Consider the following 171,872-nt stretch of genomic DNA (forward strand, 5'->3'; position numbering starts at 1 on the left):
ACGCTGGAGGACGACGCGTGACTGCCGTACTGAGAACCCAGGGCCTGGGCAAGAGATACCGAAGGCGATGGGCCCTGTCGGACTGCACCCTCGACGTTCCCGCAGGCCGCGTCGTCGGTCTGGTCGGCCCCAACGGAGCGGGGAAATCAACCCTGCTGAACCTCGCCGCCGGCCTGCTCGCCCCGACCACGGGCACCATCGAGGTCTGCGGCGGCCGCCCGGCCACCGGCCCCGCGCAGCTCGCCAAGGTGGGCTTCGTCGCCCAGGACACCCCTACCTACGCCGCCCTGTCCGTCGCGGACCACCTCGCGCTCGGCGCCCGGCTCAACCCCCGCTGGGACAGCGCGCTGGCCCGCGACCGGATCCGCCGCACGGGCCTCGACCCGGACCAGCGCGCCGGGCGGCTGTCCGGCGGGCAGCGCGCCCAGCTCGCCCTCACGCTGGGGCTGGCCAAACGGCCCGAACTCCTCGTCCTGGACGAGCCGGTCGCCGCCCTGGACCCGCTGGCCCGCCGTGAGTTCCTGGACGACGTCACGGAGGCGATCGCCGGGCGGGAGATGACCGTACTGCTCTCCTCCCACTTGGTCTCCGACGTCGAACGGGTCTGCGACCACGTCATCGTGCTCGTCGACTCGCGCGTCCAGGTGAACGCCTCGATCGACGCCTTGCTGAGCGGTCACCACCGCGTGACCGGCCCGCCCGGCACCCCGGCAGGGCCGCCCGTCGGCGACCACGCCCTCAGCACGTCCCGTACCGCCGACGGCCGGACCACCCACGTCGTACGCGGCAACGCCCCGGCGCGGCTGCCGCACGGTCCCGGGTGGACGGCCGAGCCGCTCTCGCTCGAAGACATCGTCCTGGCCCACATCGGCCGCCGCACCCCGGCCGCCACGGCCCCCGAACCCACCCCCGTCGATGATGCGGAGACCCGCCGATGATCTGGCTGACCTGGCGCCAGTTCCGTACCCAGGCAACGCTGTTCACCGGCGCACTGGCTGTCCTCGCCGCCCTTCTCGCGGCGACCTGGCCCCACCTGTCCGGCCTGCACACCACCGCGGGGCGGGGCATCATCTCGCAGCTCACCGGCACCGACACCGCCCTCTACTTCGCCGGCGGCGCGGCCGTCCTCCTCGTACCGGTCCTCATCGGCATGTTCTGGGGCGCCCCGCTCGTCGCCCGCGAACTGGAGAGCGGCACCCACCGCCTCGCCTGGAACCAGGGCGTGACCCGCACCCGCTGGCTGCTGACCAAACTCGGCCTCACCGGCTTCACCACCGTGGCCGCGAGCGGTCTGATCAGCCTCGCGGTCACCTGGTGGAGCGGCCCCGTCGACCGGGCCGTGGCCGCGGGCGGCTCCGACAACACCGACAACTTCGTCCCCCGCATCGACCCGACGATCTTCAGCGCCCGGGGCATCGTCCCGCTCGGCTACGCCGTCTTCGCGTTCGTCCTGGGCGTCACCTTCGGTGTCCTGATCCGCCGCACGCTCCCGGCCATGGCCGCCACCCTCGCCACGTACACCGCGGTCCTCCTCCCGATGCCGCTGTGGATCCGCGCGCACCTGGCCCCCGCCACCACCGTCACGGTCCCGTTCACCCATGACCGGATGGCGAACTACCTCCTCGACTCCGTCTCCCACGTCGACATCGGCCGACCCGACACCTGGACCGTCGCGGAGCAGACCCTCGACGCCACCGGCCACCCCGCCCGGTCCCTGCCACCCGCGTACGCCGACTGCGACTCGATCAAGGCCTGCGTCGACGCCCTCGCCGGTGCCGGCTACCGGCAACGCGTCACCTATCAGGCCGCCGACAGCTTCTGGACCCTGCAATGGGCGGAGACCGGCATCTTCCTCGGCCTCGCCGTCGTCCTCGGCGCGCTGTGCGTCCGGTGGACCCGCCGCCGGCTGAGCTGACGGATGCGGCCCCGTTCCGGTATGGGATATCGCATACGATAGATGCATGACGCAGAAAAGCTGGGCCTCGCGACTGCCCGTGGTGAAGAGCAAGGCGGAGATGGCCTACGACAACCTGCGCCAGGCGATCGCGGGCGGCGAGCTGCGCCCCGGCGAGCGCATCAACATGGACGAGCTGGCACGCAATCTCGGCGTGAGCAAGATTCCCATCCGTGAAGCGATCAAGCGGCTTGAGTCGGAGGGGCTCGTCACCTCGCAGATGCACTCCGGAGTGGCGGTGACCCAGGTCGACAAGACCGAGATGCGGGGCGTCTTCCTCGCCCGCGAGGCGATCGAGGGCCTCGTCGCCAAGCTGGCGGCGGAGCGCACGAGCGAAGGCCTGCTGGCCGCGCTCGAAGAGGTGCAGACGAAGATGCGCGCCGAACTCGCGGCCGGCGCCACAGAGCACCTGCCGGAGCTCAACTCCGACTTCCACCGCGCCCTGTCCGAGGCCAGCGGTTACCGCATCCTGGCCGACCTGACCGAGCAGCTCCTGCTCACCATCCGCCGCTTCCGCATCGCATCCCCGGTGGACACGCAGAACTGGCAGTCGGTCGTGGAGGAGCACGACGCCATCATCGAAGCGCTGCGGCTCGGCGACCCGGCGGCCGCGGCCGCGGCCGCACAGGCGCACACCATCTCGCAGGCCGGCCACGAGGTGGCCGAGGACCACTGACCGGCCGGGCGGACAGCCGCCGGAACCGCCCCCGCCCCTGCCCGGCCGGTCCCCGCCGCCTCAGCCCGTGCCCAGCGGCGGCAGGCCCATCCGTTCGCGGTGGCCGTCCCGCAGCAGGCTGGCGGGGCTGACGGCGGAAGCCCCCGCGTCCAGCACCAGTTCCGAACCGCTCAGCAGGATGGCCTCGGGCGAGGACGCGAAGGCCACCGAGGCGGCGATCTGTTCAGGGGTGCCCAGGGTGCGCATCGGGTTGCTCTCCCGTAGCAGGCGCAGGTCCTCCTGCCCCTCCAGCCGCGACTCCGTCGCCGGAGTGCGGACCCAGCCGGGGGAGACCGTGACGAACGAGATCCCGTGGTGGCCGTAGTCGACGGCGAGCTGCCGGGTGAGGGCGGCGAGTGCGCCCTTGGCGGCGGCATAGGCGGGCAGCCCGGGTGCGGCGGTGCGGTGCAGTACCGAGCCCAGCGTGATGACCGCACCCGTACCCGCCGAGATCATCGCGGGCAGGACCGCGCGTACACAGAGGAAGACCGAGGTCAGGTTGGCCGCGAGGACCGCGTTCCAGTCCTCCTCCGTGGTGGCGTGCAGCGGCGTGCCCGCCGTGATGCCCGCGCAGGCGACCAGGACGTCCACCCCTCCCTGCTCGGCGATGACCTGATCCACCGTCGAAGCGACCTCGTCCGCGCGCGTGACGTCGGCGCGGTGGTAGGAGACGCCGGGCAGGGACGGATCGCTGAGATCGGCTCCCGCGACCCGGAGACCGTCGGCGACGAGACGGGCGGCGACAGCGCGGCCGATGCCGCCTGCCGCACCGGTGACCAGGGCAGTTCGGCTCATCTCGCAGGCACCTCGCGCAGCTGGAAGACTGGGTTCAGAGAGAAGGTATACGATCTACCAAATATCATCAATGATGCTCCGGAGGCAGCCATGACGGCTCCCGATCTCCTCTCCGCCCTGCGCGCCGAAAGGCTCCTCGCCATCGTCAGAGGCAGCGACCCCGGGGCCGCGCTCGACACGGTGCTCGCACTGTTCCGCTCCGGCATCCGCATCGTCGAGGTGTCGCTGACCACCACGGACGCGCTCGATGTCATCGCCGGGGCGCGGGCCCGGCTCGGCGACACGGCGCTGCTCGGCGCAGGGACCGTCCTGACCGCCGCGCAGGCCCGCCGGTCCGCGGAGGCGGGCGCCCGCTTCACCGTGACGCCCGGACTGGCCGACTCCGTCGCCGAGAGCAGGTCGCTGGGCCTGCCGGTGCTCGCGGGCGCCGTCACCCCGACCGAGGTCATCGCCGCCGTGAACGAGGGGGCGACCGCCGTCAAGCTGTTCCCCGCCACGCTCGGCGGCGCCTCGTATCTGAGGGCGCTGCGCGACCCGTTCCCCGACGTCCCCTTCGTGCCGGTCGGCGGGATCGACTCCGCCTCGGCCCGCGCCCACCTCGCGGCCGGCGCCCTCGCCGTCGGCGTCGGCGGACCCCTCGTCGGCGGCGCCGCCAACGGCGAGGGCTTCGACGGCCTCGCCGAACGCACCGAACGGTTCCGCACGGTGGCGCTGGGGGCCCGGTGAGCGACGTCCTGACCTTCGGCGAGACGATGGCCGCCCTGCGCGCCGACCGTCCGCTCCAGCTGGGCGGCTCGCTCGGGCTCTCCGTCGCGGGCGCCGAGTCCAATGTCGCGATCGGGCTCGCCCGGCTCGGCCACTCGGTCCGCTGGGCCGGGCTGACCGGTACGGACGAGTTCGGCCGCCTGGTGCTGCGCACCCTGCGCGCCGAAGGCGTCGACGTCTCCTGCGCGGCCACCACCGACGCCGGCCCGACCGGTCTGGTGGTCTTCGAACCGCGCGTCGCCGATCTCGTACGCGTCCACTACTACCGCGACCGTTCCGCGGGCGCGTCGCTCGGCCCGGAGCGGCTGCGGCAGGCACTGGCAGAACAAGCGAAGGTCCTGCACGTCACGGGTATCACCGCGGCGCTGGGCGCGGGCCCGTACGAGGCGGTCTCTGCGGCCGTCCGTGCCGCTCCCGCGATGGGCGCCCGCGTCAGCCTGGACGTCAACTACCGCAGCGGGCTCTGGTCCCCCGCCGAGGCGGCCGGCGCCCTGCGCCCGCTCTCCCGCCATGTCGACATCCTCATCGCCTCCGACGACGAACTGCCGCTCATCGCCTCCGAGCGGGCCCGTACGGAGCAGGCGCGCGTGGAGTCCCTGCTCGACCAGGGCGTCGGTGAGGTCGTGATCAAACGGGGCGCCGACGGAGCCGAGGTCTTCCACCTGGGTGGTTCCTTCGCGCTGCCCGCCGTGGCCGTGCCGGTGCGGGACACCGTCGGCGCCGGTGACGCGTTCGTGGCCGGATACCTGTCGGCACTGCTCGACGGCGAGCCGGTCCCGGCGCGGCTGGACCGCGCGGTCACCACCGGCGCCTTCGCGGTCGCCTCCGCCGGTGACTGGGAGGGCCTGCCCCGCCGGGACGAACTCGGCCTGCTGCGGGCCGCACCCGGCTCCACCCTCCGGTGACCGCCACCGGAGGTACCCCGAAGGGGCCCGGGAGGGGAAGGTCAGCGGCCGAAGGCATCGCACGGAGCGGCACCGACTGGCAGGTCTGGACTCCCGGCCGCTACCAGCTGGCCGAGGGGCTGCGCCCGCATCGCGGCGGCATGGTGTTCGTCGATCTCCTCAAGGGCGACCTGTACCGCTGCGCGGACACCCCGGGCCGGGCACCGGACCGGCTGCTCGGCCTCGGCGTACCGCTGGGCGCGGTGGCGCCTGTCAGCGGCGACGACGGTGGTGGTGGCGGCGGCGGCGAATGGATCGTCGCCGCGGGCACCGGGATCGCCCTCGTCACCGAAGGCGGCCGGCCCCGGTGGCTGGCCCGGCCCGAGGCGCGCGCGAAGCTCCCGATGCGGATGAACGACGGCGTCTGCGACCCCGCGGGCCGCTTCTGGGCGGGCAGCATGGCCCTGGGGCCTGTCTTCAAACTGCCGTCGTTGCCCGAAGGGCGGCCGGGCGGCGTCAGGTGCTTCCCCAAGCTCTCGGCTTCGCTCGAACAGGGGAGACCCCATTTCTCGGCGTGCCGGCCCCTGGCCCCTGTACTGGACGTACCGGGGTCTGGGGCCGGTGCGGTGAGAGTGCGTGCATGGCGTCGCCCGGCAGACGGCAGTTTGAAGACAGGCCCCAGGGGGCGACGCGCCCGTGGGCTCGCTCTACCGCGTCGACCACGACGACAACGTGCACCGTGTGCTGTCCGGGCTGACCGTCCCCAACGGCCCGGCGTTCTCGCCCTGCGGCAGCCTGATGTACCTGGCCGACAGCGCCGGGGGGGGGGACGGTCCTGCGCCATCCCGTCGACCCGCGTACCGGGGCGCTCGGCGCCCCTTCCCTCTTCGCCCGGTTCACCGCGGCCGAGGGCCGCCCGGACGGCATGACGGTCGACGACGAGGGGCTGCTCTGGCTGGCGCTGTGGGGCGCCGGCCAGGTCCGCTGCTACACGCCCGACGGTGTGCGGGTACAGACCCTGGACCTCCCCACGCCGCACACCAGCAGCGTGGCCTTCGGCGCCGGCCGGATGTACGTGACGACCGCGCGGCACCGCCTGACGGCCCCCGACCCCTTCGCGGGAGCGGTGTTCGCCCGCGCCTCGCCGACGACCTCACCCCCTGCGCGGCCCTTCGGCCCGAACCCCGGGTAGTGCGTTCCGCATTCGGACGGACACGTTCCGAGTTGCCTGGACTCATGCGGCGAAACCTCTAGTTCTTATTTCGTATATCGAATACGGTAATCCCGTCTTCCCCGGCCCCTCTCGAAAGGTGGTGACGTCCTCATGAGCGCTGTCACAGCGGCCGAAGACGGCAAGACGGATCCGAAACGCACCAAGGCCGACCGGCGAACGATGGTGGCGAGCACCGTCGGCACGGTCATGGAGTGGTACGACTTCAACCTGTACGGCCTGGCCTCGGCACTGATCTTCGGCCCGTTGTTCTTCGGCTCGTCCTCGACGGGCGGCACCCTCGCCTCGTTCGCGACGTTCGCGGTGGGCTTCGCCGCGCGCCCCATCGGGGGCATGCTCTTCGGTCATCTGGGCGACCGCATAGGCCGCAAGTACGTCCTGCTGATCACGATGATGGGCATGGGCGTCATGACCACGCTGATCGGCGTGCTGCCCACCCACGCGGCGGTGGGGATCTGGGCGCCGATCCTGCTGATCCTGCTGCGGGTGTGTCAGGGCATAGCGGTGGGCGGCGAGTTCGCCGGCGCCACCCTGCTGACCGTCGAGAACGCCCCGCCGGGCAAGCGCGGCCTGTACGGTGCGATCCCCGCCATGGGCACCGGCGCCGGATTCGTCCTGGCCAGCGCCGTGTTCGGCCTCGTGTCCATGCTGCCCGACGACTCCTTCGAGTCCTGGGGCTGGCGCATCCCCTTCCTGCTGAGCGCCCTCCTCGTGCTGTTCGGCCTGTGGGTCCGCAAGGGCATCGAGGAGACCCCCGTCTTCGCCGAGCTGGAGGAGAGCGGCGAGCGCGAGCGGTTCCCGCTGCTCGCGACCGTCAAGAGGCAGCCCGGCGCGATCCTGCGGGTCCTGGGCATCACCGTCTCGGGCTTCGTGTGGGGCTATCTGATCCAGGCCTTCGCCCTGTCGTACGCCACCAAGGAACTGGGCATCGAGAAGTCCACGATGCTGTGGTCGATCGCCCTGGCCTCCGCGCTGGAGATCGCGGCCATTCCGTTCTGGGGCTGGCTGAGCGACCGGATCGGGCGCCGCGTCACCGTCGCCATCGGGCTGGCCTGCACCATCGCCTACGCACTCCCGTTCTTCCAGCTCCTGGAGACGAGGAACACCGGCCTGATCTTCCTGGCCATGGTGCTCGCCATCCCGATCTGCAAGGACATGGTCTTCGGCCCGCAGGCGGCCCTCGTCGCCGAGCTGTTCGACGCCCGCATCCGCTACAGCGGCGTCAGCGTCGGCCGCGAGTTCGGCGGCGCGATCTTCGGCGGCACCGCTCCGTTCGTCGGCACCGCGCTGCAGGCCTCCAGCGACTCGATCGTCCCCGTCGCCCTCTACGTCATGGCCGGCTGCGTCATCACCGCGATCGCGGTATTCGCGGGCCGGGAGACCGCCCGTGACGAACAGGCCTACACGAAACCGCAGCCCCGATGACCCGCCCCGCCGCACCCGCACGGACCCCGCGTCCGGGCCGAACCAGTGGAGAACCCCACGTGAGCACTGCGCCGCCGACCATCACCAAGGTCGAGGTCCTGGCCCTGTCGGCCAGCTTCGACGACCTCTACGACTCCCCGGAGGACGTACCGGACTGGCTGCGCTACCCGGCCGCCAGCCACCTCGTCCTGCCGCGCCGCGGCCAGTACGCCACGCTGGTCAAAGTGCACGCCGAGGACGGCAGCGTCGGCATCGGCGAGTGCTACGGCCTCCCCTCGCCGCAGGTCACGGCAACCGTGGTGTCGACGGTCCTGGCCCCGCTCCTCGTGGGACAGGACGCCCTCGCCACCACCGCGGTCTGGGAGCGCCTCTACCGCGGCCAGGCCGCCGGCGGCCACAACCGCGGCTTCTACCTGGAGGCCGTCGCGGGTATCGACCTCGCCCTGTGGGACCTGCGGGGCAAGCTCGCCGGGGAACCGGTCCACCGGCTGCTCGGCGGGCCCGTACGCGAACGCGTCGACTGCTACGCCAGCCCCGTCGCCCTGCACGCCGAGCCGGAGGACTCCGCCCGCCAGGCACAGGGCTTCGTGGACCAGGGCTTCAAGGCGCTGAAGGTGAAGATCGGCCGCGGCGAGCGCACCGACCGCGCACACCTGTCGGCCGTCCGCGACCGGGTCGGCCCTGACATCGAGATCCTCACGGACGTCAACTGCGCCTACGACCTAGACGAAGCGACCCGGGTCGGCGCCGTCCTGCGGGACCTCGGAATCTCCTGGTACGAGGAACCCCTCCAGGTCGACGACCTGCGCAACCTCGCCGAACTGCGCCGCAGGACCGGGCTGACCATCGTCAACGGCGAGACCCACTTCACCCGCTTCGACCTGCGCGACTCCCTCCTCCTGGAGGCGATCGACGTCTTCATGCCGAACGTGGCCCGGTGCGGCGGCTTCACGGAGGCGACCCGGATCGCGGCGCTCGCCTCCGCCTTCCACGTCGACATCGCCCCGCACGGGGTCGGCTCCGGCGTCAGCCTCGCCGCGGCCCTCCAGCTCTGCGCGGCCACGCCCAACCTGCGTACGTACGAGTACAACCGGCTGCCCAACCCCATCCGCGAGGCGATCCTCGTGGACCCGCCGGAGTTCCGCGACGGCGCACTCACCGTTCCCACCGGCCCCGGCCTCGGCATCGAACTCGACGAAGCCGTCGTCGACCGCTACACGATCGCCCGCTACTGAGCATCACCGTGCGGCCCGGCACCCCCGGGTCCCGGGTCGAGAACAACTGGCGCACCCGCACTGATCGGCCGACCGACTGACAGGAGACGACGATGTCCCACCCCGGTGCCGCACCCGAGCCGAGGATCCTCAACCGCCGTTCGCTGCTTCGCGGCGCCGCGATCGCGGGAGCGGGCGCGGCGATCTATCCCGTACTCAACCGCGTTCCCGCCGCCGCGGCAGCCACGTCCGGCAGCTACACCATCCGCTACGACCAGGCACGCCGGCAGACGATCAAGGGGCTGGGGTTCGAGATCCAGTCCGACTCCATCGGCTCCGGCAACGACGGCCTTCCCGACACCGTCAGCGGCGTGCCGTACGACCTGACGCCCTCGGAGCGGACCCGGTTCTACCGGGACATGCTCATGGCGGGCCGCTCCGACCGGGGCTTCCGCTACTGCCGGCTGGCGCTGGGGCTCTACTACCGCGGCCTGGACTCCACCGGGAAGCACATGAGGGGCCGCTACCCCGGGCAGACCGCACAACTCGCGGACATGATCGGGCGGACGGGCATCGAGGGCATCTCGGCCGAGTACTGGTCACCCGCCCCCGGCTGGAAGTCCAACGACTCCTACATCGGCGGGACGCTCAAGTCGTTCGCCCCGGCGGACCTGGACGCGCTCGGCGACGCCATGGCCGGCGACCTCGACTACCTCAGCTCCCAAGGCGTACCGATCTCCATGTGGGGACTTCAGAACGAGCCGAGGTTCTCCACCCCGTACTCCTCCTGCGCCTACGACACCGAGCAGTACCGCAAGACCTTCGCCGCGGTGGCGCCGAAGATCCGGGCCAAGTACCCGGACGTGCAGATCACGGCGGACAGCCTGGACGGCTGGGGCGGCGAGATCGGCAAGGCGCTCAAGGCCGACCCGAACGCGCTGAAGTACGTGGACGCCTGGACGTACCACCGCATCGGCGCGGACAGCGACGACCAGATGACCAAGGACTTCACCGGGGGAGCCGTCGGAAGGCCGGTCTACAACAACGAGTTCGAGTACCTGGACAACCGGACCTCCGACGTGCGGACCGTCAACACCGCGCAGTCGATCATGAACTGGATGGTCTTCCAGTCCTCGCCGACCTGGTTCTGGCTGCACGCCCTCAAACCGACGACCAACGCCGAGGCTCCGGGCTACTCGCTCGGGTTCTGGCGACCGCCGGGCGACAAGGACTTCAGCCACTTCCCGGACATCCCCGTCGGCCACTGGGACTACAACCCGCAGAACTGGAACGGTGTGGCCGGGTTCGTGAAGTACATGCCGTGGGACTCCGTCCGCTACACGGTGGACGAATCCGCACGCCTCGGCGACCAGCGGATCATGGCCTGGAAGACCCCGCAGGGAAAGCCGGTCCTCGCCGTGACCAACCGGTCGGCCACGGACTCCTTCACCTACACCGTGGACACCCAGACGGCCGCCGCATTCGAAGGGCACCGGTACGGCCCCACGACCAACAACCAGAGCCTCGGCACCAGGACCGGCCCGGAGCTGACCCTGACCCTCCCGCCCCTGTCCATCGAGTTCTGGGTCCGCGCCTAGAAATCCGCCGCCGTCACTCGTGACCAGCGGCGTCAACCGTGCGCCAAAAGACCCCCCTGACCACGTTTCCGCAGGTCAAGGGGGTCTTGAATATGTGGAGCCTAGGAGATTCGAACTCCTGACATCTGCCTTGCAAAGGCAGCGCTCTACCAACTGAGCTAAGGCCCCGGAAAGCGGGCACCACCGGACGCACCGGCATTGTGGTCACCGCCGCAGACCAGAGTACCCGCTGATCCCCCGGATCCCCCAAAAATTGGGGCTCCCGGTCCGCGACCACGCTCCGTAAGATGCTCGTCGGGGTTCGCAGCAGCGAAGCCTCAGCGAAGGGGAGACGCTATGGACGCGGCACAGCAAGAGGCGACAGCCAGAGCCAGGGAACTTCAGCGCAGTTGGTACGGGGAACCGCTGGGGGCGCTCTTCCGTCGGCTGATCGATGATCTGGGCCTGAACCAGGCCCGGCTGGCGGCGGTGCTCGGGCTGTCCGCCCCCATGCTCTCCCAGCTCATGAGCGGTCAGCGGGCGAAGATCGGCAACCCGGCCGTGGTGCAGCGCGTCCAGGCGCTCCAGGAGCTGGCCAGTCAGGTCGCGGACGGCAGTGTCAGCGCGGGAGAGGCCACCGACCGGATGGAGGAGATCAAGAAGTCCCAGGGCGGCTCCGTGCTCACCGGGACGGGCCAGACGTCCTCGACCAGTGGGGCGCCCACCGTGCGCCGCGTGGTCCGCGAGATCCAGTCGCTGCTGCGGTCCGTCGCGGCGGCCGGTGACATCATCGATGCCGCCGACTCCCTCGCCCCGACCCACCCGGAACTGGCAGAGTTCCTCAAGGTGTACGGAGCGGGGCGCACCGCGGACGCGGTGGCGCACTACGAGGGACACCAGAGCTAGTCCGGGCAATCGGCCGGGCAGCCGCACGATCCGGGCACGGGGCACACGCGCCGGCCGAGAGCGGGAACGGGGAGCGAGCGCAGCGCAATGGGTGAGGTCTTCGCTGGTCGGTACGAACTGATCGATCCGATCGGACGTGGTGGGGTCGGTGCTGTCTGGCGTGCCTGGGATCACCGGCGCCGCCGCTATGTGGCGGCCAAGGTCCTCCAGCAGAGCGACGCACACACGTTGCTGCGCTTCGTCCGCGAACAGGCCCTGCGGATCGAGCATCCGCATGTGCTCGCTCCGGCCAGCTGGGCCGCGGACGACGACAAGGTCCTGTTCACCATGGACCTCATCACCGGCGGTTCGCTGGCCCACGTCATCGGTGACTACGGCCCGCTTCCCCCTCGGTTCGTCTGCACCCTGCTCGACCAGTTGCTGTCCGGGCTGTCGACGGTGCATGCCGAGGGGGTCGTGCACCGGGACATCAAGCCCGCCAACATCCTTATGGAGGCCACCGGCACCGGCCGGCCGCACCTGCGGCTGTCCGACTTCGGCATCTCCATGCGCAAGGGTGAGCCGCGCCTCACCGAGACCAACTACGTGGTGGGAACGCCGGGTTACTTCGCTCCCGAGCAGATGATGGGCGCGGAGCCGGACTTCCCCGCGGACCTCTTCGCGGTCGGCCTCGTCGCCCTGTACCTGCTCCAGGGGAAGAAGCCCGACGCGCAGGGGCTCATCGAGCACTTCGCCGAGCACGGCACACCCGGCGCTCCGCAGGGCATCCCCGAGCCTCTCTGGCAGGTGCTCGCGGGGCTGTTGCAGCCGGACCCGCAGGCCCGCTTCCGGACGGCCACGGGCGCGCGGAAGGCGCTGAACGCCGCCGTCGAGATGCTGCCGGAGCCCAGCGCGGAGGACGAGCCGGTGGAGGTCTTCGACCAGATCGGCCCGCTGCCCGACGGCTTCGGTCCCACCGGCCCGGTGACCGCCCCCCAGCAGACAGGCCGGCAGCACACGGGCCAACAGCCCACGGAGCAGTCGTACGCGCAGCCCGCGGCCTCGATGTCGGAGACGGGCAGCTTCCACCTCCCGCCACCCCCGCGGCAGCCCGACTCCGCGCCGCAGGAACCGCAGCACGCCGCTCACCAACCGGCGCGGCCCGGCACTCCGGCCGTCCAACACGGCGTCCCCGCCCCGCAGCATCCGGCGCATGCGGCACCCCCCCTCCCCGCCGCCGTGCCGAACCCCTCACAGGCCCCCACGGCCCCGGTGCGGCACGAACAAGCTCTCACTCGTCCATACACCGCTCAGCCGTCGCCGGTTCCCGCTCCCGGAGCGGGAGTTGCCGGGGCCGGGGCTCCGCCGCACTACGCGCAGGCACCGTCGTCGCACGTCATGCCCCCCGCGCACACCGTGGCACCCGCCCCGCGAAAGCGGCCGGGACCGTCCACGAAGGTGGCGGTCCCGGTGTTGCTGGTGGCGCTGATCTGCTTCGCCGTGGGGATCTGGGCCCTGACCCAGGCCTGACCCGGGGCCTCGGGGCGCTGTCCGGCTACCAGGCCTGCGGGGGGCCTCCGTACGGATGCTGCTGCCCGCTGTCGGCCGGGCCGCCCGGTGCCGCGGCCGCCGCCTGGCCGCGCCGTGCGAGCAGCGTCCACGCGCCGAGTCCGAGGACCAGCACGGCGCCCGCTCCGATGCCCGCCGCGCCGAGCAGCTTCATGCTGTCGCTCTTGCTCTCGGCGGCCTGGGCGCCGCTCTGGCCGCTCCTCGCCATGTCCTTGTCGCCCTGTGAGACGCCGAAGATCCCCGCGTCCCCCTGGTACGGCGTGGACCCGGCCTTCCCCTCGACCTTGACCGTGAGGGTCAGCGGGAACGGCTTGGAACCGTACGCCTTGGCGACCTCCGGGCTCAGCGTGACGGACAGGTAGTACCAGCCCGCGAAGCGCATCGCGCTGACGCCGCTGTTGGAGGCGAACCTGTTCTCGTACGCCACCGGAGGCACCGGGTCCAGGGAGACCGAGGCCGGTTTGCCCGAGTAGGCCATCGGGGACGCGTTGTCGACGTGGCCGTGCGCCGGATTGTCCAGGGACAGGGCGAGCGCACCGCTGACGTACTCGTCCGCGTCCGGGACGGTGCTGTTGCCGAGCGCGGCGGTGGCGAAGATCTGCTGGCCCCAGTCCACCGGAACCCGGTAGAAGAGCGTCTGGCCGGGCTTGGCCTCGTCCTTCCACTCACCGGTCTGCAGACTCGTCGCCTCGTAGTAACTGCTGCCGCCGTGCCTGCGGTTGTCCTTCGCCGCCTCGGGCGGCTCCGGTGACGCGGACGGCCAGTCCTCCGGTGCCTCGGTCCGCGTCGCCCCACCCTTCGCGAGCCCCGGCTCGGAGGCGTACCGGATTTCCAGCTCCCAGTCCCCGCGACCCGAGGTGTCCGCGCTCGTCCGCTCGATCAGAACGTTGTACACACCGGCGCCCTGGCAGCTGCTGCTGTCCTTGTCCACGTTGCGGTAGGCGTACGCGGAGATCGGACGCGGGTACTCCGCGGACCCGAAGCGGGCGCTCTCCGAGCTGCACGACAGGTCCGACTTGTCCCTGATGCTGATCGAGATGCCGTCCCCGTAGGCGACCTTGCCGCCGTCCTTGGGCACGACGACGGCCGAAACGTACGCGTTCGTCGTCGCCTTGAGGTTCAGCCGGTAGTACAGCTTCTGGCCGAACTTGATCGAACTCCGGTAGACAGAACCGGCCGTGAGCTCATTCGCATCGGTATTGACCTCGGCGCCGCTGACCGTCTTGGCCTCCGGCTCGAAGGCGTACGCGGCTGCCGCGCCGGCTCCGTACGCCTGCCCCGGCAGCGCCGCCACCGCGCACATCGCCGCGACCGCGGCCAGTATCGCCCGGCCCCTGCTGCGCTGCCTCATCACGCGCTTCCCCTCGTCGTCCGTGCGGCTGCCCCGCGGCGGTTGCGTACATATACGAACACGGCGATGAGCACAGCCATGACGGCCGCCCCGGCAGCAGCCGCGATGCCGGTCCATCCTGCCCCTCCGGCACCACCGCTGTCTGCGGACGCGGTCGACTCGCCGTTCTCGTCCGCACCCTTGCCAGTGCTGCCGCCTGATCCGGCCGCCACGGGCGCCCCGTGCTGCGGACCGGTCCGCTCCGCACCGAGCACCGACACCCGCAGCACCAGGCCGATCCGCGGGTTCTCCGCGATCTCCGCGGCCCGCGCGCCCAGCGTCACCGAGATGTAGAAGCCGCCCCTGGCGTGCACCGGCTGGACATTGCTCCGGTTCTCGTAGCGGTTGGTCCAGGAGACCGGAACGCCGCCCATCGGAAGCGCCGCGGGCCGCCCGTTGTACATCGTGGTCGAGGGGAACTCGCCTCCTCCGGTGAGGGGATGGCGAGCCGGGGTGTAGAGCCCGGTCGCCCCGTAGGAGTACGTGGCCGAGGTGCGGTCCACCGTGGGCTCGTTGGCGAACTCCACGTCGTAGCGCACCTGCTGGCCCCAGCCGGCCGGGACCTTGTACCAGAGCGTCTGGGACGGCAGGATCCGGTCGCGCCAGACGCCCTGTCCGATCGTGCGGGCATCGTTGAACCCGGTGCCGCCCCGTACGTCGCGGGGATCGTCCGTCGGCAGTACGGCCTCCTTGCCGCCCCTGCCGTACTCCGCCTCCGACTGAGCGGGCGTCACGCCCTTGCCCAGCGGCGGCTCGACCCCGTACACGAGCTCCAGCGGCCAACGTGCCGCGTCGGAGCCCTTCTTGCTCTGCCGCTCCACCACCAGCCGGTAGCGGCCCGCACGGTCACACGTGCGGGTTCCCTCCTCCGAACGGATCCGGGCGACCGCCGATGTCAGCGGGGCCGCCCCCTCCTTCTGCAGGAAGCGCGCGGTGTCCGTCCCGCAGGAGCCGTGCGCGTCGTACTCGATCCTGGTGCTCAACGCGTCGAACGTGTCGACGGCCGCGCCCGGCTGCGGTACCGCCGTCGCCGCGAAGTCCGCCGTGGACACCGCGTCCAGATCCACCGCGTAGTACCGCTTCTCGCCCGGCCCGATGGTGTCCAGGTACTGCCCGGGCACCAGCACGGGGGCCCGGTCAGCCGTGGCCGCGCCCGTCACCCGCTCGCCCCGGAAGCGGTACCCGTCGGCGGAGAGCTGCGCGGCGCGCTGGAGCTGACGGGCCAGCGCCTTGGCGTCCGGGGCGTCGTAGTAACGCCCGTTGCCCGCCTGCGCGATGCATTCGAGCTGTTCACGGGCCGCGCCCTTCACCTGGAAGCCGACGGTGTCGATCCGCAGACCGATGCCCTCCTTGCCGAGCTGCTCGGCGACCTCGCAGGGCTGCGGCGTACCGCAGTTGTCCTCGCCGTCGGAGATCAGCAGGATCGTGCGCGTGCCGATGGCCCCGGCGGCGGGCCGCGGCAGATCCCGCGCCGCCTTCCGGAGCGACAGGCCGATGGGGGTGTCGCCCCTGGGCCGTACGGCTGCGACCGCCCGCTTCAGCGCGGTCCGGTCGAGCCCCCGCACCGGGCGGACGAGACGGGTGTCCGTGCAGCCCTGCGGCCGGTCGGCGCCGTACACCCGCAGGCCCGTCGGATGGCCGTCGGGAAGGGCGTCCACGACCGTGCCGACGGCCGTGCGGGCGCTCTCCATCCTGGTCCGGCCCGTGCCGTCGTCGTCCCCCATGGAGCCGGACGAGTCGAGCACCATGACCAGGCTGCCGCTGCCGCTCCCGCCGGATGCGGCCGCGTCCGAGGCCGCCCCGGTCGCCGCGGGTGTCGCCACGGCGGGCAGCGCCCCCGCCACCAGGGCGAACAGCGCCCCGCCGATCAATGTCCCCGCCCGCACCGTGCGGCGGTGGCTGCCAGCCCTCATCCGTTCCCCCTAGACCGAAACCCGGCTTCTTTGCTCAAGCAACCTATTGATTTGCGTAGGTGAACTCAAGAGCACAGGCGTCACGGTCCCGCAACAGCACGAAGCCCCGGCCGCTCAGGCGACCGGGGCTCGCAAACAGGCTGTTCTGTCTCACACACCCGAACCTGCGGGCACGGAGTCAGTCGCCTCCGTCCACAGATCCTGCTCGGCGCGATCCGCCTGGATCTGGCGGTACACGAGGAGCCCGCCGATGGCGGCCAGTGCGACCAGGAGAAGCTTCTTCACCGCGCGACCTCGTCTTTCGTTGGCGTAGGGGACTTCTGCCGCCCGACTATACACACCGGCCGATATCGACCGGTGACCTCCCCGCAACCCAACTGGGGCCTGCGGAAAAGCGATCGTCGGAGGATCGGGCCACCCCGTCGACGCCCTGTCACCACCCCGTCACCGACGCCTCTGAAGGGCCCCGCTCCGACCGATCGGGCCCGGTTGCACCATACGAGTGGTGTTCATCTGAACATCGGCACATCGGCGGCGTCGGTCCGTGAAATCGCGCTCCGGATCCACATCATCAGGAAGGTAAGCAAAACGGACCACCTGAAAGTGAGTGAGAGGCCATGAGCACCTACCGGGCCAAGAACATCTGGACCGCCTTCATCACCGCGTTCTTCGCACTTCTCGCGGCACTGGGCCTCGCGAGCTCCACCGCCTCGGCCACGGAAGCCGCGGTCACGGAGCCGGCGACCACGACCAACGAGCACACGGGTGCGACCGCGGCAACCGCGACCACCCCGTCGGTCCGATGGACCCTTCCGCGTGACCGGGCACTGCCGCCCACGATGAAGCAGCGCATCCGCGCCGAGGCACACGGCTCCTCACCCTCCACCCGCCATCTGTCCGCCAACACCACGGACAGCGCGGACTCCACGAACACCGCGAACACCACCAGCACCGCCCGCGCCTCACACGGAGCCCCGGCGGGGGACGCCTCCCTGCTGCCCCCCTGAGAGCCGCGCACCTGACTCCCAGAGCCCCCGGCCCGGTACACACCGGACGGGGGCTTTCCCGTGCGCCCGCCGCCCGCGCCGGCAGAAGGCCACAGCACAGGCCACAGCGCGTACGCCCCTGTTGGTGTCAGCCGCTGAGGTCAGATGATCCGGGCGCCCTTGACGAAGGGCACGTTTGGATCAGCTCCGGAATACGAGCTCGACGGCCAGCGGGGCCGCAGAGTCAAGATCGATCGTGTCCCCAGCATCCTCGGACAGAGCCTCGTCGGAGTAGTCGGCCGGCACTACGACCAGCATCGTGTGCGGGCGGGGAAGCCGGCCCACATCCTGTGGAGGGTCGTAGCGGCCGATATCGATGATCCGCACCAGCATCTCGTGGATGCCTACAACCATTCCACCTGAACCGAGACCGCGGATCGATCTCGGCCCGCAGCTCACACGCAGGACGTCGCCGACCCGGAAGTCGCCGTCCGCTCCGTGGATGCCGTACACGCAGAAGGCCACCTACTCAGTTGAGTAGGTGGCCTTCGTGCTGGTGGGGCTAACAGGATTTGAACCTGTGGCCTCATCCTTATCAGGGATGCGCTCTAACCAACTGAGCTATAGCCCCGCCGCGCTTTTGTGTCGCGCTGACGTGAAGAAGATTAGCGCACGTCGGGGCCAGTCCCAAAATCGATAGATGCGCCGCTACTCGTCCTCGGCCAGCGTGAGCTCGACACCGCCCACGAAGCCGGCCGACAAGTTGTAGATGAAGGCGCCCAGCGTCGCCAGCGCCGTCGCCAGGACCACATCGATCACGGCGATGACCGACGTGAAGATGAGGACCCTCGGCAGCGACAGGAACGACTGCAGGTCGAAGCCGCTGCCCTCGTTGGAGCCGGTCGCCTCGCTGATCGTGCCGCCCACGGTGGAGAAGACGCCCATCGCGTCCATCACCATCCACAGGACCGCCGACGCCACCACCGTGCAGATGCCGAGCGCGATGGACAGCAGGAAGCTGACCTTCATCACCGACCACGGATCGGCCTTGGCCACCCGCAGACGCGCCTTGCGGGTACGCGGAGTGGTCCGCGCCCCCGTCCGCGGTTTGCGGGCCGCCTGAGCCGCGCCCGCGCCCTGGTGGGGCCCCTGGGGGCGGCCCCCGTGGGTCCCGCCCGGAGGCGAGGGGTAGGCCTGCGGCGGGTGGTACGGGCCCGCCTGGCCCGGTGCGGGCTCGCGCTCGCCGGGCAGGGGCCCGGCCGCGTAGCCCTCGTACTGGGGTTGAGGACCCCGGGTATCCGTCACAGTGCCCCCTTGGGAGTCCGTGGCAGGGCCACGGGCACCGTTCGCGCCGGCTCCGGAAGCGGCCGAACCGGCGCCCGTGGCTCCACTCACGCTCTACTCCTCGTGCTCCCCGGTCGAGGACGTCGTGCCCTCGACAGTGCTCTCACCAGCCGCGTCGGCCGTCTCGGCCTCAGCTGTCACTGCCTCGGCCGCATCGCCGTCGGCGTCGACGGGACCGTCGACCTCTTCGGCCTCACGACCCGCCTCGGCGTTACGAGCGATGCCGACAACAGCATCACGCTTGCCCAGGTTGATCAGTTGGACGCCCATGGTGTCACGGCCCGTCTCCCTGACTTCATTGACTCGCGTACGAATCACACCACCGCCGAGCGTGATGGCAAGGATCTCATCCGTAGCCTCGACCACCAGCGCACCGACCAGTGAGCCCCGGTCCTCCACGATCTTGGCGGCCTTGATGCCGAGGCCGCCGCGACCCTGGACGCGGTACTCGTCGACGGGGGTCCGCTTCGCGTACCCGCCGTCAGTGGCAGTGAACACGAAAGTACCGGGCCTGACGACATTCATCGAGAGGAGTTCGTCTCCCTCGCGGAAACTCATGCCCTTGACACCCGAGGTGGCACGGCCCATCGGGCGCAGCGCGTCGTCCGTCGCGGTGAACCTGATCGACTGGGCCTTCTTGCTGATGAGCAGCAGATCGTCCTCGGACGACACCAGCTCCGCGCCGATCAGCTCGTCGTCGGAGCCGTCCGCCGTCTCGCGCAGGTTAATGGCGATGACGCCGCCCGAGCGCGGGGAGTCGTAGTCCTTCAGCGCGGTCTTCTTCACGAGACCGCCCTTCGTGGCGAGGATCAGGTACGGCGCGGCGTCGTAGTCACGGATCGCCAGGATCTGCGCGATCTGCTCGTCCGGCTGGAAGGCCAGCAGGTTGGCGACGTGCTGACCGCGTGCGTCACGGCCCGCGTCCGGGAGCTCGTACGCCTTCGCCCGGTAGACCCGGCCCTTGTTCGTGAAGAACAGCAGCCAGTGGTGCGTCGTCGACACGAAGAAGTGGTCGACGATGTCGTCTTCCTTGAGCTTCGTGCCGCGTACGCCCTTGCCGCCGCGCTTCTGCGAGCGGTAGTCGTCCGTCTTCGTGCGCTTCACGTAGCCGCCGCGGGAGATCGTGACGACGATGTCCTCCTCGGCGATCAGGTCCTCGATGGACATGTCACCGTCGAAGGGCACCAGCTTGGAGCGCCGGTCGTCGCCGAACTTGTCGACGATCGCCGCCAGCTCCTCGCTGACGATCTGCCGCTGCCGTTCGGGCGAGGACAGGATCGCGTTGTACTCGTTGATCTTCGCCTGGAGCTCGTCGTGCTCGGCGGTGATCTTCTGGTGCTCCAGCGCGGCCAGCCGGCGCAGCTGCATCTCCAGGATCGCGTTCGCCTGGATGTCGTCGATCTCCAGGAGGCCCATCAGGCCCTCCCGCGCGATCTCCACGGTGTTGCTGCGCCGGATGAGGGCGATGACCTCGTCGATGGCGTCCAGGGCCTTGAGGAGGCCGCGCAGGATGTGCGCCCGCTCCTCCGCCTTGCGCAGCCGGAACCGGGTGCGCCGGACGATGACCTCGATCTGGTGCGTCACCCAGTGGCGGATGAACGCGTCGATCGACAGGGTGCGCGGCACCCCGTCCACCAGCGCCAGCATGTTGGCGCCGAAGTTGGACTGCAGGTCGGTGTGCTTGTACAGGTTGTTCAGGACGACCTTGGCGACCGCGTCCCGCTTGAGCACGACGACCAGGCGCTGACCCGTACGCGACGAGGTCTCGTCACGGACGTCGGCGATCCCGCCGACCTTGCCGTCCTTGACCAGGTCGGCGATCTTCTGCGCGAGGTTGTCGGGGTTGGTCTGGTACGGAAGCTCCGTGACCACCAGGCACTGGCGGTTCTGGATCTCCTCGACCGCCACGACCGCGCGCATCGTGATCGAGCCACGGCCCGTGCGGTACGCCTCCTCGATGCCCTTGCGGCCCACGACGAGGGCGCCGGTCGGGAAGTCCGGGCCCTTGATCCGCTCGATCAGGGCTTCCAGGAGCTCCTCCTGCGAGGCCTCCGGGTGCTCCAGGTACCACTGCGCACCGGAGGCGACCTCGCGCAGGTTGTGCGGCGGGATGTTGGTCGCCATGCCGACCGCGATGCCCGCGGAACCGTTCACCAGGAGGTTCGGGAAGCGCGCCGGCAGGACCGTCGGCTCCTGGTTGCGGCCGTCGTAGTTGTCCTGGAAGTCGACGGTCTCCTCGTCGATGTCCCGGACCATCTCCATGGACAGCGGCATCATCTTGCACTCGGTGTACCGCATGGCGGCGGCCGGGTCGTTGCCCGGGGAACCGAAGTTGCCGTTGGAGTCGACCAGCGGCATGCGCATCGACCAGTGCTGCGCCAGGCGCACCAGGGCGTCGTAGATCGATGAATCGCCGTGCGGGTGGTACGTACCCATGACGTCACCGACGACGCGGGCGCACTTGTAGAAGCCCTTCTCGGGCCGGTAGCCGCCGTCGTACATCGCGTACAGCACCCGGCGGTGGACGGGCTTGAGGCCGTCCCGCACGTCGGGCAGGGCACGCGAGACGATGACGGACATCGCGTAGTCGAGGTAGGAGCGCTGCATCTCCGTCTCAAGCCCGACGGGCTCGACACGCATGCCTACGCCCTCGACGGGCGGAACCTCTTCGGGCGTCACGGGGACAGGGGTGTTCTCGTCGGCCATTGCTGGTCAAAGTCCTTTCGCGCTGCGGCTGCGGCTTGCTTGTACGGCCGACTCAGATGTCGAGGAAGCGGACGTCCTTGGCGTTGCGCTGGATGAACGAGCGCCGCGCCTCGACGTCCTCACCCATCAGCACCGAGAACAGGTCGTCGGCCTGCGCCGCGTCGTCGAGCGTGACCTGGCCGAGCACACGGTGGTCGACGTCCATCGTGGTGACACGGAGTTCCTCCGCGTTCATCTCGCCGAGGCCCTTGAAGCGCTGGATCGAGTCTTCCTTGATCCGCTTGCCGTTCTGCTTGCCGAGCGCCACGAGGGCGTCGCGCTCGCGGTCCGAGTACGCGTACTCGAAGTCGTCCCGGCCCCACTTGATCTTGTAGAGCGGCGGGCGCGAGAGGTAGACGTGTCCGGCCTCGACCAGCGGCCGCATGAAGCGGAAGAGGAAGGTGAGCAGCAGGGTGTTGATGTGCTGTCCGTCGACGTCGGCGTCCGCCATCAGAATGATCTTGTGATAGCGGAGCTTCTCGATGTCGAAGTCCTCGTGGACCCCGGTGCCGAAGGCCGAGATCAGCGCCTGGACCTCGGTGTTCTGGAGGATCTTGTCGATCCGGGCCTTCTCGACGTTCAGGATCTTGCCTCGGATCGGCAGGATGGCCTGGTACATCGGGTTACGGCCGGACTTCGCCGAACCACCGGCGGAGTCACCCTCGACGATGAAGATCTCGCACTTCGTCGGGTCGTTGGACTGGCAGTCGCTCAGCTTGCCCGGCAGCGAGGCGCTCTCCAGGAGCCCCTTGCGGCGGGTCAGGTCACGCGCCTTGCGGGCCGCCACGCGGGCGGTCGAGGCGGCGATGCCCTTGCGGATGATGTCGGCGGCCTCGTTGGGGTTCCGGTCGAACCAGTCCGTGAGCTGCTCGTGGACGACCTTCTGCACGAAGGTCTTGGCCTCCGTGTTGCCCAGCTTGGTCTTCGTCTGGCCCTCGAACTGCGGCTCGCCCAGCTTCACCGAGATGATCGCCGTCAGACCCTCGCGGACGTCCTCACCGGTGAGGTTGTCGTCCTTCTCGCGCAGCAGCTTCTTGTCGCGCGCGTACCGGTTGACCAGCGAGGTCAGCGCCGCACGGAAGCCCTCCTCGTGCGTGCCGCCCTCGTGCGTGTGGATCGCGTTGGCGAAGGAGTAGACGCCCTCGCTGTACTGCGTGTTCCACTGCATGGCGATCTCGGCCGAGAGGAGCCGGTCCTTGTCCTCCGCCTCGATGTCGATCACCGACTGGTGGATGACATCGCCCTTGCGGGAGTTGAGGTACTTGACGAAGTCGACGATGCCGTTCTCGTAGTGGTACGTGACCGTCCGGGTCGTCTCGTCCTCGGGGACCTCGGTCGCCTCGGCGCTGTCCGCGCCCGCCGTGGCCTTCGCGGACTCCCGCTCGTCCGTCAGCTTGAGGGTGAGGCCCTTGTTGAGGAAGGCCATCTCCTGGAAGCGGCGCGAGAGCGTCTCGAAGGAGTACTCGGTCGTCTCGAAGATGTCGCCGTCGGCCCAGAAGGTGACGGAGGTGCCCGTCTCCGCGGTCTCCTCGTTCTGCTTCAGCGGGGCGGTCGGGACGCCGAACTTGTAGTCCTGGGTCCAGCGGTAGCCGTCGGTCTTGACCTCGACGGCGACCCGGGTGGACAGGGCGTTGACGACGGAGACACCGACGCCGTGCAGACCGCCGGAGACCGCGTAGCCGCCGCCGCCGAACTTTCCGCCCGCGTGCAGCACGGTGAGCACGACCTCGACGGCCGGCTTGCCTTCGGACGGCACGATGCCGACCGGGATGCCGCGGCCGTTGTCGATCACGCGCACCCCGCCGTCGGCGAGGATCGTGACGTCGATCGTGTCCGCGTGACCGGCCATGGCCTCGTCGACGGAGTTGTCGACGACCTCTTGGACGAGGTGGTGGAGACCGCGGTCACCGGTCGAGCCGATGTACATGCCGGGTCGCTTGCGGACCGCGTCCAGGCCCTCCAGCACGGTGATCGCGCTGGCGTCGTACGAGGTGGTCACCTCGCCCGGAGCGGGAGAGGTCACCTCGCCCGGCACGGAAGCGGCGTCGCTCCCGTCGGGGATGGACGGAATGTTCTCGTTGGGGTTGCCGGAATCGGCCACGAAGCGCCCTTTCTGGCACAGCACAGGCCGTTCTCCGGGCAGGCGGGAGCGGCTGCGTCGTTCGGCTTGTATCGACGAATCCCGCAAGGACGCGGGATTGTCCACCAGTCTACCGGTAGCGCCGACCCGAATGGGGGTTTGCCGGTACCTGAGTCCGCATGTGCCGCCCTGAATCCACGCCTGACGACTCCCCATATTCGGGAAGGGGCCTCAAGGGGCTCACACGGGCGTTGAGCGCTTCGGCCTGTCAACCTCCCGCTACGGTGAGGGACGTCCGCTCCGCACCCCGCGGTTTCCACCCCCGCGCACCCGTGCGACACGGCGTCCACAGGCCTCGGGAACAAGCGGGACGGACCGCGCTGCGGCCCCCCTGGAAAGGACAGCCGCACCGGTCTCGAAAACGGGTAAAAGGCCAGGTCAGCCGTAGGTATCGCCCGGTCCCCTGCTGCCCGGAGCACGCAGCGGACCGAACCTCCGCTGCGGTCCTCCCGGACCCAGAACCTTGATCATCCGCACCGTGCCGTGCCCCAGATCCGCGTTCAACCGGGCCACCAGCTGAGGCGCCAGCAGCCGCAGCTGGGTCGCCCACGCCGTCGAGTCGCACTGCACCGTCAGCACCCGCTCGTCGGGATCCTCGTCGTAACGCAGCGGCACACAATGATTGGCCAGATCATCACCTACGATCTGCGGCCAGCGGCCCATCACACCGCCCACCGCCGCGGGCGCCTCCCAGCCGCGTTCGGTGATCAGCCGGTTGATCGCCGCACCCAGCGGCAGCGGATCCCGGCCGTCCGCCCGCGCCCCGGACCGCAGCCCGCCGCCCCGCCGAGCCTGCTTCTTCTGCTGCGCCGCCGCACCGCGGGCCCGCGCCTGCTCCTTCGCCGCGCGCAGAGCCACCCGGGCCAGGTCCACCCCGGAGGGCTCCGGCTGCTTCGCCTCTCCCGAGGCCGCCTCGCGCGGTCCCTCCGGGAGCGGCTCCGGGCTGTCCGCGGCGCCGCTCACAGCCGCTCCACCTCGCCCGCGGACACCGCGTACCGCGTCCCCGCGAGGACCCCCGGGACGTCGTCGTCCACCGCGGCCGTCACCAGCACCTGCTCGCCCGGCGCGACCAGCTCGGCAAGCCGCTCACGCCGCCGGGCGTCCAACTCGGCGAAGACGTCGTCCAGGACCAGCACGGGCTCGTTGCCCTCGGAGCGCAGCAGATCGTACGAGGCCAGCCGCAGGGCCAGCGCGTACGACCAGGACTCCCCGTGGCTCGCGTAGCCCTTGGCCGGCATCCCGCGCAGCCCGAGCACCAGGTCGTCGCGGTGCGGGCCGACCAGCGTCACGCCGCGCTCGATCTCCTGCTTGCGGACGTCCGCGAGGGCCGCGATCAGCTGCCCGTACAGCTCCTCGCGGGTACGGGCGGGGCTCACGTCCGCGCCCACCGAACTGCGGTACTCCAGCGTCACGGGGCCGCCGCCGGGCGCCACGTCCGCGTACGCCTTGTCCGTCAGCGGCTGCATCGTCGCGATCAGGTCCAGCCGCTGCGCCAGCAGCTCGGCGCCCACCCGGCCCAGGTGCTGGTCCCAGACGTCGAGCGTCGACAGGTCCATCGACCGTCCGCCGTGCCTGCGCGCCATCGCCGCCGACTTCAGGAGCGTGTTGCGCTGCTTCAGTACCCGCTCGTAGTCGGAGCGGACCCCGGCCATCCGCGGCGACCGTGCCGTGACCAGCTCGTCCAGGAACCGGCGGCGCTCGCCCGGATCGCCCTTCACCAGCGCCAGATCCTCCGGAGCGAACAGCACCGTCCGTACGATGCCGAGCACGTCACGGGGCCTGACCTGCGACGATCTATTGATCCGGGCGCGATTGGCCTTGCCCGGATTCAGTTCGAGCTCGACCAGCTGCGAACGCTCGCCCTGGGTGACTGCGGCCCTGATGACGGCTCGCTCCGCGCCCATGCGCACCAGCGGCGCGTCAGAGGAGACCCGGTGGCTGCCGAGCGACGCGAGATAGCCGATGGCCTCGACCAGATTGGTCTTGCCCTGGCCGTTGGCCCCCACGAACGCGGTGACGCCCGGGTCGAGAGGCACCTCGACCCGGGCGTACGAGCGGAAGTCGGCCAGCGACAGATGCGTGACATGCATGGTGTACGCCGACCTTCCCGGCTTCCTGCTCCGTGCTGTTGCTCCGTGCTTTGTGGTGCGGGCGGACACTCGGTCCGGCCCGCTCCCCTTCGCTGCTACTTCTTGTTCTCGACCGCGTGGCCGCCGAACTGGTTGCGCAGTGCGGCGATCATCTTCATCTGCGGGGAGTCGTCCTGGCGCGAGGCGAACCGGGCGAAGAGCGACGCCGTGATCGCGGGCAGCGGGACGGCGTTGTCGATCGCGGCCTCCACCGTCCACCGGCCCTCGCCGGAGTCTGCGGCGAAACCGCGGAGCTGGTCCAGGTGCTCGTCGTCGTCCAGCGCGTTGACCGCCAGGTCGAGCAGCCAGGAACGGATGACCGTGCCCTCCTGCCAGGAGCGGAAGACCTCGCGCACGTCGGTGACGGAGTCGACCTTCTCCAGGAGCTCCCAGCCCTCGGCGTAGGCCTGCATCATGGCGTACTCGATGCCGTTGTGAACCATCTTCGCGAAGTGGCCGGCGCCGACCTTGCCCGCGTGGACGGAACCGAAGTCGCCCTCGGGCTTCAGGGCGTCGAAGACCGGCTGGACCTTCGCGACGTTCTCGGCGTCGCCGCCGTACATCAGCGCGTAGCCGTTCTCCAGGCCCCAGACACCACCGGAGACGCCGCAGTCGACGAAGCCGATGCCCTTGATGCCGAGCTCGACCGCGTGCTTCTCGTCGTCGGTCCAGCGGGAGTTCCCGCCGTCCACCACGACGTCACCGGCCGACAGCAGCTCCGCCAGCTCGTCGATCGTGGACTGGGTCGCGGCACCGGCCGGGACCATCACCCACACGACCCGGGGGCCCTTCAGCTTGCCCACAAGCTCTTCGAGGCTGTGGACATCGGCGACGTCCGGGTTGCGGTCGTAACCGATGACGGTGTGACCTGCGCGGCGGATGCGCTCGCGCATGTTGCCGCCCATCTTGCCGAGGCCGACGAGACCGATCTCCATCAGAGATTCCTTAAGCGTTGTGCCGATTCGTACCCAGGACCGAGCCTACGCCCGGCCGGGGACAGGGCGACGGGCATGCTCGGCGCTGAGCGTGCCCGTCGGGGCCTGCCGTGACAGGACCGGTGACCGGATCAGCCCGAGAGGCGGACCGGCATGATCAGGTACTTGTACGCGTCATCCGCCTCGGCGTCCACGGCGGCGCGGCCGCTGAGCAGCGCGGGCTTCGTGGATGTCGTGAAGGAGAGCTGGGCGACGGGGGAGTCGATCGCGCTCAGGCCGTCCAGCAGGAAGGTCGGGTTGAAGGCGATCGAGATGTCGTCGCCCTCCAGGACCGCGTCGACGCGCTCCACAGCCTGTGCGTCGTCGCTGGAACCCGCCTCCAGGATCAGCACGCCCTGCTCGAAGCTGAGCCGGACCGGGGTGTTCCGCTCGGCCACCAGCGCGACGCGCTTGACGGCCTCGACGAACGGGGCGGTCTCGATGACCGCGACCGTGTTGAACTCGGTCGGGAAGAGTGTGCGGTACTTCGGCAGGTCGCCTTCGAGCAGCCGGGTGGTCGTCCGCCGGCCGGCGCCCTCGAAGCCGATGAGACCCTCGCCGGCTCCGGAGCCCGAAAGCGCCAGCGTGACCGTGTCGCCGCTGGTGAGCGCCTTGGCGGTGTCCAGCAGCGTCTTGGCGGGGACCAGCGCGACGGCGGAGGCGTCGGCGTTCTCCGGCTTCCAGAGGAACTCGCGGACCGCGAAGCGGTAGCGGTCGGTGGAGGCCAGGGTGACGGTGTCGCCCTCGATCTCGATGCGTACACCGGTGAGGACGGGCAGCGTGTCGTCGCGGCCCGCCGCGATGGCCACCTGGGCGGCGGCGGAGGCGAAGACCTCGCCGGGGACCGTCCCGGTCGCCGTCGGCATCTCGGGGAGTGCGGGGTACTCCTCCACAGGAAGGGTGTGGAGTGTGAACCGCGAGGAGCCGCAGACCACCGTCGCCCGTACACCGTCTGTGGAAATCTCCACCGGCCGGTTGGGCAGGGCGCGGCAGATGTCGGCGAGCAGCCGGCCGGAGACCAGCACCGTGCCGTCCTCCTCGATCTCGGCGTCCACCGAGACCCGTGCCGAGACCTCGTAGTCGAAGCTGGAGAAGCTGAGGGCGCCGTCCTCGGCCTTCAGCAGCAGCCCCGCAAGAACGGGCGCCGGCGGCCGGGCCGGGAGGCTACGGGCCACCCAGGCCACAGCCTCCGCGAGTACATCGCGCTCCACCCGGATCTTCACCGGAACCGCCTCCTGCTGTTGCTCGCTCGCCCTGCTGGCCTTCGTCGTCTGGTCGGGTCGCTCCACCGATGGGACGGGGAGGACGCCGGGGTCCAGTCTGACGTACGGCACCGACACTCGGTGCTGCTCGGGGTCAAGTCGCGACAAGCGGTCCGCGGAGCTCCGGCGCCGAGTTGTGCACAGGCCCCACTTCGAAGCGGATTCCGGGCTAACTAGAGGTAGTAGTAGTAGTAGGGCCTGTGGAAACCGTGGATAACGTCGTTTCCGCAGGTCAGGCCCTGTTTTTTGTCCACCGGTCCTGTGGGCGGAACCGGTGGACAACCCGGGGTTTCTGTGGACACCCGAAAGTTCTGCACAACCGGTACACAGGGCAGGGGGGTTTCTCCCCAGGTCTGTCCCCAGCTTTACCCAGCTTCCCCACAGCCCAACCGACCCTCTTGGTGTGACGCCTTTCACTCGGGGCGGTGACGGCGGGTGTCGTGTTGCCGAACAGTGGACAGAGGTGTGGAGAAGCCCGCCGAAGCTGGGGACAAGAAGGCCCGGCCTGTGGGCCGCCGGTGGACAACGTTGACGTGACCCTGTGGACGAAAAACTTGTCCACAGGCTGTGGATCATTGTTGACCACAAATCCCCAGGCCTCTGAGCTGGCCTGATGGAGTATCGGCTGCCGTGCCTGTGGAAGCAGTATGGACAACTTTTCAATCCCCAGGCTGTGGAGGGGAGATTGTGCCCAGATCTGTGGAGAACGGCCCCTCCGCGGCAGGTATTCGAACAGCGGGAACGGGCCCGCGCCCCGAGAACCTCGTGCACAGCGGCTCCGGACCAACTGAAAAGGGCGCTCCGGGACCCGATTCGGGTCCCGGAGCGCCCTTTCGGTGCTCGCGGAGGCGCGGCTGTGCGACGAGGTGGTGGGCCGTCAGCCGTTCTTGATGCGGTTGGTGAGCTCGGTGACCTGGTTGTAGATGGAGCGCCGCTCCGCCATGAGCGCGCGGATCTTGCGGTCGGCGTGCATCACGGTCGTATGGTCGCGGCCGCCGAACTGGGCGCCGATCTTGGGCAGCGAGAGGTCCGTCAGCTCACGGCACAGGTACATCGCGATCTGGCGCGCCGTCACGAGCACACGGCTGCGGGACGATCCGCAGAGGTCCTCCACCGTCAGCCCGAAGTAGTCGGCGGTCGCCGCCATGATGGCCGGCGCCGTGATCTCAGGGGCGGCGTCCTCGCCGCCCGGGATCAGATCCTTCAGCACGATCTCGGTCAGCCCGAGGTCCACCGGCTGGCGGTTGAGACTGGCGAAGGCCGTGACCCGGATGAGCGCGCCCTCCAGCTCCCTGATGTTGCGGGAGATACGGGAAGCGATGAACTCCAGCACCTCCGGAGGAGCGTTGAGCTGCTCCTGCACCGCCTTCTTACGGAGGATCGCGATACGCGTCTCCAGCTCCGGCGGCTGCACATCGGTGGTGAGACCCCACTCGAAACGATTCCGCAGCCGGTCCTCCAGAGTCACCAGCTGCTTGGGCGGCCGGTCGGAGGACAGCACGATCTGCTTGTTGGCGTTGTGGAGCGTATTGAAGGTGTGGAAGAACTCCTCCTGCGTCGACTCCTTGCTCGCCAGGAACTGGATGTCGTCGACGAGCAGGATGTCGACATCGCGGTACCGCTTGCGGAAGGTGTCGCCCTTGCCGTCGCGGATCGAGTTGATGAACTCGTTGGTGAACTCCTCCGAGCTCACGTACCGCACCCGGGTGCCCGGGTAGAGGCTGCGGGCGTAGTGCCCGATGGCGTGCAGCAGGTGGGTCTTGCCGAGCCCCGACTCCCCGTAGATGAAGAGCGGGTTGTACGCCTTGGCGGGCGCCTCGGCGACGGCGACGGCCGCGGCGTGCGCGAAGCGGTTCGAGGCCCCGATGACGAAGGTGTCGAAGAGGTACTTCGGGTTCAGCCGGGCGTGCGGCTCACCGGGGCCGGGCGCGGGTGCGGGCTGTGCGCCCATCGGTCCCGGGACGCCGCCGGGCCGGCCCGTTCCGCCGCCCTGCCGGTGCTGGGGCTCCTGCATGTCGCGGCGCTCGGACCGCTGGGACTCGTAGCCCTGGTGCTCGGGGGGCTGCTGGCGGTAGTCGTGCTGGGGCTGCTGCTGGGAGCGGCCGCCGCCGTACGGCTCGCGCCAGTGCTCGCCGGAGGTGTCGCGGTCCTGGTATCCGCCGAGCCGGGGCTGCTGCCAGGAGAGGTCCTCCTGGGTGCGCGGCCAGGCGCCGGGTTCCGGGCGCTGCTGCTGGTAGTCGGGGTAGGCGGGACGGGCGGTCGGCATGCCGTCGTCCGAGGGGCGGTGCCCGTAACCGTCGTAGGCGTCGTTGTGCTGCCGCTCGTCGTGCTGCGGTCCCTGGTAGCGGTGCTGCTGCTGGGACTGGTGCTGCTGGGACTGGTGCATCGGGGGCGCCGGCGGGTTCGGCGGCTCGCCCGCAGAGTCGTCGACCGTGATCGCGATCCGGATCGGGCGGCCGCACTCGCGGGTCAGCGTCTCGCTGATGAGCGGAGCGAGCCGGCCCTCCAGGACGCGCTTGCCCCATTCATTGGGGACTGCGAGCAGGGCGGTGTCGGCGACCAGGGCGAGCGGCTGACAGCGCTCGATCCACTGTTTGTCCTTCGGTTCGATGCCCTGCTGGCCCTCCCCGAGGAGTTGCTCCAGCACTCGTGGCCACACTGCGGCAAGATCGGCAGGTACGTCAGCCACAAGGCACGCTCTCTCGCTGGTCCCACGAATGTGTGTTTCTCGGGACGTATGGGTCGGGATGGGTGAGGACCGGCAGGCGGGAAGAAAAAGAACCGGAGTTCAGCCACGGTAGGCGGGCCGACCCATGCGGTTCAAGTCGTTGTCCACAGGCTGTGCACAATGGGAGGCCCGACAGGGTCGGTTTGACCGGATGGCGTAGCCGCGCGTACCGTGACCAGGTCGAGTTGTCGATGGCTGCTGCCGCCTGCCTCCGATGGGCAAAGATCACGATCTGTGATTGTGAAGCGGTGCACTAGGGCGTTTACGCGAGTCTCTCGTGGGCGCACGGTGACAGCCAGGCGATGTCCCGCCAACACACGATCATTTCTGGAGCCCCCGAGTGAGCAAGCGCACCTTCCAGCCGAACAACCGTCGTCGCGCGAAGACCCACGGTTTCCGCCTGCGTATGCGGACCCGTGCCGGCCGCGCGATTCTCGCGTCCCGCCGTGGCAAGGGCCGCGCCAGCCTGTCCGCCTGATCGCGTACAGGTCGTCATGACGTGCTGCCTACCGAGAATCGGCTGAGGCGGCGCGAGGACTTCGCGACCGCGGTACGACGAGGACGCAGGGTCGGCCGCCCGCTGCTCGTCGTCCATCTACGTAGCGGTGCAACGGACCCGCACGTGACTGGGGAGACTGCTCCCCCGCCGCGTGCGGGTTTCGTTGTCAGCAAAGCCGTGGGTGGCGCGGTCGTCCGCACAGCGGTGAAGCGAAGGCTTCGCCATCTGGTCCGAGAGCGACTGGCCCTGCTGCCCCCCGGTAGCCTGGTTGTCGTACGAGCGTTGCCCGGTGCGGGCGACGCCGACCATGAACAGCTGGCCCGAGACCTGGATGCCGCTCTCCAGCGGCTGCTGGGAGGGGGCGCGCGATGAAGTACCCGCTGCTGGCTCTCATCAAGCTGTACCAGTGGACGATCAGCCCACTTCTCGGTCCTGTCTGCCGTTACTACCCGTCGTGTTCCCACTATGGATATACGGCGATCGACCGGCACGGAGCGATCAAGGGAACGGCGCTGACAGCCTGGCGCATCCTGCGATGCAATCCGTGGTCACCCGGCGGCGTGGATTACGTACCCCCACGCAAACGTCCGCGTTGGCACGAACTGCTGCGAGATCTCTTCCGCGGCGGTAAGGGCGGGGACTCCGCCGCTGATGTGCCTCCCGGGGGATCGGCCACCGATCTTCCGAGCTCGGCCGCAGAGACTTCGCCCAAAGCTCAAGGAGCCTGATTAGTGGACACGATTGCCAGTCTGTTCAGCTTCATCACATGGCCTGTTTCCTGGGTCATCGTCCAGTTCCACAAGTTGTACGGGGCGATCTTCGGCCCCGACACGGGATGGGCCTGGGGTCTGTCCATCGTGTCCCTCGTGGTGCTGATCCGTATCTGTCTTGTTCCGCTGTTCGTCAAGCAGATCAAGTCGACGCGGAACATGCAGGTGCTCCAGCCGAAGATGAAGGCGATCCAGGAGCGCTACAAGAGCGACAAGCAGCGTCAGTCCGAAGAGATGATGAAGCTGTACAAGGAGACGGGTACCAACCCGTTGTCCTCGTGCCTTCCCATCCTGGCGCAGTCGCCGTTCTTCTTCGCCCTGTACCACGTGCTCTCGGCCATCGCGTCGAACAAGAAGATCGGTGTGATCGACCAGTCGCTGCTGGACAGCGCGCGTCAGGCACACATCTTCGGTGCTCCGCTGGCCGCCAAGTTCATGGACAGCGCGGACAAGGTCCAGGCGCTCGGCGCCTCGCTGGTGGATGTCCGGGTCGTCACCGCGGTCATGATCGTGATGATGTCGGCCTCGCAGTTCTTCACCCAGCGCCAGCTGATGACGAAGAACGTCGACCTGACGGTCAAGACGCCGTACATGCAGCAGCAGAAGATGCTGATGTACATCTTCCCGCTGATCTTCGCCGTCATGGGTATCAACTTCCCCGTCGGTGTCCTCGTCTACTGGCTGACCACCAACGTCTGGACCATGGGTCAGCAGATGTACGTGATCAACCAGAACCCCACGCCGGGCAGCAAGGCGCAGGACCAGTACCTGGGACGTCTGCTGAAGAGCGTCACCACCCACGGTGAGGTGCGCGGCAGGACCAAGCGCAATACGGTCAAGCGGATCGTGTCCAAGGGCCCGGACCGCAACGACATCGAGCGGAAGTTCATCACCGGACTCGCCAAGCTCGGTCTCGCCGCCCAGGAGGACGGCACGGTGGTCAAGAGCGAGACCGCCGCGGCCGACGCCGAGGCCGGAGCCGCACAGCGGCGCCAGCAGCCCAAGCGCCAGACCAAGGCGAAGCGTCACACCGCTGCGGGTCATCAGAGCGGGGCGAAGGACACCGACTCCGGCGAGTCGGGGACCGCGACCTCCCTGCAGAAGAAGGCATCGCAGGACGACAAGCCCAAGCCGGCGGGCGGCAAGCCCGCGTCCGGCTCCTCACGCCAAGCCAAGTCCGGACAGCGCAAGGGCCCGCAGCGGCCCAAGCACCCGTCCAAGAAGTAAGAAGGAGTCCATCCGTGACGGAAGGCACCACCTCCACGGCCGCTGAGGGCAGCGACACCTTGACCCGCCTTGAGCAGGAAGGGGAGATCGCAGCGGACTACCTTGAGGGCCTGCTCGACATCGCCGATCTCGACGGCGACATCGACATGGACGTCGAGGCCGATCGGGCCGCGGTCTCGATCATCAGTGAGTCGGCACGTGAACTGCAGAAGCTCGTGGGCCGCGACGGTGAGGTGCTGGAGGCGCTCCAGGAGCTGACGCGGCTGGCCGTGCACCGGGAGACCGGTGACCGGAGCCGTCTGATGCTCGACATCGGGGGGTTCCGGGCGCAGAAGCGTACGGAGCTGGCCGAGCTGGGTGCCAAGGCCGCGGACGAGGTCAAGAGCTCCGGTGAGCCCGTGAAGCTGGATCCGATGACGCCGTTCGAGCGCAAGGTCGTGCACGACGCGGTCGCGGCCGCAGGTCTGCGCAGCGAATCGGAGGGCGAGGAGCCGCAGCGCTTCGTCGTCGTCCTGCCGGCCTGACCGGCTCTTCTCCTGTCGGCCCCGTCTGTTCGCAGGCGGGGCCGATCTTTGTCAGCCTGATAGTCAGCCACCATGGTGCGGTAATGCGGTATGGAAGGACGGTTCCCGTGACGGAGGAAGTAGAGCTTCCCCAGGCGCCCGACGAGGCCCGGGAGGTGTTCGGCGAATGCTTCCCCGAGGCTGTCCGGTACGCGGAACTGCTGGCCGACGCGGGGGTCAAGCGCGGGCTGATCGGGCCGCGTGAGGTGCCGCGGCTGTGGGAGCGGCACCTGCTGAACTGTGCGGTGCTCTCCGAGGTCGTCCCCGACGGTGTCACGGTCTGCGATGTGGGCTCGGGTGCCGGGCTTCCGGGCATTCCGCTGGCGCTCGTGCGGCCGGATCTGAAGATCACCCTGCTGGAGCCGCTGCTGCGTAGGACGAACTTCCTCCAGGAGGTCGTCGAGCTCCTGGGGCTCGATCATGTGACGGTCGTCCGTGGCAGGGCCGAGGAGGTCCTGGGAACGCTTCAGCCGGTTCACGTGGTGACGGCTCGGGCAGTGGCTCCGTTGGACCGCTTGGCGGGCTGGGGAGTGCCACTGCTTCGCCCTTACGGCGAGATGCTGGCGCTCAAGGGCGATACCGCCGAGGAGGAGATCAACGGTGCGCGGGCGGCCCTGAGCAAGCTCGGCGTGCTGGAGACCGAGGTGTTGCAGGTGGGTGAGGGCATCGTTGATCCGATGTCCACCGTGGTGCGGGTGGTGGTGGGCGAGAGTCCCGGTGGTGTGAGGTTCGCCGCAAAGAGGGCCAAGGCCGCGAGGGCCAGTCGGACACGCCGTCGTCGCTGATCCATCCGATCACGCTGTGCGCATGACCGTTACGCACCGTTTAGTGGGTGTATCGGGGGTGCCTCGCGCGGGGAGGTGTGCGTACCCCGCGCGGAGTGTCGTGCCCCTGTAGCTACGCTGCGGGGGCATCGTGTTTCACGTGAAACGTCGCTCTCTGCTGCATGGAATTATCAGCCGCGGTCGTGCGGCTGCCGCGCCTCGCCATCGCAGGCCCGTTAGGGCTACGGAGTTGTCCACAGAAGTGGATTCGTCCACAGAAGAGCGGGCCTCGCTGGTTCGCGACCCCGAAAGCATGGCAGGCTCTGCTCATTGCGAGCCTGAAGTCGAGGAGAGTGAATCCTTGCGGTCCGACGCCAACATCGCGGGACCGATGACCGACCCGGTCCCCGGTCCCCGATCCGAATCGGCGGTGGACGGTGTTTCACGTGAAACACCGCCACCGATGGACGACACACCCATCGGTCGCGCGGCCCAGCTGGCGGTCGAGGCCCTTGGCCGCGCCGGCGAGGGGCTGCCACGACCTGACCAGACGCGCGTCATGGTGGTGGCCAACCAGAAGGGCGGGGTGGGCAAGACCACCTCGACGGTCAACCTTGCCGCGTCACTAGCCCTTCACGGCGCTCGTGTCCTGGTGGTCGACCTGGACCCGCAGGGGAACGCCTCCACGGCACTGGGCATCGACCACCACGCCGAAGTCCCCTCGATCTATGACGTCCTGGTGGAGAGCAAGCCGCTCTCCGACGTGGTTCAGCCCGTCCCGGACGTCGAAGGTCTCTTCTGCGCCCCAGCGACCATTGATCTCGCCGGTGCGGAGATCGAGCTGGTGTCGCTGGTGGCGCGGGAGAGTCGACTCCAGCGGGCGATCCAGGCCTACGAGCAGCCGCTGGACTACATCCTCATCGACTGCCCGCCCTCGCTCGGTCTCCTGACCGTCAACGCCCTGGTGGCCGGTGCCGAGGTGCTGATCCCGATCCAGTGCGAGTACTACGCACTGGAGGGGCTCGGACAGCTGCTGCGCAATGTGGACCTCGTACGGGGGCACCTCAACCCCGAGCTCCATGTGTCGACGATCCTGCTCACCATGTACGACGGCCGGACCAGGCTCGCGTCGCAGGTCGCGGAGGAGGTGCGCACCCACTTCGGCAAGGAGGTGCTGCGCACCAGCATTCCGCGCTCGGTGCGGATCTCCGAGGCGCCGAGCTACGGGCAGACGGTGCTCACCTACGATCCCGGGTCCAGTGGTTCCTTGTCGTATCTTGAGGCGGCACGTGAGATCGCTCTGCGCGGGGTGGGACTGCATTACGAGGCGCAGCAGGCCCACACGGGCAGTCGGAACAGCCAGCAGAACACTTCGGAGGGGATCCAGTGAGCGAGCGTCGTAGAGGGTTGGGGCGAGGGCTCGGTGCCCTGATTCCCGCCGCTCCGCAGGAGAAGCCGGCTTCGTCGGCCCGGTCCGGCGCGTCCTCTGCCGGGACAGGTCCGGTCATGACGGCCGAGCGGGGAGTGGCTGCCGCCAAGGTGACCTCGCTCGGTACGGTGCCGGAGCCGAGTGCTCCTGTTTCGGATTCGGCCGGGTCCGGCGGACCGAGTGAGGTGGCAGGCGCGTACTTCGCCGAGATCCTGCTCGACTCCATCACGCCGAACCCTCGTCAGCCCCGAGAGGTCTTCGACGAGGACGCGCTTGCCGAGCTGGTGACCTCCATCAAGGAGGTCGGTCTCCTTCAGCCGGTCGTCGTACGGCAGACCGGTGCCGACCGCTTCGAGCTCATCATGGGCGAGCGGCGCTGGAGGGCCTGCCGCGAAGCGGGTCTGGAGCGGATCCCTTCCATCGTCCGGGCCACGGATGACGAGAAGCTTCTCCTGGACGCGCTCCTGGAGAACCTCCACCGGGCTCAGCTCAACCCGTTGGAGGAGGCGGCAGCGTACGACCAGCTCCTCAAGGAGTTCAAGTGCACGCATGACCAGCTGGCCGACCGCATCGGGCGATCCCGGCCGCAGGTGTCCAACACCTTGCGTCTGCTGAGGCTCTCTCCTCCGGTCCAGCGAAGGGTCGCTGCCGGGGTGCTCTCGGCAGGACACGCACGTGCGCTGCTCTCGGTCGACGACTCCGAGGAGCAGGACAAGCTGGCACACCGCATCGTGGCCGAGGGCCTCTCGGTGCGCGCGGTCGAGGAGATCGTGACGCTCATGAGCTCCAGGCCCACGAGTGCCTCCAAGGCGAAGGGGCCGAGGGCCGGCGGCCGGCTGTCACCGGCGCTGTCCGATCTGGCATCCAGGCTCTCGGACCGCTTCGAGACCCGGGTGAAGGTCGACCTCGGCCAGAAGAAGGGGAAGATCGTCGTCGAGTTCGCCTCGATGGAGGATCTGGACCGCATCCTCGGCAGTCTCGCTCCCGGCGAAGGCCGTGTGCTGGACCGCAGTCCGGCGGAGGAGTCGGCCGAGGAGCCGGCTGAGGACGACGAGAGCTGACTTCTGAGCGACAGTGGGCGGGCTGTGTTCCGGTAGGACGGAACACAGCCCGCCCTTTGCTTTCTCTCGGTGTCAGCTTGATCCGGTCGTGGATACGATGCGTTCAGGTAGGCCACATCCAGTTGATCCGTCTCCGCGAACGGAGTGCACCGTCCGTCGCACGCGATGCGGTGGACGAGGGAAGTGAGGAACAGCCTTCATGGGGCGTCGGCTCGCACCGCTCACGCTGGACAACCTCTCTGATCTACCCGAGCGCTGTCGTTCCTGCGTGTTCTGGGAACTTGATCCGGTGCGCGGGGCGGCCGCGGTCAAGGCCGGCAGACCCGGGGCGGAGAAGGAGGCCTGGATCTCCGGTGTCCTGCTGGAGTGGGGATCCTGCGGCCGCGTTGTCTACGTCGATGATGTTCCGGTCGGCTTCGTCCTCTACGCACCGCCGGCCTATGTCCCGCGGGCTGCGTCCTTTCCGACCAGTCCGGTCTCCCCCGACGCCGTTCAGCTGATGACTGCCTTGATCCTGCCGGGGTACCAGGGACAAGGCCTGGGCCGGGTCATGGTGCAGACAGTTGCGAAGGATCTGCTCAGCCGCGGCTTCAAGGCGATCGAGGCGTTCGCGGACGCTCGCTGGAAAGAACCGGCCTGTGTGCTGCCTGCGGATCATCTGCTGGCAGTGGGCTTCAAGACCGTGCGGACACATCCGTCTCATCCGCGGTTGAGGCTGGAGCTGCGGACGACCCTTTCGTGGAAAGAAGATGTGGAGCTGGCTCTGGACCGGCTGCTGGGTGCGGTTCAGAAGGAGCCGGTGCTGCGGCCGCTGTGATTCGGGCGGCGCGCATAGGTGTCGTATGGACGTGCCGTGAAAAGTGAAACGGGCCCACCCCGAGGGGTGGGCCCGTTTCACGTGAAACATCAGGCAGTGGTTCTGCCTTATTCGGCGATGAAGCCTTCGAGGTCGCGAAGGATCGCGGCCTTCGGCTTGGCGCCGACGATGGTCTTGGCGACCTCGCCGCCCTGGTAGACGTTCAGTGTCGGGATGGACATGACGCCGTACTTGGCAGCGGTGGCCGGGTTCTCGTCGATGTTGAGCTTGACGATCTCGATCCGGTCGCCGTGCTCAGCCGCGATGGCCTCCAGGGAGGGGGCGATCTGGCGGCACGGGCCGCACCAGGCAGCCCAGAAGTCCACCAGTACGGGCTTGTCGCTCTTCAGGACGACCTCGTCGAACGAGTCGTCAGTCACGTTCTTCAGCGCGCCGGCCACGGCGGCCTCCTTAACTTCGCGGGGGTGTGGGTGAGGCTTGGATCAGACGGTGGCTGCGGCGGCGTTCTCGTCGTCGGCGAGCGCGGCAAGGAAGCGCTCGGCGTCGAGTGCGGCGGAGCAGCCGGTGCCGGCAGCCGTGATGGCCTGCCGGTAGGTGTGGTCGACGACATCGCCTGCGCCGAAGACACCGGTGAGGTTCGTGCGCGTCGAGGGGGCCTGGACCTTGAGGTAGCCCTCGTCGTCGAGGTCGAGCTGGCCCTTGAAGAGCTCGGTGCGCGGATCATGGCCGACTGCGATGAACAGCCCGGTAACGGGGAGCTCGGAGGTCTCACCGGTCTTGGTGTTGCGCAGGGTCAGACCGGAAAGCTTCTGCTCGCCGTGCACCCCGGCGACCTCGCTGTCCCAGGCGAACTTGATCTTCGGGTCAGCGAAGGCGCGGTCCTGCATGGCCTTGGAGGCTCGCAGCGAGTCGCGGCGGTGGACGATGGTGACCGACTTGGCGAAGCGGGAGAGGAACGTCGCCTCCTCCATCGCGGTGTCGCCGCCGCCGACCACGGCGATGTCCTGGTCCTTGAAGAAGAACCCGTCGCAGGTCGCGCACCAGGAGACGCCGCGCCCGGAGAGGGCGTCCTCGTTGGGCAGACCCAGCTTGCGGTGCTGCGAGCCGGTGGTGACGATGACGGCCTTGGCGCGGTGCACCGTGCCCGCCGTGTCGGTGACGGTCTTGATGTCACCGGTGAGGTCGACGGAGACCACGTCGTCGGGGATCAGCTCGGCACCGAACCGCTCGGCCTGGGCGCGCATGTTGTCCATGAGCTCCGGGCCCATGATTCCGTCCTGGAATCCGGGGAAGTTCTCCACGTCGGTCGTGTTCATCAGCGCGCCACCGGCGGTGACGGCACCCTCGAAGACCAGCGGCTTCAGAGAGGCGCGCGCGGTGTACAGCGCGGCCGTGTAGCCCGCCGGCCCCGAGCCGATGATGATCACATTACGCACGTCGCTCACGGGTTTCTTCCTCGTCTCTGCAGACTGCCTACTGTCCACGCCTACTGGGGCCGGTTCAACGACTCTCACCCCACCCAACGGATCCTACGGGGGATGCATTCCCGACATGCCCCAGGCGGTATCCGGCGTGATGTTCAGGGGCGGGCGTAGGCGTGTGTCAGCAGGAGTTTCCCCTTGACCGCAGGGTCCGCGCCGACGCATGCGGCATCGACGACGTAGGCCTCGACCCGGGTCGTGTCGGTGGGATGCGGGAGGACGACGAGGAAGGCGTCCGCGCCTTGGTAGGTGCCCTTCTCGACGGCGAGGACGGCGGCGTTCCGTCCTATCCCCTGCTCCACACAGGAAGGGACCGTCACTACGGGAGCGCGAAGCGGCGCCTGCGGGGAAGCCGAGCCGGGGGGCTCGGTCTCCGGCGAGGACTTCGTGTCGATGGAAGGCGCCTGATTCTGGCCGGCCGACTTCTCTGGGTCCGACGGTTCCGTGCCGGAGCTCAGCAGACTGTGGACACGCTCTTGGACCGTGGACTGTGAGAACGCCTGCGAGTCGGATTTCTTGGCGCTGGCTCCGTGATCCGAGGCACTGACATCGGCGGAGTTGTGTGACGTGGGGACGTTCTGCAGCAGGAAGACACTCACACCGACTACGGCGGCGCCCAGTGTGGTGCCGAACACCGCCCTGCGGCGGCGTCGGCGGACCGGGCCGCGGCCGGGACCGGTGGCAGCCCGTGCGTGCCCGGCAGGGCGGTCCGCGAGCTCCTGCCCGATAGCGGCCGACTCTGTTTCACGTGAAACATGAGCCTCCGTGTCCCGTGAAACATCCGCCTGCGCGTGTGAGCCTTCCGCCTCCGTGTCGGAAGCGGTGGCTACCGCACGGGCTTCGTCGGCGAGCGCGGCATCGATGCGGTCCGCTATGTCGATGGGCATGGTCTGCGGGGCGGGAATGGAGCCCAGCAGGCTGCGGATCTCCTCAAGCGAGGCCTGAACGTCGGAGCAGAGCTCGCAGCCGTCCACGTGCCGCCGGACATCAGCGGTGCGGGGCGGTGAGAGCACGCCCTCTGTGAGGTCGGAGATCTCTGAGACGTCCGGGTGCTGGGGCGTGTCGGTTGTCGATGTCATGCCCGCCCACCTCCGCCCTTCACTCCAGCTGGATCGCTTGTTCCCGCGTCTCTTGGCCCCGCTGCCGGTGGGACGGATGTTCTCGCCGTCCGGTTCCTTCCCGCCTCCCGCTCATCGCCGTCGCCGGCTTCCCCGCGGAGATGGGTGAGCAGCGGGGCCAGCCTGGCGCGGCCCCGGGCGCAGCGGCTCTTCACGGTGCCGACCGGCACGTCGAGGATGCGACCCGCCTCGGCCACCGGATACCCCTGCATATCGACGAGGACGAGGGCCGCACGCTGCTCGGCGGGGAGAGTGGCGAGGGCTGCGAACAGTTCGCGGTGCAGGTCCTGCCGCTCGGCCGGCGCCTCGGCGGACTCGTGCGGCTCCAGAAGCTGGTCGAGCCGCTCCGGGTCGTTGACGGGCGAGGTCTTCCGGGAGGACGCCTTGCGGACCCGGTCGAGACAGGCGTTGACGGTGATGCGGTGCAGCCAGGTGGTCACGGCGGACTGGCCGCGGAAGGTATGGGCGGCGCGGAAGGCGGAGACGAGAGCATCCTGCACGGCGTCGGCCGCCTCCTCGCGGTCGCCCAGGGTGCGCAGGGCCACGGCCCACAGCCGGTCGCGATGACGCCGTGCGAGCTCACCGAAGGCGTCCGGCTCACCGGCTACGTGGCTGGCCAGAAGGTCCTGATCAGTCGAGTCGGCGAATCTGGTGTCGTCCAACGGTGAGCCCCCTCCCCTGCTGCCCTCAGCCGGTGACCTTGATGTCCGAGATCTTGCCCCGGAAGTTCCCCTCGCTGCTCGGTGGCAGCTGGGTGAGCCAGACCAGAAGGTACCGCGCCTGAACGGGCTTGCCAGGCTTGAGTGACACGTTTGTGCCCGAACCTTCGGCAACCTTGGTGAAGCTGTCGGGCATCGTCGGTGCTGTGGCGTCGCTGGAGGTGCGCAACTCGGTCGACGTGGTGCCGCCCAGGAACGTCACGTCGACCTTGCGGACCTGCTGAACCTTGCCGAGGTCGAGTACGACCCCGACGCCTTCCTTCAGTTTCCCGAAGTCGGCGGAGTAGTAGCCGTCGGTGTGCCAGTAAGTGTTCGGGTCCCCGTCGTAGACGTGATCTATGTCCTGAGGCTTCTCGGACCCGTCGCCGAGCGGGTCGAAGTCCTTGGCGCTGACGATCTGGACGGGCTTGCTCTTCTCGACCGGCGGGGTGTTGCCGTTCTCCGGGTTGCTCTGCGTGGTGCCGGGGTCGCCCGACTTGCTGTCGTGGTCCAGGAGGGTTTCCGCGAGCTGCCAGCTGCCGAGGCCCAGTGCGGCGATGAGCAGCGCGGAGACGGCCCACTTGAGCGCCTTGCCCGTGCGGCTCTGGAGCGGGGGAGGCGGTATGGCGTGCACGGGCTGGGTGGGAGGGGCGCCGGGTACGGCGGGACGTCCGTAGGTGCCCTGCTGGTAGGTGGTCCGCTGGTACTCGGGCGGTGCGGTGAACGTGGGCTCGGGCGGGCGGATGCGCGGCATGGCCGCGACGGCCTTGGCCAGCTCGTCGGGCGTGGTGCACGGCTGCTCTTGGCGGGAGGCCGTGGCGCCGTCGTTGGCGAGCGCCCGCATGGCGATCTCGGAGAGGCCGCGGTGGACGCCGGCCCGTACCTGATCGGGCGGGATCAGGCCCACGCCCTTGGGGAGCCCGGTGAGGCCGTAGGCGTCGCTCTCGTACGGCCAGCGCTGGGTGAGCGAGGCGTAGAGGAGGGCGCCGATCGCTTCGGTGTCGGCGCGCTGGGGGCCCTCGGAGGTGATGCCGCGCAGTGCAGCGTTCACCGCGAGACCGCGGATCCGGTACTGACCGGAGGAGCTGCGGAGCACCGCGCCGGGGGTGAGCCGCAGATGGGCCAGTCCCTCGCGGTGTGCGGCCGCCATGGCCTGGGAGATCTGGCTGACGAGCTGGTAGGCGTCGTGGGCTTCCATCGGTCCCGCGCCCAGCAGCGCGGTGAGCTCGGTGGCGTCCGGAAGCCATTCGTGGACGACGTAGACGAGGTCGTTCTCTTCCACGGCGTCGAGGACCTGCACGAAGCGGGGGTCACCGAGCAGCGCGGAGGAACGGGCCGCGGCCAGCACCGAGCGGGCTCGCGGGTGGTCGGCGGGGAGGAGGTGGACGCCCACCGCGCGACGCAGTTTCTCATCGACGGCGCGCCAGCTGCTGAAACCGTCCAGACGGGTGACGCACTCCTCCAGCCGGTAGCGTCCGGCGAGTTTGTGACCGCTGTGCAGATCGGGGGAAGACACGGTGGCATCGGCGTCCGCCGGTTCGTCCACCGCTTCCTGGGGGTCTGCGCCCGTTGAGTCCTGGGCTTCTGCCGTGCCGTCGGTCGTGGCCTCGTCCGCCTTGGCGGACAGCGGCTTGTCGCCGCTGTTGTCGGCCACGTCAACGGCAGCCGTGCTACGTTCCGCCACCGTCGTTCCTGCCTCCCCATCCGTTGCGCGATGCCAGCCAGCTCTGCACAGTCACGCCAATTGTGCCCATACTCCGGCACCATGCACGACACGCAGGGACCGGAGATGGTTGTGCGGGCCGGTGATCTTCAGCGGCCGAGCCGTCCCCGGATCATGCCGACCATGCCGTTGATCTCTTCGATCCGCATCCGCTTCGCCGCGACGACGAAAACTCCCAGCAGCACGATCCCACCGCAGACCAGCGCGAGGAGCGAGCCCGATGCGCCGTCGCCGAGCGCGTGGAGAAGGGCGAACCCCACACCGCCGCCGATCAGTGCCGCGGGGATCGCTGCGAGGCAGAGGCGGGCGTAGGTACGCAGGACGTGGGCGCCGTCCAGATCGCCGCCCAAACGGTTCCGCAGCCGGCGCCACGCGATACCGACACCGACGGCGTAGGCGAGGCCGTACGAGGCTGCCATGCCGACCACGGCCCACTGGGCGGGCAGGGCGACGTAGCAGATGGCCGAGGCCGCCGCGTTGACCAGAGCGACGATGACGGTGTTGTAGAAGGGGGTGCGGGTGTCCTCGTAGGCGTAGAACCCTCGCAGCACCACGTACTGCACCGAGTAGGGGATCAGCCCGAGGCCGAAGGCCATCAGGATGTAGCCCATGGAACGGGCTGCCTCAGGGCCGGTGGAGGCGTACAGCAGGGTCGAGATCGGAACGCCCAGGGCGAGGAAAGTGAAGGCGACCGGCACGATGGCCACGGCGGAGTTGCGCAGGCCCTGCGAGATGTCGTCGCGGACCGCACCCGGGTCGTTGTCGTGGGCGGCACGGGAGATACGGGGCAGCAGGGCGGCCATGACCGAGACGGTGATGATCGCCTGGGGCATGCCCCAGATCAGCTGGGCGTTGGAGTAGGCCAGGAAGCCCGCGCCGTTCCTGCCGGACTCCTTGCCCGCGGAGGTCGCGAGCTGCGTGACGACGAGGACACCGGCCTGGTTGGCCAGGACGAACAGGACCGTCCACTTGGCGAGCTTGACCGTCTTGCCGAGCCCGTGGCCCCTCCAGTCGAAGCGCGGGCGGAACCGGAACCCGGCCTCGCGCAGGTACGGGATCATGGCGAGGGCCTGGACGATCAGGCCGAGCAGAGTGCCGATGCCCAGCAGCCGGACGCCCTCCGGCGGGATCGTCTGGACGCCCATGTGGGATTCGTGGGAGGTGCCGTAGACCCAGATGAACATGCCGAAGGTGAAGATCATGACGATGTTGTTGAGGACCGGGGTCCACATCATCGCGCCGAACTTCCCACGGGCGTTCAGGATCTGGCCCATCACGACGTGCACACCCATGAAGAAGATCGTGGGCAGGCAGTACCGGGCGAAGGTGATGGCCACGTTGTTCGCGGCCGGGTCACTGGCGATCGTGTCCGACATCAGCCGGATGAGCCACGGTGCCGCGAAGACCGCCAGGGCGACGATCACGCCGAGCGCGACCATCACCAGGGTCAGCAGCCGGTTCGCGTAGGCCTCGCCGCCGTCCTCGTCGTCCTTCATGGAGCGGACGAGCTGGGGGACGAACACCGAGTTGAGGCCGCCGCCCACGGTGAGGATGTAGATCATCGTCGGCAGCGTGTAGGCGATGGTGAAGCTGTCACCGAGCAGGGCCGCGCCGAGCGCCGCGGTGATCACCAGGCTGCGTACGAATCCGGTGAGCCGTGAGACGAGGGTGCCGGCCGCCATGACCGCACTGGATTTCAGCAGCCCGGATGCCCGGCCGCCGGACTTCGGCGGTACGGGCTCCGGGGCCGGTTCTGGCCGGTCGGGGACAGGGGAGCCAGCCGGGCCCTCCTGGTCCCGGAAGAGGTGGGCGAACGCGTCGGGTTCGTCGCGCCCCGCAGAGGCCTGGGTGACGAGATCGTCCACGCCGACGAACTGGGTGGTCGCCGCGTCGTCGCCGTACGGCAGGTGCCGGGACGGGCCGTCGGGTTCCGGCGGCGGGGTCTGCGCCCAGATCCGCGGGTCGGGGGCGTACGGCGCGGCAGGCGGCTGCTGGTAGAGCGGCTGCGGCTGCTGGTAGGTGCCGGGAGGCGGCGGCGGATGCGCCGCACGGTCGTACAGGGCCTCGTTCACCGGATCCTGCGCCGAGAGGTCCTGCGCCCGGTAGGGGTCGTAGTCGTACGCGGCCTGCAGATACGGATCGGGCGCCGGTGGCACCTGCTCCGGATCAGGGGGCACCGGAGGACCGCCGGAAGACCCAGCTCCGCCCGTACCCTGACCGCGATCACCGTCGTACGGCGCGTTCATCGAAACCCCACCTCATCGTCCCCGGCCGACCGGCCACGACAGACATCGCTCAACGGTCCACTTTCTCACCCGTGCCCGACGGCTCCGTGCTTTCGGGACCGGTGTCCGGCGTCGGGTCACTCGGCTGCTCGGGTTCACTGCCGTCGTCGCCCGCCGCGCCGCCCGCGTTGGCGCGCTTGCGATGTGCATACATCCTGATGCCGGCGAGGACCAGCAGCAGCAGTCCGCCGGCGATCACGAGAAGGACGGTCGGTGTCAGCTCGGACACCTTCACGGTGAAGTTCATCTCCGCGCCGTACGGAGTGCCGTCCTCCGTGTACAGCTGGGCCGTCATCTGGACCTGACCGTTGATATTGGCCGCGGCGTCGAACTTCACGGACTGGCTGTGACCGCCCGCGATCTGGATCGGCTGCTCGGCCACGGCGCCGCCGTCGTTCAGCTTGAGCCGCGTCGCGTTCTCCGACTTCAGCCGCAGCACCAGGTGGTCGACGTCCTGCAACAGCCTGTTCTGCACCGTCACCGGGATCGTGGCGCTCCGCCCGGACAGGGTGACGTCCGACTTCGAGATCAGCTGGACCTCGTTGACGAGCCCCTGCAGATAGGTGCGCACCGAATCCCGGTACTGCTGGGCCTCCAGCGGCCTGCCCCGCCACGACGTCGACATGGAGCGGTTGACCGCGTTGCCGAAGGGGGTCACCACGCGCTCGGGCTGGGTCAGGATGACCTGGAAGTTGTTGAGGGAGGCCTGGGTGGACTTGATGTCCTGGAAGGCCTGGGTGGGCAGCTCCTGGCTGCGCAGCTTCTTCGGGTACTGGGACGTCCGGGGGACCTGTGTGGTCGCCTTCGCGTCGGGTTTCCCCTCGGCCGCCTGGATCAGCCCCTGGGACTGCGTCCAGCGGTCGTCGTCGAGGGCGTGCAGGGCGCGGGCCATCGTCTGGGCCTGGGCGACCGTCGGCATCCGCTGGGGTGCGACGACGACGCTCCGGTCCTTGTCCGTGTCCTGCTCGGCCAGCGAGAGCGTGAGGGCGAGGAACTTCTGCACGGCGAGCGTGGAGTTCCCGGCCTTCGTCATGTCGCCCTGGAAGGCGGTGGAGAGCCGGGAGTCGGAGACCACGGCGGTCGTGCCGCCGCCGATCGGCCGGGCGGCGGTGGGCGTGTAGACCAGGCCGCCGTTCTCCTGGAGGCTGTCGCTGCGGGAGATCACGTTGTGGGCGCCGGCCGATGTGGCGACGTCCACGATCGACGGGTCGATGGCACCGTCGACCGGCCACGCGAAGTCCGTCGAGGGCTTCAGGTGCAGGATCGTCTGCACCGTCGTCACGGCCACCTCGCTGGCGTTCTGGAGGTGGCTCAGGGTGCCCGACACGTTCTTGCCGCGGTGCGCGATCGATGCCAGATCGGGATCCCCGAACGGCAGCGCGATGACCTTGCCCTCGGTCACCGCCGCTTCCAGCGAGCTCAGCCACTGCTTGGCCACGTTCTGATTCGTACCGGCGATCGTGGTGTCACCGGACTTGACCCGGTAGTCCCGTGTCATCGCGTCCACGCTGGCCAGCAGGTCCGGGTCGATGACCCACGTCACGGGCAGCTGCCTGCCCAGCGACACCATCTGTTCCAGCCGGCCGCCCGGCGCGATCTCGGCGGCCAGATCGTCGTCGGCGAAAACCGGGGTCTGCTGGGAGTCGGAGCCGGTCTCCGCGGTGAGGTGCGCCGAGGCGATCAGGGGCCAGGCGTAACTGATCCGGGGCTTGGAGTCGCGGTCTTCGCTCTGCCAGGGGAGGAACGTCCGCTCGATCCCGAGCACCTGGTCGTACAAGGCGTGGGACGTCCGGCCCGAAAGGGTCACGCCGAGCTGGTACACGCCGTCGTCGCCGAGCCCCAGCTTGCTGACCGGCACGGACAGGGTGAAGTCCTGACTGATCCCGGAGGGCAGCTTGGCGATCTTGACCGTGTACTTGCCGCCGATCGGAGACGGGTCGGCACCGGGCAGATATCCCGTGCGCTTGTTGGCCGCGTCGATCGACGTCCTGCTGTAGAGCCGGGGGCCCACGCGCAGATCGACCTGGGCCGCGGTGACGGTCTCCTTGCTCTTGTTCGTCAGAGTGCCGGAGACGGTGAGGGTGTCCCCCTTCACCGGGGCACTCGGCGTCACCGTGTCCAGGGACACCGCGACCGTCCCGGAGCCCGTCGGGGCCTTGTCCGGCACACCGGCCTGAGCCGCCGGAGCGGTCGCCCCGGCCAGCAGGGCGGCGACGAGCGGAGCCCCGGCAAGCACGGCGGCTGTGCGCCGCAGCCACCGGCGGGCAGGAGAGGGACTCATCCCCTGGAAGTCTGCCGCCTCGGCCACGCGCCTACCCGTCCCTCGTCGTCATGAGCTGCTGTCGATCGTCGTCCGTTGCTGCGTCCACGCATGGTAACGATGTGCGCGGCGGCTAAGTGCTGGGGTGTACGGCACATGATCGGGAGAGTCTCGCAGGGCTGAAGGAAACCATGCCGTCCGGGCCGGTCCGGGCACGTACCCTTTTCTGTTGTGCCGAATGCCAATGAAGACAACGCCAGTGTCCTGACCCAGGTGCAGCACCGCGCAGTCAGTGAACTGCTCCGGGTGTCCCCGGTCGCCGACGATCTCGCCCGCCGATTCCAGGATGCCGGATTCAGTCTCGCCCTGGTCGGCGGCTCGGTCCGGGACGCGCTTCTGGGCAGGCTCGGGAACGACCTGGACTTCACCACCGATGCCCGCCCCGAGGACGTCCTGAAGATCGTCCGGCCCTGGGCGGACTCGGTGTGGGAGGTCGGGATCGCCTTTGGCACGGTGGGCGCCCAGAAGGACGGTTACCAGATCGAAGTCACCACATACCGGTCCGAGGCGTACGACCGAACCTCGCGCAAGCCGGAAGTTTCCTACGGCGACTCCATCGAGGACGACCTCGTTCGACGTGACTTCACGGTCAACGCGATGGCTGTCGCGCTGCCGCAGAAGGACTTCATCGACCCGCACGGTGGCATCGAGGACCTCTCAGAGCGGGTTCTGCGCACGCCTGGAACCCCCGAGGAATCGTTCTCCGACGACCCGCTGCGCATGCTCCGAGCCGCGCGCTTCGCCGCGCAGCTGGACTTCGAAGTGGCTCCCGACGTGGTCGAGGCGATGACGGAAATGGCGGGGCGGATCGAGATCGTCTCCGCCGAGCGGGTCCGTGAGGAGCTCAACAAGCTCCTTCTCTCCTCGCACCCGCGGAAGGGGCTGGCGCTCCTTGTCGACACGGGGCTGGCGCAACAGGTCCTTCCCGAGCTCCCCGCGCTCCGCCTCGAAAGTGATGAGCATCACCGTCACAAGGATGTGTACGAGCACTCTCTGACCGTTCTGGAGCAGGCGATCGACCTGGAGGAGGACGGGCCGGACCTCGTTCTGCGGCTTGCCGCGCTTCTCCATGACATCGGCAAGCCGAGGACCCGGCGCTTCGAGAAGGACGGCCGGGTCTCGTTCCATCACCACGAGGTGGTGGGCGCCAAGATGGTCAAGAAGCGGATGACCGACCTCAAGTACTCCAACGACATGGTCAAGGACGTCTCGAAGCTGGTGGAGCTGCATCTGCGCTTCCACGGGTACGGCGACGGGGAGTGGACCGACTCGGCGGTCCGCCGCTATGTGCGTGACGCCGGCCCGCTGCTGGAGCGGCTGCACAAGCTCACCCGCTCGGACTGCACCACGCGCAACAAGCGCAAGGCATCCGCCCTCTCGCGGACCTATGACGCGCTGGAGGAGCGCATCGCGCAGCTGCAGGACAAGGAAGAACTCGACGCGATCCGGCCGGACCTGGACGGCAACGAGATCATGCGGATCCTGGACGTCGGGCCCGGACCGGTCATCGGCAAGGCGTACGCGTTCCTGCTGGAACTGCGCTTGGAGAACGGGCCGATGGAACACGACGAGGCAGTGGCGGAGCTCAAGAAGTGGTGGGAGTCGCAGGACTGAGTCCCGCCGGGCGCTACGGGCAGGAGGGCTGCCGGCCATGTTTCACGTGAAACATGGCCGGCAGCCCGTACGACAGGACCGGCAACCCGTGCGGCCGGGGGCGCTGTTTCACGTGAAACAGCGCCCGGTCCGTTCCGCTCCCGTTTCTGTTCCGGAGGGTCAGGCGCCCGGCTTGATCGGCATGAGGCAGAGCACGACGCTGCTCCGGCTCTTCCGGCTGCCCGAGGTCTCGGTGTAAGCGACGTACTTCTTCGCGTCACAGAGATCGGTGTCGGAGGTGTCGTCGTGCACTGCGGCGACCTTGAACTCGGCAGCGTTCGAACCGCAGTCAGCCGATTTCATGTCCGGGCTGAGGTTGGTGCCCTTGTTCTCCAGGCAGTCGCCCACTGCTGCGGCCTTGGCATCGGACTCGAATATCTTGTCCCAGCCGAACTTGAGCCCCGCCAGTGCGCCGAGAGCCACCACGATGATGATGAGGTTGCGCACCGCGAGGAAGGCCTTCTTCCCGCCGGACATGTTCTGCGGCGGGCCCTGCGGGGGCATCCCCTGCGGTGCCGGGCCGCCGGGTTGGCCGCCCCAGGGCTGCTGCCCCTGATGCGGCGGGTAGGGCTGCTGAGGAGCCCCGTACCCCGGCTGCTGCTGAGGTGCTCCGTACCCCTGCTGCGGCGCCCCGTACCCCGGCTGCTGCTGCGGGTAGCCGTATCCGGGCTGCTGCTGCGGCGGGTAGGGCTGCTGGGGAGCCTGCTGCCCGTATGGTCCGGGGCCCTGCTGAGGCGGATAGGTCATGCGCGTACCCCCGTGAATCATGCACTGCTTTATTTGACGCGCGCACGCTATACGACCTCGCGGGTGCGACTCCAGCGGTACAGAGCGATGGCTACCAGGGCGTAGAGCGCGGCCACTCCGATCACCACCGCGGCCGACCTGCCGTCAGGGGGCAGCATGAGAGCGGCTACACCGGCCGCGCCCACGAAGGCCACGTTGAACAGCACGTCGTAGAGCGAGAAGACCCGGCCGCGGAAGGCGTCGTCCACCGAGGTCTGCACCACCGTGTCCGTCGCGATCTTCGCCCCCTGGGTGACGAGGCCGAGCACGAACGCGGCGACGAGCATCGGTGTGGGGGTGAACCAGAGTCCCAGCGCCGGCACGAGGACTGCCGCGGCGGCCGCGCACACCGTCATCCAGCGGAACCGTCCGAGCCGCGCCACGGCCCACGGGGACAGCACCGCCGCGGCGAAGAACCCCGCCCCGGAGACCCCCACCGCCAGCCCGAGCAGCGCCAGCCCATGGGCCTCTGTGTCCGCCCAGGCGTACCGGCACAGCATCAGAACCGTCACCGTCAGCGCCCCGTAGCAGAAGCGGATCACCGTCATGGCGGCCAGCGCCCGTGCGGCGTGCCTGCGTTCCGCCAGATGGCGCAGCCCGTCAGCGAGGCCGCGCGCGGTCGTGGCCAGAGCCCTGCGCAGGGGCAGCCGGTCGCTGCCCCGCTCCGGGCCGAGGAGCCCGGCGGCAAGGGTCAGGGACGCCATCGCAGAGGCGAGATAGAGCCCCGCGCCCAGCAGCACCACGGCCGCGTCGGAGTCCGACAGCAGGAGCCGTACGACGAAGGCGAGACCACCGCCCGCCGTCGCGGCGAGCGTGCCCGCGGTCGGGGAGAGGGAGTTGGCCAGCACCAGCCGTTCCCGGTCGACGACGCGCGGCAGCGCGGCCGAGAGGCCGGCCAGGACGAAGCGGTTGACGGCGGTGACGCACAGGGCCGATGTGTAGAAGAGCCAGTCCGGGGCGGAGCCGAGGATCAGGAACGCGGTGCAGCAGGCGAGCCCGGCGCGCAGCAGATTGCCGTAGAGGAAGACCTGGCGGCGGGGCCAGCGGTCCAGCAGCACTCCGGCGAACGGGCCGATGAGCGAGTAGGGCAGCAGGAGCACGGCCATGGCGGAGGCGATGGCGCCCGCCGATGTCTGTTTCTCCGGGGAGAAGACCACATGCGTCGCGAGCGCCACCTGATAGACGCCATCGGCCGACTGGGACAGCACCCGTACGGCCAGCAGGCGGCGGAAGTTCCGAAGGCGCAGGAGAACGCGCAGGTCGCGCACGACGGGCATGGGAGCAAGGGTCACATACGTTGAGGGTCCCCGGGCGGATTGCCCGGGGACCCTCAATCGCGCGGGAGGCGGGGAGCGTTGCCGCTCCTCACCGCGCCGCACCGACGCACGGCGTCAGATGACGTTACTGGGAGACCTCACCGCGGATGAACTTCTCGACGTTCTCGCGGGCCTCGTCGTCGAAGTACTGGACCGGCGGGGACTTCATGAAGTACGAGGACGCGGAGAGGATCGGGCCACCGATGCCGCGGTCCTTGGCGATCTTCGCGGCGCGGACGGCGTCGATGATGACACCGGCCGAGTTCGGGGAGTCCCAGACCTCAAGCTTGTACTCAAGGTTCAGCGGAACGTCGCCGAACGCGCGGCCCTCAAGGCGCACGTACGCCCACTTGCGGTCGTCCAGCCAGGCCACGTAGTCCGACGGGCCGATGTGGACGTTGTCCGCACCGAGGTCGCGGTCGCGGATCTGCGAGGTGACGGCCTGCGTCTTGGAGATCTTCTTGGACTCAAGGCGCTCACGCTCAAGCATGTTCTTGAAGTCCATGTTGCCGCCGACGTTCAGCTGCATCGTGCGGTCCAGGACGACGCCCCGGTCCTCGAAGAGCTTCGCCATCACGCGGTGCGTGATGGTGGCGCCGACCTGCGACTTGATGTCGTCGCCGACGATCGGGACACCGGCCTCGGTGAACTTGTCCGCCCACTCCTTGGTGCCGGCGATGAAGACCGGGAGGGCGTTGACGAACGCGACCTTGGCGTCGATGGCGCACTGCGCGTAGAACTTCGCAGCGACCTCGGAGCCGACGGGCAGGTAGCAGACCAGGACGTCGACCTTGCGGTCCTTGAGGATCTGGACGATGTCGACCGGGGCCTCGGCGGACTCCTCGATGGTCTGGCGGTAGTACTTGCCCAGACCGTCGTGGGTGTGGCCGCGCTGGACGGTGACGCCGGCGTTCGGCACGTCGCAGAGCTTGATGGTGTTGTTCTCGCTGGCGCCGATGGCGTCCGAGAGGTCGAGGCCGACCTTCTTCGCGTCGACGTCGAAGGCGGCGACGAACTCGACGTCCGACACGTGGTAATCGCCGAACTGGACGTGCATCAGGCCGGGCACCTTGCCGGCCGGATCGGCGTCCTTGTAGTACTCGACGCCCTGGACCAGCGAGGCGGCGCAGTTGCCCACGCCGACGATGGCTACGCGAACCGAACCCATTCCGGTTGCTCCCTGTGTGTAATGGATGTTCCTGATGAGGGCCCCGCGGATCTGCGGAGATCTCACTTGGCGGTGTCGCCGGACGGATCCGGCGGGTTGTTACCCCGCCGGGGCAGGCCGTCCGGCTCTCCTGCGGTGTTCTGCTGAGCTGAGCCCTCGGGCGAGGATCGTCGCTGATCCCGTCCCGACCGCTCGCTCTCGATGAGCTCGTTCAGCCAGCGCACTTCGCGCTCCACGGACTCCATGCCGTGTCGCTGAAGCTCAAGTGTGTAGTCGTCGAGACGCTCGCGGGTGCGGGCCAGAGAGGCGCTCATTTTCTCAAGACGCTCCTCCAGCCGGCTGCGACGGCCTTCCAGCACCCGCATCCGCACCTCGTGCTCCGTCTGTCCGAAGAAGGCGAAACGAGCAGCGAAGTGCTCGTCCTCCCAGGAATCCGGGCCGGTGTGCGAGAGCAGCTCTTCGAAGTGCTCCTTACCTTCCGCCGTCAATCGGTAGACGATCTTGGCGCGGCGCCCTGCCAGAGAAGAGGAGGGGGCCACCGCGCGGCCGGAGCCGGGCGGGAGGTCCGGTGGAGCGTTCCCCGGCTCCTCGATCAACCAGCCGTTGGCGACCAGCGTCTTGAGGCACGGGTAGAGGGTTCCGTAGCTGAAGGCGCGGAAGATCCCCAGCGATGTGTTGAGACGTTTACGCAGCTCGTAGCCGTGCATCGGGGACTCGCGGAGCAGCCCGAGGACAGCGAACTCAAGGATGCCGGAGCGTCTGCTCAACCTCGCCTCCTCCTTCTCCGAGTGCTCTCGCCGTCCCTGTGCCGGGCAGTTATGCCGGGCCGATGTACCGAGCTGATGTATCGACTCGATACATCAGCACGATAGATCGGAGTCTCCGCTGGGGCAAGGGGGGCCTTAGTGAACGGCGTCACATAACTAATTCTTGGGAACCGACTTGCGTAATTTGAGGTGAAGTTCGGTCCTAGGAGGGTTTTGACCGTGCGTAGTCTGTCCGGCATGCAGACCACCGGGAACCGCGTGACGCCCGACCGCGTCAGTCCCCGCGTACTGACCGGATGTGCTGCGGACGTGCCCGTCGCAGGGCTGGTCCGTAATTCGGGGGGACCGGATCTCAACTGCCGCTTCCAGGCGTTCTCGCCTGCCCGAGGAGTAGTCGTTCGATGAGCGAGCACCGTCGCAAAGCACCGCAGCCACAAGGTGGCGGGCGCGCAGCGACCAGACGAGCCACCCAGCAGTCCTCAGGACGCCGCGCAGCACCGTCACGTAGCGTGACTTCTGAGTCACCTTCCGATTCGCACGGCGGGGACACCCCGTACGGCGGGCGTGCCGCCGCCAGACGGGCCGCCCAGCGCGGTTCCGGCGGCCGCGGTGGTTCCGACGGCGGAGGAGGACGGCGCCGGGGCGGCGGTGGCGACGACGGGGCCGAGGGCCCCGGCCGGGGCCGAGGGCGCGGAAACCAGCGCCCGGCCAAGAAGCGCTTCATCGACTACCCGCGCGCCGGCAAGCACGGCGTACGGCGCTGGGTGCCGTCGTGGAAGCTCGTCTCCGGACTGTGCATCGGCTTCGTGGGCCTTCTGATGGGCGTTGCCAGCCTCGCGTACGCGATGGTGACGATGCCCGAGGTGAACGATGCCGCGAAGGCGGAGAACAACGTCTACTACTGGTCCGACAACACGCAGATGGTCGCGACCGGTGGCGCCGCCAACCGCCAGGTCATCGCCTACGAACAGATCCCCGAGGCGATGCGCAACGCCGTCATCTCGGCGGAGAACAAGTCCTTCGAGCACGACAAGGGCATCGACCCGATGGGCATCGGCCGCGCCCTGTGGAACATGGCCAAGGGCGGCCAGACGCAGGGTGGCTCGACCATCACGCAGCAGTACGTGAAGAACTCGCGGCTCTCCCAGGAACAGACCCTGAGCCGGAAGGTCGAGGAACTCTTCATCACGCTGAAGGTCGGCGAGCAGGGGAACAAGAAGGAGGTCATGGCCGGGTACCTCAACGTCTCGTACTACGGACGTGGCGCTTCGGGTATCCAGGCGGCCGCCCGTACGTACTACGGCAAGGACGCCACGGACCTGAACCCGAGCGAGTGCGCCTTCCTGGCGACGCTGCTCAAGGGCGCCAGCTACTACGACCCGGCAGGTGCTCCGGACGTCGACCCGCAGCAGGCGACGCCGGCGAAGAACCTGGACCGGGCGAAGAAGCGCTGGCGGTGGATCCTCGACGAGGAGTTCAAGGACGGCCGGCTGTCGAAGGCCGATCACGACAAGTACCGGACGTTCCCGTCGCCCAAGCCGCTGAAGAAGGACGCCCAGCTGGGCGGTCAGACGGGCTACCTGGTGGAGCTCGCCCGTAAGTACTTCCTCGCGAACAACGACCGCGGTGTCACCGCCGAGATGCTCAACCAGGGCGGATACGAGATCCACACGACCTTCGACAAGAAGAAGGTCGCGCAGCTCAACAAGGCCGTCAAGAGGGTCTACGACGAGAAGATCGACCCCAAGAAGCGCCCCGACAAGGACACCCACGTTCAGTTCGGTGGCGGCTCGGTCGATCCGGAGACCGGTGCCATCAAGGCGATCTACGGCGGCAAGGACGCGACCCAGCACTACACCAATAACGCCGACCCGACCGGCGCCGCGGTGGGTTCGACCTTCAAGCCCTTCGTGCTGGCCGCCGCGATGGAACACGGCAGACGGGACCCCGAGCTCGGCAAGGATCAGAACGATTCGCAGCGCGAGAAGGTCTCACCGCTGAGCGTCTACAACGGCGACAACAAGCTGAAGATCAAGAATTACAACGGCGAGGTCTGGACCAACGAGAAGGGTGAGGAGTGGCTGCAGACCAACGACGGCAACCACTCCGAGGGCAACATCACGCTTCGTAAGGCGATGGAGGTCTCCGCCAACTCCCCCTACGTCCAGCTGGGTATGGACGTGGGCACGGACAAGGTGAAGGAGGCGGCGATGGCCGCTGGCCTGAAGGACGACGAGAACATGGCGAACTCGACCGTTCCGTCGTTCTCCATCGGTACGTCCTCGCCGAGCGTGATCCGGATGGCCGGTGCGTACGCCACGTTCGCGGCCAGTGGCCAGCAGCGGGAGCCGTTCTCGGTCACCCAGGTGAAGAAGCTCGGCGAAGTGATGTACCAGCACGAGACGGTCACCAAGCGCGCTTTCGACAACAACGTGGCCGACAACGTGACCGACGTGCTCAAGAACGTCGTCGAGCACGGTACGGGTACGCCCGCCAAGCTCCCCGGCCGCGATGTGGCGGGCAAGACGGGTACGACGGACGACAACCTCTCCGCCTGGTTCGTCGGCTACACCCCGCAGCTCTCGACGGCGATCAGCATGTACCGGCTGGACGACAACGAGAAGCACAAGGACCGTAAGTTCGAGAAGATGTACGGGACCGGCGGCGAGGAGAAGATCCACGGTGCCTCGTTCCCGGCCCAGATCTGGCACGACTACATGGCCGAAGCCATGGCGGGCCAGAAGGTCGTGGACTTCCCGAAGGCGGAGCCGATCGGCGACAAGCTCTACGGTGGCGGGGCGAGCAGCCCCAAGCCGACGCCCAGCTACACACCCCCGCCGAGCCCGTCCACGACGCCGTCCGACTCGCCCCCGCCGAGTCCTCCGGCCTCGCCGCCGACGTCGCCCGACCCGACGGAGAGCTGCGGCACCTGGGACTGGAACTGCCAGAACAACAACGGCGGTACGTCCGACGGAGGGGACAACGGCGGCGCCGACGGCGGCACGACCGGTGCGGACGACGGCGGCACGACCGGTACCACGGACGGGACAACGGCCGGCAACGGCGATCCCGGCGGCGCCAGCCCGCCCGCCGGTGACGGAGGCAACGGGAACGGCAACGGAGGGAACGGCAACGGAGCCAACGGCAACGGCGGCATCTTCGGCGGTGGGAACGGGTAGCCGTCTCCGCCCGCCCGGCATTCCGACAGCCACGGCGAGGGCCGCCGCACCACAGGGTGCGGCGGCCCTCGCCGTTCACACAGTCCGGTACGGCAGGATGTGCGGCATGCCAAGTGCAGAGGACACGAGCGTGCAGCAGGAACGGTCCGTCGTACGGCCCACGCGTGAGGACGAGGTCGCCGCGGCCGGCAGCGAGCTGATCGGCGGGAGGTCGGGCCGCTGGTCGCGGCTGGGCAGTACCGCACTCACCCCCGTGGGTGCCGTCGCGCTGGTCGCGCTGGGGATGTTCGCGCTCGGCATGGTGCAGAAGCTGCCCTGCTACAACTGGGCCTGGTTCCAGGGCGCGGGCTCCCAGTACACCCACGCCTGCTACTCCGATATCCCGCATCTGTACGCCGGGCGCGGCTTCTCCGACGGCCTGGTGCCCTACTTCGACCGGCTGCCCGGCGATATGCAGTATCTGGAGTACCCCGTGCTCACGGGGGTGTTCATGCAGATCGCGTCCTGGCTGACCCCGGGCGGTTCGATCCAGCACCAGGAGCAGGTGTACTGGCTGGTGAACGCGGGCATGCTGATGATCTGCACCGCGATCATCGCCGTCTGTGTCGCGCGCACGCACCGGCGCCGCCCCTGGGACGGCCTCCTGGTCGCTCTCGCACCCGCCTTCGCCCTCACCGCCACGATCAACTGGGACCTGCTGGCCGTCGCCCTCACGGCCGCGGCGATGCTCATGTGGTCCAGGAGCCGGCCGTTGGCGTTCGGCATCCTGATCGGGCTGGCCACGGCCGCCAAGCTGTATCCCGTGCTGCTGCTGGGCCCGGCCTTCGTGCTGTGCTGGCGGGCCGCGAAATGGCGGGCGTTCTGGGTGGCGACGCTCGGCGCCGCGGCCTCCTGGCTGGTCGTCAACCTGCCGGTGATGGTGTTCGCCCCCGAGGGGTGGAAGAAGTTCTACACCTTCAGCGAGGAACGCTCGATCGACTTCGGCTCGTTCTGGCTGATCATCACGCAGCGCACCGGTGAGTCCATCGACGTCAGCACGGTCAACACCGTCTCGACGGTGGCGACGGTCGGGCTGTGCGCCGCCATCGGCGCGCTGACGCTGACGGCTCCGCGCAGGCCCCGGTTCGCGCAGCTCGCGTTCCTCGTCGTCGCGGTGTTCATCCTCGTCAACAAGGTCTACTCACCGCAGTACGTACTGTGGCTGATCCCCCTCGCCGCACTGGCCCGGCCGCGCTGGCGGGACTTCCTGATCTGGCAGGCGTGCGAGGTCATGTACTTCCTGGGGATCTGGATGTACCTCGCCTACACGACGAGCGGCGACAAGCACCAGGGCCTGCCGACGGAGGGCTATCAGCTCGCCATCGCCCTGCATCTGCTGGGCACGCTGTACCTCTGCGCAGTGGTCGTGCGGGACATCCTGATGCCGGAGCGGGACGGCGTACGGCGCGACGGTTCGGACGATCCCTCGGGCGGGGTGCTCGACGGGGCGCCGGACGCCTTCGTGCTGGGCCGTGCGACCGCGCATCCGCCGCGCCACGCCGCGCTCACGGTCGAGGGACCGCGCGTGGAGTGGGGCATGCCGGCCGCCGACTGAGCGACGGGACGGGTGAGGCGCGCCGGGGCCGCCGCGATGCGGCGGCCCCGGGCGGCTCAGCGGTCCACGAGGCGGTCGAACTGCGTGGTGGTGTGGCGCAGGTGGGCCACCAGCTCGTCGCCGACCCTCGGTTCCTGCGCGTCCGAGGGCACGAACAGGATCGACACCTGCATGTGCGGGGGTTCGGCGAACCAGCGCTGCTTGCCGGCCCAGACGAACGGCGAGAGGTTGCGGTTGACGGTCGCCAGGCCGGCGCGGGCGACGCCCTTGGCGCGCGGCATCACGCCGTGCAGCGCCTTCGGGGCCTCCAGGCCCACCCCGTGCGACGTACCGCCCGCGACGACCACCAGCCAGCCGTCGGACGCGGCCTTCTGCTGGCGGTAGCCGAACCGGTCGCCCTTGGCGACGCGTGTGACGTCGAGCACCGCGCCCCGGTACTCGGTGGCCTCGTGGTCGCCGAGCCAGAGCCGGGTGCCGATGCGGGCGCGGAAACGGGTCTGCGGGAACTGCTGCTGGAGCCGGCCCAGCTCCTCGGCGCGCAGGTGGCTGACGAACATCGTGTGCAGCGGCAGCCGGGCCGCCCTGAGGCGGTCCATCCAGGCGATGACCTCCTCGACCGCGTCCGAGCCGTCCGCGCGGTCCAGCGGCAGGTGCAGGGCGAAGCCTTCGAGACGTACGTCCTCGATGGCGGCGTGCAGCTGCCCGAGCTCCTCCTCCTTGACGCCGTGCCGCCTCATCGAGCTCATGCACTCGATGACGACCCGGGCGCCCACCAGGGCGTGCACCCCGTCCACCGACGACACGGAACGGATGACCCGGTCGGGCAGTGGCACCGGCTCCTCACCCCGCCGGAACGGCGTGAGCACCAGCAGATCGCCGCTGAACCAGTCCTTGATCCGGGCTGCTTCGTAGGTGGTGCCGACCGCGAGCGTGTCGGAGCCGAAACGGATCGCCTCGTCGGCCAGCCGTTCATGACCGAAGCCGTACCCGTTGCCCTTGCAGACCGGTACGAGCCCGGGGAACTGATCGAGCACGGATTTCTGGTGCGCCCGCCAGCGCGCGGTGTCGACGTACAGGGAGAGCGCCATGGCCGGTCCGGAACCTTTCTGGTGGCTGCGGTGTATCAGAGGTGTGAAGAGCTACTTGAAGAGCCCATTGAAACGAATGAAGCCGGTTTCGTCAGCCTTGCGCCACGGATCGTTGCGTCATGGAGCCGTGCGCCACGGATCCATGTGCCCCGGATCAGCGGCGGGACATGTAGATGTCGAGCGCCTTGTGCAGCAGCTTGTTGAGTGGGAAGTCCCACTCACCGAGGTACTCCGCCGCCTGACCGCCGGTGCCGACCTTGAACTGGATCAGACCGAAGAGGTGGTCGGTCTCGTCCAGCGAATCGGAGATGCCGCGCAGGTCGTAGACGGTGGCGCCCATGGCGTACGAGTCGCGGAGCATCCGCCACTGCATCGCGTTCGAGGGCCTGACCTCACGCTTGTGGTTGGCCGACGCGCCGTAGGAGTACCAGACGTGACCGCCGACGATCAGCATGGTCGCGGCCGCGACGTTCTCGCCCTCGTGACGGGCGAAGTACAGCCGCATCCGGTTGGGGTCCTCGTTGTTGAGGGCCGTCCACATGCGCTGGAAGTAGCCGAGCGGGCGCGGCCGGAAGTGGTCGCGCTCGGCCGTGATCTCGTACAGCCGCTGCCACTCGGCGAGCTCGGCATAGCTGCCCTGGACGACCTCGACGCCGGCCTTCTCGGCCTTCTTGATGTTGCGCCGCCAGAGCTGGTTGAAGCCCTTGTGGACGTCTTCGAGCGAACGGTTCGCCAGCGGCACCTGGAAGATGTAGCGGGGCTGTACGTCACCGAAGCCGGCGCCGCCGTCCTCGCCCTGCTGCCACCCCATCTTCCGCAGCCGGTCCGCGACTTCGAAGGCGCGGGGCTCGATGTGGGTCGCCTCGACGTCGCGCAGGCGCTTCACATCCGGGTCCTGGATACCGGCCTTGATCGCGTGGGCGTCCCAGCGGCGGATGACGACCGGCGGGCCCATCTTCACCGAGAAGGCGCCCTGCTGCTTGAGGTGCGTCAGCATCGGCTGCAGCCAGTCGGCCAGATTCGGGGCGTACCAGTTGATGACCGGGCCCTCGGGAAGATAAGCGAGGTATCGCTTGATCTTGGGAAGCTGCCGGTAGAGCACCAGGCCGGCGCCGACGAGCTCGCCGCTCTTGTCGAACCAGCCCAGGCTCTCCGAGCGCCACTCGGCCTTCACATCCGCCCATGCCGGGACCTGCATGTGACTCGCCGCGGGCAGACTCTGGATGTACGCCAGATGCTGCTCTCGGCTGATGGTCCTCAGGGTCAGGCTCATGCGGGGCGCTCCTCGGCAGGTGTGTCCCCATCGGTCAGGGGCTCCGGCTCTCGCGCCGAAGCCTACTGTGACCGGGAAGCGCGCGGTCTGGCCCTGTCGCACCCGGACGGTTCCGGCAGGTGGTGCGGGGGGCGGCGCCGGGCTGTGACGCCGCCCCGGGCCCCTGCCGGGACCGCCGGCCTGCGGCGCGCTCAGCCCACCACGCCGCCGAAGAGGCCGCCGTGGGCCATACCGAGGAAGAACCCGATGGCGGAGGCTCCGATACCGAGGATCAGCGGGAACCTCTCCCGCGTCGTCACGGAGATGTACTGCCCGTACGCGCCTACGAGAATTCCGATGAGCCCGGCCCACGAGCTGATCAGATGCAGGCCGTGGAACCACGCCGTCACGAACGCGAGGATGCCGAGAGCCAGCGTTACCGCCACCAGGGCGTCCTGGAGCGGATGAGCCTTTCCGTCCGTGGCGAAGAGGGAGACGGACGAGCGGGGTCGCACTGCGTGTGCCATGGAGTACCTCCTGGCCGAAAGGCGGCGCATCGTGGCGCCGCTCACACCCGATGTGTACAGATTGCGTCTCCTGACCACCGGATTTCAACCGGAAGCCCGTCTACAGGTACTCTGGACGGTCTGCACCGGTGTCTGTCCGGGCCACCCCATCTCAGCCCCCTCTCAACCGAGGGCGTTGTCAGTGGCGGCTGTTTTACTCGGAGACACTGTTGCTTACGCATCACGACCCTCCTGCCACGGAACGACCGTGGCCGCTGAGTCCAAAGGAGGTGGGTTCCACATGCGTCACTACGAGGTGATGGTCATCCTCGACCCCGATCTCGAGGAGCGAGCAGTCTCCCCGCTGATCGAGAACTTCCTCTCCGTCGTCCGTGAGGGCGAAGGAAAGGTTGAGAAGGTCGACACCTGGGGCCGTCGTCGGCTCGCTTACGAGATCAAGAAGAAGCCCGAGGGCATCTACTCGGTCATCGACCTGCAGGCCGAGCCTGCGGTCGTCAAGGAGCTCGACCGCCAGATGAACCTGAACGAGTCGGTCCTCCGGACCAAGGTCCTCCGTCCCGAGATCCACTGAGCTTCTAGCTCAGCGGTCATCGGGTTCGAGTAGCAGCAAGCAGCCAGAAGCAATCCCCGCCGAGAGGTTCATCCATGGCAGGCGAGACCGTCATCACGGTCGTCGGCAATCTCGTCGACGACCCCGAGCTGCGCTTCACCCCGTCCGGTGCGGCGGTCGCGAAGTTCCGCGTCGCGTCCACTCCCCGCATCTTCGACCGGCAGACCAATGAGTGGAAGGACGGCGAAGGCCTGTTCCTCACCTGCTCGGTCTGGCGGCAGGCGGCGGAGAACGTCGCCGAGTCGCTCACGCGAGGCATGCGCGTTGTCGTGCAGGGCCGGCTGAAGCAGCGGTCGTACGAAGACCGCGAGGGCGTCAAGCGCACGGTCTACGAGCTGGACGTCGAGGAAGTCGGCCCCAGTCTCAAGAACGCCACGGCCAAGGTCACCAAGACCACCGGTCGCGGTGGCCAGGGCGGCCAGGGTGGATACGGCGGCGGTCAGCAGGGTGGCGGTAACTGGGGCGGCGGTCCCGGTGCTGGTGGCCAGCAGGGTGGTGGCGGCGCTCCCGCCGACGACCCGTGGGCCACGAGCGCGCCGGCCGGCGGCCAGCAGGGCGGGGGCCAGCAGGGTGGCGGAGGCGGCTGGGGCGGAAGCTCCGGCGGTTCCGGCGGCTCTTCTGGAGCGTCTGGCGGCGGCTACTCGGACGAGCCGCCCTTCTAAGGGCAGCTCGTACCCCCACTTCTTGATCACACAGGAGAAACACCATGGCGAAGCCGCCTGTGCGCAAGCCTAAGAAGAAGGTCTGCGCGTTCTGCAAGGACAAGACCCAGTACGTGGACTACAAGGACACGAACATGCTGCGGAAGTTCATTTCCGACCGTGGCAAGATCCGTGCCCGCCGCGTCACCGGCAACTGCACGCAGCATCAGCGTGACGTCGCCACGGCTGTCAAGAACAGCCGTGAGATGGCGCTGCTGCCCTACACGTCCACCGCGCGATAAGGGAAGGGTGACCGAATCATGAAGATCATCCTCACCCACGAGGTCTCCGGCCTCGGTGCTGCTGGCGACGTCGTTGACGTCAAGGACGGGTACGCCCGTAACTACCTGGTTCCGCGTGGCTTCGCCATTCGCTGGACCAAGGGTGGCGAGAAGGACGTGGCGCAGATCCGCCGCGCCCGCAAGATCCACGAGATCGCCACGATCGAGCAGGCCAACGAGATCAAGTCCAAGCTTGAGGCCGTGAAGGTCCGTCTGGCCGTTCGCTCCGGCGACGCCGGCCGTCTCTTCGGCTCCGTCACCCCGGCCGACATCGCCTCGGCGATCAAGGCTGCCGGTGGTCCGGACGTCGACAAGCGTCGTGTCGAGCTCGGCTCGCCGATCAAGACGCTCGGCGGACACCAGGTGTCCGTGCGTCTGCACCCCGAGGTCGCTGCGAAGCTCGGCGTCGAGGTCGTTGCTGCCTGATCAGGCCGCAACGCAGCAGAACAGTGAAGGGCCGCACCTCTTGAGGTGCGGCCCTTCGCCCGTTTCACGTGAAACAGGCAGAGCGCAGGGTGCAGAGCTCCGGTGGGCGGCCCAGCAGTGGTTCAGCGAGCGGCGCCAGTGACCAGCCACTTGCCTGAGCGGGTCCGCAGCCAGAGCGTCGCCATCCGGACGGCCATCATCAGCGTCATCGCGCACCACAGTGCCGTCAGCCCGCCGCCGAGCGTGGGAACCAGCAGGGCCACCGGAGCGAAGACGGCCAGGGTGACGAGCATCGCCCAGGCCAGATACGGGCCGTCGCCGGCGCCCATCAGCACACCGTCCAGAACGAAGACGACCCCGGAGATCGGCTGGGTCAGGGCCACCACCAGCAGGGCGGGGAAGAGGGTGTCCTGGACGGACTGGTCGCTGGTGAACAGCGGCACGAACAGCGGCCGGGCGAGAACGATCAGTACCCCGAACAGCACGCCGGACGCGATGCCCCACTGCACCATGCGGCGGCAGGCCTCGCGCGCGCCCTTCGCGTCATCTGCCCCCAGGTACCGTCCGATGATGGCCTGACCAGCGATGGCGATGGCGTCCAGCGCGAAGGCCATCAGGCTCCAGAGCGAGAGGATGATCTGGTGCGCGGCTATGTCGGTGTCGCCCAGCCGGGCGGCGACGGCGGTGGCGATGAGCAGGACGGCGCGCAGCGACATCGTCCGGACCAGGAGCGGAACGCCGGCCTGGGCGCTGGCCTTGATACCGGCGATGTCGGGCCGCAGTGAGGCACCGTGCCGCCGGGCGCCGCGGACCACCACGACGAGATAGGCCGCGGCCATCGAGATCTGGGCGATCACCGTGCCCCAGGCCGATCCGGCGATGCCGAGGCCGGCGCCGTAGACGAGGGCCACATTGAGGGCCCCGTTGGCTGTGAAGCCGCCGATGGCGACGTAGAGGGGGGTCCGGGTGTTCTGCAGGCCCCGGAGCACGCCGGTCGCGGCCATGACGACGAGCATGGCGGGGATGCCGAGGCTGGAGATCCGCAGATAGGTGGTGGCGTAGGGGGCCGCGGTGTCGGATGCGCCGAAGACCTCCACGAGCCAGGGGGACAGTGGGAGCGTCAGGGCGATGACCGCGAGGCCGAGCAGTATCGCCAGCCAGATGCCGTCCATGCCCTGGCGGATGGCTGAGGACAGGTCCCCGGCTCCGACCCGGCGGGCGACCGCTGCCGTGGTGGCGTACGCGAGGAAGACGAAGATGCTCACGCCGGTCGTCAGGAGGGCCGCCGCCACGGCCAGACCGGCCAGTTGCGGAGTTCCGAGATGGCCGACGATCGCGCTGTCGACCATGACGAAAAGGGGCTCGGCCACGAGCGCGCCGAAGGCGGGAACCGCGAGTGCGATGATCTCGCGGTCGTGCCGACGACGACTGGGTGGCGGGCTCGCCGGTGCCTGGGTCATAGGGGTCAATCTAATCTTCCACAGGTAACAGATGCAATCCCCGAGTGGTCCTTACATGTGGAGGAGTTCGGCGTTCTGCTGCGTGTGCGTTGCCGTGATCTTGCGCCGACTCGGAAAGTTTTTCTCCCCCACAGTCGGTGGATGAGAAACATGCAGGTCAGGATAGTGATGGTGGGGGTGCTATGAGTTTTTCCACAGTGCTGTCCCCCGGTCCGTGCACAGGTTCTGCGTGGTTCTCCACAGCATCTGGTCCGTCGTCCACAAGCCCTGTGGATAACCAGATTGGCTGACGGTGCTCGGAGGCCTAACGTGGGGCGGCGCCCCCACCCTGTTTCGGCCTGGAAACCGGCAGAACCCGACACACCGCAACCGGAGTCGGGCGTCTTGTTTGTCGGTGCCGTGCCGTAAGAAAGAGTGGCACGGCTAGGTCCGCGGAGCGGACGGGAGGAGGTGGCCGGATGAGTATCCCCGAGCCTTTGGACGACCCTTGGGCCGACACCGGCCCCAGCGACCGGCTGCCCGTCTCCCGCCAGCGCCGGGGCGAGGGCCGTGACCGCGCAGAGCAGCACGACCGGGGCCGGGAGAGCGGCGGCTGGGACGGCGGTTCCCGGGAATTCGAGCGGGTGCCGCCCCAGGATCTCGACGCGGAACAGTCGGTCCTCGGCGGCATGCTGCTGTCCAAGGACGCCATCGCCGATGTCGTGGAGATCATCAAGGGCCACGATTTCTACCGCCCCGCCCACGAGACCGTCTTCCAGGCGATCCTCGACCTCTACGCCAAGGGCGAGCCGGCCGACCCGATCACCGTCGCGGCCGAACTGGTCAAGCGCGGCGAGATCACCAAGGTCGGCGGAGCCCCGTATCTGCACACCCTGGTCCAGTCGGTGCCGACCGCGGCCAACGCCTCGTACTACGCGGAGATCGTTCATGAGCGTGCCGTCCTGCGACGGCTCGTCGAGGCCGGTACGAAGATCACGCAGATGGGATATGCGGCCGACGGCGATGTGGACGACATCGTCAACTCCGCACAGGCCGAGATCTACGCCGTCACCGAGCAGCGGACCAGCGAGGACTATCTGCCGCTCGGCGACATCATGGAGGGCGCGCTCGACGAGATCGAGGCGATCGGTTCCCGCAGCGGAGAGATGACCGGTGTGCCGACCGGCTTCACCGACCTCGACGCCCTGACCAACGGCCTCCACCCGGGCCAGATGGTCGTCATCGCGGCCCGCCCCGCCATGGGTAAGTCCACCCTCGCCCTGGACTTCGCGCGGGCCTGTTCGATCAAGAGCAACCTGCCCAGCGTGATCTTCTCCCTGGAAATGGGCCGCAACGAGATCGCGATGCGACTGCTGTCCGCCGAGGCGCGGGTGGCCCTCCACCACATGCGTTCCGGCACCATGACCGACGAGGACTGGACCAGGCTGGCGCGCCGGATGCCGGACGTCTCCGCCGCCCCGCTCTACATCGACGACTCCCCGAACCTCTCCATGATGGAGATCCGGGCGAAGTGCCGTCGCCTCAAGCAGCGCAACGATCTCAAGCTGGTGGTCATCGACTATCTGCAGCTGATGCAGTCCGGTGGCTCGAAGCGTGCCGAGAGCCGTCAGCAAGAGGTCTCGGACATGTCCCGAAACCTCAAGCTCCTCGCCAAGGAGCTCCAACTGCCGGTCATCGCGCTCTCCCAGCTGAACCGTGGCCCGGAACAGCGCACGGACAAGAAGCCGATGGTCTCCGACCTCCGTGAGTCCGGTTCCATCGAGCAGGACGCCGACATGGTGATCCTGCTGCACCGCGAGGACGCCTACGAGAAGGAGTCACCGCGCGCGGGCGAGGCGGACCTGATCGTGGCCAAGCACCGTAACGGTCCGACGGCGACGATCACCGTCGCCTTCCAGGGGCACTACTCGCGCTTCGTGGACATGGCGCAGACCTGACCGGTGATGTTGCAGCCGTAGGAGGCCCCGGATCTCGCGGGGTCTCAGCCGTGCCGGCGGATTTTCGCGTCGGCGTGCTCCGAGCTGCGCCGCACGTCCGACTGGTAGGGGCTGTGCATGGTGAGAAAACGGATGTCGAGGTCGCTCGCCAGGTAGTCCATGCGCCGCTCCCAGAAGGCCCGCATGTGGGGGAGGGCGAGGTGGGCGTCGAGATCGGCCTGGGAGCGCCAGGCCTCGTAGAAGACGAAGACGCCGGGGTCGTTGCGATCTTCGTGGAAGTGGTATTCGAGGCAGCCGGGCTCCTGGCGGGTCGGCTCGACGAACGAGAGCAGAAGCTGCTTCAACTCCTCGGCGCGTTCGGGTTTGGGGTGAGCGGTGCCGACGAGGGTGAGTAGCTGAGGCATGCAGGGGCTCCTCCGATAGGTACCATCAATCTCGTACCTGCGAGACGTTATCGAACTCATAGGTACGATGCAATCCATACCTGAAAGGGGTAGTCGCGGATGCCCGACGACGAAGGCCACCCGAGCGTCGAGGAGATCGAGCTCGGCCCCGTACTCTCCGCGCTGGCGGATCCGCTGCGCCGCCGAGTGGTGCGTGAACTGGCAGCCGAACCCGACGGCGCGGCGCGGACGTGCAGTTCCTTCGGGCTGCCGGTCTCCAAGGCGACTGTCACGCACCACTTCCGCGCACTGCGCGAGGCCGGCTTGATCCGGCAGGTCGACCGGGGCAACAGCCGGATGGCCAGCCTGCGCCGGGCCGACATCGAGCGGAGGTTCCCTGGGCTGCTGGGCATCGTGGCGGCCGAGCCGAAGGGGTAGTTCGGGAGCCGTCCTCCCTCACGGCCCGCGAGATCCCGCAGACCCAGGAAGCCGGGGCTCCGCTTTTTCCGGACCGAGTCCGTCACCTCCATCGCCCGCCGGGCGCAGATCCTGGCCACGGTGGAGACCATCGCGGAACTGGGTTACGCGCAGGCCACGTTCGCCCGGATCGCGGAGCGGGCCGGGTTGAGCAGTACCCGTCTGATCTCGTATCACTTCGCCGGGAAGAGTGAGCTGATCGCCGCTCTCGTCGATGAGGCGTACGCGGACATCACCCGGCACATGACCGAGCACACCCGTGCGGCGACCGGGCCCCGCGAAGCGCTGCACGCGTACATCCGCGCGCTGGTCGGCTACATCGCCGAGCATCCGAAGCGGATGCGTACGCTGACGTCGGTGTTCCTGGACCACCGGGCCGAGGACGGCGGACGCAGTTGTCCACCAAGCCCCCCGAACCCGCCCGGATCCTCCTCTCCACGGGGGACGCCAGGATCAGCTACCCGGCTTCTCGGACTCGCCCTTCTGGCGAGACGTTCCCGACGGCCGGGGACGGGACCGGATGGGGCGACTGCTTGAGCTGACCCGTTCCGAACTCGTCGCCCAGCGGGCTCCCCTGACTTGAGAGCCCGCTGGCGTGCGGACGTCGTCTGCCTTCTACGGTGGCCCTTTCGACGGCGGCGCTACGGCGACCGATCTGGTACAGATATCGCCGCTGGACAGGCTCCAGGCGCGATACCGGCCTCAGCCGGGCTGGAAGAACTCAAGCATCCTCCGGGCAGCGTCCGGCGACATCAGCAGCTCCTGCATCTTCGCGGACATCCGGGCGGCGGCGCCGGTGCGTTCGAACATCTCGCGTTCGTACTCCTTGACGGCGGCGGGTACGTCGTCCGGGCGGGCGGCCAGCGCGAGGCCGAGCAGGGCGCCGTCGACCAGGGCCATGTTGGCGCCCTCACCCACCGGCGGCATGAGGTGCGCGGCATCACCGAGCAGGGTGACGTCCGGCGCCGACGGCCAGGTCAGGCCGGGCGGGAGCGTGGTGATCGAGCGCGGTACGACGGTGTCGTCGCAGGCCGCGATCAGCGCGGTGAACCGTGCGTCCCAGCCGGGGAGCAGGTCGATCAGCCGTGCACGGGCAGCGGCCGGGTCGTCGAACGGGATACCGCTGGTGGCGAACCAGTCCTCGGCGGTGTTGTAGAAGCTGATGCCGATACGGACTCGGCCGTCGCCGTTGCGCTGCGCCGCCAGGGAGATTCCGTTGCCGAGCACCCAGTAGTTGCCGCGCCCGACCATCGCCGCGAGGTCGGGGTGCGTCCGGTCGATGTCGGGAATGCCGATCTCGACGACGTTCTGGCCTATGTGCGCCGGGCGGGCGTCGGTGAGCAGGGCGCGGACCCGGGAGCGCGCGCCGTCCGCGCCCACCAGCAGGTCATACGGTGCGCTGCCGCCGCCGGCGAAGTGCAGCAGGCCGTTGTCGGCGGACTCGAAGGCGTGTCCCCAGCGCACCGTGCCCTCGGGGAGGGAGTCCAGCAGCAGGTCGCGCAGATCGGCCCGATCGATCTCGGGGCGCTCGGACGGGGCGTCGTCGGGCGTGTCCTCCTGGAGGAGCAGGGTGCCGTCCGGTTCCAGGAGGCGCATGTCCTGCCCCTCGCCCCGGGCGAGGGCGTGGAACCGGTCGATCAGACCGGCCTCGCGGAGCGCCCGCTGGCCGGAGTGGATGTCGAGCATGCCGCCCTGACCGCGTGCCTCCCGTGACGAGTCCCGTTCGTAGACGGTGGCGTCGATCCCGTTCACATGCAGCACCCGGGCAAGGGCCAGGCCGCCTGGGCCCGCTCCGACGATGGCGATGGCGATGGTCATGCTCTTCCCCTTCGATACACGAACACGCGGATACACGGATACGCCGTACTGACCGATGCACCGTACTGGCCGATACACTGTATCGCTCGATGCGATGTATTGTGAGCCGCATGTTGGTGTGGGAGAGGCCGGAGCCCCCGAATCGCCCGGTACCGGTGCCGTTGAGCCGGGAGGGCATCGTGCGAGCGGCGATCCGGCTGGCCGACGCGGACGGTCTGGACGCGGTGTCGCTGCGCAAGGTCGCCACCGCCCTGGATGTCCGTCCGATGCGGCTGTACAGCTACATCGCCGGCAAGGACGAGCTGCTCGACCTGATGGTCGACGCCGTCCACGCCGAGATCCGGCCGGTCGGAGACGGCTGGCGCGAGGTGCTCCGCTCTCTTGCCGAAGCCACTCGGCACGCCGCTCACGAGCACGAATGGCTCGCGGATCTGCTGGGCGGCCGGCCCCAGCTCGGGCCGAACGCGCTGGCCGGCGGCGAGACCGTGGTGGCCGCGCTGGGTGATATCGGCCTGGACGCCACCATGCCGGTGGTCGCCGCGGTCAACGCGTACGTGATCGGCGCGGTGCGCCGGGAGAACGCCGAGCGGCGTGCCGAACGGTCCACCGGGATGGACGAGAAGCGCTGGCAGGCATCGCTCGGGCCCTATCTGGAGCGGACCTTCGCCACCGGACGGTTCCCGGCGCTGGCCACGGTGGTGCGCGATGCCGCCCACCTGGACGCCGACCAGACCTTCCGGCTCGGCCTCGACTTCTTGCTCGACGGCATCGAGGCCCGCCTCTCACGGTGACGTGCGGCCGGAGGACACGTCGGCTTCACCACGGGTGACGGCTTCGCCGCATACTCCGCCCGGTCTGCGGTCCGCGGTCCCCGGTGCCTGCTGTCCGCTGTCCGCTGTCCGCTGTCCGCTGTCCGCTGTCGGCAAACACTGCTGGGACGACGGTAGTTCCCTGCCAGGGTGGCCGGATGACAAACAGCACGGCGGTTCGTCGCCTCGACCTGGGGTACTTCGTCCGACCCGCGTCGGAGACCGGTGGCCCTCAGCCGCGAGTCGAATCCGTACTCGCCTACCTGGTCCGACGTGACGAGGGACTGATCCTTTTCGACACCGGCATCGGGGACGCCGGTCCTGATACCGAAGCCCACTACCGCCCACAGCGCCGAGATCTGCGGAGGGCGCTCGCGGCCTCCGGAGTCTCCCTCTCGGACGTGTCCCTGGTGGTGAACTGTCATCTTCACTTCGACCACTGCGGGGGCAATCCGCTGCTGGGCGGCAGACCGATCCTGGTCCAGGACAGGGAACTGGCCGCCGCGCGTCGAGGCGACTACACCGTGGACGAACTCGTCGACTTCCCTGGTGCGAGCTACGAGGAGATCTCCGGAGAGGCGGAGGTGTGGCCAGGAGTGTGGATCGTTCCCACCCCTGGCCACACCGACGGCCATCAGTCACTGGTGGTCCGGCAGGATGACGGCACCGTCGTCCTCGCCGGACAGGCACACGATTTCGCGTCCCACTTCGCAGCCGACCAGCTGGCTCACCTCGCCGGACTCCAGGGTCTGGAGCAGCCCCTTCCCACGTACCGGCCGTGGCTGGGGCGGCTCCTGGAGTTCGACCCGCGGCGTGTGCTGTTCGCACACGACTGCTCGGTCTGGGAACCGCCCTGCTGAGCAGTCGGAGGTGCGGGGGAACCGAGGGCTCAGTCGATCACGGCGGCGACGGCTTCGATCTCGACGAGCTGGTCGTGGTAGCCGAGCACGGTGACACCCATCAAGGTGCTGGGGACGTCATGGTCGGCGAACGAGTCGCGGACCACCTGCCAGGCGGTCACCAGGTCCTCCTGGCGGGCTGACGCGACGAGTACGCGGGTGCTGATCACGTCCTGGAGTGACGCGCCCGCGGCGGCGAGAGCTGTCCGCATGTTCTCGATGGCCTTCGCCGCCTGGCCCGCGTAGTCCCCGATCGCCGCCGTGGAGCCGTCATCGTTCAGCGGACACGAACCGGCGAGGAAGATCAGGCGGGCCTCGGCGGGTGCTGTGGCCGCGTAGGCGTACTCGGCGACGTCGGAGAGGGAGTCGGAGCGGATCAGAGTGATGGCACGAGCCATGGTTGCGGGTTCCTTTCCCGGTCGGTGCGGCGGGACGGACGCCCCGCCTGCCGTGTCATGCCGCCGGCTGGCCGGCCGCCATGGCCTGCTCCCCCAGCGGCAGGCATTCGGCGAGCAGGTCGAGGACGTCGCGCCAGGCTCGCCCCGCGTGGAGCGGATGGTGGCCGACGCCGGGGAGCACGGTGTGGTCGACCGTCGGATGGTGGAAGGCGTGCAGGGCTCCGCCGTAGACGACGAGGCGCCAGTCGACGCCCGCAGCCCGCATCTCGTCGGTGAACGCGTCGCGTTGGGCGGACGACATGATGGGGTCCTCCGAGCCGACGCCGGCCCATACCGGGCAGTGAATGCGTGCCGTCTCGTCCGGCAGGCCCGTGTTGAGTCCGTTGACCGTCCCGATCGCGCGGAGGTCGACTCCGTCACGTCCGAGTTCCAGCGCGATGATGCCTCCGGTGCCGTAGCCGATGGCGGCGATCCGGTCGGGATCGGTCCGTGGTTCGGCGCGCAGCACGTCCAGCGCCGCGTGCCCGATGTCCCGCATCCGGTCGGGGGCGGCGAGCAGTGGGGTCACGTGCGCCAGCATCTGCTGGGGGTCTTCGAGGCAGCGTCCGCCGTTGATGTCGAAGGCCAGTGCCACGTATCCCAGCTCGGCCAGGGCGTCTGCACGGCGGCGCTGGACATCGGTCAGGCCGAGGCCCTCGGGCCCGAGCAGGACCGCGGGCGCGCGGCCGGTGCCGGCCGGGAGCGAGAGGTGTCCGATCATCGTCAGCCCGTCGGCCGGGTACTCGACCGTGCGCGTGGTAACCGTCGTCATGTGACTGGACTGTAGTGATCGCCGGGCCCGGACGGGCGGGACTTCACCCTCGGCGGAACACCGCCGGATGCCGCCTCGCGGCAGGCCTCAAAGGTGTGGGCGGCCCTCCTGGCCCGGGCCGGGGTCCGGCTCCTGGCACGGCCGGGTCCGCTCCGGGCCCGGGCCCGTTCTGCTTCGGGCCCGGGAATGAGGTGGCACCGGGGCAGGCCGGGGCGGTAGTTGTTGACGATGACCACTCCCGCTGAACCGATGACCGCTCCTGCTGAACAGCTGCTTCCGGCTACGCAGCGCGCCCTGCTGCACCGCATCGCCACCGCCCAGTCCGACGGGCGCGCGCCTTCCGTCGTCGCCGCTGTCCGGCGGCAGGGGCAGACCGTCTGGAACGGCGCCCGCTCCTGCGTCGACGGCCATGCTCCCGATGACGACACGCAGTTCAGAATCGGATCCCTCACCAAGACGTTCACCGCCGTGCTGGTCCTTCGGCTGCGTGACGAGGGACTGCTGGATCTGGCCGATCCGCTGGAGAAGCACCTGCCCGGAACGGGGCTGGGCGAGGTCACCATTCATCAGCTGCTGGGCCACAGCGCCGGGCTCGGCGCGGAGGCGCCCGCGCCGTGGTGGGAACGGACCCCGGGCAGTCTGCGGCCCGAGCTCGCGGATGTGCTGGGTGAGCAGACCCGGATGCACCCGCCCGGCCGTCGTCACCACTACTCCAACCCCGGTTACACCATGCTCGGAGCGCTGATCGAAGCCGTGCGCGGGGCGTCCTGGGCGCAGGTCCTGAAGCGTGAACTCCTGGAACCGCTGGGCATGCACCGCACGAGTCCCGGTCCGGAGGCACCCCATGCCGGTGGCTGGGCCGTCCACCCGTGGGCGGACGCCATGCTGCCCGAGCCGGCCGAGGACCTCGGACTGATGGCTCCGGCCGGCCAGCTCTGGTCCACCACCGCCGATCTTCTCCGGTTCGCCGCCTTCCTCGCCGAGGGAGACGACCGGGTGCTCTGCGCCGCCTCCGTGGCGGAGATGAAGGCGCCGTCCGCACCCCCCGAGCAGGGGGACTGGGAGGGGAATTACGGTCTGGGGCTCCAGGTGATCCACAGAAAGGGCCGCACGCTCGTCGGGCACACCGGCTCGCTCCCCGGATTCCTGGCCACCCTGTGGATCTGCGCCGAGGAGGACGTGGCGGCGGTGGTGTTCGCCAACGCCACCTCCGGGCCGCCGATCGGTGAGGTCGCCGCCGAGCTCGTGGACATCGTCGCGGAGGCCGAGCCCCGCATCCCGGAGCCCTGGCGCCCCCTGCCCGAGGTGGACGCGGAGCTGCTCGCGCTGACCGGCCCCTGGTACTGGGGTACGCGTGCCAACATCCTGCGCCTGAACGCCGATCGCGGAGTGGAACTGCGAGGCCTCCGCGGAGACGGCCGCGGCGCTCGGTTCACCGCCCGGCCGGACGGCACCTGGATCGGGCTGGACGGCTATTACGCGGGGGAGACGCTGCGGATCGTCCGGAACGACGACGGCAGCGTGAACCATCTGGACCTGGGCTCGTTCGTCTTCACACGCGAGCCGTACGACCCCGCAGCGGCCGTTCCGGGCGGAGTGGATGAGAACGGGTGGCGTGGCCTGGGAAGTTGACGGCTCTGTTTCACGTGAAACAGAACTCCGGACGGGTGGTCAGGCGGTCAACTCCCTTTCCAGCGGAGTGCGGAAGCGCGGTGTGATCCGTGCTTCCCCCACCCAGCCCGCCAGCCGGGATGCCTCTTGCTCGATCGCCGAGACGGCATCCCGGCCGGTGTCGGACAGGAGCCGCCACACCGGTTCGCCGTCGGCGCGCTGTGCCCAGCCTCCGACGATGCGCCCGTCCCACCACACCGTGGGGCCGATGTTGCCGGAGTGGTCGAAGAGGGCCGCCCGGTGCTCGGCGGGGAGGTGGAAGCCGCGGTCGGCCCAGCCCATCGCGCTCGGGTCGAGCGCGGGCAGCAGCGCCGCCCAGGGCTCCGGAGCCGGTTCGGGCCCGGTGTCTCCGGGGGCGACCCAGGCGGTCGAGCCGTCGTCGAGCCGTACTTCCTCGGCTCCGACGGCTGCCAGCGCCTTGCGGACCTGGCTGAGCCCCCAGCCCGTCCACCACTTGAGGTCGGCCTCGGAGGCGGGGCCGTAGGAGCGGAGCCAGTGCAGGGCCAGCTCTGCCTGCGCCTCTGCGGTTGCCGGAGCCGGTCGCGGCTCGGACGCCGTCCAGCGGAACTGGCTGGACGTCCAGGATCCCCGGGGCCGGTCCCGGCGGATCCGGCCCTCGGCGGCCATGATGCGGATGACCCGGGTCGTCACGCCCTGCACCGCTTCGTACTTCTTGCCGGGGAAGACCGTGATCTTCGTGCGCAGGGCGGGTACGGCGGCGGAGAGCTCGCTGCCCGTGGCTGTCCCACGGGCGGTCAGGGCCGCCAGGGTGGCCTGCTCCGTGGCTTCGAGCCAGCGCTCGTCCAGGCCCTGGCCGTCCTCCGCCAGGTGCTTCAGCAAGGTCCGGCGCTCCTTAGCCGCGACCGCGCGGGCGTTCGTCGCCTCGATGCGCGGGGCCAGCGCTTCCGGCACGACGAAGAGCGTGTTGCGCATGGAGAGGAGCCGGACCAGCGAGACGTCCTCGTACAGGGCCTTTTCCACCGCGGCGACGTCCGGAGTGCGGAGCCGGGCGCACACGGACAGGAAGACGGTGGCCGCGTCGGTGGCGTGCAGCGCCACGAGGGCGTCGGCGACGGCCACTGGGGAGCCGGTCCGCGTGGCGGGCGTCAGGAGATGGCGCCCGGCCAGCCTGATGCGGCGCTGTTCGTCGCTGATGCGGTGCATCGTCACCTCGAATGCCGGGTGCGGTCAGAGAGCGAGCTTGAAGCCCACATGGCTGGCGACGAAGCCGAGCCGTTCGTAGAAGCGGTGCGCGTCGGTCCGGCTCGCATCCGATGTCAGCTGGACCAGCCGGCACTCCTGGCGCCGGGATTCGTCCACCGCCCACCGCATCAGCAGGGTGCCGAGTCCACTCCCGCGTTCGTCCTGGTGGACGCGGACGCCCTCGACGACGGAACGCGTGGAGCCGCGCCGGGAAAGGCCGGGGATCACCGTCAGCTGGAGGGTGCCGACGATCCGGCCCGCGCGCACGGCGACCATCAGGTGCTGGTTCGGGTCCCCGGCCAGCCGCCGGAAGGCCGCCAGATAGGGCGTGAGGTCGTCCGGCGACTCGCGTTCGGCGCCCAGCGGATCGTCGGCCAGCATGGCCACGATCTCGGGGAGGTCGTCGATGCCCGCCGCGCGTATGTCCAGATCGCTCATGATCAGCAGCCTACGCAGTGGCCTTCGGCCGTGCGGCGGCAATCGGCCTACACGGGGACCTTCAGCTCCTCGACCGCCCGCACGAGCGGCATCAGCTCGGGGTCCTTGGCGGCCTCGTCGAGAGCGGCGCGCAGAGCGGTGTCATTGGTCGGCCTGGCCTCGGCGAGCAGGGTGAGACCGGCCTCGGTGACATCGGTGTAGATGCCCCTGCGGTCGGTGTCGCAGAGGTACCGGGTCAGCAGACCGCGGTCCTCAAGGCGGGTGACCAGGCGAGTGGTGGCGCTCTGGCTGAGCACGACGGCGTCGGCCACCTGCTTCATCTGCAGGTGCCCGCCCGGTCCGCTGTGCTGTCGGCTCAACACGTCCAGCAGCGAGTACTCCCGCACGCTGAGGTCATGCCGGCTCTGCAGGGCACGCTCGATATGGGCCTCGATCTTCCCGTGGAGCAGGGAGAGCGCGCACCAGCCCTGGGAGAGGGCGGTCAGTGCCGGGTCCGTCGCGGTCATGGGTCTCTCTCCTCCGTGCTGGAACTGCTTGCCTAGCTGCCTACCTACCCTGCGTACCTACAGGATAGGCGACCCACGCAATAGCCCGCGTTTGCAATTAGTCGGCGTCTGCAATTATTGTGAACGCTCGTAAGGCGCAGGCGCAATCTCCAGGGAAGGGGTCACCCATGCCGCTCGCGCTCCTCGCTCTCGCCATCGGGGCATTCGGTATCGGAACCACCGAGTTCGTGATCATGGGGCTGCTCCCCGAGGTGGCCGCGGACTTCCAGGTCTCCATCCCGACCTCCGGATACCTCGTCTCGGGCTACGCGATGGGGGTTGTCCTCGGCGCCCCGCTGATGTCCGTGCTCGGTACCCGGATCACCCGTAAACGCATGCTGATGATCCTCATGGGGCTGTTCGTCATCGGCAACGTGGTCTCCGCGACCGCCCCCGTCTTCGGTGTCATGCTCGCCGGCCGGGTGATCGCCTCGCTCGCCCACGGAGCCTTCTTCGGCATCGGATCGGTCGTGGCGGCCGGTCTGGTCGCCCCGCACAAGAAGGCCGGTGCCATCGCCATGATGTTCACCGGACTCACCGTCGCCAACGTCGTCGGCGTCCCGCTGGGCACCTACATCGGGCAGACCGCGGGCTGGCGCACCACGTTCTTCCTCGTCGCCGCCCTCGGAGTGATCGGCCTGCTCGGCGTCGCCAAGCTCGTTCCCGAGCAGCCCAGGACCGAAGGCGTCCGGCTGCGCCACGAGCTCGCCGCCTTCCGCAACGTGCAGGTACTCCTCGCCATGGCGATGACGGTGCTGGGCTTCGGCGGTGTCTTCGCCGCGATCACCTACATCACGCCGATGATGACCGACATCGCCGGCTACTCGGCCTCGTCCGTCACCTGGCTGCTGGTCCTGTTCGGCCTCGGCATGGTCGGCGGCAACCTGCTCGGCGGCAAATTCGCCGACCGCCACCTGATGCCCCTGCTGTACGTGTCGCTGAGCGCCCTCACCGTGGTCCTGGCGCTGTTCACCCTGACCGCCCACAACAAGATCGCGGCAGCCGTCACCCTCGTCCTGATCGGCGGCCTCGGGTTCGCGACCGTGCCCCCGCTCCAGAAGAGGGTGCTCGACCAGGCGGCCGGTGCTCCAACCCTCGCCTCCGCCGTGAACATCGGCGCCTTCAACCTCGGCAACGCGTTGTCGTCGTGGATCGGTGGCATCGTCATCGCCGCCGGTCTCGGCTACACCGCGCCCAACTGGGTCGGCGCCGTCCTGGCCGCCTCCGCGCTGGTCCTGGCCTTCGTCTCCAGCACCCTGGAGCGCCGCACAACGACCCGGAGCCGGACCGTCACCGCCCACCTTCCGGAACCGGCCGCCGTACCCGCGGCCCGGCGCTGACCCGGTTCCCTGCGGACGTACAAGGTCTCATCTGCCCTGAGAGCCAAGGTAATTCAGTGGTGCCGGCTCCCGCGCGGCTGAAGAATCTCCGCACATGGGAGCTGACATCCACGGGTTCGTCGAGTGCCGGTCGCGGTGGTCGGATCCGGAAGACGTGTGGTCCGGGGCCGTCGATCTCGATCTGCTGTATCTGGGGCGGGACTACGACGCGTTCGGCTGCCTGTTCGGGGTGCGCAACTATGCGGGCTTCGCTCCGCTCGCAGCGGAGCGCGGCCTTCCCGAGCTGCTGTCAGACGCGGTACGCGCGGAGTTCGACGCATGGGGCGACACGGCGCACAGCGCCAGCTGGATCGGCTGGGACGAGCTGAAGTCCGTCGACTGGGACGAACCGGCCGAGACGACGGACCGGCGCATCCACGAGTACGAAGAGGTGGACGGCGCCTGGGCGCTCGTCTCCAAGGCCGCCTGGAGTCCACGGTTCGCCGCGGTGGCCGGGCTGCCGGTCGATCCCGCGGCGGGTGCGGCAGCCGGTTACGGCGGGGCGGAGTGGCCGGAAGGCACGGAGTGGCGGGACGGCGGACGCCGCTACCGGGTGGAGCGGATGCTCCGGCGCGACGCGGTGCCGGCGGAGGGCGAGTGGAAGCCGGTGTGGTCCGTGATGGAAACCCTCGCCGCCGTACACGGAGACGAGAACGTCCGGCTCACTGTCTGGTTCGACAGCTGACCCGGTGGGAGCGGTGCCCCGGACCGGAGATCCGGTCCGGGGCAGCGGCCCGGTGTCAGCCGGTCGCCACGCTCAACGGTGCGAAGCACTGCGTCCGGTCCCCCGGCTGCGGGTCCCCGAGGCTCATCACCGTGGTCTCGGAACCGGGCTGAAGGCCGCGTTCACCGAGCCAGTCCAGGAGCTCCTGGTGACGGGCGTCGATGTCGGCACGGAGCGGCCGCTCGGTCGCCCCGGCCAGCGAGGCCACGAGCAGTTTCGCCGCGGCGGTGTCCCGGGCGATCAGCGGGCCGACGACATGGCTGCCCGCGCTCGGCCAGAGCGCCGCGTAACCGATCAGCTCACCGTCGTCCTCCGCCACCCGCAGATGGTCGGCGAAGGCGGGGAGGCGGGTCAGGAGGTGTGTCCGGTCGAGCCCGAAGGCGTCCGCGTCCAGCCGGAGCATGGCCTGGAGATCCCCGGCAGAGGCGGGGCGGACCGTGCGTCCCGGCCGGGCCGTCGCGTCCGGACCGCCGGTGCCGGTGGCCGGCCGGAAATGCCCGCTCACGCGCTGGGCGCTGCCCACCGCGGTGAACCCGAGCTTCTCGTAGAGCGGCCGGCCCGCGGCTGTCGCGTAGAGGCTGAGCGGGACTCCGCCGGTCGTGCCGATCGTCTTGTCCATCAGGTACCGGGCGACTCCCTGCCCGGCGTAACGTTCGGCGACCAGCATCATGCCGATGGCGGCCATGCGGGGGCCGTAGGAGGTCACCACACAGGTGGCCATCAGGCCCTTGCCGTCCGGATCGTCGATACCGAGAGCGGTTCCCGCCGTCAGGAGCAGCCCCCAGCGGTGCTCGTCACGCGGCCAGCCGCGGTCCTCGCTGAGGTCGGCGCAGGGGACCAGATCGTCCCGGGTGAGGCGCCGGACGGGCAGACCGGCGAGCGGGCGGGGCAGTGAGCTGGGCATGAGGGTCAGGCTGTCCGACGCGATGATCGCGCGTCCACCGCTTTAACGGAACTGGCCGAGATCCGCAGCCTCCGGCCGCGCCGGGTCGGGCCCCACGGCTTCAGTACCGAGACGGCCGTGATGAAGAGATAGGTCGCCGTGGCCACCGACGGAGCGACCACCAGGTTGATGTCGGCCCTGCCGAGCTCCGCTGCCTCGTTGATGCCGGGGCGCAGGGAGAGGACGGACAGCGCCGTCGTGATCAGGGTGAGCCAGAACTTCGTCCAGACCCAGCGGTGGAGCGCCAGCCCCCACGGGGTGCGGAGCGACAGGACCAGACCGCTGATCAGGGAGAGCAGTGCGACCGGTATGACGAGCCAGTCGCTGAAGATCTTCATGGCGAGGGTGGCGGCCCGTGCGGTGGCCGGGTCCCCGGTCGAGAAGGCGGCGATGGCCAGCGTCAGCAGACCGGCGGTGAGTCCGAGCCAGCTGACGGATACCGCGACGTGTGCGACAAGGAGGCTTCTGCGGGGGCGCCGCTTGAGTGGTTTCACGTGAAACACGGTGCCGGGGGCCGCCCGGCCGGTCATCTGCCCAGGGGAGTATCCGCCCGTACCTGCCTCGGCGTAGCCGGCCGCGGGAGCCTCCGCCCGGCCCCGGTCAGCCGAGGTCGGTCGCGTGCATCGCCCGGACGCCCTCGATGTTGCCGTCCAGGTAATGCCGCAGCGACAGGGGTACGAGGTGCACGGCCGCGATGCCGACCCGGCTGAACGGCACCCGGACGACGTCGTACTCCCCGCAGGGGGCGTCGATCTCGGGTCCGTGGCGCAGGGAGAGGTCCATCGAGTCGAGCCGGCAGACGAAGAAGTGCTGGACCTTGACGCCCTTCACCCCGCTGCCCTCGATGTGTTCCACGGTGTCGACGAAACAGGGGACCACATCGGTGACCTTGGCGCCGAGCTCTTCGTCCACCTCGCGGTGCAGGGCGTCGACCACGGTCGCGTCCTCGGGCTCGACCCCGCCGCCCGGCGTGATCCAGTAGGGGTCGACCCCCGGCTTGGTGCGCTTGATCAGGATGAGGTCGTTGCCGTCGAGCAGGATGGCGCGTGCGGTGCGCTTGACCACGGGGCGTTCGGTCATGGCAAGAGAGTGGCCCGCTGGACCCCTTCTGAAACACCTGAGGGCTGCCGGACCGCCCAGCGGTCACCAGTCGGCTGCGGCGCGCAGCAGCCACTCGTGCGCGCGAGCGAGATGCGGCAGCGCGAGCGTGCCGGTCCGTGCGGCGAGGAAGTAGGTGCGCAGCGGCGGTACCGGAGGGTCGAGGAGCGCCACCACCTCGCCCCGTTCCAGCGCGCCCTCGCAGAGGTAGCGGGGCAGGACGGCCAGCCCGGCGCCCGCTGCTGTGCATTCGAGGACGGCCCGGAGATCCGGTGCGATGACGGTCCCGGCGGCTGCGGGCCGGGTGTCGAAGACCGCGGCCCAGTACTGGGAGACGAGCGGCAGGCTCTCGTGCACCTCCACGACCGGCAGCTGTTCCAGTACCACCGGGCCGTTTCGCCGCAAGGTCCCCGGGCCGAGCCGGCCGGCCCAGCGGGGCGCGGCGATCAGCACGTGCTCCTCGTCGCAGAGCGGCGTCGCGGTGAGCAGCCCGCCGCGCGGGCGGGCCGTCACGATGGCCAGGTCGTGGTGTCCGGCGGCCAGGCCCTCCAGCGTCTCGTCGGTGTCCGCGGAGAACGAGCTGCGCAGGGCGAGGCCCTGGGCGATCAGTGGGGTGAGCGCGGGCAGTGCCCGTAGCGAGGTGAATTCCGGCGGACCCGCCAGATGAAGTGTCCGGACGCCCGACTCCTCGTCCAACTCCGTCTCGGCGATCTCCACCAGCGCGTCCAGGTGGGGAGCGGCCCGGTGCGCGAGCTCGTCCCCGATCGTGGTGGGGGTCACGCCGCGGGCCCGGCGCAGGAAGAGGGGGCGCCCCAGCTGCCGCTCCAGGGTGCGTATCTGCGAGGTCACCGCGGGCTGGGAGAGGCCGAGGAGAGCGGCGGCCCGGGTGAAGGAACCGGCCCGGTGCACGGTGACGAACGTGCGTAGCAGGGCCAGGTCCATGTCCCGTCCCCTCCCACCGCTGCGACGTGTCGGGCTCCGACAACCATAAATATGTCGATAGGCCGCTGTCGCTACTGTGATTGGACACTGACTCAGAGTCAACTAGCCTTGTCGTGGCGGTGCTTCGCGTGGGAACGCGGAGGGCCGGGACGGTCCGAGCCACGAGGGGGGAGGCTCGGGCCGTCCGTACCGCACCGGCTGCCGCCGGTGCGGCCGCTCAGCTTCCGTCGACCGCCTCGGCCAGCGCCCGTTCCACGTCGGCCAGCAGGTCCGCCGGGTTCTCGGCGCCCACCGAGAAGCGGATGAAGCCCTCCGGCACCGCGTCGCCGCCCCAGCGGGCCCGCCGCTCGGCGGTGGAGCGCACCCCGCCGAAGCTGGTCGCGTCCTCGACCAGCCGGAGCGCGGAGAGGAAACGCTCGGCGGTCTCCCGGTCGGCCAGCACGAACGAGACCACGGAGCCGAAGCGCCGCATCTGTCGCACGGCCTTCTGGTGCGAGGGGTCGGTGGGCAGCCCGGGGTAGCGCAGCCCGGTCACCTCCGGGTGCTTGGTGAGCGCCTCGGCCAGCGCGAGGGCGTTCGCGCACTGGCGCTCGATCCGCAGTTCCAGGGTGGCCAGCGAGCGATGTGCGAGCCAGGCCTCCATCGGCCCCGGGATCGCGCCGGCCACCTTGCGCCAGCGCCGCACCCCGGCCGCCAGCTCGGGGTCGAGACAGGCCACGTGGCCGAGCAGGATGTCGCCGTGCCCGGTCATGCCCTTGGTGTCGCTGGCCACCGAGAAGTCCGCGCCCAGCTCCAGCGGCCGCTGGCCGAGCGGGGTGGCGAGCGTGTTGTCCACGGCCACCAGCGTCCCGCCCGCGTGCGCGGCCTCCACGAGCCGTCGCACGTCACAGACGTCGAGCCCTGGGTTGGACGGGGTCTCGATCCACAGGAGCCTGGCGCCCTCCAGGGCGGCCAGCTGGCCATCGCCGCCGGTCGGGGCGGTCCGCACCTCGACCCCGTACGCCTCCAGCTGCGCCCGTACCAAGGGGAGTGCCTGGTAACCGTCCTCGGGCAGCACGATCACGTCACCGCTGCGCGCCTGGGACAGCAGTACGGCAGAGACCGCGGCCATTCCGGAGGCGAAGACCGTGGTCTCGACGCTCTCCCCCGGCGCTTCGAGCTCACCTATGGCCCGTTCCAGATGGGTCCAGGTCGGGTTGGAGTCGCGGCCGTAGGTGTACGGGCCGGTCGGCTCGCCGGAGAGGTGGAAGTGCGCGGCGAACACCGGACCGGGGAGAGTCGGTTCGTACTGCTGCGGTTCCGGCAGGCCGGCCCGTACCGCGCGGGTTCCGTCGCCCATGCTGCTCATACTGCGTCCTCACTTCTCTCCCCGGTCCGTCACCGGTACTGACTGCACTGTTCCAGGTGGGCGCGGATCAGTCCTCGTCGGGCAGGACCACGTTCAGCGCCCAGGACACGATCGAGATGATCAGCCCGCCGAGGACGGCGGTCCAGAAGCCGTGGACGTGGAAGCTCAGATTGAACTGGCCGGCCAGCCAGGAGGTGAGCATCAGCATCAGCGCGTTCACGACCAGGGTGAACAGCCCCAGCGTGAGGAGGAAGAGCGGCAGGGTGAGCAGCTTCAAGATCGGCTTTACACAGAAGTTGACCAGACCGAAGATCAGAGCGACCACGATCAGGGTCAGGACCTTGCGGCCGGTGTTTCCGCCGGTCAGCGTGATGTCCTGGAGCAGCCAGATGGCCACTGCCAGCGCACCCGCGTTGGCGATCGTCTTGACTACGAAATTCTTCATGTGTCTGATCGTGGCAGACATGATCGGTGGCGGACACCGGCTGGGCAGAGGCAAGGGACGGGCAGGCCATGAAGGCATTCAGACTGGACGAACTGGAGGCGGAGCGGGCCGCCAACGACGGCGCGTATCTGCAGTTCGTCCGTGAACGGAACATGTCTGTCGGCCTGTACGCGCTGAACGCCGGTGAGCTCGATCCGCAGCAGCCGCACAAGCAGGACGAGGTCTACCTGGTCGTCAGCGGGCGTGCGTCGATCACCGTGGGCATGGAAACCACGCAGGTGGGCAGAGGAAGTGTCGTGTATGTACCTGCCGGCACGGCTCACAAGTTCCACCACATCACCGAGGACCTGCGGGTGATGGTGGTCTTCTCGCCGCCCGAGGGCTGAGGGGGCCGGGGGACGGGGCGGTCTCTCGGGGATCCCTAAGGGTTCGATCAGGGGAGTTCAAGGGATGCGAGGCCCCCGCCGACCACCCCTGCCCCTCTAGCATCGAAGCAGGAACTCACAGAGACGAGGTAGGACAGATGGCCGTGCGGGAGATATTCGCGGGAATGCCCTGGTGGGTGAAGTGGATCGCGGTGCCCGTCATCGCGATCGTCGTGTTCGGTGGTCTGATCGCCAGCGTGGTCGGCTTCGTCGTCTGGCTGCTCTTCAAGATCCTGATCTTCGTGGTGCTGGTCGGCGGGATCGTCTTCCTCGTACGGAAGTTCATGTCGTCCTCGTCCTCGCGCGGCGACTGGTAGGCGGTCGGCGGACGACCGGTGGCCGCACCACCGGTCGCACGGTTAGCCCAGGTGAGCTAAGCGGAAGACGAAACCGCAACCCTTCCGGACGCGGCGGATACAGTGGAAATCCGCTGCCGCCGCCTGGGAGAGCACTGTCAGTCACCACCTGACCAGTGGTGGGCAGGCATCCGGCCTCCGGACCCGAACCTGCGGCAGACATGTGGGGGCGGCCTCCACAGGCGGGCTGACCGCCCGTCACCATGCCTGGGGGTGACCGTTGACCACGGCATCGAGTACCGCTGTGCCGACGTTGATCGGATCGGTGCAGCGGGCGCTGAGACTGCTGGAGGCCGTGGGCGCCCATCGCGACGGGGCGCCGGCCAAACAGCTCGCGCGTGAGGCGGGACTCCCGCTGCCCACCGCCTACCACCTGCTGCGCACCCTCACCCACGAGGGATATCTGCGCCGGGAGAACGGCGTCTTCCTCTTCGGTGCGGCAGCCGAGCGGCTGGTGGGCGACGGAGCTCTGCAGAACCGGCGCAGCCGGATGACCCAGTCCCTGGACCGCTGGCGGGACATCATCGGGGCCCCGGTGTACTGCGCCGTCTACCGCGACGGCGAGATCGAGCTCGTCGCGGTCGCCGACACCCCGGCCACGCCCGCGGTGGACGAGTGGGCCGCCTTCCAGGAGACCGGGCACGCCCACGCGATCGGCCAGTGCCTGCTGAGCCAGCTCGACGAGAAGGCCCGCGAGGACCACCTGGACCGGCATCCGGTGCGTCCGCTGACCCGGTACTCCGTGCGCGACCGCGCGGCACTTCTTGAGCGGCTGCGATCCCTGGAGCGGACGGAACCCGTCATCGAGCGGCAGGAATACGCCCTTGGGACGGTCTGCGCGGCCATCCCGATCGCGGCCGGTTTCACGGCTGCGGCGATGGCCATTTCCGTACCTCTCGACCAGGAAGAACGGTTGCTCCCCGCAGTCGAACGACTACGTGGCGAAGTGGCCAGCCTCTTGCGTTCGTTCGTGTTCTCTATCAGTATCTGAAAAATCACTCCTTGTGATCTGCTATCGCGTGCACCACGATGGCGTCAATAGGGCCATGGGGGATCATTCCTGGCCAGATTCATCTACTGCGGGGTTGAACGATGCGCGAGTCGGTTCAAGCTGAGGTCATGATGAGCTTCCTCGTCTCCGAGGAGCTCTCATTCCGTATCCCGGTGGAGCTCCGGTACGAAGTGTGCGATCCGTACGCGATCCGGATGACCTTCCATCTCCCCGGCGATGCCCCGGTCACCTGGGCTTTTGGCCGCGAGCTGCTGCTCGACGGCCTCAACAGCCCAAGTGGCGACGGGGACGTACACATCGGGCCGACCGAGCCCGAAGGACTGTGCGACGTCCACATCCGGCTCCAGGTGGGGGCGGACCGCGCTCTCTTCAGGGCGGGTACGGCACCCCTTGTGGCGTTTCTCGACCGGACGGACAAGCTCGTCCCGCTCGGCCAGGAGTGCACGCTGGGTGACTTCGAGGGCAATCTGGAAGAGGCATTGGGGCGAATTCTGGCCGAGGAGCAGAACGCGGGCTGACGGGTTCCGCCTTATCGGGGCCCGGGTGCCGGTCGAACACCACACCTGCCGAACGGGTGAATCACTCTCCGTGAGTGACCGCTCAGGCCTTCGCCCGTCGCCGTCGTCCTCTGCCACTCCGTACGGGTGCCGAAGCCCCGGCTTCCGCGCCGACCCCCGTACGGTCCGCGGAGACGACCAGCGCCGCGAGCGCGGTGGTCACCGGCACCGAGGCGACCAGCCCGATCGAGCCGACCAGTGTCCGCACGATCTCCTCCGCCACCAGCTCGCTGTTGGCCACCGTGCCCACGCTGCTCTGGGCGATCGAGAACAGCAGCAGCAACGGCAGCGCCGCGCCCGCATAGGCGAGCACCAGGGTGTTGACCACCGAGGCGATGTGATCCCTTCCGATTCTGATACCTGCCCGGTAAAGCTGCTTCGCACTCATCGTCGGGTCCGCCTGATGCAGTTCCCAGACGGCCGATGTCTGGGTGACCGTCACATCGTCGAGCACCCCCAGGGAGCCGATGATGACGCCGGCCAGAAGCAGACCGCTCATGTCGATGTGCGGATACAGGCCGTGGATGAGGCCGGTGCTGTCGTCGGTGTTCCCGCTCAGGCTCGCCCAGCCGATGAAGAGCGAGCCGAGCAGCCCGATCAGCAGGAGCGAGATCAGGGTGCCGACGACGGCGACCGAGGTGCGAGCGGTCAGCCCGTGACAGATGTAGAGGGCGATCAGCATGATGGCGCTGGCTCCGACCACCGCCACGAGCAGCGGATTCGAGCCCTGCAGGATGGCCGGGAGGATGAACAGGGTCAGCACGGCGAACGACAGGGCGAGCGCCACCAGTGCCATGACTCCGCGGAGTCGGCCCACGACGACCACCGCCACGGCGAAGATCCCGGCCAGCAGCGCCATGGGGAACTTCCGGTTCACGTCCGTCACGGAGTACTGGAGGTCATGGGGCGCGTCGGGGGCGTACGCGACCACCACTTCCTGCCCCTTCCGCAGCTGTCGCGGTGCGCCGGGCTGGACCACCTCGATGAAGGTGCGCCCCTTGTCCTTGCCGCTCGTGACCTCGACCGCGGCCTTCTCGCAGAGTGCGGTCCCGCCGCCGGTCGCCGGGTCCTTCGCCGGCGGGGTCTCGCCATCGACGGGCAGCTGGGCCGCGTTCACGTCCTTGCAGTCGACCTTGTCGACGTTCACCACCTTCGCCTGCTGGGTCTGCCGGTCGAAGCCGACACCGGTTCGTTCGTGCGCCGGCGCACCACCGGGCCAGAGCACCACGAGCCCGACGGCGACCGCGGCCGCGAACGGGATCAGTACGGCGGCGATCACCTTGCGCAGGTGCTTGGACACGGGTGCGGCGGGGCCGTGCGCGTGGCTGTGGGCGTGGGCGTGGTTGTGCTGAGGGGACGGCTGCTCGGGAACGCTATGGGGGGACGTCACCGGCCGATCATCGCAAGACGAGCGGGGCCCACTGTTCAGCACACCCGTCAGGGCGTTAGCGTGGTGGCACCTTTGCACACGCGGGAGCTCGGAGCACCGGGCTGAGAGGGCGCTGATCTCCGTACATCCGTACGGGACAAGCTGCGCCGACCGCCGAACCTGTTACCGGGTAATGCCGGCGTAGGGAGTAGGTCTCATGACCACAGCGGATGCACGCATGCCTGCCTCCAGTCAGAACGACGAGGGCGGTCGGAGCGACAAGACCGGTCCGAGCGACAAGGCCAGTAAGTCCATCGGGTGGCACAAGGGGTACGTCCAGGGCTCGCGCCCGGACCTCCGGGTGCCGGTCCGTCAGGTGCACCTCACCAACGGCAAGGACGTGACGCTGTACGACACGTCGGGGCCGTACACCGATCCCGCCATCGACACCGATGTCCGCCGCGGACTCGCGCCGCTGCGGGAGAACTGGATCATCGCCCGCGGTGACACCGAGGAGTACGCCGGCCGCGCCGCGCGTCCCGAGGACGACGGGCTCAAGCACACCTCGCCGCGCGGCGGGCTGCGCAATCTGGACGCGGTCTTCCCCGGCCGCCCGCGCCAGCCGCGGCGCAGCCGGGACGGGCGCCCGGTGACCCAGCTCGGGTACGCCCGGCGCGGCGAGATCACCCCGGAGATGGAGTACGTGGCGATCCGGGAGAACGTCACGCCCGAGGTGGTGCGCGAGGAGATCGCCGCGGGCCGGGCCGTGCTGCCGGCCAACGTCAACCACCCGGAGATCGAGCCGATGATCATCGGTAAGCGGTTCCTGGTGAAGGTGAACGCCAACATCGGCAACTCCGCGGTGACGTCCTCCATCGAGGAGGAGGTGGACAAGATGACCTGGGCGACCAAGTGGGGCGCCGACACGGTCATGGACCTTTCCACCGGCCGCAACATCCACACCACCCGTGAGTGGGTACTTCGCAACTCCCCGGTGCCGATCGGCACCGTGCCCCTCTACCAGGCACTCGAAAAGGTCGACGGCAGGGCGGAGGAGCTGACCTGGGAGATCTACAAGGACACCGTCATCGAGCAGGCCGAGCAGGGCGTCGACTACATGACGGTCCACGCCGGCGTACGCCTCCCGTACGTGCCGCTGACGGCCCGTCGCAAGACCGGCATCGTCTCCCGGGGCGGCTCGATCATGGCCGCCTGGTGCCTCGCGCACCACAAGGAGTCGTTCCTGTACGAGCACTTCGAGGAGCTCTGCGCGATTCTCGCCTCCTACGACGTGACGTACTCGCTGGGCGACGGGCTGCGCCCGGGGTCGATCGCGGACGCCAACGACGAGGCGCAGTTCGCCGAACTGCGCACGCTCGGCGAACTGAACACCGTCGCCAAGCGGTTCGGCGTCCAGACGATGATCGAGGGTCCGGGGCACGTCCCGATGCACAAGATCAAGGAGAACATCGACCTCCAGCAGGAGATCTGCGAGGAGGCGCCGTTCTACACCCTCGGCCCGCTGACCACCGATGTCGCTCCGGCGTACGACCACATCACCTCGGGCATCGGCGCCGCGATGATCGCCTGGTGGGGGACGGCGATGCTCTGCTACGTCACGCCCAAGGAGCACCTGGGCCTGCCCAACCGGGACGACGTGAAGACGGGCGTCATCACCTACAGGATCGCGGCCCATGCGGCGGACCTCGCCAAGGGGCACCCGGGGGCGCAGGAGTGGGACGACGCGCTGTCGGACGCCCGCTTCGAGTTCCGGTGGGAGGACCAGTTCAATCTGGCGCTCGACCCGGACACGGCGCGGGAGTTCCATGACGAGACGCTGCCGGCCGAGCCGGCGAAGACGGCGCACTTCTGCTCGATGTGCGGTCCGAAGTTCTGCTCGATGAAGATCTCGCACGACATCCGGCGTGAGCACGGCGGTTCGCAGGCGGAGATCGAGGCGGGCATGGCGGAGAAGTCCAAGGAGTTCGCGGCCGCGGGCAACCGGGTCTACCTGCCGATCGCGGACTGAGGCAGGGCGCGTCGTACCGGCGGGCGCGTCGTACCGGCAGGCTCGCGCCGGGTGGTACGACGCGCCCGCGCTCCCCCCTCGGACCCGGTCAGTCCATTTCGTGTTCCGGTCCGCCGAAATCGGGGCTGGTGAAGTCCGGGCTGGTGAAGGTCGGCCGGGGCGCGGCGGCTGGGCCGTCGTCCGGGCTGGAGAAATCCGGCCTGCTGTAGCCGATCTTCGGGATGCGGTTGGCCGAGGGGTACGGGGTACGGGCCGCGGGAGCGGCGCCCGGGTCGGCCAGCGCGTCCCGCAGGAACGGCAGGATGCCGCGTTCCAGCAGCGCGTGCCGCCAGGCCTCCCTGGCCCTCGCCACGTCCTCGGGCAGTTCCTCGCCGGGATCGTCGGCGGCCAGCGACGTGGAGCCGTTGCGGAGCGCGGCGACGAGCAGGCCGACGGCGGCGATCAGGATGGCGGCGGCGGTGAGCGCCACGAAGACCCAGCCGACGCTCACCATGGTCCCCGCGAAGGACGGCGGTGGGCTGAGCATCTTCAGGATGTAGCCGACCAGCAGGAAGATCACTGCGGCCGTGCCCGCCAGCACCGGGGCCAGCACGGTGACGACAGCTCCGAGGCCGGCCCCCGATCCGTCGGGCCCGTCGGTGCCGATGAGGCCGACGGCGTCCTGACCGGGGTCGGCCGTGGCGGCCCGCAGCTCCTCGCGGGCCTTGACGTAGTGCTCGTACTCGGTGGCGGCCGTGGCGGTGATCAGAGCGGTGGCGGCCATCGCCATGGTGCGCAGCTGGACCGGGTTGAGCCGTTCGCCGACTGCGGCCAGATCTGGTCGTTCATGGGCGTGACGCAGCGCGTCGTCGAGGATCCGCTCGTACTCGGGGCGGTCCTCGGTCAGCAGGTGCGGAGCGCTGTTCATGTGCATCCCCCGATGCTCCGTAGGGCCTGTGTGCCCGATTCAACCGGGCAGTCGGGCGGAAACGGAGGAGAGCCTGCTACTGGTACGCCGATGGTAGAGCGCCCACGGCACAGGGTGACAGGGGGTTTCCGGAAATAGGCCCAGTGGTCGGCACGGTCAGGTCGTTGATGCGTCTTCCCCGAAGAGCGTCAGTCATGCAGGGGGAGTTGGACGACCAGTAGCCTTCCGGCCATGGTCACTCCGCCGTCCATGGCGATGGCGAGCCCGTCCGCGTACACGTGCGGGCCGTCCACCAGAGGTCCGGCACTGTCCTCGCCGTCCTCGGAACCGACCTCGCCGAGCAGATACGGAATGGGGCTGTGGCCGTGCACGACGCGCCGGCCGCCGTAGGCCGCCATCAGCTGCTGGACGGCCTGCGGGCCCGATTCGTCGCGGAAGGCGAAGCGCTTGGTGAGCTTGCGGAAGAGGTCCCAGCACTCGTCGGCGTCGTTGCGCGTCAGGATGGCGTGCACCGTGTCGTTGACGTCCTCGATGGTGGTGCCGTAGTCGAGGTAGGCCGTGGTGTCCGAGTGCATCAGCAGATGCCCGTCCTCCTCGACGACCGCGTCGAGCCGGGACATCCACTGGAGGTGGACGTCCTGGAGCCGCTCCATGTCGCTCTTCTGGCCGCCGTTGAGCAGCCAGGCGGCCTGGAAGGTGGCGGTGCCCGCGCCCGAGTTCACCGGGGTGTCGGCGAACCGCTTGGCGCCGAGGAGCAGCAGCTCGTGGTTGCCCATCAGGGCCTTGCAGTAGCCGCCGGCGGCCGCGGCCTCCGCGGACAGCCGCATCACGAGGTCGATGACGCCGATGCCGTCGGGCCCCCGGTCGGTGAAGTCACCGAGGAACCAGAGCCGTGCGTTGCCCGCGGACCAGTTGCCGTCACCGTCGATCAGGCCCTGTTCGGTGAGGGCGGCGTACAGCTCGTCCAGATAGCCGTGGACGTCACCGACCACGTACAGCGGCCCGAGCTCCGGATCCTGGGCGGGCCGCGGTTCGGGAACGGCCCGCACCTGGACGGTGGCCTCGCGGGTGATCACCGGAAGGTCGCGCGCGGTGGGGGTGTACCCCTCCGGCGCCTCGCCCTCAGGGAAGGCGTTGCCCGGGTGCGGAGACGCCGGCGGTGCCGGGGACTGCGCATAGGGCGGTACGCGGAAGTCGCGCAACGTCGCCGTCCGCACCGCTGGTTCCTGACCGGCCCCCTGTGTCATCGACCCCTCCACCACCGTCGCGCCGCCGTACACCTGACGGGCCCTGCTGGTCGGGGCGGTCCGCGGTGTCGTCCGCCCATCATAGGAATGCGAATCGTGCTCTGTGACGCACCAGGGGTGGTGAATCCGAACGCACGCCGGGTTCGTTGGTCGATTGATCCCAATTGGTCTGATCAATCCCCTGCCGGAGAGCGCGGCGCGCTGACCGTGGTGCGGGGCGGACGGCGTTGGGAGGAGGTCCGGACGATGAGTTCCGTCGGTATCACCTGCTCCACCGGGCCGTCGTGCTCGACGCCTTCGATGGCGTCGATGAGCAGCTGCACGACCGCCGTACCGATCCTGCGCGGTTTGAGCGAGAGGGTGGTGATGGGCGGTTCGGTCGTCGCGTAGACGGTGGACTCGCTGCAGCAGACCAGCAGCAGGTCCTCAGGGACGCGCAGACCGTACCGGCGGGCCGCCGCGAGCAGATCGGTGCCGTTGGGGTCGAAGAGCCCGTAGACGGCGTCAGGGCGGTCCGGACGGGCCAGCAGGCGGTCGGCGGCCACCGCGCCCGCGCACGGGTCGTGGGCGGGATAGGACTCGTACACCGGGTCCTGGCCGACCCGCTCGCACCAGTGGAGGTACGCGGTGGTGGACAGCCGGGTGTACGTGTCCGTGGTGGTGCCGGTGAGCAGCCCGATACGGCGGGCCCCTGCGGCGGCGAGATGGTCGAGGAGGTCGAGCACGGCGGCCCGGTGGTCGTTGTCCACCCAGGCGGTGACCGGGAGGGTCCCGGCCGGCCGGCCGTCGGAGACGACGGGCAGCCCCTGGCGGACGAGTTCGGTGACGACCGGGTCCTGGTCGGAGGGGTCGATGACGACGGTGCCGTCGAGGGCGACGTTCGACCAGACGTCGTGGCGTGAGGTGGCGGGCAGGATGACGAGGGCGTAGCCGCGGGCCAGCGCGGCGGAGGTGGCCGCTCTGGCCATCTCCGCGAAGTACGCGAATTCGGTGAAGGTGAAGGGTTCGTCCCCGTAGGTCGTCACGGTCAGGCCGATCAGGCCGGACTTGCCGGTACGGAGGGTTCGGGCCGCGGCGGAAGGGCGGTAGCCCAGGCGCTCGGCGACCTCGCGGACATGGCGGCGGGTGGCGTCCGGGAGCCTGCCCTTGCCGTTGAGCGCGTCGGAGACGGTCGTGATGGAGACTCCGGCGGCGGCGGCCACATCCCGGATGCCTGCTCGTCCCCGCCTGCCGCCGCGCCGGGGGGTCTCCGTCCGGCTCACCTGGTGCTTCCCTGCTGCTGTCATGGCGAGCCGATAGTAGGGCTCGCACGGGCAGTTGGTCCGATCGCATATGCACGCGTTGACAGTCACGTTTCTGCATGATCATTTAATGCCAATGCCCTTGGTAACCAAGGGTGTTATCGGTCAGGACCATCATGTGTCGGGTGTCGGACCGGATGGGCCTGTCGTAGGTGTGATGTCTCGAAGAGGTCTCAACTCACCTCTTCGGGGGACGCGCGCCACGGAGTGAGCCACCGGCGCGCGCCAGGGGGAGGAGCGCTCCCCCTCATTCCGGGGCCCACCGGACGAATCCCCGGTCCTGCCATTCGCAGCGGCGCCCAATCCTCATAAGGTGAGCAGTATTGATGTGTACGGACGGTCGAGGAGGACCCGCGGTGAGCGAGACGAGCCCCAAGTTGCGTGCCGAGCTGGACGGCGTTCCCGCCTATGTGCCGGGCAAGCCGGCCGCGGCGGACGGACCGGCCGCGTTCAAGCTGTCCTCCAACGAGAACCCGTATCCGCCGCTGCCGGGGGTGATGGAGTCCGCGATGGCAGCCGCCGCCCACTTCAACCGCTACCCGGACCTGGCCTGCACCGGCCTGATGAACGAGCTGTCCGACCGTTTCGGTGTGCCGGTCTCGCACCTGGCCACCGGCACCGGCTCCGTCGGTGTGGCGCAGCAGCTGCTCCAGGCCACCTCGGGTCCGGGCGACGAGGTCATCTACGCCTGGCGCTCCTTCGAGGCGTACCCGATCATCACCCAGGTCAGCGGCGCGACGTCGGTGAAGGTGCCGCTGACCAGCGGTGAGGTGCACGATCTGGACGCGATGGCGGACGCGATCACGGACCGGACCCGGATGATCCTCGTCTGCAACCCGAACAACCCGACCGGCACCGTGGTGCGCAGGGCCGAGCTGCAGCGCTTCCTGGACCGGGTGCCGGGCGATGTGCTCGTCGTGCTGGACGAGGCGTACAAGGAGTTCATTCGCGACGCGGACGTGCCGGACGGCATCGAGATCTACCGGGACCGGCCCAATGTGGCGGTGCTGCGGACGTTCTCCAAGGCCTACGGGCTGGCGGGGCTGCGGGTCGGCTTCGCGGTGGCCCACGAGCCGGTGGCGGCCGCGCTGCGCAAGACGGCGGTGCCGTTCGGCGTGAGCCAGCTCGCCCAGGACGCGGCGGTTGCCTCGCTGCGTGCCGAGGACGAACTCCTGGGCCGGGTGGGCTCTTTGGTGTGCGAGCGGGAGCGGGTGCACAAGGCGTTGGTGGGGCAGGGGTGGACGGTGCCGGAGTCCCAGGCGAACTTCGTCTGGCTGCGGCTGGGGGACCGTACCGTCGACTTCGCCGCGGTCTGCGAGAAGGCCGGTGTGGTGGTCCGGCCGTTCGCGGGCGAGGGAGTGCGGGTCACGATCGGTGAGGACGAGGCGAACGACCTGTTCCTGAAGGTGGCGGAGGCGTACCGCAAGGAGCTGTAGCCCACCGGGGAAGTCCAGCCCGGGGAAGTCCAGCCCCCCGGGAAGTGCAGCCCCCGGGACCAGCCTGTCGGGCCCCGTATCTCGTGCGCGAGGTGCGGGGCCCGTTCGCGTGTCCGGGGCGCGGGGAGTGGCATTCGGGCCGGAGCGGGCGTGTCCGCTTCGAGGGGAATGGCCGCTGGTGCCCGAAGGGGGTACCCCCCCCGAAGATCCCGAAAGTGTGTGCGCCATAATTGCTTGTGAATGTGAACGCGTTCACAAGCGTGTCCTGGTTCCTCCCATGATCAGTCGGATTTAAAGGACAAACTGCCGGTGAAACTACGGCGACGTAAGGAGAAGACGACGTGGAGCTAGCTCTGGCGCCGGAGACCCTGGCGCGATGGCAGTTCGGAACGACCACCGTCTACCACTTCCTCTTCGTTCCCCTGACGATCTCTCTCGCGGCGCTCACCGCCGGCCTGCAGACCGCCTGGGTGCGGACCAACAAGGAGAAGTACCTCAGGGCCACCAAGTTCTGGGGAAAGCTCTTCCTGATCAACATCGCCATGGGCGTCGTCACCGGCATCGTCCAGGAGTTCCAGTTCGGCATGAACTGGTCCGACTACTCGCGGTTCGTCGGGGACATCTTCGGAGCCCCGCTGGCGTTCGAGGCGCTGATCGCGTTCTTCTTCGAGTCGACCTTCATCGGGCTGTGGATCTTCGGCTGGGACAAGCTGCCGAAGAAGATCCATCTCGCCTGCATCTGGATGGTCTCGCTCGGCACCATCCTCTCCGCGTACTTCATCCTGGCGGCCAACTCCTGGATGCAGCACCCGGTCGGCTACCGCATCAACAAGGAACGCGGACGCGCCGAGCTCACCGACTTCTGGCACGTGCTCACCCAGAACACCGCGCTCGCCCAGTTCTTCCACACCATCACGGCGGCCTTCCTGGTCGGCGGCGCGTTCATGGTCGGCATCGCCGCCTTCCACCTGGCCCGCAAGAAGCACATCCCGGTGATGCGGACCTCGCTGCGGCTGGGGCTGATCACCGTGGTGGTCGCCGGTCTGCTCACCGCCGTCAGCGGTGACCAGCTGGGCAAGGTGATGTTCAAGCAGCAGCCGATGAAGATGGCGGCGGCAGAGGCACTGTGGGACGGCCAGAACTCCGCGCCCTTCTCGATCTTCGCGTACGGAGACGTCAGCAAGGGCCACAACTCCGTCGAGATCTCGATCCCCGGAATACTGTCCTTCCTCGCCGACGACAACTTCAACTCCTACGTCCCCGGCATCAACGACATCAACAAGGCCGAGCAGGAGAAGTACGGGCCCGGCGACTACCGGCCCAACATCCCGGTCGCCTTCTGGAGTTTCCGCTGGATGATCGGCTTCGGGATGGCGTCCTTCGCCCTCGGCATCCTGGGACTGTGGCTGACCCGGAAGAAGTTCATGCTGCCACCGGGGATGCGGACCGGTGAGGACGAAGTGCCGCATCTGGTCCTGTTCAAGAACAAGGCGCTGAGCCCCAAGCTCGCCAAGTGCTACTGGATCGTCGCCCTGTGGACCCTGCTCTTCCCGCTGATCGCCAACTCCTGGGGCTGGATCTTCACCGAGATGGGCCGCCAGCCCTGGGTCGTCTACGGCGTGTTCCAGACCCGTAACGCGGTCTCCCCCGGTGTCTCGCAGGGCGAGGTGCTCACCTCGATGATCCTCTTCACCCTGCTCTACGCGGCACTCGCCGTGGTCGAGGTCAAGCTGCTCGTGAAGTACATCAAGGCCGGGCCCCCGGAGCTCACGGACGACGACCTCAACCCGCCCACCAGGATCGGCGGCGACCATGACGACGCCGACCGGCCCATGGCCTTCTCCTACTGAGAGCGCAGGAGCCGAGAGATGGAACTCCACGACGTCTGGTTCGTGCTCATCGCCGTCCTCTGGATCGGCTACTTCTTCCTGGAGGGATTCGACTTCGGAATCGGTGTGCTCACCAAGCTGCTGGCCCGCGACCGCAAGGAACGACGGGTCCTGATCAACACGATCGGGCCCGTCTGGGACGGCAACGAGGTCTGGCTGCTCAGCGCGGGCGGAGCGACCTTCGCCGCGTTCCCCGAGTGGTACGCCACGCTGTTCTCCGGTTTCTACCTGCCGCTGCTGATCATCCTGCTCTGCCTGATCGTGCGCGGTGTCGCCTTCGAGTACCGGGCGAAGCGGCCCGAGGAGAAGTGGCAGAACAACTGGGAGAACGCGATCTTCTGGACCTCGCTGATCCCCGCCCTCCTCTGGGGCGTGGCCTTCGGGAACATCGTGCGCGGTGTGAAGATCGACGCCGACATGGAGTACGTGGGCAACTTCTGGGACCTGCTCAATCCGTACTCGATCCTCGGCGGGCTGGTCACGCTCTCCCTCTTCACCTTCCACGGGACGGTGTTCGCGGGGCTCAAGACGGTCGGCGACATCCGGGTCAGGGCTCGCTCGCTGGCCCTGAAGCTGGGTGCGGTCACCGCGGTGCTGGCTCTGGGCTTCCTGATCTGGACCCAGGCCGACAACGGTGACGGCTGGAGCCTGATCGCGATGATCATCGCCGTGGTCTCCCTGGTGGGGGCGATCGGCGCGGTCGCGGCGGGCCGTGAGGGATGGTCCTTCGCCCTCTCCGGTGTGACCATCACGGCCGCGGTCGCGATGCTCTTCCTGACGCTCTTCCCGAACGTCATGCCGTCTTCGCTGAACGATGCCTGGAGCCTCACGGTCACCAACGCCTCGTCCACCCCGTACACGCTGAAGATCATGACCTGGTGCGCGGGGATCGCCACTCCTGTGGTGCTGCTGTACCAGGGCTGGACCTACTGGGTGTTCCGCAAGCGGATCGGTACGCACCACATCGCCGACGCGCACTGAGCGTGCTGCGTGCGGTGCGTGCGCCGCACGTGCCGCACGCAAGGCACGCACCGCACGGAACGCAGTGAATGCCTTTCTGACCGAGCCGAGTCCCATGGGGTGTTTCACGTGAAACCGATCGACCCGCGCCTGCTCCGCCACGCCCGTGCCACCCGCCTCTTCCTGGTGGCTGTGGTGGTACTCGGCGTGGCCGGAGCGGCGCTGGTCATCGCCCAGGCCATGCTCGTCGCCGAAGTGGTGGTGGGTGGATTCGAGGACGGGCTCACCGGGTCCGGACTGCGTACGCCACTCCTGCTGCTCGCGGCGGTCGCGGTCGGCCGGGCCCTGGTCTCCTGGCTCACCGAACTGGCCGCCCACCGGGCCGGTGCGGCCGTCAAGTCGGAGCTGCGCGGCCGGCTGCTCGACCGGGCGGCCGCGCTGGGCCCGGAGTGGCTGAGCGGGCAGCGCACCGGCTCGCTGGTGACGCTGGCCACCCGGGGCATCGACGCGCTCGACGACTACTTCGCGCGGTATCTGCCGCAGCTCGGGCTCGCCGTGGTGGTGCCGGTGGCGGTGCTCGCCAGGGTGGTCACGGAGGACTGGATCTCGGCGGCGATCATCGTCGTCACCCTGCCCCTCATCCCCCTCTTCATGATCCTCATCGGCTGGGCGACCCAGTCTCGGATGGACCGCCAGTGGCGGCTGCTCTCGCGGCTCTCCGGCCACTTCCTCGACGTGGTCGCCGGGCTGCCGACGCTGAAGGTCTTCGGCCGGGCCAAGGCCCAGGCCGAGTCCATCCGCACCATCACGTCCCAGTACCGGCAGGCGACCGTGCGCACGCTGCGGATCGCCTTCCTGTCGTCCTTCGCCCTGGAGCTGCTGGCGACGCTCTCGGTGGCCCTCGTCGCCGTCACCATCGGCATGCGGCTGGTCCACGGCGAACTCGACCTCTACACCGGACTGGTGGTGCTGATCCTCGCGCCGGAGGCCTATCTGCCGCTCCGGCAGGTCGGGGCGCAGTACCACGCCGCCGCCGAGGGCCTCTCGGCCGCGGAGGAGATCTTCTCGGTCCTGGAGACCGAGCCGCCCGCGGGCGGTACCCGGGAGGTTCCCCCGTCCCTTCGGCTGGAGCTGCGGGATGTGACCGTCCGGCACGCGGGGCGCACCGAGCCCTCGCTCGCCGGGGCCTCGCTGGTGGTGGAGGAGGGGGAGACCGTCGCCCTGGTCGGTCCGAGCGGCGTGGGCAAGTCCACCCTGCTGAACGTGGTGCTGGGATTCGCCGCACCCGACGAGGGGCGGGTGCGGATCGGCGGAACCGACCTGGCGGACCTCTCCCCCGAACGCTGGCGGGAGCGGATCGCCTGGGTCCCGCAGCGCCCGCACCTCTTCGCCGGGACGATCGCGGAGAACGTACGGCTGGCCCGGCCGGATGCGGACGACAGCGCGGTGACGGCCGCGCTGCGCGACGCCGGGGCGTACGAATTCGTGGCGGCCCTGCCGGACGGTGCCGCCACCCTTCTCGGGGAGGACGGCGCGGGCCTCTCCGCCGGACAGCGGCAGCGTCTCGCGCTCGCCCGCGCGTTCCTCGCCGACCGGCCGGTGCTGCTGCTCGACGAGCCGACCGCGAGCCTGGACGGTGAGACGGAGGCGGGCATCGTCGAGGCGGTACGCCGACTGGCGGCCGGGCGGACCGTGCTGCTGGTGGTGCACCGGCCGGCGCTCCTCTCGGTCGCCGACCGGGTGGTGACGCTGGAGCCGGGCGCGACGGACGGACCTGCCGGGGCCGCTGTCGCCGCCGCGGTGCCGCGTCCGGCCGTTGCCCCCGACGACCTGATCGGCGGCGAGGCGGCGCGGGAGCCCGACGTGCTGCGGGACACCGCGGCCCGGACCGGGCATGTGCTGGCCCGGGTCAGGGAGGCCGCCGGGGCACAGCGCGGCCGGCTCGCGCTCGCCCTGCTGCTGGGCAGCCTCGCGCTGGGCTCCGCGGTCGGCCTCATGGCCGTCTCCGGCTGGCTCATCTCCCGCGCCTCCGAACAGCCCCCGGTGCTCTACCTGATGGTCGCGGTCACGGCGACCCGCGCCTTCGGCATCGGACGGGCGGTCTTCCGCTACGCCGAACGCCTCGTCTCGCACGACGCGGTGCTCAGGATGCTCGCCGCGCTGCGCGTCGACGTCTACCGAGGCCTGGAGCGCATCGCGCCCGCAGGACTGCGCCGGACCCGGCGCGGGGATCTCCTCTCGCGGCTCGTCGCCGACGTGGACGCCCTCCAGGACTACTGGCTGCGCTGGCTGCTGCCCGCCGGAACCGCGCTCCTCGTCGGCGCGGCGGCCGCCGGATTCACCGGCTGGCTGCTGCCGGAGGCGGGCGTCGTGCTCGCCGCCGGACTGCTGCTCGCCGGGGTCGGGGTCCCGCTCGTCAGCGGCGCCTGCGCCCGGCGCACCGAGCGCCGGCTGGCGCCCGCCCGCGCCGATCTGGCGACGCGGATCACCGATCTGCTCGGCGGGACGGCCGAACTGACCGTCGCGGGAGCGCTGCCCGGACGCTCGGCCAGGACCCGGGAGGCCGACGGCGTCCTCACCCGGATCGCTTCCCGGGCGGCGACCGCCACCGCGCTCGGCGGCGGGCTCACCGCGCTGATCGGCGGCCTCACCGTGGTCGCCGCTGCCCTCGTCGCCCTCCCCGCGGTGGCAGACGGGCGGCTGGCCGGGGTGGAGCTCGCCGTCGTCGTCCTCACCCCGCTGGCCGCCTTCGAGGCCGTCACCGGTCTCCCGCTGGCCGTCCAGTACCGGCAACGGGTCAAGCGCAGCGCGGAGCGGGTGTACGAGGTGCTCGACGCCCCGGTGCCGGTGCGCGAACCCGCCGCCCCTGCCGAGGCGCCCGCGTCGCCCTTCCCGCTGGAGGTGCGGGGGCTGACGGCCCGGTACGCGGGAGCGGAGCAGGACGCGCTGGCCGGCGTGGACCTCACGCTGGAGGCCGGCAAGCGCATCGCGGTCGTCGGTCCCTCGGGTTCCGGGAAGACCACGCTTGCCCAGGTCCTGCTCCGCTTCCTGGACGCGCGGGCGGGGACGTACCGGATCGGCGGTGCGGAGGCGTCCGCGCTGGACGGGGACACGGTGAGGCGTTTCGTCGGGCTGTGCGCCCAGGACGCCCACATCTTCGACAGTTCCATCCGGGAGAACCTGCGCCTCGCCCGTACCGGAGCGACCGACGCGGAGTTGCGCGACGCCCTCGCACGGGCCCGGCTGCTCGACTGGGCCGAGGCGCTGCCGGACGGGCTGGACACCCTCGTCGGTGAGCACGGCGCCCGCCTCTCCGGGGGGCAGCGGCAGCGGCTCGCTCTGGCCAGGGCGCTGCTGGCGGACTTCCCCGTGCTCGTTCTGGACGAGCCCGCGGAGCACCTCGACCTGCCGACCGCCGACGCCCTGACGGCCGACCTGCTGGCGGCCACCCGGGGGCGCACGACGGTGCTGATCACCCACCGGCTCGAAGGCCTGGACGCGGTCGACGAGGTGGTGGTCCTGGACGCGGGGGCGGTGGTGCAGCGTGGCCCGTACGCGGCTCTCATGGCGGTGGACGGTCCGCTGAGCCGGATGCTGGCGCGCGAGCGCGAGACGGTGAGGGAGCCGGCGGGAGCATCGCCGGGCGTGCGGGTCTGATGAGGCCGCGCCGGGCTTCGACTTTCCCCAACAAAAGGGACTAACTACGCTCTGGGTATGTCAGAGCAGGGCCCGAAGGACTCGAAGGACCCGAAGTACCAGGAGCAGGCGAAGGAATCGGCGCGTTCCGAGGACCCCGAGGACCCCGAGCACACCGCGCGCCCGGAGGGGCCGCTCGAAGCGGCGACGGAGGCGACCCGCAGTCTGCGGGGCCTGTCCACCGAACTCACCGCCCGCGTACCGCAGCTGCTGGAAGCCATGCGTTCCGTCGGCACAGGGCTCGAACTGCACACGACCCTCGACCGGATCTGCGAGACGGCGGCCGAACTGGCCCATGCCCGCTACGCGGCCATCGGAGTCGTGGACGAGGAGGGCAAGGGTCTCTCGGACTTCGTCACCTATGGAGTGCCGGAGCCGGTGGCGCGCGAGATCGGCCACCGGCCGGACGGACAACGGGGTCTGCTCGGCGCACTCATCCACGACCCCCGCCCCGTGCGGCTCGCGGATCTGACGGCCGATCCGCGGTTCGCCGGATTCCCGCCGGGCCACCCCCCGATGCGGACGTTCCTCGGCGTACCGATCCGGGTGCAGGGCGAGATCTTCGGCAATCTCTATCTGTCCGAGAAGGACGGCGGGGGCGAGTTCACCGACTACGACCTGCACATGGTGCGGGTGCTGGCCACAGAGGCGGGCATCGCCATCGGCAATGCCCGGCTGTATGAGGCCGCCCGGCAGCGTGAGCGGTGGATCGACGGCTCGGTCGCCGTGACCACCGCCCTGCTCTCCGGCGGGGACGCCGACGACGCGCTCGCGGTCGTGGCCGAACAGGCCCGCCACCTCGCCGCCTCCGCCGCCGGGATCGTGCTGCTGCCGGCGGAGGACGGCGGACTGGAGATCGTCGCCGTGTCCGAGACGGAGCCGACCGGGGCGCTCGGGGTGATCATCCCGGCGCAGAGTCCGGTGGTGGGAATGCTGCTGGCCGGCGAGGCCGTGTTCGTGGACGACTCGGCCACCGACCCCCGCATGATCACCACGCTGGCGGACCGGTTCGGGCCGAGCATGCTGCTTCCGCTGCACAGCGGCGGCCGGGTGCTCGGCGCGCTCGCCACCCCGCGTGCCAGGGGCGGCCGGCCGTTCTCGGAGACGGAACGGACCCTCGCCGCCCAGTTCGCCTCGCAGGCGGCGCTGGCCCTGATGATGGCGGAGGCGCAGCGGGACCGGGAGCGGCTCGCGGTCTACGAGGACCGCGACCGGATCGCCCGCGACCTGCACGACCTGGTCATCCAGCGGCTCTTCGCCACCGGGATGATGCTGGAGAGCGCTCAGCGCCGGTCGGACGTGCCGGAGGTACAGACCGGCGTCGGCCGGGCGGTCGACGAGCTGGACGTGACGATCCAGGAGATCCGTACCGCCATCTTCGCGCTGCAGCAGGAACCGGCCGAGGCGCCGTCGAGGCTGCGCACCCGGGTGCTGCGCGAGATCAACATGGCGGCGGTCCCCCTGGGCTTCAAGCCGTCGCACCACTTCGTCGGTGCGGTCGACGCGCTGGTCGGCGAGCTGACCGGGAAGAACCTGATCGCGGCGTTGCGGGAGGCCCTCTCCAACGCCTTCCGGCATGCCTTGGCGTCCCGGATCGACGTGGTCGTGGACGCGACCGCCACGCTTCCCGACGGGCGGGACGCGGTGCGGCTCACGGTCGCGGACGACGGCGTGGGCATCCCGCCGGGCGGCCGGCGCAGCGGACTGCGGAACCTGGCCCGCCGGGCGGAGTCGCTGGGCGGGGCCAGCTGGTTCGGGCCCGGCCTGGGGGAGGACGGCGGCGGTACGGCGGTGGTCTGGCAGGCACCCCTGTGACGGCCCGGTGGGGTGACGGCCGGTGCTGTGAAAGGCGGTGCTGCGGCGGCCGGTGCTGTGACGGCAGGTGCTGTGAGGGCTGGTGCGAATTGCGGCGCGGGCGGGTTCGCGTTCGTTCAGCGGTCACTGTCGCGCAAGGGATCTGCGTTCGGTCAGTGGTCACCGTCGTGCGGGCGGCGCACACTCGTTCAGTGCTCACTGCGGGACAGTGCCCGCTCGGCGATGATCCGCTCGATGACGACCGCGACGCCGTCCTCGTTGTTGGTGACCGTACGGCCGGTGGCCGCCGCCAGAGCGGCCGGGTGCGCGTTGCCCATCGCGTAGGAGGTGCCGGCCCAGCTCAGCATCTCCACGTCGTTGGGCATGTCACCGAACGCGACGACCTCGGCGGGCGAGACGCCACGCTCGGCGCAGCACAGCTCCAGCGTGCTGGCCTTGGAGACGCCGGGACCGCTGACCTCCAGGAGGGCGCTCGGACTGGACCGGGTGAACGAGGCACGGTCGCCCGCGGCGGTACGGGCCAGGGCGAGGAAGTCGTCCGGGGCCAGTTCACTGTGGTGGGCGAGGAGCTTCAGCACGGGGGCCCCGGTGCCGGGCATCTCCTCATGGAGCAGCTTCTCCGCGAGGGCCACGGTGGCGCCGGGGTCGAGGTGGAAGGCAGGGTAGGCCGGCTCGTAGTTGATACCGGTGGTCAGCTCGACAGCGAAGGACGTGCCGGGGGCGGCCGTGCGCAGCGTGTGCACGACGTCGAGGGCGGCCTCCCGCTCCAGGGCCCGGACCTTCAGCAGCCGGCCGCCGTCGTGCAGGTCCGCGACGGCGGCGCCGTTGGCGCAGATCGCCAGGCCGTGGCCGTGGACGTGGTCGCTGACGACACCCATCCAGCGGGCCGGGCGGCCGGTGACGAAGAAGACCTCGATCCCGGCCTCCTCGGCGGCGGCGAGAGCCGCGACCGTACGGTCCGAGACGGTCTTGTCGTCGCGCAGGAGGGTGCCGTCCAGATCGGTGGCGATCAGCCGGGGAACGGCGGGGAGAGGGTGATCGGTAGCTGAGGTCACCGTTCCATTCTCGCGTACCAGCGTGCACGGGCGTGCGTAGGGGCGCACATCTGAGTAGGTACGCCCCTGAGCAGGTGGTATCCCTCTGGCATATGCCAAGGGTTCCGCCTTGCGTCGCGACAGCCGGACTGGACATCCTGCCGAGGCGATCCGCGTGCCTGGTTCCCAGGACCTGCCTGATGGGGAGAGTGAAAGTGCAACTGTCTTTGAGCGAGCTGCAGTCCAGGGGCGCCGCGTTCCGGGAACTGCACAACGGGCCCGAACCCTTCGTGATCCCCAACCCGTGGAACGCGGGCACCGCCCGGATTCTCGCCGGGCTCGGATTCTCGGCGCTGGCGACGACCAGTGCGGGTCTCGCCGTCGCTCTCGGCCTGCCGGACGGCGCGAATCTGCTGGACCGCGACATGGTGCTCGCGAACGCCGGGGAGATCGCCGCCGCGACGCCGCTGCCGGTCTCCGCCGACCTGGAGAGCGGTTTCGCGCAGACCCCGGAGGGGGTTGCCGAGACCATTCGCGCGGCGGCGGAGGCGGGGTTGGTGGGTGGCTCGGTCGAGGATGCCACCGGGCTTCCCGATGACCCGGTCCGTCCGCTCGCGGAGGCGGTGGACCGGGTGACGGCGGCGGTGGAGGCGGCGCGCGGCCTGCCCTTCCCGTTCACCGTGACCGCACGGGCGGAGAACTTCCTCTACGGGCGCCCCGACCTCGACGACACCGTCCGCCGCCTGCAGGCGTACGAGGAGGCGGGTGCCCATGTCCTGTACGCGCCCGGACTGCCGTCGGCCGAGGCGGTGCGCACCGTGTGCTCCTCGGTCGGCCGGCCGGTCAACGTCCTCGCGGGCAGCCAGCGGCCGGCGCTGGACGTGGCCGCGCTCGCGGCGTGCGGGGTGCGCCGGATCAGCCTCGGTTCGACCCTGTCGCGGGCCGCGCTGGGCGGATTCGTCCGGGCAGCCCGTGAGGTGCTCGACCACGGGACCTTCGACTTCGCGGCACAGGCCCCGCCGTACGGAGACGTGAACCGGTGGATGACAGGTCCGCGTGATCTCTAGCCACGCCTGAGGGCTGCCTGGGCTGCCCCCGGGGCCTCTCGCCCGGATCATGCCGGGCCCGCGGTGGCGGTACGAACCCCCAGCCCTCGGCTTCGTTCGAGCGTCCGAGCAGGGAAGACCCTGGCCGCGTCCAGCCCGCGAGGCGACGGCTCAGAGGGAGGTCAGAGCGAGGGCAGGGCGTTCACCCGATCTGGGCGGCGGCCTCGACGGCGATCTTCTCGAAGACGGACTGGTCGGCGGCGAAGTCCGAGTCGGGGATGGGCCAGTGAATCGCGATCTCGGTGATCCCCAGGGCCGCATAACGGCCGGCGAAGTCGACGAACGCGTCGACGGACTCAAGCGGGCTCCCGCGATCCGGGGTGAACCCGGTGAGCATGATCTTGTCGAGCTCGCTCACATCGCGGCCGATACCGGCGCACGCTTCCGTGAGCCGGTCGATCTGTCCGCGGACGGCCTGCACCGACTGCTCGGGGGTGCCGCTCTCGTAGAGCTTCGGATCACCTGTGGTCACCCACGCCTGCCCGTGCCGGGCGGCGAGGCGCATCCCGCGCGGGCCGGTGGCGGCCACGGCGAACGGCAGCCGGGGCCGCTGGACGCAGCCGGGGATCGTGCGGGCCTCGAACGCCGTGTAGTGGTCGCCTTCCCAGGAGACGGAGTCCTCTGTCAGCAGCCGGTCGAGCAGAGGCACGAACTCCCCGAAGCGGTCGGCCCTCTCACGCGGCGTCCACGGCTCCTGGCCGAGCGCCGTCGCGTCGAATCCGGTGCCACCGGCCCCGATCCCCAGGGTGATCCGCCCGCCCGAGACGTCGTCGAGGGCGATCAGTTCCTTGGCGAGTGTCACCGGGTGACGGAAATTCGGCGATGTCACGAGGGTGCCCAGACGCAAACGCTCGGTGGCGGTCGCCGCCGCGGTCAGCGTGGGCAGCGCCCCGAACCACGGCCCGTCCCGGAACGTGCGCCAGGACAGGTGGTCGTAGGTGTAGGCGGCGTGGAACCCGAGCTCCTCAGCCGCCCGCCACTTCGCGCGCCCTCCCTCGTGCCACCGGTCGATGGGCAGGATGACAGTGCTGAGGCGAAAGTCCATGGCACCGAGCCTACGGTGCTTCGGATCCGGTTTCAGGCACGGCGCCGCGTCACCGATTCCTCCTGGTTCACCGGATGGGGGGAATGAAGACCCCACCCATGGCCGCAGCGAGATCGCATCGACTACTCGCCGTTATATGTGGCCGGGATGCTGCCACGGAGGTACCGCTCATCATGGACGCCATCCATCGTGCGACGGGTGCAGGCGCAGGAACTCCGGGGGCACCGCGTCGGTGAGCCAGACGCCGTTGGCGCTGACCCAGAAGGTGTGGCCGGCCAGGTGCATCGCGCCGGTGTCCACGGACAGTACGACGGGCCGGCCGCGCCGGGCTCCGACGCGGGTCGCCGTCTCACGGTCCGGCGAGAGGTGTACGTGGGTGCGGTTCATCGGCCGCAGGCCCTCGCTCCGGATCGCGTCCAGGAACCGGCCGACCGTGCCGTGATAGAGGTACGCGGGCGGTTCGGCCGGCGGCAGGTCCAGGTCCACGTCGACGGTGTGCCCCTGGCTCGCCCGGATGCGGCCGCCCTCGACGGCGAATCGCTGCTTGTCGTTCGAGGCGACCACCTGGTCGAGCTCGGCCCGGGTGATCGGGAAGCGGTGGCGGGCGGTGGCCCGGAGCAGCTCTTCGATGGCCACCCAGCCGTGTGCGTCGAGCTGGAGTCCGATCCGTTCCGGCTGATGGCGCAGATGCTTCGAGAGGTACTTCGACACCTTCACGGTGCGTCTTTCATCCATCGGTTCAGGGTGCCCGCGGCGCCTTCCCCGGCGCATCCGGATTTCGATCCGGATCCACAGCGGCAATTTTCGTGCACAGGTTTGATCCACAGCCAACTCAGGTTATCCACAGGTAATTTGGCGTTTCTGTGGACAAGTGGCGTACGCTTTAATCCATTTGGTCAAGTTTAGCCGTATTGGCGTGAGATGAGGTAAGTGTGTCCAATGTGCGCTTCTGTACCTCACGTTCGGTGGCTGCGGTGATGAAGGCGGCGGCCTGGTTCCGGCCAACGAGGCGTTCCACGGACGTGATTGTCGCGGGCGGCAGCGCTATCGGTACCGGCGGATGTGCGGTGGTTCCCGAGGTGAAGGGTTCCTCCGCGGTGAGGTGGTGCTCCAGATGTCGGGTGGCGAACGTCCGCATCGCCCGCGCGAGTTCGGCGTCCACCGTCTGCTGGGCGAGCGGGCGGAGCCTGCGCACCAGCGAGGCGGCTTCGGCGGCGTCCGCGTCGGTCGGCGGCCGATGGCCGAGGTAGCGGGCGAAGACGTGCTCGGTCGTGAACTCCAGGAAGCGGGAGGCTATCTGCTCGACCTGGCCCCGAAGCTCCCTCAGATGACCGGAGATTGCACTGAGCGGCACGCCCGCCGCATGCAACTCCACGGCCACCGACAGCTCCTGGGGACTCGGCACCAGGAACTCGTCGTCGCGGCCAGGGATCCGCTCCAGCACGCCGAGGTCCACCGCCTCCGCGACAGCCTGCTCGTCCTGGGCGCCGCCGAACCTCACATCCAGCTCGGCCCGCGTGATCCGGTCCGCCCGCTCATCGGTCCACGGCCCGTGGACCTCCGCGACGAGCCCGAGCACTCCGCCGAGGCCCCGCCCGGTGTCCCACGCCTCCAGCAACTCCTTGATGCTGGCCAGGGTGTAGCCGCGGTCCAGCAGGTCGGCGATCTGCCGGAGCCGGGCGAGATGGGTGTCCCGGTACACGTTGGCCCGGCCCCGCCGCTCCGGAGTCGGTAGCAGCCCCCGGTCCTGATAGGCGCGGATCGTGCGGACCGTGGCACCGCTTGCATGGGCCAGGTCCTCGATGCGGTACTCCGCGGCCCGCCGCCCGGCCGACGGCTCCGGGCCGCTCACAGCGGCGGCTTCAGCCGGGCGATGCCGCGCAGTGCCCCGGGGCTGAGCCGGGACAGGAAGCGGGCCGCGTGCGACTCCGGCGTCACCGGGACGACGGCCTGATTGCGGACAACCGCCCGCAGGACCGCCTCCGCGACCTTCTCGGGCGGGTAGTTGCGGACTCCGTACAGCTTGCTCGTCCGCTTCCGCAGCCGCTGCTCCTCCGCCGCGTCGGTCCCGGCGAAACGGGCGGTCGCGGTGATGTTCGTGTTCACGATGCCGGGGCAGACCGCGCTGACCCCGATCGACTTCTCGGCGAGCTCGGCGCGCAGGCATTCGCTGAGCATCAGAACGGCGGCCTTCGACGTGCTGTAGGCCGGGAGCGCGCGTGACGGCTGATACGCGGCTGCGGAGGCCGTGTTGACGATATGGCCGCCCTGCCCGCGCTCGGCCATCTGCTTGCCGAAGAGCCGGCAGCCGTGGATGACACCCCAGAGGTTGACGTCGAGGACCTGTTTCCAGTCCTCCACGGTCGTGTCCAGGAACGAGCCGGACAGCCCGATCCCGGCGTTGTTGACCAGCACGTCGACGATCCCGTACTCGGTGGCGACCTTCTCCGCCAGCTTCTCCATGGCCGCCTCGTCACTGACGTCGACCGTCTCCGCCCAGGCGGCCGGGGCGCCGATCAGCCTGGCCAGTTCGGCAGTACGGGCCGCGCCGTCCGCGTCCCGGTCCACGGCCACCACCCGGGCACCCGCCTCCGCGAAAGCGAACGCGGTGGCCCGCCCGATCCCGCCGGCCGCGCCCGTCACCAGGACGAGCTGCCCGCCGAACCGCTCCGCGTGCGCACCCTTCGGGGCGGTGTCCGCAACCGGGACGCCGCCCTGCGCGGCGGACTCGTTGGCGGCGGCGAACTCGTCGATCCAGGAGGCCAGCTGGTCCGGCCTGGTCCGCGGCACCCAGTGCTTGGCCGGCAGCGAGCGGCGGGTCAACTGCGGCACCCACGCGTCGAGTCCGTCGTAGAGCTGCTCCGAGAGGAAGATGTCACCCGTCGGTGTGATCAGCTGGACCGGTACGTGCGCGTAGGCGTCGGCGCGGGGCCTGCGGAGCCGGGCCCGGACGTTGTCGCGGTAGAGCCAGGCCCCGTGCGCCGCGTCATCGGGAAGGGAGGCCGTCGGGTAGTCACCCGGCGGGACCTTCTCCAGCCGCTCCAGGATGCCGGGCCACCGCTTGCCGAGCGGCCCGCGCCAGGCGAGCTCCGGCAGGACCGGGGTATGCAGCATGTACACGTACCAGGACTTGGCGCCCTGTCCCAGCAGCTGGCCGACCCGGCGGGGAGTGGGCCGGGCCATCCGCTGCTTGATCCAGTGCCCGAAGTGGTCCAGGGAGGGACCGGACATCGAGGTGAAGGACGCGATCCGGCCCTCGGTACGGCTGACCGTGGCGAACTCCCAGGCCTGGACCGAACCCCAGTCGTGACCGACCAGGTGCACCGGCCGGTCCGGGCTCACCGCGTCGGCGACGGCCAGGAAATCGTCGGTCAGCTTCTCCAGGGTGAAACCGCCACGCAGCGGAACGGGCGCCGTCGAGCTGCCGTGGCCGCGCACGTCGTACAGCACGACGTGCCATCGCTCGGCCAGTTGCCGCGCGACCCGCGTCCAGACCTCCTTGCTGTCCGGGTAGCCGTGCACGAGCACGATCGTCGGACGCGTCGCCTCGCCCAGCTCGACGACGCACAGCTCGATGCCGCCCGTGGCCACCCGGCGCTCGCGCGCCCCCGGCAGATCCAGCAGACTCATGCCGCCACCCTCTCCTCGGCCCAGCGCCGCACATGCGGCAGATCGTCGTCCAGCCAGAAGGCGCTCTGCTCGGGATCCCGTGAGTCGGTGACGACCAGGATCTCCTCGAACTTCGCGCCGGTACCCCGGAATCCGAGATGGGGCTCGACCGCCCACAGCCCCGGCTGCGGCGGATGGGCCGAGAAGCGGTACGGACTCCAGAGCGGCGACCAGCCCTCCCGGTGCCCGTGGACCGCGTCGCTCAGCAGCCCCTTGAGAGACTGGCTGCCGAATCCGAACACCCTTGGTGACCAGCGTCGTTCGGTGACCCGGTCGACCTTGTGGGCGATGACGCCGAACGGATACGCGCGGTGCCGGTTGGCGTAACCCTGCCTGATCATCAGGCGGTCGACGTCCTCGTATATCTCGCGCAGCGGGCGCCGTTCGCGCACCTCGCGCAGGATGAGCTCGCGGTGCGCCTCCAGGTCGGCGAGCAGCCTGTCGTGCAGCGGGTTCAGCCCCAGGCAGCCCGAGTAGCCGACGTCAGCGGTGAATCCCCGGTACACGGGCGCCATGTCGAGTATGAACGGCATCCCCGGCTCCAGCCGCCGGTCGGTCGGGAAGAACTGCAGCGGCACCTTGAAGCCGGTGAACGCCGTGCGGTCCCCGAACCAGGCGAAGGGGAGATGGAACCAGTCGCGCACCCCGCGCCGGCTCAGCCACTCGCGCTGCATCCGGGCCGCCTCCCGCTCGGTCACCCCCGGGCGCAGGCGGGCGGCGACCGCTTCCGCGCAGGCGTACGCGAGGCGTTGCACTTCTCTGAACCCCTGGAGCTCCGGGGCCTGTTTGCCGATCACTCGCGAAGCCATGCCACCGTCCGTTCCCTGCCGTGTGCGGTACGTGCCCGTAACGTGACACTGATGAATGTGACAATGTCCGGCGGCTACGTCAAGAGGTCCGCCGGACCTGTGGACAACTCCTCCCCGCCCCGGCGCGGCAGCCGGATCCGGAGCGCAGGCCTCCTCCTTGCTGGGGCCCCCTACGGGTCCGTACATCTGGAGTCTGACGAGAATCCAGCCGCCAGGTCTGACGACCGATGTGGCCCGCGCCACTAACGTCGTTGACGTGACTGTCATTGCGACCGAAAGCCTGAGCAAGCGGTTCCCACGGGTGACCGCTCTTGACCGGCTCTCCTTGGACATCGGCCCCGGTGTGACCGGGCTGGTGGGCGCCAACGGAGCCGGCAAGTCCACGTTGATCAAGATCCTGCTGGGTCTGTCTCCCGCCACCGAGGGCCGGGCCGCGGTGCTCGGGCTCGATGTCTCGACCAGCGGCGCCGCCATCCGGGAACGGGTCGGCTACATGCCCGAGCACGACTGCCTGCCGCCCGACGTCTCGGCCACCGAGTTCGTCGTCCACATGGCCCGGATGTCCGGCCTGCCGCCCACCGCGGCACGCGAACGCACCGCGGACACCCTGCGCCACGTCGGGCTGTACGAGGAGCGCTACCGTCCCATCGGCGGCTACTCGACCGGTATGAAGCAGCGGGTGAAGCTGGCCCAGGCGCTGGTCCACGACCCGCAGCTGGTCCTCCTCGACGAGCCGACCAACGGGCTGGACCCGGTCGGCCGCGACGAGATGCTCGGCCTGATCCGTCGCGTGCACACCGACTTCGGCATCTCGGTCCTGGTCACCTCGCACCTGCTGGGCGAACTGGAACGCACCTGCGACCACGTCGTCGTCATCGACGGCGGAGCACTCCTGCGCTCCAGCTCCACCAGCGACTTCACCCAGACCACCACGACCCTCGCGGTCGAGGTCACCGACAGCGACACCCACCCCGACGGCACCGACGCGCTGCGCCGGGCCCTCACGGACACGGGGATCAAGCTGGTGGGCCTCGACGGCCTGGACGCGGAGGGGCTGCCGGGTGCGGGCCACATCCTGCTGATCGAGGCGACCGGCGAGGAGACGTACGACACCGTCCGCGACAGCGTCGCCGCCCTCGGCCTCGGCCTCGTCCGGATGGAACAGCGCCGCCACCACATCGCCGAGGTCTTCCGTACAGAAGAGGCCCCGGCAGCGCGGGCCGTGGCGCAGCACGCGTCCGTGGCCGCCGGAGCCGTACAGCAGAAGGGGAGCGGTAGCGATGAGCACTGAGACCGGCGCCGCGATCGGGAGCGAGACCTCCCGGATCCACAACATCGGCTACCGCGCCTATGACGGCCCCCGCCTCGGCCGTGCCTACGCGCGCCGCTCCCTCTACTCGCAGTCCCTGCGCGGTTCCTTCGGGCTCGGCCGCTCTGCCAAGTCCAAGGTGCTGCCCATGCTGCTGTTCGGCGTGATGTGCCTGGTCGCCGCGATCATCGTGGCGGTGGCCATCAACATCCCCGACTCGACGAAGCTGCCGGTCAAGTACACCTCCTACGCGATCTTCCTGCAGGCGGTCATCGGCCTTTTCCTGGCCTCGCAGGCACCGCAGTCGGTCTCCAGGGATCTTCGCTTCAAGAGCGTGCCGCTGTACTTCTCCCGGCCGATCGAACGGGGCGACTACGTCATCGCCAAGTTCGCCGCCATGGCCTCCGCGCTCTTCGTCCTCACCGGTGCCCCGCTCGTCATCCTCTACGCGGGTGCCCTGCTGGGGAAGTTCGACTTCGGCGACCAGACCAAGTGGTTCGCCCAGGGAATGGTCTCGGTGGCGCTGCTCTCCGTGCTCTTCGCCGGCCTCGGCCTCGTGATGGCCGCGCTCACCCCGCGCCGGGGCTTCGGTGTCGCCGCGGTGATCGCCGTACTCACCATCTCCTACGGTGCGGTCTCCACCGTCCAGGGCATCGCCTGGTCGACGGGGTCCGGGGGAGCCGTCCCGTGGCTGGGGCTCTTCTCGCCGATCACGCTGATCGACGGGGTACAGACCGCCTTCCTCGGAGCCGACTCCGCCTTCCCCGGAGGGGAAGGCCCGGGGGCCGGTGCCGGAGTGGTCTACCTGATCGTTGTTCTCGCGCTCGTCGCCGGCTCGTACGCCGTACTGATGCGCCGCTACCGGAGGGTCGGGCTGTGACCACCATCGAGATCGACCACACCTCCCGCTGGTTCGGCAACGTGGTCGCCGTCAACGACGTGAGCATGACCGTGGGACCGGGCGTCACCGGTCTGCTGGGTCCCAACGGAGCCGGCAAGTCCACGCTGATCAACATGATGGCCGGGTTCCTCGCCCCGTCCACGGGCACCGTCACCCTCGACGGCAAGGCGATCTGGCGCAATGAGGCCGCCTACCGGGACATCGGCATCGTGCCCGAGCGGGAGGGCATGTACGACTTCCTGACCGGCCGCGAGTTCGTGGTGGCCAATGCCGAACTGCACGGTCTGGGCGACGCGGAGGCGGCCGCCTCGCTGGCCACGGTCCAGATGGAGTACGCGCAGGACCGCAAGATCTCGACGTACAGCAAGGGCATGCGCCAGCGCGTGAAGATGGCCTCCGCGCTGGTCCACGACCCGTCCGTGCTGCTGCTCGACGAGCCGTTCAACGGCATGGACCCGCGGCAGCGGATGCAGCTGATGGAACTGCTGCGACGGATGGGGGCGGAGGGCCGCACGGTCCTCTTCTCCTCCCACATCCTCGAAGAGGTCGAGCAGCTCGCCTCGCACATCGAGGTGATCGTGGCCGGCCGGCACGCCGCGTCCGGTGACTTCCGGAAGATCCGCCGCCTGATGACGGACCGCCCGCACCGCTACCTCGTCCGGTCCAGCGACGACCGCGCGCTCGCCGCCGCGCTCATCGCGGACCCGTCGACAGCCGGGATCGAGGTGGACCTGGGCGAGAACGCCCTGCGCATCCAGGCGGTCGACTTCGGACGGTTCACCACGCTGCTGCCGAAGGTCGCACGTGATCAGGGCATTCGCCTTCTGACCGTTTCGCCGTCCGACGAGTCCCTCGAATCGGTCTTTTCCTATCTCGTAGCGGCCTGAGTAGTGGCCTGAAAGGAGCTGTGACGTCATGTACGACCCCACAGTCGCCCGGCTCACCTACCGGGCCCTGCTCGGCCGGCGCCGGGCCGCCATCCTCTTCATCCTGCCCGCACTGCTGGTGGTCATCGCGGTGGCGGTCCGGATGTTCGCGGGGGCCGATGACCAGGTCGCCTCGGATGTGCTGGGTGGCTTCGCCATCGCCACGATGGTGCCGCTGATCGGCGTGATCGCCGGAACCGGAGCCATCGGGCCGGAGATCGACGACGGCTCGATCGTCTACCTGCTGGCCAAGCCGGTGACCCGGCCGACGATCATCTTCACCAAGCTGATCGTCGCGATCGCCGTGACGATGGTCTTCTCCGCGGTGCCCACGATGATCGCGGGCCTGATCCTCAACGGCAACGGCCAGCAGATCGCGGTGGCCTACACGATCGCCGCCCTGGTCGCCTCGATCGCCTACAGTGCGCTGTTCCTCCTGCTGGGCACGGTCAGCCGGCACGCGGTGGTCCTCGGACTCGTCTACGCCCTGGTCTGGGAGGCCCTCTTCGGCAGCCTGGTGCCCGGTGCGCGCACGCTCAGTGTCCAGCAGTGGTCCCTCGCGCTGGCGGAGAAGGTCGGCGGTGGCGGCGCCATCACCTCCGACGTCGGACTGCCGCTCGCGACCGTACTGCTGATCGCGGTCACCGTGGTGGCGACCTGGTACGCGGGCCAGAAGCTGCGCACCCTGAAGCTCGCCGGCGAGGAGTGAGCGCGGACATCCTGTGATGCGACAACCCCCGTCCGATGGGCGGGGGTTGTCGCATGTCGGACAGTATTACGCGTGACTGTACGGATATCGGTTCGTTGTTCCGGATGCGTGGAGGCAACTGGAATCCGAGACGTCGAGCTTTCGTGAATTCGTGGATTGCCGATGCCGGTGGGACACGCCTACGGGCGACACCCATCGGGTCGGCCGTGGAGCAGTGGCAACCGTGAGCGTCCTCCGCCCCTGAAGCCCGGGGAGAGGGCTGTCCCCCGTCGCTTCACGATCGGAAGGCATGCTCATGCCCACGGAAATCGCCCTGCTCGAATCGCGCGCGCTGCGCGTCGAGCAGATGGGGCGCGTCGACGTCCTCGACAAGGTGAAGAGCCTTGTCATGCTCCCGGACGGAATCCACGTCCGCACCGAGGACGTGGCCCGGTACTTCGAAGTATCCACAGAGGTCGTCAAGAAGGTGATCCAGCGCCACCGCGCGGAGCTGGAGGAGAACGGCCTGAGGCTGCTGCGCGGCTCTGACCTGCGTGTTTTTAATAGGGACATGATGTCCCTATTGGACGGAGGGCAGGGTGAAAGTTATCCACAGGCGCATGCGCAGCTCACGCTCCACACCCGCAGGACCGTCCTCAACGTCGCGATGCTTCTTCGCGACAGCGACATCGCGCGCTGCGTCCGTACGTACCTCCTCGACGCCGAGCAGGACCTGCGGGCGGGATACGCCTCGCTGGAACACCGCGTCACCCGGGTGGAGAGCTGCCTGGCCGGTGTCGGCACCGCCCTCCAGGAGCTGGCACCGGTCCTCAGCCGGATGTCGCTCCGGCTCGACAGCCTCGACCGGAGGCTGGAGGTCACCCAGCAGGTGATCGGTGCCCTGAGCGTGCGGCTGGGCGGAGTGTCGGAGGACGTCGTCCGGCTGGACGGGCGGCTGGACGAGCGGATGGACGAGCTCGCCCGGAACCTGAAGGATCTGAGCCGCCGCAACAGGAACCGCTGAGCGGCCGATGTCCGGTGCCGCCCGTAAATGGGTGGCACCGGACATCGGGTGCGCGGCACAGTAGGCGGTACGGCACCCGCCGGGAACGGCACCACAGACCGGGAGAGGAGCGCGGCGATGACCGAGAGTCCGAGTCCGTCGAGCTCCCAGCGAGGCGTGCCCGAGCGGGCCGCGGAGTAGTCAGCGACTGCTCCGGACAGGCCGCTTCGAGCAGCACGCCGGGGCGGCCGTTCACGCGCATCGCGCGCGGCCGCCCTCCCCCTGGAGGATTGGCCGAGTGGTAAGGCAGCGGCTTGCTAAGCCGTCGTCGGGGTGCGAACCCCGCGCGCGTTCGATCCGCGCATCCTCCGCGTCAGACAGCAAACGGTCTCAGGCAGCAAATTCCGGCTGCCGGCCGGCCGGCCCTATGGCTGCTGGAGCAGCCGCTCCAGCACCACGGCGATCCCGTCGTCCTGGTTCGACGCGGTGACCTCGTGGGCGACTGCCTTCAGGTCCTCGTGCGCGTTGGCCATCGCGACACCGCGCCGCGACCAGGCGAACATCGGGATGTCGTTCGGCATGTCACCGAAGGCGATCGTGTCCGCCGCCTTCACGCCCAGCCGGCGCGCGGCCAGCGAGAGGCCGGTGGCCTTGCTGAGCCCGAGCGGCAGGATCTCCACGACCCCCGGTCCTGCCATGACCACGTCGACCAGATTGCCGACCGCCGCCCGCGCGGCCTTCGCCAGCGCGTCGTCGTCCAGATCCGGGTGCTGTATGTAGACCTTGTTGAGCGGGGCCGCCCACATCTCGGCCGGGTCCTGGACGTAGTGGGCCGGCAGCGGGCCCTCCTGGACGCGGTAGCCCGGGCCGACCAGCACCTCGCCGTCCAGCCCGTCGCGGCTGGCCGCGAGCGCCAGCGGACCGATCTCCGCCTCCACCTTGGACAGCGCGAGACCGGCGAGCTGCCGGTCCAGCGTCAGCGAGGTCAGCAGCTTGCGCTCGCCCGCGTGGTAGACCTGCGCGCCCTGACCGCAGACGGCCAGGCCCTCGTAGCCCAGGTCGTCCAGGATGTGCCGGGTCCACGGGACGGCGCGGCCGGTGACGATGATGTGCGCCGCACCGGCCGCGGTGACCGCGGCCAGTGCCTCACGCGTGCGCCCGGAGACGGTGTCGTCGTCACGCAGCAACGTACCGTCGAGGTCGGTCGCGACGAGCTTGTAGGGGAAGGTCACTTGGCGACCGGCTCCAGGACCTCGCGCCCGCCCAGGTACGGGCGGAGCACCTCGGGGACCCGTACCGAACCGTCGGCCAGCTGGTGGTTCTCCAGGATCGCCACAATGGTCCGCGGGACGGCGCAGAGCGTGCCGTTCAGCGTGGACAGCGGCTGGAGCACCTTCTTGCCGTCGCGGTTGTCACGCATCCGGACGGACAGCCGGCGCGCCTGGAAACCGTCGCAGTTGGACGCGGAGGTCAGCTCGCGGTACTTGCCCTGGGTCGGGATCCACGCCTCGCAGTCGAACTTCCTGGAGGCAGAGGAGCCCAGGTCGCCGGTGGCGACGTCGATCACCTGGAAGGGCAGCCCGAGAGCGGTGAGCCACTGCTTCTCCCAGTCCAGCAGCCGCTGGTGCTCGGCCTGGGCCTCGGCCGGGTCGACGTACGAGAACATCTCGACCTTGTCGAACTGGTGGACCCGGAAGATGCCTCGGGTGTCCTTGCCGTACGTACCGGCCTCGCGGCGGAAGCACGGCGAGAAGCCCGCGTAGCGCAGCGGCAGCTTGTCCGCGTCGATGATCTCGTCCATGTGGTACGCCGCGAGCGGTACCTCGGAGGTGCCGACCAGGTAGTAGTCGTCCTTCTCCAGGTGGTACACGTTCTCCGCGGCCTGGCCGAGGAAGCCGGTGCCCTCCATGGCGCGCGGGCGGACCAGCGCCGGGGTGAGCATCGGGATGAAGCCGGCCTCGGTGGCCTGGGCGATCGCCGCGTTGACGAGAGCGAGCTCCAGGAGCGCGCCGACGCCCGTCAGGTAGTAGAAGCGCGAGCCGGACACCTTGGCGCCGCGCTCCATGTCGATCGCGCCGAGCGCCTCGCCGAGCTCCAGGTGGTCCTTGGGCTCGAAGCCCTCAGCGCCGAAGTCGCGGATGGTGCCGTGCGTCTCCAGGACGACGAAGTCCTCCTCGCCGCCGACCGGCACGTCCTCGTGGACGATGTTGCCGAGCCGCAGCAGCAGGCTCTTGGTCTCCTCGTCGGCCTCGCCCTGCGCCGCGTCGGCCGCCTTGACGTCGACCTTGAGCTGCTCGGCCTTCTTCAGGAGCTCTGCGCGCTCCTCCGGGGAGGCCTTGGGGATGAGCTTGCCGAGCGATTTCTGCTCGGAACGGAGCTCGTCGAACCGAACCCCGGACGACCTGCGCCGTTCGTCGGCGGAGAGAAGGGCGTCGACGAGCTCGACGTCCTCTCCACGGGCGCGCTGGGAGGCGCGAACACGGTCGGGGTCCTCACGAAGCAGGCGAAGGTCAATCACCCCTCCAGGCTACCGGTGTCGCCTTCCCTAGCTCGAACCGATATTGACAAGCGTGTCACTTTGCCCGAATTGCCGGTATTGGTAATGCTGGAAGCGAATCCATCGCGCGTGTGTGAGTGGCGTCGTCAATAAAAAGGCCCTATTCCCCTAAATGGGGCAGAAGGGTTCGCGGGTCTTGACGTATCGGCCTTGCCTGGAAGGGGAGTTGGCTCTCACTTGTCCACAGGGGTGGATGGTTCCCGAAAGTTATCCACAGGCTGTGAAGAAGATCTGTGGACGCGAGGGAGATCATTCCGGAACGGGCACGGAGGCTCGCGGAATCGCTCTTCAAACCCGCCCCGCGCGCTCGTTCGGGTGGGAATTCCTCGTCTAAAGAGTTGATCAATGGAATTGAGGTGACACCGGGCGTCCTGCCGTTCTGTGGACGGGTCTGGGTCGACTGGGGAGATTTGTCGACCATGTCGCATTGCGGTGTCGACTTGTCCCCAGGTCGAGACGCGTGCCTGTGGATAACTTTTCCGGTGGTGACAATCCGCTGATCGCACCGGAACCGTGGGTACGCGGAAGCGCCGGCGCCCCGATCCTGACGGCCGAAGGGCGCCGATGAGCGGCGGACCGTCAGGCCCGCCCGTCCAGGTTCCGGGCCAGCCAGTCCGAGGCCACCGTGAACTCCGCGTCCGATGTGCCCGCACGCAACGGTCCCACGTCCGCAGGTGCCACACCCGCCCGCGGATACGAGCCGAGGAAGCGGACGTTCGGGCAGATCCGCTTCAACCCCATCAGGGCCTCGCCCACCCGGCGGTCGGAGATGTGGCCCTCCGCGTCCACCGCGAAGCAGTAGTTGCCGATGCCCGCACCCGTCGGCCGGGACTGGATCAGCATCAGGTTCACCCCGCGCACCGCGAACTCCTGGAGCAGTTCGAGCAGCGCACCGGGATGGTCGTCGCCCAGCCAGATGACCACCGACGTCTTGTCCGCACCGGTCGGCGCCGCCGGCCGGGCCGGGCGCCCCACCAGAACGAAACGGGTCTGAGCGTTCTCCGCGTCATGGATCTCGGTCACCAGCGGTTCGAGCCCGTACGTCGCCGCGGCGAACTCACCGGCGAACGCGGCGTCGTACCGCCCCTCCTGCACGAGCCGGGCGCCGTCCGCGTTGGATGCCGCCGACTCCCATACGGCCTGCGGGAGATGGGCGGCCATCCAGTTGCGGACCTGCGGCTGTGCGGCCGGGTGAGCGGTGACCGTCTTGACGTCGGACAGCTTGGTGCCGGGGCGTACGAGCAGCGCGAAGGTGATGGAGAGCAGCACCTCGCGGTAGATCATCAGCGGTTCACCGCTGGTGAGCTGGTCGAGGGTGGTGGTGATGCCGCCCTCGACGGAGTTCTCGATCGGTACGAGTGCCGCGGCGGCCGTGCCGTTGCGCACCGCGTCCAGGGCCGCCGGCACGGAGACCATCGGGACGAGTTCGCGGGTGGCGGCTTCCGGGAGCGTACGGAGGGCGACCTCGGTGAAGGTGCCCTCTGGGCCGAGATAGGCGTAGCGCGTGGCGGACATACCGTCACCCTAATGCGCCGTGACGGCTCAAAAGTCCAGGACTGCTGAGCCGTTCCGGCTCAGGACTCCAGCAGCCGCTGCCCCACGTACTCCCCGGCCGCCGCCCCGCCCGGCACCGCGAACAGCCCGCTCGCCTCGTGGCGCAGGAAGGGGGAGAGCGCGTCTCCCCGGTCGAGTTTGCGCTGTACCGGTACGAAGCCCCGCAGCGGATCCGCCTGCCAGCAGATGAACAGCAGCCCGGCGTCCGGAGTGCCGTCCGTCGCGATGCCGTCGTGGTACGAGAACGGGCGGCGGAGCATGGCGGCCCCGCTGTTGCGCTCGGGGGAAGAGATCCGGGCGTGCGCGTTGTCGGGGATCAGGAGCTTCCCGTCGGGGCCCGCCTTGTCGAGATCCATGGCGGTGGTCTCGGTGCCGCCGCTCAGCGGGGCACCGTCCGCCTTGCGCCTGCCGATGACGCGCTCCTGACGTTCCACCGGGAGCTTCTCCCAGTCGTCGAGCAGCATCCTGATCCGGCGGACGACCGCGTACGAGCCGCCGGCCAGCCATTCGTACTTCGCGTCACCGCCGCCGGGCGGGACGAAGAGGCGCCGGTCGAAGTCGCTGTCGGCCGGTTTCGGATTGCCGGTGCCGTCGATCTGGCCCATCAGGTTGCGGGCGGTCATCGGCTTGGCGGTGGCGCCGGGTGTCCGGTTGAAGCCGTTCATCTGCCAGCGCACGGTGGCCGTCGAACCGGCCTCCTTCTGTACGGCTCGCAGCGCGTGGAACGCGACGAGCGCGTCGTCGGCGCCGATCTGCACCCAGAGGTCGCCGTCGGAGCGGGCGCTGTCGAGGTGGTCGGCGGAGAACGGCGGCAGCGGGTCGAGCCCCGGCGGACGGCGGTCGGCCAGGCCCGTGCGTTCGAAGAAGGTGGCGCCGAAACCGAAGGTGACGGTCAGCGAGGACGGCCCGGCGTCCAGCGCGATGCCGGTGTCGTGCGCCGTGCCGTCCGCCGCGCCACCGGCGGTGGGTTCGCCGGCCATCAGCCGCTGTGCGGCGGCTGACCAGCGGCGCATCAGGGCGGCCGCCTCCTTCCGGCCGGCGCCGGGGGCCAGGTCGAAGGCGATGAGATGGCCGCTCGCCTGGAGGGGGGTGGTGATCCCCGGCTGATGTTTCCCGTGAAACATCACCTCGGAGGAGCCGACGGAGGTCAGCGCGGTCGGTGCGTCGTCCCGCGTCGCGGCGTAGCCGGCCGCACCTCCGGCCGCCCCGAGCACCAGCCCGGTGGCACCGGCCGCTCCGGCGGTGCCGAGCAACCGCCGCCGCGAGAGGGCGCCGGGCACTGCGTTGCTCGGATTAGCCGCATGAGCCGTATCGGCCGCAGTGGCCGCATTGCCTGGGGTGTTCACGTTCGAACTTCTTCTGCTCACGGTCCTGCTCAGCCGATCTTCACGTTCTTGTCGACGGTCGTCTGGTCGATGTCCGACGTCCGCACCGTCACCGCGACGGTCCAGTCGCCCGCCATCGGGATCTGCAGGCCGGACGATGTCCAGTGCCCCTCGGTCAGCCGGACCGGAACCACGGGAAGGGGCCCGATGTCCTTGGACTTCAGGGTGAGGGCGAGTTTCACCTCGGGGACGTCCATGGCCTTCCCCTTGGCGTCCTCGATCCAGAGGTGGAGTGCGTTGGTGCCGGTACGGCCCGGGTCGATGTCCATCCGGACCGTGCCCTTGCCGTTCTTGCCGCCGGTGTCGAACGGCAGCGTGAGGTTGACGGGACCGCTCGCGGCGGGAGCGGCGGCCGCGTTCGACGCGCGGGCCGCCTCCTCCTCGGTACGGCCGGGCTCGGTCGACGTCAGGATGGTGGTCACCGCCAGCAGGGCTACGGCGACGCCGACTTCGGCCAGCACCGAGCGGCGAAGGCCCGAGCGGTCGGGGTCGGCGTCACGCACCCGCTTCTTCTCCGCGGTGGCCACGGCGGCTTTCTGCCGCGCGAGCTGGACGGCCCGCGCGGGGTCCTGCGACGTCGAATCGCCCGACGACGAAGCCGGTACGGCACCGGCTTCCGCCTCGGCCGCGGCTTCCGCCCCTGCTTCCGCCTTCGTCGTCTTCGTCTCGGTCTTCGTCTCCGCAGTCGCCACCGCACCGCCGCCGCCGGTCGCCAGCCTTCCCGTCCACCGGCGGGAGAACGACGCGACCCCGACCAGCACCGCGACGAGCCCCACCTTCACGAGCAACAGCTGCCCGTACCCCGTATCGGTCAGCGCGGACCAGGAGCCGAGCTGGCGCCAGGACTGGTAGATGCCGGTGGCGACGACCACCAGCACACTGCAGAACGCGATCCGGGAGAAGCGGCGCACGGCGTCTGCGGTGACGTCGGGGGTGCGGTACAGCGCGACCAGCAGGGCCGCGAGCCCGCCCAGCCAGGTCGCCACGGCCAGCAGGTGGAGCACGTCGACCGGCATGGCGATGCCCGACTGGATGCCGGTCGAGGCGTGCTCGGCGAGCGCCCACGTCCCGGCGATCCCGGCGGCGATGACCGCGCCCCCGGCGGCGAGGCCGAAGGTGAGGTCCTTCTTCTCGCGCTCGTCCTCGCGCTTCGCGTACGCCCCGAACAGCACGGCGATGAACAGCGCACTCGCACCGAGCAGCAGCAGCCGTGAGACGAGCGCGGCGCCGGGCTTGGTGTCGAGGACCGCCTGCAGCCCGTCGAGGTCGAAGGCGTCCGCGAGCTTCCCCGAGCCGGTGTAGGGGTTGCGCAGCAGCAGCATGGCGAGGGTGGCGACGGTGAGGGTCATCCAGCCGCGCACCACGAGGCGTTGCAGCGGGCGCGCGCCCGCCCCGCGCTGCCAGCAGGCCAGGACGAAGGCGGCGCCGCCCGCGAGCACGATGAATCCGGCGTACGCGGCGTAGCGCGCGATGCCGTAGAGCGTGCCGACGAGGCCGCCCCCGGCCTCGTTGTCCGGGAGGGCGACGGTCGTCTTGGAGGGCGCGCCGATGGAGAAGGTGAAGGCGCCGGAGACCGGGTGGCTGTCGGCGGAGACGGCCTGCCAGGCGACGGTGTACGTGCCGTCGGGCAGGCCGGAGTGCAGGGCGACGCCGTATTTCACGGTGGAGCCGCTGTGCAGATCGAGTGGGGCGGCCTCGGTGTCGGCGCGCTTGCCGTCCGGGTCCAGGATCCGGATGGATCCCTTGCCCACGGCCACCTGCTCGGAGAAGGTCAGCGTGACCTGCTTGGGGGCGGTGGCGACCACCGCCCCGTCCTGTGGATCGCTCCCGGTGAGTGCGGCATGGGCCGACGCGGGACCCGCGACCGCCAGCAGCAGACCGAAGACCACGCCGAGCAGAGCGGCGAGGAGTCCGGCCGCGGCGAGCGGCCTGCGTATGGCGGGTACGGACGGGGGCGGCCCGAAGGGCGGGGCGGTGGCTGTCATGGTCTGTCAGTCCCTCACTGCTTCTTCGGGTTGTGGGTGGTCTCCTTCACGGGAAGGTCGACCTTGATGGGGTCGGCCTTCTCGAAGTGCAGCTCCACGGACACCTTCTCGCCCTGCTTCGGCTGCTGTTTGAGCTTCATGAACATGATGTGGTTTCCACCGCGTTCCAGGTCCAGCTCACCGCCCGCGGGTACCGCGAAGGACGTCACCATGCGCATCGCCTGGTTCTTCGTCTCGTGGATCGTGACGTCGTCCGAGAGCGGGCTGGTGACGGAGGTGAGCCGGTCGGAACTGCCGCCGCTGTTCCGCACGACGAGGAAGGCGGCCGCCATGTCGCTGACGGGCTGCGGCATGAACGCGCCGGTGACCTTCAGTTCCGGCTTGCCGCCCGTGGTGGAACACCCCGCCAGCGTCAGACCCGTCGAGAGGGCCAGGACGCCGGCGAGGGTGGTGCGGCGGTTCACGGAGTCTCCCCCTTGATGAGCTTGGGGAGGTCCTTGGTGTAGTCGTCGGGCGTGGTGTCCTCGCTGTACAGCACGTACCCCTTGTCGGTCTTCGGGGAGAACGCCAGGACCTGCGAGCCGTGCATCGAGACGATCGTGCCGTCCTTCTCCTTCTTCGGCGCGTCGATGCCGATGCCGATCTGCCGGGCGCCCGCCTGGATGGTCGGGAAGTCGCCGGTGAGACCGATGAAGGACGGGTCCTGGGCCTTGAGCCAGCTGCCCAGCGAGGACGGGGTGTCGCGTTCCGGGTCGGTGGTGACGAAGACGACCTGGAGCTTGTCCCGCTCGGCCTGCGGGAGGGACTTCTTGGCGATCGCGATGTTGCTCATGATGAGCGGGCAGACGTCGGGGCAGTTGGTGTAGCCGAAGTAGATGAGTGTCGGCTTGCCCTTGGTCTTCTCACGGAGGTCGTACTTCTTGCCGTGGGTGTCGGTCAGGACGAGGTTCGGCTTGGTGAACGGGTCGTCGAGTACCGTCGCGGCCTTGGTCTTCGCCTCCACCGAGACGTCGGCGATCGGCTTCTTGCTGTCGTTGTCACTGCCGCCGCAGGCGGACAGGGTGAGTGCGGCCGCGGCGACGAGCGCCGCGGCCAGCACAGACTTCTTAACCATGGAGCACTGATTCCTGATGGGTCGGTGTGGCGGGTGGGGCCAAGGCGTGTTCCGAGACACGCCCTGTTGGATGGTCAGGCGGTGCGCCGCCGGCCGGCCAGGACGCCGAAGGCGACACCTGCGATGCCGATGACGATGCCGACGATGCCGAGAACGCGGGCCGTGGTGTCACTGGAGGAAGAGGACGCCGATGCCGTCGTCTTCTCGTCCTTCGACTGGTCCGCGGCGGCGTTCTTGTCGTCGGAGTCGGAGTCGGAGTCGGAGTCGGAGCCCGTGGCCGCCGCGCCGTGCGCTTCGTCGTCTGCGGCCGTCAGCTTGAGGACCGGAGCGGGGCTCTCGGGCTCCTCGGCCCCGTCCTTCTGCTCCTCGATCCAGCGGACGACTTCCTTGTTGTCGTACGTCTGGATGGCCTTGAAGACCAGCTGGTCGGCGTCCTCGGGGAGCTGGCCGACGGAGAGCGGGAACTGCTGGAAGCGGCCGGGCTCGATCTTGCCGCCGTCGGCGGTCCAGGTGACCTTGGAGACGGCCTCGTTGATCTTCTTGCCGTGCATGTCGAGCGGCTTGGCCAGCTTGCTCGTGGTCACCTTGATGTTCCAGCCGGGCACGGGCTGCGGCATGACGGACGCCAGCGGGTGATCGGTCGGGAAGTTCACTTCGAGCTTGGTCGTCGCGGCGTCGTCGCGCTCGTTGGGGACCTTGAAGTTGATGACGGCGTAACCGCCCTTGGCGGCCTCGCCCTCCGGCTGGACGCTGACGTGGGCGGAGGCCGTACCGGCGAGGATCAGCACGGTGGACGCGGCGACGCCGCCGGCGAGGGCGATGCGGGAAACGTTCATGTCAGGGATCACTCCACAAAGCACGAAGGAAAGGTGCTCCGCCGCGCGGGTGCGCGACGGCATCGCGACACCTCTTCCCCTCACGAGCGGTGTGTGTGCGCAGCCCCGCGCCCGCACCGGTGAGGTGCCTGCGAGGGTCGTGCGCGCGTCGTGTGGAGGGTGTCGCGTCAGGCTGCGAGAGCGAATGCGGGTGGCGGCCCGCGCCTGATCACCATGTGCTGCAAGGGGTCCCCGGTGGCCGGGGCCGGTGCGTCGACCGCCGTACGGAGCGTGCGCGGCCCGGTGGCCGGACCGTCCGGAAGGCCGGACCGCAGGGCGGATACGAGGACGAGCGCCGCGCGCAGCGCCCGCAGCCGGGCTCCGGCCGCGATCTGCTGGGCGCCGTGCGCCGAGAGCCGGGCGAGCCGGAACAGCGCGATCTCGCCGCGCCGCAGCAGCCAGCCGGTGGCCAGCGCCGCCAGCAGGTGACCGAGCAGCATCGGCAGGCTGGGGAACATTCCGGCGAGGCCGGCCGCTCCGGATCCGGCCATGCCGCCGGAGGGGGTGGCGGCCATGTGCTGATGCGCCTGCGCGGTCACCGACGCGGGGTCGATGCCCGCGGTGGTGACGATGCGGTGGGCGTCCGAGGCGTTCAACCGGTCGGGGCCCGCGCCGCAGACGAGGCTGGCGGCGAACCGGATCAGCGAGTCGTCGTTGGTCGCGGGCAGCGGCGTCGCGGCGTGCGTGCCGACACCGAAGAGCGTGTGCAGGGCGATCTGTCCGCCGGCCAGGGCCGCGACGATCGACGGCAGCGAGCGTTCGCGGCCGGCCAGTGCCACCGCCACCGCGAGGATCCCGAGGAATCCGGCGAGCAGGGTCCACCCGGGCACCGCCGCGCAGGCCGCCATCGCGTGCCCGGCCGCGGACAGCGCGACGCAGACCGCGGCGAACACCGCGGCCCTCAGCAGCCGTAGACCGGCTCCGGCGCGTCCCACAGACGTAGACATGGCCGAGTCATCATCGCACTGCGGCCCCGGTCGCCGTACGGCAGGTCCGGAAGGTCACCTTCCGCCCGATTGGCTGTGTGCCGGGCTGTTGGGGATGGTTGCGGACGGGGTAGGAGACGTCCTGTGGGCCGGGCATGCACAGGTGTGGCGAGCCCGGGTATCCGCCGAATGAGCGGTCTCACATCCCGTCCGTGCTTACGAACGGCATAGGGCGGCAATACGTATCGGTATGTCGAGCCGCAGCCAGGAGGCTGGAGCATGAGCATCTGGTGGTCACTCCATCTGCGGCGCGAAGCTGCGAGCGTTCCGCTCGCCCGGCGCTTCCTGCTCGGCAGCATGGAATCCGCGGGCGTGGACCCGGACATCTCCTTCGACCTGTCGGTCGCGCTCAGCGAGGCCTGTGCGAACGCCGTCGAGCACGGCGGGGCCGACGGAGGCCCGGACGGCGCCCGGAAGAACCGGGACGCGCTGGACACGCTGGACGCTCTCGACGCCTGGGAGGAGCCGTCCGGTACGGCCTGCGGGCAGTACCGGGTCACCGCGTACCTGGACGGCGAGAAGTGCCGTATCGAAGTCGCCGATTCAGGTCCCGGCTTCCCCACGCGACGCACGCTTCGCGATGCCGCACAGCAAGAGCAGCAACCGCAGCAATCGCAACAGCCGCAGTACCAACAGCAACCGCAATATCAACAGCAACCGCAGTACCAACCGCAGCAGTGCCGGCCGAAGCAGGCCGGGCACCCGCCGCTGGCCGCCGAGAGCGGACGCGGACTCTGCCTGATCGAGGAGCTCGCCGACCATGTCCACTTCGGCAACCGGCCGGGGCGCGGCGGCGCGGTGGTGAGCTTCGACAAGATCCTGAAATGGCGGGAGGACGCCCTGCTCATGGTGTCCTGAGCGGGGCGACCTCCGGCACGGGTGACGGGGCGGACGGTCAGCCCTTGACGCGGGCCATCCAGGCCTCGACCTCGTCGGCCTGACGGGGCAGCTTGTCCGAGAGGTTCCGGTTGCCGTCCTCGGTGACGAGGATGTCGTCCTCGATCCGGATGCCGATGCCGCGGTACTCCTCGGGAACGGTCAGATCGTCGGCCTGGAAGTAGAGACCGGGCTCGACGGTGAGGCACACGCCGGGCTCCAGCGTTCCGTTGACGTACGACTCCGTGCGCGCGGCGGCGCAGTCGTGGACGTCCATGCCGAGCATGTGACCGGTGCCGTGCAGGGTCCAGCGGCGCTGCAGCCCCAGCTCCAGGACCTCGTCCACGGTCCGGTCCCCGAGCAGGCCCCACTCGACGAGCTTCTCGGTCAGGACGCGCTGCGCGGCGTCGTGGAAGTCCCGGAAGCCCGCGCCGGGCTTGACCGCCGCGATACCGGCGACCTGGGCCTCGTACACCGCGTCGTAGATCTTCCGCTGCAGCGGCGTGAACGTGCCGTTGATGGGAAGGGTGCGGGTCACGTCGGCGGTGTAGAGGTCTGTGGTCTCCACGCCGGCGTCGAGCAGCAGCAGTTCGCCGGAGCGCACCGCGCCGTCGTTGCGTACCCAGTGCAGGGTGGTGGCGTGCGGGCCCGCGGCGCAGATCGAGCCGTAGCCGATGTCGTTGCCCTCGATGCGGGCGCGGAGGAAGAACGTTCCCTCGATGTAGCGCTCGCTCGTCGCCTCCGCCTTGTCGAGGACCTTCACGACGTCCTCGAAGCCGCGCGCGGTGATGTCGCAGGCCTTCTGCAGCTCGGCGATCTCGAAGGCGTCCTTGACCAGGCGTGCCTCGGAGAGGTAGACGCGCAGTTCCTCGTCGCGCTCCGCGGTCACCTTGTCGGTCAGCGCGGCCTCGATGACGGCGTCGTGGCCGCGGACGTTACGGACCGGGCCTGTGGCCTCGGTCAGCGCGGCGGGCAGCTCCCGTACGTCCTTCGCCGGGATGCCGAGCAGCTGCTCGGCCTCGGTCAGGGAGTGGCGGCGGCCGACCCACAGCTCGCCCTGGCCGTCGAGCCAGAACTCGCCGTTCTCCCGGTCGGAGCGCGGCAGCAGATAGACGGTCGCCTCGTGGCCGCCGTCCACCGGCTCCAGGACCAGGACGCCGTCCTGGGTCTGGTCACCGGTGAGGTACGCGTACTCGGTGGAGGCGCGGAAGGCGTACTCGGTGTCGTTGGAACGGGTCTTCAGCCGGCCGGCCGGGATGACCAGCCGCTCGCCGGGGAAGCGCGCGGAGAGCGCGGCGCGACGCTCCGCGGTGTGCCCGGCCTGCGCGATCGGCTCCAGCCCGTGCAGCTCGGTGTCGGCCCAGCCGGACTTCATGCTCGCGGCGAGCTCGTCGGAGACGCCCGGGTACAGGCCGTTCTTCCGCTGCTTGACCGGCTCTGCCTCTTCGGTCTCCGGGTTCTCCGGGGTGAGCTCCTCAGACACGACTCTGTCTCTCCTTGATACGACACTGGACCCCCTCCATCGTACGGGCGTACGGAAGGGGGCCCAGGGCCGGAAGACCTCTTACCGGAAGACCCCGTACCGGTACGGTCCGGGGCGCGGGGCCGCTCAGTCGAACCGGGCCGCCAGCAGGACCACGTCCTCGGTGTCGTCGCCCTGCTCCGGCCCTTCCGGCAGCACGGTGCGCAGCACGTGGTCGGCGACCGCCGCGGCGTCCTGGCGCAGCGCCCTCGGCACGCTCGCCGCCGCCGAGTGCAGCCGGGTGAAGGCCCGGTCCATCGAGTCGCCGGCCCGACGCAGCAGGCCGTCGGTGTACAGCAGCACGGTCTCGCCGGGCGCCGGTTCGACCTCCACGCTCGGCGCCTCCCAGCAGGCGAGCATGCCCAGCGGCGCGGACAGGGTGGTCTCGATGTACTCGGTGCGCCGGGCACCGATGATCAGCGGCGGGGTGTGTCCGGCCCCGGCCAGCAGGATCTTGCGACGGGCGGGCTCGCAGTAGGCGAAGAGCGCGGTCGCGGACCGGGCCGGCTCGGTCAGCCGCAGCAGGAGCTCAAGATCGGAGAGTACGGCGACCGGGTCCTCGCCCTCCATCACCGCGTACGCCCGCAGACCGGCCCGCAGCCGGCCCATCGCGGCCAGGGCGCTCGGCCCGGAGCCGCTCACCGAGCCGACGGCGAGGCCGAGCGCACCCTCGGGCAGGGCCAGGGCGTCGTACCAGTCGTTGCCGCCCTGGGGTGCGGCGTGGTGGCGTACGGCCAGCTCCACGCCGGGAATCCGGGGCATCCGGCTGGGCAGCAGCTCCTCGGTGACGGTGGCGACATCGGCCCTGGCCCGTTCCAGCTCCAGCAGCCGGGCCAGGTGCTCGGCGGCGTACCCGGTATACAGACCGGCCAGGTGGCGCTGGCGCTCCAGCGGCTCTGCGGGTTCGTCGTAGAGCCAGACGGCGGCGGCGAGCCGGCCGGTCCGGTCGGTGGTGATCGGCAGCGCGTAACTGGCGGCGTAGCCGAGCCGGGCGGCGACCTCGCGCCTGCGGGGGTCCAGGCTGGTGTCGCCGAGCAGGTCGGGGGTGGTCAGCGAGTTTTCGGAGTCGGGCAGACCTTCAAGGATGCGGCCGTAGGACGTGGCGCTGCGCGGCACCGTCTCGATCTGGCCGAGCTCCGCGTGAGCCAGGCCGAGACCGATGGTGCTGACGGGGCCACGGCGGTCCGAGGGTTCGAACACGATCAGCCCGCGACGGGCACCCAGCAGAGCGGCTCCGGCTTCCAGCAGCTCATGGAGTGCGTCGTCCAGGGTGCTGGTTCTGGCCAGCCGCTCGGTGAGCTCGTGCAGCGTGGTGAGGTCGGAGACCCAGCCCGCCAGGCGGTCCTGGATGAAGGCGCTGGGGGCGGCGGGCACCTCGGCGAGAGGCCCGTCAGTGTGTGTCGAAACCGGAACTGTGGGGTCGATTCCAGCCACTTTCGGCAGGTGCGGGGCGCTCATGATCGCCGGCTTTCCGACTGGTGTGTTTCGTCGAATAGCATCGCAAACCCCCATGTCATTCTGCGCCGCTATCAATGCATCCACATGTACACGCACAAGTAACGTGATGTCCAGCATTGTCCCCACGGGATTTGTGGTGTCCAAGTGATAACTAACTTGGCCAAAAAATGCACCCTGTGGAAGCTATTTGCGGTCGACTGGGTCTGCTCGGCAGGGGGTGCTCACGGGGTGAAGTCCCGAGAGGAGCGTCATCGCGGGCATGCTGGGTACGTAATCGATGGATGGCCAGGGGTGGTTCCGACCGCTCCCGGAACCTGGCGGCGGGCCCGGACGTCCTCATCTGTGACGGCCACGCCCCACCCCCGAGTGGCGAGGTTGTACGCACGGACGGCAGGCGCGATACGCGCTCTGCGCCTGGCCACGTTTTCGACTGGAACCGGCTCGATTCGGCTCAGCACAGCTCACGCTCGGTAGCGACGACCAACCCGTACCGCAGGCTCGACGAGCATGTACACACAGTGAAGTTCCGCACACGTGATGTGACGCACGCGTGGTGTGATGTGGACCCTCGGCGTTCAACGGAAAGGAACGAGCGCTCATGCGCGAGATCCTCGGAAGGCGACGCAGGCTCCGGTTCCGGGACAGGCCCGCTCAGCTCGACGCGGCCCTGACCTGTGCTACCGAGTGGCAGTGGCCCGTACTCCCCGGAGCGGGGTTGCGGGCGGCCGACAGCCGCGGCGAGCGCGGCTGCGCCTGCCCCGACCCCGAGTGCGCCGTGCCCGGCGCACACCCCCTCGATCCCGGACTGCTCGCGGCGACCACGGAACCGCGGATGGTGCGCTGGTGGTGGACGAACCGGCCCACCGCGCCGGTGGTGCTGGCCACCGGCGGGCGGGCTCCGTGCGCGCTGAGCCTGCCGGCGGCGGTCGGCGCCGGAGCGCTGGCCGAACTCGACCGGATGGGGGTGCGGCTGGGCCCCGTGGTGGCGACGCCGACCCGGTGGTCGCTGCTGGTCGCTCCGTACACCCTCGAACGGCTCGGTGAACTGCTGCACGCGCAGGACTGGGTGCCCAGCTCGCTGCGGTTCCACGGCGAGGGGGGCTACCTCGTCCTTCCGCCGTCCGGTACCGGTGCGGGGCAGGTGCGCTGGGTGCGGGCGCCGGCCCGGGTCGCCGGGCTGCGGCTGAAGGGCGGAGCGCCCGTCGCGGCGGCGGCCTCGCCCTGGTTGCCGGATGTGGGGGCGGTTTTGGACGCGCTGGTCGAGGCGAGCAACAGCGCTCCGGACGGTGGAAGCCGGCTCGCCTACTGACGGGGGAGAGGTCGGCGGCGGGGGCTTCAGGGGTTCCAGGGGCTTCGGGGGCTTCAGGGGTGGCAGAGGCGGTGCGCGGAATTCCGGCGCACCGTCAGGAATTTCCGCACGCCGGGAAGGCGCGGGGCGCATCCACCAGGAAATGCCTGACATCCGCAACGGTGTGCTGCCGGATCTCCCGGTTCCGTCGGCCGCCTGCCATGGCTCGTGCCGGCCGCGCGCAAAGCGGGGAGCTACAAAGGCGTTCGGCAGTCGGTTTTCTGATGCCTCATCCGAATCGCGTTCGAGGAATGTTCGAGTTCTTCTTTAGGGGATCGTCCCGGTGCCCTCCGGGTGTCCCGGGGTTCCTCCGGGTGCCGGTCGGAAGCGCTGTGAGACGCCAGGCATGCAGGGTGATGCCGGGGAATCCGGGGTGGGGCGGCGGAGGGAGGGGGCTCGTCCGGGGACCTGCATCAGGTCTGCGTGCGGCGCGTACGCGGTGCGTGCGCCGTGCGGTACGCCGTTGGGCGCCGTACCCGGAAATGAGGATGCCCGATCGCTGGCGACGGGGGATGCACCAGCGACCGGGCTTCTAGAACGGTAACAAGAGATCTGCCGTTCGCAAATTCGATCTCGCGTATTCGGACAGCGATTTACCTGTCAGTACGGGGAGTTGTGACGCGAGTCACCGTACGGTCCGGGTAGTGGTCACTGTCAGCTGAGCGTCACCTGGCGGTTGGTGAGCCCGCCGCGCGCCCGGCGCTCCTCGGGGGTGAGGGGCGCGTCCGAAGCGAGGGCCGTGGCCAGCCGCTCCGCGAACACCGCCGCGGGCTTCTCGCACTCCTCGGCCCCCATCGCGCTCGGCAGATCCCAGACCGGGACCATCAGGCCGTGCGCGCGGAAGGAGCCGACCAGCCGGGTCCCCTCGCCGAGCGACGAGGCACCCGCCGCGTGCAGCCGGGCGAGGGCGTCGAGGAGCTGCTCCTCGGGGTGCGGCATGACCCAGCGCAGGTGGTTCTTGTCCGGCGTCTCGCACCAGTACGCGGCATCCACCCCGGTGAGCAGGACGGTCGGGATCGCGGCTTCGTTCGCACGCTCCAGGGAAGCGGACACCTCGGCCGTGGCGTTCTCCGAGTCCGGCACCCAGAACTCGAAGCCGGAGTGCACGACGGGCGCGAACGGCGCATCCGGGTCCAGGACATCCTGCAGCCTGGGACCGTCGGCCGGAACGCGCCGGGCGGCGACGGGAGAGCCGGGCTCGGTCTCCAACGCGCGCTGGAGGGTGTCGGCGAGGTCCCGGCTGAGGTCACCGGAAGAGGTGTCGTTCTGCAGGGCGAGCAGGACCGAGCCGTCGTCACGACGCAGCGCGGGCCAGGCCATCGGGAGCACGGTCGCGAGCGTCACGGACGGAACGCCCTCGGGCAGCCCGCCCTTCAGCGTCAGCTCGACCGTGGCGGCGGGAACCAGCTCGCGCAGCGCGACCCAGTCGCATTCGCCGGCCAGTCCCTCGAAGGGGCGCTGGACGAGCTCGGTCACGGCCTGGGCGGCGGCGCGGCCGTGGCAGGCCTTGTAACGGCGGCCAGAACCGCACGGGCAGGGCTCGCGAGCCCCGACCACCGGGATCTCGCCGTCCTTGAGCTGCTGCTTCCCGGCCTTGGTCTGAGGGCGCTTCTTGGCCATGGTGGGCTTTCTCCCGGTTGCGACGGTTGCGACAGTGCGGTCTGGGCCGCGAGCCTAGCCGCCCTGGCGGTGCCCGGTGCGCAGCTGCCCGGCCGCAGGCGGGCACGGGGACGGGAAGGGGGACGGAGAGGGGGCCTGCTGACGGCATCTTCCCGCCGGGGTTCTCCCGGTCGGCGCGGCGCTTGCTTCACCGCCGGCCCGTCCGTCTTTCCACCCACGGACCGGTCACTGAGACATGGGCGGAGACATGGGCTGAGAAGTGGGCTGAGACATGGCCCGGGACTTGGTCGGCGTCAGCCCGCGTCGTCGAAGGCGTCGGCGAGCCCCAGTCCGTCGAGCCCCAGTCCGTCGAGTCCCGGCTTACCGAGTCCCGGCCTGCCGTGAGCCGGCCCGTCGAGTCCCGGCCCGTCGAGTCCCGGTACGACGGGAACGGGTGCTCCGAACGCGTCCGCCGGCCCGGTCGCGCCTGTGGCCCGTCCGTTGCTCCGTTCGTTACCCCGCCCGTCCGGTCGGCCGTCGGGGCGCTGCGGCCCTTCGCCGACCAGCACCCAGACCGTGACCTCGCCGGACGAGTCGTCGCGTACGCCCCATTTCTCGGCGAGGGCGCTGATGATGTTGAGCCCACGGCCACCACGAGCGGTGACCGATGGAGTGGCCGGAACCGGTCGGGTCGGACCGCCTCCGTCCGTCACCTCGACCGTCAGTCCGCCTGTTCGGTCGACGTGCCAGGCGGCGCGCACGTCGCCCTCCCCCACGTCGCTGTGCCGGCCCAGCGGCCTGCCGTGACGGCAGGCGTTGCTGAGCAGTTCGGAAAGGATCAATACAGCATCGTCGACGACCGAATCCGACACCCCGCGACTGCGCAACTGCTCACGCATCCGGCGCCGTGCCTGACCCACGCCCGCAGGGCCATGGGGTACGGCCATGCTCGACGACGTGGGCACTTCCTGTGCCACCACCAACGCCACCCCCGAGACCTCCTTTGCCCCACGCCACGATGTGGATGCCCCCCTGGGCTGGGCCGGAAACCGGCCAGTGGTCTGACAGTGACGCACTCGCAACGATCGAGTACACCCCGAATGCGCCGGTGTACTCCCCGTCACTGATATGAAGAGCGGCCCAACTGGGCGAGGACCTGCTTCGGACGGTTCGTGATGATCGCCTCCACCCCGAGCCGGACGCACAGGTCGACGTCCTCCGGTTCGTTGACCGTCCAGACGTGGGCCCGGTGTCCCGCGCGGTGCAGGCGGTCGATGTAGCCCGGGTGGCTGCGCACGATCCGCATCCCGGGACCGGCGATCCGGGCGCCGGCCGGCAGCCGTCCGTCCCGCAGCCGGGGCGAGACGAACTGCATCAGGTAGACGGTGGGCATATCCGGTGAGGCGTCCTGGATGCGGTGCAGGGAGCGGGCGGAAAAGCTCATGATGCGGACCGGCGAGGGGCCCTCGGCCGGCGGCGCGTCGAGCTCGAAGCGCTTCAGCAGGTGCAGCAGCCGCTCCTCGACCTGGCCCGCCCAGCGGGTCGGGTGTTTGGTTTCGATGGCGAGCTGGAGCGGACGCCCGGCGGCTCTTGTCTCGACGAGCAGTTCGAGCAGCCGTTCCAGGGTGAGTACGGAGGTGAGCTCGCCCGGCACCGGGTCCCAGTCGGGGGACTCCGACTCGTCCCGGTCCTTCCACGAGCCGAAGTCGAGCGCGGCGAGCTCGGAGAGCTCCAGGGCGGAGACCGCGCCGCGTCCGTTGGACGTACGGTTCACCCGGCGGTCGTGCACGCATACGAGATGGCCGTCGGCGGTGAGCCGTACGTCGCACTCCAGGGCGTCGGCACCGTCCTCGATCGCCTTCCGGTACGCGGCCAGGGTGTGCTCGGGGGCGTCGTCGGACGCGCCTCGGTGTGCGATGACCTGGATGGGATGCTGCGTGGTGTGCTGCTGCCGTGCTTGGGTCACCGCGTCATGGTGTCACCGGGGGCCCGGGTGCGCGAACCTTGCGAAGCGAGGTCGTTTTGTCCGGTGTAAAGGCCCGTGCGCGGATGCACAGGTCCTGCTTACAGTGGTCTGACGTGCTGTGGGAAAAGCTGACTCCAGACACGTACACAGCGGATCTCTTGCCGAACGATGATGTGGAACCGAGGAGTATAGAGCTGTGAGCACAGAGAACGAGGGCAACGAGGGCAACGCGGCCGAGGCCGCCCCGTCCGTTCCGTCCGCACCTCCAGTGCCGGCCGATGCTCCCCAGGGGCCTCCTGGAAGCACGCCCCCGGCCCCTCCGCAGCCGGATGTGACCGCCGCGCAGCCGCAGGTCCCGCCGGCGCACGACCCGGCGACCACGCCCATGGCCCAGGTCCCCCCGACACCACAGCCCCACACGCCTCCTCCCGTACCGCCCGTGACGCAGTCGGCGGCGGATGCCGGCTGGCCCCCGCCTCCGCCCGCCGTCCCCGCGTACGCCCACGGCGGCCACGGCGCGCACGGCGGTGGCCCGGTGTGGGGCCCGCCCGGCCAGCTGCAGACGCCCGACGCGCCCCGCAAGCGGGGTGCGGGCGGTCTGGTGGCCGCAGCGGTCGTGGCAGCGCTCGTGGCGGGCGGCGTCGGCGGCGCCCTCGGCTACTGGGCCGCCGACAGCAACGACAGCTCCGGCTCCTCCGGTTCGACCACCGTCGCGGCGTCGGCCAACCCGCAGGACCTCAAGCGCGACCCGGGCACGGTCGCGGGCGTGGCTGCCAAGGCGCTGCCGAGCGTGGTCACCATCGACGCGCAGGGCGGCGACGGCGAGGGCGGCACGGGCACGGGATTCGTGTACGACAAGGAAGGCCACATCCTCACGAACAACCACGTGGTGGCCTCCGCGGCGGACAACGGCCAGCTCACGGCGACGTTCTCGAACGGCAAGAAGTACGGCGCAGAGGTGGTCGGCCGGGCCGAGGGCTACGACGTCGCGGTCCTGAAGCTGAAGGACCCGCCGAAGGGGCTCACTCCGCTGCCGCTCGGCAACTCGGAACAGGTGGCGGTGGGCGATTCCACGATCGCGATCGGTGCCCCGTTCGGCCTGTCCAACACGGTCACCACGGGCATCATCAGCGCGAAGAACCGCCCGGTCGCCTCCGGTGACGGCTCCGGCGGCAGCAACTCGTACATGAGCGCCCTGCAGACCGACGCCTCGATCAACCCGGGCAACTCCGGCGGCCCGCTGCTGAGCGCCGGTGGCGCGGTCATCGGGATCAACTCGGCGATCCAGTCGACCGGCAGCAGCACCGGCCAGAGCCAGGCGGGCTCCATCGGCCTCGGCTTCGCGATCCCGATCAACCAGGCGAAGAACGTCGCCGAGCAACTGATCAAAACCGGCCAGCCGGTCTACCCGGTCATCGGCGCCACGGTGACCATGGACGAGAAGACCGGCGGCGCGGTCATCTCGGACCAGGGCGCGAGCGGCACGGAAGCGGTGACGAAGGGCGGCCCCGCCGCCCAGGCCGGCCTCAAGCCGGGTGACGTCATCACGAAGTTCAACGACACCGTGGTCGACAGCGGCCCGACCCTGATCGGTGAGATCTGGACCCACAAGCCGGGCGACAAGGTCACGCTGACGTACAAGCGCGACGGCAAGACGTCGACCGCCGAAGTCACCCTGGGCGAGCGCAAGGGCGACAGCTGACCGGCTAGGCTGTCCTCGCGTCGAAGCGGGCCGTTGCCCGCCGGTGCGAGGTGGGTTGCCCGAGCGGCCTAAGGGAACGGTCTTGAAAACCGTCGTGGCAGCGATGTCACCGTGGGTTCAAATCCCACACCCACCGCCAGGCGAACGGCCCCTGACCAGTAGGCATGGTCGGGGGCCGTCGCCATGCCCGGTCTCGGCCGGGCACCGCTATCTGAGGCTGGCGGGAGTCGGCCCGTCAGCGACCCGACCAAGACCTCGTCACCCCGCCTTGGCCGGGTCGATGCCGTACAGGGGCGCGGCGGCCACCGCGTGGTCCGCGTCGCAGGTCTCCTGCTCGTCGGCGGGCGCGAGCCACAGGGGTATCAGGCGGGGCGCGGAGGACGCGGCGTCCATGCGCAGGTAGTGGCAGCCGTCGTTGATGCGCAGCGCGAGGGCGTAGACGCCGCTGCCGGCGGACTTGCCGGCGACCACGTGCACGGTGTCGCCGGCGGAGACCAGCCGCTTGTCCTTCAGCAGGTCCAGGGCGCCTGCCGGGGTATGCGGATGTCCCGCGGTCGGTGTCTGCCGGTACATGTTCGTCCCGGCGGGCTGCCGCGCGAGCAGTGCGCCCATCTGTGCCACGAGGCTGCCGGGTTTGTTGTCGGTGCGTGCGGTGGGGCAGTCCATCGTGGACTGCCGCACGCTGTGGGCGCCGAAGGCGAAGGAGTAGCGGTAGCAGCGGACGGGATACGCGTTCGCGTTCACGGTCTTCGTGCCGGGCGGCAGCAGGCCCAGCATCACCTGTGCTGTGTGGACGTTGCCGCCGGACTTCTCCTGCACCGTGCCTGCGCTGAGCAGCACTCCGCCGTGTGTTTCGGCGTGGGAGACGAGCGTGCCCTCGGTGAACTGTCCTCCATACGTGTTGCCCGGCGACAGGAAGCCCACGTTCAGGTCGTGGCGCAGGTCCTCGGCGAGCTCGGCGGCCTGTGCGTCGACGGCCGAGGTGTCCGGAGCGGAGAGCCGTTGCTGGAACAGGGCGCCCCCCACTCCCGCCGCGCCGGCCACGAGCGCCGTCACCGCGAGGAGCAGGATCTGCCGGCCGATGCCGCGTCTTCCTGTCTGCGCGGGAGGACTGACCGACCGGTCCTGCTGGGCATCCACGGTGTGCGCCGTCATGTCATGTCCCCCGTTGACAGGAGGCCTCGATCGAATGCCTCTTCGTCGACGTATATTGCCAGCCCCGTCGTGCCCCGGCGGGGGCACGGCTAGGGGCACGGCGGGGGTGGGTACCGGGAATGCCCGGATTCAACTCGGTGGTTCGCAGCGGGTCGTGGTGAGGCGGGACGCCGATGCGACGGTCGCGCGGGCCTCGTGTTCGGGCAGGCCGGTGCGGACGGCGGCCTCGGTGAGAGCGCTCGCCAGGCGGTCGCCGAAGCCGTGCTCGTAGGCGCGGCAGGCGGCCCAGAAGAGCCGGGTGTTGCGCTGGCCCTCGGCTGCCGCGAGGACGAACCGGATCAGTCCCCGGCCGCGGTCGTCGGGGTGGCTGGACCGGCGATGGGCGGGGGCCGGGGGCGTCAGCAGCTGGAGGAGTGCGTCGGGGCAGGGGGCCGGCGGGAGGCTGCCGGTGCCCGGCACGAGCCGATAGGTGCCGTGGGTGGTGGACGAGCCGGGGCCGACCAGGTAGCCGCCCGTGCCGCGGATGTCGATGCCGGGGGCGAGGCGCCCCGCGGAGTTCGGTACGGCCACTTCCGGCGGTCCGGACAGCCAGATGTGCCGGCCGCCGCTGGGAGTGAGCACCGTGACGGTCGGCGGGATGGTGAACAGGTGCTGAAGCGCCAGCTGTCGCAGGGCTGCCTCGGAGTCGTTGCGGCCGGTGGTGTCGATGTCGAGATCGATGCCGATGAGGTGGTGCGGGGCGCGCCCGCACGCGATGCCGTAGCCGCTGGCCCAGGGGGCGGCGGCGAAGAGAGCGCGTACGGCGGCGGGGTCCGTGGTCGCGTCGTGGACGCCGTGTCCGGGCAGGCCGCAGGTGCCCCGGCAGCGGCTCGGCCGCTCGTCGTGGTGCGGGGAGCGCAGGGCGGGGAGCTTGGTGGCGGACAACGGGATGACGGGGAGCCCGTGTTCGGCCGCGGACAGTGCGTGGGCCAGGGCCAGGGTGAAGGTTCGGCGGGTGTGGATGGCCATGGATCCATGTTCGTACGAACGTTCGAATAAAGGAAGAGGGGGAAGGGTCGACGGGTGGGGTGCGAGGCGCAGTGGCGGAACGCTTCTTCTCCTGCGGGGCAAGGGGTGTCGGTGCGTGCGGGGCTGACCTGGGAGTTTGGTTCGTCCGGGGGTTTATCCGCCCTTCCTCACGCTTGAGAGGGAATCGAAAAGTGTGGGCGGTTCGCCGGGATGGCGGTGGGCAACCTTGATCTCGCGACGTCGTGACCATCACCCGGGCGGTCGGCCAACTGGCCCGGAGCAGGCCTCACTTTCGGTTCCTGGAGGAATAGACATGGCAAGCATCCGTACCGCTCGTGCCCTCGCTGTTGTTGCCGCTCTGCCCCTCGCCGCCGCGCTCCTCGGTGGTGTGGCCCAGGCCGACAACGGCTCGTTCGCGAACGACGGATCGAACGCGGGCGTGGCAGCTATCAGCGGCAGCGGCGTGGGCGGGGCCAACCTCGGCAATTCGTCCACCTCGCAGCAGCAGGCCATCGGCGACGGGGCGTCGAACCACAGCAACTCCGCCCAGGTGAACGGTTCCGCGTTCACCGCCATCGACCAGTCCAGTCACACCCTCGCGGTGAACTTCACCAATCTCTGGTGATCCGGTACCTGCCGCGTGCCGGGCGGGGGGCCGGGTCGCGGTCGGGGGGAACGACGGCCCGCGTGGCGTCACTTCGGTGGCGGCGCGCGGGCCGTTTGTCATTCCGTCGGAACGGGACGGGACTGGACGGAACGGAGTTGGACGGAACGGGGCGGGACAGGGCGGGGCGTGGCAGTCGGCTGTCGAGTGCCTTGACAGGTGAGCGGAATCTGACGGACAGTCAGAAATCCTGATCCGCAGGCCCTTCCCTGGAGGCAGCCGCCGTGCATCTGGCCCCTACGGACCGCCAGCTACAGCTGCGCGCCGAACTGCGCACGTACTTCCGCGATGTGATGCCGGCGTCGGGCGAACGGACCGGCCCCGCGGACGTGGGCCCGGCCGAGCAGCGGCGGCTGCTGCGCCGTATCGGCGGGGACGGAATGCTGGGGCTCGGCTGGCCCGTCGAGTACGGCGGCCAGGGCCGCGGTGCGGACGAGCAGTTCGTGTTCTTCGACGAGGCCTACCGGGCGGGCGCGCCGGTCTCGATGGTCACCCTCAACACAGTGGGGCCCACCCTGATGAAGTACGGAACCGCGGCGCAGAAGGAGTTCTTTCTGCCGCGGATCCTGGCCGGGGAGATCGTCTTCGCCATCGGCTACAGCGAACCGGAGGCCGGTACCGACCTGGCGGCGCTGCGGACCAGGGCGGTACGGCAGGGTGACTCGTGGGTCATCGACGGTCAGAAGATCTTCACCAGCAACGCGCAGAACGCGGAATGGATCTGGCTCGCCTGCCGTACGGATCCGGAGGCGCCCAAGCACCGGGGCATCTCGATCATCCTGGTGCCGACGGACGCGCCCGGCTTCTCCTGGACGCCCATCGAGACCGTCGGCGGGCTGACCACGACCGCCACGTACTACGACGGCGTCCAGGTACCCGCCACCGGGCTGGTCGGCGAGGAGAACGGCGGCTGGGGGCTGATCACCAACCAGCTGAACCATGAACGGGTCGCGCTGGCCGCGATCGGGATGCAGGCCGAGGACTTCTACGATGCGGCGCTCAGCTTCGCCCGTACGCCTGATCCGGTGACTGGTCGGCGTCCGGTTGACGAGCCGTGGATCCGGTCCAGGCTGGCCGAGGCCTATGCCCGGCTGGCGGCAACACGCCTGCTCAACTGGCGTTTGGTGGGGGATGTCGGGGCGGGCGCGCTGGCCCCCGGCGACGCGAGCGGCGTGAAATTCGTGGGAACCGAAAGCGCCGTGGAGGTGTATCGAATGTGCCAGGAAATCACGGGGCACGCCGGAACGATCCGGGGCGGTTCGCCCGGCTCCTTCGGGGACGGGGAGCTGGAACGGATGAACAGGGCGGCACAGATCAACACCTTCGGGGGCGGGGTGAGCGAGGTGCAGCGGGAGATCGTCGCGACGATGCGGCTCGGCATGAAGAGGGGGAAGCGGTGATGGAGGGGCGAGACGGGCGGGGCGGGCAGGACGTGCGGGATGTGCCGCACGTGGGGGACGAACTGTACGAGCGGCTCAGGGCGTACGAGGGGCGGGCGGCCGCCGTCGCCGGCAGCGGCAAGGATCCGGTCAACGAGCCCATGATCAGGCACTGGTGCGAGGCCATGGGGGATACGAACCCCGCGTACACCGGCCCCGATGCCATCGCCCCTCCAGTCATGCTGCAGGCGTGGACGATGGGCGGGCTGTCGGGGCACGCGGACAGGGGCGAGGCCTACGACGAGCTCTTCGGCCTGCTCGACGCGGCGGGGTACGTCTCGGTGGTCGCGACCGACTGCGAGCAGGAGTATCTGCGGCCACTGCGGCCCGGAGACCGGATCACCTTCGACGCGGTGATCGAGGCGGTGTCGGAGCGGAAGACGACGAAGCTGGGGACGGGCTACTTCATCACCACGCGTATGGACATCCGGGCACAGGACGAGCCGGCGGGGACGCACCGCTTCCGGATCCTGAAGTACCGCCCTGCGGCGAAGGCGAAGGCGAACGCGAGGGCGGACGGCGGGGCGGCAACGGACAAGTCAAAGGACAAGTCAACGGACAAGGGGACGGCGCGGTCCGGCGAGCGGCGGGCCGGCCGGAGCCTGCGGCCGAGGCCGGTGATCAACCGGGACAACGCCGGGTTCTGGCAGGGCATCTCCGCGCACCGGCTGCTGATCCAGCGCTGCGAGGCATGCGGCACGCTGCGCTTCCCCTGGCTGCCCGGCTGCAACGCCTGCGGGTCTTCCGAGTGGGAGACGGTCGAGGCATCGGGCGAGGGCACCGTCTTCTCGTACGTGGTGATGCATCACCCGCCGTTCCCCGCCTTCAGCAACTCCGGGGAGGCCGGGCCGTACGCGGTGGCGCTGGTGGAGCTCGCCGAGGGGGTGCGGATGGTCAGCAACGTGATCGGGGTGCCGTACGACAAGGTGCGGGTGGGCATGCCGGTCCGCCTCGAATTCCTCCGTACGGACCCGGAGTTGGAACTGCCGGTCTTCCGGGGGAGTGAGGGCTGAGATGGATTTCGCACCCACTGAGGAGCAGGCCGCCGCACAGGGGCTCGCCGCTCGGATCTTCGGCGATCTGTCGACGCACGAGCGTCTGGTCGTGGCCGGTACCGGTACGGACACCGAGCTGTGGAAGGAGCTCTGCGCGGCCGGGCTACCGGGGGCGGTCGAGGAGATCGGACTCCTCGGGCTGGTTCTCCTCCTGGAGGAGCAGGGCCGCACGACAGCGCAGGTGCCCTTCGCGTCGACTTGCGTGTACGGGCTCCTCGCCGTCGCCGGGCACGGTACGGAGGAACAGCGCGAGCGGCTGCTGCCACGGTTCCGGGACGGCGCTGCGGTGGCGACGGGGGCCTTTCCGGCGGCCGGCGCCGTACGGGCCGGATCCGAGGGGGGATTGAGCGGCACGGTGCCGCTGGTGCCGTGGCTGAGGGAGGCCACCCACGTCCTGGTCGCTGCCGCGGACCGGTCGTTGTGGATCGTCAGGACTTCGGACGCCGGTGTGCTGACCGAGCACGTGGAGACCACGGCCCCATGGTCGGCGGGACGGCTCGTGCTCGACGGGGCGCCCGGCGAACGGCTCGGCGGGGCAGCAGCGGGGGCAGGGGCATACGAGGAGATCCTGGCGACGGCCCGGACGGCGTTCGCGGGACTGCAGGCGGGGGTGTGCGCAGGCGCGGTGGCGCGCGCTGTCGAATACACGGGTACACGTGAGCAGTTCGGGCGACCGCTCTCGACCAACCAGGGCGTGCTGCTGCGAGCCGCCGACGCCCATATGGACACCGAGGCGATACGCGTCACGGCGTACGAGGCCGCCTGGCTGCACGACCGGTCGCTGCCCTGCGCGGCGCAGGCGCTGACGGCCGCGTGGTGGGCGTCGGAGGCGGGAAAACGGGTCGTGCACGCGGTGCAGCACCTGCACGGAGGCACGGGCGCCGATCTCGACCACCCCGTGCACCGGCACTTCCTCTGGGGGCGCCAGCTCGACGCCTATCTCGGCTGCGGCAGCGAAGTGCTTCAAGAACTCGGCGAACTGCTCGTGGAGGAGGGATCGCAATGAACGTCGGAGAAGAGCTGGCACCGCTGGAGATCGCGGTGACCCGCACGCTGATCGTGGCGGGTGCCGTCGCCTCCCGCGACTACCAGGACGTGCACCATGACGCGGAGCTGGCCCGGGAGAAGGGGTCTCCGGACATCTTCATGAACATCCTGACGACCAACGGCCTGGTCGGGCGGTATGTCACCGACCACTTCGGGCCCTCGGCAGTGCTCAGAAAAGTCGCCATCAGGCTGGGTGCTCCGAACTATCCCGGGGACACGATGGTGCTCAGCGGCAAGGTGACCGCTCTCGGCAGCGACGGGACGGCCGAGGTGTCGATAGTCGGTGCGAACGGGCTCGGCAGGCATGTCACCGGCACGGTGACCATCAGCGTTCCGGGGGAACCGACATGAGTGTGCGCAGGGCCGACTCACTCGGCGGACGGGCGGCCGTGGCCGGGATCGGGGCGACCGAGTTCTCCAAGGACTCGGGCCGCAGCGAGCTGAAGCTGGCCGTCGAGGCGGTGCGGGCGGCGCTCGACGACGCGGGGCTGAGCCCTGCCGACGTCGACGGGTTGGTCACCTTCACCATGGACACCAGCCCCGAGATCACCGTCGCCCAGGCGGCCGGTATCGGAGAGCTGTCGTTCTTCTCCCGTATCCACTACGGCGGCGGGGCGGCCTGCGCCACGGTCCAGCAGGCGGCGCTCGCCGTCGCCTGCGGGGTGGCCGACGTGGTCGTCTGCTACCGGGCGTTCAACGAGCGGTCCGGGCGGCGCTTCGGCTCCGGGGTGCAGCAGCGGGAGCCCACCGCCGAAGGCGCGGCACTCGGCTGGAACCTGCCCTTCGGGCTGCTCACCCCCGCCTCCTGGGTGGCCATGGCGGCTCAGCGGTATCTGCATGCGTACGGGCTCACGCCGGAGGCCTTCGGCCATGTCGCGGTCACCGACCGGCGCCATGCCGCGCGCAACCCGGCGGCGTATTTCTACGAGAAGCCGATCACCCTGGCCGAGCACGCCGAGTCCCGGTGGATCGTCGAGCCGCTGCGACTGCTCGACTGCTGCCAGGAGACCGACGGCGGGCAGGCGATCGTCGTCACCAGCGCAGAGCGGGCCAGGGACCTGCGGCAGCCGCCCGCGGTGATCGTCGCCGCCGCCCAGGGGGCCGGGCGGGCACAGGAGCAGATGACCAGCTTCTACCGTGACGGGCTGACCGGGCTGCCGGAGATGGATGTCGTCGCACGCCAGCTCTGGCGGAACTCGGGCCTCTCCCCCGCTGACATCGACGTGGCGATCCTGTACGACCACTTCACCCCGTTCGTACTGATGCAGCTGGAGGAGTTCGGTTTCTGCGGACCGGGCGAGGCCGCCGATTTCGTGGCTGCGGATGCTGTGCCCCTGAACACCCATGGCGGCCAGCTGGGGGAGGCGTACCTGCACGGTATGAACGGCATCGCGGAGGCGGTCCGGCAGATCCGTGGCAGCTCGGTGAACCAGATATCCGGCGCGGCCCGGTCCCTGGTCACGGCCGGAACGGGGGTGCCCACCTCGGGCCTGATCCTGGGCCGGGGGGAGTGAGCGGCGTGGCCGGGCCGGGCCTGCCGCGGTCCGGGGACGCGGTCGGCCCGGCCCGCGGGGGTCGGGGCAGCGCGGTCTCCGGGGCGACCCTGAGTCCCGCCGTGCGGCCCCTCCACCTACAGGAGGTGGAGGGAGGACGGGCCCTACACCCTGAGGCGGACCCGGTTTCGGGACCTGGGGGCGATCCCCGGGGCGGCGCCCGCTCCTAGCGTGGAGGCATGACCACGCCAGTCTGCACGGACACCTCCAGGGGAGCCGCTGCCAACGCCGGACGCACGCCGCACCACCCGCATGCGCCGCTCGCCGGACACCCGCCGCACGCATCGACGAACGCGCCGACGAACGCATCGCCGAACGCGTCGACGAACGTATCGACGCAGCTGTCGCCGCACGTGAAGCCGCTTGTATCGCCGCTCGTCTCGCCGCAGGTGCCGCCGCTGGTGGCGCCGCTCGCAGCGGCGGCCCCGCGTGCGTCGCACGGGTCCGTCGCTCCGTACACGGCGGTGCCGCGCACGCCGGCTGCCGCGCGCACGCCGTACGGTGCGGGCGCTCCGTACGTCCCGTACGCGTCGTTCACGTCGTTCGTGAAGGCCCGCGGTCCTGTGCTGTTGCGCGCGGCCCGCTCGCTCACCGCGAACCCCAGCGACGCCGAGGACCTGCTGCAGACGGCCCTCACCAAGACGTATGTCGCCTGGGAGCGGATCGAGGACCACCGGGCCCTCGACGGCTATGTCCGCCGGGCCCTGCTGAACACCAGGACCTCGCAGTGGCGCAAGCGCAAGGTCGATGAGTTCGCGTGCGACGAGGTGCCCGAGCAGGAGGCGGTTCCGGGGCCCGACCCCGCGGAGCAGCAGTCCCTGCACGACGCCATGTGGCGGGCGGTGCTGAAACTCCCCGACCGCCAGCGGGCGATGGTCGTCCTGCGCTACTACGAGGACCTCAGCGAGGCGCAGACGGCCGAGGTGCTGGGAGTCTCGATCGGCACGGTGAAGAGCGCCGTGTCGCGGGCGCTCGGCAAGCTGCGCCAGGACCCGGAGCTGACACCGGTCAGGTGAAGGGCCGGGACGGCCCGAGAAGAACGCGCCGAGAACAACGCGCCGAGAAGAACGCGCCGAGAAAGAGACACCGACGAGAGCGCGGGCATTGCATACGGATGGTGTGATTTTGTCGCACCAGACCGATCCGTACGTCCTGGAGTAGTGACATACCGCTCGGTATGTGCGCAGAATCAGCGGAACCTTACTGCCGCGTAGCGCCCACCGGGAGGACGCAGTGCTCAGCACCATGCAGGACGTACCGCTGACTGTCACCCGCATCCTGCACCACGGGATGACGATCCACGGGAAGTCACAGGTAACGACCTGGACCGGAGAGCCCGAGCCGCAGCGGCGCAATTTCGCCGAGATCGGCCGGCGGGCCACCCAGCTCGCCCATGCCCTGCGTGACGAGCTCGGTATCGACGGCGACCAGCGTGTCGCCACCCTCATGTGGAACAACGCGGAACACGTGGAGGCGTACCTCGCCATCCCGTCCATGGGCGCCGTGCTCCACACCCTCAACCTGCGGCTCCCCGCCGAACAGCTGGTCTGGATCGTCCAGCACGCCGACGACAAGGTCCTCATCGTCAACGGCTCCGTGCTGCCTCTCCTCGCGCCGCTGCTTCCCCGGCTGACGTCGCTGGAGCACGTGGTCGTGACGGGGCCGGGCGACCGGTCCGTGCTGGACGGTGCCACGCCCCGGGTGCACGAGTACGAGGAGCTGATCGCCGGCCGGCCGACCAGCTACGACTGGCCCGAGCTGGACGAACGCCAGGCCGCCGCCATGTGCTACACCTCCGGCACCACCGGGGACCCGAAGGGCGTCGTCTACTCCCACCGTTCGGTCTACCTGCACTCCATGCAGGTCAACATGTCCGAGTCGATGGGCCTCACCGACCGGGACACCACCCTGGTGGTCGTCCCCCAGTTCCATGTGAACGCCTGGGGCCTGCCGCACGCGACGTTCATGTCCGGCGTCAACATGCTGATGCCGGACCGCTTCCTGCAGCCCGCCCCGCTCGCCGACATGATCGAGCGCGAGAGGCCGACCCACGCCGCCGCCGTCCCCACCATCTGGCAGGGCCTGCTGGCCGAGGTCACCGCCAACCCCCGCGACCTCACCTCCATGGCGCGCGTCACCATCGGCGGCGCCGCCTGCCCGCCCTCCCTCATGGAGGCGTACGACAAGCTCGGCGTCCGGCTCTGCCACGCCTGGGGCATGACGGAGACCTCGCCGCTCGGCACCATGGCCAACCCGCCCGGCGGGCTGACCGAGGAGCAGGAGTGGCCGTACCGCATCACGCAGGGCCGGTTCCCGGCCGGTGTCGAGGCCCGGCTGGTCGGGCCCGGCGGCGAGCACCTGCCGTGGGACGGCGAGTCGGCCGGTGAGCTGGAGGTACGGGGCGCCTGGATCGCCGGTGCGTACTACGGCGGTGCGGACGGCGAGGCGCTGCGGCCCGAGGACAAGTTCAGCGAGGACGGCTGGCTGAAGACCGGCGACGTCGGCGTGATCAGCGACGAAGGCTTCCTCACGCTCACCGACCGCACCAAGGACGTCATCAAGTCAGGCGGCGAATGGATCTCCAGCATCGAGCTGGAGAACGCCCTGATGGCGCACCCGGATGTGGCGGAGGCGGCGGTCGTGGCCATCCCGGACGACAAGTGGGGCGAGCGCCCGCTCGCGACCGTCGTCCTCAAGGAGGGCGCGAGCGCCGACTACCAGGCACTGAAGGCGTTCCTCACGGAGCAGGGGATCGCCAAGTGGCAGCTGCCCGAGCGCTGGTCGGTGATCCCGTCCGTACCGAAGACGAGCGTCGGGAAGTTCGACAAGAAGGTGATCCGCAAGCAGTACGCGGAAGGCGAGCTGGACATCACGCAGCTCTGAGCCATGCCTGGGCCGCGCGGCCTCGCGGCTCGGGCGTGGTGACGAGGAGGGCGGTACGGGATCACTCCCGTACCGCCCTCGCTCATGTCCGTACGGTGGTCAGTTCGTGCCGATCTTCGCGAGCAGGTCGACGATGCGGGCCTGCACCTCTTCGCTCGTCGAACGCTCGGCGAGGAAGAGCACGGTCTCGCCCGAGCTCAGCTTCGGCAGGTCGGACTGGCTCATGTCGGCCGAGGTGTAGACGACCAGCGGGGTGCGGTTCAGCTGGCCGTTGGCGCGCAGCCAGTCGACGATCCCGGCCCGGCGGCGGCGTACCTGCATCAGGTCCATCACCACCAGGTTCGGCCGCATCCGGGTCGCGAGCGAGACCGCCTCGCTGTCCGTGGCGGCGCAGGCGACCTGCATGCCCCGGCGCTCCAGCGTCTGCGTCAGCGCGTCCGCGATGTCCTCGTGCTCCTCGATCAGGAGGACCCGGGGCGGATGCTGCTCGCTGTCGCGCGGGGCGAGCGCCTTCAGGAGCACGGCCGGGTCGGCGCCGTAGGCGGCTTCCCGCGAGGCCTGCCCGAGACCGGCCGTCACCAGGACCGGCACCTCGGCCGCCACTGCGGCCTGGCGCAGCGACTGGAGTGCCTTACGGGTGATGGGGCCGGTCAGCGGGTCCACGAAGAGCGCGGCGGGGAACGCCGCGATCTGCGCGTCGACCTCCTCGCGCGAGTGCACGATCACCGGCCGGTAGCCGCGGTCGCTCAACGCCTGCTGGGTGGAGACGTCGGGCGCCGGCCAGACGAGCAGCCGGCGCGGGTTGTCCAGCGGCTCAGGTGGCAGCTCGTCGTCCACGGGCTGCGGGGAGGGGCGGTTGGCGACCTCGACCGCGCCACCCGGGCCGTCCAGCGGTTCCGGCCCTTCGGCGGCCCCCTCGTCGGGTGCGCCTATGGCGTACGCGCGTCCTTCGGCCGCCTGGGCGGGCAGCAGCGTGCCCGAGCCCGGACCCTGCACCGTGCTGCCGGGACCACCCGTACCGCCGGGGCCGGGGCCGCCCGCGCCGGGCTGCGGGTTCGCCTGCTGCGGTGCGGTGGCGGGCGCCTGCGGGGTGGTCCGGTCGGCCTGCTCGGACGGGGCGCTCTCGGGCGGGTCGCTCTCGGGCGGTGCGGCGAGCTTGCGGCGCCGCCCCGCGCCGCCGAGCGTCTGGTTCTGCTGGTGCGCGATGTGCTGGGCGAACGGCACGCCCTGCCCCAGCGTCCGCACGCTGAACGCGCGCCCGTGCGTCGAGTCCGAGGACCCTCCGGGCATCGGCGCCTCTGCGGGCAGCGGCTGCCTCCGCGCGTCCGGCCCGGGTACGAGGGTCCGCGGACGGGTCTCGTCCGGTCCGGGGGGACCGTCGGGGCCGACGGGTCCCGTGGGGCCACCGGTCGGGCCGTCGGAGCCGCGGGCGCTGCCGGCGGCAGTGGCCGCGGCCGTGCCGGTGGTGTGCGTGGTCCGACCTGTGACGGGCCACTCCGCGTCGCCTGCGGGCCGCTCCTCGGAAGCGCCGGGAGCGGCCACCGCGGCCTGGCCCTGTGCCTGGGCCTGGGCCGGTAGGCCGTCCTGCTGCTCCCATTCGTGGCCCGGTGTGGCGGACGGCGTCGGCTGTGCGGTGGGGGCAGCGGGTGCGGCCGGGACAGCTGGGACGCCCGGGGCACCCTGGGCCGCCGCGTCGGCGTTCGCGTCCGAGTGCCGGGCCCGACGCCGGCCGGTCGGGAGCGGGTGGGGCTGCGGCGGGGTGTGGTCATCGTCCACCGGACCGGACATGGCGTCGTGCTGCCCCGGCAGCGAGGCGTCGGCCTCGGGGGCCGTCGGCATCCGGTCGGCGGCGGCGGGCGGCAGTGCGAAGGGGACCCGGGGCCCCGTCGGCTCGGCCTGAGCGGCCCGGTCCTGTGCGGCGGAGAGCGCACGCCGGGCCCGTCGCCCGGTCGGCTGCTGCCGCGCGGGTACGGGTGCGGATTCCGGAGCGGGCGGCGCGGGACGGGCCTCCTGCGGTGTCGCCCGCCTCCGGGTGGCGTCGTCGAGATCGGAGTACGCCATGGAGCCCTCGGACTCGACGGCGTTCCCCGACGACATGGCGGCCGGAAGAGCCAGCCGGCCCTCCCCGCCCTGGTTCTCGCCGCCCCGGCGCGCCCGGTGCCCGCCGGCCGGTACCGGTGACGGAGCCTCGGCCGGAACGCCCTGCGGCGGCACGGTCTGCCCGCGCTGCGGACGGCCCCCGCCCCCCTGAGCGCCCTCAGCAGCCGTCACCACGGACCCCTCGGACGGGGCGCCAGGGGCAGCGGGCAGCGCCAGGGCCTGCCCCGGCCCCTGCTGAGCGTCGGCGGCCTGGGCACCGGTCTCCGCCGGACTGGGCCGGCCACGCCTGCGCCCGGAACCGCCGCCCCGCTCGGCCGGGCTCAGCCCGTTCGGGTTCGCCCCGCCCTGCTCCACGGCAACCGCACCCGTATCAGCAACCGCACCCGCATCAGTGGTCGCGGCGCCGGCGGCGTACGGGTCCACCGACGAACCCACTGCCGGATCGGTGTACGGCGCCGCGGACTCGTCCACGCCTTCCGCCACGGGCCGACGCCGGGCCCGCCGCCGGCCGGTCGGCTCGGCCGCCCCGGTGTCCCCGGTCGCGGCTCCGGGCACGCCCGCGCCCTCGGAGTCGCCCACAGGGCTCTCCAGGAAGGCATCGGTGGAGGCCCTGCGCGCCCGGCGCCGCCCCCCGCCGCCCGTGCTCCCGGCGGCCCCAGCCCCTTCAACAGGATGACCCGGAGGCGCCTGAGAAACCTCAGGACCCTGCGGAACTTCCAGCGCCTGGCCCTCGGGAGAACCGGGAGCCATGGGAGGCGGGTCCATGTGAGCCGCCGGAGCCATGGGAGGCGCCACTGCCCCCGAGCCCGCGCCCAGCGGCACTTCGAGGACGTAGGCGCTGCCGCTCATGCCCGGCATCTCGTGTGTCTGGAGCACGCCGCCGTGCGCCCGCACGATCCCGCGCACGATCGGCTCGTGCACCGGGTCACCCCCGGCGAACGGTCCGCGCACCTCGATCCGTACGACGTCACCGCGCTGCGCGGCCGCGACGACGACCGTCGAGTCGACGTAGCCGCCGCCCGGCACCAGCCGGGCCTTGCCGGTCGAGTCGACCCCGGCGACGTCCGCGACGAGGTGCGCGAGCGCGGTCACCAGCCGCCCCGCGTCGACCTCGGCCTCGATCGGCGGAGCGTGCACCGCGAACTGGGCGCGGCCGGGGCCGATCAGCTCGACCGCGGCGTCGATACCGGCGGTCACCACGCCGTCGAGCAGCACGTTCGTCTTGACGAGCGCCTCCGAGCCGGCGTCCAGACGCTGGTAGCTCAGTACGTTGTCGACGAGCGTCGTCATCCGCGCGTAGCCGGCGGCCAGGTGGTGCAGGATCTGGTTGGCCTCGGGCCACAGCTGGCCCGCGGGGTCGGCGGCGAGCGTGGACAGCTCGCCGCGCAGCTCCTCAAGCGGTCCGCGCAGCGACTCGCCCAGGACGGCGGTCAGCTGGGTGTGACGGGCGGACAGCTCCGCCAGCTGCCCGGCCTGTTCCTGCATCCGGTCGGCCTGCTCCTCCAGCGCGGAGGCGTAGCGCTCGGTCCGGTCGGCCAGCTCGGCCGCGTGTTGCTCGGCCAGCCCGGTGGTCTCTGCGGCGTGGTTCGCGGTCAGCTCGTCGACGGCGGCGGCATGGCGCGCGGCAAGCTCGCCGACCTCGGCCGCGTGCTGCTCGCCGAGCTCCTCGTACGGCCTGCGGTCGGTGAACGTCATCACCGCGCCGACCAGCTGGTCGCCGTCCCGCACGGGCGCCGTGGTCAGGTCGACCGGCACCTGCGCGCCGCTCTTGGACCACAGGACCTGCCCGCGCACCCGGTGCTTGCGACCCGACCTGAGCGTGTCGGCCAGCGGCGATTCCTCGTACGGGAACGGCTCGCCCTCGGCCCGCGAGTGCAGGATCAGCGGATGCAGCTCCTGGCCGCCGAGGTCGGTGGCGCGGAAGCCGAGGATCTGCGCGGCGGCGGGGTTGACCAGGACGACCCGGCCGTCCGTGTCGGTGCCGACGACGCCCTCGGACGCGGCCCGCAGGATCATCTCGGTCTGCCGCTGCGAGCGGGCCAGCTCGGCCTCGGTGTCGACGGTGCCCGAGAGGTCGCGCACGACGAGCATCAGCAGCTCGTCACCCGTATAGGTGCCGTTGTAACTGGTCTGGACGTCGTTGTACGCGGCCTGCCCGTCCTCCAGGCTGGCGCTCGTCACCTCGACGGGGTACTCGTTGCCGTCGGTCCGCCGCGCGGTCATCCGCGTGGGCTTGGTACGGCCCCGCTCGTCCGCAGCCTCCGGCCTCCGCATCGACCCCGGGATCAGCTTGGAGTCGAACTCCGGCAGCAGATCGAGCAGTCCGCGTCCGACGAGCGCGGTGCCCGGCGTCTCGAACATTTCGAGGGCGATGGTGTTGGCGTTGACGACCGTACCGTTGCAGTTGACGAGCAGAAGCCCGTCCGGAAGGGCGTCGAGTATGGCTGCGAGGCGAGCAGCGCCTCGGGATGGCCTGCTGCTCACGACGACGCTTCCTCCCTGATTACTGCACCTTGCCGACAGCGGCCCCATCTTGCCCCTCGGGCCTCAGGCTGTCACTGGAGGAGTCTAAAGGCAGGGGAGGGGCAAGGGGCGGCGGATGAGGGGGAGCTCTCACCAAGGTTCTGTGCACACGGTGTACGACTCTGGCCCATTACGTGCCCCCGCGCGCGCTCCCGCGCCCGGTGCGGCCGCTGCTCAGCGGACGTTCGGGAGGACCGGACGCAGACTGTTCCAGCGCCCGATCTCGCACCCGTTGGTCCGGTCGAACGCGGCATCGATGCTTCGCCCGTGCCAGCTACCGGTGACCCGGGCGGTGGCCGGTCCGCCGAACTGCTGCGTGCACATCGCGTCCCGGGACACCGGGGCGAACGGGTCCGTGCTCTCGCCGGGCAGCTGCGCCAGCCGCTCGCAGGCCTGCCGCGCCGCGGGGTGGCTGCCGCCCGCCGGCTCGCACTCCAGCTCGTAGCTGCCGTCCGCCGCCGGGTCCCCGGAGCCCGAGACGACCACGGTCAGGTGGGTCGGCCGCGCCGGGCCGTCCGCGCCCTGGAGCACCGGCAGCGACAGCAACGGCCGCGGCAGCGGACCGTCCGAAGCCATGGCGCCGGGCGCGGCGGCGGACAGTACGGCGAGGGACACGACAGTGGTGAGGGCGAGACGACGCAGCATGCGGGCTCCTGTGGTCGTGCACGTCGGCGACAGCGGCCGGCGACCGAGAAGAACGGCGGGGGCGGCGCCCCCGCATGACTAACGCTCCGCACGCCACGGGGTTGCGCAACCGCAGGCGCTTTGCCCTCACGGCCGACTGCCTAGTACCGTAGGCACCGATTGGTGACGCGGCTCTCTGCTGTGACATCATCTGCACGCACCACCCGCGCTCGCGTGGGTGTGCTGGAGGCGTCGCCTAGTCCGGTCTATGGCGCCGCACTGCTAATGCGGTTTGGGTCTTAAAGCCCATCGAGGGTTCAAATCCCTCCGCCTCCGCGTGATCACCGAAGCCCCGAGCCACTGGCCGGGGCTTCGGTCGTGTCCGGGGTCGAATCAGGGGTCCGTCGAACGCCGCCGAGCGGGTGTTCTCGCAGCTCAGCAGCGGTACGGCTAATGGATTTCGCGTGACGCCGCAGGTCATGTAATGTTGTTCTCGCAACGCCGACGGGGCACAAAAGCCCAGGACGCCAAGCACTCGTAGCTTAACGGATAGAGCATCTGACTACGGATCAGAAGGTTGCAGGTTCGAATCCTGCCGAGTGCACAGCAGGCCAGAGGCCCCCAGGAGAAATCCTGGGGGCCTCTCGCGTTGTCCGCATGGCGGCGCGGGCTGTCGCCCGGTGGGGCCTGTCCCGGTGGTGGGTGTGGGTCGCTTCAGTCCTTCCGGTGGGTGGGGACGGCGTCCTCGCCGAAGGACGCGGTGAGTGCCCGCGCGATCAGGTCGGGCAGCTCGGTGCGTCCGTTGTCCTCGACCCAGCGGGTCAGCGCGGTGTGCATCGCGGCCAGGCAGGCGCTGGTCGCCGCCTGGGCGCGGAACGCGGCGTCGGGGTCGGTCGCGGTCTCCCCGAGGGCTTCCACGATGGCCTGTTGCAGGGCGTACTGGCTGTCCAGGTGCCGGGCCCGCAGTGCGGGCGTCGCGACCATGAGCCGGAGGCAGTCCAGCAGGAACGCCTCGTTCGCCGCCTGTTCGTCCCCGTCGCCGGCGGTCGAGGCCGCGGCCGCGTCGATGAGCGCGCCGCCGACGCGGCGCACCAGGGGCTGTGCCGGCGGCGACGCGGCGACGTGCTCGGCGATGAGCCGGCCCGGCTGGTCGATGAGGACGAGGTCCTCCTTGGTGGGGAAGTGCCTGTACACGGTCATCGCCGAGACGCCGACGGCCTCGGCCACGTCGGCCACCGTCACCGCGTCGTAGCCGCGGTCGGTGAACAGCCGCACCGCATGCGCCTGGATCAGGCGCCGCGTCTCGGTGCGCCGTCGTTCCCGCAGGGTTGGTTGCCGCTCACTCATGTGCTAGACACTACCATTGTGTTAGTGACTAACATTTGGATGGGGTGAGGGCATGGGGGATCCGACGGGCAGGACGGCTCTGGTGACGGGCGCGTCGCGCGGCATCGGGCAGGCGATCGCGGTTCGGCTGGCGGCCGAAGGGGCCACGGTCATCGTGCACTTCGGCACGGATGAGAGCGGGGCCGCGGCGACGCTCGACGCGGTGGAACGCGCCGGTGGGAACGGATTCACGGTACGGGCCGAACTGGGCGTGGACGGCGACGTCGAGACACTCTTCGCCGGTGTGGAGGCCGGTTTGGCGGGTCGGCCGCTCGACGTCGTCGTCAACAACGCGGCGGCCGCACCGGCCGGTCCGCTCGGCGTGACGACCCGGGCGGAGTTCGACCGCCTGTTCGCGGTGAACGTGCGAGCGCCGTACTTCATCATCGAGCGGGCGCTGCCGCTGCTGCGCGAGGGCGCCCGGATCATCTCGGTCTCGTCGGTGGCGACCCGGATGGCCAACCCGGCTCAGACGTCCTTCGCCATGACGAAGGGCGCGATCGAGACGATGACCAGGACCCTCGCCGGTCAGCTCGGTGCCCGGGGGATCACGGTGAACGCGGTCGCTCCCGGCGCCACCAGGACGGCGGCCAACGGGGCCTTCTTCGATGTGCCGGGCCTCCCCGAGCAGATAGCCGGGATGACAGCGCTCGACCGGCTGGGCACGGCCGACGACGTAGCCGATGTGGTCGCCTTCCTCGCCTCCGACGCCGCCCGCTGGGTCACCGGTCAGACCGTCGACGCGAGCGGTGGCCTGTTCCTCGGTCCGCGCGTCTGACCGGCGTTCAGCGGTCTCGGTACGACCCTGCCCCCGCAGGACCGGAGTTGAGCGGGAGAATCCGTACACCGGCCACGTCGGCAGGGACAACGAAAGAGACGAGGAAGAGCCCGTGAAGAGACAGGCCCCGCGCAGCGCTACGGCTTTGTACGCGACAGCCGCCACCTGCGCCGTCATAGGAGCTCTGCTGTGGCTGCGCAGCCGGACCGGCGCGGGGCCCACGTACTCCGGCCTGTACCTGTCCTCGCAGGACGCCGACAACTACAGCCCCTCGGCCTGGCGGGTGTGGTCATCCGTAGTGCCCGAGGAACGTCTTGGTATCTATCTCCTCGTGGTCGCGCTGGTACTGGCTCTGGGCGCGCGCCTGGTCGCCGTCTGGCGGGAATGAACCGCGCCGGGCGCGCCGCCCCGAGTCAGGCCTCGGCGTTGACGGCCGAGGGTTCCTGGATGTTCGCCCGTACGACCGGGCGGCGGCGGGACGGCATGCCGATGGTGGGGTTGGCGACGCCCCAGGCCGCGCCCTTGCAGACCAGTTCCTTGTAGAGGGCGGCGAGCCGTCCCGTCAGGGCTGCCCGGACCGAGCGGTCGTCGGCGGTGACGTACTGGATCAGGCCCTCCTTGCGGCCCAGCGAGATGCACTGGTTGAAGTAGCGGAGCGGGGTGTGCGGGGGCTTCGTGCCCGTCAGGCGGGCGGCGATGCCGTCGGCGGCCTGCCAGGCCGTGGGGATGCCGGAGGCGCAGGACATGCGCAGGGGTTTGTCGCCGGGGCCCATGGCCAGTGCGGCGTCGCCCACGGCGTACACGTCCGGGTGGGAGACCGAGCGCATGGCTCCGTCGACCACGATCCGGCCGGTGCCGGTGACTTCGAGGGCGGTGGCCCGCGCGATCGGGTGGACGGCGAAGCCCGTGGTCCAGACGGTGACCTCGGCCGGGATGGGCGTGCCGTCGGCGGTGGTGACGTGGTCGGGCCCGACGCCGGTGACGGCGGTGTTCTCGTGCACCGTGATGCCGAGCTTGTCGACCACGCGGCGCAGGTGCAGGCGGCCCTTGGGTGAGAGCCAGTCGCCCAGTGCGCCCCGGGCGGCGAGGGCGACGTCGAGGTCCGGGCGGGCCTCGGCGATCTCGGTCGCCGCCTCCAGTCCGGTGAGGCCGCCGCCGACGACGACCACGGGCCGGCCGGCCTCCAGGCGGGCCAGCCGTTCGCGCAGGCGGAGTGCGCCGGGGCGGCCGCTGATCTCGTGGGCGTGCTCGGCGGTGCCGGGGACGCCTTGGGGGTTCCAGCCGCTGCCGAGGGCGTACACGAGGGTGTCGTAGGCGAGTTCCTCCCGCACGCCGGCCGCGTCCGTGACGGCCACCGTCCTGCGGTCGACGTCGATGCCGGTGACCTTCGCGAGCTTCGGCTCGACCCCGGTTCCGGCGAACATCTCGCTGAAGGGCCGGGACTTGAGCTCCTGGCCGGTCGCCAGCTGGTGCATCCTGACCCGCTCGACGAAGTCGGGCTCGGCGTTGACGAGGGTGATGGAGACGTCTTCGCGGCGCAGCCGCCTGGCGAGGCGTCCGGCGGCGGTGGCTCCGGCGTATCCGGCTCCGAGGACGATGATTCGGTGCTGCATTTCCCTGCTCCTGTCTCGCGCGGGTTCGCCCCGTGAACCGGGCGGCCCGCCGTTTCCTGACAGGGAGAGGTGTGATGTGGGTCACATATGGTGCTAGAAGGCGGTGAACAGGGGGTCTCCGTGGTCGCCCGCGGCCGCCCAGTGCCGGGTCGCGCGTTCGAGCTTGTCCGGGTTGACCTGGTTGAGGATCGCGGTGATGCCCTCCGTGGTGATCTCCAGGCACATGATCCCGATGATCCGGCCCTCGAAGACCGCCACGATGGCGGGGGCGCCGTTGGCGGTCGTGACGTGGACCTCGGGCGAGCCGCCGACCAGGGCGCGCTTGGCCTTGCCGGGCTTGAACAGTCCCCGCATGAACGTGGCGACCGCGACGGCGCCCTCGAACGCCTTGGCGCGGGCCGGGACCTTCCCGCCGCCGTCACCGACGGAGACGGCGTCCTCGGTGAGCAGCCGCACGAGTGGCTCGGTCCGGCCGCTGGTGGCGGCGGCGAGGAACTCCCCGACGATCCGCCGGGCGGTCGCCCCGTCGACCTCGGTGCGGGTCCTGCCGTCTGCGACGTGCTTCTTGGCGCGGTGCAGGATCTGCTGGCAGGAGGCTTCGGTGAGGTCCAGGATCTCCGCGATCTCGCGGTGCCGGTAGCCGAAGGCCTCCCGGAGCACGTACACGGCCCGCTCGTTGGGGGAGAGGCGTTCCATGAGGACGAGCACCGCGTACGAGACCGATTCGCGCTGTTCCGCGGTGGCGGCGGGGCCGAGCATCGCGTCCCCGGCGAGCAGCGGTTCCGGCAGCCACTGGCCCACGTAGGTCTCGCGCCGGGCGCGGGCCGAGGTGAGCTGGTTGAGGCACAGGTTGGTGAGGACCTTCGTCAGCCACGCCTCGGGGACCTCGATACGGCCGACATCGGCGGCCTGCCAACGCAGGAACGTGTCCTGCACGGCGTCCTCCGCCTCGCTCGCGGAACCGAGGAGACGGTAGGCGATGGCCTCCAGGCGATGCCTTGAGGCCTCGAACCGCTCGACGTCGCTCGCGCTCAGTGGCATGGCCCGAATCCTAGACCCGCGCCCGGTGCCGGTGTCCGGTGCCCGCGCCCGGTGTCAGTGACCGGTCGTAGGGTTCCTCGCATGGAATGGCAGTGCACCGGGCTCCGGTGGCCGGAGGAACGGGGCGGTCCCGTGCTCGGGTGGCGGAAGGGGCGCGAGGTCCGGGGGAGCGTGCTGGCGTACGGGAGCGCGTTCGGGTTCCGTGCCGAGGGGGTACGCGGCTGCGCCGGGGCGCGGGGGAACGCGTGTCCGGTGGGGGCCGTGGTGCCCGCCCGGAGCACCGGGGGCCGGTGTCCCGAGTGCGGGCGGCTGGACCGGGCGCACTCCGTGGCGGCCGACACCATTCCCGATGACCCGCGCACCTACCGCGTGTACCTGGCCTGGTTCGGGCCCGCAATGGTGAAGGTGGGGATCACCGCGGAGGAGCGCGGCGCGGCCCGGCTGCGGGAGCAGGGGGCGGTGGTCTTCAGCTGGCTGGGGCGCGGTCCGCTGATGGCGGCGCGCCGGGCAGAGGAGCTGCTGCGGGCCGCGCTCGGGGTGCCGGACCGGATTCCGTACGCGCGGAAGCGGGCGGAGCGGGCGCGGCTGCCGGGGGCGGAGGAGCGGGCCGGTGAGGTGGCCGAGCTGTACGGGCGGGCCGTGGCGCTCGACGGGGGCGGCTGGCCGGAGGCGCTGGAGCGGCTGCCGTTCGAGGCCGTCGACCATGCGGGGATCTTCGGGATCGGGGCGGGGGCGGAAGCCGGTGATGGCGACCGCGACGGTGGCCTCGTTCGGGTGGTGACCGGGCTGGTGGGGGGCGGCGCGGTCGCGGGGCGGCTGGTCGCGGCGGCCGGGCCGGATCTGCACCTGGAGACCGCTGCGGACGGTGCCGTCGTCGTGGATACCCGGCTGATGACCGGCTGGGCGCTGGCGGCCGCCGGCCCGGGGGCCGGGGTGAGTGTGCCGACCACCGGCGTCGGGGGCGGTGTCTCACAGGACGGGCTGTTCTGAGATCGTCGGGGCGATCCGAGGAGGAGCGTATGGCTGACGAACGCGATGACGTGGTGCGGTTCTGGGAGCGGCTCGGGCTGCCCGGACTCATCGACGTCCACACGCACTTCATGCCGGAGAAGGTGCTGCGCAAGGTCTGGGCCTACTTCGACGCCGTCGGGCCGCTGACCGGGATGGAGTGGCCGATCACCTACCGGCAGGACGAGGACGAACGGCTCGCGCTGCTGCGTTCGTTCGGCGTGCTCCGGTTCACCTCGATGCTCTACCCGCACAAGGCGGGCATGGCGGCCTGGCTGAACGGCTGGGCGGCCGGGTTCGCGGAGCGGGTGCCCGACTGTCTGCACACCGCCACGTTCTTCCCGGAGGAGGGCGTGGAGGCGTACGTGACGCAGGCCCTCGAAGGGGGCGCGCGGGTCTTCAAGTCGCACCTCCAGGTAGGGGCGTACGACCCGAACGATCCGCTGCTGGACCCCGTGTGGGGGCTGCTCGCGGAGGCGGGCGTCCCGGTCGTCATGCACTGCGGGTCCGGGCCCGCCCCGGGGAAGCACACCGGGCCAGAGCCGGTGGGCCGGCTGCTCGCCAGGCATCCCCGGCTGCCGCTGATCGTGGCGCACATGGGGATGCCGGAGTACGCGGAGTTCCTGGCGCTCGCGGAGGCGTACCCGCGGGTGCGGCTCGACACGACGATGGCGTTCACCGACTTCACCGAGGGCTTCACCCCGTTCCCGGCCGTGGAACGGGGACGGCTGGCGGCGCTCGGGGACCGGATCCTGCTGGGGACGGACTTCCCGAACATCCCGTACCCCTACGCCCACCAGCTGCACGCCCTGGAGCGGCTGGAGCTCGGGGACGACTGGCTGCGGGCGGTCTGCCACGACAACGCGAAGGCGTTGTTCGACTGCTGAGCCGGCCGTCACCGGCCTTCGCGGTTCGCGGGCTTTCTCAGGGAATTCACAGAATCGGAAAAGAACTCTCTCAGGGGCGTCTCACAGGGTGGGGCCATGACGACGACGACCTCGCCCCAGGGGCGTACCGAACTGCTCAGGCCGGACCACAGCCCCGTCCGGGTCCTGGTCGTGGACGACGAGGCTCCGCTCGCCGAGCTGCTCTCCATGGCGCTGCGCTACGAGGGCTGGGAGGTGCGCAGCGCGGGGGACGGTGCCGGTGCCGTGCGTACCGCCCGTGACTTCAGGCCCGACGCGGTGGTCCTCGATGTGATGCTTCCCGACACGGACGGGCTCTCCGTCCTCGGCAGGCTGCGCCGGGAGCTCTCGGACGTACCGGTGCTGTTCCTGACCGCGCGGGACTCCGTCGAGGACCGGATCGCCGGGCTCACGGCGGGCGGCGACGACTACGTCACGAAGCCGTTCAGCCTGGAGGAGGTCGTGGCGCGGCTGCGCGGGCTGATCCGGCGCTCGGGCACGGCGGCGGTGCGCAGCGAGTCGACGCTCGCCGTCGGGGACCTGCTGCTGGACGAGGACAGCCATGAGGTGAGCCGGGGCGGTGCCAACATCCACCTCACGGCCACCGAGTTCGAGCTGCTGCGATTCCTGATGCGCAACCCGCGCCGGGTGCTGAGCAAGGCTCAGATCCTGGACCGGGTCTGGAACTACGACTTCGGCGGCCAGGCCAACGTCGTCGAGCTGTACATCTCCTACCTGCGCAAGAAGATCGACGCGGGCCGGACGCCGATGATCCACACCCGGCGCGGGGCGGGGTATCTCATCAAGCCCGGTGAGTAGCCGTACGGGCCGGCCGTGGACGCTGCGGACCCGGCTCGTCGTCTCCGCGGTGTCGCTGATCGCGGTCGTCGCGGCCGTCATCGGCTCGGTCACCGCCATCGCCTTCCACAGCTACATGTACGGGAAGCTCGACGACCAGCTGCGCGATATCGCGCTCCGGGCCGAGCACCTGCCCGGAGCGCCCGTTCCGGGTGTTCCGGGTGTTCCGGGCGGGCTCAAGAACAAGCAGCCGCTGGGCTTCATAGGGGTCGGCGGCCAGCCGCTCAAGACGTTCGGCGCCGTCCTCAAGGACGGGGCCGTCACCTCCTCGCTGGTCGTGAAGGCGGGCCGGCCGGAGGCGCAGCCGAGCAACGAGCCGCTGACCGGCGCCCAGAGGGACGTCCTGGAGTCGGCCGGGGTCCGCGCGGACCGGCACGCGCACGATGTCGAGCTGCCCGGCCTCGGCGGCTACCGGGTGGAGGCCGTCCTCATGAGCGACGGCACGACCGTGCTCGTGGGCATCCCCACCGCCGAGGTGAGCAAGGCGCTCAGCACCCTGATCCTCGTCGAGGTCTGCGTGACCGCGGCCGGGCTCGTCGCCGCCGGGATCGCGGGCGCCGCCATGGTCACGGTCGCCCTGCGCCCGCTGCGCCGGGTGGCCGCGACCGCGACCCGGGTCTCCGAGATACCGCTGCACAGCGGCGAGGTCGCCCTGTTCGAGCGGGTCCCGGGGGCGGAGGCCGATCCGCGTACCGAGGTCGGCCAGGTCGGCGCGGCCCTCAACCGGATGCTGGGCCACGTCGGTTCGGCCCTGGACGCGCGGCAGAAGAGCGAGATGCGGGTCCGCCGGTTCGTCGCGGACGCCAGCCACGAGCTGCGCACCCCGCTCGCCTCGATCCGGGGATACGCCGAACTGACCCGGCGCGGCCGCGAGGACACCGGCCCCGACACCCGGCACGCGCTGGGCCGGATCGAGTCGGAGGCGGAACGCATGACGGGCATGGTGGAGGATCTGCTGCTGCTCGCCCGGCTCGACGCCGGACGGCCGCTCAGTTACGAGAGCACCGATCTCTCACCGCTCGTCGTGGACGCGGTGAGCGATGCCAGGGCCGCGGGCGGGACGGCCCCCGGACCGGGCGACCCGGGCCCGGCCCACCACTGGCGCCTCGACCTGCCCGAGACGCCCGCGACCGTACGGGCGGACCCGACCAGGATCCAGCAGGTGCTGGTCAACCTGCTGGCCAACGCCCGTACGCACACCCCGCCCGGGACGACGGTCACGGCCAGGGTGCGGGCGGGGGACGGGAGTTCCCGGGTGACGCTGGAGGTCTGCGACGACGGGCCCGGCATCCCGCCGGAGCTGCTGCCGCACGTCTTCGAGCGGTTCGCGCGCGGGGACGCCTCGCGCTCCCGGCACGCCGGGTCGACGGGGCTCGGGCTCGCCATCGTGCAGGCCGTCGTCGCCGCGCACGACGGTCTCGTCGAGGTGCGTTCGGTGCCGGGCGACACGGTGTTCGCCGTCCATCTGCCGGTGGAACCGGTCCGCGCGGACGCGAAACCGTTCCACTCACAGCGCGACCACAGGCTCAGCACACAGGCGTGACAGGGCGGTTGGCGAGTGTCGGTGCCATGCGAACCGACACTCCCTGGAGCGCCCTGCCGGCCCGGGACCACCTCCTGGCGGGCGAGGCCGATGCGGCAGGTGCCCCCGTCCTCGATGTGGTGGTACCCGTCTACAACGAGGAGAAGGACCTCGAACCGTGCGTGCTGCGGCTGCACGACCATCTCGCGCGCACCTTCCCGTACGCCTTCCGGATCACCGTCGCGGACAACGCGAGCACCGACCGGACACCGGAGGTGGCGCGGCGGCTCGCGCGGACGCTTCCCGGGGTGCGGTCGTACCGGCTGGAGGAGAAGGGGCGGGGGCGGGCCCTGCGGACCGTCTGGTCGCACTCCGACGCGCCGGTCCTCGCCTACATGGACGTGGACCTCTCCACCGACCTGAACGCGCTGCTCCCGCTGGTCGCCCCGCTGATCTCCGGCCACTCGGACCTGGCCATCGGCTCGCGTCTCGCCCGCAGTTCGCGGGTGGTGCGGGGGACGAAGCGGGAGTTCATCTCGCGGGCGTACAACATCATCCTGCGCTCGTCGCTCGCCGCCCGGTTCAGCGACGCGCAGTGCGGGTTCAAGGCGATCCGCCGCGAGGTCGCGCAGCGGCTGCTGCCGATGGTCGAGGACACCGGCTGGTTCTTCGACACCGAGCTGCTGGTGCTCGCGGAGCGGGCCGGGCTGCGCATCCACGAGGTGCCGGTCGACTGGGTGGACGACCCCGATTCGACCGTCCACATCGTGCGGACCGCGACCGAGGACCTGAAGGGCGTCTGGCGCGTCGGGCGGGCGCTGGCCGTCGGCGCGCTGCCGCTGGACCGGCTGGCCCGGCCCTTCGGCGACGACCCGCGCGACCGGGGGATCGGCGGGGTACCGCGCGGACTGGCCAGGCAGCTGGTCGGGTTCTGTGTCGTGGGGGCCCTCTCGACCCTCTTCTACCTGGGCCTGTACTCGCTCTTCCGGCTGGGCGTCGGGCCGCAGTCGGCCAACGGCGGCGCGCTGCTGGTCTCCGCCGTCGCCAATACGTCGGCCAACCGGAGGCTCACCTTCGGCGTACGCGGCCGGGGCGGGGCCGTACGCCACCAGGCTCAGGGGCTCGTGGTCTTCGCCATCGGCCTCGCTCTGACCAGCGGCTCGCTGGCCGCCCTGGGCGCGGCCTCCGGATCGCCGTCCCACTCCACCGAACTCGCCGTGCTGATCGCGGCCAATCTCGCGGCTACCGTACTGCGCTTCCTGCTCTTCCGCGCCTGGGTCTTCCCGGACCGCGACCGGGGCGGTGACAGGGGCGGTGACCGGAGCGGCGACGCGCCCCGCCCGTCCGCCGGTCCCGACGACGCCAACCACCACGAACTGAGGAACGCCCGATGACCACGCTCGACCATCTCCCGGCACCGCCCCGGAGCGCGGCGGGCCACCCGTCCCCCGGCCGCTCGCTGGTGCGCCGCGCCTGGCGGGGCCGCCCGGAGGACCCCAGCTGGGCGCGGCCCGCCTTCCTCTGCATGCTGCTTGTCATCACAGCGGCCTACCTGTGGAACCTCAGCGCCTCCGGTTACGCCAACTCCTTCTACTCCGCCGCCGCGCAGGCCGGCAGCCGGAGCTGGAAGGCCTTCTTCTTCGGCTCGCTGGACTCGGCCAACGCCATCACCGTCGACAAGCCCCCGGCGACCCTGTGGCCGATGGCCCTGTCGGTGCGGGTGTTCGGCCTCGGCTCCTGGGCGATCCTGTTCCCGCAGGTGCTGATGGGCGTCGCGACGGCCGGGGTGCTGTACGCCTCCGTACGGCGCCGCTTCACCGCCGCCGCGGGGCTCATCACCATGGCGGTGTTCGCGCTGACGCCCGTCGCCGCGCTGATGTTCCGCTTCAACAACCCGGACGCGCTGCTCGCGCTGCTGATGACCGTGACCGTCTACTGCGTGCTGCGCGCGATGGAGGACGGCCGCACCAAGTGGCTGGTCTGGGCGGGTGTCGCGGTCGGTCTGGCGTTCCTGTCCAAGACGCTCCAGGCCTTCTTGATCCTGCCGCCGCTGGCGGTGCTGTACGCGGTTTTCGCGCCGGTCTCCGTACGCAGGAGGTTCGGCCAGCTGGGGCTCTCGGCGCTGGCGATGCTGGTCGCGGGCGGCTGGTGGGTGGCGATCGTCGAGCTGTGGCCCGCCTCCTCGCGCCCGTACATCGGCGGCTCGCAGAACAACTCGTTCCTTGAACTGACCTTCGGCTACAACGGACTCGGCAGGATCAACGGCGACGAGACCGGCAGCGTCGGCGGCGGGGGCGGTCCCGGTGGCGGCGCGGGCGGTCAGTGGGGCGAGACCGGGATCGGCCGGATGTTCAATTCCGAGATCGGCAGCCAGATCTCCTGGCTGCTGCCCGCCGCGCTGATCCTGCTGGCCGCGGGCGTGTGGCTGACCCGGCGGGCGAAGAGGACGGACCCGGTCCGGGCGGCCTTCCTCGCCTGGGGCAGCTCGCTGCTGATGACGGCGGGCGTGTTCAGCTTCATGGCCGGGATCTTCCACCAGTACTACACGGTGGCCCTGGTCCCCTACATCGCGGCGCTGATCGGCATGGGCGTCTCGGTGCTGTGGGAGGAACGGTCCCGCTGGTGGGCGGGGGCGACGCTCGCGCTGACGGTGGCGGTGACGGCGTGGTGGGCGTACGTGCTGCTGGGGCGGGCCCCGGACTACCTGCCGTGGCTGCGTACGGCGGTCCTGGCCGCCGGGCTGCTGGGCGCGGTCGGCCTGCTGTTCGCCGCCCGGCTGGGGCGTCAACTGGCGCTCGTCGCGGTGGGGCTGGGCTTCGCCGCCTCACTGGCCGGGCCGGTCGCGTACACCCTGAACACCCTGAACACCGGGCACCAGGGCTCCATCGTGACGGCCGGCCCGTCCGCCGGCGGGATGGGCGGATTCGGCGGCGGTGGCGGCCGGGGCGGACCTGGCGGCGGTCCCGGCGGCGGCCCCGGTGGCGGTCCCGGCGGTGCAATGCGGCCCCCGACCGGCAACCAGCCGGGTACAGGCGCAGGTACGGGTACGGGCACGGGCGCGGGGATGCCGTCCACGGGCGGCGGGCAGCAGCCCGGCGGTATGCCCGGTATGCCCGGCGCGGGGGAACGCTTCCGCGGTGGCGGTGGCGGTATGGGCGGGCTGCTCAACGGCGCGTCCGTCGACGCGGCGGCCAGGAAGCTGCTGACGGCCAACGCCGACGACTACACCTGGAGCGCCGCGGCCATCGGCTCGCAGAACGCCGCCAGCTACCAGCTCGCCACCGGTGACCCGGTGATGGCGATCGGCGGGTTCAACGGCAGCGACCCGTCCCCGACGCTCTCCCAGTTCAAGAAGTACGTCGAGGACGGCCGCATCCACTACTTCATCTCCAGCGGCGGCGGCGGCATGGGTGGCATGGGCGGCGACAGCGGTACCTCGTCGAAGATCTCCGCCTGGGTGGAGGCCAACTTCAAGAAGGTCACCGTGGGCAGCGCCACCTTCTACGACCTGACCCGGCCGGAGACGGAGAGTGCCGGCTGAGGCTCAGCGCCGCAGCAGCAGGTCCGCGACGACGGGGCGGTGGTCGGAGGCGAGAGTCTCGGCCACCGCCGCGTCGCGCACCCGGACCGTGTCCCTGGACACCGCCACGTAGTCGATCCGCTGCACCGGGTCCTCGGCCGGGAAGGTCGGGGCGCCCGGTTCGACGTCCGTCAGCTCCTCCCACAGCGGGGCCAGCTCCGGAGCGGCCGGGGCCGCGTTGAAGTCGCCGAGCAGGATCTGCCGCACTGGACCCCGCTCCTCCTTCCGGTCCTCGGCCATGATCCGGCGGGTGTCGGCCACCTGGGCGATCCGTACGGACGGGTCGCCGCGGTAGTCGAGGTGCGTCGCGTAGACGTGCACGGGCAGCCCCTTCACCCGCAGCACCACCTCACCGAAGCCGGGCCCGGGGGCCGGTACGGGGTTCGGGTCCTGGGTGGAGAGCCGGGTGATGTCGTGGTTCTCGGCGGCGACGACGCGGTACCGGGACAGCACCGCCACCCCGAACTCGCGGCGCGGCGCCCCGGGCGTCGTCGGATCGAGGCTGTAGATCGGGGCGAACGACACCCGCATGCCGAGCCGCCGGCCCAGCTCGCCCGCGAGGTCCCGCCACTCGCTGCGCGCGTCCCAGTGGACGTCGACCTCCTGGAGCCCGATGACGTCCGCGTGCAACGAGCGGAGCTCGGCCACCTGCCGGTCGAGATCGAATACGTTGTCCATGCCCGCACCCGCGTGGATGTTGTACGTGGCGACACGCAGGGGCACAGAGCGCTCCTGACCGTGCCCGGCGGCCGTCGCAGGGGGCGCGAGCGCCGCCCCCAACAGGCCTGCTGCAAGCAGGACTTCCACCGTACGACGACGCAGTGACATATCACTCCAGCCCTTGTCGGATCAGCGATCGGCACCGTACCGCGGGAAAGTCGGTTGTAGGCCGCGAAAGGGTAGCTATACGGTGTACAACCGATTCCCTGTACACCGTATAGGGACCTGATCGAACGCCCTGACCGAACACCCACGACCGAACGCCCGGGAGTCCGAATGACGGCGTCCGCCGCCGAGCAGAACCACCTCTCGCAGACGAGCCATCCGCAGCGCTGGCTGATCCTCGGAGTCATCTGCCTCGCCCAGCTCACCGTCGTACTCGACAACACCGTCCTCAACATCGCGATCCCCTCGCTCACCCGCGAACTGAACGCCTCCACCGCCGATGTGCAGTGGATGATCAACGCCTACTCGCTCGTCCAGTCGGGCCTGCTGCTGACCGCCGGGAGTTCGGCCGACCGCTACGGCCGCAAGAAGATGCTGATCGCCGGGCTCGCCCTCTTCGGCATCGGTTCGCTGGTGGCCGGGCTCGCCCAGACCTCCGCGCAACTGATCGCCGCACGGGCCGGGATGGGCATCGGCGGGGCGCTCCTGATGACGACCACGCTGGCCGTCGTCGTCCAGATCTTCGACGACACCGAGCGGGTGAAGGCGATCGGCATCTGGTCGACCGTCGGCTCGTTCGGATTCGCGGTCGGCCCGCTGATCGGCGGGGTCATGCTCGACCACTTCTGGTGGGGCGCGATCTTCCTGGTCAACATCCCGGTCGCGGTGCTCGGGCTGGTGGCCGTGGCGCGGCTGGTGCCGGAGTCCAGGAGCGGTACCGGGGACCGCCCCGACCTGCTCGGCGCGCTGCTCTCCACCATCGGCATGGCCTCGGTCGTCTACGCGATCATCTCCGGTCCCGGGCACGGCTGGACCTCCGGTCAGGTGCTGCTGACCGCGTTCACCGGGGTCGCCGTCCTCACCGGATTCGTGCTCTGGGAGCTGCACATCCCGTATCCGATGCTGGACATGCACTTCTTCCGGAACCAGCGGTTCGTCGGCGCGGTCGCGGGCGCGATCCTGGTCGCGTTCGGGATGGGCGGCTCGCTGTTCCTGCTCACCCAGCAGCTCCAGTTCGTCCTCGGTTACGGGCCGCTGGAGGCCGGTCTGCGGACGGCTCCGCTGGCGGTGAGCGTCATCGTGCTCAACCTCGCCGGACTGGGCGCCCGGCTGCTGCCCAGGCTCGGCACGCCCGTCACCATCGCCTCCGGGATGGGGCTGCTCGCCGCCGGTCTGGCCTCGATCGCGCTGCTCGGCGGCAGCGGTTACGGGGGCCTGCTGTTCGGGCTGGTCGTGATGGGCGCGGGCATCTCGCTCGCCGCGCCCGCCATGGCCAACGCGATCATGAGCGCGATCCCGCCGGAGAAGGCGGGCGTAGGCGCCGGGGTCAACGGCACTCTCGCGGAATGCGGCAACGGCCTCGGGGTCGCGGTGCTCGGCGCGGTGCTGAACTCCCGGTTCTCCGCTCTCGTCCCGACGGCCGTGGGCGCCGCCTCGCTGCCCGCCGCGCTGGCCGCCGCGAGCGGCGCGGGGGAGCGGCAGCGCATCACGGACGCCTTCGCCTCCGGCCTGGAGGCGAGCCAGCTGACCGGTGCGGTGGCGGTGCTGGTGGGCGGACTGCTGGCCGCGGTGCTGCTGCGCCGTGCGGAGCGGGGAGAATCGGCGCAGGCTGATACTGCCGCGGCGGCGGCATAGCATCGGGCGGGACGTTGCGGACCGTACGACTCCGGTTTTTGGACGCGGAGTGGGAATGGGGTACGTATCCGGTTCGTCCCGCCGGCGAGACGAGGGAGTGCACCATGGTGTCCGCGGCCGATCGCGTGAAGAACCCTGCCAGGACCAGTGTGTGGCTCGACAGCAGGTCACGGACGCGCAGCCGGAAGTCCGATCAGCCGGCCGGCCTCGACCGGGAGAGGATCACGGCGGCGTCGGTCCGGCTGCTGGACGCCGAGGGCCTCGCCAAGTTCTCCATGCGTCGTCTGGCCGCCGAGCTGAACGTGACGGCGATGTCCCTCTACTGGTACGTCGACACCAAGGACGACCTGCTGGAACTGGCCCTGGACTCGGTCTTCGCCGAGATCGGGCCCCCGCGCGCGGACTCCGACTGGCGCGACCGGCTGCGCGAACTGGCCACCAGTTACCGGAGCATGCTCGTCCGGCACACCTGGGCGTCCGCGCTGGCCGGTAACTTCCTGAACATCGGCCCGCACTCGCTGCTGTTCTCGTACGCCATGCAGGACGCCGTCCGGGCCACCGGGCTGCCGCTCAGGCATCAGACGGGCGCGATGTCGGCGGTCTTCCAGTTCGTGTACGGGTTCGGCACCATCGAGGGCCATGTCGTGCAGCGTTCCGCGGACGCGGGACTCAGCCAGGACGAGTTCTACCGGCAGGCACTGGGCACGATCCGCACCCAGCCGCAGCTGAAGGAGCTGATGGCGGCCTCGCAGAGCCTGATCGAGGCGCGCGGCGGTGACACCGTGGAGGAGATGCGAGAGCGCGACTTCACCTTCGCCCTCGACCTGCTGATCGCGGGCATCGAGGCGATGCGCGCCCGCGGCGACAGCTCCTGAGGGCTCTCGCCCAGTTGACCTCAATCATGCTTGAGGTTCTACGGTCTCCTCATGGCTCGCGGGGCGTGCAGGCTCCGCACCGAAACGCCTGGAGGGGCAACCTCATGACGACCCAGCAGATCTCCGACGCCGAACTGGCCGGGCAGCCCGCCGCCTACTGGACCGGTCTCGCCTACGAGGCGCTGATCGCGCGGACCCGTGCTCAGATAGCGGAAAGGGGCTACACCCAGCCCCAGTTCTGGCTGCTCCGCAACCTGTCGGAGAACGACATCTCACCCGACGGCGAGGGAATGACCCTCCCCGAACTCCGGGCCGCCATGACCTCCTACATCCGGCCGGAGGACGATCTGGCGGCGGAGGCCGAGGTACTCCTTGAGCGCGGCCGGCTGACCCGGGACACCGAGGACCGTCTGTGGCTCACCGAGGACGGGGAACAGGCCCGCCTCGACCTCGCGCGCAATGCGCCCGCGATCCGTGAAGTCCTCCACAAGGACATCGAAGACGCCGACTACGTGACCACGTTGAAGGTGCTTCAGCAGTTCATCCGCAATGCGGGCGGCACGGCCGTCTGACAGCCCTCAGGGCGTGCGACCGCCGCGACGCAGTGCGCGGGTGCACCAGCCGATGACCGCCGCGTTGACCGCTGCCCCGAAGACGATGGCGGCGATGAACATGACGGCGTTGTCCGGCAGGACGAGGAACACGAGGCTGCCGGGTGCGGTCGCGAGAGCGGGGATGACGCCGGCCATGGACTCGTCCGAGCTGTCCACGGCGGTCACCACCAGTGCCCACGCGAGCAGGACGGCGCAGAGCCCGAGGTAGACGAGGCCGACGACGCCGAAGTGGTCGCGCAGTCGGCGTGGGACGGACCGGCGGGTATCGGTAGCGGTCACGGGATTGACCTCCTTGGTTCGCCTGGATGGTCAGAGGGGGGTGCCGGGCGGGTTCGGGCGGGCGAGGCCGAGGTCGTAGGCGAGGATCGTCGCCTGCACGCGGTCACGCAGGCCGAGCTTGCGGAGCAGCGCGTTCACGTGTGACTTCACGGTGCCCACGGTGATGCCGAGCCGGTCGGCGATCTCCGCGTTGGTGAGTCCGGCCGCGACCAGGGTGAGGACGCCCCGCTGGCTGCCGGTCAGGCTGTCCAGTCCGGGGTAGCTCCCGGCCGGGACCGCGGCGGGTGGTCCGGCTGCGAAGTGGCCGATGAGGCGGCGGGTCGCGGAGGGGGCGAGCACGCTCTCGCCGGCCGCCACCTGCCTTATGCCGTCCAGCAGTTGGGAGGGATGTACGTCCTTGAGGAGGAAACCGGAGGCCCCGGCACGCAGCGCCTCGAAGACGTACGCGTCGAGGTCGAAGGTGGTCAGCACGAGTACGCGGGGCGCGTTCTCCTGTCCGGTGATGATGCGGGTGGCGGCGATGCCGTCCAGTTCGGGCATGCGTACGTCCATGACGACCACGTCGGGAGCCAGCTCCTCGGCCAGCCGCACCGCGGCCGCGCCGTCGGCGGCCTCGCCGACGACGGTCATGTCCTCCTCGGCGTCGATCACGGCGGCGAACCCCGCCCGCACGATGCCCTGGTCGTCGGCGACCAGCACGTTGAGGCTCATCGATGTGTCTCCTCGTTGTCCGGCACGACGGCGAGTGGCAGCCGGAGGTGGACCGTCCCTCGCGGGCCGGTGGTCAGGGTGCCGCCGACCGCCGCGATCCGCGTGGCCAGCCGTTCCCGTACGGCGGGGTCGGCGGCCCGGCGCACCCCCGTGGCCGTGAGCGTCAGCGTATCTTTCGCCACGTCGAGTTCGAGCGTCGCGGGCTCCTCGCCGCCCGCCGACAGCACCGTTTCCGCGGCGCGGTAGGCGGCCAGGTCGACGGCGATGGGCAGCCGGTCAGGTACCCGCTCTGTGACCCGTATCTCGATGTCGCGCCCGGTCGAACGGAGTTGGTGGGCGAGGAGGTCGAGCGCCTGGAGGGTGGGCTGTGGCCGCAGTCCGGGCTCCGTCTCGCCGTCCCGGACGGTGTCGAGCAGGGCGCGCATCGCGGCCAGGGCCTCGCGGGCGCGGTTCGCCGTCGCGTCGAGCCGGCCCGCCTGCGCGTCGGCGACCATGTCGGCGGTGCGGGCCAGCACCGTGGTTTCGAGACCGGTGGCGATCCGGCGGCGCTCCGTCCACGCGTCGCGGACGGCCTCCTCGGTCCAGGCGGCGAAGCGTTCGCCGTCGGCCAGGCGGTCGTGTCGTCGGCGCCGGGCGCGGCGGAGTCCGACGAGGTGGGCCGCGATGCCCATGAGGGTCGCGCCCACCGCGGTCCCCGCGACGACGGCCCAGACGGGCACGGCCGTACCCCGGTCCAGGACCGCGGCGGTGGCGGCCGCGGTGTGCACCAGCACCGTGAGGAGGGTGGCCGTGACGTGGCCGTGGGCCGGCGGGCGCTCGTCGCCCCCGCGCGCATGGGGGACCGTCATCGCGGCGGACCCGGACTTCGGCACGGCTCCGCGCCCCTTGCGGGGCGTCGCGATCCGGGCCGGCCCCATCGCGAGGGCCGCGCTCGTGACCAACAGGCTCAGCGCGGGAGGGAGGAGGACCGGGCCTCCGTAGTCCCCCACCGCCATCGCCACCGGATACAACAGTGCCGACCCCAGCAGCATCCCGTACGCCGTCCGAGGCGCCTTCCCCAGCCGGAGCAGGGCCATCGCCTGGCCCGCCGCCAGCAGGGCGAAGAGGCCACCGGCGGACGGCGTTCCGCTCGACACGTCCTCGGCCCGGATGACCAGGGCGGGGAGCAGCGGCTGCAGGACCAGGCCCATCGCCGCCACCACCTGTGCCGCTCGGTAGGCCCTCGGCGTGGACGGCTCCGCCTTCGCGACCGTCCGGCCCGGCAGTTCCGCCCGCACCTCCCAACCGCCGTCAGCTGTCGGGCCGCTGTGCACCGTGCCGCCCGCCTCCCGTGCGCGGGAGCGCAGGAACCCCTGTCCGCGGCCGCCGCCGAGTCCCGCACCGTGCGCCACCGCACCGGCCGCCGGGCGCGTGCTCGTGACCACGACGTCGGTGCGGGTGTCGCCGTACCGGCACAGCACCCTCGTATGCGCGCCGGGGGCATACCGGGCCACGTTGGTCAGGGCCTCGCGCACGATGCCGTACGCCGCGTCCGCGACGGCTCCTTCCGGCAGGGGGGCGATCTCGCAGTCCACCCGCTGGTCCAGCCGCCGGAACCCGGCGACCAGGTCCAGGAGCCGTTCCTCCGGTGACGGCGCACTCCCCTGGGAGGGGGACGGCGCCCGTACCGCGCCGAGTGCGCGGGTGACCTCGCCGCCGGTCTCGACCGCGAACGCCAGCGCCTCTTCGGCGAGCTCGGGGCGGCGGTCGCGCAACCCGAGGGCGGCCCCCGCCGTGACCACCACGGCTGTCAGGTGGTGGGCGCTCACGTCGTGCAATTCCCGCTCCATGCGCCGACGTTCGACCGCGGGAAGCCGGTGCCGCTCGAACTCGGCCCGCTTCAGCAGCTGTTCGGCCGCCCGCCGTGCGCGACGGGTTCGCCGCACGAGCAGCCCGGCACCGCACGCGGCGGCATACAGCAGTGCGGTCAGGACGATGTCGAGCCCGTTGCGGTCGCTGAGTCCGTGCAGGCTGATCCCCTGGAGGAGCTGCCAGGCGGCAAGCGCCACCACGCACGTCACGGCGGTGAAGGCGTCGCGTCCGCTCGCCACGGTGAACAGTGCCAGCGCGACACCCGCGGTCCCGAGCACCGCCACCGCCCCGGCGGGCAGCGGCCCGGCGCCCAGCGCGCAGGCGGCGGCGACGACGACCAGGGCGGCCACCGGGCGGGTACGCCGCAGGACGAGCGCGGCCGTCACCACGCCGGCGACCATGGCCGCCACGAGAAGAGCGGACGCGGGTGGTACGGCTCCGCGCAGCAGCGGCACCCCGGGCCACACCGCGGCCTGGGCGCAGATCAGCAGGACCGGGATCAGCCGGTCGTCGGTTCGGTTCATGTCGGATCGAGGCTATGGCCGAAGGCGCCCGTCCCGCCTCGGGCCGGAGGCGGATGACGGCCTCTTACCTGGGTTGCAGATCCTCTACCTGTGGTTCGACGGGCCAATCGTCCTGGAGCGCGAGGACGGCGCCGTGGTCCCGGCCATAGGCTCGATCACATCGAGAACGCGGTCGGCCACCGCTTCTACGACTCCTCGTGGGCCCGCCCCTGTCAGCGGTGCTCCCAGGCTCTTCCACGCAGTCCAGCTTTCCCATCCAGCTTTCCCACGCACATAAGGAGATCTCTCATGTCCAAGCGCGTTCTCTTCTCGTCGCTCATCGCCGCGGTCGCCGTCGGCGCGGCGTCCTACGGCAGCCTCGCCCTGGCCTCGACCCCCACGGAACCGACCCTGGAGCACGGATCGGCTCGCTATACGGCTCCGTCCGGCAGCAGCGCCGGCTCGTTCACCTACACCGTGGACGTGAGCGACGATTCGGGCATCAGCGGCCTCAAGGTCCTTGCCTGGCCCGCGAGTTCGCACCTCGACCCGACCGAGGCGGAGCTTCGTCGGACGGAGAGCGCGAAGTGCGTGAACACCTCGGACGGGACCGCCCGCTGCGTCTACTCGATGAAGGTGACGAAGCAGGACACGGCCGACCTGCCCAAGGGCACCTGGTACATCTCGGCACTGGCGACGGCCAAGGACGGGGGCAAGACGTTCGTGCCCCGCGCCGCCACGTTCGACGTCACACGCTGATACGCGGCGGAACCGCCGTTCGGTAGTGGGGCGGTCTGCCGGAAGCGCTTCCGGCAGAGCGCGCCCCCGAGACAGGGGCCGTACCCCGGGCCCCCCGCGGGCAGAGGGCCCGGGGCGGCGGCGCGGGCGGGGGCGCGGCCCCGGGC

The 171,872-nt window shown here is 70.1% G+C and carries 151 protein-coding genes, 6 tRNA genes, 1 pseudogene and 1 riboswitch; of the genes and pseudogenes, 80 read left to right on the top strand and 78 right to left on the bottom strand.

All coding sequences use genetic code 11. From position 1 onward, the window contains the following. Positions 1-17 precede the first annotated feature (17 nt). Genes ACFVQ0_RS16075 through ACFVQ0_RS16085 form a run of 3 tightly spaced genes read left to right on the top strand, consistent with a single transcriptional unit; the run spans position 18 to position 2,630 of the window. Positions 18-938 carry an ABC transporter ATP-binding protein gene (locus ACFVQ0_RS16075; protein WP_390088408.1) on the top strand — a complete coding sequence of 307 codons (921 nt, stop codon included), beginning with the start codon at positions 18-20 and terminating at the stop codon, positions 936-938. Next, complete coding sequence (locus ACFVQ0_RS16080; protein WP_390088410.1) at positions 935-1,915, top strand: transporter; 981 nt, start codon at positions 935-937, stop codon at positions 1,913-1,915. Before ACFVQ0_RS16075 ends, ACFVQ0_RS16080 begins: the two co-directional genes overlap by 4 nt. Before the next feature lie 46 nt (positions 1,916-1,961). Beyond that, complete coding sequence (locus tag ACFVQ0_RS16085; RefSeq protein ID WP_390088413.1) at positions 1,962-2,630, top strand: GntR family transcriptional regulator; 669 nt, start codon at positions 1,962-1,964, stop codon at positions 2,628-2,630. A 60-nt stretch (positions 2,631-2,690) separates the two neighbouring features. Here ACFVQ0_RS16085 and ACFVQ0_RS16090 read toward each other — a convergent pair whose 3' ends face one another. Continuing rightward, positions 2,691-3,464 carry an SDR family NAD(P)-dependent oxidoreductase gene (locus ACFVQ0_RS16090; RefSeq protein ID WP_390088415.1) on the bottom strand — a complete coding sequence of 258 codons (774 nt, stop codon included), beginning with the start codon at positions 3,462-3,464 and terminating at the stop codon, positions 2,691-2,693. 90 nt (positions 3,465-3,554) lie between these two features. Between ACFVQ0_RS16090 and ACFVQ0_RS16095 the strand changes: the two genes are divergently transcribed. The 7 genes and pseudogenes from ACFVQ0_RS16095 to ACFVQ0_RS16125 all read left to right on the top strand — a co-directional run bounded on the left by ACFVQ0_RS16095 (position 3,555) and on the right by ACFVQ0_RS16125 (position 10,581). Then, the gene (locus ACFVQ0_RS16095) at positions 3,555-4,190 is read left to right on the top strand and encodes a bifunctional 4-hydroxy-2-oxoglutarate aldolase/2-dehydro-3-deoxy-phosphogluconate aldolase (protein ID WP_390088417.1); all 636 of its coding nucleotides are present in this window, start codon (positions 3,555-3,557) and stop codon (positions 4,188-4,190) included. Next, positions 4,187-5,134 (top strand): sugar kinase, encoded by a 948-nt coding sequence (locus ACFVQ0_RS16100; RefSeq protein WP_390088419.1) that lies wholly within the window; start codon positions 4,187-4,189, stop codon positions 5,132-5,134. Before ACFVQ0_RS16095 ends, ACFVQ0_RS16100 begins: the two co-directional genes overlap by 4 nt. Continuing rightward, positions 5,131-5,568 (top strand): annotated as a pseudogene (locus ACFVQ0_RS16105) (SMP-30/gluconolactonase/LRE family protein); the annotation flags it as partial. The gene ACFVQ0_RS16100 and the pseudogene ACFVQ0_RS16105, both read left to right, overlap by 4 nt. A gap of 380 nt (positions 5,569-5,948) precedes the next feature. Further along, positions 5,949-6,305 (top strand): SMP-30/gluconolactonase/LRE family protein, encoded by a 357-nt coding sequence (locus ACFVQ0_RS16110; protein ID WP_390088872.1) that lies wholly within the window; start codon positions 5,949-5,951, stop codon positions 6,303-6,305. A gap of 132 nt (positions 6,306-6,437) precedes the next feature. After that, on the top strand, positions 6,438-7,769 hold the full coding sequence (locus tag ACFVQ0_RS16115; RefSeq protein WP_390088421.1) for an MFS transporter: 1,332 nt from the start codon (positions 6,438-6,440) through the stop codon (positions 7,767-7,769). Positions 7,770-7,828: 59 nt separating this feature from the next. Beyond that, positions 7,829-9,004: a mandelate racemase/muconate lactonizing enzyme family protein gene (locus ACFVQ0_RS16120; RefSeq protein ID WP_390088423.1), complete on the top strand. Its 1,176-nt coding sequence runs from the start codon at positions 7,829-7,831 to the stop codon at positions 9,002-9,004. Positions 9,005-9,096: 92 nt separating this feature from the next. Further along, positions 9,097-10,581, top strand: coding sequence for a hypothetical protein (locus tag ACFVQ0_RS16125; protein WP_390088425.1), 1,485 nt, complete (start codon positions 9,097-9,099; stop codon positions 10,579-10,581). Positions 10,582-10,676: 95 nt separating this feature from the next. On the opposite strand, the gene ACFVQ0_RS16130 is transcribed toward ACFVQ0_RS16125, so the two are convergent. Further along, positions 10,677-10,749, bottom strand: a tRNA-Ala gene (locus ACFVQ0_RS16130). A gap of 168 nt (positions 10,750-10,917) precedes the next feature. On the opposite strand from ACFVQ0_RS16130, the gene ACFVQ0_RS16135 reads away from it, so the two are divergent. Next, positions 10,918-11,466 carry a transcriptional regulator gene (locus tag ACFVQ0_RS16135; protein WP_024489493.1) on the top strand — a complete coding sequence of 183 codons (549 nt, stop codon included), beginning with the start codon at positions 10,918-10,920 and terminating at the stop codon, positions 11,464-11,466. An 87-nt stretch (positions 11,467-11,553) separates the two neighbouring features. Beyond that, on the top strand, positions 11,554-12,975 hold the full coding sequence (locus ACFVQ0_RS16140) for a serine/threonine protein kinase (RefSeq protein WP_390088427.1): 1,422 nt from the start codon (positions 11,554-11,556) through the stop codon (positions 12,973-12,975). Between the two features lie 25 nt (positions 12,976-13,000). Here the strand turns inward: ACFVQ0_RS16140 and ACFVQ0_RS16145 are convergent, their stop codons facing one another. From ACFVQ0_RS16145 to ACFVQ0_RS16155, 3 genes are all read right to left on the bottom strand, one after another. Then, complete coding sequence (locus ACFVQ0_RS16145; protein ID WP_390088429.1) at positions 13,001-14,365, bottom strand: hypothetical protein; 1,365 nt, start codon at positions 14,363-14,365, stop codon at positions 13,001-13,003. Next, positions 14,365-16,317, bottom strand: coding sequence for a VWA domain-containing protein (locus tag ACFVQ0_RS16150; RefSeq protein WP_390088431.1), 1,953 nt, complete (start codon positions 16,315-16,317; stop codon positions 14,365-14,367). Before ACFVQ0_RS16150 ends, ACFVQ0_RS16145 begins: the two co-directional genes overlap by 1 nt. A 150-nt stretch (positions 16,318-16,467) precedes the next feature. Next, positions 16,468-16,602 carry a DLW-39 family protein gene (locus tag ACFVQ0_RS16155; protein ID WP_003958712.1) on the bottom strand — a complete coding sequence of 45 codons (135 nt, stop codon included), beginning with the start codon at positions 16,600-16,602 and terminating at the stop codon, positions 16,468-16,470. A gap of 332 nt (positions 16,603-16,934) precedes the next feature. Between ACFVQ0_RS16155 and ACFVQ0_RS16160 the strand changes: the two genes are divergently transcribed. Then, positions 16,935-17,324, top strand: a complete 390-nt coding sequence (locus ACFVQ0_RS16160; protein ID WP_390088433.1) for a DUF6344 domain-containing protein — start codon at positions 16,935-16,937, stop codon at positions 17,322-17,324. Positions 17,325-17,504: 180 nt separating this feature from the next. Here ACFVQ0_RS16160 and ACFVQ0_RS16165 read toward each other — a convergent pair whose 3' ends face one another. The 10 genes from ACFVQ0_RS16165 to dnaA form a co-directional block, all read right to left on the bottom strand. After that, entirely contained in the window at positions 17,505-17,816 is a 312-nt protein-coding gene (locus ACFVQ0_RS16165) for a hypothetical protein (RefSeq protein WP_390088435.1), read from the bottom strand. A gap of 41 nt (positions 17,817-17,857) precedes the next feature. Further along, positions 17,858-17,934 (bottom strand) — tRNA-Ile (locus tag ACFVQ0_RS16170). 77 nt (positions 17,935-18,011) lie between these two features. After that, positions 18,012-18,608 carry a DUF3566 domain-containing protein gene (locus ACFVQ0_RS16175; protein WP_390088437.1) on the bottom strand — a complete coding sequence of 199 codons (597 nt, stop codon included), beginning with the start codon at positions 18,606-18,608 and terminating at the stop codon, positions 18,012-18,014. A 93-nt stretch (positions 18,609-18,701) separates the two neighbouring features. Continuing rightward, a complete protein-coding gene (gyrA, locus tag ACFVQ0_RS16180; RefSeq protein ID WP_390088439.1) occupies positions 18,702-21,353 on the bottom strand; it encodes a DNA gyrase subunit A in 2,652 nt (883 codons plus the stop codon). 52 nt (positions 21,354-21,405) lie between these two features. Continuing rightward, the gene (gene gyrB / locus ACFVQ0_RS16185) at positions 21,406-23,517 is read right to left on the bottom strand and encodes a DNA topoisomerase (ATP-hydrolyzing) subunit B (protein WP_390088441.1); all 2,112 of its coding nucleotides are present in this window, start codon (positions 23,515-23,517) and stop codon (positions 21,406-21,408) included. Between the two features lie 393 nt (positions 23,518-23,910). After that, positions 23,911-24,495: a DUF721 domain-containing protein gene (locus ACFVQ0_RS16190; RefSeq protein WP_390088443.1), complete on the bottom strand. Its 585-nt coding sequence runs from the start codon at positions 24,493-24,495 to the stop codon at positions 23,911-23,913. Next, positions 24,492-25,622, bottom strand: a complete 1,131-nt coding sequence (gene recF, locus ACFVQ0_RS16195) for a DNA replication/repair protein RecF (RefSeq protein ID WP_390088445.1) — start codon at positions 25,620-25,622, stop codon at positions 24,492-24,494. Before recF ends, ACFVQ0_RS16190 begins: the two co-directional genes overlap by 4 nt. Positions 25,623-25,717: 95 nt before the next feature. After that, positions 25,718-26,596 carry a phosphogluconate dehydrogenase (NAD(+)-dependent, decarboxylating) gene (gene gnd, locus ACFVQ0_RS16200; protein WP_073733247.1) on the bottom strand — a complete coding sequence of 293 codons (879 nt, stop codon included), beginning with the start codon at positions 26,594-26,596 and terminating at the stop codon, positions 25,718-25,720. A gap of 131 nt (positions 26,597-26,727) precedes the next feature. Continuing rightward, positions 26,728-27,858 (bottom strand): DNA polymerase III subunit beta, encoded by a 1,131-nt coding sequence (gene dnaN / locus ACFVQ0_RS16205; RefSeq protein ID WP_390088873.1) that lies wholly within the window; start codon positions 27,856-27,858, stop codon positions 26,728-26,730. Between the two features lie 916 nt (positions 27,859-28,774). Continuing rightward, the gene (gene dnaA, locus ACFVQ0_RS16210; RefSeq protein WP_327337950.1) at positions 28,775-30,586 is read right to left on the bottom strand and encodes a chromosomal replication initiator protein DnaA; all 1,812 of its coding nucleotides are present in this window, start codon (positions 30,584-30,586) and stop codon (positions 28,775-28,777) included. A 379-nt stretch (positions 30,587-30,965) separates the two neighbouring features. Here dnaA and rpmH point away from each other — a divergent pair, with 379 nt between their 5' ends. The 9 genes from rpmH (at position 30,966) to ACFVQ0_RS16255 (ending at position 37,755) form a co-directional block, all read left to right on the top strand. Continuing rightward, a complete protein-coding gene (gene rpmH / locus ACFVQ0_RS16215; RefSeq protein ID WP_010985740.1) occupies positions 30,966-31,103 on the top strand; it encodes a 50S ribosomal protein L34 in 138 nt (45 codons plus the stop codon). 21 nt (positions 31,104-31,124) lie between these two features. Then, positions 31,125-31,496, top strand: a complete 372-nt coding sequence (gene rnpA, locus ACFVQ0_RS16220; protein ID WP_390088448.1) for a ribonuclease P protein component — start codon at positions 31,125-31,127, stop codon at positions 31,494-31,496. Then, on the top strand, positions 31,493-31,852 hold the full coding sequence (gene yidD / locus ACFVQ0_RS16225; protein ID WP_073733242.1) for a membrane protein insertion efficiency factor YidD: 360 nt from the start codon (positions 31,493-31,495) through the stop codon (positions 31,850-31,852). Before rnpA ends, yidD begins: the two co-directional genes overlap by 4 nt. Before the next feature lie 3 nt (positions 31,853-31,855). Then, complete coding sequence (gene yidC, locus ACFVQ0_RS16230; RefSeq protein ID WP_390088450.1) at positions 31,856-33,121, top strand: membrane protein insertase YidC; 1,266 nt, start codon at positions 31,856-31,858, stop codon at positions 33,119-33,121. A 14-nt stretch (positions 33,122-33,135) separates the two neighbouring features. Further along, a complete protein-coding gene (locus tag ACFVQ0_RS16235; protein WP_073733240.1) occupies positions 33,136-33,645 on the top strand; it encodes a R3H domain-containing nucleic acid-binding protein in 510 nt (169 codons plus the stop codon). Between the two features lie 107 nt (positions 33,646-33,752). Beyond that, entirely contained in the window at positions 33,753-34,469 is a 717-nt protein-coding gene (rsmG, locus tag ACFVQ0_RS16240; RefSeq protein ID WP_390088452.1) for a 16S rRNA (guanine(527)-N(7))-methyltransferase RsmG, read from the top strand. A gap of 292 nt (positions 34,470-34,761) precedes the next feature. Further along, positions 34,762-35,838: a ParA family protein gene (locus tag ACFVQ0_RS16245; RefSeq protein ID WP_078617613.1), complete on the top strand. Its 1,077-nt coding sequence runs from the start codon at positions 34,762-34,764 to the stop codon at positions 35,836-35,838. Then, on the top strand, positions 35,835-36,938 hold the full coding sequence (locus ACFVQ0_RS16250) for a ParB/RepB/Spo0J family partition protein (RefSeq protein WP_390088453.1): 1,104 nt from the start codon (positions 35,835-35,837) through the stop codon (positions 36,936-36,938). Before ACFVQ0_RS16245 ends, ACFVQ0_RS16250 begins: the two co-directional genes overlap by 4 nt. Before the next feature lie 199 nt (positions 36,939-37,137). Next, entirely contained in the window at positions 37,138-37,755 is a 618-nt protein-coding gene (locus tag ACFVQ0_RS16255; RefSeq protein ID WP_073733237.1) for a GNAT family N-acetyltransferase, read from the top strand. Between the two features lie 107 nt (positions 37,756-37,862). Here ACFVQ0_RS16255 and trxA read toward each other — a convergent pair whose 3' ends face one another. The 7 genes from trxA to ACFVQ0_RS16290 all read right to left on the bottom strand — a co-directional run bounded on the left by trxA (position 37,863) and on the right by ACFVQ0_RS16290 (position 47,368). Continuing rightward, entirely contained in the window at positions 37,863-38,195 is a 333-nt protein-coding gene (gene trxA, locus ACFVQ0_RS16260; RefSeq protein ID WP_073733236.1) for a thioredoxin, read from the bottom strand. 42 nt (positions 38,196-38,237) lie between these two features. After that, the gene (gene trxB / locus ACFVQ0_RS16265) at positions 38,238-39,200 is read right to left on the bottom strand and encodes a thioredoxin-disulfide reductase (RefSeq protein ID WP_390088454.1); all 963 of its coding nucleotides are present in this window, start codon (positions 39,198-39,200) and stop codon (positions 38,238-38,240) included. Between the two features lie 134 nt (positions 39,201-39,334). Further along, positions 39,335-40,315: an anti-sigma factor family protein gene (locus ACFVQ0_RS16270; protein ID WP_390088455.1), complete on the bottom strand. Its 981-nt coding sequence runs from the start codon at positions 40,313-40,315 to the stop codon at positions 39,335-39,337. Continuing rightward, positions 40,312-41,016, bottom strand: coding sequence for an RNA polymerase sigma factor SigM (sigM, locus tag ACFVQ0_RS16275; RefSeq protein WP_390088458.1), 705 nt, complete (start codon positions 41,014-41,016; stop codon positions 40,312-40,314). Before sigM ends, ACFVQ0_RS16270 begins: the two co-directional genes overlap by 4 nt. Positions 41,017-41,041: 25 nt before the next feature. Next, positions 41,042-42,736 (bottom strand): serine/threonine protein kinase, encoded by a 1,695-nt coding sequence (locus tag ACFVQ0_RS16280; protein WP_390088460.1) that lies wholly within the window; start codon positions 42,734-42,736, stop codon positions 41,042-41,044. Between the two features lie 128 nt (positions 42,737-42,864). Beyond that, entirely contained in the window at positions 42,865-45,021 is a 2,157-nt protein-coding gene (gene murJ / locus ACFVQ0_RS16285; RefSeq protein ID WP_390088461.1) for a murein biosynthesis integral membrane protein MurJ, read from the bottom strand. 49 nt (positions 45,022-45,070) lie between these two features. Continuing rightward, positions 45,071-47,368 (bottom strand): DUF6049 family protein, encoded by a 2,298-nt coding sequence (locus tag ACFVQ0_RS16290; protein ID WP_390088462.1) that lies wholly within the window; start codon positions 47,366-47,368, stop codon positions 45,071-45,073. 183 nt (positions 47,369-47,551) lie between these two features. Here ACFVQ0_RS16290 and ACFVQ0_RS16295 point away from each other — a divergent pair, with 183 nt between their 5' ends. Beyond that, entirely contained in the window at positions 47,552-48,994 is a 1,443-nt protein-coding gene (locus tag ACFVQ0_RS16295) for a CCA tRNA nucleotidyltransferase (RefSeq protein WP_390088464.1), read from the top strand. A gap of 159 nt (positions 48,995-49,153) precedes the next feature. Here ACFVQ0_RS16295 and ACFVQ0_RS16300 read toward each other — a convergent pair whose 3' ends face one another. From ACFVQ0_RS16300 to ACFVQ0_RS16315, 4 genes are all read right to left on the bottom strand, one after another. Next, on the bottom strand, positions 49,154-49,780 hold the full coding sequence (locus tag ACFVQ0_RS16300) for a hypothetical protein (RefSeq protein WP_390088466.1): 627 nt from the start codon (positions 49,778-49,780) through the stop codon (positions 49,154-49,156). A 47-nt stretch (positions 49,781-49,827) separates the two neighbouring features. After that, positions 49,828-51,096 carry an MFS transporter gene (locus ACFVQ0_RS16305; protein WP_390088468.1) on the bottom strand — a complete coding sequence of 423 codons (1,269 nt, stop codon included), beginning with the start codon at positions 51,094-51,096 and terminating at the stop codon, positions 49,828-49,830. Positions 51,097-51,220: 124 nt separating this feature from the next. Continuing rightward, positions 51,221-52,303 carry an inositol-3-phosphate synthase gene (locus ACFVQ0_RS16310; protein WP_390088470.1) on the bottom strand — a complete coding sequence of 361 codons (1,083 nt, stop codon included), beginning with the start codon at positions 52,301-52,303 and terminating at the stop codon, positions 51,221-51,223. 62 nt (positions 52,304-52,365) lie between these two features. Continuing rightward, complete coding sequence (locus tag ACFVQ0_RS16315) at positions 52,366-53,070, bottom strand: PadR family transcriptional regulator (protein WP_311304433.1); 705 nt, start codon at positions 53,068-53,070, stop codon at positions 52,366-52,368. A gap of 401 nt (positions 53,071-53,471) precedes the next feature. On the opposite strand from ACFVQ0_RS16315, the gene ACFVQ0_RS16320 reads away from it, so the two are divergent. Both ACFVQ0_RS16320 and ACFVQ0_RS16325 read left to right on the top strand, forming a co-directional pair. Beyond that, positions 53,472-56,249, top strand: a complete 2,778-nt coding sequence (locus tag ACFVQ0_RS16320) for a transglycosylase domain-containing protein (protein ID WP_390088472.1) — start codon at positions 53,472-53,474, stop codon at positions 56,247-56,249. A 106-nt stretch (positions 56,250-56,355) separates the two neighbouring features. Then, positions 56,356-57,843, top strand: coding sequence for a glycosyltransferase family 87 protein (locus ACFVQ0_RS16325; RefSeq protein ID WP_390088474.1), 1,488 nt, complete (start codon positions 56,356-56,358; stop codon positions 57,841-57,843). 56 nt (positions 57,844-57,899) lie between these two features. On the opposite strand, the gene ACFVQ0_RS16330 is transcribed toward ACFVQ0_RS16325, so the two are convergent. The 3 genes from ACFVQ0_RS16330 to ACFVQ0_RS16340 form a co-directional block, all read right to left on the bottom strand. Next, positions 57,900-58,931 carry an alanine racemase gene (locus ACFVQ0_RS16330; RefSeq protein WP_390088476.1) on the bottom strand — a complete coding sequence of 344 codons (1,032 nt, stop codon included), beginning with the start codon at positions 58,929-58,931 and terminating at the stop codon, positions 57,900-57,902. 154 nt (positions 58,932-59,085) lie between these two features. Further along, on the bottom strand, positions 59,086-60,204 hold the full coding sequence (locus ACFVQ0_RS16335; protein WP_328696292.1) for a peptidoglycan bridge formation glycyltransferase FemA/FemB family protein: 1,119 nt from the start codon (positions 60,202-60,204) through the stop codon (positions 59,086-59,088). 191 nt (positions 60,205-60,395) lie between these two features. After that, positions 60,396-60,710, bottom strand: coding sequence for a hypothetical protein (locus ACFVQ0_RS16340; protein WP_390088478.1), 315 nt, complete (start codon positions 60,708-60,710; stop codon positions 60,396-60,398). Between the two features lie 280 nt (positions 60,711-60,990). Between ACFVQ0_RS16340 and rpsF the strand changes: the two genes are divergently transcribed. The 4 genes from rpsF (at position 60,991) to rplI (ending at position 62,728) form a co-directional block, all read left to right on the top strand. Further along, positions 60,991-61,281 carry a 30S ribosomal protein S6 gene (rpsF, locus tag ACFVQ0_RS16345; protein ID WP_018101872.1) on the top strand — a complete coding sequence of 97 codons (291 nt, stop codon included), beginning with the start codon at positions 60,991-60,993 and terminating at the stop codon, positions 61,279-61,281. Between the two features lie 74 nt (positions 61,282-61,355). Then, positions 61,356-61,982, top strand: a complete 627-nt coding sequence (locus ACFVQ0_RS16350) for a single-stranded DNA-binding protein (protein ID WP_390088480.1) — start codon at positions 61,356-61,358, stop codon at positions 61,980-61,982. A 44-nt stretch (positions 61,983-62,026) separates the two neighbouring features. Continuing rightward, on the top strand, positions 62,027-62,263 hold the full coding sequence (gene rpsR / locus ACFVQ0_RS16355) for a 30S ribosomal protein S18 (protein WP_003967857.1): 237 nt from the start codon (positions 62,027-62,029) through the stop codon (positions 62,261-62,263). Between the two features lie 18 nt (positions 62,264-62,281). Continuing rightward, the gene (rplI, locus tag ACFVQ0_RS16360) at positions 62,282-62,728 is read left to right on the top strand and encodes a 50S ribosomal protein L9 (RefSeq protein ID WP_073733221.1); all 447 of its coding nucleotides are present in this window, start codon (positions 62,282-62,284) and stop codon (positions 62,726-62,728) included. Positions 62,729-62,850: 122 nt separating this feature from the next. On the opposite strand, the gene ACFVQ0_RS16365 is transcribed toward rplI, so the two are convergent. After that, a complete protein-coding gene (locus ACFVQ0_RS16365) occupies positions 62,851-64,188 on the bottom strand; it encodes an MATE family efflux transporter (protein ID WP_390088482.1) in 1,338 nt (445 codons plus the stop codon). Between the two features lie 476 nt (positions 64,189-64,664). Here ACFVQ0_RS16365 and dnaB point away from each other — a divergent pair, with 476 nt between their 5' ends. After that, on the top strand, positions 64,665-66,125 hold the full coding sequence (gene dnaB / locus ACFVQ0_RS16370; protein WP_390088875.1) for a replicative DNA helicase: 1,461 nt from the start codon (positions 64,665-64,667) through the stop codon (positions 66,123-66,125). Positions 66,126-66,169: 44 nt separating this feature from the next. Here the strand turns inward: dnaB and ACFVQ0_RS16375 are convergent, their stop codons facing one another. Next, the gene (locus ACFVQ0_RS16375; RefSeq protein ID WP_390088484.1) at positions 66,170-66,529 is read right to left on the bottom strand and encodes a putative quinol monooxygenase; all 360 of its coding nucleotides are present in this window, start codon (positions 66,527-66,529) and stop codon (positions 66,170-66,172) included. A 99-nt stretch (positions 66,530-66,628) separates the two neighbouring features. On the opposite strand from ACFVQ0_RS16375, the gene ACFVQ0_RS16380 reads away from it, so the two are divergent. Both ACFVQ0_RS16380 and ACFVQ0_RS16385 read left to right on the top strand, forming a co-directional pair. Further along, entirely contained in the window at positions 66,629-66,946 is a 318-nt protein-coding gene (locus tag ACFVQ0_RS16380) for an ArsR/SmtB family transcription factor (protein ID WP_390088486.1), read from the top strand. Between the two features lie 120 nt (positions 66,947-67,066). After that, a complete protein-coding gene (locus tag ACFVQ0_RS16385) occupies positions 67,067-67,522 on the top strand; it encodes a TetR/AcrR family transcriptional regulator (RefSeq protein ID WP_390088488.1) in 456 nt (151 codons plus the stop codon). 165 nt (positions 67,523-67,687) lie between these two features. Here ACFVQ0_RS16385 and ACFVQ0_RS16390 read toward each other — a convergent pair whose 3' ends face one another. Further along, positions 67,688-68,797, bottom strand: coding sequence for an FAD-dependent oxidoreductase (locus ACFVQ0_RS16390; RefSeq protein ID WP_390088877.1), 1,110 nt, complete (start codon positions 68,795-68,797; stop codon positions 67,688-67,690). Positions 68,798-68,913: 116 nt separating this feature from the next. Here ACFVQ0_RS16390 and ACFVQ0_RS16395 point away from each other — a divergent pair, with 116 nt between their 5' ends. Continuing rightward, the gene (locus tag ACFVQ0_RS16395) at positions 68,914-69,594 is read left to right on the top strand and encodes a TetR/AcrR family transcriptional regulator (RefSeq protein ID WP_390088490.1); all 681 of its coding nucleotides are present in this window, start codon (positions 68,914-68,916) and stop codon (positions 69,592-69,594) included. Between the two features lie 176 nt (positions 69,595-69,770). Next, positions 69,771-70,472, top strand: a complete 702-nt coding sequence (locus ACFVQ0_RS16400) for an N-acyl homoserine lactonase family protein (protein WP_390088492.1) — start codon at positions 69,771-69,773, stop codon at positions 70,470-70,472. 29 nt (positions 70,473-70,501) lie between these two features. Here the strand turns inward: ACFVQ0_RS16400 and ACFVQ0_RS16405 are convergent, their stop codons facing one another. Both ACFVQ0_RS16405 and ACFVQ0_RS16410 read right to left on the bottom strand, forming a co-directional pair. Further along, positions 70,502-70,909 carry a RidA family protein gene (locus ACFVQ0_RS16405; RefSeq protein ID WP_390088494.1) on the bottom strand — a complete coding sequence of 136 codons (408 nt, stop codon included), beginning with the start codon at positions 70,907-70,909 and terminating at the stop codon, positions 70,502-70,504. A gap of 55 nt (positions 70,910-70,964) precedes the next feature. Then, the gene (locus ACFVQ0_RS16410; RefSeq protein WP_390088496.1) at positions 70,965-71,720 is read right to left on the bottom strand and encodes a dienelactone hydrolase family protein; all 756 of its coding nucleotides are present in this window, start codon (positions 71,718-71,720) and stop codon (positions 70,965-70,967) included. 249 nt (positions 71,721-71,969) lie between these two features. On the opposite strand from ACFVQ0_RS16410, the gene ACFVQ0_RS16415 reads away from it, so the two are divergent. After that, the gene (locus tag ACFVQ0_RS16415) at positions 71,970-73,352 is read left to right on the top strand and encodes a serine hydrolase domain-containing protein (protein WP_390088498.1); all 1,383 of its coding nucleotides are present in this window, start codon (positions 71,970-71,972) and stop codon (positions 73,350-73,352) included. Positions 73,353-73,391: 39 nt separating this feature from the next. Here ACFVQ0_RS16415 and ACFVQ0_RS16420 read toward each other — a convergent pair whose 3' ends face one another. Genes ACFVQ0_RS16420 through ACFVQ0_RS16430 form a run of 3 tightly spaced genes read right to left on the bottom strand, consistent with a single transcriptional unit; the run spans position 73,392 to position 75,538 of the window. Further along, the gene (locus tag ACFVQ0_RS16420; RefSeq protein WP_390088500.1) at positions 73,392-74,555 is read right to left on the bottom strand and encodes a winged helix DNA-binding domain-containing protein; all 1,164 of its coding nucleotides are present in this window, start codon (positions 74,553-74,555) and stop codon (positions 73,392-73,394) included. Between the two features lie 24 nt (positions 74,556-74,579). Continuing rightward, positions 74,580-75,032 carry a GNAT family N-acetyltransferase gene (locus ACFVQ0_RS16425; protein ID WP_390088502.1) on the bottom strand — a complete coding sequence of 151 codons (453 nt, stop codon included), beginning with the start codon at positions 75,030-75,032 and terminating at the stop codon, positions 74,580-74,582. A gap of 47 nt (positions 75,033-75,079) precedes the next feature. Beyond that, positions 75,080-75,538, bottom strand: a complete 459-nt coding sequence (locus tag ACFVQ0_RS16430) for a MarR family winged helix-turn-helix transcriptional regulator (RefSeq protein WP_390088504.1) — start codon at positions 75,536-75,538, stop codon at positions 75,080-75,082. Positions 75,539-75,705: 167 nt separating this feature from the next. Between ACFVQ0_RS16430 and ACFVQ0_RS16435 the strand changes: the two genes are divergently transcribed. After that, complete coding sequence (locus ACFVQ0_RS16435) at positions 75,706-76,917, top strand: MFS transporter (protein ID WP_390088506.1); 1,212 nt, start codon at positions 75,706-75,708, stop codon at positions 76,915-76,917. 94 nt (positions 76,918-77,011) lie between these two features. Beyond that, a complete protein-coding gene (locus ACFVQ0_RS16440; protein ID WP_390088507.1) occupies positions 77,012-77,641 on the top strand; it encodes a hypothetical protein in 630 nt (209 codons plus the stop codon). A gap of 55 nt (positions 77,642-77,696) precedes the next feature. On the opposite strand, the gene ACFVQ0_RS16445 is transcribed toward ACFVQ0_RS16440, so the two are convergent. The 6 genes from ACFVQ0_RS16445 to ACFVQ0_RS16470 form a co-directional block, all read right to left on the bottom strand. Next, complete coding sequence (locus ACFVQ0_RS16445) at positions 77,697-78,584, bottom strand: GNAT family N-acetyltransferase (RefSeq protein WP_390088509.1); 888 nt, start codon at positions 78,582-78,584, stop codon at positions 77,697-77,699. A 5-nt stretch (positions 78,585-78,589) separates the two neighbouring features. Next, positions 78,590-79,117 carry a DUF2269 domain-containing protein gene (locus ACFVQ0_RS16450; RefSeq protein WP_390088511.1) on the bottom strand — a complete coding sequence of 176 codons (528 nt, stop codon included), beginning with the start codon at positions 79,115-79,117 and terminating at the stop codon, positions 78,590-78,592. Between the two features lie 106 nt (positions 79,118-79,223). Next, positions 79,224-79,703: an NUDIX domain-containing protein gene (locus ACFVQ0_RS16455; protein ID WP_390088513.1), complete on the bottom strand. Its 480-nt coding sequence runs from the start codon at positions 79,701-79,703 to the stop codon at positions 79,224-79,226. A gap of 63 nt (positions 79,704-79,766) precedes the next feature. Beyond that, positions 79,767-80,663: a LysR family transcriptional regulator gene (locus ACFVQ0_RS16460; protein ID WP_390088515.1), complete on the bottom strand. Its 897-nt coding sequence runs from the start codon at positions 80,661-80,663 to the stop codon at positions 79,767-79,769. A gap of 217 nt (positions 80,664-80,880) precedes the next feature. Continuing rightward, positions 80,881-82,011: a cystathionine gamma-lyase gene (locus ACFVQ0_RS16465; protein WP_390088517.1), complete on the bottom strand. Its 1,131-nt coding sequence runs from the start codon at positions 82,009-82,011 to the stop codon at positions 80,881-80,883. A gap of 67 nt (positions 82,012-82,078) precedes the next feature. Then, entirely contained in the window at positions 82,079-82,456 is a 378-nt protein-coding gene (locus ACFVQ0_RS16470; RefSeq protein WP_390088519.1) for a phage holin family protein, read from the bottom strand. Between the two features lie 68 nt (positions 82,457-82,524). Here ACFVQ0_RS16470 and ACFVQ0_RS16475 point away from each other — a divergent pair, with 68 nt between their 5' ends. The 4 genes from ACFVQ0_RS16475 (at position 82,525) to ACFVQ0_RS16490 (ending at position 84,767) form a co-directional block, all read left to right on the top strand. Then, positions 82,525-82,842 (top strand): cupin domain-containing protein, encoded by a 318-nt coding sequence (locus tag ACFVQ0_RS16475; protein WP_073736338.1) that lies wholly within the window; start codon positions 82,525-82,527, stop codon positions 82,840-82,842. A gap of 143 nt (positions 82,843-82,985) precedes the next feature. Continuing rightward, complete coding sequence (locus tag ACFVQ0_RS16480) at positions 82,986-83,198, top strand: DUF5326 family protein (protein WP_311307768.1); 213 nt, start codon at positions 82,986-82,988, stop codon at positions 83,196-83,198. Between the two features lie 259 nt (positions 83,199-83,457). Beyond that, entirely contained in the window at positions 83,458-84,228 is a 771-nt protein-coding gene (locus ACFVQ0_RS16485) for a helix-turn-helix domain-containing protein (protein ID WP_311304394.1), read from the top strand. A 101-nt stretch (positions 84,229-84,329) separates the two neighbouring features. Continuing rightward, positions 84,330-84,767 carry an SsgA family sporulation/cell division regulator gene (locus ACFVQ0_RS16490; protein WP_024489558.1) on the top strand — a complete coding sequence of 146 codons (438 nt, stop codon included), beginning with the start codon at positions 84,330-84,332 and terminating at the stop codon, positions 84,765-84,767. Positions 84,768-84,849: 82 nt separating this feature from the next. Here ACFVQ0_RS16490 and ACFVQ0_RS16495 read toward each other — a convergent pair whose 3' ends face one another. After that, a complete protein-coding gene (locus ACFVQ0_RS16495) occupies positions 84,850-86,196 on the bottom strand; it encodes a YibE/F family protein (protein ID WP_390088522.1) in 1,347 nt (448 codons plus the stop codon). Positions 86,197-86,266: 70 nt separating this feature from the next. After that, positions 86,267-86,400: riboswitch (TPP riboswitch) on the top strand. Here ACFVQ0_RS16495 and thiC point away from each other — a divergent pair. Continuing rightward, positions 86,393-88,204, top strand: a complete 1,812-nt coding sequence (gene thiC / locus ACFVQ0_RS16500; protein WP_390088524.1) for a phosphomethylpyrimidine synthase ThiC — start codon at positions 86,393-86,395, stop codon at positions 88,202-88,204. (Overlaps the previous riboswitch by 8 nt.) 88 nt (positions 88,205-88,292) lie before the next feature. On the opposite strand, the gene ACFVQ0_RS16505 is transcribed toward thiC, so the two are convergent. From ACFVQ0_RS16505 to ACFVQ0_RS16515, 3 genes are all read right to left on the bottom strand, one after another. After that, the gene (locus tag ACFVQ0_RS16505; RefSeq protein WP_390088526.1) at positions 88,293-89,117 is read right to left on the bottom strand and encodes a hypothetical protein; all 825 of its coding nucleotides are present in this window, start codon (positions 89,115-89,117) and stop codon (positions 88,293-88,295) included. Between the two features lie 182 nt (positions 89,118-89,299). Next, positions 89,300-90,358 (bottom strand): metallophosphoesterase, encoded by a 1,059-nt coding sequence (locus ACFVQ0_RS16510; RefSeq protein ID WP_390088528.1) that lies wholly within the window; start codon positions 90,356-90,358, stop codon positions 89,300-89,302. 173 nt (positions 90,359-90,531) lie between these two features. Next, positions 90,532-91,644 carry a LacI family DNA-binding transcriptional regulator gene (locus ACFVQ0_RS16515; RefSeq protein ID WP_073736343.1) on the bottom strand — a complete coding sequence of 371 codons (1,113 nt, stop codon included), beginning with the start codon at positions 91,642-91,644 and terminating at the stop codon, positions 90,532-90,534. A 371-nt stretch (positions 91,645-92,015) separates the two neighbouring features. On the opposite strand from ACFVQ0_RS16515, the gene hisC reads away from it, so the two are divergent. The 5 genes from hisC to ACFVQ0_RS16540 all read left to right on the top strand — a co-directional run bounded on the left by hisC (position 92,016) and on the right by ACFVQ0_RS16540 (position 101,455). Continuing rightward, a complete protein-coding gene (hisC, locus tag ACFVQ0_RS16520) occupies positions 92,016-93,095 on the top strand; it encodes a histidinol-phosphate transaminase (protein WP_390088531.1) in 1,080 nt (359 codons plus the stop codon). 341 nt (positions 93,096-93,436) lie between these two features. Next, positions 93,437-94,945 (top strand): cytochrome ubiquinol oxidase subunit I, encoded by a 1,509-nt coding sequence (locus ACFVQ0_RS16525; RefSeq protein ID WP_390088533.1) that lies wholly within the window; start codon positions 93,437-93,439, stop codon positions 94,943-94,945. A gap of 18 nt (positions 94,946-94,963) precedes the next feature. Further along, the gene (cydB, locus tag ACFVQ0_RS16530) at positions 94,964-95,965 is read left to right on the top strand and encodes a cytochrome d ubiquinol oxidase subunit II (RefSeq protein ID WP_390088535.1); all 1,002 of its coding nucleotides are present in this window, start codon (positions 94,964-94,966) and stop codon (positions 95,963-95,965) included. A 108-nt stretch (positions 95,966-96,073) separates the two neighbouring features. Then, positions 96,074-99,601 carry a thiol reductant ABC exporter subunit CydD gene (gene cydD / locus ACFVQ0_RS16535; protein WP_390088537.1) on the top strand — a complete coding sequence of 1,176 codons (3,528 nt, stop codon included), beginning with the start codon at positions 96,074-96,076 and terminating at the stop codon, positions 99,599-99,601. Between the two features lie 57 nt (positions 99,602-99,658). After that, positions 99,659-101,455 carry a GAF domain-containing sensor histidine kinase gene (locus tag ACFVQ0_RS16540; protein ID WP_390088539.1) on the top strand — a complete coding sequence of 599 codons (1,797 nt, stop codon included), beginning with the start codon at positions 99,659-99,661 and terminating at the stop codon, positions 101,453-101,455. A gap of 188 nt (positions 101,456-101,643) precedes the next feature. Here the strand turns inward: ACFVQ0_RS16540 and ACFVQ0_RS16545 are convergent, their stop codons facing one another. Next, on the bottom strand, positions 101,644-102,510 hold the full coding sequence (locus tag ACFVQ0_RS16545; RefSeq protein ID WP_390088541.1) for a Cof-type HAD-IIB family hydrolase: 867 nt from the start codon (positions 102,508-102,510) through the stop codon (positions 101,644-101,646). A gap of 194 nt (positions 102,511-102,704) precedes the next feature. Between ACFVQ0_RS16545 and ACFVQ0_RS16550 the strand changes: the two genes are divergently transcribed. After that, a complete protein-coding gene (locus ACFVQ0_RS16550) occupies positions 102,705-103,556 on the top strand; it encodes an oxaloacetate decarboxylase (RefSeq protein WP_390088543.1) in 852 nt (283 codons plus the stop codon). A gap of 181 nt (positions 103,557-103,737) precedes the next feature. On the opposite strand, the gene ACFVQ0_RS16555 is transcribed toward ACFVQ0_RS16550, so the two are convergent. The 5 genes from ACFVQ0_RS16555 to ACFVQ0_RS16575 form a co-directional block, all read right to left on the bottom strand. Then, entirely contained in the window at positions 103,738-104,640 is a 903-nt protein-coding gene (locus ACFVQ0_RS16555; protein ID WP_390088544.1) for an LLM class flavin-dependent oxidoreductase, read from the bottom strand. Between the two features lie 171 nt (positions 104,641-104,811). Further along, entirely contained in the window at positions 104,812-105,375 is a 564-nt protein-coding gene (locus ACFVQ0_RS16560) for an RNA 2'-phosphotransferase (RefSeq protein WP_390088546.1), read from the bottom strand. A 148-nt stretch (positions 105,376-105,523) separates the two neighbouring features. Continuing rightward, positions 105,524-106,492: a MerR family transcriptional regulator gene (locus ACFVQ0_RS16565; protein WP_390088548.1), complete on the bottom strand. Its 969-nt coding sequence runs from the start codon at positions 106,490-106,492 to the stop codon at positions 105,524-105,526. Then, a complete protein-coding gene (locus tag ACFVQ0_RS16570; RefSeq protein ID WP_390088878.1) occupies positions 106,489-108,261 on the bottom strand; it encodes an SDR family oxidoreductase in 1,773 nt (590 codons plus the stop codon). Before ACFVQ0_RS16570 ends, ACFVQ0_RS16565 begins: the two co-directional genes overlap by 4 nt. 5 nt (positions 108,262-108,266) lie before the next feature. Continuing rightward, positions 108,267-109,118, bottom strand: a complete 852-nt coding sequence (locus ACFVQ0_RS16575) for a M24 family metallopeptidase (protein WP_390088551.1) — start codon at positions 109,116-109,118, stop codon at positions 108,267-108,269. A 301-nt stretch (positions 109,119-109,419) separates the two neighbouring features. Between ACFVQ0_RS16575 and ACFVQ0_RS16580 the strand changes: the two genes are divergently transcribed. The 6 genes from ACFVQ0_RS16580 to ACFVQ0_RS16605 all read left to right on the top strand — a co-directional run bounded on the left by ACFVQ0_RS16580 (position 109,420) and on the right by ACFVQ0_RS16605 (position 114,316). Next, positions 109,420-110,409 (top strand): ABC transporter ATP-binding protein, encoded by a 990-nt coding sequence (locus tag ACFVQ0_RS16580; RefSeq protein WP_390088880.1) that lies wholly within the window; start codon positions 109,420-109,422, stop codon positions 110,407-110,409. Next, positions 110,399-111,307 (top strand): ABC transporter permease, encoded by a 909-nt coding sequence (locus ACFVQ0_RS16585; RefSeq protein ID WP_390088553.1) that lies wholly within the window; start codon positions 110,399-110,401, stop codon positions 111,305-111,307. The genes ACFVQ0_RS16580 and ACFVQ0_RS16585 overlap by 11 nt, the downstream gene beginning before the upstream one ends. After that, positions 111,304-112,215 carry an ABC transporter ATP-binding protein gene (locus ACFVQ0_RS16590; RefSeq protein WP_390088555.1) on the top strand — a complete coding sequence of 304 codons (912 nt, stop codon included), beginning with the start codon at positions 111,304-111,306 and terminating at the stop codon, positions 112,213-112,215. The genes ACFVQ0_RS16585 and ACFVQ0_RS16590 overlap by 4 nt, the downstream gene beginning before the upstream one ends. Positions 112,216-112,243: 28 nt before the next feature. Continuing rightward, complete coding sequence (locus tag ACFVQ0_RS16595; protein WP_390088557.1) at positions 112,244-112,963, top strand: ABC transporter permease; 720 nt, start codon at positions 112,244-112,246, stop codon at positions 112,961-112,963. 295 nt (positions 112,964-113,258) lie between these two features. Further along, positions 113,259-113,966 carry a hypothetical protein gene (locus tag ACFVQ0_RS16600; protein WP_390088559.1) on the top strand — a complete coding sequence of 236 codons (708 nt, stop codon included), beginning with the start codon at positions 113,259-113,261 and terminating at the stop codon, positions 113,964-113,966. Between the two features lie 263 nt (positions 113,967-114,229). Beyond that, positions 114,230-114,316, top strand: a tRNA-Ser gene (locus ACFVQ0_RS16605). A 54-nt stretch (positions 114,317-114,370) separates the two neighbouring features. Here the strand turns inward: ACFVQ0_RS16605 and ACFVQ0_RS16610 are convergent. From ACFVQ0_RS16610 to ACFVQ0_RS16650, 9 genes are all read right to left on the bottom strand, one after another. Then, positions 114,371-115,177 (bottom strand): HAD family hydrolase, encoded by an 807-nt coding sequence (locus tag ACFVQ0_RS16610; protein WP_390088561.1) that lies wholly within the window; start codon positions 115,175-115,177, stop codon positions 114,371-114,373. Continuing rightward, positions 115,174-116,463: a serine--tRNA ligase gene (serS, locus tag ACFVQ0_RS16615; protein ID WP_390088563.1), complete on the bottom strand. Its 1,290-nt coding sequence runs from the start codon at positions 116,461-116,463 to the stop codon at positions 115,174-115,176. Before serS ends, ACFVQ0_RS16610 begins: the two co-directional genes overlap by 4 nt. A gap of 618 nt (positions 116,464-117,081) precedes the next feature. Then, positions 117,082-118,017 (bottom strand): prephenate dehydratase, encoded by a 936-nt coding sequence (gene pheA / locus ACFVQ0_RS16620; RefSeq protein ID WP_390088565.1) that lies wholly within the window; start codon positions 118,015-118,017, stop codon positions 117,082-117,084. A gap of 59 nt (positions 118,018-118,076) precedes the next feature. Continuing rightward, positions 118,077-119,336, bottom strand: coding sequence for an iron uptake transporter deferrochelatase/peroxidase subunit (efeB, locus tag ACFVQ0_RS16625; protein ID WP_390088567.1), 1,260 nt, complete (start codon positions 119,334-119,336; stop codon positions 118,077-118,079). Positions 119,337-119,431: 95 nt separating this feature from the next. Then, entirely contained in the window at positions 119,432-121,426 is a 1,995-nt protein-coding gene (locus tag ACFVQ0_RS16630; protein ID WP_390088569.1) for a copper resistance CopC/CopD family protein, read from the bottom strand. Between the two features lie 14 nt (positions 121,427-121,440). Then, a complete protein-coding gene (locus ACFVQ0_RS16635) occupies positions 121,441-121,890 on the bottom strand; it encodes a copper chaperone PCu(A)C (protein ID WP_390088571.1) in 450 nt (149 codons plus the stop codon). Continuing rightward, positions 121,887-122,540, bottom strand: coding sequence for an SCO family protein (locus ACFVQ0_RS16640; RefSeq protein WP_390088573.1), 654 nt, complete (start codon positions 122,538-122,540; stop codon positions 121,887-121,889). Before ACFVQ0_RS16640 ends, ACFVQ0_RS16635 begins: the two co-directional genes overlap by 4 nt. 74 nt (positions 122,541-122,614) lie before the next feature. Further along, complete coding sequence (locus ACFVQ0_RS16645) at positions 122,615-123,376, bottom strand: YcnI family protein (RefSeq protein WP_390088576.1); 762 nt, start codon at positions 123,374-123,376, stop codon at positions 122,615-122,617. 167 nt (positions 123,377-123,543) lie between these two features. After that, complete coding sequence (locus tag ACFVQ0_RS16650; protein WP_390088578.1) at positions 123,544-124,362, bottom strand: hypothetical protein; 819 nt, start codon at positions 124,360-124,362, stop codon at positions 123,544-123,546. Between the two features lie 258 nt (positions 124,363-124,620). On the opposite strand from ACFVQ0_RS16650, the gene ACFVQ0_RS16655 reads away from it, so the two are divergent. Beyond that, positions 124,621-125,259 (top strand): ATP-binding protein, encoded by a 639-nt coding sequence (locus ACFVQ0_RS16655; protein WP_390088580.1) that lies wholly within the window; start codon positions 124,621-124,623, stop codon positions 125,257-125,259. 37 nt (positions 125,260-125,296) lie between these two features. Here ACFVQ0_RS16655 and ACFVQ0_RS16660 read toward each other — a convergent pair whose 3' ends face one another. Together ACFVQ0_RS16660 and ACFVQ0_RS16665 are read right to left on the bottom strand one after the other, a co-directional pair. Continuing rightward, a complete protein-coding gene (locus ACFVQ0_RS16660) occupies positions 125,297-126,760 on the bottom strand; it encodes an aminopeptidase P family protein (protein WP_390088582.1) in 1,464 nt (487 codons plus the stop codon). Between the two features lie 126 nt (positions 126,761-126,886). Further along, on the bottom strand, positions 126,887-128,374 hold the full coding sequence (locus ACFVQ0_RS16665) for a PP2C family protein-serine/threonine phosphatase (RefSeq protein ID WP_390088584.1): 1,488 nt from the start codon (positions 128,372-128,374) through the stop codon (positions 126,887-126,889). A 481-nt stretch (positions 128,375-128,855) separates the two neighbouring features. Between ACFVQ0_RS16665 and ACFVQ0_RS16670 the strand changes: the two genes are divergently transcribed. Then, entirely contained in the window at positions 128,856-129,566 is a 711-nt protein-coding gene (locus ACFVQ0_RS16670) for a bifunctional DNA primase/polymerase (RefSeq protein ID WP_390088586.1), read from the top strand. 693 nt (positions 129,567-130,259) lie between these two features. Here the strand turns inward: ACFVQ0_RS16670 and ACFVQ0_RS16675 are convergent. From ACFVQ0_RS16675 to ACFVQ0_RS16685, 3 genes are all read right to left on the bottom strand, one after another. Then, positions 130,260-131,225 (bottom strand): DUF5926 family protein, encoded by a 966-nt coding sequence (locus ACFVQ0_RS16675; RefSeq protein ID WP_390088588.1) that lies wholly within the window; start codon positions 131,223-131,225, stop codon positions 130,260-130,262. 293 nt (positions 131,226-131,518) lie between these two features. After that, on the bottom strand, positions 131,519-132,280 hold the full coding sequence (locus ACFVQ0_RS16680; RefSeq protein ID WP_390088882.1) for an ATP-binding protein: 762 nt from the start codon (positions 132,278-132,280) through the stop codon (positions 131,519-131,521). 44 nt (positions 132,281-132,324) lie between these two features. After that, entirely contained in the window at positions 132,325-133,170 is an 846-nt protein-coding gene (locus tag ACFVQ0_RS16685; protein WP_390088590.1) for a glycerophosphodiester phosphodiesterase, read from the bottom strand. Between the two features lie 196 nt (positions 133,171-133,366). Here ACFVQ0_RS16685 and ACFVQ0_RS16690 point away from each other — a divergent pair, with 196 nt between their 5' ends. Both ACFVQ0_RS16690 and ACFVQ0_RS16695 read left to right on the top strand, forming a co-directional pair. Further along, complete coding sequence (locus tag ACFVQ0_RS16690; RefSeq protein ID WP_390088592.1) at positions 133,367-134,872, top strand: S1C family serine protease; 1,506 nt, start codon at positions 133,367-133,369, stop codon at positions 134,870-134,872. A 49-nt stretch (positions 134,873-134,921) separates the two neighbouring features. Continuing rightward, positions 134,922-135,011 (top strand) — tRNA-Ser (locus tag ACFVQ0_RS16695). Positions 135,012-135,130: 119 nt separating this feature from the next. On the opposite strand, the gene ACFVQ0_RS16700 is transcribed toward ACFVQ0_RS16695, so the two are convergent. Both ACFVQ0_RS16700 and ACFVQ0_RS16705 read right to left on the bottom strand, forming a co-directional pair. Then, complete coding sequence (locus tag ACFVQ0_RS16700; RefSeq protein WP_390088594.1) at positions 135,131-136,027, bottom strand: hypothetical protein; 897 nt, start codon at positions 136,025-136,027, stop codon at positions 135,131-135,133. A 129-nt stretch (positions 136,028-136,156) separates the two neighbouring features. Continuing rightward, positions 136,157-137,035: a bifunctional DNA primase/polymerase gene (locus tag ACFVQ0_RS16705; protein WP_390088596.1), complete on the bottom strand. Its 879-nt coding sequence runs from the start codon at positions 137,033-137,035 to the stop codon at positions 136,157-136,159. A gap of 313 nt (positions 137,036-137,348) precedes the next feature. Here ACFVQ0_RS16705 and ACFVQ0_RS16710 point away from each other — a divergent pair, with 313 nt between their 5' ends. From ACFVQ0_RS16710 to ACFVQ0_RS16745, 8 genes are all read left to right on the top strand, one after another. Then, positions 137,349-137,660 (top strand): hypothetical protein, encoded by a 312-nt coding sequence (locus ACFVQ0_RS16710; RefSeq protein WP_390088598.1) that lies wholly within the window; start codon positions 137,349-137,351, stop codon positions 137,658-137,660. A 263-nt stretch (positions 137,661-137,923) separates the two neighbouring features. Further along, entirely contained in the window at positions 137,924-139,099 is a 1,176-nt protein-coding gene (locus ACFVQ0_RS16715; protein ID WP_390088600.1) for an acyl-CoA dehydrogenase family protein, read from the top strand. Further along, entirely contained in the window at positions 139,099-140,151 is a 1,053-nt protein-coding gene (locus ACFVQ0_RS16720) for a bifunctional MaoC family dehydratase N-terminal/OB-fold nucleic acid binding domain-containing protein (RefSeq protein WP_390088602.1), read from the top strand. Before ACFVQ0_RS16715 ends, ACFVQ0_RS16720 begins: the two co-directional genes overlap by 1 nt. Position 140,152: 1 nt before the next feature. Next, on the top strand, positions 140,153-141,199 hold the full coding sequence (locus ACFVQ0_RS16725) for an acyl-CoA dehydrogenase family protein (RefSeq protein ID WP_390088603.1): 1,047 nt from the start codon (positions 140,153-140,155) through the stop codon (positions 141,197-141,199). Then, a complete protein-coding gene (locus ACFVQ0_RS16730; protein ID WP_390088605.1) occupies positions 141,196-141,591 on the top strand; it encodes a MaoC family dehydratase in 396 nt (131 codons plus the stop codon). The genes ACFVQ0_RS16725 and ACFVQ0_RS16730 overlap by 4 nt, the downstream gene beginning before the upstream one ends. Continuing rightward, entirely contained in the window at positions 141,588-142,754 is a 1,167-nt protein-coding gene (locus tag ACFVQ0_RS16735; RefSeq protein ID WP_390088607.1) for a lipid-transfer protein, read from the top strand. Before ACFVQ0_RS16730 ends, ACFVQ0_RS16735 begins: the two co-directional genes overlap by 4 nt. A 503-nt stretch (positions 142,755-143,257) precedes the next feature. Continuing rightward, positions 143,258-143,809 carry a SigE family RNA polymerase sigma factor gene (locus ACFVQ0_RS16740; protein ID WP_390088884.1) on the top strand — a complete coding sequence of 184 codons (552 nt, stop codon included), beginning with the start codon at positions 143,258-143,260 and terminating at the stop codon, positions 143,807-143,809. A gap of 217 nt (positions 143,810-144,026) precedes the next feature. Then, positions 144,027-145,676: a long-chain fatty acid--CoA ligase gene (locus ACFVQ0_RS16745; RefSeq protein ID WP_390088609.1), complete on the top strand. Its 1,650-nt coding sequence runs from the start codon at positions 144,027-144,029 to the stop codon at positions 145,674-145,676. A 99-nt stretch (positions 145,677-145,775) separates the two neighbouring features. On the opposite strand, the gene ACFVQ0_RS16750 is transcribed toward ACFVQ0_RS16745, so the two are convergent. Then, on the bottom strand, positions 145,776-150,260 hold the full coding sequence (locus tag ACFVQ0_RS16750) for a PAS domain-containing protein (protein WP_390088611.1): 4,485 nt from the start codon (positions 150,258-150,260) through the stop codon (positions 145,776-145,778). A gap of 213 nt (positions 150,261-150,473) precedes the next feature. Then, positions 150,474-150,944: an SSI family serine proteinase inhibitor gene (locus ACFVQ0_RS16755; RefSeq protein WP_390088613.1), complete on the bottom strand. Its 471-nt coding sequence runs from the start codon at positions 150,942-150,944 to the stop codon at positions 150,474-150,476. 224 nt (positions 150,945-151,168) lie between these two features. Here ACFVQ0_RS16755 and ACFVQ0_RS16760 point away from each other — a divergent pair. Continuing rightward, positions 151,169-151,259 (top strand) — tRNA-Ser (locus tag ACFVQ0_RS16760). 195 nt (positions 151,260-151,454) lie between these two features. After that, positions 151,455-151,527: transfer RNA gene (locus tag ACFVQ0_RS16765), tRNA-Arg, on the top strand. Positions 151,528-151,637: 110 nt separating this feature from the next. Here ACFVQ0_RS16765 and ACFVQ0_RS16770 read toward each other — a convergent pair. Then, a complete protein-coding gene (locus ACFVQ0_RS16770; RefSeq protein WP_390088615.1) occupies positions 151,638-152,270 on the bottom strand; it encodes a helix-turn-helix domain-containing protein in 633 nt (210 codons plus the stop codon). A 52-nt stretch (positions 152,271-152,322) separates the two neighbouring features. Between ACFVQ0_RS16770 and ACFVQ0_RS16775 the strand changes: the two genes are divergently transcribed. Together ACFVQ0_RS16775 and ACFVQ0_RS16780 are read left to right on the top strand one after the other, a co-directional pair. After that, positions 152,323-153,087 carry an SDR family NAD(P)-dependent oxidoreductase gene (locus tag ACFVQ0_RS16775; RefSeq protein WP_390088617.1) on the top strand — a complete coding sequence of 255 codons (765 nt, stop codon included), beginning with the start codon at positions 152,323-152,325 and terminating at the stop codon, positions 153,085-153,087. A gap of 112 nt (positions 153,088-153,199) precedes the next feature. Next, on the top strand, positions 153,200-153,475 hold the full coding sequence (locus ACFVQ0_RS16780) for a hypothetical protein (protein ID WP_390088619.1): 276 nt from the start codon (positions 153,200-153,202) through the stop codon (positions 153,473-153,475). Between the two features lie 25 nt (positions 153,476-153,500). On the opposite strand, the gene ACFVQ0_RS16785 is transcribed toward ACFVQ0_RS16780, so the two are convergent. Together ACFVQ0_RS16785 and ACFVQ0_RS16790 are read right to left on the bottom strand one after the other, a co-directional pair. Continuing rightward, the gene (locus ACFVQ0_RS16785) at positions 153,501-154,700 is read right to left on the bottom strand and encodes an NAD(P)/FAD-dependent oxidoreductase (RefSeq protein ID WP_390088621.1); all 1,200 of its coding nucleotides are present in this window, start codon (positions 154,698-154,700) and stop codon (positions 153,501-153,503) included. Between the two features lie 93 nt (positions 154,701-154,793). Continuing rightward, entirely contained in the window at positions 154,794-155,741 is a 948-nt protein-coding gene (locus ACFVQ0_RS16790; RefSeq protein WP_390088623.1) for an RNA polymerase sigma-70 factor, read from the bottom strand. Between the two features lie 81 nt (positions 155,742-155,822). Here ACFVQ0_RS16790 and ACFVQ0_RS16795 point away from each other — a divergent pair, with 81 nt between their 5' ends. The 6 genes from ACFVQ0_RS16795 (at position 155,823) to ACFVQ0_RS16820 (ending at position 163,575) form a co-directional block, all read left to right on the top strand. Then, positions 155,823-156,731: a DUF2797 domain-containing protein gene (locus ACFVQ0_RS16795; RefSeq protein WP_390088625.1), complete on the top strand. Its 909-nt coding sequence runs from the start codon at positions 155,823-155,825 to the stop codon at positions 156,729-156,731. 29 nt (positions 156,732-156,760) lie between these two features. After that, positions 156,761-157,636 carry an amidohydrolase family protein gene (locus ACFVQ0_RS16800; protein WP_390088628.1) on the top strand — a complete coding sequence of 292 codons (876 nt, stop codon included), beginning with the start codon at positions 156,761-156,763 and terminating at the stop codon, positions 157,634-157,636. A 96-nt stretch (positions 157,637-157,732) separates the two neighbouring features. Then, positions 157,733-158,473: a response regulator transcription factor gene (locus ACFVQ0_RS16805; RefSeq protein ID WP_311304338.1), complete on the top strand. Its 741-nt coding sequence runs from the start codon at positions 157,733-157,735 to the stop codon at positions 158,471-158,473. Further along, entirely contained in the window at positions 158,466-160,055 is a 1,590-nt protein-coding gene (locus tag ACFVQ0_RS16810; protein WP_390088631.1) for a sensor histidine kinase, read from the top strand. Before ACFVQ0_RS16805 ends, ACFVQ0_RS16810 begins: the two co-directional genes overlap by 8 nt. A 26-nt stretch (positions 160,056-160,081) precedes the next feature. After that, complete coding sequence (locus ACFVQ0_RS16815; protein ID WP_390088633.1) at positions 160,082-161,428, top strand: glycosyltransferase; 1,347 nt, start codon at positions 160,082-160,084, stop codon at positions 161,426-161,428. Continuing rightward, complete coding sequence (locus ACFVQ0_RS16820) at positions 161,425-163,575, top strand: ArnT family glycosyltransferase (protein WP_390088635.1); 2,151 nt, start codon at positions 161,425-161,427, stop codon at positions 163,573-163,575. The genes ACFVQ0_RS16815 and ACFVQ0_RS16820 overlap by 4 nt, the downstream gene beginning before the upstream one ends. 3 nt (positions 163,576-163,578) lie before the next feature. On the opposite strand, the gene ACFVQ0_RS16825 is transcribed toward ACFVQ0_RS16820, so the two are convergent. Further along, a complete protein-coding gene (locus ACFVQ0_RS16825) occupies positions 163,579-164,442 on the bottom strand; it encodes an endonuclease/exonuclease/phosphatase family protein (protein ID WP_390088637.1) in 864 nt (287 codons plus the stop codon). A gap of 168 nt (positions 164,443-164,610) precedes the next feature. Here ACFVQ0_RS16825 and ACFVQ0_RS16830 point away from each other — a divergent pair, with 168 nt between their 5' ends. The 3 genes from ACFVQ0_RS16830 (at position 164,611) to ACFVQ0_RS16840 (ending at position 167,581) form a co-directional block, all read left to right on the top strand. After that, positions 164,611-166,134 (top strand): MFS transporter, encoded by a 1,524-nt coding sequence (locus ACFVQ0_RS16830; protein ID WP_390088639.1) that lies wholly within the window; start codon positions 164,611-164,613, stop codon positions 166,132-166,134. Positions 166,135-166,238: 104 nt separating this feature from the next. After that, on the top strand, positions 166,239-167,009 hold the full coding sequence (locus ACFVQ0_RS16835; protein WP_390088641.1) for a TetR/AcrR family transcriptional regulator: 771 nt from the start codon (positions 166,239-166,241) through the stop codon (positions 167,007-167,009). A 104-nt stretch (positions 167,010-167,113) separates the two neighbouring features. Next, a complete protein-coding gene (locus tag ACFVQ0_RS16840; RefSeq protein WP_390088643.1) occupies positions 167,114-167,581 on the top strand; it encodes a MarR family transcriptional regulator in 468 nt (155 codons plus the stop codon). A gap of 6 nt (positions 167,582-167,587) precedes the next feature. On the opposite strand, the gene ACFVQ0_RS16845 is transcribed toward ACFVQ0_RS16840, so the two are convergent. From ACFVQ0_RS16845 to ACFVQ0_RS16855, 3 genes are read right to left on the bottom strand one after another with little or no spacing between them, the layout of a single operon-like run. Next, on the bottom strand, positions 167,588-167,902 hold the full coding sequence (locus ACFVQ0_RS16845) for an SCO4225 family membrane protein (RefSeq protein ID WP_390088645.1): 315 nt from the start codon (positions 167,900-167,902) through the stop codon (positions 167,588-167,590). Between the two features lie 30 nt (positions 167,903-167,932). Continuing rightward, complete coding sequence (locus ACFVQ0_RS16850) at positions 167,933-168,613, bottom strand: response regulator (protein WP_390088647.1); 681 nt, start codon at positions 168,611-168,613, stop codon at positions 167,933-167,935. Beyond that, positions 168,610-170,988, bottom strand: coding sequence for a histidine kinase (locus ACFVQ0_RS16855; RefSeq protein WP_390088649.1), 2,379 nt, complete (start codon positions 170,986-170,988; stop codon positions 168,610-168,612). The genes ACFVQ0_RS16850 and ACFVQ0_RS16855 overlap by 4 nt, the downstream gene beginning before the upstream one ends. Positions 170,989-171,276: 288 nt before the next feature. Here ACFVQ0_RS16855 and ACFVQ0_RS16860 point away from each other — a divergent pair, with 288 nt between their 5' ends. Beyond that, positions 171,277-171,726, top strand: a complete 450-nt coding sequence (locus ACFVQ0_RS16860; protein ID WP_390088650.1) for a DUF5707 domain-containing protein — start codon at positions 171,277-171,279, stop codon at positions 171,724-171,726. Positions 171,727-171,872 lie beyond the last annotated feature (146 nt).

It is taken from the genome of Streptomyces sp. NPDC057900, assembly GCF_042887885.1.
Classification (GTDB): Bacteria; Actinomycetota; Actinomycetes; order Streptomycetales; family Streptomycetaceae; genus Streptomyces.

Coding starts and splice junctions, on each gene's coding strand:
- ACFVQ0_RS16080 (WP_390088410.1), top strand. CDS start 935: ATGATCTGGCTGACCTGGCGCCAGTTCCGTACCCAGGCAACGCTGTTC.
- ACFVQ0_RS16085 (WP_390088413.1), top strand. CDS start 1,962: ATGACGCAGAAAAGCTGGGCCTCGCGACTGCCCGTGGTGAAGAGCAAG.
- ACFVQ0_RS16090 (WP_390088415.1), bottom strand. CDS start 3,464: ATGAGCCGAACTGCCCTGGTCACCGGTGCGGCAGGCGGCATCGGCCGC.
- ACFVQ0_RS16095 (WP_390088417.1), top strand. CDS start 3,555: ATGACGGCTCCCGATCTCCTCTCCGCCCTGCGCGCCGAAAGGCTCCTC.
- ACFVQ0_RS16115 (WP_390088421.1), top strand. CDS start 6,438: ATGAGCGCTGTCACAGCGGCCGAAGACGGCAAGACGGATCCGAAACGC.
- ACFVQ0_RS16125 (WP_390088425.1), top strand. CDS start 9,097: ATGTCCCACCCCGGTGCCGCACCCGAGCCGAGGATCCTCAACCGCCGT.
- ACFVQ0_RS16135 (WP_024489493.1), top strand. CDS start 10,918: ATGGACGCGGCACAGCAAGAGGCGACAGCCAGAGCCAGGGAACTTCAG.
- ACFVQ0_RS16140 (WP_390088427.1), top strand. CDS start 11,554: ATGGGTGAGGTCTTCGCTGGTCGGTACGAACTGATCGATCCGATCGGA.
- ACFVQ0_RS16145 (WP_390088429.1), bottom strand. CDS start 14,365: ATGAGGCAGCGCAGCAGGGGCCGGGCGATACTGGCCGCGGTCGCGGCG.
- ACFVQ0_RS16150 (WP_390088431.1), bottom strand. CDS start 16,317: ATGAGGGCTGGCAGCCACCGCCGCACGGTGCGGGCGGGGACATTGATC.
- ACFVQ0_RS16160 (WP_390088433.1), top strand. CDS start 16,935: ATGAGCACCTACCGGGCCAAGAACATCTGGACCGCCTTCATCACCGCG.
- gyrA (WP_390088439.1), bottom strand. CDS start 21,353: ATGGCCGACGAGAACACCCCTGTCCCCGTGACGCCCGAAGAGGTTCCG.
- recF (WP_390088445.1), bottom strand. CDS start 25,622: ATGCATGTCACGCATCTGTCGCTGGCCGACTTCCGCTCGTACGCCCGG.
- gnd (WP_073733247.1), bottom strand. CDS start 26,596: ATGGAGATCGGTCTCGTCGGCCTCGGCAAGATGGGCGGCAACATGCGC.
- yidD (WP_073733242.1), top strand. CDS start 31,493: ATGAAGTACCCGCTGCTGGCTCTCATCAAGCTGTACCAGTGGACGATC.
- ACFVQ0_RS16245 (WP_078617613.1), top strand. CDS start 34,762: ATGGCAGGCTCTGCTCATTGCGAGCCTGAAGTCGAGGAGAGTGAATCC.
- ACFVQ0_RS16255 (WP_073733237.1), top strand. CDS start 37,138: ATGGGGCGTCGGCTCGCACCGCTCACGCTGGACAACCTCTCTGATCTA.
- ACFVQ0_RS16270 (WP_390088455.1), bottom strand. CDS start 40,315: ATGACATCGACAACCGACACGCCCCAGCACCCGGACGTCTCAGAGATC.
- murJ (WP_390088461.1), bottom strand. CDS start 45,021: ATGAACGCGCCGTACGACGGTGATCGCGGTCAGGGTACGGGCGGAGCT.
- ACFVQ0_RS16300 (WP_390088466.1), bottom strand. CDS start 49,780: ATGACCTATCCGCCTCAGCAGGGCCCCGGACCATACGGGCAGCAGGCT.
- ACFVQ0_RS16305 (WP_390088468.1), bottom strand. CDS start 51,096: ATGCCCGTCGTGCGCGACCTGCGCGTTCTCCTGCGCCTTCGGAACTTC.
- ACFVQ0_RS16310 (WP_390088470.1), bottom strand. CDS start 52,303: ATGGGTTCGGTTCGCGTAGCCATCGTCGGCGTGGGCAACTGCGCCGCC.
- ACFVQ0_RS16320 (WP_390088472.1), top strand. CDS start 53,472: ATGAGCGAGCACCGTCGCAAAGCACCGCAGCCACAAGGTGGCGGGCGC.
- ACFVQ0_RS16325 (WP_390088474.1), top strand. CDS start 56,356: ATGCCAAGTGCAGAGGACACGAGCGTGCAGCAGGAACGGTCCGTCGTA.
- ACFVQ0_RS16330 (WP_390088476.1), bottom strand. CDS start 58,931: ATGGCGCTCTCCCTGTACGTCGACACCGCGCGCTGGCGGGCGCACCAG.
- ACFVQ0_RS16335 (WP_328696292.1), bottom strand. CDS start 60,204: ATGAGCCTGACCCTGAGGACCATCAGCCGAGAGCAGCATCTGGCGTAC.
- ACFVQ0_RS16340 (WP_390088478.1), bottom strand. CDS start 60,710: ATGGCACACGCAGTGCGACCCCGCTCGTCCGTCTCCCTCTTCGCCACG.
- rpsF (WP_018101872.1), top strand. CDS start 60,991: ATGCGTCACTACGAGGTGATGGTCATCCTCGACCCCGATCTCGAGGAG.
- ACFVQ0_RS16350 (WP_390088480.1), top strand. CDS start 61,356: ATGGCAGGCGAGACCGTCATCACGGTCGTCGGCAATCTCGTCGACGAC.
- rpsR (WP_003967857.1), top strand. CDS start 62,027: ATGGCGAAGCCGCCTGTGCGCAAGCCTAAGAAGAAGGTCTGCGCGTTC.
- rplI (WP_073733221.1), top strand. CDS start 62,282: ATGAAGATCATCCTCACCCACGAGGTCTCCGGCCTCGGTGCTGCTGGC.
- ACFVQ0_RS16365 (WP_390088482.1), bottom strand. CDS start 64,188: ATGACCCAGGCACCGGCGAGCCCGCCACCCAGTCGTCGTCGGCACGAC.
- ACFVQ0_RS16375 (WP_390088484.1), bottom strand. CDS start 66,529: ATGCCTCAGCTACTCACCCTCGTCGGCACCGCTCACCCCAAACCCGAA.
- ACFVQ0_RS16380 (WP_390088486.1), top strand. CDS start 66,629: ATGCCCGACGACGAAGGCCACCCGAGCGTCGAGGAGATCGAGCTCGGC.
- ACFVQ0_RS16395 (WP_390088490.1), top strand. CDS start 68,914: ATGTTGGTGTGGGAGAGGCCGGAGCCCCCGAATCGCCCGGTACCGGTG.
- ACFVQ0_RS16400 (WP_390088492.1), top strand. CDS start 69,771: ATGACAAACAGCACGGCGGTTCGTCGCCTCGACCTGGGGTACTTCGTC.
- ACFVQ0_RS16405 (WP_390088494.1), bottom strand. CDS start 70,909: ATGGCTCGTGCCATCACTCTGATCCGCTCCGACTCCCTCTCCGACGTC.
- ACFVQ0_RS16410 (WP_390088496.1), bottom strand. CDS start 71,720: ATGACGACGGTTACCACGCGCACGGTCGAGTACCCGGCCGACGGGCTG.
- ACFVQ0_RS16415 (WP_390088498.1), top strand. CDS start 71,970: ATGACCGCTCCTGCTGAACAGCTGCTTCCGGCTACGCAGCGCGCCCTG.
- ACFVQ0_RS16420 (WP_390088500.1), bottom strand. CDS start 74,555: ATGCACCGCATCAGCGACGAACAGCGCCGCATCAGGCTGGCCGGGCGC.
- ACFVQ0_RS16425 (WP_390088502.1), bottom strand. CDS start 75,032: ATGAGCGATCTGGACATACGCGCGGCGGGCATCGACGACCTCCCCGAG.
- ACFVQ0_RS16430 (WP_390088504.1), bottom strand. CDS start 75,538: ATGACCGCGACGGACCCGGCACTGACCGCCCTCTCCCAGGGCTGGTGC.
- ACFVQ0_RS16435 (WP_390088506.1), top strand. CDS start 75,706: ATGCCGCTCGCGCTCCTCGCTCTCGCCATCGGGGCATTCGGTATCGGA.
- ACFVQ0_RS16440 (WP_390088507.1), top strand. CDS start 77,012: ATGGGAGCTGACATCCACGGGTTCGTCGAGTGCCGGTCGCGGTGGTCG.
- ACFVQ0_RS16445 (WP_390088509.1), bottom strand. CDS start 78,584: ATGCCCAGCTCACTGCCCCGCCCGCTCGCCGGTCTGCCCGTCCGGCGC.
- ACFVQ0_RS16455 (WP_390088513.1), bottom strand. CDS start 79,703: ATGACCGAACGCCCCGTGGTCAAGCGCACCGCACGCGCCATCCTGCTC.
- ACFVQ0_RS16460 (WP_390088515.1), bottom strand. CDS start 80,663: ATGGACCTGGCCCTGCTACGCACGTTCGTCACCGTGCACCGGGCCGGT.
- ACFVQ0_RS16465 (WP_390088517.1), bottom strand. CDS start 82,011: ATGAGCAGCATGGGCGACGGAACCCGCGCGGTACGGGCCGGCCTGCCG.
- ACFVQ0_RS16470 (WP_390088519.1), bottom strand. CDS start 82,456: ATGAAGAATTTCGTAGTCAAGACGATCGCCAACGCGGGTGCGCTGGCA.
- ACFVQ0_RS16475 (WP_073736338.1), top strand. CDS start 82,525: ATGAAGGCATTCAGACTGGACGAACTGGAGGCGGAGCGGGCCGCCAAC.
- ACFVQ0_RS16490 (WP_024489558.1), top strand. CDS start 84,330: ATGCGCGAGTCGGTTCAAGCTGAGGTCATGATGAGCTTCCTCGTCTCC.
- thiC (WP_390088524.1), top strand. CDS start 86,393: ATGACCACAGCGGATGCACGCATGCCTGCCTCCAGTCAGAACGACGAG.
- ACFVQ0_RS16505 (WP_390088526.1), bottom strand. CDS start 89,117: ATGCACATGAACAGCGCTCCGCACCTGCTGACCGAGGACCGCCCCGAG.
- ACFVQ0_RS16510 (WP_390088528.1), bottom strand. CDS start 90,358: ATGACACAGGGGGCCGGTCAGGAACCAGCGGTGCGGACGGCGACGTTG.
- ACFVQ0_RS16515 (WP_073736343.1), bottom strand. CDS start 91,644: ATGACAGCAGCAGGGAAGCACCAGGTGAGCCGGACGGAGACCCCCCGG.
- cydB (WP_390088535.1), top strand. CDS start 94,964: ATGGAACTCCACGACGTCTGGTTCGTGCTCATCGCCGTCCTCTGGATC.
- ACFVQ0_RS16540 (WP_390088539.1), top strand. CDS start 99,659: ATGTCAGAGCAGGGCCCGAAGGACTCGAAGGACCCGAAGTACCAGGAG.
- ACFVQ0_RS16555 (WP_390088544.1), bottom strand. CDS start 104,640: ATGGACTTTCGCCTCAGCACTGTCATCCTGCCCATCGACCGGTGGCAC.
- ACFVQ0_RS16560 (WP_390088546.1), bottom strand. CDS start 105,375: ATGGATGAAAGACGCACCGTGAAGGTGTCGAAGTACCTCTCGAAGCAT.
- ACFVQ0_RS16575 (WP_390088551.1), bottom strand. CDS start 109,118: ATGGCTTCGCGAGTGATCGGCAAACAGGCCCCGGAGCTCCAGGGGTTC.
- ACFVQ0_RS16585 (WP_390088553.1), top strand. CDS start 110,399: ATGAGCACTGAGACCGGCGCCGCGATCGGGAGCGAGACCTCCCGGATC.
- ACFVQ0_RS16595 (WP_390088557.1), top strand. CDS start 112,244: ATGTACGACCCCACAGTCGCCCGGCTCACCTACCGGGCCCTGCTCGGC.
- ACFVQ0_RS16600 (WP_390088559.1), top strand. CDS start 113,259: ATGCCCACGGAAATCGCCCTGCTCGAATCGCGCGCGCTGCGCGTCGAG.
- pheA (WP_390088565.1), bottom strand. CDS start 118,017: ATGTCCGCCACGCGCTACGCCTATCTCGGCCCAGAGGGCACCTTCACC.
- ACFVQ0_RS16630 (WP_390088569.1), bottom strand. CDS start 121,426: ATGACAGCCACCGCCCCGCCCTTCGGGCCGCCCCCGTCCGTACCCGCC.
- ACFVQ0_RS16640 (WP_390088573.1), bottom strand. CDS start 122,540: ATGGTTAAGAAGTCTGTGCTGGCCGCGGCGCTCGTCGCCGCGGCCGCA.
- ACFVQ0_RS16645 (WP_390088576.1), bottom strand. CDS start 123,376: ATGAACGTTTCCCGCATCGCCCTCGCCGGCGGCGTCGCCGCGTCCACC.
- ACFVQ0_RS16650 (WP_390088578.1), bottom strand. CDS start 124,362: ATGTCTACGTCTGTGGGACGCGCCGGAGCCGGTCTACGGCTGCTGAGG.
- ACFVQ0_RS16655 (WP_390088580.1), top strand. CDS start 124,621: ATGAGCATCTGGTGGTCACTCCATCTGCGGCGCGAAGCTGCGAGCGTT.
- ACFVQ0_RS16665 (WP_390088584.1), bottom strand. CDS start 128,374: ATGCTGGACATCACGTTACTTGTGCGTGTACATGTGGATGCATTGATA.
- ACFVQ0_RS16670 (WP_390088586.1), top strand. CDS start 128,856: ATGCGCGAGATCCTCGGAAGGCGACGCAGGCTCCGGTTCCGGGACAGG.
- ACFVQ0_RS16675 (WP_390088588.1), bottom strand. CDS start 131,225: ATGGCCAAGAAGCGCCCTCAGACCAAGGCCGGGAAGCAGCAGCTCAAG.
- ACFVQ0_RS16700 (WP_390088594.1), bottom strand. CDS start 136,027: ATGACGGCGCACACCGTGGATGCCCAGCAGGACCGGTCGGTCAGTCCT.
- ACFVQ0_RS16705 (WP_390088596.1), bottom strand. CDS start 137,035: ATGGCCATCCACACCCGCCGAACCTTCACCCTGGCCCTGGCCCACGCA.
- ACFVQ0_RS16710 (WP_390088598.1), top strand. CDS start 137,349: ATGGCAAGCATCCGTACCGCTCGTGCCCTCGCTGTTGTTGCCGCTCTG.
- ACFVQ0_RS16720 (WP_390088602.1), top strand. CDS start 139,099: ATGGAGGGGCGAGACGGGCGGGGCGGGCAGGACGTGCGGGATGTGCCG.
- ACFVQ0_RS16725 (WP_390088603.1), top strand. CDS start 140,153: ATGGATTTCGCACCCACTGAGGAGCAGGCCGCCGCACAGGGGCTCGCC.
- ACFVQ0_RS16730 (WP_390088605.1), top strand. CDS start 141,196: ATGAACGTCGGAGAAGAGCTGGCACCGCTGGAGATCGCGGTGACCCGC.
- ACFVQ0_RS16735 (WP_390088607.1), top strand. CDS start 141,588: ATGAGTGTGCGCAGGGCCGACTCACTCGGCGGACGGGCGGCCGTGGCC.
- ACFVQ0_RS16755 (WP_390088613.1), bottom strand. CDS start 150,944: ATGCTGCGTCGTCTCGCCCTCACCACTGTCGTGTCCCTCGCCGTACTG.
- ACFVQ0_RS16770 (WP_390088615.1), bottom strand. CDS start 152,270: ATGAGTGAGCGGCAACCAACCCTGCGGGAACGACGGCGCACCGAGACG.
- ACFVQ0_RS16775 (WP_390088617.1), top strand. CDS start 152,323: ATGGGGGATCCGACGGGCAGGACGGCTCTGGTGACGGGCGCGTCGCGC.
- ACFVQ0_RS16785 (WP_390088621.1), bottom strand. CDS start 154,700: ATGCAGCACCGAATCATCGTCCTCGGAGCCGGATACGCCGGAGCCACC.
- ACFVQ0_RS16790 (WP_390088623.1), bottom strand. CDS start 155,741: ATGCCACTGAGCGCGAGCGACGTCGAGCGGTTCGAGGCCTCAAGGCAT.
- ACFVQ0_RS16795 (WP_390088625.1), top strand. CDS start 155,823: ATGGAATGGCAGTGCACCGGGCTCCGGTGGCCGGAGGAACGGGGCGGT.
- ACFVQ0_RS16800 (WP_390088628.1), top strand. CDS start 156,761: ATGGCTGACGAACGCGATGACGTGGTGCGGTTCTGGGAGCGGCTCGGG.
- ACFVQ0_RS16805 (WP_311304338.1), top strand. CDS start 157,733: ATGACGACGACGACCTCGCCCCAGGGGCGTACCGAACTGCTCAGGCCG.
- ACFVQ0_RS16815 (WP_390088633.1), top strand. CDS start 160,082: ATGCGAACCGACACTCCCTGGAGCGCCCTGCCGGCCCGGGACCACCTC.
- ACFVQ0_RS16820 (WP_390088635.1), top strand. CDS start 161,425: ATGACCACGCTCGACCATCTCCCGGCACCGCCCCGGAGCGCGGCGGGC.
- ACFVQ0_RS16825 (WP_390088637.1), bottom strand. CDS start 164,442: ATGTCACTGCGTCGTCGTACGGTGGAAGTCCTGCTTGCAGCAGGCCTG.
- ACFVQ0_RS16830 (WP_390088639.1), top strand. CDS start 164,611: ATGACGGCGTCCGCCGCCGAGCAGAACCACCTCTCGCAGACGAGCCAT.
- ACFVQ0_RS16835 (WP_390088641.1), top strand. CDS start 166,239: ATGGTGTCCGCGGCCGATCGCGTGAAGAACCCTGCCAGGACCAGTGTG.
- ACFVQ0_RS16840 (WP_390088643.1), top strand. CDS start 167,114: ATGACGACCCAGCAGATCTCCGACGCCGAACTGGCCGGGCAGCCCGCC.
- ACFVQ0_RS16850 (WP_390088647.1), bottom strand. CDS start 168,613: ATGAGCCTCAACGTGCTGGTCGCCGACGACCAGGGCATCGTGCGGGCG.
- ACFVQ0_RS16855 (WP_390088649.1), bottom strand. CDS start 170,988: ATGAACCGAACCGACGACCGGCTGATCCCGGTCCTGCTGATCTGCGCC.
- ACFVQ0_RS16860 (WP_390088650.1), top strand. CDS start 171,277: ATGTCCAAGCGCGTTCTCTTCTCGTCGCTCATCGCCGCGGTCGCCGTC.